Source organism: Stenotrophomonas maltophilia, from assembly GCF_006970445.1.
Classification (GTDB): Bacteria; Pseudomonadota; Gammaproteobacteria; order Xanthomonadales; family Xanthomonadaceae; genus Stenotrophomonas; species Stenotrophomonas maltophilia_AU.
Window position 1 is genome coordinate 604101 of record NZ_CP033877.1, and the last position, 225339, is coordinate 829439.

General features: G+C 67.6%; 201 protein-coding genes, 1 other RNA gene, 1 pseudogene and 2 riboswitches (2 of these 205 running past the window's edge). Of the genes and pseudogenes, 117 read left to right on the forward strand and 86 right to left on the reverse strand.

Annotation, left to right across the window (positions count from 1 at the left end; all coding sequences use genetic code 11):
• Positions 1-401, reverse strand: the 5' portion of a protein-coding gene (locus EGM71_RS02700; protein ID WP_188487654.1) for an electron transfer flavoprotein subunit beta/FixA family protein. It extends 346 nt beyond the left edge of the window; 401 of the gene's 747 nt are visible here — the first part of the coding sequence; it begins with the start codon at positions 399-401; the stop codon falls past the left edge of the window.
• A 264-nt stretch (positions 402-665) separates the two neighbouring features.
• Here EGM71_RS02700 and rfbB point away from each other — a divergent pair, with 264 nt between their 5' ends.
• The 5 genes from rfbB (at position 666) to EGM71_RS02725 (ending at position 5652) form a co-directional block, all read left to right on the forward strand.
• Positions 666-1721 (forward strand): dTDP-glucose 4,6-dehydratase, encoded by a 1056-nt coding sequence (gene rfbB / locus EGM71_RS02705; RefSeq protein WP_049443076.1) that lies wholly within the window; start codon positions 666-668, stop codon positions 1719-1721.
• 14 nt (positions 1722-1735) lie between these two features.
• The gene (rfbA, locus tag EGM71_RS02710) at positions 1736-2623 is read left to right on the forward strand and encodes a glucose-1-phosphate thymidylyltransferase RfbA (RefSeq protein ID WP_188487656.1); all 888 of its coding nucleotides are present in this window, start codon (positions 1736-1738) and stop codon (positions 2621-2623) included.
• Positions 2620-3177, forward strand: a complete 558-nt coding sequence (gene rfbC, locus EGM71_RS02715; RefSeq protein ID WP_049443078.1) for a dTDP-4-dehydrorhamnose 3,5-epimerase — start codon at positions 2620-2622, stop codon at positions 3175-3177. The genes rfbA and rfbC overlap by 4 nt, the downstream gene beginning before the upstream one ends.
• Entirely contained in the window at positions 3174-4064 is an 891-nt protein-coding gene (gene rfbD, locus EGM71_RS02720; RefSeq protein WP_188487658.1) for a dTDP-4-dehydrorhamnose reductase, read from the forward strand. Before rfbC ends, rfbD begins: the two co-directional genes overlap by 4 nt.
• Before the next feature lie 199 nt (positions 4065-4263).
• Entirely contained in the window at positions 4264-5652 is a 1389-nt protein-coding gene (locus EGM71_RS02725; protein ID WP_188487660.1) for a hypothetical protein, read from the forward strand.
• 12 nt (positions 5653-5664) lie between these two features.
• Here the strand turns inward: EGM71_RS02725 and EGM71_RS02730 are convergent, their stop codons facing one another.
• On the reverse strand, positions 5665-7068 hold the full coding sequence (locus tag EGM71_RS02730) for a mannose-1-phosphate guanylyltransferase/mannose-6-phosphate isomerase (RefSeq protein ID WP_135966961.1): 1404 nt from the start codon (positions 7066-7068) through the stop codon (positions 5665-5667).
• Positions 7069-7080: 12 nt separating this feature from the next.
• Positions 7081-8427 (reverse strand): phosphomannomutase, encoded by a 1347-nt coding sequence (locus EGM71_RS02735; RefSeq protein WP_188487662.1) that lies wholly within the window; start codon positions 8425-8427, stop codon positions 7081-7083.
• A gap of 139 nt (positions 8428-8566) precedes the next feature.
• On the opposite strand from EGM71_RS02735, the gene EGM71_RS02740 reads away from it, so the two are divergent.
• The 3 genes from EGM71_RS02740 to EGM71_RS02750 are packed head-to-tail and all read left to right on the forward strand — an operon-like array spanning position 8567 to position 10569.
• Positions 8567-9301, forward strand: a complete 735-nt coding sequence (locus EGM71_RS02740) for a CoA transferase subunit A (RefSeq protein ID WP_188487664.1) — start codon at positions 8567-8569, stop codon at positions 9299-9301.
• Position 9302: 1 nt separating this feature from the next.
• Positions 9303-9935, forward strand: a complete 633-nt coding sequence (locus EGM71_RS02745; RefSeq protein ID WP_049443084.1) for a CoA transferase subunit B — start codon at positions 9303-9305, stop codon at positions 9933-9935.
• 46 nt (positions 9936-9981) lie between these two features.
• A complete protein-coding gene (locus EGM71_RS02750; protein ID WP_188487666.1) occupies positions 9982-10569 on the forward strand; it encodes an alpha-ketoglutarate-dependent dioxygenase AlkB family protein in 588 nt (195 codons plus the stop codon).
• 15 nt (positions 10570-10584) lie between these two features.
• On the opposite strand, the gene EGM71_RS02755 is transcribed toward EGM71_RS02750, so the two are convergent.
• The 5 genes from EGM71_RS02755 to EGM71_RS02775 all read right to left on the reverse strand — a co-directional run bounded on the left by EGM71_RS02755 (position 10585) and on the right by EGM71_RS02775 (position 15190).
• Positions 10585-11547, reverse strand: a complete 963-nt coding sequence (locus EGM71_RS02755) for a glycosyltransferase family 2 protein (protein ID WP_188487668.1) — start codon at positions 11545-11547, stop codon at positions 10585-10587.
• Between the two features lie 124 nt (positions 11548-11671).
• The gene (locus EGM71_RS02760) at positions 11672-12313 is read right to left on the reverse strand and encodes an ABC-type transport auxiliary lipoprotein family protein (RefSeq protein WP_049443087.1); all 642 of its coding nucleotides are present in this window, start codon (positions 12311-12313) and stop codon (positions 11672-11674) included.
• Positions 12310-13236 carry an MlaD family protein gene (locus tag EGM71_RS02765; RefSeq protein WP_014035909.1) on the reverse strand — a complete coding sequence of 309 codons (927 nt, stop codon included), beginning with the start codon at positions 13234-13236 and terminating at the stop codon, positions 12310-12312. Before EGM71_RS02765 ends, EGM71_RS02760 begins: the two co-directional genes overlap by 4 nt.
• A 3-nt stretch (positions 13237-13239) precedes the next feature.
• Positions 13240-14067, reverse strand: a complete 828-nt coding sequence (locus EGM71_RS02770; RefSeq protein WP_188487670.1) for an ABC transporter ATP-binding protein — start codon at positions 14065-14067, stop codon at positions 13240-13242.
• Position 14068: 1 nt separating this feature from the next.
• Positions 14069-15190: an MlaE family ABC transporter permease gene (locus tag EGM71_RS02775; RefSeq protein WP_075675419.1), complete on the reverse strand. Its 1122-nt coding sequence runs from the start codon at positions 15188-15190 to the stop codon at positions 14069-14071.
• A gap of 92 nt (positions 15191-15282) precedes the next feature.
• Here EGM71_RS02775 and EGM71_RS02780 point away from each other — a divergent pair, with 92 nt between their 5' ends.
• Entirely contained in the window at positions 15283-16542 is a 1260-nt protein-coding gene (locus EGM71_RS02780; protein ID WP_014035912.1) for a threonine/serine ThrE exporter family protein, read from the forward strand.
• 116 nt (positions 16543-16658) lie between these two features.
• Here the strand turns inward: EGM71_RS02780 and EGM71_RS02785 are convergent, their stop codons facing one another.
• The 3 genes from EGM71_RS02785 to EGM71_RS02795 all read right to left on the reverse strand — a co-directional run bounded on the left by EGM71_RS02785 (position 16659) and on the right by EGM71_RS02795 (position 20002).
• On the reverse strand, positions 16659-17042 hold the full coding sequence (locus tag EGM71_RS02785; protein ID WP_005415203.1) for an H-NS family nucleoid-associated regulatory protein: 384 nt from the start codon (positions 17040-17042) through the stop codon (positions 16659-16661).
• Positions 17043-17263: 221 nt separating this feature from the next.
• Positions 17264-18967, reverse strand: a complete 1704-nt coding sequence (locus EGM71_RS02790) for a proline--tRNA ligase (RefSeq protein WP_188487672.1) — start codon at positions 18965-18967, stop codon at positions 17264-17266.
• Positions 18968-19627: 660 nt separating this feature from the next.
• Positions 19628-20002 (reverse strand): DUF4124 domain-containing protein, encoded by a 375-nt coding sequence (locus EGM71_RS02795; RefSeq protein WP_188487674.1) that lies wholly within the window; start codon positions 20000-20002, stop codon positions 19628-19630.
• Positions 20003-20082: 80 nt separating this feature from the next.
• Here EGM71_RS02795 and pssA point away from each other — a divergent pair, with 80 nt between their 5' ends.
• The 3 genes from pssA to rimI are packed head-to-tail and all read left to right on the forward strand — an operon-like array spanning position 20083 to position 21853.
• On the forward strand, positions 20083-20859 hold the full coding sequence (gene pssA / locus EGM71_RS02800; protein WP_005415206.1) for a CDP-diacylglycerol--serine O-phosphatidyltransferase: 777 nt from the start codon (positions 20083-20085) through the stop codon (positions 20857-20859).
• Positions 20856-21359 (forward strand): hypothetical protein, encoded by a 504-nt coding sequence (locus EGM71_RS02805; RefSeq protein ID WP_188487675.1) that lies wholly within the window; start codon positions 20856-20858, stop codon positions 21357-21359. The genes pssA and EGM71_RS02805 overlap by 4 nt, the downstream gene beginning before the upstream one ends.
• Entirely contained in the window at positions 21356-21853 is a 498-nt protein-coding gene (rimI, locus tag EGM71_RS02810; RefSeq protein ID WP_049414339.1) for a ribosomal protein S18-alanine N-acetyltransferase, read from the forward strand. The genes EGM71_RS02805 and rimI overlap by 4 nt, the downstream gene beginning before the upstream one ends.
• Before the next feature lie 45 nt (positions 21854-21898).
• On the opposite strand, the gene EGM71_RS02815 is transcribed toward rimI, so the two are convergent.
• The 5 genes from EGM71_RS02815 to EGM71_RS02835 all read right to left on the reverse strand — a co-directional run bounded on the left by EGM71_RS02815 (position 21899) and on the right by EGM71_RS02835 (position 27913).
• Positions 21899-22720 (reverse strand): EamA family transporter, encoded by an 822-nt coding sequence (locus EGM71_RS02815; RefSeq protein ID WP_188487677.1) that lies wholly within the window; start codon positions 22718-22720, stop codon positions 21899-21901.
• A 133-nt stretch (positions 22721-22853) separates the two neighbouring features.
• Positions 22854-25682, reverse strand: coding sequence for a valine--tRNA ligase (locus EGM71_RS02820; RefSeq protein ID WP_188487679.1), 2829 nt, complete (start codon positions 25680-25682; stop codon positions 22854-22856).
• A 33-nt stretch (positions 25683-25715) separates the two neighbouring features.
• Entirely contained in the window at positions 25716-25907 is a 192-nt protein-coding gene (locus EGM71_RS02825) for a YqaE/Pmp3 family membrane protein (protein WP_014035920.1), read from the reverse strand.
• Between the two features lie 19 nt (positions 25908-25926).
• Positions 25927-26352 carry a DNA polymerase III subunit chi gene (locus EGM71_RS02830; protein ID WP_005415211.1) on the reverse strand — a complete coding sequence of 142 codons (426 nt, stop codon included), beginning with the start codon at positions 26350-26352 and terminating at the stop codon, positions 25927-25929.
• A gap of 82 nt (positions 26353-26434) precedes the next feature.
• Positions 26435-27913, reverse strand: coding sequence for a leucyl aminopeptidase (locus tag EGM71_RS02835; RefSeq protein WP_188487681.1), 1479 nt, complete (start codon positions 27911-27913; stop codon positions 26435-26437).
• A 104-nt stretch (positions 27914-28017) separates the two neighbouring features.
• On the opposite strand from EGM71_RS02835, the gene lptF reads away from it, so the two are divergent.
• The 3 genes from lptF to EGM71_RS02850 are packed head-to-tail and all read left to right on the forward strand — an operon-like array spanning position 28018 to position 31130.
• On the forward strand, positions 28018-29100 hold the full coding sequence (lptF, locus tag EGM71_RS02840) for an LPS export ABC transporter permease LptF (RefSeq protein ID WP_188487683.1): 1083 nt from the start codon (positions 28018-28020) through the stop codon (positions 29098-29100).
• Complete coding sequence (gene lptG, locus EGM71_RS02845) at positions 29097-30203, forward strand: LPS export ABC transporter permease LptG (RefSeq protein ID WP_188487685.1); 1107 nt, start codon at positions 29097-29099, stop codon at positions 30201-30203. Before lptF ends, lptG begins: the two co-directional genes overlap by 4 nt.
• A gap of 54 nt (positions 30204-30257) precedes the next feature.
• Complete coding sequence (locus EGM71_RS02850; protein WP_188487687.1) at positions 30258-31130, forward strand: hypothetical protein; 873 nt, start codon at positions 30258-30260, stop codon at positions 31128-31130.
• 54 nt (positions 31131-31184) lie between these two features.
• Here EGM71_RS02850 and EGM71_RS02855 read toward each other — a convergent pair whose 3' ends face one another.
• The gene (locus tag EGM71_RS02855) at positions 31185-31676 is read right to left on the reverse strand and encodes an RDD family protein (protein ID WP_188487689.1); all 492 of its coding nucleotides are present in this window, start codon (positions 31674-31676) and stop codon (positions 31185-31187) included.
• A gap of 56 nt (positions 31677-31732) precedes the next feature.
• Between EGM71_RS02855 and xerD the strand changes: the two genes are divergently transcribed.
• Both xerD and EGM71_RS02865 read left to right on the forward strand, forming a co-directional pair.
• The gene (xerD, locus tag EGM71_RS02860; protein ID WP_188487691.1) at positions 31733-32710 is read left to right on the forward strand and encodes a site-specific tyrosine recombinase XerD; all 978 of its coding nucleotides are present in this window, start codon (positions 31733-31735) and stop codon (positions 32708-32710) included.
• A gap of 100 nt (positions 32711-32810) precedes the next feature.
• Positions 32811-33602, forward strand: coding sequence for a thioredoxin fold domain-containing protein (locus EGM71_RS02865; protein WP_188487693.1), 792 nt, complete (start codon positions 32811-32813; stop codon positions 33600-33602).
• A gap of 110 nt (positions 33603-33712) precedes the next feature.
• On the opposite strand, the gene EGM71_RS02870 is transcribed toward EGM71_RS02865, so the two are convergent.
• Positions 33713-35812 carry a glycosyl hydrolase family 18 protein gene (locus EGM71_RS02870; protein ID WP_188487695.1) on the reverse strand — a complete coding sequence of 700 codons (2100 nt, stop codon included), beginning with the start codon at positions 35810-35812 and terminating at the stop codon, positions 33713-33715.
• 834 nt (positions 35813-36646) lie between these two features.
• On the opposite strand from EGM71_RS02870, the gene purL reads away from it, so the two are divergent.
• From purL to pncB, 17 genes are all read left to right on the forward strand, one after another.
• Complete coding sequence (gene purL / locus EGM71_RS02875) at positions 36647-40531, forward strand: phosphoribosylformylglycinamidine synthase (protein ID WP_223224528.1); 3885 nt, start codon at positions 36647-36649, stop codon at positions 40529-40531.
• A 439-nt stretch (positions 40532-40970) separates the two neighbouring features.
• Positions 40971-48887: an ESPR-type extended signal peptide-containing protein gene (locus EGM71_RS02880; RefSeq protein ID WP_188487698.1), complete on the forward strand. Its 7917-nt coding sequence runs from the start codon at positions 40971-40973 to the stop codon at positions 48885-48887.
• A 157-nt stretch (positions 48888-49044) separates the two neighbouring features.
• Positions 49045-50898 (forward strand): S8 family peptidase, encoded by a 1854-nt coding sequence (locus tag EGM71_RS02885; protein WP_188487700.1) that lies wholly within the window; start codon positions 49045-49047, stop codon positions 50896-50898.
• A gap of 136 nt (positions 50899-51034) precedes the next feature.
• Complete coding sequence (gene gspE / locus EGM71_RS02890; protein WP_053499707.1) at positions 51035-52756, forward strand: type II secretion system ATPase GspE; 1722 nt, start codon at positions 51035-51037, stop codon at positions 52754-52756.
• A gap of 24 nt (positions 52757-52780) precedes the next feature.
• Positions 52781-54001 carry a type II secretion system protein XpsF gene (gene xpsF / locus EGM71_RS02895; RefSeq protein ID WP_164114728.1) on the forward strand — a complete coding sequence of 407 codons (1221 nt, stop codon included), beginning with the start codon at positions 52781-52783 and terminating at the stop codon, positions 53999-54001.
• 49 nt (positions 54002-54050) lie between these two features.
• Complete coding sequence (gspG, locus tag EGM71_RS02900) at positions 54051-54494, forward strand: type II secretion system major pseudopilin GspG (RefSeq protein ID WP_100439678.1); 444 nt, start codon at positions 54051-54053, stop codon at positions 54492-54494.
• Between the two features lie 6 nt (positions 54495-54500).
• The gene (xpsH, locus tag EGM71_RS02905) at positions 54501-54995 is read left to right on the forward strand and encodes a type II secretion system protein XpsH (protein WP_188487702.1); all 495 of its coding nucleotides are present in this window, start codon (positions 54501-54503) and stop codon (positions 54993-54995) included.
• On the forward strand, positions 54992-55411 hold the full coding sequence (xpsI, locus tag EGM71_RS02910; RefSeq protein WP_005415227.1) for a type II secretion system protein XpsI: 420 nt from the start codon (positions 54992-54994) through the stop codon (positions 55409-55411). Before xpsH ends, xpsI begins: the two co-directional genes overlap by 4 nt.
• Positions 55408-56040 carry a type II secretion system protein J gene (locus tag EGM71_RS02915; protein ID WP_188487704.1) on the forward strand — a complete coding sequence of 211 codons (633 nt, stop codon included), beginning with the start codon at positions 55408-55410 and terminating at the stop codon, positions 56038-56040. The genes xpsI and EGM71_RS02915 overlap by 4 nt, the downstream gene beginning before the upstream one ends.
• The gene (locus tag EGM71_RS02920) at positions 56037-56900 is read left to right on the forward strand and encodes a general secretion pathway protein GspK (RefSeq protein WP_188487706.1); all 864 of its coding nucleotides are present in this window, start codon (positions 56037-56039) and stop codon (positions 56898-56900) included. Before EGM71_RS02915 ends, EGM71_RS02920 begins: the two co-directional genes overlap by 4 nt.
• Positions 56897-58042, forward strand: a complete 1146-nt coding sequence (locus EGM71_RS02925) for a PilN domain-containing protein (RefSeq protein WP_188487708.1) — start codon at positions 56897-56899, stop codon at positions 58040-58042. Before EGM71_RS02920 ends, EGM71_RS02925 begins: the two co-directional genes overlap by 4 nt.
• Positions 58017-58730, forward strand: a complete 714-nt coding sequence (gene gspM, locus EGM71_RS02930) for a type II secretion system protein GspM (protein ID WP_188487710.1) — start codon at positions 58017-58019, stop codon at positions 58728-58730. The genes EGM71_RS02925 and gspM overlap by 26 nt, the downstream gene beginning before the upstream one ends.
• The gene (locus tag EGM71_RS02935; RefSeq protein ID WP_188487712.1) at positions 58720-59508 is read left to right on the forward strand and encodes a general secretion pathway protein GspN; all 789 of its coding nucleotides are present in this window, start codon (positions 58720-58722) and stop codon (positions 59506-59508) included. Before gspM ends, EGM71_RS02935 begins: the two co-directional genes overlap by 11 nt.
• 9 nt (positions 59509-59517) lie before the next feature.
• Entirely contained in the window at positions 59518-61719 is a 2202-nt protein-coding gene (gene gspD / locus EGM71_RS02940) for a type II secretion system secretin GspD (RefSeq protein WP_188487714.1), read from the forward strand.
• Positions 61720-62314: 595 nt separating this feature from the next.
• The gene (locus EGM71_RS02945; RefSeq protein ID WP_188487716.1) at positions 62315-63166 is read left to right on the forward strand and encodes a glycosyltransferase family 2 protein; all 852 of its coding nucleotides are present in this window, start codon (positions 62315-62317) and stop codon (positions 63164-63166) included.
• The gene (locus EGM71_RS02950) at positions 63163-64002 is read left to right on the forward strand and encodes a glycosyltransferase family 2 protein (RefSeq protein WP_188487718.1); all 840 of its coding nucleotides are present in this window, start codon (positions 63163-63165) and stop codon (positions 64000-64002) included. Before EGM71_RS02945 ends, EGM71_RS02950 begins: the two co-directional genes overlap by 4 nt.
• A gap of 109 nt (positions 64003-64111) precedes the next feature.
• A complete protein-coding gene (gene pncB, locus EGM71_RS02955; RefSeq protein ID WP_188487720.1) occupies positions 64112-65293 on the forward strand; it encodes a nicotinate phosphoribosyltransferase in 1182 nt (393 codons plus the stop codon).
• A gap of 16 nt (positions 65294-65309) precedes the next feature.
• On the opposite strand, the gene EGM71_RS02960 is transcribed toward pncB, so the two are convergent.
• Positions 65310-65675, reverse strand: coding sequence for a hypothetical protein (locus EGM71_RS02960; protein WP_014645902.1), 366 nt, complete (start codon positions 65673-65675; stop codon positions 65310-65312).
• A gap of 459 nt (positions 65676-66134) precedes the next feature.
• Here EGM71_RS02960 and EGM71_RS02965 point away from each other — a divergent pair, with 459 nt between their 5' ends.
• The 8 genes from EGM71_RS02965 to EGM71_RS03000 all read left to right on the forward strand — a co-directional run bounded on the left by EGM71_RS02965 (position 66135) and on the right by EGM71_RS03000 (position 79805).
• Entirely contained in the window at positions 66135-66674 is a 540-nt protein-coding gene (locus tag EGM71_RS02965; RefSeq protein WP_188487722.1) for a fimbrial protein, read from the forward strand.
• 85 nt (positions 66675-66759) lie between these two features.
• On the forward strand, positions 66760-67488 hold the full coding sequence (locus EGM71_RS02970) for a fimbrial biogenesis chaperone (RefSeq protein ID WP_188487724.1): 729 nt from the start codon (positions 66760-66762) through the stop codon (positions 67486-67488).
• A 92-nt stretch (positions 67489-67580) separates the two neighbouring features.
• Positions 67581-70145: a fimbria/pilus outer membrane usher protein gene (locus EGM71_RS02975; protein WP_188489729.1), complete on the forward strand. Its 2565-nt coding sequence runs from the start codon at positions 67581-67583 to the stop codon at positions 70143-70145.
• On the forward strand, positions 70136-71170 hold the full coding sequence (locus tag EGM71_RS02980; RefSeq protein ID WP_087921499.1) for a fimbrial protein: 1035 nt from the start codon (positions 70136-70138) through the stop codon (positions 71168-71170). The genes EGM71_RS02975 and EGM71_RS02980 overlap by 10 nt, the downstream gene beginning before the upstream one ends.
• 267 nt (positions 71171-71437) lie before the next feature.
• On the forward strand, positions 71438-72622 hold the full coding sequence (gene wecB, locus EGM71_RS02985; protein ID WP_188487726.1) for a non-hydrolyzing UDP-N-acetylglucosamine 2-epimerase: 1185 nt from the start codon (positions 71438-71440) through the stop codon (positions 72620-72622).
• Positions 72619-74820, forward strand: a complete 2202-nt coding sequence (locus EGM71_RS02990) for a hypothetical protein (protein ID WP_188487727.1) — start codon at positions 72619-72621, stop codon at positions 74818-74820. Before wecB ends, EGM71_RS02990 begins: the two co-directional genes overlap by 4 nt.
• Positions 74821-74826: 6 nt before the next feature.
• Positions 74827-76974 carry a glycosyl transferase family protein gene (locus EGM71_RS02995; RefSeq protein WP_188487730.1) on the forward strand — a complete coding sequence of 716 codons (2148 nt, stop codon included), beginning with the start codon at positions 74827-74829 and terminating at the stop codon, positions 76972-76974.
• Complete coding sequence (locus EGM71_RS03000; protein WP_188487732.1) at positions 76971-79805, forward strand: NfrA family protein; 2835 nt, start codon at positions 76971-76973, stop codon at positions 79803-79805. Before EGM71_RS02995 ends, EGM71_RS03000 begins: the two co-directional genes overlap by 4 nt.
• Here EGM71_RS03000 and EGM71_RS03005 read toward each other — a convergent pair.
• The 3 genes from EGM71_RS03005 to ettA all read right to left on the reverse strand — a co-directional run bounded on the left by EGM71_RS03005 (position 79799) and on the right by ettA (position 84000).
• Positions 79799-80803, reverse strand: coding sequence for a DUF4434 domain-containing protein (locus tag EGM71_RS03005; RefSeq protein WP_188487734.1), 1005 nt, complete (start codon positions 80801-80803; stop codon positions 79799-79801). The two genes, EGM71_RS03000 and EGM71_RS03005, sit on opposite strands and share 7 nt — an antisense overlap.
• A 115-nt stretch (positions 80804-80918) precedes the next feature.
• Positions 80919-82235, reverse strand: coding sequence for an NCS2 family permease (locus EGM71_RS03010; RefSeq protein ID WP_005408048.1), 1317 nt, complete (start codon positions 82233-82235; stop codon positions 80919-80921).
• Positions 82236-82335: 100 nt separating this feature from the next.
• Positions 82336-84000, reverse strand: a complete 1665-nt coding sequence (gene ettA, locus EGM71_RS03015) for an energy-dependent translational throttle protein EttA (protein WP_188487736.1) — start codon at positions 83998-84000, stop codon at positions 82336-82338.
• 253 nt (positions 84001-84253) lie between these two features.
• Between ettA and EGM71_RS03020 the strand changes: the two genes are divergently transcribed.
• The 6 genes from EGM71_RS03020 to ribD all read left to right on the forward strand — a co-directional run bounded on the left by EGM71_RS03020 (position 84254) and on the right by ribD (position 89004).
• Positions 84254-84715, forward strand: a complete 462-nt coding sequence (locus EGM71_RS03020) for an RcnB family protein (protein WP_188487738.1) — start codon at positions 84254-84256, stop codon at positions 84713-84715.
• A gap of 189 nt (positions 84716-84904) precedes the next feature.
• Entirely contained in the window at positions 84905-86158 is a 1254-nt protein-coding gene (glyA, locus tag EGM71_RS03025) for a serine hydroxymethyltransferase (RefSeq protein ID WP_099588522.1), read from the forward strand.
• A 66-nt stretch (positions 86159-86224) separates the two neighbouring features.
• Positions 86225-86644, forward strand: coding sequence for a hypothetical protein (locus EGM71_RS03030; protein ID WP_188487740.1), 420 nt, complete (start codon positions 86225-86227; stop codon positions 86642-86644).
• 27 nt (positions 86645-86671) lie between these two features.
• A complete protein-coding gene (locus tag EGM71_RS03035) occupies positions 86672-87121 on the forward strand; it encodes a hypothetical protein (protein ID WP_188487742.1) in 450 nt (149 codons plus the stop codon).
• 152 nt (positions 87122-87273) lie between these two features.
• Positions 87274-87795 (forward strand): transcriptional regulator NrdR, encoded by a 522-nt coding sequence (gene nrdR, locus EGM71_RS03040; RefSeq protein WP_004143350.1) that lies wholly within the window; start codon positions 87274-87276, stop codon positions 87793-87795.
• A 123-nt stretch (positions 87796-87918) separates the two neighbouring features.
• A complete protein-coding gene (gene ribD, locus EGM71_RS03045; RefSeq protein ID WP_188487744.1) occupies positions 87919-89004 on the forward strand; it encodes a bifunctional diaminohydroxyphosphoribosylaminopyrimidine deaminase/5-amino-6-(5-phosphoribosylamino)uracil reductase RibD in 1086 nt (361 codons plus the stop codon).
• A 35-nt stretch (positions 89005-89039) separates the two neighbouring features.
• On the opposite strand, the gene EGM71_RS03050 is transcribed toward ribD, so the two are convergent.
• The 4 genes from EGM71_RS03050 to EGM71_RS03065 form a co-directional block, all read right to left on the reverse strand.
• On the reverse strand, positions 89040-89483 hold the full coding sequence (locus EGM71_RS03050) for a hypothetical protein (RefSeq protein ID WP_223224530.1): 444 nt from the start codon (positions 89481-89483) through the stop codon (positions 89040-89042).
• An 84-nt stretch (positions 89484-89567) separates the two neighbouring features.
• Entirely contained in the window at positions 89568-90206 is a 639-nt protein-coding gene (locus EGM71_RS03055; protein ID WP_188487746.1) for a hypothetical protein, read from the reverse strand.
• Between the two features lies 1 nt (position 90207).
• Complete coding sequence (locus tag EGM71_RS03060) at positions 90208-91092, reverse strand: hypothetical protein (protein WP_188487747.1); 885 nt, start codon at positions 91090-91092, stop codon at positions 90208-90210.
• A gap of 151 nt (positions 91093-91243) precedes the next feature.
• A complete protein-coding gene (locus EGM71_RS03065) occupies positions 91244-91879 on the reverse strand; it encodes a hypothetical protein (RefSeq protein WP_049443130.1) in 636 nt (211 codons plus the stop codon).
• A 307-nt stretch (positions 91880-92186) separates the two neighbouring features.
• Positions 92187-92332, forward strand: a riboswitch (FMN riboswitch).
• A 74-nt stretch (positions 92333-92406) separates the two neighbouring features.
• Here EGM71_RS03065 and EGM71_RS03070 point away from each other — a divergent pair.
• The 5 genes from EGM71_RS03070 (at position 92407) to thiL (ending at position 96303) form a co-directional block, all read left to right on the forward strand.
• Entirely contained in the window at positions 92407-93009 is a 603-nt protein-coding gene (locus EGM71_RS03070) for a riboflavin synthase (RefSeq protein ID WP_119007437.1), read from the forward strand.
• Positions 93006-94106, forward strand: coding sequence for a 3,4-dihydroxy-2-butanone-4-phosphate synthase (gene ribB / locus EGM71_RS03075; protein ID WP_188487749.1), 1101 nt, complete (start codon positions 93006-93008; stop codon positions 94104-94106). Before EGM71_RS03070 ends, ribB begins: the two co-directional genes overlap by 4 nt.
• A gap of 170 nt (positions 94107-94276) precedes the next feature.
• The gene (gene ribH, locus EGM71_RS03080) at positions 94277-94744 is read left to right on the forward strand and encodes a 6,7-dimethyl-8-ribityllumazine synthase (RefSeq protein ID WP_049443133.1); all 468 of its coding nucleotides are present in this window, start codon (positions 94277-94279) and stop codon (positions 94742-94744) included.
• Entirely contained in the window at positions 94741-95220 is a 480-nt protein-coding gene (gene nusB / locus EGM71_RS03085; RefSeq protein ID WP_005408062.1) for a transcription antitermination factor NusB, read from the forward strand. The genes ribH and nusB overlap by 4 nt, the downstream gene beginning before the upstream one ends.
• A gap of 120 nt (positions 95221-95340) precedes the next feature.
• A complete protein-coding gene (thiL, locus tag EGM71_RS03090) occupies positions 95341-96303 on the forward strand; it encodes a thiamine-phosphate kinase (RefSeq protein ID WP_049443134.1) in 963 nt (320 codons plus the stop codon).
• 146 nt (positions 96304-96449) lie between these two features.
• Here the strand turns inward: thiL and EGM71_RS03095 are convergent, their stop codons facing one another.
• Positions 96450-96812, reverse strand: a complete 363-nt coding sequence (locus EGM71_RS03095) for a DUF805 domain-containing protein (RefSeq protein WP_317608632.1) — start codon at positions 96810-96812, stop codon at positions 96450-96452.
• Positions 96813-96936: 124 nt separating this feature from the next.
• Positions 96937-97347, reverse strand: a complete 411-nt coding sequence (locus tag EGM71_RS03100; RefSeq protein WP_049438571.1) for a hypothetical protein — start codon at positions 97345-97347, stop codon at positions 96937-96939.
• A gap of 424 nt (positions 97348-97771) precedes the next feature.
• Here EGM71_RS03100 and EGM71_RS03105 point away from each other — a divergent pair, with 424 nt between their 5' ends.
• Complete coding sequence (locus tag EGM71_RS03105) at positions 97772-99793, forward strand: acyltransferase family protein (RefSeq protein ID WP_188487753.1); 2022 nt, start codon at positions 97772-97774, stop codon at positions 99791-99793.
• A 22-nt stretch (positions 99794-99815) separates the two neighbouring features.
• Here EGM71_RS03105 and EGM71_RS03110 read toward each other — a convergent pair whose 3' ends face one another.
• The 4 genes from EGM71_RS03110 to EGM71_RS03125 form a co-directional block, all read right to left on the reverse strand.
• Positions 99816-101201, reverse strand: coding sequence for an FAD-binding oxidoreductase (locus EGM71_RS03110; protein WP_188487755.1), 1386 nt, complete (start codon positions 101199-101201; stop codon positions 99816-99818).
• Positions 101198-101917 carry a metal-dependent hydrolase gene (locus EGM71_RS03115; RefSeq protein ID WP_188487757.1) on the reverse strand — a complete coding sequence of 240 codons (720 nt, stop codon included), beginning with the start codon at positions 101915-101917 and terminating at the stop codon, positions 101198-101200. Before EGM71_RS03115 ends, EGM71_RS03110 begins: the two co-directional genes overlap by 4 nt.
• 110 nt (positions 101918-102027) lie before the next feature.
• Positions 102028-102396: a YraN family protein gene (locus EGM71_RS03120; protein WP_188487759.1), complete on the reverse strand. Its 369-nt coding sequence runs from the start codon at positions 102394-102396 to the stop codon at positions 102028-102030.
• Positions 102386-104107, reverse strand: coding sequence for a penicillin-binding protein activator (locus tag EGM71_RS03125; RefSeq protein ID WP_188487761.1), 1722 nt, complete (start codon positions 104105-104107; stop codon positions 102386-102388). The genes EGM71_RS03120 and EGM71_RS03125 overlap by 11 nt, the downstream gene beginning before the upstream one ends.
• 81 nt (positions 104108-104188) lie before the next feature.
• Here EGM71_RS03125 and rsmI point away from each other — a divergent pair, with 81 nt between their 5' ends.
• Both rsmI and rnpB read left to right on the forward strand, forming a co-directional pair.
• Positions 104189-105007: a 16S rRNA (cytidine(1402)-2'-O)-methyltransferase gene (rsmI, locus tag EGM71_RS03130; RefSeq protein ID WP_188487762.1), complete on the forward strand. Its 819-nt coding sequence runs from the start codon at positions 104189-104191 to the stop codon at positions 105005-105007.
• 154 nt (positions 105008-105161) lie between these two features.
• Positions 105162-105513: RNase P RNA component class A (gene rnpB, locus EGM71_RS03135), an RNA gene on the forward strand.
• Between the two features lie 88 nt (positions 105514-105601).
• On the opposite strand, the gene EGM71_RS03140 is transcribed toward rnpB, so the two are convergent.
• Positions 105602-106081, reverse strand: coding sequence for a DM13 domain-containing protein (locus EGM71_RS03140; protein WP_188487763.1), 480 nt, complete (start codon positions 106079-106081; stop codon positions 105602-105604).
• Between the two features lie 357 nt (positions 106082-106438).
• Entirely contained in the window at positions 106439-107215 is a 777-nt protein-coding gene (locus EGM71_RS03145) for an NRDE family protein (RefSeq protein WP_188487764.1), read from the reverse strand.
• A 369-nt stretch (positions 107216-107584) separates the two neighbouring features.
• Between EGM71_RS03145 and EGM71_RS03150 the strand changes: the two genes are divergently transcribed.
• The 15 genes and pseudogenes from EGM71_RS03150 (at position 107585) to lpxC (ending at position 124405) form a co-directional block, all read left to right on the forward strand.
• Positions 107585-107986 carry a division/cell wall cluster transcriptional repressor MraZ gene (locus EGM71_RS03150; protein WP_008266948.1) on the forward strand — a complete coding sequence of 134 codons (402 nt, stop codon included), beginning with the start codon at positions 107585-107587 and terminating at the stop codon, positions 107984-107986.
• A gap of 14 nt (positions 107987-108000) precedes the next feature.
• Entirely contained in the window at positions 108001-108984 is a 984-nt protein-coding gene (rsmH, locus tag EGM71_RS03155) for a 16S rRNA (cytosine(1402)-N(4))-methyltransferase RsmH (RefSeq protein ID WP_188487765.1), read from the forward strand.
• Positions 108981-109244 (forward strand): cell division protein FtsL, encoded by a 264-nt coding sequence (ftsL, locus tag EGM71_RS03160; protein WP_188487766.1) that lies wholly within the window; start codon positions 108981-108983, stop codon positions 109242-109244. Before rsmH ends, ftsL begins: the two co-directional genes overlap by 4 nt.
• Positions 109241-111085, forward strand: coding sequence for a peptidoglycan D,D-transpeptidase FtsI family protein (locus EGM71_RS03165; RefSeq protein ID WP_188487767.1), 1845 nt, complete (start codon positions 109241-109243; stop codon positions 111083-111085). The genes ftsL and EGM71_RS03165 overlap by 4 nt, the downstream gene beginning before the upstream one ends.
• Positions 111082-112590 carry a UDP-N-acetylmuramoyl-L-alanyl-D-glutamate--2,6-diaminopimelate ligase gene (locus EGM71_RS03170; RefSeq protein WP_188487768.1) on the forward strand — a complete coding sequence of 503 codons (1509 nt, stop codon included), beginning with the start codon at positions 111082-111084 and terminating at the stop codon, positions 112588-112590. The genes EGM71_RS03165 and EGM71_RS03170 overlap by 4 nt, the downstream gene beginning before the upstream one ends.
• On the forward strand, positions 112587-113981 hold the full coding sequence (locus tag EGM71_RS03175) for a UDP-N-acetylmuramoyl-tripeptide--D-alanyl-D-alanine ligase (protein WP_188487769.1): 1395 nt from the start codon (positions 112587-112589) through the stop codon (positions 113979-113981). Before EGM71_RS03170 ends, EGM71_RS03175 begins: the two co-directional genes overlap by 4 nt.
• Positions 113971-115056, forward strand: coding sequence for a phospho-N-acetylmuramoyl-pentapeptide-transferase (gene mraY, locus EGM71_RS03180; RefSeq protein ID WP_010481929.1), 1086 nt, complete (start codon positions 113971-113973; stop codon positions 115054-115056). Before EGM71_RS03175 ends, mraY begins: the two co-directional genes overlap by 11 nt.
• A 1-nt stretch (position 115057) precedes the next feature.
• Entirely contained in the window at positions 115058-116383 is a 1326-nt protein-coding gene (gene ftsW / locus EGM71_RS03185) for a putative lipid II flippase FtsW (protein WP_188487770.1), read from the forward strand.
• A complete protein-coding gene (gene murG, locus EGM71_RS03190; protein ID WP_188487771.1) occupies positions 116380-117468 on the forward strand; it encodes an undecaprenyldiphospho-muramoylpentapeptide beta-N-acetylglucosaminyltransferase in 1089 nt (362 codons plus the stop codon). Before ftsW ends, murG begins: the two co-directional genes overlap by 4 nt.
• Positions 117469-117508: 40 nt before the next feature.
• Positions 117509-118945: a UDP-N-acetylmuramate--L-alanine ligase gene (murC, locus tag EGM71_RS03195; RefSeq protein WP_188487772.1), complete on the forward strand. Its 1437-nt coding sequence runs from the start codon at positions 117509-117511 to the stop codon at positions 118943-118945.
• Positions 118942-119904, forward strand: a complete 963-nt coding sequence (locus tag EGM71_RS03200) for a D-alanine--D-alanine ligase (RefSeq protein WP_188487773.1) — start codon at positions 118942-118944, stop codon at positions 119902-119904. The genes murC and EGM71_RS03200 overlap by 4 nt, the downstream gene beginning before the upstream one ends.
• A pseudogene (locus EGM71_RS03205) lies at positions 119901-120578 on the forward strand (cell division protein FtsQ/DivIB); the annotation flags it as partial. The gene EGM71_RS03200 and the pseudogene EGM71_RS03205, both read left to right, overlap by 4 nt.
• Positions 120579-120646: 68 nt before the next feature.
• Positions 120647-121882 carry a cell division protein FtsA gene (gene ftsA / locus EGM71_RS03210; protein ID WP_005408083.1) on the forward strand — a complete coding sequence of 412 codons (1236 nt, stop codon included), beginning with the start codon at positions 120647-120649 and terminating at the stop codon, positions 121880-121882.
• A gap of 170 nt (positions 121883-122052) precedes the next feature.
• Entirely contained in the window at positions 122053-123288 is a 1236-nt protein-coding gene (gene ftsZ, locus EGM71_RS03215) for a cell division protein FtsZ (protein ID WP_005415297.1), read from the forward strand.
• Positions 123289-123493: 205 nt separating this feature from the next.
• The gene (gene lpxC, locus EGM71_RS03220; RefSeq protein ID WP_008267619.1) at positions 123494-124405 is read left to right on the forward strand and encodes a UDP-3-O-acyl-N-acetylglucosamine deacetylase; all 912 of its coding nucleotides are present in this window, start codon (positions 123494-123496) and stop codon (positions 124403-124405) included.
• 281 nt (positions 124406-124686) lie between these two features.
• On the opposite strand, the gene EGM71_RS03225 is transcribed toward lpxC, so the two are convergent.
• Positions 124687-125136 (reverse strand): DUF721 domain-containing protein, encoded by a 450-nt coding sequence (locus EGM71_RS03225; RefSeq protein WP_014035989.1) that lies wholly within the window; start codon positions 125134-125136, stop codon positions 124687-124689.
• Positions 125137-125148: 12 nt separating this feature from the next.
• Here EGM71_RS03225 and EGM71_RS03230 point away from each other — a divergent pair, with 12 nt between their 5' ends.
• From EGM71_RS03230 to EGM71_RS03240, 3 genes are all read left to right on the forward strand, one after another.
• On the forward strand, positions 125149-126105 hold the full coding sequence (locus EGM71_RS03230; RefSeq protein WP_100439633.1) for a M23 family metallopeptidase: 957 nt from the start codon (positions 125149-125151) through the stop codon (positions 126103-126105).
• 298 nt (positions 126106-126403) lie between these two features.
• On the forward strand, positions 126404-129136 hold the full coding sequence (gene secA / locus EGM71_RS03235; protein ID WP_188487775.1) for a preprotein translocase subunit SecA: 2733 nt from the start codon (positions 126404-126406) through the stop codon (positions 129134-129136).
• Between the two features lie 102 nt (positions 129137-129238).
• On the forward strand, positions 129239-130192 hold the full coding sequence (locus EGM71_RS03240) for a Nudix family hydrolase (protein WP_188487776.1): 954 nt from the start codon (positions 129239-129241) through the stop codon (positions 130190-130192).
• A gap of 84 nt (positions 130193-130276) precedes the next feature.
• Here EGM71_RS03240 and EGM71_RS03245 read toward each other — a convergent pair whose 3' ends face one another.
• Both EGM71_RS03245 and metF read right to left on the reverse strand, forming a co-directional pair.
• Positions 130277-130861 carry a DUF4124 domain-containing protein gene (locus EGM71_RS03245; RefSeq protein ID WP_188487777.1) on the reverse strand — a complete coding sequence of 195 codons (585 nt, stop codon included), beginning with the start codon at positions 130859-130861 and terminating at the stop codon, positions 130277-130279.
• A gap of 40 nt (positions 130862-130901) precedes the next feature.
• Positions 130902-131729, reverse strand: coding sequence for a methylenetetrahydrofolate reductase [NAD(P)H] (metF, locus tag EGM71_RS03250; protein WP_188487779.1), 828 nt, complete (start codon positions 131727-131729; stop codon positions 130902-130904).
• Between the two features lie 203 nt (positions 131730-131932).
• Here metF and EGM71_RS03255 point away from each other — a divergent pair, with 203 nt between their 5' ends.
• The 3 genes from EGM71_RS03255 to EGM71_RS03265 are packed head-to-tail and all read left to right on the forward strand — an operon-like array spanning position 131933 to position 134660.
• Positions 131933-132859: an alpha/beta fold hydrolase gene (locus EGM71_RS03255; protein WP_188487781.1), complete on the forward strand. Its 927-nt coding sequence runs from the start codon at positions 131933-131935 to the stop codon at positions 132857-132859.
• A 26-nt stretch (positions 132860-132885) separates the two neighbouring features.
• On the forward strand, positions 132886-133932 hold the full coding sequence (locus tag EGM71_RS03260) for a sensor histidine kinase (RefSeq protein ID WP_188487783.1): 1047 nt from the start codon (positions 132886-132888) through the stop codon (positions 133930-133932).
• A complete protein-coding gene (locus EGM71_RS03265; RefSeq protein ID WP_101764936.1) occupies positions 133929-134660 on the forward strand; it encodes a LytR/AlgR family response regulator transcription factor in 732 nt (243 codons plus the stop codon). The genes EGM71_RS03260 and EGM71_RS03265 overlap by 4 nt, the downstream gene beginning before the upstream one ends.
• A gap of 6 nt (positions 134661-134666) precedes the next feature.
• Here EGM71_RS03265 and EGM71_RS03270 read toward each other — a convergent pair whose 3' ends face one another.
• Positions 134667-136184, reverse strand: a complete 1518-nt coding sequence (locus EGM71_RS03270; protein ID WP_188487785.1) for an amidohydrolase family protein — start codon at positions 136182-136184, stop codon at positions 134667-134669.
• Between the two features lie 136 nt (positions 136185-136320).
• Here EGM71_RS03270 and EGM71_RS03275 point away from each other — a divergent pair, with 136 nt between their 5' ends.
• Both EGM71_RS03275 and EGM71_RS03280 read left to right on the forward strand, forming a co-directional pair.
• Positions 136321-136878 carry a DUF3228 family protein gene (locus tag EGM71_RS03275; protein WP_054171043.1) on the forward strand — a complete coding sequence of 186 codons (558 nt, stop codon included), beginning with the start codon at positions 136321-136323 and terminating at the stop codon, positions 136876-136878.
• Positions 136879-137016: 138 nt separating this feature from the next.
• Positions 137017-137652, forward strand: a complete 636-nt coding sequence (locus EGM71_RS03280) for an energy transducer TonB (RefSeq protein ID WP_188487787.1) — start codon at positions 137017-137019, stop codon at positions 137650-137652.
• Between the two features lie 138 nt (positions 137653-137790).
• Here the strand turns inward: EGM71_RS03280 and EGM71_RS03285 are convergent, their stop codons facing one another.
• The 3 genes from EGM71_RS03285 to ahcY form a co-directional block, all read right to left on the reverse strand.
• Positions 137791-138276, reverse strand: coding sequence for a hypothetical protein (locus tag EGM71_RS03285; RefSeq protein ID WP_188487788.1), 486 nt, complete (start codon positions 138274-138276; stop codon positions 137791-137793).
• Complete coding sequence (gene ybaK, locus EGM71_RS03290) at positions 138276-138749, reverse strand: Cys-tRNA(Pro) deacylase (protein WP_188487790.1); 474 nt, start codon at positions 138747-138749, stop codon at positions 138276-138278. The genes EGM71_RS03285 and ybaK overlap by 1 nt, the downstream gene beginning before the upstream one ends.
• A 272-nt stretch (positions 138750-139021) precedes the next feature.
• Positions 139022-140467 carry an adenosylhomocysteinase gene (ahcY, locus tag EGM71_RS03295; protein WP_014036003.1) on the reverse strand — a complete coding sequence of 482 codons (1446 nt, stop codon included), beginning with the start codon at positions 140465-140467 and terminating at the stop codon, positions 139022-139024.
• Between the two features lie 36 nt (positions 140468-140503).
• Positions 140504-140587: riboswitch (S-adenosyl-L-homocysteine riboswitch) on the reverse strand.
• 120 nt (positions 140588-140707) lie between these two features.
• On the opposite strand from ahcY, the gene EGM71_RS03300 reads away from it, so the two are divergent.
• On the forward strand, positions 140708-143224 hold the full coding sequence (locus EGM71_RS03300) for a S9 family peptidase (protein WP_188487792.1): 2517 nt from the start codon (positions 140708-140710) through the stop codon (positions 143222-143224).
• A gap of 126 nt (positions 143225-143350) precedes the next feature.
• Entirely contained in the window at positions 143351-146062 is a 2712-nt protein-coding gene (ppc, locus tag EGM71_RS03305; protein ID WP_188489733.1) for a phosphoenolpyruvate carboxylase, read from the forward strand.
• A gap of 126 nt (positions 146063-146188) precedes the next feature.
• Here ppc and EGM71_RS03310 read toward each other — a convergent pair whose 3' ends face one another.
• Positions 146189-146695 (reverse strand): acyl-CoA thioesterase, encoded by a 507-nt coding sequence (locus EGM71_RS03310; protein WP_099553699.1) that lies wholly within the window; start codon positions 146693-146695, stop codon positions 146189-146191.
• A 139-nt stretch (positions 146696-146834) separates the two neighbouring features.
• Complete coding sequence (metK, locus tag EGM71_RS03315; RefSeq protein WP_010481882.1) at positions 146835-148046, reverse strand: methionine adenosyltransferase; 1212 nt, start codon at positions 148044-148046, stop codon at positions 146835-146837.
• A 336-nt stretch (positions 148047-148382) separates the two neighbouring features.
• Between metK and EGM71_RS03320 the strand changes: the two genes are divergently transcribed.
• From EGM71_RS03320 to EGM71_RS03330, 3 genes are all read left to right on the forward strand, one after another.
• Positions 148383-150098 (forward strand): lysophospholipid acyltransferase family protein, encoded by a 1716-nt coding sequence (locus tag EGM71_RS03320; RefSeq protein ID WP_188487794.1) that lies wholly within the window; start codon positions 148383-148385, stop codon positions 150096-150098.
• A complete protein-coding gene (locus tag EGM71_RS03325; protein ID WP_188487796.1) occupies positions 150095-150895 on the forward strand; it encodes a UDP-2,3-diacylglucosamine diphosphatase in 801 nt (266 codons plus the stop codon). Before EGM71_RS03320 ends, EGM71_RS03325 begins: the two co-directional genes overlap by 4 nt.
• A gap of 139 nt (positions 150896-151034) precedes the next feature.
• A complete protein-coding gene (locus EGM71_RS03330) occupies positions 151035-152093 on the forward strand; it encodes a metal-dependent hydrolase (protein ID WP_188487799.1) in 1059 nt (352 codons plus the stop codon).
• 81 nt (positions 152094-152174) lie between these two features.
• On the opposite strand, the gene EGM71_RS03335 is transcribed toward EGM71_RS03330, so the two are convergent.
• From EGM71_RS03335 to EGM71_RS03355, 5 genes are all read right to left on the reverse strand, one after another.
• Positions 152175-153002 carry a class I SAM-dependent methyltransferase gene (locus EGM71_RS03335; RefSeq protein WP_005408109.1) on the reverse strand — a complete coding sequence of 276 codons (828 nt, stop codon included), beginning with the start codon at positions 153000-153002 and terminating at the stop codon, positions 152175-152177.
• A 90-nt stretch (positions 153003-153092) separates the two neighbouring features.
• Positions 153093-154088, reverse strand: a complete 996-nt coding sequence (gene dusB, locus EGM71_RS03340) for a tRNA dihydrouridine synthase DusB (RefSeq protein ID WP_188487801.1) — start codon at positions 154086-154088, stop codon at positions 153093-153095.
• 147 nt (positions 154089-154235) lie between these two features.
• Positions 154236-154667 (reverse strand): hypothetical protein, encoded by a 432-nt coding sequence (locus tag EGM71_RS03345; RefSeq protein WP_188487803.1) that lies wholly within the window; start codon positions 154665-154667, stop codon positions 154236-154238.
• 149 nt (positions 154668-154816) lie between these two features.
• The gene (locus EGM71_RS03350; RefSeq protein WP_188487805.1) at positions 154817-155782 is read right to left on the reverse strand and encodes a ribokinase; all 966 of its coding nucleotides are present in this window, start codon (positions 155780-155782) and stop codon (positions 154817-154819) included.
• A gap of 25 nt (positions 155783-155807) precedes the next feature.
• Entirely contained in the window at positions 155808-157106 is a 1299-nt protein-coding gene (locus tag EGM71_RS03355; protein WP_188487807.1) for a NupC/NupG family nucleoside CNT transporter, read from the reverse strand.
• 193 nt (positions 157107-157299) lie between these two features.
• Between EGM71_RS03355 and EGM71_RS03360 the strand changes: the two genes are divergently transcribed.
• The 5 genes from EGM71_RS03360 to EGM71_RS03380 all read left to right on the forward strand — a co-directional run bounded on the left by EGM71_RS03360 (position 157300) and on the right by EGM71_RS03380 (position 162609).
• Entirely contained in the window at positions 157300-158271 is a 972-nt protein-coding gene (locus EGM71_RS03360) for an aldo/keto reductase (protein ID WP_188487809.1), read from the forward strand.
• Positions 158272-158455: 184 nt separating this feature from the next.
• Positions 158456-158650, forward strand: coding sequence for a hemin uptake protein HemP (hemP, locus tag EGM71_RS03365; protein WP_005412278.1), 195 nt, complete (start codon positions 158456-158458; stop codon positions 158648-158650).
• Between the two features lie 153 nt (positions 158651-158803).
• Positions 158804-160996 (forward strand): TonB-dependent hemoglobin/transferrin/lactoferrin family receptor, encoded by a 2193-nt coding sequence (locus tag EGM71_RS03370; protein ID WP_317608633.1) that lies wholly within the window; start codon positions 158804-158806, stop codon positions 160994-160996.
• Between the two features lie 4 nt (positions 160997-161000).
• Positions 161001-161600, forward strand: a complete 600-nt coding sequence (locus EGM71_RS03375) for a Hemin transport protein (RefSeq protein ID WP_188487811.1) — start codon at positions 161001-161003, stop codon at positions 161598-161600.
• A gap of 73 nt (positions 161601-161673) precedes the next feature.
• A complete protein-coding gene (locus EGM71_RS03380) occupies positions 161674-162609 on the forward strand; it encodes a DUF6607 family protein (RefSeq protein ID WP_188487814.1) in 936 nt (311 codons plus the stop codon).
• 69 nt (positions 162610-162678) lie between these two features.
• Here EGM71_RS03380 and EGM71_RS03385 read toward each other — a convergent pair whose 3' ends face one another.
• The 4 genes from EGM71_RS03385 to EGM71_RS03400 form a co-directional block, all read right to left on the reverse strand.
• Entirely contained in the window at positions 162679-163164 is a 486-nt protein-coding gene (locus tag EGM71_RS03385; protein WP_188487816.1) for a hypothetical protein, read from the reverse strand.
• A 2-nt stretch (positions 163165-163166) separates the two neighbouring features.
• A complete protein-coding gene (locus EGM71_RS03390) occupies positions 163167-163520 on the reverse strand; it encodes a DMT family protein (RefSeq protein WP_138953239.1) in 354 nt (117 codons plus the stop codon).
• Positions 163521-163589: 69 nt separating this feature from the next.
• Positions 163590-166106 carry an ABC transporter permease gene (locus tag EGM71_RS03395; RefSeq protein ID WP_188487818.1) on the reverse strand — a complete coding sequence of 839 codons (2517 nt, stop codon included), beginning with the start codon at positions 166104-166106 and terminating at the stop codon, positions 163590-163592.
• Entirely contained in the window at positions 166103-166750 is a 648-nt protein-coding gene (locus tag EGM71_RS03400) for an ABC transporter ATP-binding protein (RefSeq protein WP_188487820.1), read from the reverse strand. Before EGM71_RS03400 ends, EGM71_RS03395 begins: the two co-directional genes overlap by 4 nt.
• Before the next feature lie 75 nt (positions 166751-166825).
• Here EGM71_RS03400 and EGM71_RS03405 point away from each other — a divergent pair, with 75 nt between their 5' ends.
• From EGM71_RS03405 to EGM71_RS03415, 3 genes are all read left to right on the forward strand, one after another.
• Positions 166826-167470 (forward strand): arylesterase, encoded by a 645-nt coding sequence (locus EGM71_RS03405; protein ID WP_188487822.1) that lies wholly within the window; start codon positions 166826-166828, stop codon positions 167468-167470.
• A gap of 87 nt (positions 167471-167557) precedes the next feature.
• Positions 167558-168271 carry a response regulator transcription factor gene (locus EGM71_RS03410; RefSeq protein WP_002811889.1) on the forward strand — a complete coding sequence of 238 codons (714 nt, stop codon included), beginning with the start codon at positions 167558-167560 and terminating at the stop codon, positions 168269-168271.
• A 155-nt stretch (positions 168272-168426) separates the two neighbouring features.
• Positions 168427-169698: a sensor histidine kinase gene (locus EGM71_RS03415; protein WP_188487824.1), complete on the forward strand. Its 1272-nt coding sequence runs from the start codon at positions 168427-168429 to the stop codon at positions 169696-169698.
• Positions 169699-169993: 295 nt separating this feature from the next.
• Here the strand turns inward: EGM71_RS03415 and EGM71_RS03420 are convergent, their stop codons facing one another.
• Positions 169994-170695 carry an SGNH/GDSL hydrolase family protein gene (locus EGM71_RS03420; RefSeq protein WP_188487826.1) on the reverse strand — a complete coding sequence of 234 codons (702 nt, stop codon included), beginning with the start codon at positions 170693-170695 and terminating at the stop codon, positions 169994-169996.
• A 213-nt stretch (positions 170696-170908) separates the two neighbouring features.
• Here EGM71_RS03420 and EGM71_RS03425 point away from each other — a divergent pair, with 213 nt between their 5' ends.
• From EGM71_RS03425 to EGM71_RS03470, 10 genes are all read left to right on the forward strand, one after another.
• Positions 170909-171304 (forward strand): diacylglycerol kinase, encoded by a 396-nt coding sequence (locus EGM71_RS03425; protein ID WP_049443619.1) that lies wholly within the window; start codon positions 170909-170911, stop codon positions 171302-171304.
• Between the two features lie 34 nt (positions 171305-171338).
• Complete coding sequence (locus EGM71_RS03430) at positions 171339-172088, forward strand: TerC family protein (RefSeq protein ID WP_004154280.1); 750 nt, start codon at positions 171339-171341, stop codon at positions 172086-172088.
• 227 nt (positions 172089-172315) lie between these two features.
• Entirely contained in the window at positions 172316-173476 is a 1161-nt protein-coding gene (locus tag EGM71_RS03435) for an MFS transporter (RefSeq protein WP_188487828.1), read from the forward strand.
• Positions 173477-174026: 550 nt separating this feature from the next.
• Positions 174027-174644, forward strand: coding sequence for a LemA family protein (locus tag EGM71_RS03440; protein WP_188487830.1), 618 nt, complete (start codon positions 174027-174029; stop codon positions 174642-174644).
• 3 nt (positions 174645-174647) lie between these two features.
• Positions 174648-175535: a TPM domain-containing protein gene (locus tag EGM71_RS03445; protein WP_188487832.1), complete on the forward strand. Its 888-nt coding sequence runs from the start codon at positions 174648-174650 to the stop codon at positions 175533-175535.
• Positions 175535-176029 carry a TPM domain-containing protein gene (locus EGM71_RS03450; RefSeq protein ID WP_110711081.1) on the forward strand — a complete coding sequence of 165 codons (495 nt, stop codon included), beginning with the start codon at positions 175535-175537 and terminating at the stop codon, positions 176027-176029. Before EGM71_RS03445 ends, EGM71_RS03450 begins: the two co-directional genes overlap by 1 nt.
• A gap of 51 nt (positions 176030-176080) precedes the next feature.
• Entirely contained in the window at positions 176081-176968 is an 888-nt protein-coding gene (lgt, locus tag EGM71_RS03455; protein WP_188487834.1) for a prolipoprotein diacylglyceryl transferase, read from the forward strand.
• A complete protein-coding gene (locus EGM71_RS03460; protein ID WP_188487835.1) occupies positions 176965-177759 on the forward strand; it encodes a thymidylate synthase in 795 nt (264 codons plus the stop codon). The genes lgt and EGM71_RS03460 overlap by 4 nt, the downstream gene beginning before the upstream one ends.
• Positions 177756-178319, forward strand: a complete 564-nt coding sequence (locus EGM71_RS03465) for a hypothetical protein (protein WP_223224532.1) — start codon at positions 177756-177758, stop codon at positions 178317-178319. The genes EGM71_RS03460 and EGM71_RS03465 overlap by 4 nt, the downstream gene beginning before the upstream one ends.
• A 13-nt stretch (positions 178320-178332) precedes the next feature.
• The gene (locus tag EGM71_RS03470) at positions 178333-178824 is read left to right on the forward strand and encodes a dihydrofolate reductase (protein ID WP_188487837.1); all 492 of its coding nucleotides are present in this window, start codon (positions 178333-178335) and stop codon (positions 178822-178824) included.
• A gap of 151 nt (positions 178825-178975) precedes the next feature.
• Here the strand turns inward: EGM71_RS03470 and EGM71_RS03475 are convergent, their stop codons facing one another.
• From EGM71_RS03475 to EGM71_RS03520, 10 genes are all read right to left on the reverse strand, one after another.
• Positions 178976-179620, reverse strand: a complete 645-nt coding sequence (locus tag EGM71_RS03475) for a DUF1287 domain-containing protein (RefSeq protein ID WP_188487839.1) — start codon at positions 179618-179620, stop codon at positions 178976-178978.
• Positions 179617-180633 (reverse strand): symmetrical bis(5'-nucleosyl)-tetraphosphatase, encoded by a 1017-nt coding sequence (locus EGM71_RS03480; protein ID WP_188487840.1) that lies wholly within the window; start codon positions 180631-180633, stop codon positions 179617-179619. Before EGM71_RS03480 ends, EGM71_RS03475 begins: the two co-directional genes overlap by 4 nt.
• 15 nt (positions 180634-180648) lie before the next feature.
• Positions 180649-181032 carry a Co2+/Mg2+ efflux protein ApaG gene (gene apaG / locus EGM71_RS03485; protein ID WP_008268668.1) on the reverse strand — a complete coding sequence of 128 codons (384 nt, stop codon included), beginning with the start codon at positions 181030-181032 and terminating at the stop codon, positions 180649-180651.
• A 13-nt stretch (positions 181033-181045) separates the two neighbouring features.
• On the reverse strand, positions 181046-181849 hold the full coding sequence (rsmA, locus tag EGM71_RS03490) for a 16S rRNA (adenine(1518)-N(6)/adenine(1519)-N(6))-dimethyltransferase RsmA (RefSeq protein WP_188487842.1): 804 nt from the start codon (positions 181847-181849) through the stop codon (positions 181046-181048).
• On the reverse strand, positions 181846-182826 hold the full coding sequence (gene pdxA / locus EGM71_RS03495; RefSeq protein WP_188487845.1) for a 4-hydroxythreonine-4-phosphate dehydrogenase PdxA: 981 nt from the start codon (positions 182824-182826) through the stop codon (positions 181846-181848). The genes rsmA and pdxA overlap by 4 nt, the downstream gene beginning before the upstream one ends.
• Positions 182827-182829: 3 nt before the next feature.
• Positions 182830-184176: a peptidylprolyl isomerase gene (locus tag EGM71_RS03500; RefSeq protein WP_188487848.1), complete on the reverse strand. Its 1347-nt coding sequence runs from the start codon at positions 184174-184176 to the stop codon at positions 182830-182832.
• Positions 184173-186671, reverse strand: a complete 2499-nt coding sequence (gene lptD, locus EGM71_RS03505; protein WP_188487850.1) for an LPS-assembly protein LptD — start codon at positions 186669-186671, stop codon at positions 184173-184175. Before lptD ends, EGM71_RS03500 begins: the two co-directional genes overlap by 4 nt.
• Positions 186672-186760: 89 nt before the next feature.
• Positions 186761-187699 (reverse strand): histone deacetylase family protein, encoded by a 939-nt coding sequence (locus tag EGM71_RS03510; protein WP_188487851.1) that lies wholly within the window; start codon positions 187697-187699, stop codon positions 186761-186763.
• A gap of 9 nt (positions 187700-187708) precedes the next feature.
• Positions 187709-188263 carry a cob(I)yrinic acid a,c-diamide adenosyltransferase gene (locus EGM71_RS03515; protein ID WP_188487853.1) on the reverse strand — a complete coding sequence of 185 codons (555 nt, stop codon included), beginning with the start codon at positions 188261-188263 and terminating at the stop codon, positions 187709-187711.
• An 8-nt stretch (positions 188264-188271) separates the two neighbouring features.
• On the reverse strand, positions 188272-188856 hold the full coding sequence (locus EGM71_RS03520) for a hypothetical protein (RefSeq protein ID WP_188487855.1): 585 nt from the start codon (positions 188854-188856) through the stop codon (positions 188272-188274).
• Between the two features lie 109 nt (positions 188857-188965).
• Here EGM71_RS03520 and ubiH point away from each other — a divergent pair, with 109 nt between their 5' ends.
• The gene (gene ubiH / locus EGM71_RS03525; RefSeq protein WP_188487857.1) at positions 188966-190174 is read left to right on the forward strand and encodes a 2-octaprenyl-6-methoxyphenyl hydroxylase; all 1209 of its coding nucleotides are present in this window, start codon (positions 188966-188968) and stop codon (positions 190172-190174) included.
• A complete protein-coding gene (locus tag EGM71_RS03530) occupies positions 190171-191352 on the forward strand; it encodes a UbiH/UbiF family hydroxylase (RefSeq protein ID WP_188487859.1) in 1182 nt (393 codons plus the stop codon). Before ubiH ends, EGM71_RS03530 begins: the two co-directional genes overlap by 4 nt.
• Before the next feature lie 68 nt (positions 191353-191420).
• Here EGM71_RS03530 and EGM71_RS03535 read toward each other — a convergent pair whose 3' ends face one another.
• The 6 genes from EGM71_RS03535 to EGM71_RS03560 form a co-directional block, all read right to left on the reverse strand.
• The gene (locus tag EGM71_RS03535) at positions 191421-191819 is read right to left on the reverse strand and encodes an EF-hand domain-containing protein (protein ID WP_188487861.1); all 399 of its coding nucleotides are present in this window, start codon (positions 191817-191819) and stop codon (positions 191421-191423) included.
• Positions 191820-191883: 64 nt separating this feature from the next.
• Positions 191884-192951, reverse strand: coding sequence for a 23S rRNA (cytidine(2498)-2'-O)-methyltransferase RlmM (rlmM, locus tag EGM71_RS03540; RefSeq protein WP_188487863.1), 1068 nt, complete (start codon positions 192949-192951; stop codon positions 191884-191886).
• Positions 192935-193495, reverse strand: coding sequence for a nucleoside deaminase (locus tag EGM71_RS03545; protein WP_188487865.1), 561 nt, complete (start codon positions 193493-193495; stop codon positions 192935-192937). Before EGM71_RS03545 ends, rlmM begins: the two co-directional genes overlap by 17 nt.
• Positions 193496-193593: 98 nt before the next feature.
• Positions 193594-194316, reverse strand: a complete 723-nt coding sequence (locus tag EGM71_RS03550; protein ID WP_188487867.1) for a DUF6348 family protein — start codon at positions 194314-194316, stop codon at positions 193594-193596.
• A gap of 48 nt (positions 194317-194364) precedes the next feature.
• Positions 194365-195018 carry a hypothetical protein gene (locus EGM71_RS03555; protein ID WP_188489739.1) on the reverse strand — a complete coding sequence of 218 codons (654 nt, stop codon included), beginning with the start codon at positions 195016-195018 and terminating at the stop codon, positions 194365-194367.
• Positions 195019-195061: 43 nt separating this feature from the next.
• Positions 195062-196810 (reverse strand): glutamine--tRNA ligase/YqeY domain fusion protein, encoded by a 1749-nt coding sequence (locus EGM71_RS03560; protein ID WP_014036049.1) that lies wholly within the window; start codon positions 196808-196810, stop codon positions 195062-195064.
• Positions 196811-197062: 252 nt separating this feature from the next.
• Here EGM71_RS03560 and EGM71_RS03565 point away from each other — a divergent pair, with 252 nt between their 5' ends.
• The gene (locus tag EGM71_RS03565; protein WP_010481810.1) at positions 197063-197326 is read left to right on the forward strand and encodes a DUF2007 domain-containing protein; all 264 of its coding nucleotides are present in this window, start codon (positions 197063-197065) and stop codon (positions 197324-197326) included.
• 30 nt (positions 197327-197356) lie between these two features.
• On the forward strand, positions 197357-198022 hold the full coding sequence (gene msrA, locus EGM71_RS03570; protein WP_165929946.1) for a peptide-methionine (S)-S-oxide reductase MsrA: 666 nt from the start codon (positions 197357-197359) through the stop codon (positions 198020-198022).
• Between the two features lie 565 nt (positions 198023-198587).
• On the opposite strand, the gene EGM71_RS03575 is transcribed toward msrA, so the two are convergent.
• The 5 genes from EGM71_RS03575 to ahpC all read right to left on the reverse strand — a co-directional run bounded on the left by EGM71_RS03575 (position 198588) and on the right by ahpC (position 203550).
• A complete protein-coding gene (locus EGM71_RS03575) occupies positions 198588-199544 on the reverse strand; it encodes a transaldolase (protein WP_188487869.1) in 957 nt (318 codons plus the stop codon).
• Positions 199545-199592: 48 nt separating this feature from the next.
• Positions 199593-199997: a nucleoside diphosphate kinase regulator gene (gene rnk / locus EGM71_RS03580; RefSeq protein ID WP_014036052.1), complete on the reverse strand. Its 405-nt coding sequence runs from the start codon at positions 199995-199997 to the stop codon at positions 199593-199595.
• A gap of 123 nt (positions 199998-200120) precedes the next feature.
• Positions 200121-201083 carry a LysR substrate-binding domain-containing protein gene (locus EGM71_RS03585; protein ID WP_188487871.1) on the reverse strand — a complete coding sequence of 321 codons (963 nt, stop codon included), beginning with the start codon at positions 201081-201083 and terminating at the stop codon, positions 200121-200123.
• 85 nt (positions 201084-201168) lie between these two features.
• On the reverse strand, positions 201169-202761 hold the full coding sequence (gene ahpF, locus EGM71_RS03590; RefSeq protein WP_188487874.1) for an alkyl hydroperoxide reductase subunit F: 1593 nt from the start codon (positions 202759-202761) through the stop codon (positions 201169-201171).
• 225 nt (positions 202762-202986) lie between these two features.
• Complete coding sequence (gene ahpC / locus EGM71_RS03595) at positions 202987-203550, reverse strand: alkyl hydroperoxide reductase subunit C (RefSeq protein ID WP_025877950.1); 564 nt, start codon at positions 203548-203550, stop codon at positions 202987-202989.
• Positions 203551-203873: 323 nt separating this feature from the next.
• Between ahpC and prmC the strand changes: the two genes are divergently transcribed.
• Both prmC and pip read left to right on the forward strand, forming a co-directional pair.
• On the forward strand, positions 203874-204731 hold the full coding sequence (gene prmC / locus EGM71_RS03600; protein ID WP_188487876.1) for a peptide chain release factor N(5)-glutamine methyltransferase: 858 nt from the start codon (positions 203874-203876) through the stop codon (positions 204729-204731).
• Positions 204732-204779: 48 nt separating this feature from the next.
• Entirely contained in the window at positions 204780-205721 is a 942-nt protein-coding gene (gene pip, locus EGM71_RS03605; protein ID WP_032130095.1) for a prolyl aminopeptidase, read from the forward strand.
• Between the two features lie 139 nt (positions 205722-205860).
• Here pip and EGM71_RS03610 read toward each other — a convergent pair whose 3' ends face one another.
• Positions 205861-206745: a LysR family transcriptional regulator gene (locus EGM71_RS03610; RefSeq protein WP_188489741.1), complete on the reverse strand. Its 885-nt coding sequence runs from the start codon at positions 206743-206745 to the stop codon at positions 205861-205863.
• Between the two features lie 106 nt (positions 206746-206851).
• Between EGM71_RS03610 and EGM71_RS03615 the strand changes: the two genes are divergently transcribed.
• Together EGM71_RS03615 and EGM71_RS03620 are read left to right on the forward strand one after the other, a co-directional pair.
• The gene (locus tag EGM71_RS03615; protein WP_188487878.1) at positions 206852-208258 is read left to right on the forward strand and encodes an MFS transporter; all 1407 of its coding nucleotides are present in this window, start codon (positions 206852-206854) and stop codon (positions 208256-208258) included.
• Entirely contained in the window at positions 208255-208926 is a 672-nt protein-coding gene (locus EGM71_RS03620; protein ID WP_188487880.1) for a DUF7716 domain-containing protein, read from the forward strand. Before EGM71_RS03615 ends, EGM71_RS03620 begins: the two co-directional genes overlap by 4 nt.
• Before the next feature lie 32 nt (positions 208927-208958).
• On the opposite strand, the gene EGM71_RS03625 is transcribed toward EGM71_RS03620, so the two are convergent.
• Genes EGM71_RS03625 through EGM71_RS03640 form a run of 4 tightly spaced genes read right to left on the reverse strand, consistent with a single transcriptional unit; the run spans position 208959 to position 211813 of the window.
• The gene (locus EGM71_RS03625) at positions 208959-209756 is read right to left on the reverse strand and encodes an N-formylglutamate amidohydrolase (RefSeq protein ID WP_188487882.1); all 798 of its coding nucleotides are present in this window, start codon (positions 209754-209756) and stop codon (positions 208959-208961) included.
• On the reverse strand, positions 209749-210303 hold the full coding sequence (locus EGM71_RS03630) for an NUDIX hydrolase (protein ID WP_126928727.1): 555 nt from the start codon (positions 210301-210303) through the stop codon (positions 209749-209751). Before EGM71_RS03630 ends, EGM71_RS03625 begins: the two co-directional genes overlap by 8 nt.
• Positions 210300-211235, reverse strand: coding sequence for a 5'-3' exonuclease (locus EGM71_RS03635; protein ID WP_188487884.1), 936 nt, complete (start codon positions 211233-211235; stop codon positions 210300-210302). The genes EGM71_RS03630 and EGM71_RS03635 overlap by 4 nt, the downstream gene beginning before the upstream one ends.
• Positions 211232-211813, reverse strand: a complete 582-nt coding sequence (locus EGM71_RS03640) for a nitroreductase family protein (RefSeq protein ID WP_188487886.1) — start codon at positions 211811-211813, stop codon at positions 211232-211234. Before EGM71_RS03640 ends, EGM71_RS03635 begins: the two co-directional genes overlap by 4 nt.
• 331 nt (positions 211814-212144) lie before the next feature.
• Between EGM71_RS03640 and EGM71_RS03645 the strand changes: the two genes are divergently transcribed.
• Together EGM71_RS03645 and EGM71_RS03650 are read left to right on the forward strand one after the other, a co-directional pair.
• Positions 212145-214466 carry a DUF1631 domain-containing protein gene (locus EGM71_RS03645; RefSeq protein WP_188487887.1) on the forward strand — a complete coding sequence of 774 codons (2322 nt, stop codon included), beginning with the start codon at positions 212145-212147 and terminating at the stop codon, positions 214464-214466.
• 52 nt (positions 214467-214518) lie between these two features.
• Entirely contained in the window at positions 214519-215598 is a 1080-nt protein-coding gene (locus tag EGM71_RS03650; protein ID WP_188487889.1) for an NAD(P) transhydrogenase subunit alpha, read from the forward strand.
• Between the two features lie 61 nt (positions 215599-215659).
• Here EGM71_RS03650 and EGM71_RS03655 read toward each other — a convergent pair whose 3' ends face one another.
• The 3 genes from EGM71_RS03655 to EGM71_RS03665 are packed head-to-tail and all read right to left on the reverse strand — an operon-like array spanning position 215660 to position 217032.
• The gene (locus EGM71_RS03655; RefSeq protein ID WP_188487891.1) at positions 215660-216121 is read right to left on the reverse strand and encodes a DUF3106 domain-containing protein; all 462 of its coding nucleotides are present in this window, start codon (positions 216119-216121) and stop codon (positions 215660-215662) included.
• 3 nt (positions 216122-216124) lie between these two features.
• Positions 216125-216451, reverse strand: coding sequence for a hypothetical protein (locus tag EGM71_RS03660; RefSeq protein ID WP_188487893.1), 327 nt, complete (start codon positions 216449-216451; stop codon positions 216125-216127).
• Entirely contained in the window at positions 216448-217032 is a 585-nt protein-coding gene (locus tag EGM71_RS03665; protein WP_188487895.1) for an RNA polymerase sigma factor, read from the reverse strand. Before EGM71_RS03665 ends, EGM71_RS03660 begins: the two co-directional genes overlap by 4 nt.
• A gap of 97 nt (positions 217033-217129) precedes the next feature.
• On the opposite strand from EGM71_RS03665, the gene EGM71_RS03670 reads away from it, so the two are divergent.
• Positions 217130-217450: an NAD(P) transhydrogenase subunit alpha gene (locus tag EGM71_RS03670; protein WP_005408173.1), complete on the forward strand. Its 321-nt coding sequence runs from the start codon at positions 217130-217132 to the stop codon at positions 217448-217450.
• Positions 217447-218907, forward strand: coding sequence for an NAD(P)(+) transhydrogenase (Re/Si-specific) subunit beta (locus tag EGM71_RS03675; RefSeq protein WP_188487897.1), 1461 nt, complete (start codon positions 217447-217449; stop codon positions 218905-218907). Before EGM71_RS03670 ends, EGM71_RS03675 begins: the two co-directional genes overlap by 4 nt.
• A gap of 415 nt (positions 218908-219322) precedes the next feature.
• Here EGM71_RS03675 and EGM71_RS03680 read toward each other — a convergent pair whose 3' ends face one another.
• Positions 219323-219742, reverse strand: a complete 420-nt coding sequence (locus EGM71_RS03680) for a hypothetical protein (protein WP_188487898.1) — start codon at positions 219740-219742, stop codon at positions 219323-219325.
• Positions 219743-219864: 122 nt separating this feature from the next.
• Here EGM71_RS03680 and sufT point away from each other — a divergent pair, with 122 nt between their 5' ends.
• From sufT to EGM71_RS03695, 3 genes are all read left to right on the forward strand, one after another.
• On the forward strand, positions 219865-220416 hold the full coding sequence (sufT, locus tag EGM71_RS03685) for a putative Fe-S cluster assembly protein SufT (protein WP_005415385.1): 552 nt from the start codon (positions 219865-219867) through the stop codon (positions 220414-220416).
• A gap of 59 nt (positions 220417-220475) precedes the next feature.
• Positions 220476-221570, forward strand: coding sequence for a branched-chain amino acid aminotransferase (locus tag EGM71_RS03690; RefSeq protein WP_058980362.1), 1095 nt, complete (start codon positions 220476-220478; stop codon positions 221568-221570).
• A gap of 457 nt (positions 221571-222027) precedes the next feature.
• Positions 222028-223767, forward strand: coding sequence for a S8 family peptidase (locus tag EGM71_RS03695; RefSeq protein ID WP_188487900.1), 1740 nt, complete (start codon positions 222028-222030; stop codon positions 223765-223767).
• 123 nt (positions 223768-223890) lie between these two features.
• Here the strand turns inward: EGM71_RS03695 and EGM71_RS03700 are convergent, their stop codons facing one another.
• The 3 genes from EGM71_RS03700 to wrbA form a co-directional block, all read right to left on the reverse strand.
• Positions 223891-224376 carry an asparaginase domain-containing protein gene (locus EGM71_RS03700; RefSeq protein ID WP_040009892.1) on the reverse strand — a complete coding sequence of 162 codons (486 nt, stop codon included), beginning with the start codon at positions 224374-224376 and terminating at the stop codon, positions 223891-223893.
• Between the two features lie 79 nt (positions 224377-224455).
• Complete coding sequence (locus EGM71_RS03705; protein WP_188487902.1) at positions 224456-224791, reverse strand: DUF2069 domain-containing protein; 336 nt, start codon at positions 224789-224791, stop codon at positions 224456-224458.
• Positions 224788-225339 carry the 3' portion of an NAD(P)H:quinone oxidoreductase gene (gene wrbA, locus EGM71_RS03710; protein ID WP_012510135.1) on the reverse strand. The gene runs 42 nt beyond the window's last position, so only the last 552 of its 594 coding nucleotides appear in the window; its start codon lies beyond the right edge, outside the window; its stop codon occupies positions 224788-224790. The genes EGM71_RS03705 and wrbA overlap by 4 nt, the downstream gene beginning before the upstream one ends.

Sequence of the window (225339 nt, forward strand, 5' to 3'; positions counted from 1 at the left end):
AGCGTGGCCAGCATCTGGCCGGTCTGGTTGGCGTCGTCGTCGATGGCCTGCTTGCCGAGGATCACCAGGTCCGGCTGTTCCTTCTCGATCAGCTTGAGCAGGGTACGTGCGGCGGTCAGCGGCTGGATGGCCTGGTCGGTGACCACATGGACGGCACGGTTGGCACCCATGGCCAGGCCGTTGCGCAGATGCGCCTGGGCATCGGCCGGAGCAATGGTGGCGACCACGACTTCGCTGGCGATGCCCTTGTCGCGCAGGCGCAGGGCTTCTTCCAGAGCGATTTCATCGAAGGGATTGGGGGACAGCTTGACGCCGTCGGTGACCACGCCGGAACCGTCCGGCTTGACCTGAATGCGGACGTTGTAGTCCACCACGCGCTTGTACGCGACGAGGATTTTCATCTGGTACGGGGTCCTTCAATAACGGGGAGAACGTCCGGTCCTCGCACAGCAACCGGTTCGGGGGTGGGATCCCGATTCTAGCTGGCTTGAGGGGACCATGCGAATGCGTATGGTTATGTTGCGGCGCGGCATGGGACGGACGGAGCAAGTGCGCCATTCACGACACGCTGGCAGTCGTGAAGACGGGGGACATGTATGCTGTGCCGCTGTGCGGGAGCGCCCAAGTGCGCCCCATGGATGACATTTCGATCAGGAGAACAGGTAGTGCCCACATGGCTTGTCACCGGCGGCGCCGGATTCATTGGCGGTAATTTCGTCCTCGAAGCCGTCGCCCGCGGCATCAAGGTCGTTAACCTTGATGTGCTGACGTACGCCGGCAACCTGAAGACTCTGTCCAGCCTGGAGGGCAACCCCGACCACGTGTTCGTGCAAGGCGACATCGGCGACCGTGATCTGGTCGCCCGCCTGCTGGCCGAGCACCAGCCGGACGCGGTGCTGAACTTCGCCGCCGAAAGCCATGTCGATCGTTCCATCGATGGCCCGGGTGCGTTCATCCAGACCAACGTGGTGGGCACCCTGGGCCTGCTGGAAGCGGTGCGCGACTACTGGAAGGCGCTGCCGGCCGGGCCGGGCGCCGCCTTCCGCTTCCTGCATGTGTCCACTGACGAGGTGTACGGCACCCTGGGTGAGACCGGCAAGTTCAGCGAAACCACGCCGTACGCTCCGAATTCCCCGTATTCGGCGTCGAAGGCCGCTTCGGACCACTTGGTCCGCGCCTTCCACCACACCTACGGGCTGCCGGTGCTGACCACCAACTGCTCGAACAACTACGGTCCGTACCACTTCCCGGAGAAGCTGATCCCGCTTGTGATCGCCAAGGCGCTGGCCGGCGAGCCGCTGCCGGTGTACGGCGATGGCAAGCAGGTGCGTGACTGGCTGTTCGTGTCCGACCATTGCGAAGCGATTCGCACCGTGCTGGCCAAGGGCCAGGTCGGCGAGACCTACAACGTCGGTGGCAACTCGGAAAAGCAGAACATTGAGGTGGTGCAGGCCATCTGCGCGCTGCTGGACCAGCGCCGCCCGCGTGCGGACGGCCAGCCGCGCAGCAGCCAGATCACCTACGTCACCGATCGTCCTGGTCATGACCGCCGCTATGCGATCGATGCGTCCAAGCTGAAGAACGACCTGGGCTGGGAACCGGCCTACACCTTCGAGCAGGGCATCACCTTCACCGTCGACTGGTACCTGGACAACCAGGAATGGGTCAACGGCGTGCTCGACGGCAGCTACCGCCTGCAGCGCATCGGCACCGCAGCCTGAATCCAGGAGATCTCATGACCCAGCGCAAGGGCATCATCCTAGCCGGGGGTTCCGGCACCCGGCTGTATCCGATCACCAAGGGCGTCAGCAAGCAGCTGTTGCCGGTGTACGACAAGCCGATGATCTACTACCCGCTCAGCGTGCTGATGCTGGCGGGCATTCGCGAAGTGCTGATCATCAATACCCCGCACGAGCAGGCGCTGTTCCAGCAGTTGCTGGGCGACGGTTCGCAGTGGGGCATGGACATCCAGTATGCAGTGCAGCCAAGTCCGGATGGCCTGGCCCAGGCCTACCTGATCGGCCGTGAGTTCGTCGCCGGCAAGCCGAGCTGCCTGGTGCTGGGCGACAACATCTTCCACGGCCACGGCCTGCGCGAGGTGCTGCGCAACGCCGACCAGCGTGACCAGGGCGCCACCGTGTTCGGCTACTGGGTGAATGATCCGGAACGCTACGGCGTGGCCGAGTTCGACAGCAACGGCAAGGTCATCAACCTGGTGGAAAAGCCCGAGAATCCGCGCTCCAACTACGCGGTGACCGGCCTGTACTTCTACGACGGCAATGCCAGCGACTATGCGGCCGAGCTGAAGCCTTCGCCGCGTGGCGAGCTGGAGATCACCGATCTGAACCAGCACTATCTGCGCGAAGGGCAGCTGCACTTGGAGGCGCTGGGTCGTGGTTATGCCTGGCTGGATACCGGCACGCACCAGTCGTTGCTGGAAGCATCCAACTTCATCGAAACCATCCAGACCCGCCAGGGCCTGCAGGTCTGCTGCCCGGAGGAAATTGCCTTCGGCAAGGGCTGGATCAACGCTGAACAGCTGGAAGCACTGGCGGCGCCGCTGATCAAGAATGGCTACGGCCAGTACCTGCATAAACTCGCTCTGCGTGGAGTCGTTCCGTGAAAGTGATTGAAACCAAGTTGCCCGGTTGCGTGGTGATCGAGCCGGCGGTGTTCGGCGATGCCCGCGGTTATTTCTTCGAAACCTGGAATGCCGAGCGCTTCGCTGCGCTGGGCCTGCCGGATCGTTTCGTGCAGAGCAACGTGTCGACGTCCGCGCAGGGCGTGCTGCGCGGCCTGCATTACCAGTGGCCGCGCCCGCAGGGCAAGCTGGTCAGCGTGCTCGAAGGCGAGGTCTACGATGTGGCCGTCGACATCCGTCGGGGCTCGCCGACCTTCGGCCAGTGGGAAGCGGTGGTGCTGAGCGCGGAGAACAAGAAGCAGTTCTGGATTCCGGAGGGCTTCGCCCACGGTTTCGCCGTGCTGTCCGAGCGTGCGGTCTTCAGCTACCTGTGCACCGAGGTCTACCTCAAGGACTTTGATGCCGGCGTGCGCTGGAACGATGCCGACATCGCAGTGGACTGGCCGGTCAGCGCACCGACCCTGTCGGCCAAGGACGAGAACGCGCCGTTCCTGAAAGACATCGCGGAAGACCGTCTGCCGGTCTACGTCGCATGACGGTGCTGGTGTTCGGCGGCAACGGCCAGGTCGGCCAGGAGCTGCTGCGCGCGCTGGCACCGCTGGGCAAGGTGGTTGCGACCACCCGCAGCGGAGTCCTGCCCGACGGAAGTGCCTGCGAAACGGCCGATTTCGGCCAGCCCGACTGCCTGCCGGCATTGCTGGACAGCGTGCAGCCGTCGCTGGTGGTCAATGCGGCCGCCTATACCGCAGTTGATCGTGCCGAGCAGGAGGTCGAAGCTGCCTTCGCTGCCAATGCGCAGGCGCCGGGCGTGATCGCGCGCTGGTGTGCGGCGCATGGCGTGCCGCTCGTGCATTACTCCACCGACTACGTGTTCGATGGCCAGGGCAGCGCGCCATACCGCGAGGACGAGCCGACCGCGCCGCTGGGCGTGTATGGCACCAGCAAGCGCGATGGCGAGGATGCGGTGCGCGCTGCCGGTGGCCGTCACCTGATCTTCCGCACAGCGTGGGTGTATGCATCGCACGGCGCCAACTTCCTGCGCACGATGTTGCGCGTGGGTGTCGAGCGTGACGTATTGCGTGTGGTGGCTGACCAGATCGGTACGCCGACGCCGGCGGCGCTGATCGCCGATGTCACCGCGCAGGCACTGCAGCATCCGGGCCAGCTTTCGGGGACCTGGCACCTGACCGCCAGTGGCCAGACCAGTTGGCACGGTTTTGCCGAAGCGATTTTTGCCGAGGCGCTGGCGACGGGAGTACTGGCCAAGGTGCCGTCGGTTGAAGCGATTGCCAGTTCCGAGTACCCGACACCGGCCAAGCGCCCGGCCTGGTCGGTGCTGGACAACCGTAAGCTGCAGCAGGATTTCGGCATCGTGCTGCCGGAATGGCAGGACGGTCTGAAGCGGGTGATCGCACAGTTCTGATCGCCGGCCGCGCGGTGCGGCGGATGACGGAAGCCCGGCCTTGGCCGGGTTTCTGCCTTTTCGCGCTGTGCAACGTTTCGAACCAGGCATTGCTGAGCGTGAGTACGCGCGAATCCGGTGCTGCTGAACTACCATGCGCAGCTGGATTCTCCCGCGCAGTGCGTCGAAGCTGCTGCGCTTGTACCTGAAAGGACGCTCCATGAATCTGCCTGCTTTGCACGCCCGCGCATCGCGAAAGTGGTCTCCACTCATGCTGGCACTGGGTGTCGGTGCGCTGGCGCTGCTGGCACGACTGCTGTACGTACAGTTCTTCGCTACGCCGATGCCCTACATGGATCAATGGGATGGGGAGTGGGCCTCTGCGCTCAAGCCATGGCTGGAAGGAACATTGCAGTGGCAGATGTTGTTCGCGCCGCACAATGAGCATCGCATCCTGCCCACGCGCCTGGTCACCCTGCTGTCGTATGCCGTCACCGGGCAGTGGAACAACGTCTACGAAGCACGGGTCGCAGCCGTCGTGTTCTGCTTCATCCCCGCATTGCTGGTCTGGCACACGCTTCGCGACGCGGGCGCTGCTGTGGGTCGCTGGATGCTGCTGCTGTTGGCGATTCTGCTGTCAGTCCTGCCGTTCGCGTGGGAGAACTTTCTCGTTGGCTTCCAGTCGCAGTTCTATTTCCTGATCCTGTCCAGCATCGTGGCCATCGCGCTGGTGGCCAGGCACCATCAGAGCATTGTGGCATTGCCTGCTGCGATCGCACTGAGCGTGTTTGCCAGTGCCACCATGGCGTCGGGGCTGCTGACCGCAGTGGCAACGGCTGCGACCTGTGTCCTGGCCTGCATCTGCCTTCCCGGCCGACGAGTGCCGGCGTTGTGCGCAACAGCAGTGCTGGCGGCCGTCGCGATGGTCGCCTACGCTCAGGTTCCCGTGATCGAGGTCAATACGGCCTTGCGTGCGCAGAGCGCAGGCGAGTTCATCTACGCCGCGTCTCGGGTTCTGGCGTGGCCCATGCGGTCAGGTGGGTTCGCGCTGATCATCTGGCTGCCTGCCACCGTGATGGTTGTGCGCATGGTGATCCGCCGGCAAGCATCGCCGACCGATCTGGTGATGGCAGGACTCTGCATCTGGTCTGCGCTTCAGGCATTGGCCATCGCCTATGGCCGCGGGCATGACATGAGGGCGCCGATGTCCCGCTATACGGAACTGTTTGTGCCTGGCTTGTTTGCCAACGCGTGGTTTGCCATCCAATTGTGGGGCCTGGCTTCGAAGGGCCCGCGACTGCGCACGGCAAGGCGTGCGGCGGTACTCCTGTTCGCGCTTGTCGTTGCATATCCACTGCTGGGCCGGATCGGAAAGGATGTTGCCAAGCTCCAGCATTTCAGCGCGGCAGCGCGGCTGCAACAGGACAATGTCCGGCGCTACCTTGCGGGCGCTGACCTCCGTGCGCCGCAGGCGGGCGAGTTCGAGCTGCCGTATCCCGACACGAACCGCCTCAAGTCCTATCTGGATGATCCGGTCCTGCGCCGGATCCTTCCTGTAGACCGTGCCGGATCGGCGCCCCTGGAGGGCGCCGGAGCTCAGCGGCGCTGAGAGCTGAACCCGTCAGCTACGCCCGTAGGTGTCCTCGAAGCGAACGATATCGTCTTCGCCCAGGTAACTGCCGGACTGCACTTCGATCAGTTCCAGCGGCAGTTTGCCCGGGTTGCGCAGGCGATGGGTCACGCCCAGCGGAATGTAGGTGCTCTGGTTCTCGCTCAGCAGGATGACCTCGTCACCCCGGGTCACCTCGGCGGTGCCGCTGACCACGATCCAGTGTTCGGCACGATGGTGGTGCATCTGCAGGCTCAGCGTGCCGCCGGGCTTGACCGTGATCCGCTTCACCTGGAAGCGGGCACCGTTGTCGATCGAATCGTAGGCGCCCCACGGACGATAGACCTTGCGGTGCCAGGTCGCTTCACTGCGGCCTTCGGTCTTCAACTGTGACACCACTGTCTTGACCTCCTGCATGCGGTCAGCCTTGCCGACCAGTACCGCATCGTCGGTCTCCACCACGATCACATCGTCCAGGCCGACCATCGCCACCAGGCGCTGGCCATAGGCGTAGGTGTTGCGGCAGTCGATGGCGATCACATCGCCCTGGTGGGCATTGCCGTCACCATCCTGCTGCGAGACGTCGCGCAGTGCGGTCCACGAACCGACATCATTCCAACCCGCGTCGAGCGGGATCACCACCGCATCGGCGGTCTTCTCCATCACCGCGTAGTCGATGGAATCAGAGGCGACGGCGGCGAAGGCGGCCTTGTCCAGGCGCGTGAAGTCGGTGTCGCGGCGGGCCAGCTGCCATGCGCTGCGGCTGCCGGCGAGCATCTCCGGCTGGAAGCGTTCCAGCTCCTGAAGGTAGCGCGATGCCTTGAACAGGAACATGCCGCTGTTCCAGTAGTACTGGCCGCTGGCCACGTACCCGGTAGCGGTATCCAGGTCGGGCTTCTCGACGAAGCGTTCGACGGCACGAAGGCCCTGGCCGTCGGCGGCCTTGATGTAGCCGTAGCCGGTTTCAGGGCCCGTGGGCACGATGCCGAAGGTCACCAGCTTGCCCGCTTCGGCAGCACTGGTGGCTGCCTGGACGACGCTGCGGAAGGTGGCTTCATCGCTGATCACGTGGTCCGAAGGCAGCACCAGCAGCAGCGCATCGGCGCCGTCGCGGGTCGCTTCCAATGCCGCTACCGCGATGGCCGGCGCCGTATTGCGCCCCATTGGCTCGAGGATGATCGCAGCCGGCTCGGCCCCGACCTGGTGCAGCTGCTCGGCGGCGACGAAGCGGTGTTCCTCGTTGGCGATCACCAGCGGACCACGGCTGGCAATGGGGGCCACCCGCTGCCAAGTGGCCTGCAGCATGGTCTGCTCGCCGGCCAGTGGCAGGAACTGCTTCGGGTAGGACTCACGTGACAGCGGCCACAAGCGGGTGCCGGAGCCACCAGAGAGAATGACGGGCTGGATGATGCTCATGGTCTTCCTTGGTTATTGCTGAAGGAGGTGGGAAATTTCGTCGGTGCGCGCCTGCATCAGCGCGGCATCACCGCGGGCTTCGACATTCAGGCGCAGCAGCGGCTCGGTGTTGGAACTGCGCAGGTTGAAGCGCCAGTCGCCGAAATCGGCGCTGATGCCATCGGTGTAGTCCAGCGCGGGCGCCTGCGCGGCGAAGTGCTCCATCACGCGTGCCACGGCGGCCTTGGCATCGGCCACCTTGAAGTTGATCTCTCCGCTGCACGGATAGGCCGCCATGCGATCTTCAACCCAGTCGGCCAGTGAACGTCCGCTTTCCGAAATCAGCTGGGCGATCAGCAGCCACGGGATCATCCCGGAGTCTGCATAGGCGAACTCGCGGAAGTAGTGGTGGGCGCTCATCTCGCCGCCATACACCGCATCTTCCGCGCGCATCTTCTCCTTGATGAAGGCGTGGCCGCTCTTGCACAGCACAGGCACGCCGCCGGCGGCTTCGACCATTTCCACTGTGTTCCAGACCAGGCGCGGATCGTGTACGACCTTGCCACCGGGCTGGCGGGCGAGAATGGCCTTTGCCAGCAGGCCGACCAGGTAATAGCCTTCGATGAAACGGCCGGTGTGATCGAAGAAGAAACAGCGGTCGAAGTCACCGTCCCAGGCGATGCCGAAGTCGGCGCCGTGTTCGCGCACGGCCTCGGCGGTGGTGGCGCGGTTCTCCGGCAGCAGCGGGTTGGGGATGCCGTTGGGGAAGTTGCCATCGGGTTCATGGCAGATGCGGATGAATTCCAGCGGCAGATGCGGCGCCAGCAGGTCGACGATGGCACCGGCGCCGCCGTTGCCGGCATTGACCACCAGCTTCAGCGGCTTGAGCTTGCTGGCGTCCACGTAGCCCAGCAGGTGATCGATGTAGGCGCTCTTGTCGTGGCGCGCGGTCTGCGCCGCAACCGGTGGCTGTGCGGCGCCGGTATCGGCGGCCACCGCGTCGGAGATCGCGAACAGGCCGGTATCGGAACTGATTGGCCGTGCGTTTTCCTTGACCAGCTTCATCCCGTTGTAGTCCATGGGGTTATGGCTGGCAGTCACCATCACGCCGCCCGCGGCGCCCAGGTGGTCGGTCTGGAAGTAGACCTCCTCGGTGCCGCACAGGCCGATGTCGATCACTTCGCGGCCCACGCCACGCAGGCCGGCGGCCAGCGCGTCCTGCAGTGCCGGGCTGGTCAACCGGACGTCATGACCCAGGACCACGGGGCCCGGGGCGAGCTGAGCGGCCAGGGCGACGCCGATGCGGCGGGCGAGGTCTTCGTTCAGTTCTTCCGGGACGCGGCCACGGATGTCATAGGCCTTGAAGGCGGGCAGGGGCATCGATCAGGTCCAATGTGGGCACAGCCCTTGATTGTACCGCCAGCTCGGTATGGGAATCGTTTCCATGCCGCAACGCCACGTGACCGGCCGGCGCGCTGGCCTAGAATGGTTGGATTACATCAACGAGGTGAGGGCGTAGATGAGCAACCCGGCAACGACCGGCGGCAAGCGCGGCAAGCGTTTCGCCAGTGCGGCGGAGGCCCTGCAGGGGGTGGTCGCCGATGGCCAGACCCTGGCCGTGGGCGGCTTTGGCCTGTGTGGCATTCCCGAGGCGCTGATCGCTGCCTTGCGCGACAGCGGCGCCAGGGGCCTGACCGTGATCTCCAACAATGCCGGCGTCGATGGCTTCGGCCTGGGCCAACTGCTGGAAACGCGGCAGATCAAGAAGATGATTTCGTCCTACGTGGGCGAGAACAAGGAATTCGAGCGGCAGTTCCTGGCCGGCGAACTGGAGCTGGAATTCAACCCGCAGGGCACCCTGGCCGAGCGCCTGCGTGCCGGTGGCGCGGGTATTCCGGCGTTCTTCACTGCCACCGGCTACGGCACGGTGGTGGCCGAGGGCAAGGAAACCCGCGAATTCGACGGCAAGCACTACGTGATGGAGACCGCGCTGCGCGCCGACGTGGCGCTGGTCAAGGCCTGGAAGGCCGACGAGGCCGGCAACCTGGTGTTCCGCAAGACCGCGCGCAACTTCAACCCGGCCTGTGCGATGGCTGGCAAGGTCTGCATCGTGGAAGTGGAAGAGGTGGTGCCGGTCGGCGCCATCGACCCGGACCAGGTGCACCTGCCGGGCATCTATGTGCACCGCATCGTGCACAACGCGCATCCCGAGAAGCGAATCGAACAGCGCACCATCCGCGCGGAGGGCAACTGACATGGCGTGGACCCGTGATGAGATGGCCGCACGCGCGGCGCGCGAGCTGACCGATGGCGCCTATGTGAACCTGGGCATCGGCCTGCCGACGCTGGTTGCCAACCACATTCCCGAAGGCGTGGACGTGTGGCTGCAGTCGGAAAACGGCCTGCTCGGTATCGGCCCGTTCCCGACCGACGCCGAAGTCGACGCCGACCTGATCAATGCCGGCAAGCAGACCGTCACTGCACGTGCGGGCGCCAGCTACTTCGGCAGCCACGACAGCTTCGCGATGATCCGTGGTGGACACGTCAACCTGGCCATCCTCGGTGCCATGCAGGTGACCGACAAGGGCGACCTGGCCAACTGGATGGTGCCCGGCAAGATGGTCAAGGGCATGGGCGGTGCGATGGACCTGGTCGCTGGCGTGCAGCGCGTGGTGGTGCTGATGGAGCACACCGCCAAGAACGGCGAGCACAAGATCCTGGCCGAATGCACGCTGCCGTTGACCGGCGTGGGCGTGGTCGACCGCATTATTACCGACCTGGCGGTGTTCGACGTGACTGACAAGGGCCTGCTGCTGGTGGAAGCCGCGCCGGGTGTCAGTGATGAGGAACTGCAGGAAAAGACCGGCGTCGCGTTTCTTCGCGGCTGAAGGTGCAAGGGCGGCCCAGGGCCGCCCTGTTTCTTGAGGGGGTGCCATGCTGTTTCCCCATGCGCTGCCCGATGCCGATGTGTTGCACCTGCCGGGCTGGCTGGCCGCGACCGATGCCGACCGGCTGATGGAGGCGCTGCAGGCCGGCGTGCCGTGGGAGGTCCACCGCATCCGCATGTTCGGCAACTGGGTGGACTCGCCACGGCTGAGCTGCTGGATCGGCGACCCGCATGCCCGCTACCGTTACTCTGGTGCCGAGTTCGTGCCGCACCCGTGGCCGCCTGTGTTGCTGGCCGTGCGCGAGCACCTGCAGGCCGAAGGACACGGCCACTTCAACAGCGTGCTGCTGAACCGCTATCGCAGTGGGGGTGACTACATGGGCTGGCATAGCGATGACGAGCCGGAGCTGGGGCCGGCCCCGGTGATCGCTTCGCTGAGCCTGGGGGCCGCGCGCCGTTTCCTGCTGCGCCGACGCGACGACCCGGCGCGCAAGGCTGAATTCGTGCTTGGCCACGGTGACCTGCTGCTGATGGCCGGGCAGACCCAGCGCTTCTACCAGCACGCGCTGCCGAAGATGGCGCGGGTGCAGGGAGAGCGGATCAACCTGACGTTCCGGTGGATCCAGCCCGGCTGATCCTGGGACGAAGTGTCAGGCGCGCAGCAGATCGATGCCGGCAGACAGCACGCCGCGACCGAAGTGGCCGTAGTTGCCGCGTAGCAGTTCACCCAGCACTGCCGGGATACGCCGCAGGCGCGAGCTCGGCAGGCTGGTGCGCACGGCGATATGACGTCGCTTGCGTTCGACCCAGGCCAGCTGGGTAGCAGGAAAGCCGAGCGAGCGCGCGCGCTCCAGCAGCTGGCCACATTCCACCCGCTCGCTTTCCAACTGGCGCTTGCGTCGTACCGCGCGTGGCGTGGCATCGTTGCCACCAAGGCCCAACTGATTGTTGCTGTGCAGGCGGTAATCAATGAGCGTCTCGGAAAGGCTGTCGATCTCCCCGCGCATGGCAGCCAGTGTGCCGATCCAGGCGTCGTGTACCCAGCCCGATGCCGGCAGCGGAAGTGCGTCGGTCAGGACCGACCGGTGCAATGCCATTGCAGCACCGGTCATCAGCTTGCGCTTGAGCATCAATCGGAACCCGTCGCCGGCATGCATCCGTGCCCGTTGCGCGGCGCCGTAGTGCAGCGCGGTGAACAGGGTCTGCGGCATGGGCTGACCTGCATCATCGATCAAGCGAGCGTCGCAGTGCAGGACGCGCAGGCCAGGGCGTGCATCGAACTCGGTGCAGAAACGTGCGACCTTGTCGGGATGCCAGACATCGTCCTGGTCACACAGGAAAATGAGCGTGCCGGTGCAGGCGTGCAGTGCGCCATCGAAATTGCGCCGATAACCCATGTTCTGTGGATTGACCTGCAGGTCAACCGAGATACCCGCAGCCTCGGCGCGTGGCACGAAGGCCCGCAGCAGCACCAACGTGCCATCGGAGGACACGTCGTCGCGGATCACGATCTGGTCTGGTCGGCGTGTCTGTGCCAGCAGGCTGTCGAGCTGCTCCTGCAGGAAGCGCTCACCGTTGTACGTACAGACGGCGATGGAGACGGATGCGGGCATCAGCGAGGGAATGGGCCGTGGCTTGTGATTATCGCACGCACCTGCTGCAACGCCGACGGGCATGGACCGGTGCTACCTGAATCTGGCGGCGGCAGCGCCGGGCCATGCCCGGCGAATGCGGCGATCAGCGCGCAACGGTCGGCTGGTCGGCCTGCCCGCTCTGCAACGTCCAGCCCACCATGTCCTGTGCCAGCTGCTGCAGGCCACGCTCGAAGGCCGCGGTCACCGCCGGTACGTCGGTGCTGCCGACCGGCTGCGCCTGGCGGAAGGTGCGGTCAGCCACCACGCGCTGGTCGGCGACGTGGATCAGCTTGGCGTTGACCTCGATCACCACGGTCGGCGTGGCCTGGCCCTGGTAATCCGATTCGAAGCGGCGCACGTCGGTGGACAGCTTGTAGTCGGCGCGGATGCCGGCGGTGCTGCGGGCCACGCCGCGGATGCGGCCTGAATCCTCGAAGCCGCGCAACAGGGTGTCCTCGATCATGTCGGTGGCCGGCTGCGCCCAGCTGGCGCCCTTGTAGATCTCCAGCTGCGACGGCGTCGGCCGCACGTTGATGCGCGGGCTGTCGACCATGCGCGCGGCGCTGGGCTTGGCCAGTACCAGCTGCCAGCTGGCCTGTGGCCACGCCGGGTCCGCCTTGACCTGCACGGATGGCGAGTACAGCGTCACCGCGGTTTTCTCGCTGCTGCCGAGGATGGAACAGCCGCCCAGCAGGGTGACCATCGAAGCAGCCAGCAGCAGGCGCGGAAGGGTGGTCGGGCTCATTTGGGTTCGAACTCCTTCGGTGCGTCGCGGCCCAGCAGGTAGCGCGCGGGGTTGTTCTCAAGGCGGTCGCTGACCCGGCGCAGGTCGCGGATCAGGCCGCGCAGTTCGGTCAGCGTCGGGCCCAGCTGGCCGAGGCCATCGTTGGCAAAGCTGTTGATCGCGGCACGGTTCTCGCCAAGGATCGAATCGGCGTTGCCGGCGGCCGAATCGAGCTTGGCCAGGGTGCCATCGAGCTTGTCGATGATGCCGGGCAGCTGCTGCACCAGGTTCTTGTCCAGGCGCTCGATGGTGCCGTTGGTGGTCTTCAGCGTGGTGTCCAGGCTGCGGGCGGCGTCGCGCGCGCTGAGCAGCAGCGCCTGCGTGCCCTGGTCACGGTCGGCCAGGCCACCGCTGATCGTCTCCAGGTTGGCCAGCGTCGCGTTGATCGAGGCCACGTTGCGGTCGCTGAGGATCTGGTCCATGCGCTCGACGATGCGGTTGGCAACGTCGGTGATGTTCTGCAGCGCCGAGGGCGTGGTCGGGATGATCGGTGCCGGATCCTTGTTGACGGTGGTCAGCGCCGGCGACTGCGGCGTGCCGCCGCTGAGCTGGATGATCGACGGGCCGGTCAGGCTGGTGATCGCCAGCTTGGCGCGGGTATCGGTCTTGACCGGCGTGTTGGAGTTCAGGCGGATGCGCGCGACCACCTGGCGCGGGTCGTCCGGCACCAGGTTCAGTTCGGTGATCGAGCCCACCGCGATGCCGTTGTACTGCACCGGGCTGCCCACCGACAGGCCGGTCACCGCTTCGCGGAACACCACGCGGTACTCCTGCCAGGTACGGTCGGAGGAGTACTTGGCGGCCCACAGGCCGAAGGCCAGCAGGGCCAGGCCGGTGATCAGGGTGAACGCGCCGATCAGCACGTAGTTGGCTTTGGTTTCCATGGCTCAGGCACTCTCGATCTGTTCGCCACGCGCGGCGCGCGCGCGGGGTCCGTGGAAGTATTCCTGGATCCACGGATGATCCAGTTTCTCGATGTCAGGCAAGGGTGCGTTGGCCACCACCTTGCGGTCGGCGATCACCGCTACCCGGTCGCAGATCGCGTACAGCGTGTCCAGGTCGTGGGTGATCAGGAACACGGTCAGCCCCAGTGCTTCCTGCAGGGTCTTGATCAGGCGGTCGAAAGCAGCCGCGCCGATCGGGTCGAGCCCGGCGGTCGGTTCATCCAGGAACAGCAACGGCGGATCCAGCGCCAGCGCACGGGCCAGGCCGGCGCGCTTGCGCATGCCGCCGGACAGCTGCGAGGGCAGCTTGTTGATCGCATCGGCGGGCAGTCCGGCCAGTTTCACTTTCAGCAGCGCCAGTTCGTAGTGCCAGCGCTCGGGCAGTTCGCGGTGGTGTTCCTTCAGCGGCACCTGCACGTTCTCGCCCACGGTCAGCGAGGAGAACAGGGCGCCGTCCTGGAACAGCACGCCGGTATTGCGTTCGATGTGCAGGCGGCTCTCGGCGTCGCCGGCACGCGCGTCGCGGCCCAGCACTTCGATCTGGCCCGCGTCGGGCGTGCGCAGGCCGAGGATCGAGCGCATCAGCACCGACTTGCCGGTGCCGGAGCCGCCGACCACACCCAGGATCTCGCCGCGGCGCACGTCCAGGTCCAGGTCTTCGTGCACGGTCTGGCTGCCGAAGCGGTTGACCAACCCGCGCACGCGGATGGCCAGCTCGTGGCCGTCGTCGTCGCGCATGTCGAGGGTTTCGGGGAGGGCGGATGTGCTCATGTCACCAGTCCATGTGCATGAACCACAACGCCGCGAAGGCGTCGATGATGATCACCAGCGAGATCGTCTGCACCACGCTGGAGGTGGTGCGCTCGCCGACCGACTGCGCGGTGCCTTCGACCTTCAGTCCTTCCAGGCAGCCGATCAGGCCGATCACCAGCGCGAACACGGGTGCCTTCGACAGGCCGACCAGCATGTGCCGCACTTCCATCGTCTCGTGCATGCGCGCGATGTACATCTGTGGCGGGATGTCGAGGTCGAACGCGCCGACGGTGATGCCGCCGGCCAGGCCGGCGACCATCGCGATGAAGGTCAACAGGGGCAGGGTGACCAGCAACGCCAGCAAGCGTGGCAACACCAGCAGGTCGACCGGGTCCAGGCCCAGGGTGCGCATCGCATCGATTTCCTCGCGTGCCTTCATCGCACCGATCTGCGCGGTGAACGCACTGGCGGTGCGGCCGGCCAGCACGATGGCGGTCAGCAGCACGGCGAATTCGCGCAGGAAGGCGATGTTGACCAGTTCGACCACGTAGATCTCGGCGCCGAAGTCGCGCAGGATGGTCGAGCCGAGGAACGCGATCACCGCGCCGACCAGGTAGGACAGCAGCGCCACCAGCGGTACCGCGTCCAGCCCGACCTGCTCCATCTGGTGCACGGTGGCGGTCAGGCGGAAGCGGCGGGGTTCCTTGACCAGCCGCGCCGCCTTGACCAGGTTCTCGCCGAGGAAGCTGCACAGCGCCTTGATGTTGTGGCCGGTGGTGTGGACGCTGACGCCCAGCCGTTCCAGCGCGGCCAGCACGCCGAAATCGCGCTTGGGCTTGGGCCGGTCGTCGGCCACTTCCTCGATGGTGCAGACCAGCGCCTGGTGGTCCGCGCGGAACTGCAGTGCGTCTTCGTGCAGATCGGCACGATGGGCCACGCGCAGCACCTGCAGCACGCCGGCCGAATCCAGCTGTTCGATGCCGGTGGCATCGATGCCGGTCAGTTTGTCGGGAACGCCGTGCAGGACTTCGGCCGCGGCCAGCGCGGTCTTCAAGGTCCAGGTGCCGGACAGGCGGATCAGGCCCGGGTCGTGGGCATCCTGTTCGAGCTGGGGGGCGTGGTTCGGGGTCACTTGGGCCATTCGGATCGCAGCATAACCGTTCTGTATCGGGCTTCGCGTCGAACTCGGATGAATTTCTCCGGTGGGGCCCAGCGTAGGTAATACTACGGCGCATGTCCGCAGACGCTCACACGATCCCCACGCCCCAGGCCACCTACGCACAGCGCGTGGCCTTTGTTTCCGAGATCGCCGGACGCCTGCACAGCTATGGCACCACGGCCCAGCGCCTGGAAACGGCGGTGGTGGCACTGGCCCGCCAGCTCGATCTGGATTGTGAACCGTGGTCGAATCCCACCGGTATCATCCTCAGCTTCAGCGATCCGGCGCAGGCGATCGGCTCCAGCGACATCACCCGCGTGATCCGCCTGGCGCCCGGTGAGAACGACCTGCACAAGCTCAGCGTCGCCGACCATATCGCCGAGGAAGTGTCCAACGGGCGGATGAGCATCGCCCAGGGCCACACTGCACTGCGCCAGCTGGACAAGGATCCGGGCCGGCGCGGCAAGCTGCGCACCATCCTGTCGTTCAGCCTCGGCGCAGCCGGCGTGGCCGGGATGTGGAAGCTGCCGTGGCTGGACATTGCCACCGCCGGTGTCATCGGCCTGATGATCGGCCTGCTCGGCATGGTCACCGATCGTCGCCCGGCCACCCGCGAAGCGGCCGAGGCGCTGGCGGCGCTGCTGGCCGGCATGGTCGCCACCCTGGTGGCGTCGTTCATCGGCGCGCTCAACCTCAACACGGTGATCATCGCCTCGCTGGTGGTGCTGCTGCCCGGCATGTCGCTGACCAATGCGGTCAACGAGCTGGCCAGCCAGCACTGGGTATCGGGTACCGCACGCTTTGCCGGCGCACTGACCACCATCATGAAGCTCAGCGTCGGCGCGATGATCGCGGTGACCCTGGCCGACGTGCTCGGCCTGGATCCGGTGATCCGGGCCACGCGGCCGCAGGGGCCGTGGGTGGAGTGGGGCTCGCTGCTGACCGCAGCGTTCGCCTTCGCGATGCTGTTCAAGGCCAACCGCCGCGATTACCCGTGGGTGATCGCCGCCTCGGTGGCCGGTTATGCGATCTCCAAGTTCGGCGGCCATGCCTGGGGTGCGCCGGCCGGCATCTTCCTGTCGGCAATGCTGTTGACCGCCGGTGGCAATCTGTTCGGTCGCCTGGTCGGGCGTCCGGGCGCGATCATCCGCCTGCCCGGCATCATCATGATGGTGCCCGGCAGCACCAGCCTGCGCGGCGTGCTGACCCTGGTCCAGCAGCAGGACGTGGGCGCCGGCCAGAGCGTGTTCCTGACCGTGCTCAACGTGGTGATGGCGCTGGTGGCGGGCCTGCTGTTCGGCAACCTGCTGATGCCGGCCCGCAAAACCCTGTAATCGCCCTCTGGGCTGCTTCCTGTGGGTGTGGACCGTTGGTCCACACCCCTTTCCTTTCCAGGGAATGAAAAAACGCCGGCTTTCGCCGGCGTTCTTCATTGCATCCCGATCCGGCCTCAGGCCTTCTTGATCAGGAAGTCTTCCGGCTTCTTGTTGCCCTTGGCAGTCAGCTCAGCCATCCAGCGCGGCTGCTTGCCACGGCCGGTCCAGGTTTCCTTGGGGTTGGCCGGGTTGCGGTACTTCGGGGCAACCTTGCCCAGCTTGCGGCCAGCGGTCTTCGACGGTGCCTTGGCGACCTTGGCCACCTTGCGCGCGCGCGGGGCCGGGGCGTCGCCGAACAGTTCCTCGATGGTGTAACCCTCGGTCTTGGCCAGCTTGGTCAGCTGGGCGCGAACCTTGGTGATCGGCCGGCGCTTGGCGACGATGGTCTGCTGCTTCTTCGCGGTGCGGATCAGTGCGCCCAGCTCGCGCGCCGACAGGCCGGTCAGGTCAATGCTCATTTACTGTTACTCCGGAAACTAATGTGTGGACGGGACAAGCCAGTCCATGGCGTCGGCGGACAGAATAGAGATGAATTAATCCAAGCACAAATGCAGGCAGGACATGCCGTGGCGGCATGCCGACGCCGTTGCGGTGATTTTGACCGGATTATGTCCGCTGCAATATCCGCCCGCGCTGGCGCAGGCAAAAAAAGACCGGGGCAGGCCCCGGTCTTTTCATGTCAGCCCTGCAGTCGCTGCAGCAGGGTCGCCTTGTCCAGGCTCTCTGCGTCGGTGGCGCGGCGCGAGCGGTACTCGTAGGTGCCGGCGGCCAGGCCGCGTTCGCTGACCACCACGCGGTGCGGGATACCGATCAGTTCCATGTCGGCGAACATCGCGCCCGGGCGCAGGCCGCGGTCGTCGAGTGCGGCGTCCAGGCCCGCCCCGCGCAGCTCCTGCAGCAGATTGGCAGCAGCATCGGCCACGGCAGCATCGCCCTTCGGGTTGATCACGCACACCACCACCTGCCACGGCGCCATCGCGTCCGGCCAGATGATGCCGGCATCGTCATGGTTCTGTTCGATCGCGGCAGCCACCACGCGCGAGATACCGATGCCGTAGCAGCCCATCGCCATTACCGCCGCCTTGCCGTTTTCATCCAGCACGGTGGCATCCAGCGCTTCGGCGTACTTGCGGCCGAGCTGGAATACATGGCCGACTTCGATGCCACGGGCGATCTTCAGTTCACCGCCGTCCAGGGCACGGTCGCCAGCACGCACGTTGCGGATGTCGGCCACTTCCGGTTCCGGCAGGTCGCGGCCCCAGTTGACGCCGGCCAGGTGGAAACCGGCTTCGTTGGCGCCGACGACGAAGTCGGCCATCGCCGCCACTTCGCGATCGGCGACCACGCGGATGGCCTTGGCCGGGGCGACCGGGCCGAGGAAGCCCGGCACGCTGCCAAGGTGCTCGGCGATTTCCGCCTCGCTGGCGAAGCGCTGCTCGTCCAGGCCGGCGACCTTGGCCAGCTTGATCTCGTTGACCTCATGGTCGCCACGCACCAGCGCCAGCACGAACTGCTGTGCCTTGCCTTCGCCGGCGATCAGCGCCACCGACTTCACCGTGCGCTGCAGGTCGATGCCGAGCAGCGCCGCGACGTCCTCGCAGGTCTTCTGGGTGGGGGTATCCACCTTGCGCATCGTTTCGGTGGCGGCCGCACGCGGTGCCGGATCGGCAGCGATCGCCGCTTCCATGTTGGCCGCGTAGTCCGAACCGGTGGAGAACACCAGTGCGTCTTCGCCGGAATCGGCGATCACGTGGAATTCCTGCGAGGCATCGCCGCCGATCGCGCCGGAGTCCGCCTGCACCATCCGGAAGTCCAGGCCGAGGCGGGTGAAGATGCGGCTGTAGGCCGACTTCATGTTCTCGTACTCGCGCACCAGGCAGTCATCGTGCAGGTGGAACGAATAGGCGTCCTTCATCAGGAACTCGCGCGAGCGCATCACGCCGAAGCGCGGGCGGATCTCGTCGCGGAACTTGGTCTGCACCTGATAGAAGTTCACCGGCAGCTGCTTGTAGCTGGACAGCTCGCTGCGCGCGAAGTCGCAGGCGGCTTCTTCGGCGGTCGGGCTGTAGCAGAACACCTGGTCCTTGCGGTCCTTGATCTTCAGCAGCTGCGGGCCGAACTTCTGCCAGCGGCCGGTCTGCTCCCACAGTTCCTTCGGCTGGATGGTCGGGATCTGGAATTCCACGGCACCGGCCCGGTCCATTTCCTCGCGCACGATGCGTTCGACCTTGCGCAGCACGCGCAGGCCCAGCGGCGACCAGGTGTACAGGCCCGATGCCAGCTTGCGGATCATGCCCGCGCGCAGCATCAGCCGATGGCTGGTCAGCTCGGCGTCGCTGGGGGTTTCCTTGGTGGTGTGCAGGTGGAACTGGGAGAGGCGCATCGTCGGCTTCGGATAACGGCAGAGACGTCTATTCTGCCAGCCCGGCCGGGGGGAGGGGTATCGGCAGGGCTGCGCCCTGCACCCGCCTGAAGCAACGTCAACTGCAACGGCAACAGCAAGAACGGGTTTCCTGGGAGATGGCGGGGTGGGTCCGGTTGCGGGGGGCGCCGTGAATACGTCCATGTAGGCTCGGTCGCCGCATCCATGCGGCTCACGCCCCCGCAACCGGACCCACCCCGCCTTCGACAGTTTCCTGCGAGCTGTCGGAATGGCCCCTGGGGTCAGATCCGTTTTCCGCAGGAAAACGGATCTGACCCCGGATTCAATTCGAGATCTGACAGATTTCATCCACGCATGGCGTGGATCTACTGACCGTCACTAGCGGTCTGTCAGGGGCGGGGCGGTGTGGGGTGGCAGGACCGTTGGCGCCATGGATGGCGCCATCGAGCCCCCATGGGTGAGGGCGCTTTGCTTGCGAAGCACTGCTTCGCAAGCGCCCGAACGCACAGCCGCCAGCGGCTGGGCCGCGCCGCGGAGCGGGGTTTACGGCGTGTCCTGCCAGCCCACACCGCCCCGCCAAACGCACGGAAAGCCCAGAGCCGGCTGTTGCCCTTGCTGTTGCCTCTGTGGGTGCAGGGCTGCAAGCCCTGCCGATAACCCTCACTGTGCTGGGCAGTAGGCCTTGATGGCGGCTTCGGCCAATCCCCTCTGCGCGGTGTGCTGCTCCGGGGTCAACGGGGTATCGGCCTTGCCATCACCATCGGTGTCCTGCATCACCTGGCCACCGCCGTCCAGCAGGGCCAGGTTGGCCCGGGCCGTGCTGCACTGCTCGGGAACCGGGGCGGCCGGGGTCTCGGTGCTGGCCGCGGCCTGCGGGGTGCGGGCCTGCTCGCGGGTCTCGTACTTCTTGCCCGCCGGTGGGGTCTCCGAGTATTGGGTCACGCCCTGGGCGTCCTTCCATTTGTAGACGGGACCGGCCACGGCGTTGGCACTGGCCAACAGCAGCAGGCATCCAAGGCAGGACAGGGCACGCATGGCAAACTCCATGGAATGGGCGTAGAACGCCGATTGCAGCATTGGCGCCGAGCACTGGCAAGTCGATTAAACTGGATTCCATGGACCCGATCACACCGCCGCCGCGCTCGCGCACGATTTACCTGCTGCCCAACCTGTTCACCACCGCCGGCCTGTTCGCCGGTTTCTACGCGATCATCGCCGCGGCCAACGGGGATTTCGTCAACGCCAGCATCGCCGTGTTCGTGGCGGCGGTGATGGATGGCCTGGACGGGCGCGTGGCGCGCCTGACCGGCACCAGCAGTGAATTCGGCGTGCAGTACGACTCGCTGGCCGACCTGGTCAGCTTCGGCATGGCCCCGGCGCTGGTGATGTACCACTGGTCGCTGTCGTGGCTGAAGTTCGATGATCCGTTGCTCGGCCGCGTCGGCTGGGCCGTGGCCTTCCTGTATGCGGCCTGCGCGGCACTGCGCCTGGCCCGCTTCAACACGCAGGTGGCGGTGGTCGACAAGCGCTGGTTCGTCGGCCTGGCCAGCCCGGCCGCAGCGGGCCTGATGATGTCCTTCGTCTGGGCGTTTGCCGATGGCAACCTGGGCTGGGATGGCAACCAGCTGCGCTATGTGGCGCTGGCGGTGACGATCATCGCTGCGCTGCTGATGGTCAGCCGTATCCGCTTCTGGAGCTTCAAGGGCGGTGCTGCCAAGGGCACCCGTTCGGACCGCGTGCCATTCCTGGTGCTGGCACTGGTGCCGGTGGCCATCGCCATCGCGGTGATCGACCTGCCGCGCGTGCTGTTCGCGGTCGGCATCCTGTACGCCTTGTCCGGCCCGGTGATGTGGGCCGTGCAGCGCCTGCGCAAGAAGCCCGAGGCCGCGTGAGCCAGGACCTGCCCGTGCTGTGGTCACCGGCCCAGCAGGCCTGGCTGCAGGCCATGGGCTATACCGTCTATCACGACTGCCAGCTGGCCGCCGAGCTGGATGCCGCGCTGCAGTTGAGCGTGGCCGAAGCCGAGGCCAGCGTCGCTCCGCCGGAACCGGTACGGGCCGCCGTGCGCTCGCGCGACGACCACGCCGGGCCCGCGCCCGCAGTCCGCGCGGAACGCCCGGCACCGCCGCGCCGCGAAACGCCGGTCAGCGCCCCGGATACCGTGCCGGCGGCTGAGCGCCCGCTGCCCAGCGGCAATGCACGCCAGCCGGTGGTACGCCTGCCGGATCGCCTGCAGATCGCACTGCTGCGCGCCTCCGGCTGCAACCCGAACGACCCGGCCACCCAGGTGCTGATGGACAGCTGGCCGCTGGACCAGCTGCGCCACGACCCGGCCGCCAAGCGTGCGCTGTGGCCGCAGCTGCGTGCCCTGCGCAAGCGGGGTGCGCCGTGAGCGCGGTGACCCGGCCCGGCCCGGTCAGCCTGCGTGCGCTGCGCGAGAGCGACCTCAATGCGGTGATGGCGATCGAGCTGCGGGGCTACCCTTTCCCCTGGACCCGCGGCATCTTCATCGACTGCCTGCGCGCCGGCTATCCCGGCCTGGCGATGGAGCGCGATGGCCTGCTGATCGGCTACGGCGTGCTCAGCATCGCCGCCGATGAAGCGCACGTGTTGAACATCTGCATCGATCCACTCGCACAGTCGCGCGGGCTGGGTCGCCAGCTGCTGCGCGCGCTGGTGCAGCTGGCCGCCGACCGCGGCGCACAGCGCGTCTTCCTGGAAGTGCGTCCGTCCAATACGCCGGCGCTGGCGCTGTACCACAGCGAAGGATTCAACGAGATCGGCCGCCGCCCGCGTTACTACCCGGCCGCACAGGGGCGCGAGGATGCGGTGGTGATGGCGATCGAACTGGTCGACGGCGACCTGCAGGTGATGCCGCCGCTGTAACGGGGAAGGGGTGCCGGCCAGCGGCCGGCACTACCGATGCGCCGCTCACGCCAGGCGCAACGCCAGCACGCCACCGACGATGAGCGACGCCGCCAGCCAGCGCGCGCGTGGTATCCGTTCGCGCAGCAGGAACACCGAGATCAGCAGCGCGAACAGGATCGAGGATTCGCGCAGCGCCGAGATCATCGCCACCGGCGCCTGGGTCATGGCCCACAACGCCATCGCATAGGAGGCGGTGGTGCCGACGCCACCGGCCAGTCCCAGCGGCCAATGCTGCCGCGCATAGTCCAGTACCGCGCCGCCGCGCGTGTACAACGCCCACAGCGGCAGCGGAATGCCCGACAGCAGGAACAACCACAGCGTGTAGCTGAGCGCGCTGCCGGACTGCCGCGCACCCTGCGCATCGACTAGGGTGTAGGTGGCGATCATCGCTGCGGTCAACAGCGGCAGGCGCAGTTGGCCGCCACGCGCACCCAGTGCCATGCACAGGATGCCGGTGCTCACCAGCACCACACCCAGCCACGCTGCAGCGGGCAATGGCTCACCGAGCAGGGTGCCCGCCAGTGCGACCAGGATCGGCGCGCTGCCACGCATCAGCGGATAGGCCAGGCTCATGTCGACCTGCTGGTAACAGCGTGCGACCAGCCCGTAATAGGTCACCTGCAACAGCACCGATGCGCCCAGCCACGGCCAGCTGTGCGCGGCTGGGAAGGGCAGCAAGGGCAGAGCGACAGCAGACAGCAGCGCGGCGCTGCCGGTCACCAGGACGGTGCCGAGGAATTTGTCGGGCCCGCGTTTGACGATCGCGTTCCAGCTGGCATGCAGCGCCGCGGCGGCGAGAACCAGCAGGAAGATGGACAGAGGCATCCGGCGATGATGCCATGCGGGGGAAATGGAAACGCCGGGCATCGCCCGGCGTTTCCGATTCCGCAGTGGTAGGTGCCAACCTTTCCTGCCGTGGTAGGTGCCAACCTTGGTTGGCACGTACCAGAGCGTGGCGTTACAGCTTCGCGCGCTGTTCGCGCAGGCCGGCCAGCTGGGTGTTCCAGTCGGCCAGGCGCACGCGTTCCTGCTCGACTACCGCCGGCGGTACCTTGTCGGTGAACTTGGCCAGCTTGGTCTCGCTCTTTTCCTTTTCGGCTTCGACGCGGGCGATTTCCTTGTCCAGGCGCACGCGCTCGGCATCGAGATCGACCAGGCCTTCCAGCGGCACCAGCAGCTTCAGCTCGCCCACGATCGCGGCGGCAGCCGGCGGTGCGCTTTCGCCTTCGGCCAGCCACTGGATGCTGTCCAGCTTCAGCAGGAACGACAGCGAGGCACTGAAACGTTCGATGCGCACGCGGTCCTGCTCCAGGCCGGCCTGCAGGCGCAGCGGCACCTGCCTGGACGGCGCGACGTTCAGTTCGCTGCGCACGCGACGCACCGCACTGATCACCGCCTTCAGCCATTCCACGTCGGCCTCGGCCTGGGCGAAATCACCGGCGAATTCGGCGGCGGTCGGGTAGGGGCGCAGCGACAGCGTGGTTTCGGCCAGGCCCAGGCGCGGGGCCAGCTGCTGCCACAGCTGTTCGGTGATGAACGGCGTGAGCGGGTGCAACAGGCGCAGCAGTGCTTCCAGCACGTACAGCAGGGTGTGACGGGTGCTCTCGGCATCCGCTGCGTCGGCACCGTTCAGTGCCGGCTTGCTCAGTTCCAGGAACCAGTCGCAGAATTCGTTCCAGGCGAACTCGTACAGGCACTGCGAGAGCAGGTCGAAGCGGTAGTTGGCGTAGTGGCCCTGCGCCTCGGCGGACACCGCAGCCAGGCGCGCCAGGATCCAGCGCTCGGCATCGGTGCGCGGGGTCGGCACGCCGGTGAACGCAGCACCCTCGGTGTTCATCAGGGCGAAGCGGCTGGCGTTCCACAACTTGTTGCAGAAGTTCTTGTAGCCCTCGGCGCGGTTCATGTCGAACTTGATGTCGCGGCCGTGGGTGGCCAGCGCGGCGATGGTGAAGCGCAGCGCATCGGCACCGTGGGCAGCAATGCCGTCCGGGAATTCCTTGCGGGTGGCCTTCTCGATCTTCTCCACCATCTTCGGCTGCATCAGGCCGCCGGTGCGCTTGGCGACCAGGTCGTCGATGGTGATGCCGTCGATGATGTCCAGCGGGTCGAGCACGTTGCCCTTGCTCTTGGACATCTTCTGGCCCTGGCCGTCGCGGATCAGGCCGGTGAAGTAGACGTCCTTGAACGGGATCTTCCCGACCAGGTTGTCGGTGGCCATGATCATGCGCGCCACCCAGAAGAAGATGATGTCGAAGCCGGTGATCAGCACCGACGACGGCAGGTAGCGGTCGAAGCCGCGCTCGGCCATGGCCTGCTCGTTCGGCCAGCCCAGGGTGGAGAACGGCCACAGCTGCGAGGAGAACCAGGTCTCCAGCACGTCGCTTTCCTGGTTCAGCACCACGTCGCTGTCCAGGTTGTGCTTTGCCCGCACTTCCTCTTCGCTGCGGCCGACGTAGCAGCTGCCGGTTGCGGCATCGAACCACGCCGGGATGCGGTGGCCCCACCACAGCTGGCGGCTGATGCACCAGTCCTGGATGTTGTTCATCCAGTGGCGGTAGGTGTTGATCCAGTTCGGCGGCACGAAGGCGATGGTTCCGTCTTCGACCAGTTCCAGGCCACGCTTGGCCAGGTCGTCCATCTTCACGAACCACTGGTCGGTCAGGTACGGCTCGATCACCTGGCCGGTACGGTCACCGCGCGGCACCTGCAGCTTGTGCGCCTTGGTCTCGACCAGGATGCCCAGGTCTTCCAGTTCGGCCAGCACGGCCTTGCGCGCGGCGTAGCGGTCCAGGCCCTGGAAGCGCTCCGGCGCGTTTTCGTTCAGCGCTGCCACCGGGGTGAACAGGTTGATCATCGGCAGGTTGTGGCGCACGCCGACTTCATAGTCGTTGAAATCATGCGCCGGGGTGACCTTGACCACGCCGGTGCCGAACGCGCGGTCCACGTAGTCGTCGGCGATCACCGGCACGCGACGGCCGGTCAGCGGCAGCACCACGCTCTTGCCGATCAGGTGCGCGTAGCGCTCGTCTTCCGGGTGCACCATCACCGCGGTATCGCCCAGCAGGGTTTCCGGGCGGGTGGTGGCAACGACCAGGTAGTCGCGGGTTTCGCGCAGGGTTTCCACGCCGTCGGCATCGCGCTCGACGTGCTCGTAGCTCAGACCGTCATCCAGCGTGTAGGCGATCGACCACAGGAAGCCGTCTTCCTCGGCGCTCTCCACTTCCAGGTCGGAAATGGCGGTCTTCAGCACCGGATCCCAGTTGACCAGGCGCTGGCCGCGGTAGATCAGGCCCTGTTCGTACCAGCGCACGAAGGCTTCGTTGACCGCTGCCGACGGCTGCGGGTCCATGGTGAAGGTGCTGCGCGACCAGTCGGCGGAAGTGCCAAGGCGGCGCATCTGGCGTTCGATGGTGTCGCCGGACTGCTGCTTCCACTCCCAGACCTTGCCGATGAAGCCTTCGCGGCCCAGCGAATCGCGGGTCTCGCCCTTGCCTTCCAGCGCCAGGTTGCGGCTGACCACCATTTCGGTGGCGATGCCGGCGTGGTCGGTACCGACCTGCCACAGCGTGTCGTAGCCGCGCATGCGGTGGTAACGCACCAGTGCGTCCATCAGGGTCTGCTGGAAGGCGTGGCCCATGTGCAGGGTGCCGGTCACGTTCGGCGGCGGCAGCAGGATGGTGTACGGCTCGCCCGTGCCGGACGGCTTGAAGTGGCCGGCCTTCTCCCAGGCCTCGTAGAGGTCGGTCTCGAAGGACTTCGGGTCGTAGCTGGAGGCGAGTTGGGTCATGCGGGGGAACCGGTAATCAAGGCGGAAGGGAGATCAGCGCGACCCGAGGGCGCGCCGGATCTTCTGGTCGGTGTGGTACTGGCTGACCGCGTAGGCGGCCCAGATGGCGGCGGGCAACCAGCCGATCAGGGTGATCTGCAGGATCAGGCAGACGATCCCGGCCAGTGGACGGCCGATGGTGAAGAAGGACAGCCAGGGAAGAATCAGGGCGATCAGCAGGCGCATCAAGGGGTCCTCGCGGGACTTACATGTCGTGCTTGTTCAGGTCGTAACCGGCGGCCTTGTACTGGCGCCAGCGCTCGCGCAGCGGTTCGCGCGCTTCCGGATCGGCCGGAACCACTTCCAGCACGCGCTCGCACTGGCCCAGCCAGGGCTCGTCGCGCAGGTTGATCACCAGTGGACGCGCCGGTGCCTCGGTGCCGGGCACGGCGATCAGCACCAGAGCCTCTTCCTCGTCCATGTCTTCCCCGGCGATCTGGTGCGGGATGTAGGCATCGTTGTCGAATGCCCACAGCAGCTCGTCCAGCTCTTCGGCCTGGGCCTGGTCGCGGGCCAGCACCAGGGTGAACAGCCCGGCGTCGTTGGCCTTGCGCGCCAGCTCGCAGACCAGGCGCAGTGGCTCGGTCAGGAAGCGGGGCTTGGCGATCAGGTAGAAGTCGGCGCGGGGCATGGCAGGGTCCGGGTCAGGCAGGGGCCCGGCATTGCCGGGCGAGGCCCCGGCCGGCGTCTGCCGGCCAGGGTCGGGTACGGCATCAGGCGCGGGCGACCTGGTCCAGCAACCACTGGCTCAGCAGGCCGACCGGGCGGCCGGTGGCCATGCCACGCTTGCCTTCGTCGCTGGCGACGCCGGCGATGTCCAGATGGGCCCAGCGCTGGCCTTCGGTGAAGCGCGACAGGAAGCAGCCCGCGGTGATCGCGCCGGCCCAGCGGCCGCCGATGTTGTAGACGTCGGCGAAGGTCGAATCCAGCATCGGCTGGTACTCGTCCCACAACGGCAGGCGCCAGGCGCGGTCGAACACATGCTCGCCAGCGGCCAGCAGCTCGTTGGCCAGGTCGTCGTGCTTGGTCATCAGGCCGGCGGTCTGGTGGCCGAGGGCGACCATGCAGGCACCGGTCAGGGTGGCGACGTCGACCAGCGCGGCCGGCTCGAAGCGCTGCGCGTAGGTCAGCGCGTCACACAGGATCAGGCGGCCCTCGGCGTCGGTGTTGCCGACTTCGATGGTCTTGCCCGACATCGAGGTGATCACGTCGGACGGACGGTAGGCATTGCCATCGATGGCGTTCTCCACCGCCGGCACCACCACCACCAGGTTCAGCGGCAGCTTGGCCTTGACCGCGGCGACGAAGGTGCCGATGACGTTGGCGCCACCGCACATGTCGTACTTCATCTCTTCGATGCCGCCCTGGGTCTTCAGGTTGACGCCACCGGTATCGAAGGTGATGCCCTTGCCGACCAGCACGTACGGCTTGGCGTCGCCAGCACCGGTCCACTTCAGCACGACCAGGCGTGGGCGGTTGGCCGAACCGCGGGCCACGGCCAGCAGCGAGCCCATGCCCAGCGCTTCCATCTGGGTCTCGTCGAGGATCTCGGCCTCGGCGCCGTCGTGTTCGCCGGCGAACTTCACGCCCACTTCGGCCAGGTAGGCCGGGGTGCAGTAGTTCGGCGGCAGGTTGCCCAGCTCGCGGGCGAACTCGACGCCGGCGGCGATGGCCTGGCCCTGGGCCAGGGCCTGGGCGTCGTCACCGGCAACGGCCAGCTGGGTCAGGCCGGCATCGTCGGCCTTCTTCTTGCCCAGGGTGGCGGTATAGCGGTAGGCGGCGTGATCGGCGGCGATCACCGCCTGGCGGATCGCCCAGGCCGCGTCGCGGTCCTTCACCGCCACTTCGGACAGGGTGAACAGCGCGCTGCGGGCGGCGCCGGCCTTCAGCGCGCGCACGGCGTCGCCAACGGCCTTCAGGTACTGCGGCACGCCGAAGCGGGCGGCTTCGCCGAGGCCAACCACCAGCACGCGCGGGGCGGTCACGCCCGGCAGGTCGTGCAGCAGGGTGGTGGCGCCGGTCTTGCCGGACAGGTCGCCACGCTGGGCCAAAGCGGCCAGACGGCCACCACTGGCGGTATCCAGGGCCTGCGCGGCCGGGGTCAGGGTATGGTCGGCATACGCGCCTACCACCAGGCAATCAACGGTGGCGGCGGCCGGAGCAACGTGGTTCAGGGTGAATTCGAGGGCCATTGAGCAGATTCCATTGGCGAGTCCGTACAATCGCAGGCCGTTTACGCCCAGACAGTAGACTGGGCGGCACCGCGAACGAACCCCAGAGTTTAAACCACCGCCCCATGCTGAAGCTCGACCGATACCTGCTGGGCGATTTCGTCCAGAGTTTCCTGGCTACCCTGATCGTCCTGCTGGTGGTCAGCGTGGGCGGCGTTCTGGTGGACATCCTCGGCAACATCGCCGACGGGCGCCTGCCAGCCAAGCTGCTGTTCTCCCAGCTGGGCCTGCAGTTCATCGCCTACCTGCCACTGATCCTGCCACTGGCGCTGATGCTGGGCCTGCTGCTGGCCATCGCCCGCCTGTACCGCGATTCGGAGATGGCGGTGATCACCGCCATCGGTGTGGGCCCCAAGCGCCTGCTGCGGCCGCTGCTGATGCTGGTGGTGCCGGTGGTGCTGCTGGTCGGCACCTGCTCGCTGTGGCTGGGCCCGTGGGCCGGCCGGGTGGCCGAGCAGATGATCATCGAGGCCAACCGCAGCGTGCTGATGGCCGGCCTGGAGCCGGGCCGATTCACGCCGCTGCCCAATGGCGGCGTGGTGTACCTGTCCACGATCTCGCCCGACGGCACCCAGCTGGGCAAGGTGTTCATGCAGCGGCAGAAGGACGACCGCCTGGAAGTGGTGTCGGCCAACAGCGGCCGCATGTTCTTCGAGGGCACCCGCCAGCGCTTCCTGGAGCTGGATGACGGCCACCAGGTGGAAGGCCCGGTGGCCGGCGCGCTGGATTACCGTCTGGCCACCTTTGCCCGCAACGACGTGGCGCTGCCTGACGGCGCACAGACCCGCACCGAGGACGACCCGGAACTGATGCCGACCCTGAAGCTGATCGGCGATGAGCGCCCGCAGGCGCAGGCGCAGCTGCACCGCCGGCTGGCACCGCCGCTGATCGCGCTGGCGTTCGCCCTGCTGACCGTGCCGCTGGGCCGCAGCTCGCCGCGCCAGCAGCGCTACGGCCGCATGATGCTGGCCCTGATGGCCTACATGGTGGGTACCAACCTGATGTTCATCGGCAGCGGCTGGATTGCCACGGGCAAGATCCCCGCCGCTCTCGGCCTGTGGTGGCTGACCGTGCCGCTGCTGGCGCTGGCGATCTGGATGTATGCACGTGATGGCCGCCTGGGCCGCCAGAAGGGAGCCCGCGCATGAGGCTGCGCCCGATGCGTTTCGACCTGTACCTGGGCCAGTCGGTGTTCACCACGGTGCTGCTGACCTGGGCGGTGCTGGTCGGCCTGGACGTGGTGATGGCCTTCTCCGGCGAGTTCAAGGACATCGGCAAGAACGGCTACACCCTGGGCCATGCCGCGGCGTGGGTGCTGTACACGGTGCCGCGCCGCGCCTACACGATGTTCCCGACAGCCGCGGTGATCGGCGCACTGATGGGCCTGGGCCAGCTGGCCGCGACCTCGGAGCTGACCGCACTGCGTGCGCTGGGCCTGTCGCGCAAGCGCCTGAGCGTGTCGGTGGCGATCGCGCTGTCGCTGCTGACCGCGGTGATGGTGCTCAGCGCCGAGACACTGGGCCCGTGGGGCCAGGACCGCGCCGATGCGCTGAAGTCCAGTGCCAAGTGGGGGCGGGATATCGCGACCACCCGTTACTCGGGGCTGTGGGCGCGCGAAGGCGACACCTTCCTCAACGCCCAGAGCGGCGAGGAGCAGCTGGTGGGCGACAAGGGCACGCGGCTGATCCTGCGTGATGTGCGCCTGTACCGGGTCGCCGAAGACGGCAAGATCGCCTCGTTGACCCATGCCGCCACCGCCGAGCACGACAAGGACGGCTGGGTGTTGACCGGCGTGCGTCGCGACACCTTCGGCGAGCGCTCGGCGGCCCGCCAGGAAGTGGCGCGCGAGCCGTGGAACTCGAAGCTGGATGCGGCGGCACTGGCCACCGGCATCGCCAAGCCACGCAACCTCAGCGTGTCCGAGCTCAGCAACAGCATTGCCTACCGCCAGCGTAACGGGCTGGATGCGCGCGACTTCGAGGATGTGTACTGGAGCCGCTGGTTCTACCCGGTGAATGTGCTGGCACTGTGCCTGGCGGCGGTGCCGTTCGCGTTCGGGTCGCTGCGCAGCGGCGGCATGGGCAAGCGCCTGTTCCTGGGCATCCTGTTCGCACTGGGCTTCTGGCTGCTGCAGCTGTTCTTCGGCCGCATGGCCGGTGCGCTGAAGTTCGATTACCGCATTGCCTATGCGTTGCCCCCGATCGTGATGCTGGCGGTGTCCGGACTGCTGTTCCGGCGCAAGTCGGGCTGACCCCCATGGAGCCGGGCATGGCCCGGCTGTTTCCGTTTCATTTCAAGGACGAACATGAGCTTTCAACGCCTTCTGCCGTGTATTGCGGCCGTGCTGCTCTCTGCCGGCTGCAGCCGGTCCACGGTCGACTTCGAGATCGACAACCCGACCGATGCGCCGCTGACCCTGTCGATCGATCAGCAGGTGCACACCCTGCCGCCGCACACCTCCATGCCTCTGGCCCTGGAGCCGGGCCAGTACCGGCTGCAGAGCGAGAAGATTGGCAGCGTACGCATGGTCGTCTACGCCGACGGGATCGGTGGCCTGATCAACCCGGCCATGGCCGAGTACGTGATCGTCACCGAGCAGTACGTCACCAGCAAGACCAACTCCGGTGGCCTGGCGTCGAAGGTCGAACTGAACGACGTGGAGATCGAGGGCCCCTACGTGAAGGCAACCGGTATGTTCATTCCGCGCCGTTGGGACGTTGGGCTGATGGGGGAGCTGCCCGATACGGTGGTGTCCAACAGCCCGGATACCTCATCCGATTACCGGACCAAGCTCTACAACGTGCCCGGCTTCTTCGAGTACCTGGACGCCGGGGAAGACCTGAAGGAGGCCTTCGGGCCGGGCGGCTACCAGGTGCCGGCGGCAACGGTGGCATTCACCCCGGCCCAACTGCCGGCGCTCCCGGCGGCCTATGAGGCCCAGGGCAAACCGATGCGCGACCTCTACGCGCACTATCTGGCGGCCACCGACGCGGGGGAGCAGAGGCGCCTGAAGAAGGCCAGCCTGAAGCTGTGGCAGGACTTCGTGAAGACCCGGGCGCAGTTGAGCGGACAGGTTCCGGTGGCCGATGACGTGCAGGCCAATGCGTTCGCGTCCGCCTACTTCGACCTCTGGGCCCAGCCGGCGGTGATCCTGCCCGACCCGGCGCCTGCAGGCTGATCGCTGCGCTGTTCGTGTAGCGCCGAGCGCGTGCTCGGCCCTGCAGACAGCGCTTTACCGCTTCGGCATGCGCACCACGCGGGTGCCGCTGGCGCGGTCGTGCCAGGTCAGGCGTTGGCGGTCGACCCACGCCCACCAGAATCCCAGCCCGCCCAGCAGTAGTGACAGCGTGCCCACTGCGAAGCGCAGCCACAGCTGGCCGCGCCGCAGCGGCGTGCCATCGCGCGATTGCAGTTTCAGCCGCCACGGACGCATGCCCAGCGTCTGTCCGCCACGGCGCCAGCTGGCCGTGGCGTACCACCCCGTGATTCCCCAGCACACCGCCCACAGCAGCCACTGCCAGGCACTGAACGGTGCGATGTTCTCGCGCTGCGCGTGGCCGCTGAAGGTGTAGGCGAGGGTGAACAGCGTGCCGGCCAGCATCCACAGCGCCAGCACCGGCAGTGCGTCGTAGACCATCGCCAGCACGCGCCAGGGCAGCAGCGCGCGTGGGCGAGGTGTTTCGGTAGCGGCCGCAGGGGCCGTGTCGGTGGCAGGGCGGGACATGCGCCGAGCATACGCAAAGCTGGCCGTGCCCGCAGTGGCCCTCGTATCCTGCACGCATGGCCCTTGTTTCCACCCCCGCCGAACGCCGCCAGCTGGTCCAGCAACTGCCCGAGCTGCGCGCCGACGACAGCATGCGCATCCAGCGCTTCCTCGATGCGATCTGGGCCGAGAACGGCCTGGCCCGCGCCACCCTCGACAGCTACCGGCGCGACCTGGAAGGGCTGGCGCGCTGGATGGATGGACGCGACGGTGGCCTGGCCGGCATCGAACGTCCCGGGCTGTTCGACTACCTGGCCTGGCGCACCCGGCATGGCTGGTCGCCGCGCAGCAATGCGCGCCTGCTGTCGGCGCTGCGGGCGTTCTTCGCCGATGGCGTGCGCCGTGGCGAGCGTAGCGAAGACCCGAGTGCGCTGCTCGACCCGCCGAAGCTGCCGCGGCTGTTGCCCAAGGCGCTGGCCGAAAGCCAGATCGACGCGCTGCTGGCGGCCCCGGACATCGACAGCCCGCTGGGCCTGCGCGATCGCGCCATGCTGGAACTGATGTATGCCGCCGGCCTGCGCGTGAGCGAGCTGGTGCTGCTGCCGGCCACGGCGGTCAACCTGCGCCAGGGCGTGCTGCGGGTTACCGGCAAGGGCAGCAAGGAACGGCTGGTGCCGCTGGGCGAGGAATCGCAGCATTGGCTGGAGCGTTACCTGCAGCAGTCGCGCCCGCAGCTGGTCGGCAAGGGCAAGGTGCATGCCCTGGCGGATGGGCAGACCCCGTTGTTCATCGAGCCGACGTTGCATGCACTGACCCGGCAGGCGTTCTGGCACCTGGTCAAGCGCCACGCGCAGGTGGCCGGCATCGACCCGGCGCGGATCAGCCCGCATGGCCTGCGCCACAGTTTCGCCACCCATCTGCTCAACCGCGGTGCCGACCTGCGCGCGCTGCAGATGCTGCTCGGCCACAGTTCCTTGTCGACCACCCAGATCTACACCCTGGTGGCGCGCGAGCATCTGCAGAAGCTGCACGCCCGCCACCATCCGCGCGGCTGAGCGCCGGGCTGAATCGCGGCCCGGGGCCGTGCCGGGCGTCGCGGCCCGGTTCTGGTGGCTGTGTCAGAATCCGGGATCTTCTTCTGTTGCGGATCGCTCCATGCTCCGATTTGCCATCGCCGCCGTGTTCGGTGCGCTCAGCCTGACCGCCTGCGCCCAGCCGGCCCCGCCGGCCCCGCCGGCCGCCAAGGCGCCTGCCGCTGCGGCCAAGGCCGGCCCGGCTGCCAACGCGTCGGCCGACCAGGCGGTACGTGCCGCTCTGACCGCGCTGAATCCCGGCTTCCAGGTGGACTACATCGGTGCCGCGCCGTTCCCCGGCTTCCGCGAAGTGGTGGTCTCCGGCCAGCTGCTGTACGTGTCCGATGACGGTCGCTACCTGTTCCAGTCGCAGCCCTACGACACCCGCGCCAAGGGCCCGGCCAACAGTGAAGGCCTGCTCGGTTACCGTCGCGGCCTGCTGGCCAAGGCCAACCACGGTGATCGCATCGTGTTCGCCGCGCCGAACGCCAAGTACACCATCAGCGTGTTCACCGACATCGAGTGCGGTTACTGCCGCAAGCTGCACCAGGACATCGCCGAGCTCAACCGCAACGGCATCACCGTCGAGTACCTGGCGTTCCCGCGCATGGGCCTGGGCAGCAAGGACTACACCGACATGATTTCGGTCTGGTGTGCAGCGGATCGTCGCCAGGCCCTGACCAACGCCAAGCGCGGTGGCAGCGTGCCGGCCAAGAACTGCACCAACCCGGTGGCGATGCAGTACGCGCTGGGCCAGCAGCTGGGCGTGAATGGCACGCCGGCGATCTTCGCGCCGGATGGAACCCAGCTGGGCGGTTACCTGCCGCCGGCGCAGCTGCGTGCGGCGCTGGACAAGTTGTCCGAGAAGCGCTGACGCGAAATCGTAGCGTCGAGCCATGCTCGACTGCGGAACCATCAGCCGAGCATGGGCTCGGCGCTACAGATCAGAGGCCGGGGGCGCACAATGCGCCCCCGGCTTTTTGCTTATTTCAGGCCATCACTGACCGCCTTGGTCAGCGTGCCCTGCGCATCGTCACCGCTGAACTCCCAGACGAACGCGCCGCCCAGGCCCTGGGTCTTCACGTAACCCATCTTGCGGGTGATGTTGGCCGGGGTATCGAAGCTCCACAGCGTGCTGCCGTTGTAGATCCAGGTGGCACCGGCCGTGTTGTCGGTGTAGCCCGGCCACGCCAGGTTCTTCAGCACCTTCCAGTCTTCGATGCCGGCCTCGTAGGTACCCGGGGCGGCGCCGGTCGCGGTCTGGTACAGGCCGTTGTTGGCATTGGCCACGCCGGTCCAGCCACGCCCGTAGTAGCCGATGCCCAGGTTGAGCTTGGCGGCGGGCACGCCACGGCTGATGAAGGCCTCGATGGCGTCGTTGCTGTTGTACAGCTTCTGGTCGCCGGTGGACGGGTCATTCGGCGAATCGAACAGCGCCGACTGGTGATTGGTCTTCGCATCCCACGCGCCGTGGAAGTCGTAGGTCATCACGTTGATGTAGTCCAGGTACGGGTGGTACGCGGCCGGATCGGTGACGCGGATCTTGTCGATGCCGGCACCCACCGCCACCGTCAGCAACAGGCCCGGACGCACCGCATCGAGCTGGCGGCGGAACTCGGCCATCAGCGCGGTGAAGTTGGCGTTGTCTTCCGGCTTGCCGCATTCGATGCCGCAGGCCACCGGGTATTCCCAGTCGATGTCGATGCCGTCGAACACGCCCAGCGCGGCACCGGCGCCACCGGCACCGTCGGTCACCGGCAGGTTGCCCTTGATGTAGGCGTCGATGCACGAGGCGACGAAGGCCTGGCGGTTTTCCGGGCGCGCCGCGCTGGAGAAACCACGCGACCAGGTCCAGCCACCCAGCGAGATCAGCACCTTCATGCCCGGGTACTTGGCCTTGAGCTGCTTGAGCTGGTTCCAGTTGCCACGCAGCGGCTGGTCCCAGGTATCGGCGCTGCCACTGACACTCTCGGCGGCGCTGAAGGCCTTGGTGTAGTCGGCGAAAGCATCGCCACCGGCACCGCTGTTCGGATCCGACGGCTGGGTGATGCCCACTTCGCAGCGGTTGTTGCGCACGTTGCCGAACGCGTAGTTGATGTGGGTCAGGCGTGCGGCCGAGCCGCTGCTGTCGATGTTCTTGACCCGGTAGTTGCGGCCGTAGATGCCCCACTGGGTGAAGTAGCCGATGACCCGCTTGCCGGTGGTGCCGCCGTCACCGGCCAGCGTGGTGGCGCTGATCTCGGTGCCCTGTGCGGACGCATTGCCGGCGTTGTCGCGGGCACGTACGCGGTAGCGGTAGGTGGTCGACGCGGTCAGGCCGCCATCGACGTAGCTGGCACTGGACGGCGAACCGACCAGGCTGCCGTTGCGGTACACGTCGTAGCCAGCCATGCCGCTGCCACCGGTGTTGTCGGTGGAGGGGCTCCAGCTGAGCGCGATGCTGTTGGCGGTGCGCGTACCGGCCGCCAGTCCGCCGGGTACGCTCGGTGCGGTGGTATCGCCACCGGCGGCGTTGACGGTGATGGTGATGGTCGGGGTGCTGGTGGTGGCGTTGTTGTTGTCGGTGGCCACCGCGCGCAGAGTGTGGCTGCCGGCGCTGGCATTGGCCCAGCTGGCCGCATACGGCGCACTGGTGGCCACGCCGAGCGTGCTGCCGTCGCGGAAGAATTCGACCTTGGCGACGCTGCCGTCCGGATCACTGGCGGTGGCGGTCACGTTGACCGTGCTGCCGGCACTGAAGGTGGCGCCGTTGGCCGGCGAGGTCAGGCTGACCACCGGCGGCTGGTTGCTGCCGCTGCCATCACAGGCGCCGAGGTTGGTGTAGTAGGGCGCACCGGCCGGATGGTCCGGCGGCGCGTTCCAGATGTCCTGGTTCGCCCGATAGAGGACGCCTCCTTTCTGCAGGGTATCGCCGGCCCGGTAGATCTTGGCCTGGTCCCACTGGGCCACCCCGGCACAGCTGGCGGCCTGGGCCAGGCCGGGCAGGGCGGCGGTACCGGCGGCCAGGGCAAGCAGCCAGGCCAGGCGGCGGGGACGACAGCTTCGGGTCGAACGTTCGGCACTGCGCACAATCGGGTCGTACATGGGTAAGTCTCCGATCAAAGGGCGCGCGGGCCCCGATGGCGCCGCGCGTGACGCAGGTCCGGGCGTCGCCCGGGAAGGCGACGGAGGGGGCGGACGGAGGTACCTGGGAGGCCGGGGAGAGAGTCCGGCACCAGGTGGGGACAACGTTGTCATCAATCGTGTGCTCAATCCGTGAGCAAGCGCATGGTTCCGGGATTCGGGCGGAGAGCGGCGCTGCGCGCGGTCGGCGGCCATCGGCGGAACCCCCTCGTGGCTGGGGTGGGTCGCTGAAAGCGGGTTTCTGAGGGTTGGCCGGGTGGGTGGGCTGCGCAGGGGACGCTGCAAGTACGTCCATGTAAGCTCGATCGCCGCATCCATGCGGCTCACGCCCCTGCGCAGCCCACCCACCTGGCCCCTGACAGGTTCCTGCGCGGCCAGCCACGGAAGACAGAACAAGAAATCAAAAGCAAAAGCCGGTCGCTTCGCTCTTCAATGCCTGATTTCTGAAATTTCCTGGTTGCCGGCCAGCGGCCGGCACTACCGGGGAGCGTCCACGCATGGCGTGGATCTACTGCAGATCGCGGAAATCTGTCGAAGGCGGGGTGGGTCCGGTGGCGGGGGTGTCCGCGGCATGGATGCCGCGGCCAAGCCCCCAGGGATGGGTTTACGGCGTCCCCCGCCACCGGACCCACCCCGCCATCCCACGGGAACCCAGCTTTTGCTTTGGCAGTTGCTGTTGCCGTTGCCTTTGCCTTTGCCTTGGCTTCGGCGGGTGCCGGGCGCCGCCCGGCCAAAGCCCTTCCCCCCGCTTCCGGTACAATGTCGGGCCCGTTTCCCAACTACGGTTCCCCGGACATGATGGTCCTCGAGGGCGCGCCCGCCCTGTCGCCGTTCCGCCGCGAACGTCTTGAATCCCGCCTGCAGTCCATCGCTCCCTCCCTGCGCATCAGTGGTGCCTGGCACGTCTACTTCGTGCAGCCCGAAGGCAGCGCCGCCCCCGACCTGACCACGCTGTGCCGCATCCTCGAAGCTGCGCCGCAGGCCGAAGCCGTGGCCGAGGGTGCGGTCAGCCGCATCGTGGTGCCGCGCCTGGGCACGCTGTCGCCGTGGTCGAGCAAGGCCACCGAGCTGGTGCGCGGTGCCGGGCAGCCGGTGAGCCGGGTCGAGCGTGGCCTGCGCATCGACGTGCAGGGCTGGCCGGCCGATGCCGCCGCCCAGCAGGCGCTGGTCAAGGCGCTGCACGACCCGATGACGCAGTCGGTGCTGGAAACCGTGGAACAGGGCCAGGCGCTGTTCTCGGCGCCGGCCCGTGGCGAACTGGAACGCGTGCCGGTGGACCAGCTGGAGGCCGCCAACCAGCGCCTCGGCCTGGCCATGGCCCAAGACGAGATCGACTACCTGCGCGAGCGTTTCACTGCGCTGGGCCGGTCGCCGTCGGACGTGGAACTGATGATGTTCGCGCAGGCCAATTCCGAGCACTGCCGCCACAAGATCTTCAACGCCAGCTGGACCATCGACGGCCAGGAGCAGGACCGCTCGCTGTTCCGGATGATCAAGAACACCCACCAGCAGACCCCGCAGCACACGCTCAGCGCGTACAGCGACAATGCCGCGGTGATCGAAGGTCATCCGGCGTCGCGCTACCGCCCCGATCCGGCCAGCGGCGAATACCGCCGCGAAGCACAGGTGCCCAGCGCCTTCCAGATCAAGGTGGAAACGCACAACCACCCGACCGCGATCGCGCCGTTCCCGGGCGCATCGACCGGCAACGGCGGCGAGATCCGCGACGAGGGCGCGACCGGCCGTGGTGGCAAGCCGAAGGCCGGCCTGTCCGGTTTCTCGGTCTCGCACCTGCGCATTCCGGAACTGCCGCAGCCGTGGGAAGCGCCGCGCGCGCTGAACCCGCGGATGGCACCGGCACTGGAAATCATGACCGACGGCCCGCTTGGTGGCGCTGCGTTCAACAACGAGTTCGGCCGCCCGAACCTGCTCGGCTACTTCCGCAGCTTCGAGCTGCCGGAAGGCGCTGATCTGGTGCGTGCCTACGACAAGCCGATCATGCTGGCCGGTGGCCTCGGCGCGATCGACCGCGTGCAGGTCGACAAGATCCAGCTGCAGGCCGGTGATGCGGTCATTGTGCTCGGCGGTCCGGCGATGCTGATCGGCCTGGGCGGCGGTGCCGCCAGTTCGGTGGCCTCCGGTGAGAGCGCCGAGGACCTGGACTTCGCCAGCGTGCAGCGCGACAACCCGGAAATGGAACGCCGCTGCCAGGAGGTCATCGACCGCTGCGTGGCGATGGGCGCCAACAACCCGATCAAGTTCTTCCACGACGTCGGTGCCGGTGGCCTGTCCAATGCCATCCCCGAACTGCTGCACGACTCCAAGGTCGGCGGTGTCATCGACCTGGGCAAGGTGCCTACCGATGATCCGTCGCTGTCGCCGATGCAGCTGTGGTGCAACGAGTCGCAGGAACGCTACGTACTGGGCGTGGCCCAGGAACGCCTGGCCGAGTTCGCCGCGCTGTGCGCCCGCGAGCGCTGCCCGTTCGCCGCCGTTGGCGTGGCTACCGCAGAAGAGCACCTGGTGGTGGCCTACGGTGCCGTGCCGGGCCACACCCCGGCCGATGCGCCGATCGACCTGCCGATGGACGTGCTGTTCGGCAAGCCGCCGAAGATGCACCGCGACACCGCACACCCGCCGGCACCGCGCTGGCCGGCGCTGAAGACCGGTGGCCTGGACCTGCAGGAAGCCGGCCTGCGCGTGCTCGCGCACCCGACCGTCGCTTCGAAGAACTTCCTGGTCACCATCGGTGACCGCAGCGTCGGTGGCCTGACCGCACGCGAACAGATGGTCGGCCCGTGGCAGCTGCCGGTGGCCGACGTGGCGATCACCCTGGCCGATTTCGATGGCGTGGCTGGCGAAGCGATGTCGATCGGCGAGCGTACTCCGCTGGCCCTGCTCGATGCGGCGGCTTCGGCACGCATGGCGGTGGGCGAAGCGCTGACCAACCTGTGCGCGGCCCCGGTCGATGCGCTGGATGAAATCAAGCTGTCGGCGAACTGGATGGCCGCGGCCGGCCACCCGGGCGAAGACGCGCTGCTGTACGACGCGGTGAAGGCGGTGGGCATGGAACTGTGCCCGCAGCTGGACATCAGCATCCCGGTGGGCAAGGACTCGCTGTCGATGCAGGCGCAGTGGCACGACCAGGGCGAAGCACACAAGAGCGTGTCGCCGGTGTCGCTGGTGATCTCGGCGTTCGCGCCGGTCGCCGACGTGCGCCAGCAGCTGACCCCGCTGCTCGACCGCGATGTGGACAGCGAGCTGTGGCTGATCGGCCTGGGTGCCGGCAAGCAGCGCCTGGGCGGTTCGATCCTGGCCCAGGTGCATGCCGATCACGGCGACCTGCCGGCCTTCGCCGGCGCCGCCCCGGACCTGGACGACCCGCAGCGCCTGCGGGGTTTCTTCGAACTGATCCGCGATGCTCGCCAGTCTGGCCTGCTGCTGGCCTATCACGACCGCAGCGACGGCGGTGCCTTCGCCGCACTGTGCGAAATGGCCTTCACCTCGCGCCTGGGCCTGGACATCACCCTCGATGCCTGGGGCGATGATCCGTTCCGCAGCCTGTTCAATGAAGAACTGGGTGCGGTGGTGCAGATTGCACGCGAAGACCGCGCCGCGTTTGCCGATCTGGTCGAACGCCATGCACTCACCGAATGCGCGCAGCGCATCGCCAAGCCGACCACGGCACCGGTTGTGCGTGTGTCGCTGGGCGGCGAGAACCTGGCCGAATGGCGCTGGGAAGCGCTGTTCGACGCCTGGTGGTCGGTCACCCACGCGATGCAGAAGCGCCGCGACAACCCGGCCAATGCCGATGCCGAGCGTGACATCGCCCGTGCCTTCAACGCACCGGGCCTGAAGCCGAAGCTCAGCTTCGACCTCAACGAGGATGTGGCGGCACCGTTCATCAGCACCGGCGCGCGTCCGCGCGTGGCGGTGCTGCGCGAGCAGGGCGTCAACGGCCAGATCGAAATGGCCAACGCCTTCGAACGTGCCGGCTTCCGTGCCTTCGACGTGCACATGAGCGACCTGATCGAAGGCCGCGTGGCCCTGCAGGATTTCACCGGCCTGGTGGCCTGTGGTGGCTTCAGCTATGGCGACGTGCTCGGTGCCGGCCGTGGCTGGGCAACCTCGATCCTGGAGCGCAGCGCACTGCGTGATGCCTTCGCCGCGTTCTTCGCGCGCGAAGTCAGCTTCGCGCTGGGCGTGTGCAACGGCTGCCAGATGATGAGCCAGCTGAAGAACATCATTCCGGGTGCCGAGCACTGGCCGCAGTTCCGCCGCAACGCCAGCGAGCAGTTCGAAGCCCGCACCGCGCTGCTGGAAGTGGTGGAGTCGCCGTCGATCCTGCTGCGTGGCATGGCCGGCTCGCGCCTGCAGGTGGCGGTCGCGCATGGTGAAGGCCAGGCCGTGTTCGACAATGCCGTCGACCAGGCCGCCGCCCGCGTCTCGCTGCGCTACATCGATGGCAATGGCAACGTGGCCAGCCAGTACCCGCTGAATCCGAACGGTTCGCCGGACGGCATCACCGGCCTGACCAGCAGCGACGGCCGCGTCACCATCATGATGCCGCACCCGGAACGTACCCCGCGCGCGCTCAACCTGAGCTGGGCACCGGCGGAATGGCAGGGTGATTCGCCGTGGATGCGCATGTTCCGCAACGCGCGGGTATGGTGCGGCTGATCGCATCGTTCCGCGCAGGCCGCAATGCCACCGCGTATGGAGAAACCCGCCGCGTTGTCGGCGGGTTTTTCTTTGCGCGCGTGAAACCCCTGTCGCGCCCGCTAGTTACATCGGTTTTCATGTGCCAGCAGTTCGTCACGCATACCTAACAAAATACTTTTATAAACACGTGAAATGGTGAACTGCTTCACGGCAATAGCATTTGTCGTGTCAAAGTCTTGACGATCTGCAAAGTTGCCGTTAACACTTGAACCCCGTTTCAGAACCATTCATTCCGCAGTAACCGCTCGGCGCACGCGCTCGGTTTTCTGTCGCTGCGCGCCGTTCGGCAATACCCCGCAGTAAATCACGCGAATAAACGCCCCCAGGGGACGTTGGGCCAGAAGGCCCAGCGGTGGCGTTGCTTTGCCCAAAACCAGTCCAATCAGGAGCCGTACCGATGAATCGGATTTATCGCAAGGTCTGGAACAAAGCATTGGGTCAGTTGGTGGTGGCCTCGGAACTGGCCTCCTCCGACAGCAGCGGTGGTGTTGTCGACCAGCGCCGCGATACGACACTGGCCACGCCCGCGCTGTTGGCGGTGGCACTGGGCCTGGTATTGGGATTGGGTATGAGCGGTTCCGCCATCGCACAGTCGGTGCAGATCGGCGGCAGCGCCACCTGCGTCGCATTCAGCGGCAAGCTGCTGGAAAAGTGCCTGATCGAAGGCTCGGCCAGTGCCAAGGGCAGCAACGCGGTGGCGATCGGCAGCAACAGCAGCGCCACTGCCGCCAACAGCGTGGCACTGGGTGCCGGCTCCAAGGCCACCCGCGCCAGCACAGTGTCCGTCGGCGATGCCGGCAAGGAACGGCAGATCACCAACGTAGCTGCAGGCACCCAGGCCACCGATGCCGTGAACAAGTCACAGCTGGATGCGCAGGCGCGCGCCACGCAGGCCGCACTGGCGGATGTCGCTGCAGATGGAAACCGCTATTTCAAGGCCGACGGCGCAGGTGATGACAGCGACGCGGCGAAGATCGACGGGCAGGGCGCGCTCGCAGCCGGCGCCGGTGCGCAGTCGTTGGCCAATGCCACCACCGCCATCGGTACCCAGGCGATTGCCGCCGGCATCGGCGCCAGCGCGTTCGGCCAGGGTGCTTTGGCGATCGGTGATGCCAGCGTGGTGGTTGGCCAGAGTGCGGCCGCGTTCGGGCTTGGTGATACGGCCGTCGGCGCCAGTGCTTACGCCGCCAGCGAGAACGGCGCGGCCACCGCACTCGGCGCGTTGTCCGAAGCCAGCGCCGATGGCGCCACTGCCGTGGGTGGCGGTGCCGTGGCGATGGGCCCGGGCAGTACCGCATTGGGTCGCGGTGCGACTGCCGCCAACGAGGCCTCGATCGCGGTGGGTGCGTTCAGCACCGCTGTGGGCGAATACAGCACTGCGCTGGGTTCCAATTCGGCGGCAGTCGCCACCGGCAGCGTGGCGCTGGGCGCCGGCTCGCTGGCCGACCGTGTCGATACCGTGTCGGTCGGCGCGGCCGAGTACGGCCTGACCCGGCAGATCACCAGCGTCGCTGCGGGCACCGAAGATACCGACGCGGTCAATGTCGGCCAGCTGAAGGGCGTTGCCGCCGCGGCAGACGCCACTGCCAAGCATTTCCAGGCCAATGGCAGCAGCAACAGTGATGCCGGCGCGCTGGCCGAAGGTGACGAGGCGCTGGCAGCGGGCGAGGCGGCCAATGCCATCGGCAACGGCGCGACCGCCGTGGGCGCCGGCGCCAACGCCGTTGCGCAGAACGCTACCGCCGTTGGCAACAACGCGCTGGCGTCGGGCCAGAACAGCGCAGCATTCGGCAACAACGCACAGGCCAATGGCCCGGGCAGTGTCGCCGTGGGTGGTGCCGCTGTCGATGCCGATGGCAATCCGCTGATCACCAGTGGCGGCGTGCCGGTGGAAACCGGCGCCACCAGTGCCGGTGTCGGCGGGACTGCCGTGGGCGCGAGTGCCGAGGCCGGTGGTTTCGCCGCGTCGGCCTACGGCGTTGGTGCGTATGCCGCCGGTGCGCAGTCGTCCGCGTTCGGTGCAGTCGCCAATGCCATCGGTGATTACTCCACCGCACTGGGTACGCAGAGCAACGCTACCGGCACCAGCAGCGTGGCCATCGGTGGCCCGGCCGATCTGATTCCGGGCCTGGGCTTCTTCGTGCAGACCCAGGCCAGCGGCGAAGCATCCACCGCGGTCGGCGCCGGCGCGATCGCCAGCGGTGATCGCGCGGTGGCCAACGGCAGCCTGACCGAAGCCTCCGGTGCGGAATCCACCGCCGTCGGCTACTTCGCTTACGCCCCGGGTGAGAACGCAAGCGCGCTCGGCGCGCAGACCTGGGCCAGCGGCGCGCAGAGCACCGCCGTCGGGTACTACGCCACTGCACGCGGTGCCAACAGCGTTGCACTGGGTGCGAATTCCGAAGCCGTCCGTGCCAACAGTGTGGCGGTCGGCAGTGTCGGCAACGAACGGCAGGTCACCAGTGTTGCCGCTGGCAGCGAAGCCACCGATGCGGTCAATCTGGCCCAGTTGAAGGGCGTCTCTGCCGTGGCCGATGCCACCGCCAAGCACTTCCAGGCCACCGGCAGCAGCAACAGCGATGCCGGTGCGCTGGCTGAAGGCGAAGATGCGCTGGCCGCCGGCGAGGCGGCCAACGCGATCGGCAATGGCAGCAGTGCACTGGGAGCGGGCGCCGTTGCCATCGCGCAGAGCGCCACTGCCGTCGGCAGCAATGCGCTGGCTTCGGGGCAGGGCAGCGCGGCCTTCGGCGCGGCGGCCACCGCCAGTGGCAGCAACGCCACCGCCCTGGGAACGCAGAGCAGCGCCACCGGCGCCGGCAGCGTCGCCATCGGTGGCCCGGCCGACATCGTGCCGGGCATGGGCCTGTATGTGCAGACTCGGGCCAGCGGTGTGTCCTCCACCGCGGTAGGCGGCGGTGCGGTCGCCAGTGGTGACCGCTCGTTGGCCAACGGCAGCTTCACCGAAGCGGTGGGCGCGGAGTCCACCGCGCTGGGTTACTTCGCTTATGCCGCCGGCGACAACGCCAGTGCACTGGGCGCGCAGACCTGGGCCATCGGCAAGGACAGCACGGCCATCGGTTACTACGCCACCGCTGGCGCCGAAAACAGCGTCGCGCTGGGCGCCTATTCGGGCTCCAACCGGGCCAATACGGTGGCCGTGGGCACCAATGGCAATGAACGCCAGATCGTCAGCGTGGCCGCGGGTACGCAGGCGACGGATGCAGTGAACAAGGCGCAGCTGGACGCCGTGGCCAGCACCGCCGACAGCACCGCGCGTTTCTTCCAGGCGCAGCCGGAAGCGGGCAGTGATGCCGGTGCGTTCGCCGAGGGTGAAGGTGCGGTGGCGGCCGGTTCGTCAAGCAATGCGATCGGCGCCGGCGCGGTTGCACATGGTGCAGCGGCTTCGGCCGTCGGTGACGACGCCGTGGCGGTGGGGCGCAACAGCAGCGCCACCGGCAATGGCGGTGTTGCCATTGGTGGCCTCGGCCAGGCCTACGACGAGTTCAACCAGCCGATCATCGGTGCAGACGGCACGGCGCAGCAGGTGGGCACCACCGCCGTCGCCGACGCTACCGCGGTCGGCAGCGGTGCACAGGCCACCGGTGCTGCGAGCAGCGCGTTCGGCAATGCCGCCAAGGCCAGCGGGGACAACAGCTTCGCGGCCGGCGGAAAGTCGCGTGCGACCGGTGGCTACGCGGTCGCGGTCGGTGACAGCGCCTTCGCCAGCAGTGACGACAGTACCGCTGTCGGTGGCTACAGCTGGGCCACGGCCAGTGGTGCCAGCGCCTTCGGTTCCGGTGCGTGGGCGACGGCCACCAATGCCTCAGCGTTCGGCAATGCTGCGTGGGCCAGCGGCAGTGGCGCAACCTCCATCGGTTACAACAGCTGGGCCAATGGTGCCAGCTCCACCGCGGTCGGCCGTGGTGCCTTCGGCTATGGCGACAACAGCGTGGCGCTGGGGTTCCAGGCGCTGGGCAACAGCCTCAACAGCATCGCCATCGGCACCAACACGGTGGCCGGTGGTGAGAGCGCGATCGCACTCGGCGCCGGCAGCAATGCCAGCGCCAGCAACGCCGTTGCACTGGGCGCCGGCTCGGTTGCCAACCGCGCCCGCAGCGTTTCGGTCGGCAGTGCCGGCAACGAGCGCCAGGTGACCAACGTGGCGGCCGGTACCCAGGCCACTGATGCGGTGAACAAGGCGCAGCTGGATGCCGTGGCAGGCGCAGCAGCCACCACCAGCCGCTTCTTCCAGGCCAGCGGCAATGGTGGTGACGTGGCCGGTGCACTGGTGGACGGTGACAACGCGCTGGCCGCCGGTGATGCGGCCAACGCCATCGGCAACGGTGCCACCGCACTCGGCAGCGGCGCCAACGCCTTGGCCAACAATGCGCAGGCGCTGGGCTTCAACGCCTTGGCGACCGCGGCCAACGCCAGCGCCATTGGTGCCAACGCACAGGCCACTGGCGAGTACGCCACCGCGCAAGGTGCGGAAAGCGAGGCCAGCGGCGAGCAGAGTGCGGCGTTCGGTGCGGCCAGCATCGCCAGCGGCGCCGGTAGCACTGCCAATGGCGTGCTGTCCGAAGCCTCCGGCGAGGAGGCCGTGGCGGTGGGCTACTTCAGCAACGCCAGCGGCAGCGGCTCCACCGCAGTCGGCAGCGAAAGCGTCGCCAGCGGCACCGCGTCGGCAGCGTTCGGCATCGGCGCCGAAGCGTCCGGCGGCTACAGCACCGCCATCGGTGGCTATGCACAGGCGTCGGCCTTCAACGCCACCGCCTTCGGCAACTTCGCCAATGCCTCCGGCTCCAACAGCGTGGCGCTGGGCGGCGACTCGGAAGCGTCGGGCGCCTACAGCACGGCCACCGGCCAGGGCAGCCTGGCCACCGGCACCAACAGCGTCGCCGTCGGTGGTTCGTTGTTCGGCGTGCTGGCCACCGAGGCATCGGGCAACTACTCCACCGCGGTCGGAGGTGGCGCCTGGTCCGGTGGCATCAACAGCACCGCGCTGGGCAACGCCGCCGAATCGCGCGGCGCCAACAGTGTGGCGCTGGGTGCCGATTCGATCGCGGACCGCGACAACACCGTGTCAGTGGGTGGCGGTGGCAACACCCGCCAGATCACCAATGTGGCCGATGGCACGCAGGGCAATGATGCGGTCAACAAGAACCAGCTCGACGCCGTAGCCGCAGCAGCGGCGAAGACCAGCAGGCAGTTCCAGGCCAGTGGCAACGCCGATGGTGAAACCGGTGCACTGGTCGAGGGCGACAACGCGCTGGCGGCCGGTGATGCGGCCAACGCCATCGGCAACGGTGCCACCGCACTCGGCAGCGGCGCCAATGCACTGGCGGGCAACGCCACGGCGGTCGGCATCGATGCGCTGGCCACCGGCAACAACGCCGCAGCACTGGGCAGTACCGCACAGGCCACTGGTGAAGACAGCCTTGCGCTCGGCACCGGCGCCAGCGCCAGCGAGCTTGGCGCCAGCGCGGTGGGTGCGCGTGCGCAGGCCAGCGGTGCGTACAGCACCGCAACCGGCACCGAATCCAACGCCAGTGGCACGCAGGCGCTGGCCAGCGGCTTCCGCAGTGCCGCCTCTGCCGATGGCACCACGGCCGTCGGTGGCTACGCCGAAGCCAGCGGTCGCCTCGGTACCGCCCTGGGCTACGGCTCGGCGGCCAGCGGTGCCAACACCACTGCAGTCGGCTTCGGTGCCGCTGCAGCCGGTACCGGTGCCGTAGCGGTGGGCCAGTCCAGCGAGGCCAGTGGCGAGGAGAGCGTGGCCATCGGTGGCAGCACCTTCTTCGGCTTGATCCCGTCGCGTGCCAGCGGCACCGGTGCCGCGGCATTCGGTGCGGGCGCGTGGGCGACCGAAGACTACGCGACCGCGATCGGCTGGAACTCGTGGGCGGCCGGCAGCAGCGCTACCGCACTGGGTGCCAATGCCACCGCCAATGGCAGCAACAGTGTCGCCCTCGGTGCCGGCTCCAAGGCCGACCGTGACAACACCGTGGCCGTTGGCAAGGCGGGTGGCGAACGCCAGGTAACCCATGTCGCCGCCGGCAGCGAAGCCACCGATGCGGTGAACAAGGGCCAGCTGGATGCGGTTGCCAGCGTCGCCGACAAGACCAGCCGGCAGTTCCAGGCCAGCGGCAACGCCGATGGCGAGGCCGGTGCCCTGGTTGATGGTGACAACGCACTGGCCGCCGGCAACGCGGCCAACGCCATCGGCAACGGCGCCACCGCGCTGGGCAGCGGGGCCAACGCCATGGCCACCAACGCCACCGCCGTCGGCGTCGATGCCCTGGCCACCGGCAACAACGCGGCGGCACTGGGCAATAACGCACAGGCCGGTGGTGTCGACAGTGTGGCGGTGGGCAGTGGTGCCAGCGCCAGCGAACTCGGTGCCAGCGCCAGTGGCGCCGGTGCCCAGGCCAAGGGCGCCTACAGCACCGCCAGCGGTGCGCAGGCCACGGCCAGCGGCACGCAGTCGCAGGCCAGTGGTTTCCGCGCCAATGCCTCGGCCGATGGCGCCTCGGCGCTGGGCAGCTACGCCGAAGCCAGTGGTCGCCTCGGTACTGCGGTGGGCTACGGCAGCAAGGCCACCGGCGCCAATGCCACCGCGGTGGGTGTCAGTGCCAACGCTTCGGCGGCCGGCAGCATCGCACTGGGCGCAGGCTCGGTGGCTGATCGTGCCAACACCGTGTCGGTCGGCAGTGCCAGCAGTGATCGTCAGATCACCCGTGTCGCTGCCGGTACCGAGCGCACCGATGCAGTCAATCGTGGCCAGCTCGATGCGGTGGCGGCGACCGCCGATGGCACCGCACGCTACGTCAAGGCCACCGGTGCGGGTACGGCCAGTGCCAGCGGAAGCGATGCCGCCGCGATCGGTTCGGCAGCCACTGCAAGCGGCGCACGCAGCAATGCGCTGGGTGCCAACGCGATGGCCATTGGCAATGGTGCGCTTGCACTGGGCACCAGTGCCGGTGCATCCGGTGCGAACTCGGTAGCGCTCGGTGCGGGCTCGCGCGCGCTGGATGCCAATGTGGTGTCGGTGGGCGGTGGCAATGGCATCGATGGCCCAGCCACGCGTCGCATCGTCAATGTGGCCGACGGTCGCATCGCCGCCGGCAGCACCGATGCGATTACCGGCTCCCAGCTCAACGTCACCAACCAGCGGGTGGGGGCGGTGGAAACCCGCGTTGGTGATTTCGACTCGCGCATCGCCACGGTCGAGACCACCGCGGCCAGCGCAGTCGGCTATGACGACGCCAGCCGTGATCGCCTGACCCTGTCCGGCTTCCAGGGCACCACCATCGACAACGTCGGTGCGGGCAGCATCGCCGCCGGCAGCCGCCAGGCGATCAATGGCGGGCAGCTGTTCCAGTCGCTCAGTGATGCCGCCAGCTTCCTCGGCGGTGGCGCCAGCGTCGGCATGCAGGGCGTGTTCGTGGCGCCGAACTACGTGATCCAGGGCGCGACGTACAGCAACGTCGGCGATGCGCTCGGTGCGCTGGACCGCAAGGTCAGCGAGATCGACCGCCGCAGTGCCGGTGGAACGCGTGCCGGCACCTCCAGCCTGCGGGCAATGAGTGCATCGCTGGATGACACCTCGGCCAGCCTTGCCGACGCAACCGCGGCGGCCGATGCCGCACCCGCCGCGGCACCTGCGGGCACCGCACGCGTGCAGGGCACGCCGACGGTCGCTGCGGCGGGCGCAGGCATTCCGGTCGGCACCCCGGCGGCGGGTATCAATGCCGTTGCCATGGGCGATGGCGCCGTCGCCAGCGGCGCCTCGTCCACGGCCATTGGCCAGGGCGCGAATGCCTCGGCAGCGAATGCCGTGGCGCTGGGCCAGGGTTCGGTTGCCGATCGTGCCAACACGGTGTCGGTGGGCAGCGAAGGCAACGAACGCCAGGTCACCAACGTCGCCGCCGGTACCACCGCCACCGACGCCGTCAACAAGGGCCAGCTGGACCGTGGCATGGCGACGGCGAACAGCTATACCGACAGCCGCGTCAAGGCCGTCGCCGACAGCTTCGATGTGTTCAAGGGCGAGATCGATGGACGCCTGCGCCACATGGATCGCCGCATCGATCGCCAGGGCGCGATGAGCGCGGCGATGCTCAACATGGCCACCAGTGCCGCCGGCATCCGCACCCAGAACCGGGTCGGCGTCGGCATCGGTTTCCAGGGCGGCGAATCGGCGCTGTCGCTGGGTTACCAGCGTGCGATCAGCGATCGCGCCACGGTCACCTTCGGCGGCGCCTTCAGCAGCGACGACAGTTCGGTCGGCGTCGGTGCCGGCTTCGGCTGGTAAGCCACTCCATTGCGCCGGCGGCCACCCACGCCGGCGCCACACCTGCAGTGAGGGCCTGGGGGGAGGTCACGGCAATCCCGGCTGGGCCGGCCGGGAGTCGTCAAGGAATGATGGCCGCAGTGTTGGTTCGATCCATGACCCAGAAGAGGAATTCGACGTGATCAAGAAGCAGAACCTTCGCATCAATGTGCTTGCCGCCGCCGTGCTGTCGATGACGGCTGTCGGTGCCGTCCACGCCGCTGGACTGCCGACCCGTGAACCGGTGCGCCAGGCCAGCACCGCCCAGCCGGGCACCGAGCGCATCATCATCAAGTACCGGGCCGGTGCTGCTGCCGCCACCGACCGCTCGGCGAAGCTGTCCACCGTGCAGTCCGCACTGACCCGTGCCAGCCTCTCCGGTGGCACGTCCCGCGCCAGTACGCTCGGCCCGCAGGTGGTCCGCAAGCTGTCTACCGGTGCGGACCTCATCCGTGTGCAGGGCCGCCTGGCCCCGGCCGAACTGCAGCGCGTACTGAAGGAGCTGCAGGCCGATCCGTCGGTGCAGTACGCCGAAGCCGACGTGAAGCTGCGCCGCACCGAACTGCGTGCCGGCAACGTGCAGCCGACGCTGGTGCCGAACGATCCCTTCTACCAGCAGAACCAGTGGCATCTGCACAATGCGGTCGGCGGCATCAACGCACCGGCGGCGTGGGATGTCTCGCAGGGCGAGGGCATCGTGGTGGCGGTGATCGATACCGGCATCCTGCCGCAGCACCCGGACCTGGTCGGCAACCTGCTGGAGGGTTACGACTTCATCAGCGATGCGGAGACCTCGCGGCGCCCGACCAACGATCGCGTGCCGGGTGCGCAGGACTACGGTGATTGGGTCGAGAACGACAACGAGTGCTATGACGGCTCGCTGGCCGACGACAGTTCCTGGCACGGCACCCACGTCGCTGGCACCGTGGCCGAGCAGACCAACAACGGCGTCGGCATGGCCGGTGTCGCCTACAAGGCCAAGGTGCTGCCGGTCCGCGTGCTGGGCAAGTGCGGTGGCTACCTGTCCGACATCGCTGATGCGGTGACCTGGGCCTCCGGCGGTACCGTGACCGGCATCCCGGCCAACACCAATCCGGCCGAGATCATCAACATGAGCCTGGGTGGCGGTGGCAGCTGCGCCAGCACCTACCAGGACGCGATCAACGGCGCGATCTCGCGCGGTACCACGGTGGTCGTGGCTGCCGGCAATGAAACCGACAACGCGTCCAAGTACCAGCCGGCCAGCTGCGAAGGCGTGGTGACCGTGGGTGCCACCCGCATCACCGGTGGCATCACCTACTACTCCAACTACGGCACCCGCGTGGACCTGTCCGGTCCGGGTGGCGGCGGAAGCGTCGACGGCAACCCGGGTGGCTACATCTGGCAGACCGGCTCCAATGCGGCGACCACGCCGGAATCGGGCACGCCGGGCTACATGGGGATGGGCGGTACCTCGATGGCTTCGCCGCACGTGGCCGCCGTCGCTGCACTGGTGCAGAGCGCGCTGATCGCCAAGGGCAAGGATCCGTTGACCCCGGCGGCGATGCGTACCCTGCTGAAGGAAACCGCACGTCCGTTCCCGGTCGCCATTCCGGCGGCTACCCCGATCGGTACCGGTATTCTCGATGCCAAGGCCGCGCTGGCCAAGGCACTGGAAGAACCGTGCACCGAGAACTGCGGGCCGGTGGCCACGCCGCTGACCAACAAGGCCGCAGTCGGTGGCCTGAACGGTGCTGCCGCCAGCAGCCGCCTGTACAGCTTCGAAGCCGTTGCTGGCAAGCAGCTCAGCGTGATCACCTACGGTGGCACCGGCAACGTGTCGGTCTATCTGGCCAAGGGCCGCGAGCCGAGCGCCACCGACAACGACGCCCGCTCGACGCGTCCGGGTACCTCGGAAACGGTGCGGGTGACGGCACCGACCGCCGGCACCTACTACATCAAGGTGGTGGGCGAAGCGGCTTACAACGGCGTGAGCATTCTCGCCACGCAGTAAGCACCTCGTGTCGTAGTTGAATTGCCGAAGCCCGTCATCCTGTGTGACGGGCTTCGTCTTTTTACGAAAGGTGGCCGCAGGGCGGCGGAAATCACGGCTTAACTGCTAAAGTCGAGCCGATTGACAGGAGAGTCACGTGAACGCGCTCGCTGCAACCGTTACCGACGACGCCGAAGGCCGCATCCTGGATGCGCTGCTGGCGCGCGGCCGGCTCAAGGAAGGCGACCTGGCACGCGCACGGCCGTTGCATGCCGAGGCCGGCGGCAGCCTGCTGGGCCTGCTGGTGCGCTTGGGCCTGGTGTCTGAACGCGACCAGGCACAGGCCAGCGCCGAGGTGCTGGGCCTGCCGCTGCTGGAGGGCAAGCAGGTGCCGGAGGCGCCGCCGCAGGCGCTGGCCGAGGGACTGCCGCTGTCGCTGCGCTTCCTGAAGCAGTTCCACGTGTGCCCGCTCGAGTTGAATGAACACGGGGTACGGCTGTGGCTGGCCGATGCCCATGACGCCTATCCACAGCAGGCCGTGCAGTTGGCGCTGGGGGTTCCGGTGACACCGGTGCTGGGCATGCGTGCGGAGATCGATGACCTGGTCGAGCGCTGGTTCGGCCAGGGCCGCAGCGCGATGGGCGCGATCGTGGAAACCGCGGATGGCGAGGGCGGTGCGGTCGACGATATCGAGCACCTGCGCGACCTCGCTTCGGAAGCGCCGGTGATCCGCCTGGTCAACCTGGTGATCCAGCGTGCGGTGGAACTGCGCGCTTCGGATATCCATGTCGAACCGTTCGAGAGCCGGTTGAAGGTCCGCTACCGCGTCGATGGCGTGCTGGTGGAAGGCGAAAGCCCGCCGGCCAACCTCACCGCAGCGGTGATCAGCCGCATCAAGATCATGGCCCGGCTCAACATCGCCGAGCGCCGCCTGCCGCAGGACGGTCGCATCATGCTGCGCGTGCAGGGCAAGGAGCTGGACCTGCGCGTGAGCACCGTGCCGACAGCGCACGGCGAAAGCGTGGTGATGCGCCTGCTCGACCGCGAAACGGTGGTGTTCGATTTCCACCGGCTCGGCTTCACCGACGCCTTCCTGCCGCAGTTCCGCAAAGTGCTGGAGCAGCCGCACGGCATCCTGCTGGTGACCGGCCCGACCGGCTCGGGCAAGACCACCACGCTGTACACCGCGCTGAGCCAGCTCAACACCGCCGACGTCAAGATCATCACGGTCGAGGACCCGGTCGAATACCAGATCGAGGGCATCAACCAGATCCAGGCCAAGCCGCAGATCGGCCTGGACTTCGCCAACGCGCTGCGCAGCATCGTCCGCCAGGACCCGGACATCATCATGATCGGCGAAATGCGCGACCTGGAAACCGCGCGCATCGCCATCCAGTCGGCGCTGACCGGCCATCTGGTGCTGTCCACCCTGCATACCAACAATGCGGCCGGCGGCATCACCCGCCTGCTCGACATGGGCGTGGAAGACTACCTGCTCACCTCCACCATCAACGGCATCCTCGCCCAGCGCCTGGTACGCCGGCTGGAGCCGACCCATGCCGAGCGCTATGCCGCTTCGCCGGAGGAGATCGAGCGGTTCGAGTTGCGCCGCCTGCAGCCGGAAGGGCCGATCCACCTGTACCGCCCGAAGCCCTCGGCGCTGGCGCCGACCGGCTACCTGGGGCGTACCACCATCATGGAATTCCTGGTGATGAACGATGCGCTGCGGCGTGCGGTGATGCGTCGCGATGGCATGGGCGAGATCGAGCGCATCGCCCGCGAAGCCGGCATGCGCACCATGTACGAGGATGGCCTGTCCAAGGCGTTGAGCGGACAGACCACCATCGAGGAAGTGCTGCGCGTGACCGAGGAAAGCTGATGCGCGCAGGACGCCGGGGCTGACATGCCGAACTATCGCTACAAGGCGCTCAACCCGCATGGCGAGGTCTTCGACGGGCAGATGGAGGCGGCCAGCGAGGCCGAGCTGATCGCGCGCCTGCAGGACCAGGGCCATCTGCCGATGGAGACGCAGCTGGCCGATGCCGGCGCGATCGGCGGCAGCAGCTGGCGCAACCTGCTGCAGCAGCGCCCGTTGCAGGGCGCCGCATTGCTGCAGTTCACCCAGCAGCTGGCGACCCTGCTCGGTGCCGGCCAGCCGCTGGACCGCGCGCTGTCGATCCTGCTGGGGTTGCCCGAGGACGAACGATCGCGCCGCGCGATCACCGACATCCGCGACGTGGTGCGCGGTGGTGCACCGCTGTCCACCGCGCTGGAACGCCAGCATGGGCTGTTCTCGCGGCTGTACGTGAACATGGTGCGCGCCGGCGAAGCCGGTGGCAGCCTGCATGAAACCCTGCAACGCCTGGCCGACTACCTCGAGCGCAGCCGCGCGTTGCAGGGCAAGGTCATCAACGCGCTGGTCTACCCGGCGATCCTGCTGGTGGTGGTAGGCGGTGCGCTGTTGTTCCTGCTTGGCTACGTGGTGCCGCAGTTCGCGCAGATGTACGAGAGCCTGGATGTGGCGCTGCCGTGGTTCACCAACGCGGTGCTGCAGCTGGGCCTGTTCGTGCGCGACTGGTGGGTGCTGCTGCTGGTGGTGCCGGCGCTGGTAGCACTGTTCTTCGAGCGCAAGGCGCGGCAACCGGCGTTCCGGCTGGCGCTGGATGGCTGGCTGCTGCAGCGGCGTGGCATCGGTCGCCTCGTCGGCGAGCTGGAAACCGCACGGCTGGCGCGTACGCTGGGGACGCTGCTGCGCAATGGCGTACCGCTGCTGGGCGCGCTGGGCATTGCCCGCAACGTGCTGGGCAACCGCGCACTCGCCGCCGACGTGGAAACGGCCGCCGATGAAGTGAAGAACGGTGCCGGCCTGTCGCTGGCACTGTCGCGCGGCAAGCGGTTCCCGCGCCTGGCCTTGCAGATGATCCAGGTTGGTGAAGAATCCGGCGCGCTCGATACCATGTTGCTGAAGGCCGCCGATACCTTCGAACAGGACAGTGCCCGGCGCATCGACCGCATGCTGGCGGCGATGGTGCCGGCGATCACCCTGGTGCTGGCCTCGGTGGTGGGCGCGGTGATCGTCGCCGTGCTGGTACCGCTGTACGACCTGACCAATGCCATCGGTTGACGATGGCGCTCCCCGCAACCCTGACACTCCGCAACTGAAAGGACCGTCCATGATTGCCAGTCGCCGACCGATCCGCCTTTCCTTCACCGCCGCACGCAACCAGTCGGGCATGAGCCTGCTGGAGATCATCATCGTCATCGTGCTGATCGGCGCGGTGCTGACCCTGGTCGCCAGCCGCGTGCTGGGTGGTGCCGATCGTGGCAAGGCCAACATCGCCAAGGCGCAGGTGCAGACCGTCGCGTCCAAGATCGACAACTACCAGATCGACACCGGCAAGCTGCCGGGCACGCTCAACGACCTGGTGACGGCTCCGGCCGGTGTCGGCGGCTGGCTCGGCCCGTACGCCAAGCCGGCCGACCTGAATGACCCGTGGGGCCACGCGCTGGAGTACCGCGCGCCGGGCGAAGGCCAGCCGTATGAGCTGGTCAGCCTGGGCAAGGATGGCAAGGCCGGCGGCAGCAGCGTCGACGCAGACATCCGCTACCAGCCGTAACCGCGCATGACGTATTTCCTGCCGCGCCGGGTGCCACGCCCGCGCCTGCACGGCAGGCGCGCGACGGGCCTGTCGCTGCTGGAAATGCTGCTGGTGATCGCACTGATCGCGGCGATCGGCCTGATCACGGCCGCCGGCCTGTCGCGCGGTTTCGCCGGCATGCAGCTGCGCAGCGCGGGCAAGGACATCGCCAACCAGCTGCGCATGGTGCGTGCACAGGCGATTGCCCGCGGTGAACCGCAGCGCTTCGTGATCGAACCGGCACGGCGGCGCTGGGAGGGTGCCAACCAGCGCCACGGCGAGGTGCCGGCACAGCTGCAGGTGCAGTTCGAAGGTGCCGCCCAGCTGGCCACCGCGCCGGGGCAGGGGGTGATCGAATTCCATCCCGATGGCGGCTCCAGCGGTGGCCGCATCCGGTTGCAGCGCGACGGTGCCGAATGGCGCGTCGACGTTGGCTGGCTCACCGGCGAGGTCCGCTCCGGCCCCTGGCGGGCGCAATGAAGCGGCGCGCGCGTGGCTTCACCCTGCTGGAAGTGATCATCGCCTTCGCCCTGCTGGGCCTGGCGCTGACCCTGCTGCTGGGCAGCCTGTCCGGCGGCGCAAAACAGGTACGTGATGCCGAGCTGCGCACGCGCGCGGTGCTGCATGCACAGTCGTTGCTGGCCGAGGCCGGCGTCGACGCACCGCTGCAGGTGGGCAGCCAGCAGGGTGACTGGGAACAGGGGCGCTATCACTGGGAACTGCAGGTTCAGCCGTGGGTGGAACCACGCGCCGGCAATGTCGTGCAGGCCACGTCACCGGGTACCCCATGGCTGGCAGAGCTGCAATTGCAGGTGCGCTGGGGTGACAGCGAGCGTGAGCAGCTGCGCTGGCGCAGCCTGCGCCTGTTACCGCCCGACCTGGAGAATGCGCGGTGAGGCGCCGCACCGCAGGTTTCACCCTGGTCGAAGTGATGCTGGCCACCGTGCTGCTGGCCGGCGGCCTGGCATTGGCCTTTGCCAGCGTGCGCTCGGCGATGGCGGTCAGCCAGCGCGGTGAGCAGATCGCTGCCGAGAGCGAACGCATGCGCGCGGTCGAGTCCTTGCTGCGCAGGCAGCTGGCGGGCGCGTTGCGCACCCCGCTGGAGGTTCCGGACCCCACCCGCGAACCGATCTTCTTCCAGGGGGAGGAGCAACGCATGTTGTTCGCCGCCGACCTGCCCGGCTACCTCGGCCGTGGCGGCCCCTACCTGCACGCGCTGCAGGTCGACGGACGCGATGGCCAACAGCGCCTGCTGCTGGACCTGGTGCTGCTGCAGGAAGGCGAGCGCATCGCCGAGAATCCGCCGCGCCCGCCCGAGGTGCTGGTGGAGAACCTGAAGTCGGTGCAGCTGCGCTATCGGGGTATCGATGCCAGCACTGGGCAGGTGACCGACTGGATGCCGCGCTGGGACGACACCCGCCGACTGCCGATGCTGGTGGAGATCCAGATCGTACCGGCCCGTGGAGCGCCGTGGCCACCGCTGGTGGTGGCGCTGCGCGCCGGTGGCAGTGGAGGCGCGCGATGAGCCGGCAGGGTGGGGCGGCATTGGTGCTGGTGCTGTGGCTGATCGCGTTGATGACGGCGTTGGTCGGCGCGTTCGCGCTGACCGCACGGGTCGAACACCTGCAGCAGCGCGTGCTGGATGATGACGCTCGCGGGCAGGAGCGTGCGCGCGCCGGCCTCGAATATGCCCTGCTGCGTCTGTCGGCCGATCCGCAACGCGCGCCCTGGCGTGCCGATGGCCGCAGCTACCGCTGGCAGTTCGACGACGCCAGCATCGAGATCAAGGTGCTGGACGAGAACGGCAAGATCAACCTGAACCTGGCCGACGCCGCGCTGCTGACCGCCTTCCTCAAGGCGCTGGGTGAAGACGATGCGCAGGCCCGGCAATTGGCCGGGGCCATCATCGACTGGCGTGACGAGGACAGCCTGCTGCAGCCGGGCGGTGGCGCCGAAGCGCAGGACTACGCCGCAGCCGGATTGCCCTACGGCCCGCGCAACAAGCGGTTCGAGACCCTGGGCGAACTGCAGCGGGTACTGGGCATGCGCGGCCCGCTGTACCGGGCGATGCTGCCGCACCTGACCCTGTACAGCCGCCAGGCACGGCCGGATCCGCAGTTCGCCAGCGCGCCGGTGCTGACCGCGCTGGGGCTGGATGCGGACATGGTGATGGCGCAGCGCGCACAGCAGGAGCGTGATGCAGATTCCGCTGGTGGTACGACAACGCTTGCCAGCAGCAGCGGCACCTATAGTATCGAGTCCGGTGCCACCGACAGCAGTGGACGCAGGTCGGTGTTGCAGGCAGTGGTACGCAGTGGCTCGGGCGGGGTTCCCGGGCGGACCTACACAGTGCTTCGCTGGGAGCAGGGAATGACAGCAAGATGACGGCGTGGCAGGACAGTCTGCGGCAGGTGCAGGGCCGGATCGGCCCGGGCGCTGGCCGTTTCCTGCGCTGGTGGCGCCAGTCGCTGCTGGCCTGGGTGCCGGTGCGCTGGCAATGGGCACTAGGCTGGGGCCAGGCACGCCTGTTGCTGCAGCATGAGGGTGACCAGCTGCAGGTCTGGCGTGAAGCCGGTGACCGCCGTGAAGCGGTGGCGCGGCTGCCGTGGCCGCTGTCGCCCGTGGAACTGGACCGCGTGCTGGAGCCCCGCCTGCGCAGCCTGCCCCGGGTGTGGCTGCTGCCCGCGGCGGACGTGCTGCGGCGCAGCCTGCGCCTGCCCGCTGCAGCGGCCGACCGCCTGCGTGCGGTGGTCGGTTTCGAAATCGACCGGCAGACCCCATTCGAATCGTCCCAGGTCAGTTATGACGTGCGTGAACTCGGCGCGGGCGGCGAAGGGCAGCTGCAGGTCGAACTGGTGGCGTGGCCACTGCGGCAACTGGAAGCATGGCGCACCCGCGTGGGCCCATGGGCCGATGCGCTGGCCGGTGTCGATGCCATCGATGCGCAGGGCAACGTGCTGCAGGTGAACCTGCTGCCGCCCGCGCAGCGCCAACTGCGGCCAGACCCGATGCGGCGCTGGAACCTGCTGCTGGCAGTGGCTGCCGTCGTGATGCTGGTATTGGCCGCGGTACAGCTGTTGGACAATCGCCAGGCCGCTGCCGACGAACTGCGTGCGCAGGTCGAGCGCAGCGCGCGCAGTGCACGTGGCGTGGCCAGCGAACGCGCGCAGCTGCAGGCGCTGATCGATGGCGCCGCATTCCTGGAGAAGCAGCGCAGCCAGCGCGCCGGTACGGTAGAGATCTGGAACGAACTGACCCGGCGCCTGCCGGAAGGCACCTACCTGGAAAAGCTGGCGATCGAGAACAACAACCTGCAGCTGATCGGCCTGAGCCGCGAGGCATCGCAGCTGGTGCAGCTGCTGCAGGACGCACCTCAGTGGCGCAAGGTCAACCTGACCGGAGTGCTGCAGGCTGATGGCGCGGCCAGTGGCCGCGACCGCTTCACCATGACCGCCGAACTGCAGCCGTTGCCCGCCGCAGCACCGACCCCGGAGGCGGCCAATGCCGATGCCAAGCGCACGCCGTGACCGCTGGCTGGCGCTGGCACTGCTGCTGGCAGTGCTGGGCCTGGCCTATCTGTTGCTGGTGCACCCCTGGTTCACCCAGCCACTGCGTGCGATCGATGCCGATGTCGCCGCCCTGCGCGAACGCGAGTCGCGCGTGCAGGCGCAGCTGCAGCAGCAGCCGCAGATCGAACAGCGCCTTCGCGCTACCCGCGAGGCACTGCAGCAGCGGCCGGGCTTCCTGCGCGAAGCCACTGCCGAAGCTGCCGCCGCTGCATTGGGCGCCCGGCTGCAGGATGCGGTGGCGATGGCCAGCCCGGGCAACCGCAGCTGCACCATCAGCAACCGCACGCCGCTGACCGACAACCGCCGTGACGCCGAGTTCGTGCGTGTCGCCATGCAGGTGCGCCTGCGCTGTGGCGTGGCCGAACTGGCCACCGTGCTGCACAGCCTGGAAACCGGCAGCCCCCGCCTGTTCGTCGACAACCTCAACCTGATCGCGCAGCGCTTCCAGCAATCGCCGAACGAATCGGGGCTGGGCCTGGACGTGTCCTTCGAGCTGGCCGGCTACCTGCTGCCTGGCGCCGCCGCCGATGGCACGGTACCGGCACCCGCTGCGGCACCGGCACCGCCTGCGTCGCCGGCCGAGGCCGCACCTGCGCCGCATCCGGTGCCCCCGTCCGAAGGACAGGAGGTGGCCGATGAAGCTTGAGCAGATCAGCCTGCGTACCGGCTTCCTGCTGGCGCTGGCCGGTTGGGCCGCCGCCGTCTGGCTGGCGACCGGCTTCGGGCTGGGCAGCCATCTGCCGGGTGCCGGCGGTGATGCCGATGCCGCGCCATCGCTGCCATCGCTGCCGCCGCTGGCGGCCGAGCGCATGGCCAGCGCCGACAGCTACAGCGCCATCGGTGAGCGCCCGCTGTTCGCCGAAGACCGTCGGCCGAGGCCCTATCTGCTGGGTGGCAGCGAACCGGCGGCCAGCGCCGCGTTGCGCCTGACCGGTGTGCTGCTGACCGGCGATTTCGGCATGGCCACGTTCACCACCGAACAGAACCGCTCGCTGCGCCTGCGCCTCAACGGCGAAGCCGTGGATGGCTGGCAGCTGGTGGCGCTGCAGCCGCGCCAGGCGACGGTGATCGGCCCCGGTGGCAACCAGGTCCTCGAACTGGTGGTGTTCAACGGCCAGGGCGGTGAGCCGCCGACGGTACTGCGCGGTGCCAACGGTGCGCCGCCTGCAGGTGCGATCGTGGTGCCGCCTCCAGCGGGAGCTCCGCCGGCGCCGCCACCGGCCGCGACAACCCCAGCGCCGTCGCCCGCGGGCAATACGTCAGCACCTGCGGCCGCAGCTGCAAAAACACCACCGGCCAACAACAACGGTCCCAGCGAAGCGCAGATGCAGGCCATCCGCGAACGTATCCAGGCCCGTCGCCGCCAGCTGCAACAACAGCAGCAACAACCGTCGCCGCCCCCGGGCGATGGCACCAACCGATAGAGTGAATGCATGAACCTGCGTTTTCTTCCCTGGTCCTTTGCCCTCGCGCTGCTGGTCGGCTGCAGTACGGTGTCCGCGCCGCACGTGCAGCGCAACGGCAACCTGTCGCCCAGCGCCGATGCCGGCCAGGCAGCCGACGTCGCCGCCGATGCCGCCCGCGAAAGCCAGGGTGCACCGCAGGCGGTGATCCGCCGCGGCACCGGCACCATGATCAACCGCGAGGCCGCACGCGCGCCGGCGCCGGCACTGCACGGCGCCAGCACCGGCGAGGCGACCTTCAACTTCGAAGGCGAATCGCTGCACGCGGTGGTCAAGGCCATCCTCGGCGACATGCTTGGCCAGAACTACGTGATTGCACCGGGCGTGCAGGGCACGGTCACCCTGGCCACGCCCAAGCCGGTCTCGCCGGCGCAGGCGCTGAACCTGCTGGAGATGGTGCTGGGCTGGAACAACGCGCGCATGGTCTACAGCGGTGGGCGCTACAACATCGTCGCCGCCGACCAGGCGCTGGCCGGCACCGTCGCGCCGAGCACCGCGCCAGCGGCCAGCGCACGCGGCTTTGAAGTCCGCGTGGTCCCGCTGCAGTTCATCTCCGCCACCGAGATGAAGAAGGTGCTGGAGCCGTACGCGCGTCCCAACGCCATCGTCAACGTGGACAGCGGCCGCAACGTGATCACCCTCGGTGGTACCCGCGCCGAACTGGAAAACTACCTGCGCACCGTCGAGATCTTCGACGTCGACTGGTTGTCGGGCATGTCGGTGGGTGTGTTCCCGATCCAGTCGGGCAAGGCCGAGCAGGTCGCGGCCGACCTGGAAAAGGTGTTCGGCGAAGAAAGCAAGACGCCCAGCGCCGGCATGTTCCGTTTCCTGCCGCTGGAGAATGCCAACGCCGTGTTGGTGATCACGCCGCAGGTGCGCTACCTGGACCAGATCCAGCAGTGGCTGGATCGCATCGACACCGCAGGCGGCAGCGCCCGCCTGTTCTCCTACGAGCTGCGCTACATCAAGGCACGCGACCTGGCCGAACGCCTCAGCGAAGCCTTCGCCAGCAGTGGCAACCGCGGCGGCTCCGGCCCGGCCTCGCTGGCGCCGGGCGCCATCCCGTCGCAGCTGGGCAGTGACGGCGATCGTGGCATGGACAACAGCAGCAGCAACCTGGGCTCGACGCTGGGCGGGAGCAGTGGCAGTGGCAGCAGCAATGGCAGCCTGAACCTGCCGCAGCGCCAGCCCGGCAACGTCAGTGTCAGCCTGGAAGTGGAAGGCGACCGCGTCGGCGTGTCTGCAGTTGAGGAAACCAACACCCTGCTGGTGCGCTCGACCCCGCAGGCCTGGCGCTCGATCCGCGAGGTGATCGAGAAGCTGGACGTGATGCCGCTGCAGGTGCATATCGAGGCACAGGTGGCCGAAGTCGCGCTGACCGGTGACCTGAAGTACGGCGTGAACTGGTTCTTCGACAATGCCGTGGCCGGTCGCACACTGACCGGTGCGCTCAGCGGCCTGACCCTGCCGCCGGCCGCTGCGGGTGCCTGGAGTACCTTCGCGGGCGGCGTGACCGGCAATGATGGTGTGGGCTGGGCATTCACCGGCCACAACGCCGCCGCCGTGGTCAGCGCACTGGACAAGGTGACCGATCTGCGCCTGCTGCAGACGCCATCGGTGTTCGTGCGCAACAACGCCGAAGCCACGCTCAACGTCGGCGACAAGGTGCCGATCAACACCACCACGGTGAACACCGGCGTGGGCACCAGCACCTACAGCTCGGTGCAGTACATCGACACCGGCGTGATCCTCAAGGTGCGCCCGCGGGTGACCCGCGATGGAACCGTGTTCCTGGACATCGTGCAGGAAGTCAGCAGTGCTTCGGACGTGCCGGAGGCCTGCAACCCGACCGAGCGCAACTGCAACCCGCGCATCTCGACCAAGAAGCTGTCCACCGAAGCGGCGGTGCAGAGCGGCGACACCATCATGCTGGCAGGCCTGATCACCGATTCGGCCACCGACGGCAGCAGCGGCATCCCGGGGCTGAGCAGGATCCCGGTGGTCGGTGCGTTGTTCGGGCAGAAGACCCGCACCAGTCGTCGTTCGGAAGTGATCGTGCTGCTGACCCCGACCATCGTCCGCAACAGCCAGGAATCGCGCAACCTGACCGACGAGTACAGCAAGCGTTTCCGTGCAATGGAGCCGCTGAACCAGCCGCGCGCGAAGAAGTAAGGGGTTTACGGCCGGGCGGCGCCCGGTACCCGCCGAGGCCGGAGCTGGAGCGACAGCAACAGCAACAGCAACAGCAACAGCAACAGCGGGTACTGAGGGAGGGCGGGGCGGTGTGGATTGTCAGGACACGCCGTAAACCCCTCCATGGGGGCTCGATGGCGCCATCCATGGCGCCAACGGTCCTGCCAACCCACACCGCCCCGCCTCTGACAGATTCCCGCGGCTGTTGGTAGGTGTCGACCTTGGTCGACACGGTAGATCCACGTCATGCGTGGATGCTTTTCGATTCCAGTTCGAAATATTCGATTCCGATGGAGATTCATCCACGCATGGCGTGGATCTACTGCAGATCGCGGAGATCTGTCGCAGGCGGGGTGGGTCCGGTTGCGGGGGCGTGAGCGCCATGGATGGCGCGACCGAGCCTACAGGGACGTATTTACGGCGTCCCCCGCAACCGGACCCACTCCGCCAACTCCAAGAAGCCCGCCTTTGCTTCGGCTGTTGCTGTTGCCTTGGCCTGAAGCAGGTGCCGGGTGCAACCCGGCCGATACCCTCCCGGTGCTACGCTGTGGCCACCGACAACCACGGAGGCGGGATGGGGGCGATCGTGTTGTTGCCGCTGTGCGTGGACGATGCCGCGCTCGACCGCTGCCTGGCCGCACTCGATGCCGGCACGGCACCGGGTACCTCGGTCTGGTTGGCCGACGATGCGCAGACCGGGCCGCGTGCGCAGGCCGTGGTCGAGCACTGGTTGGCGCATACACCGCTGCAGGCCGAGTACACCCGGCGTGCGCGGCCACTGGGCGAAGTTGCCCATCTGGACGAGATGCTGCGCGCCTGCGATGGCCTGGACGTGGCCGTGCTGGCGCCGGACAGCGTGCCGTCGCCTGGCTGGTTGCAGCAGTTGCAGGATGCCTTCGCCCGCGATGCCGCCATTGCCACCGCAACCCCCTGGTGCAATGCCGGCGAGACCGCCGCGTGGCCACGGCTGGGCGAGATCAATCCCGAACCCCATGATCCGGCCCTGCTGGCGCATACCTGCGCCACGTTGCCGACGCTGCACCCGGAGCTGCCATCGGCGGTCACCCACGCGGTGCTGGTGCGTGGCAACGCGCGCCGTCGTGCCGGTGGCCTGGACGTGGACAGCTACGCGGGCTGGAACGCCGCGCTGGTCGACCTCAGCCTGCGCATGGCCGGCCTGGGGTGGCGCAACGTGTTGTGCGAGACCGCCTTCGTCGGCCGGGCAGGGGAGGCGGTCAGCCGCGATGGTGATCTGGAGGCCCTCGCGGCCCGCTGGCCTGCCTGGGTGCCGCGGCTGGCCGACTTCCTGATGCACGATCCACTGCACGGGCTGCGCGCTGACCTGCAGCAGCGCATGCGGCAGGCGATAATGCCGCGGGAACAGGGCGACCTGTTCGTCCCACCCGCGCCGGAGCCACCCGTTTGAATGTTGCCATTGCCGCCATCGTCGTCACCTACCAGAGTGGCAGCACCATCGACGCCTGCCTCTCGCGCCTGCGCCAGGCGCAGGACGTGGCCGAGATCCGGGTGATCGACAATGGTTCGCTGGATGGCACCCTGGACATCGTGCAGCGCCACGCCAGCCACGATCCACGCGTGCGCTTCGTCGGCAACCCGGACAATCCCGGTTTCGCCGCCGCCAACAACCAGGGCGTGGCCGACTCGCACAGCCCGTGGCTGGCCTTCATCAACCCGGACCTGATGGTCGAGCCGGACACCCTGGCCGAACTGCGCTCCCGCGCCGAAGCGCTGGGCGACTGCCTGCTGGGCGTCGAGCAGGTGGACGAGCATGGCCATGCCGACGAGGCGGTTCGCCGCCGCGATCCGGATTTCCTGATGATGCTGCGTTCGCCCGGGAAGGGCTCGAAGCTGGCGGTTCCGCGCGAGCCGCACCAGGCGCTGCAGCGCGTTCCTGCGCTGTCCGGCGCACTGCTGATGATGCCGCGCGCGCTGTTCGACCGCATGGGTGGCTGGGACGCGGGCTATCGCCTGCATGCCGAGGACCTTGACCTGTGCCGGCGTGCACGCGAGGCCGGTGCGGTGGTGGCGATCGCCAACGACCTGCAGGTCACCCACGTGCGCGGTGTCTCCAGTCGCTCGCGGCCGTTCTTCGTGGAATGGCACAAGCACCGGGGCCTGTGGCGCTACTTCCAGAAATTCGAGGCCGGGCAGCGTTCGCTGCCGGTGCGGGCTGCGGTGTGGGCCGCGATCTGGGCCCATGCGCTGATGCTGGTGCCGCGCCTGCTGCGCAGGTCGCTGTAGCGCCGAAAGCGCATCCACGCATGGCGTGGATCTACCCATGCTGTTCCGCGGAGAGCCGAGCGTGGCCGCAGCCACCCCGGTTCACCCTGCCGGGCGCATAATCCGCCCCATGCCTATCATCCAGTCCCTGCTCGACACCGACCTGTACAAGTTCACCATGATGCAGGCGGTGCTCCACCAGCACCCCGGCGCCCAGGTGCAGTACCGGTTCAAGTGCCGTACGCCCGGTATCGACCTGGCAAGCTACATCGACCAGATCGACGAAGAAATCGACCACCTGTGCACCCTGCGTTTCAGCGACGCGGAGCTGGACTACATGCGTGGCCTGCGCTTCGTGAAGCCGGACTTCGCCGATTTCCTCGGCCTGTTCCATCTCGACCGCAAGTACATCCAGCTGCGCGCGTCGAAGACCGTGCCCGGCGAGATCGAGCTGGACATCACCGGCCCGTGGCTGCACACCATCCTGTTCGAAGTGCCGCTGCTGGCGATCATCAACGAAGTCTGGTTCCGCAACACCACCACGGCCGACTTCGCCGAAGGCGAGCGCCGGCTGCAGGCCAAGGCCGCGCTGCTGCGCGATACCCCCGGCTTCGAGCAATGCCGCATCGCCGACTATGGCAGCCGTCGCCGCTACTCGCGTGACTGGCATGCGCGGCTGCTGCCGCTGCTGCGCGATGCGCTCGGCCCGCAGCTGGTCGGCACCAGCAACGTGCACTTCGCGCGCCTGTACGGCATGACCCCGCACGGCACCATGGCCCACGAGTACCTGCAGGCGTTCCAGGCGCTCGGCCCGCGCCTGCGCGATTCGCAGGTGGCGGCACTGGAGTCGTGGGCGCGCGAGTACCGCGGCGACCTCGGCATCGCGCTGTCCGATGTGGTCGGTCTGGACGCGTTCCTGCGCGACTTCGATATGTATTTCTGCAAGCTGTTCGACGGCGTGCGCCACGACTCCGGCGATCCGTTCGACTGGGGAGACCGCATGCTGGCGCATTTCCAGCAGCGCCGGGTCGATCCGCGCAGCAAGGTGCTGGTGTTCAGCGATGGGCTCGACATCGCCAAGGTGATGCGCCTGTACGACTACTTCCGTGGCCGCTGCCAGGTCGCATTCGGCGTCGGCACCCACCTGACCAATGATCTGGGCCCGACGCCGCTCAACATCGTCATCAAGATGGTCCGCTGCAACGGCCAGCCGGTGGCCAAGCTCAGCGATTCGCCGGGCAAGAGCATGTGCGACGACCCGGGTTACCTGGCCTACCTGCGCCAGGTCTTCGAGTTGCCGCAGCCGGAGTAAGACCGGCCTGCAGGGCTTACAGGTAGTCGACCACCACCAGGTAGGCACCCTGCAGCGGCTGCTGCTTCGAAGCCTGCACGCTGTAACGCTCGGAGAAGGCGATATCGCCGGCGCGCATCGCGCTGGCCGACACCGACAGCTTCTGGCCCTGGCGCTTGCCATCGCGCAGCGTCGCGGCCTGGCCATCGGCCAGTGCCGTCACGGCCACCGTCGAGCCCTTGGCCGACGGCGGGCAGGCCGCCAGGCTCAGCTCACCCTGGGACAGGTTCGTCGTGCAGCCCGGCTCGGCGATGCGGCCGCTGAAACGGATGCTGCCGCTGCTGGCCTGGGCCAGCGCACTGACGGACATCAGGGCCACGCACAGCAGAATGGAGTTCCTCATGACACGTTCTCTGGTTCGGTGTGTCCTAGTTAGCGACAGGATTGATCAACCTTTAATAGGACGATTCCGAATCTGCTAGGGCCATCACCAAGAAAGAGTGATGCGCATCAAAGAAGCCGATTTTCCCCTGAAAAAGGCCTGTTTCCGCGCGTGCCTAACGCGTCGCGCAATGCGACATCTGCAGTCGTTTGTGGCCCGCCCCGATCCCCGTCAAATCCCCCGAGCCCCCGAGGCTGCGATTTCGCCTAACACGTCACATTTTGGCCGTCAATAAATTGTCGTTCAGAAAAATAATGAGACTTTCATCACAGTTGTGCCTATACTTGCGTCACGGATTCAGGGGAAGGTATGTCCGAGTCCGGCCACAGGTGAGACGCAAGGATGGGTCTTGTTAGCCCGGCAGTGCTCCTTGCTTCCTCCTCTACTTCTCATCTCTTCAGTAGGGTTAGGTAAAAGCGAATGCACAAGATCAATCTCATCGCCGCTGTGATGCTGGCCGCCGCTCCGCTGGCCGCCAACGCCGCCGACGGCACCATCACCTTCAATGGCAAGGTGACCGACAAGACCTGCACCATCTCGACCCCGGGCGGCAAGGACTTCGCCGTCAACCTGCCGACCGTGTCCAAGAACACCCTGGCCACCGCCGGTGCCGTTGCGGGCCGTACCCCGTTCGCCATCAACCTGACCAAGTGCAGCGCCGGCAACGTCGCCACCTACTTCGAGCCGGGTTCGACCGTCGACTTCAACAGCGGCCGTCTGGTCAACCAGGCTTCGGCCAACGCTGCCAACAACGTGCAGCTGCAGCTGCTGGGCTCGAACAACCAGTTCCTGCCGATCAAGGCTGCTGGCGCTGGTCTGGCCCAGACCAACTCGCAGTGGGTCACCGTCGGCACCGACGGCTCGGCCGACCTGAACTACTACGCTGAGTACTACGCCACTGCCGCCGCCACCCCGGGCGACGTCACCAGCAGCGTCAAGTACACGATCATCTACAACTGATCGTAGTCGTACCCGCATTGGCCGGCGTACGCGCCGGCCAGTGCTCCGCGGCCCCTGGCCACACCCCTCGAGCGTAGTACTTCCGATGAAAGCACTCTTTCCCCGGGCGCTGCTGCTGGCAGCGTTCACGCTGCCCTTCTGCCAGAACGCACTGGCCGGCGTGGTGGTCAATGGCACGCGGGTGATCTACCCGGCACAGGCGCGCGAAGTCACCGTGCAGGTCGACAACGTGGGCGATTCGCCCGCACTGGTCCAGGCCTGGATCGACAGTGGCGACGCCAACCAGACCGCCGATACCAGCGATGCTCCGTTCGTGCTGACGCCGCCCATCGCGCGCGTCGAGCCGGGCCGCAGCCAGGCGCTGCGCCTGATCTTCTCCGGCGCACAGCTGCCGACCGATCGCGAGACGGTGTTCTGGCTCAACGTGCTGGACGTGCCGCCGTCGCCGGACAACGCCGACAACGGTGAACAGAATTACCTGCAGGTTGCGTTCCGCTCGCGCCTGAAGCTTTTCTACCGGCCGCAGGGTCTGAAGGGCGTCGCCAACGATGCACCGGCAGCGCTGCGCTGGACCCGCACTGGCGACCGCCTGCGGGTGGAAAACCCGAGCCCCTTCCACGTCACTCTGGCCGAAGTGCATGCCGTGACCGGCAGCAGTGAAAAGGCCGTCGAGGACAAGGGCGCGATGGTCGCGCCGAAGCAGAGCCTGGAGTTCGCCGCACCGGCGGGCACCAACCAGGTGCGCTTCATCACCATCAACGACTACGGCGGCCGGGTCGAGCACACCGTCCGCCTCGGCAGCACCGGGGGCTGAACGCGCCGCGCGGGCCATGGGCCTGCGCATCCCGCCACCGCCGCCGTGCGGCGAATTGAAGGAATGTCAGTGTGATCGGAAACAGATTGACATTGTCGATCCATCAGGCGCTTTGCCTGCTGGTTGTTGGTGCAGCCTGCCCAGGATGGGCGCTGGCTGCTCCGGCCAATCTCGGCGAACAGGCGCTGATGGCGCAGAGTGGTGCGGCCAATGCGCGTGCACCGGAATCGGCCCAGTTCAATTCCAGCTTCCTGTCGGGCCAGGCCAAGCAGGTCGACCTGGCGGCCTTCAGCAACGGCAACCCGATGGTGGCCGGCAACTACCGCGTCGATGTCTACGTCAACGGTGCCTGGCAGGGCCGTCGTGACCTGCAGTTCAAGGCCGATGCACAGGGCCGTGTCGACGCCTGCCTGCCGCTGCCGATGCTGGAAGAAATGGGCGTGGACAGCGAGGCCGTGCTGCTGCAGCAGGACCCGACGCTGCCGACCGACAAGACCAGCTGCGTGCCGGTGCAGCAGCGCATGGCCAATGCCTATGGTGTCTACGACAGTGGCAACCTGCGCTACGACCTCAGCATCCCGCAGGTGTTCCTGCGCCGTGAGGCACGCGGCTACGTCAACCCGGCGCTGTGGGACCGTGGCATCAATGCCGGCTTCGTTGGTTACAGCTTCAATGCCATCGACAGCAACAGCCGTGTCGAAGGTGGCCAGCGCAACCGTAGCGCCTATCTCGGCCTCAATGCCGGCCTGAACCTGGGCGGCTGGCAGTTCCGCCACGATTCCAACCTGACCTGGTCCGAGGGCGACGGCCGCCATTGGCAGAGCATCGCCACCTACGCGCAGCGCGGCATCCCGCAGGTGCGCGGCATGCTCACCATCGGTGAGGCCTACACCACGGGCGAACTGTTCGACTCGATCGGTTACCGCGGTGCCAGCCTGGCCAGCGACGACCGCATGCTGCCCGATTCGCTGCGCGGTTACGCGCCGGTCGTGCGCGGCATCGCCGAAACCAACGCGCGCATCGAAGTGCGCCAGAACCAGCAGCTGATCTACTCCTCCACCGTCTCGCCGGGCAGCTTCGTCATCGACGATCTGTACCCGACCGGCTACGGCGGCGACCTGGAAGTGAGCGTGATCGAGGCCGATGGCCGCCGTCGTGAGTTCAAGGTGCCGTTCGGTTCGGTGCCGCAGATGCTGCGCGAAGGCGTGTCGCGTTACTCGCTGACCGCCGGCCAGGTGCGCAACAAGCTGCTGGCCGACGAACCCTGGCTGGTGCAGGGCACCTACCAGCGTGGCATCGGCAACCAGCTGACCCTGTACGGCGGCAGCGCGCTGAGCGATGGCTACCTGTCGCTGCTGTACGGCGTCGGCCTGTCCACGCGCGTCGGTGCCTTCGCTGCCGACGTCACCCATGCACGTACCTCGTTCGACCACTACGGCAGCCACACCGGCGCCAGTGTGCGGCTGAGCTACAGCAACATGATCGGCGAGACCGGCACCAACCTGACCCTGGCCGCCTACCGCTACTCGACTGAAGGCTTCTACAGCCTGCAGGACGCGCTGTATGGCCGTGACTCGGACAAGCGCGGCATCGACCCGACCACCCGTGGTCGCCAGCGCAGCCAGTTCCAGGTGACCCTGAACCAGCCGCTGGGCCGTCGTGGCGGTGCGCTGTACGTGACCGGTTCGGTGCGTGACTTCTACGACCGTTCCGGCACCTCCAAGCAGTACCAGGTGGGCTACAACAACGCCTGGCGTTCGGTGAACTACGGCTTCTCGGCACTGCGTACCGAAGAAGGCGTGCTCGGTCGTTCCGATACCCAGTACCTGCTGTCGATGAGCGTGCCGCTGGGCCGTGGCACCCACCCGGTGTCGTTCAGTGCCGATCTCGGCGTGCGCGACCGCGGTGGCTACGACAATAGCCGCGTCGGCATCACCGGTTCGGCCGGCGTCGACAACAACTTCAGCTACGGCGCAGCCCTGTCCGATTCCCGCGAGGGTGGCACCACCGCGATCGGCAATGCCGAATACCGTAGCCGCTACACAGCGTTGAACGCCACCTACAGCCACTCGCGTGATTTCCGCCAGGCCTCGGTCGGCGCCAACGGCAGCGTGGTCGTGCATCCGGGCGGCTTCACCTTCACCCCGCAGCGTGGCGACACCATGGTGCTGGTCGAAGCACCGGGCGCGCGCGATGCGATCGTCAGCAACGCCCCGGGCCTGCGTGTCGATGGCCGCGGCTACGCGGTGGTCCCGTATGTGTCGCCGTACCGGCTCAACACCGTCACCCTCGACCCGCAGGGCATGGCCCACGACGTCGAGCTGGAAAGCACCAGCCAGTCGATCGCGCCCTTCGCCGGTGCCATCAGCTACCTGCGCTTCGACACCCGCAAGGGCAACGCGCTGCTGATCCAGGTGCGCAACCCCGATGGCCGTAGCATGCCGTTCGGTGCGCAGGTCAAGGATGAGCAGGGCCAGCCGGTCGGCATGGTCAGCCAGGGTGGCCGCCTGTACGTGCGCAGTGAAAAGAACCAGGGTCGCCTGCTGGTGGAGTGGGGCGCCGGTGCCGACCAGCGCTGCACCATCGATTACCAGGTTCCGGCGGGCGCCGATGCGTCCAAGACCGGCTTCATCCCGCTGGAGGCAGCATGCCGATGATTTCTTCCCGTGGCCGCAAGGCATTGACGGCCCTTGCACTGCTGGGCGGCGTGCTGCTGGCGCAGCAGGCCAGCGCATCGTGCCGCATCCAGTCCAGCTGGTTCACCGCGCAGGACGTGACCATGGACATGGGCCAGATCGTGATCCTGCCCAGCACGCCGGTCGGTGGCGTGATCAAGGAGATCAGCGAATCGATCACCCAGCAGAACAGCGTTGCGCGCTGCGACTGGTCCGGTGGCCGTTCCATCGGTGAGTACGTCAACGCAGCGCAGCGGCGGCCGGTCGCCGGTTTCTCCAATGTGTATGAAACCGACGTCCCGGGCGTGGGCATCCGCCTGTTCCGCGATTCCGGCGCCATCCAGACCTACTATCCGCACTCCATCAACTTTGCCGGCAATGCCACCATCTCGCTGATCGGCGGCACCTTCCGCATCCAGCTGATCAAGACCGCTGCGCAGACCGGCTCGGGCGTGATCGCGCCGAACGGCCGCTTCACCACCTACTACTTCGACGGTGATGGTGCCAGTCGTCCGGTGCTGACCTCGACCTTCAAGGGCTCGGGTACCACCGTGGTCAGCCCGACCTGCGAAGTGCAGGCCGGCAGCCGCAACATCGCCGTCGACTTCGGCAGCGTGCCGAACACCACCTTCACCGGTGTCGGTTCGCGCGCGGTCAATCGCGATTTCGAGATCCGGCTGAACTGCCAGGGCAGCAACGTCGCCGCCTACCAGAGCAAGATCGGCATCCGCCTCGATGCCGACCAGGACAGCTCGAACATGCCGGGCGTGCTGAAGCTCAGCGCAGCCAGCAACAGTGCCACCCGCATCGGCATCCAGATGGTCCAGCGCGATGGCACCACCGAGCGTGAAGTGCGCTTCGGCCAGACCATCAACGTCGGCACCACCGCGCCGGGGACCAGCGTCATGGCGCTGCCGCTGCGCGCGCGCTATGTGCAGACCCAGGCCGGCACGGTCGGCGCGGGTGTCGCGAACGGCCAGGCCACGTTCACCATCCAGTACGAGTAAGGCCGCCCCAGGCGGCTGCCCCTGCTGCGTTCCACCGCAACGTCGCCCGTTCCACGGGCGGCGTTGACTGCGTCTTGATCTTCCAACGATGAAGATCAATGCCACGACGCACGTACCGTCAACTGAGTGTGATGTACGTCGCGATTTTGGAGTTTCCTCATGAGGTGACCGTCTCCTGCCTGCGGGTATTGGACGGCAACGCCGAAAGGATCCAGACGTGGCCACTGCTGTCTGTCTCCCCCCGCGCCGGCCTTCGGGAGCGTCCCGGTGAAGGTCCTGTCGGTGTTTGGCACCCGACCGGAAGCGATCAAGATGGGGCCGTTGGTACGGGCCCTGGCACAGGCCGCGGACATCGAATCGGTGGTCTGCATCACCGGCCAGCACCGGGCGATGCTCGACCAGGTGATGTCGCTGTTCGAGATCACGGCCGACCATGACCTCGATGTCATGGTGCCCAACCAGACCCTCAATGGCCTGTGTTCCAGGCTGTTCGAGCGGCTTGACGCACTCTACACGCAGGTCCGCCCCGACCGTGTGCTGGTGCACGGAGATACCACCACGGCGATGACCGCCGCGCTGGCCGCGTTCCACCACCGCATCCCGATCGGCCATGTCGAGGCCGGCCTGCGCACCGGCGACATCAACCGGCCGTGGCCGGAGGAGATGAACCGGCGGGTGATCGATGTGGTTGGCCATCAGCTGTATGCGCCCACCGCCAGCTCGCGTGCCAACCTGGCCCGCGAGCACCTGGGTGGACAGATCCTGGTCACCGGCAACACGGTCATCGATGCCCTGCAGCAGACCGTGCAGCGCCTGGATGCTGATCCGGCACTGCGTGCCCAGGCTGACGAACCCTTCCACATGCTCGACCCCGGGCGCCGCCTGTTGCTGGTCACCGGCCATCGCCGTGAGAGCTTCGGCCAGGGCTTCGAGGACATCTGCCGTGCGCTGGCCGAACTGGCCCGGCGGCCGGACCTGCAGGTGCTGTACCCGGTGCACCTCAACCCGAACGTGCAGGGCCCGGTCAACGCCCACCTCGGCAACCTGGACAACGTGCACCTGGTGCCGCCGCAGGATTACCTGCGCTTCGTGCGCCTGATGCAGCGCGCCGACGTCATCCTCACCGACTCCGGTGGCGTGCAGGAAGAAGCGCCGGCGCTGGCCAAACCGGTGCTGGTGATGCGCGACGTCACCGAACGCCCGGAGGCGGTCGAGGCCGGCGTGGTGACGCTGGTCGGCACCACGCCCTCACGCATCGTCGAGGGGGTCAACGCGGCACTGGCCCAGCCGCCGCGGCCGACCCGCTTCGACCCTGATGCCAGCCCCTATGGGGATGGCCGCGCCAGCGCCCGCATCGTCGCCGCCCTGCGCGGCACGCCCCTTCCCGAATTCTCGCCCGGTCTCCGCAGTGGCGGTGCCGCCCACCCCCATCCGCATGAAGTGACGCCATGACCCAGATCGGCCGCTCTCCCCTGTTTGTTTCCGCCGCCGCGTTCGTCCTGTCGGGCGTGGTCGGCAGTGCCCATGCCGCCGACAGCGTCGCCGGCCAGTTCGCCGAATGGAGCGGCGACAGCACGGTGAACCGGCAGATGACCCTGCGCGAACTCGGCTTCCGCCAGCCGCTGGTGTTGAGCGGGCAGGAGAGCCAGCGCGAGGTCTACCTGCCGGTGCCGGCCGGCGTTGCCACCCGCGATGCGCAGCTACAGCTCGATGGGCGTTACGTGCGCGGCCACGCCGGACGCACCTCGGGGTTGTGGTCGGTCGATGGCGATCCGATCGCCGCGCGTTCGATCACCGATGCCCAGGGCGATGCCAGCCAGCTGCTGGCCATCGATGGCGAACCCCGCCAGAACGGCTTCGTGCGGGTCGGTGTCGGCTGGTGGTCGATCGTGTCCGACTACCAGTGTGCCGACCAGAGTGCACCGGCCAACGTGCTGCGGCTGTCGCCGGACTCGCGCTTCAGCTACCGCTTCGACGGCCGCTCCGTGGACACCGTGGCCAAGGCCTGGGGCGCCTTGCCACCGCAGGTGCGCCTGCTGGTGGATGGCAAGGCGCTGCAGGCGCCCGCCTACGACGCGGCCTGGCGCATCGGTACCGCGTTGCAGGCCGGCGGCAAGCAGGTGCAGGTGGTGGCGCTGCCCAAGGTCGGTGACAGCGTCGACCTGGCCGGCATCAGCATCCCGGCCAGCCTGCAGGGCGTGCCGGCCTATGCCGCGCTGGCTACGGGCGAGCGTGCGCACGCGATCAAGGACCTGGCCGAAGTGGGGGCGCTGCTGTCGTTGCGCGACAGCGGGCCGCTGGCCGCCGATGTGATGATCGGCAGCGATGCATTGCGCGCCGGCGTGCGTGCGGCGCTGGATGCGCTGGCCGTACAGGTTGGCGCGGTGGGCGCTGATGCGGGCACGGCATTCGCCGCGTGGCGCGGTACCGACATGGGCGGCCTGGAAAAGCCCGCTGCCAACGCATCGGTCAGCGTGGTGGCCGTGGCCGGGCGTCCGACGCTGGTGGTCGACCCGGCAGCGGCGGGCAAGGTCGCCGGGCTGTTCGCCGAACAGTGGCGCAGCTATGCGCTGGGCCGCAGCCTGCAGGTCAGCGCAGCAGGCACGCCCAGACTGGACGGTGACCAGGTACTGCTGAGCCGGCTCGGCAACATCGCCGGTACCATGGATGTGGTGACCCGCGCCGACCGCAGCGCCAGCTTCGATCTCGGTGCGCTGTCGGCCGACGGGCGCCTGCCCGAGGAAGTGGTGATCGACGTCTCGGCGGCCCCCAACGCGGCCGGGCAGGGCGCGGTGGCGACGATCTACTTCAACGACTATCTGCTGGGCGGCAAGGTGCTGTCGGCCAACGGCCAGCCGCAACGGCTGGTGGCCAAGGTGCCGGCCTACGCGCTGTCGGCGCGCAACGAGATCCGCGTCAGCTTCCTGCGCCAGCCGGCACGCCCCTACTGCCACGATCCGGCGACCGGCTATCCGGTATCGATCCTGCCCAGCAGCCACCTGACCCTGGCCAAGCGTTCGCTGGGCAGTGATTTCGTCGGTGCCAGCAGCCAGCTGTCACGCGGCAACCAGGTATTCGTGCCCGGCGCCTGGTTGCAGGATGCGCCGGCCTCGCTGGGCAAGGTCATCGCGGTGGCCAGTGCAGTGGGCGCCTCGCCGGAAGCGTCGGAACTGAAGGTGGTCGACGCCGGTGCCGCGGTCAGCCCGGGCGCACCGTGGCTGGCCTTCGGCGTGGCACCGGCCGGTGTCGATGTGGCCGGCCTGAAGGACGGCCACCTGCTGATCGGTGGCACGTCGCAGCCGCTGCTGGATGTCAGCGGGCTGGATCGCGCCGCGGTGGTGCAGGTGGGGTCGTCCGGCGGCCAGCTGGGTGTTCTCTACAGCGACCTCGGTGCGCAGACACCGTCGTTCGGCGCGCCGTTCCGGCTGCTGCGCGGCGATCTTGCCGTGCTTGACGGCAGTGATGCCGTGCGCGAATTCGACCGCCAGGATCCCTATGGCACGCGGATCGCGCAGGACGGCAACCCGCAATCGAAGTGGGAACGGCACATGGTCTGGTTGCTGCTGCTGGTCGGTGTGATCGTGTTCGCACTGCTCGCCGCCCGCGTCACCCAGGTGCGCCGCCGCAAGTCCGCCAACGCAGGGCATTGATCCGCCGTGGACGGTCTGTTCTGGAACATCCAGCTGGCCAACTACTACGCCGCCCTGGAAACCACGGCGGCGGCGGTGGCCGTGCTGATCCTGATCTCCAGCCTCGATGACCTGTTCATCGATGTCTGGTACTGGGTGCGCGAGAGCTGGCGCGCGCTCACCATCAAGCGCCGCGATGCGTACCGGCCGCTGACCCAGGAAGACCTGCTGCAGCGGCCGGAACAGCCGCTGGCGATCATGGTGCCGGCATGGATGGAGTACGACGTCATCGCGCAGATGGTGGAGAACATGATCAACGTGCTCGACTACCGCGAGTACGTCGTGTTCGTCGGCACCTATCCCAACGACCAGCAGACCATCGACGAAGTCGAACGCATGCGTCGCCGCTACAAACGCCTGCGCCGCGTGGAGGTGCCGCACGACGGGCCGACCAGCAAGGCCGACTGCCTGAACTGGCTGATCCTGGCGATCTTCGATTATGAGAAGCGCCACGACATTGAGTTCGCTGGCGTGATCCTGCACGACAGCGAGGACGTGCTGCACCCGATGGAACTGCGTTTCTATAACTACCTGCTGCCGCGCAAGGACATGATCCAGTTGCCGGTCACCTCGCTGGACCGCGAGTGGTACGAGCTGGTGGCCGGTGTCTACATGGACGAGTTCGCCGAATGGCACGCCAAGGATCTGGTGGTGCGCGAGAGCGTATCCGGCATGGTGCCGTCGGCTGGCGTCGGTACCTGCTTCTCGCGGCGGGCGTTGTTGGCGTTGAGTGCGCAGACCGACAACCAGCCCTTCAACACCGACAGCCTCACCGAGGATTACGACGTCGGTGCGCGGCTGGCAGCGATGGGCATGCAGTCGATCTTCGCCCGCTTCCCGGTGCAGTTCCGCGTGCGTCGACCGTCGTGGTTCGGCTGGGGGCCGGTGCGCGAGCGCACCCAGCGGATGGCGCTGTGCGTGCGCGAGTACTTCCCCGACAACTTCCGCGCCTCGTACCGGCAGAAGGCGCGCTGGGTGCTCGGCATCGGCCTGCAGAGCTGGGAGTCGCTGGGCTGGCGCGGCTCGCTGGCCACCAAGTACCTGCTGGCGCGCGACCGCAAGGGCATCATCACCTCGTTCGTCAGCATCATCGCCTACATCATCTTCCTGCAGCTGCTGCTGTTCTGGCTGCTGAAGATGACCGGGGTGTGGACGATGCAGTTCCCCAGCGTGTTCCAGGCCGGTACCTGGCAGATGAATGTCGCGCTGCTGACCACCGCGGCGCTGGCGACCCGCGTCGTGCAGCGCTTCTACTTCGTCAACCGGCTGTACGGCTGGGAACATGCACTGATGTCGATCCCGCGCATGGTGGTCGGCAACATGATCAATTTCATGGCCACCGCCCGGGCGTGGAAGGTGTTCCTTGCCTACCTGCTGTTCGGCAAGCGCATGGTCTGGGACAAGACCATGCACGACTTCCCGGATGCGGGACAGCTGGTGCAGACCCGCAAGCAGCTGGGCGAACTGTTGACCACCTGGCAGGCAGTGGAGCCCGAGCGGCTGCAGCAGGCGCTGGACCAGCAGCATGCCGGTCGGCAGCAGCCGCTGGGCCGCATCTTGCTCACCCAGGGCTGGCTGGATGATGAAACGCTGGCCGAGGCGATCGCCTTCCAGGGTGACCTGCAGCGCGCAGTGATCGATGTGGACTACCTGCGCGCCTGCCAGTTCCCGGTCAGTGCCGATGCCTGCGTGCAGTGGCGCATGCTGCCGTTGCCGCCGCGCCAGCAGGGAACACTGCGGCTGGCCGTGGCCAGTCCATTGCCCGAAGACGCGCTGGCGCTGCTGAAGCAGGAAACCCGCAGCGAGCACATCGAACAGAGCATCGCCCGCGAAAGCGAAATCAACGCCGGTCTGCGCCTGATCGGCGGCGACCGGCACTGGCAGCTGGATAACGTCCCCTTGCTGGGCGACCTGCTGGTGGAGATGCGCCTGATCGACCACGCGCGCTTCGAGATCGCACTGGACGCGTACAAGCCGCAGCGCGATGGCCGCATCGGCGATTACCTGGTCAAGCAGGGGATCACCACCGAAGACGCCGTGGCCCAGGCCATGCAGGAGCAGCGCCGGCGTGCGGCCGCGCTGCAGTCGCCGCCTCCCGGAGCCTTGCCGGCATGAAGACCACGCTGCTGTCCACTGTCATTGCCGTGGCACTGGCCACGGCCGCCGCGCCGGTGCTGGCACAGGCTGACGCGGCACTGCCGCTGTCCGGTGCGGCCTACCGCATCGCCGAGCAGGCGTTTGCCGCCTATGAGCGCGGCGACTACCGGGCGGCCTACCAGCAGTCCACCGAGGCCATCCGGCTGCGCCCGGACGTGGTGCGGCTGCGCCTGCTGCAGATCTATGCGTTGCAGAAACTGGGGCGGGGTGCAGAGGCACAGCAGCAGGCGCGTCGCGCACTGGATGCGGGGTTGAACGACCCGGCCTTGCCGGCGCTGGCGGCGGCCGCCGCTGCACGCAGCACCTCCACGGACCGTACCGGTGCGCGCGCTGCATCGCCATCGCGTCCGGTCAGCAGTGCCGTAGACCGCAGCAGGCAGCAGGCCTACGCGTTGGCCACCGAGGCGTATGCCGCCTATGACGCCGGGCGCATGGCAGAGGCGGCCAGCAAGGCCGAGCAGGCCTTCCGGCAGCAGCCGACGCAAGGTGCCTGGGCGTTGCTGTGGGTGGCTGCGCTGGAGGCACAGCAGCAGCCCGAACAGGCCGACGCCGCCATTGCCACCGCACTGCAGCTCGGCGCGCCGAACGCCGAGGCGCTGCAGGCCCGGCGCGTGGCGCTGGATCGCCAGCGCGCGCTGCTGCAGGCCCAACAGGCGTATCGGTCGCTGTCCACGCAGGACGATGCCGCGGCCGTTGCGCAGGCACGTGCCGCTGTCGAGCTGGCACCGGAGGTGGCCTCGTACCGGTTGCTGCTGATTACCGCGCAGCTGCAGCAGGGGCAGCTGGCCGACGCCGAGCGCAGTGCCGACCAGGCGTTGCAGGCTGACGGCCAGGATCTCAATGCCCGGGTGATGCGCGGCTATCTGCGCCAGCGGCAGGGCAATAGCGTGCTCGCCAATGAGGACTTCGACGCCGCGCTCGCCATGCCGGGGTCAACTACGCAACAGCGCTATGTGCGCCTGCTGGCGGTGGATGGGGCCCTGGCCGCCGGGGATCGTGCACGCGCCGCTGTACTGATGGCGCCGCTGCAGGCAGCAGCGCCGGCTGGAGAGATCGACGCACGGTCACAGCAGCTGCTGCGGCAGGGTATCGAGCAGCGCGCCAAGGCAATCGGTTCCAGTCGCGAGCGTCCGCACATGAGTGCACAGGCCTATCCAGCACCGTTCCAGCACTGCCAGTCGGGTGACACCGGCAACGTCTGCGAGCTGATGCCGGCCGACCTGCAGGGCGACGGTGGCGCCGCACAGCGCGCCTATGCGGCCTATGCGCGGCAGGACTACGCCGAGGCCATCGGTGAGGCGCGGCAGGCCGTGCAACTCGCACCGGACGACGCGAACCTGCAAGGCCTGCTGACTACGACGCTGGCGGCAGGCAACCGCAGCCAGCAGGACCAAGCGCGGCAGCGCCTGGATGCGGCACTGGCACTGCGTCCTGATGACGCGGGGGCGCTGATGCAACGCGGCTATCTCAACCAGAAAGCCCACGAACCGGCGCGCGCACTGTCCGACTTCCGTGCCGCCGAGGCCACCGGCAAGGCACCGAAGAGCGTGGTGCTCGACCAGGCTTACGCGAGTGCGGCCAACGGCGATCATCCGCAGGCGGTGTCACTGCTGCGCAGTGCCATTGATCGCGCCGACGCCGGTGAGCTGCCGCTGGATGCGCATCAGCGCTACAACGTGCGCAATGCCATCGCCAACTATTCGCGCGAGTGGGGCGTGATCGCCTCGGCCGGCTTCCGTGGCGCGCGCCAGGCGGCGACCAATGTCGGCGGTGCGGCGATCAGTACGCCGGGCGATTCGGTGTTCAGCACGTTGGAGGCGTTCTGGCGTCCCCCGGCTTTCAACGACCAGCACGGCACGCTGGAGCTCTACGCGCGCCTGCTCAACACCCTGTACGACCAGGGCGGCACCTACGAATCGATCCGCGCGGTGGATCCGTGCACCGGCGAATCGACTCCGGATGCACGCGCACGCGCCGAACGTCTCAGCCATTCGCGTTCCACGACCGGCTGGCCGTCGACCATCGCCTCGTTCGGCATGCGCTATGCCTTTGGCCAGACCGGCCTGAGCGCCGGCATCGAGCGTCGCCAGTTCCTCGGCAGCGCCACCCGCACGGGTGATGTCTATCCCGCCTCGGCGGCCGTGCAGTGCAGCCTGCAGTTGGCCCTGAACCCGCCACTGGAAGCCAGCACGCTGGCCCGCTACCGCCTGGCCAGCGGTTCCGGTGGCTGGATGTCCTACCTGACCTACGGCTATTACCACGGTACCGACCTGCGCACCGACGTCAACCAGTGGTGGATGGTCAGCGGCTACGCGCAGGGCGGCTATACCTGGGATGACAACAGCGCGCACTTCACCCTCGATGCACTCGATGCCAATGGCACGCCGGTGCGGCGGATCGGCGATGCCAACGGGCGCCTGCATCGCGAACAGTGGTTCGCTGCCGGTGAACTGCGCGCCGGCCGCAGCTTCCGCTTTGGTGCCGGGCAGACCCACTGGGTGGTCACGCCGTACGTGGTGGTGGGGGCGGACTGGCTCGACCAGCGCTCGCGGGTGCGCGACATCCGTTACCCGCTGTTCCCGGCGCAGTCGTTCGCGCTCAACGATACGCAGCGCAGCTGGTCACTGGGCGCAGGGCCGGGCGTGGGCGTGCGCTACTGGTTCCGCGAGGACCACTACAACACCCCGCGTTCCTACCTGGACCTGACAGTGCAGTACCGCTTCGCCATCGGCGGCGGTGATACGCAGCGCGCCAAGGGCCTGTTCGCCACCGCCATCCTCTACTACTGAGGCAGGCCCCAGCGTCGTCGCAGTGCCGCGGCCTGCGGCGTGTCCTGGGTCAGCCACGGCTCCAGTGCATAGACCAGCACGTGCTGCGCACCACTGTCGTGTGCCCACCCCAGCTGCCGCTGGATGCGCGCGGCATCGGCGGTTTCGCCCTTGAACGCGCTGCCATCAGCGGCGCCGCCGGGCAGTTCGCGGAACAGTTCAACGATCGCATCGAAACCGATGCCGTGTGCATGGAAATGATCGAGCAGCGGTTGCAGCTGCTGCACGTTGCCGGCACCGGCCACCCCCACGCCATCCTGCACCATCGGCCGCAGCGTGGCCTGTGCCAGCACCGCCTGCCACAGCGTGACCAGGTTGCCATCGGTGTGCAGGCGGCTGAAGTAACAGGAGATCGCACAGTCACCGCCGCGCGCGCGGGCGGCGTCTGCCAGCCCGTGCAGCCACTGCGCCAGCCATTGCTGGCGGGCCGGATCGGCCCAGTGGTACTGCTCCAGTTCGTAGGGCAGGTACCAGCCCCCGAAGGCCGGCTGCTGCGCCCAGGGAGCCTGTGCCAACCAGCTGCGTGCATGCGCGAGGCTGTCGGCCAGGAACGCCTGCAGCGTGGCATCGTCGGCCCCGATCGCCTGCCACCAGCGTTGCTGGAGGGGCAGTCCGACGCGGATGCGAAGGTTGTTCTCGCTGGCGGCGGTGAACAGCTGTTGCAGGCTGCCGTCGGGCAGTGACCAGTCGCCATCGCTGCCGCCGACGATGCCGGTCCATTGCAGCACCAGCTGTCGGCAGCCCAGCGCATGTGCAAGCTTCAACGAACGTTGCCAGTCGGCCAGGCCCCACTGCAGGTGGCTGCGCCACGGCTGCAGGAAGGTGCCATCAACCTGCACCGGCATGGAGCAGCCGGGCAGGGTGGCGAGCGTAGCGGCCAACGGCGCCAGCACCGCCGCGCGCAGCAGCCGGCGGCGCAACGGCGAAGACGGATCCGTGGGAAGGTCGGGCCGAACCATGCCCACATCATCCCAGAGCACCGTGCGTGACAGGTGAACCCCGCACCCGGTAGTGCCGGCCGCTGGCCGGAGCGTGCTCTGGTAGTACCGGCCGCTGGCCGGCATCGTCTACCGCTTATTCCAACGCGTAGCGCAGGGTGAACAGCACCGCCACCAGCCACACCGCCGGATGCACTTCGCGCCAGCGGCCGGTGCCCGCCTTCAGCGCGGCATAGGCGATGAAGCCGAACGCCAGGCCGTTGGCAATGGAGTAGGTGAACGGCATCGCCAGCGCACACAGTGCGGCCGGCACCGATTCGGTCAGGTCGCTCCAGTCCACTTCCACCAGTTCGCGCAGCATCAGGCCGGCCACGAACAGCAGCGCGGGTGCGGTGGCATAGCTGGGCACCATCGCCGCCAGCGGCGAGAACAGCAGCGCGGCCAGGAACAGCGCCGATACGACCAGCGCGGTCAGGCCGGTGCGGCCACCCACCTGCACGCCCGAGGCGCTTTCAGCGAAAGCGGTGGTGCTGCTGGTGCCGAGCATCGAGCCCGCCACGATCGCGGTGCTGTCGGCCAGCAGCGCGCGGCCGAAACGCTTCTGTGCCCCCGGCAGTTTCAGCAGGCCGGCACGACCGACCACGCCGTACAGGGTGCCGGTGGCATCGAACACTTCCACCAACACAAACACCAGCACCACCTGCAGCAGCACCGCGATCGGCGCGCCGCCGTCATGGTGCAGCAGGCCCGGCAGGTCCAGTTGCAGGAAGGTCGGCGCCAGGCTTGGCGGCAGCGAGACCAGGCCCTGGTACTGCACGTCGCCCAATGCCCAGCCAGCGCCGGTTACGGCCAGGATGCCGATCAGGATCGCACCGCGGATGCGGCGCGCTTCCAGTACCGCGATCAGCAGGAAGCCGGCCAGTGCCAGCAGCGGCGGCGCCGTGTTCAACGGGCCAAGCGCCACCAGCGTGTCTTCATTGCCGACGATCACACCCGACTTCTGCAGTGCGATGATCGCCAGGAACAGGCCGATACCGGCCACGATCGCCGAGCGCAGCGACGAAGGAATGCCCGACACCAGCCATGCGCGCACACCGGTCAGCGACAGCACCAGGAACACCAGGCCGGAGATGAACACCGCGCCCAGTGCCTGCTGCCACGGCAGGCCGGCAGCGCCGACCACGGTGAAGGCGAAGAACGCGTTCAGGCCCATGCCCGGTGCCATGCCGACCGGGAAGTTGGCGGCCAGCGCCATCACCGCCGAACCCAGCGCAGCGGCCAGGCAGGTGGCCACGAACACCGCACCCGCATCCATGCCGGTCGTGCCGAGGATCTCGGGGTTGACGAAGACGATGTAGGACATCGTCAGGAAGGTGGTGACACCGGCCAGCAGCTCGGTACGCACGGTGGTGCCGTGCTGCTGCAGCTGGAACAGGCGCTCGAACAGGGACATGGGGTCGCTCATGGGTAGATGCCGGCCGCTGGCCGGCATGCATGGTCGGTACACACTGCAAAAGGAGAAAGGCCGCGCGAGCGCGGCCTTTCCTGTTGCCTTACTTCAGCGCCTTGAAGCGCAGGCGCTTCGGCGCAGCGTCGTCGCCCATGCGGCGGCGCTTGTCTTCTTCGTACTCGCGGTAGTTGCCCTGGAAGAACTCCACGTGCGAGTCGCCTTCGAACGCCAGGATGTGGGTCGCGATGCGATCCAGGAACCAGCGGTCATGCGAAATGACGAAGGTGTTGCCCGGGAACTCCAGCAGCGCATCTTCCAGCGCACGCAGGGTTTCGATGTCCAGGTCGTTGGACGGTTCGTCGAGCAGCAGCACGTTGCCACCCTGCAGCAGGGTCTTGGCCATGTGCAGGCGGCCACGCTCACCACCGGACAGCGAACCGACCATCTTCTGCTGGTCCTGGCCCTTGAAGTTGAAGCGGCCGATGTAGGCGCGCGACTGGATCTCGATGCCGTTGATGTTGAGGATGTCCAGGCCGCCAGCGATTTCCTGGAAGACGTTGTGGTTGCCTTCCAGCGCGTCGCGGCTCTGGTCCACGTAGGACAGCTTCACGGTCGGGCCGACCACGATCTCGCCGGTATCCGGCTTTTCCTGGCCGGTGATCATCTTGAACAGGGTCGACTTACCGGCACCGTTCGGGCCGATGATGCCGACGATGGCGCCGGCCGGCACCAGGAAGTTCAGGTTGTCGAACAGCAGGCGGTCGCCGAACTTCTTGGAGACGTTCTTGAACTCCATCACCGCGTTGCCCAGGCGCTCGCCCGGCGGGATGAAGATTTCGTTGGTCTCGTTGCGCTTCTGGTAATCGACCGACTGCAGCTCTTCCAGGCGGGCCAGACGGGCCTTGCCCTTGGTGCGGCCGCCCTTGGCATTCTGGCGCGACCACTCCAGTTCCTTCTGGATCGCCTTCTGGCGAGCCTTTTCCTGGTTGTCTTCCTGCTTCAGGCGCTCATCCTTCTGGGTCAGCCAGTCGGTGTAGTTGCCCTTCCACGGAATGCCGCGGCCGCGGTCCAGTTCCAGGATCCACTCGGCGGCGTTGTCCAGGAAGTAACGATCGTGGGTGACCGCCACCACGGTGCCGGTGTAGCGCGCCAGGAACTGTTCCAGCCATTCCACCGACTCGGCGTCGAGGTGGTTGGTCGGTTCGTCGAGCAGCAGCATGTCCGGCTTCTGCAGCAGCAGGCGGCACAGCGCCACGCGGCGCTTCTCACCACCGGACAGCTTGCCGACGATGGCATCCCACGGCGGCAGGCGCAGCGCATCGGCGGCCACGTCCAGCTGGTTTTCCAGGGTGTGTGCGTCGCCAGCGGCCAGGATCGCCTCCAGGCGCTCCTGTTCCTTGGCCAGCGCGTCGAAGTCGGCGCCTTCCTCGGCGTAGGCCAGGTACACCGCATCCAGCGCGGCCTGTGCCTGCAGCACATCGCCCACGCCTTCCTCGACCGCTTCACGCACGGTCTTGGTCGGGTCCAGTTCCGGTTCCTGCGCCAGGTAGCCGACCTTGATGCCGGCCTGCGGGCGGGCTTCGCCCTCGAAATCGGTGTCCACGCCGGCCATGATCTTCAGCACGGTGGACTTGCCGGCGCCGTTCAGGCCCAGCAGGCCGATCTTCGCGCCCGGGAAGAAGGACAGCGAGATGTCCTTGATGATCTGCCGCTTGGGCGGGACCACCTTGGACACGCGGTTCATGGTGTAGATGTATTGCGAGGACATGAGGTCTCCGTAGGCGCGGCCCTGCGCCCGACCCGTCACGGGAACATCCCGTTGCGGCAGCGGGCACAGACTGAAAAGGAATACCGCCAATTATAGCCGGAACCGGTTCCCGGCCGCGCCGGACAGGCGCCGCCGGGCTGGCCGTGGGCTGAATACTTCGTCACAGTCCTGCAGCGGGAAGCGTTTCCAGCCGGAAACGGTTCAGATCGGGTGCGCAATATGGGCTCACCACCCACCCGAGCAGAGGTCTGACATGCGCATCAATCGAGTAATGGCCGGCGCCGTGGCCTCTGTGCTGGCACTCGGCGCCGTGGCCCCGGCCTTCGCCGACAACGACCACCGTGACCGCCGCGAATGGCGGGAGGATCGCCGCGAATGGCGCCAGGATCGCCGTGACTGGGAGCGCGACCGCCGCGAGGCCCGGCGCGACTACCGCCACGACCGCCGTGAATGGCACCGCGACCATGACCGCTACTACCGCCCGGCGCCGCCGCGGGTGGTCTATCGCCCGGCCTACGGCCCCGGCTACGGCTGGCAGGTCGGCCACCGCTATCGCGACTACTACCGCGGCCCGGTCTACGTGGTGAACGACTACCCGCGCTATCACCTGCGCCGCCCGCCGTACGGGCACCAGTGGATCCGCGATGACCGCGGCAACATGCTGCTGGTGGCCATCGCCACCGGTGTGATCGCCCAGTACGTGCTCAGTCGCTGAGCACGTTGCTGACGGGGGCGGATCCCTTTCCAACGGAAAGGGCTCTGACCCCACACCATCAATCGAAACCATACGGGGCCGGATTCCTTCGGGAATGCCGGCCCCGTCTGTTTCGGCCCCAGCAGGCCGGTGCGGGGCTACAATCGAGGGCTGAGTCGTACCCCTTTTCCCTGCCTGCTGGAGTACCCGATGTTCCCGCGTGACGTCCGCATCGAATCCTACGATCCCGAACTGGCCAAGGCCATCGCCGCTGAAACCCAGCGCCAGGAAGACCACGTCGAGCTGATCGCCAGCGAGAACTACACCAGCCCGGCGGTGATGGAAGCGCAGGGCAGCCAGCTGACCAACAAGTACGCCGAAGGCTACCCGGGCAAGCGCTACTACGGTGGCTGCGAGTACGTGGACATCGCCGAGCAGCTGGCGATCGACCGCCTGAAGCAGCTGTTCGGCGCCGACTACGCCAACGTGCAGCCGCACAGCGGTTCGCAGGCCAACCAGGCCGTGTACTTCGCCCTGCTGCAGCCGGGTGACACCATCCTCGGCATGAGCCTGGCCCACGGCGGCCACCTCACCCACGGTGCCAAGGTGAATGCTTCCGGCAAGCTGTTCAACGCCGTGCAGTACGGCGTCAACGACCAGGGCCTGATCGATTACGACGAAGTCGAGCGCCTGGCCCTGGAGCACAAGCCGAAGATGGTCGTGGCCGGCTTCTCGGCCTACTCGCAGGTGATCGACTGGGCGCGCTTCCGCGCCATCGCCGACAAGGTCGGTGCCTACCTGTTCGTCGACATGGCCCATGTCGCCGGCCTGGTCGCCGCTGGCGTCTACCCGAGCCCGCTGGAACACGCCCACGTGGTCACCTCGACCACCCACAAGACCCTGCGCGGCCCGCGCGGCGGCATCATCGTCGCCAAGGGCGCCGACGAAGACCTGGTCAAGAAGCTGCAGTCGATCGTGTTCCCGGGCATCCAGGGCGGTCCGCTGATGCACGTCATCGCCGGCAAGGCCGTGGCCTTCAAGGAAGCGCTGGAACCGGGCTTCAAGGCCTACCAGCAGCAGGTGGTGAAGAACGCCCAGGCGATGGCCAACACGCTGATCGCGCGCGGCTACAAGATCGTCTCCGGCGGCACCCAGAACCACCTGATGCTGGTGGACATGATCGGCAAGGACGTGTCCGGCAAGGACGCGGAAGCCGCGCTGGGCAAGGCCCACATCACCGTCAACAAGAACTCGGTGCCGAACGACCCGCGTTCGCCGTTCGTGACCTCGGGCCTGCGCCTGGGTACCCCGGCCGTGACCACCCGTGGCTACGTCGAACAGGACTGCGTGGACCTGGCCAACTGGATCGCCGACGTGCTCGACGCGCCGAGCGATGACGCCGTCATTGCCCGCGTGCGCGACGCCGTCAGCGCGCAGTGCCGCAAGTACCCGGTCTACGGCTGATCGAAGCAGGGGTCAGAGCCCTTTCCGCAGGGAAGGGCTCTGACCTCGCCATCAGGAATCCCGCGCATGGATGAGCGCCGCCTCAAGTACCTGTACACCGCGCTGGCGGTGCTGTTTGGCCTGCCAAGCCTGGCGATGGGCGGCGCGGCGGCGACGATGCTGCTGCTGATGGGGCTGGGCCAGTTCGGCCATGGCACGCTGGCCTCGGTGACGGTGATGCCGCTGTGGGGCCTGGCCGGCATTGCCGGCTGCCTCGCCTGGTTGTGGCTCAGCGCGGGTTTTCTGTTGCAGGGGCGTGCCGGGCTGCACGTGCACCGCCTCTGGTGGTGGATGCTGCTGGCGGGCGGTCTCGCCGCCTTGCCGCCGCTGGGCCTGGCGCTGTGGTGGGGCGTCATCGTGCACACCGAAGGCTTCAGCCTGTTGCTGCTGGGCCCATCGATGCTGGTGCCGGCCGCGATGCTGGTGTGGATCAAACGCCGCGCATGACGTGGCCCATGGAAGGAAATCGAACGCATGGATGAGCGTCACCACAAACGCTGGATGGCCATTGCCAGCCTGCTGGTGGGCCTGCCCACCGTGGCAGCAGGCGGCACCGGTGCCGTGCTGGGGCTGATGGTCGTATGGGACGGCAAGTACCTGATGGGCGATGAGCACACGCTGTTGCTGCTGTGGTCGTCGGCCGGAATCATCGGCCTGCTGTCGTGGTTGTGGCTGACTGGCCTGTTCCTGTGGCGCGGTGTTGCCGGCCTGCGCCAATCGCCGGTTGTCGCCTGGGTCGGCCTGGCGCTGGGGGCGCTGGCCGCGTTGGCCGTGGTCGCCGCCACGCTGTACTTCACCTTCAAGCGCGGGGAGATCTCGACATTGGGCTTCCTCGGGTTTGGTCCGCCCCTGCTGGTGATGGCCGGGCACCTGGCGTGGCTGCGTTGGGCACGCGCGGCCTCGGCGGCGCCGGCACCCGGTTGAACGCCAGGTCCTGCTGACCTCACTGGACGCTCTGGTTGGCCGAAATGCAGGTACTTCCGCGCAGACAGCATTTGCTGCTGCGCCCTTTCTCAGGTACCTTTGCGACGCTGCCATGACCGTGGCAATAGGTACTTCCCTGAGCCAGGCGTTCCATGCATTGCCCCTTCTGCCAACATGCCGATACCCGGGTCATCGACTCGCGCGTCTCTGAAGACGGCGCGACGATTCGCCGTCGGCGTGAGTGCGAAGCCTGCGGCGAGCGCTTCAGCACCATGGAAACGGTCGAGCTGAAGCTGCCGGCCATCGTCAAGAGCGATGGCACCCGCGAGGCGTTCGACCAGCGCAAGGTGCGTGCCGGCTTCGACCGCGCGCTGCAGAAGCGTGCGGTGGCCGAAGACAAGATCGAAGCGGCGGTGCGCGCGGTGGTTCACCAGCTGCGCATCAGCGGCGAGCGCGAAGTGCCCTCGATCAAGGTTGGCGAGTTCGTGATGAACGAACTGCGCAAGCTCGACCATGTCGGCTATGTGCGCTTCGCTTCGGTCTACCGCAGCTTCGAGGACGTGGCCGATTTCCGCGAGGAGATCGAGAAGCTCGAGCGCGACCTGCCGTCCAGTACCGAACAGCTGCAGCTGCTGGGCGATGTGATCGCCCTGACCAAGAAGAAGAAGGGCTGACCGCCTCAGCCTTGGTGGCTGCCAACCTTGGTTGGCACAGATATCTGCTTCGGTGGGTGCCAACCTTGGTTGGCATAGAGACCGCATGGGGTGCATCCACACCAACGGCGCTACCATGGCCGCATGACCACCCCGTTCTCCGTCCTCGACCACCTGCACATGGCCAACGCACTGCGCCTGGCCGAGCGTGCTGCCTACACCACCCGTCCCAATCCGATGGTCGGCTGCGTCATCGCCCACGGCGAACGCGTGGTCGGGCAGGGCTGGCACCAGCGCGCTGGCGGTCCGCACGCTGAAGTGTTCGCGCTGCGCGAGGCCGGCATCGAGGCCCGCGGTGCCACCGCTTACGTCACCCTGGAGCCCTGCGCCCACTACGGGCGCACGCCGCCATGTGCACTGGCACTGATCGACGCGGGCGTGTCGCGCGTGGTCGCAGCGATGCGCGATCCGTTCCCGAAGGTTGATGGCGGTGGCTTCGATCTGCTGCGCAATGCCGGCATCGAGGTCGCCGAAGGGCTGATGGCGGCGCAGGCACGCGAGCTCAACAAGGGCTTCCTGTCGCGTGTGGAGCGCAATCGCCCGTGGCTGCGGGTGAAGCTGGCGGCCAGCCTTGATGGCCGTACCGCGATGGCCGATGGCAGTTCCAAGTGGATCACCGGGCCAGCCGCGCGCGAAGACGTGCAGCATTGGCGCGCGCGTGCAGGTGTGATCCTGACCGGCGCCGACACGGTGCTGGCCGACGACCCGATGCTGACCGTGCGCCTGGCCGATACCGAGGTGATGCCGCCACTGCGTGTGGTGCTGGATTCGCGCCTGCGCTCGCTCGAATGCAGTCGCGTGCGCGAGGGTGGGGCACCTACGTTGTACCTGCATGATGCGGCAGTGAGTGCACCGGATGCGGCCGACGCCGAATTTGCCAGCGTACCCTGCGTTGATGGGCGGTTGGATCTTGGCGCGGTGCTGGCACTGCTGGCCGAACGCGGCATCAACGAGGTGCATACCGAAGCCGGTGCGACGCTGGCTGGCGCGCTACTGCGCGGCGGCTGGGTGGACGAACTGCTGCTGTATCAGGCGCCTACGCTGCTGGGCGACAACGGTCGCCCGTTGCTGGCTGGTCTTGGCATCGATGCCATGGACCAGCAGCGCCGTCTGCGCGTGGTCGATCAGCGCCAGGTAGGCGATGACATCAGGCTGCTGCTGCGCCCGTGATGGAATGACGCGGAACAGGGGCGACGCCCTTGTCGTCAGGCATCTTCGTCGTCTTCTTCGCCGACGGGGCACTGGCCCTTCCACTGCTGCTTCCACAGCGCATGCAGGTTGCGGCAGTACGCACCCAGTGCCTCGCCCGGCAGTTTCTTCGCCTTCAATCGCAGCTGGTGACGGGTAAAACCGTCGTCGTACTCATGGGGCAATACCAACACGGCGCACTGATCGTGGTACATCAGGAACGCGTGGCAGTCGTCGTCTTCGCTCATCCACGCATCCAGTTGCCTGTCGCTCAGCAGGGTTGACTCGAAGGCAATCGCTGGGCGGACCGAGAAGGTCGTAATTCTGGACTTGGGTACTTTGGCTTCCCCGCACGCCGTCAGCGCCAGCAGCGCCATCAGCGCCATCAGCTTGACCGTGGTCGACGTCGTAAGATGTTTCATGCGGCTGCCCCGGTGGAAGAGGGCAACAGCATTGATCATGCAGGCCGCATAGGGCCATGCAACGGTTCTGAAAGTGCGGATGCAGTCGTCATCCACGACCGCGAGCCGAAATGCGGCCCAGTGCTACCCGGAATCGTCCGGCAGGTGCTCGTTCCATTCGAAGAACGGCAGGAAGGCGTCGGCCACCAGCGCCATCAGCGGGCCCGGGTCGCGCATGCGCCATGCGCGCCGGTCGCCGCTGCGCTGGAAGGTCAGCGTGCCGCTGTGCACGCGGTCTGGCGCGTTGTGCATCGCTGTCGTGTAAGCGGCCGCCAGGGGCGCGGACATCTGCGGCGGATGCGGCCCGTTGAAGGGCACACGGTGCTGGCGATACAGCGGGAGCAGGCCCGACAGATCCGGCAGGTGGCAGCGGTAAGCCACTTCGGCAACGTCGCCGTCGTGGCCCTGTGGCCAACGCACCGCCTCGGCCTTGCACTGCGCCGAGGCCTGCCGCTTGCGCAGAGCCTGCGCAGCAGCCGGCCATCCCGCGAGCTCGGGGGCTTCGTCCAGATGGCTTGCAGCGGCCAACGCGGCAACGAAGGCCATTGCGTCATCCGTCTCCAGCTGCGCGGCCAGCGCCCTCTGCGCAGCGGCATCGCCATGCACGATCACCTGTGCATGCAGATCGAACAATCGCGCCGGCGATGCCGCTTCGGCACCGGCCAGCGCACTGCAAGGGGCCAGCAGCAGTGCGGCCAGCCCCAGGTGTTTCAGCGGAACCATCTCAGGCGCACGCGTCGGTCCACATCATCTCGGCGATCGGGCGCAGCGCCTTGCACTCCTGGGTCATCTCGTCGGCCGACTTCACCTGGGCCTTGGCCTTCAGTTCCTCGGCCATCGCATCCACGCCGCTGATCTGGTCCGGTGCGATCTTCGCCACGCAGCTGCGGTGCTGCTGCAGCAACAGGTCGCAGCCGGGTACGCCGGTTACCTTCGGTGCGTTGGCCGCCTGCGCGTCCTGCATCCAGTCCTCGAACGGTGCCAGCGCGCCGGCCACGGTGCCCACCAGATCATCGAAATTGCCGCTGTACCAGTAGCCGTTGTCCTTGGCCGGGTACAGGGTGAAGGTGCTGCTGACCGGCACGCGCGCGCCACTCTGCAGCGCCTGGGTGTAGGCGTCGGTGAACTGCTTGCGCGAGGCCGGGCTGGCGTTGGATGCAAGGCTGGCGGCGAACAGCGGGCGCACCTTGCCCAGGTCGGGCACCTGGCAGCTGAAGGTGATGCGCGCCAGCTTCTGGTCTTCGACGTACTCGTTGTCTTCGATCACGCTCTTGGTCGCGCGGCACTTCGAATCACGCAGGGCCTTGGCATACAGCGCTTCGGTGGCGACCGCATCGGCCTTTGCGCCGCTGCTGGCAAGCACGACCTGCCACGGTTCGGCCAGCGCCTTGGCCAATGCGCCCGGGTTCGGGGTTACCGCGTCCTGGCCATCGAAGGCGGGCTTCAGCGCATCGTTGAGGGTGCGGGTCGCAGCGGCGTCGTCTTCCAGCAGGACGCGCGCATACAGGTCGAAGGCCTGTTCGGGCGTCAGCGTGGCCGGGGCGGCGCTGGCCAGCAGCGGGGCAGACAGCAGGGCGCTGGCCAGCAGGGTACGCAAGGGGGTCTTCATGACGGAGCTTTCCTGTTCCAGAGGCGCGCAAGCCTAGCGCATCCAGCGCTACTTTCGATGGCGACCAGAGGTCACATAGCGATGTACCCCGGCCAAAAAACGGGCCCCTTGCGGGGCCCGTTCGATCGCACGACGAGGAACGATCGTTGGATCAGAAGCTGGCGCGCACGCCGGCCGAGTACTGGGTGACGTCGCGGTAGCCCGAGATCTCGCCCACCAGACCCCAGGTCTTGGTGAAGTTGATCTGGCCGCCGACGGTGCCCACCCAGGTGCCCTTGAAGTTGTTGCCGCCATCCATGTAGCCGGCCTTGGCCCAGGCTTCGGTCATGCGCGACGGCTTGCCGCGGATACCCATGGTGACGCGGCCCACGTTGGTGTGATCCTTCAGGCGATCCACCTGGCGGCCGTCGAACGACATCTTGAACTCTTCGTCCAGACGCACCCAGGCAGCATCAGCGGTGAAATCCACGCGATCGGTCCAGGGCATGTGATAGCCGATGCCCAGTTCCGGCGACTGCACCTTCTGCTTGATGCGCACCGCAATGTCGTAATAGTTGTGGTTGTAGGTCTTGGTGACAGCGGTGTAGCCGCCAAACACGTGCACCTGCTCGGCAATGGCTACCGAACCACGAATGTAGCCGCCGTCCAGCCTGGGCTTCGAGCCACCACCATTGTCCAGCTGCAGCTGCGTCCAGCCGCCTTCAACGTAGGTGTAGCTCAGGGCGTCGGCCGAAGCCGCGAACGGGGCGGCGGCCAGCAGGGCGGCCACAATCAGGATCTTGCGCATGGGAATTCCTGTGAGTTTCAGTCCATTGGCGGGCTGCCCTCCGGGCGACCCGTGACGACCTCATGTCGTCCGATGGTCGAGTTTAATGAAAATTTCACGAAATGCGAGAGACGACCATCACAGGCCGGGGCAGGCCGGGGTTGGGGGTCGGAGCCGTTTCCCATCGGGAAACGGCTCCGACCCCAGTGCTGCTGCGCCACCCGTCCCTGGGGTCAGAGTCCTTTCCTGCGGAAAGGGATCCGACCCCGGTCATCCCACCCCGTTCAGCCCAGGCTGGTACACTGGCCACGCCGGTTCGCCGGTACACAAACGTCTTCAGGGCGGGGTGCAATTCCCCACCGGCGGTAGGTGCGCAAGCACGAGCCCGCGAGCGCCCCGGCCCACGGCCGGGGGTCAGCAGATCCGGTCCAATGCCGGAGCCGACGGTCATAGTCCGGATGAAAGAAGACGGTGCCACAGGGCTCATGCCCTGCGTGCGCCTGTTTGCCTTGCGGCGTTTTTCGCTCACTTTTCGCGGAGAACGTTTCTTGTTTACTGGAATCATCGAAGGCGTCGGCCGTCTGGCCGCACGCGAATCCATCGGCGGCGATGTCCGCTTCACCTTCAATGTCGGGAATCTGCCGTTCGACAACGTGCAGATGGGCGAGAGCATTGCCATCAATGGCGTCTGCCTCACCGTCATCGCGTTCGACGCCAGCAGCTTCCAGGCCGATGCCTCTACCGAGACCCTGGGACTGACCACGCTGGGCCAGCTGGGCGAGGGTGCGGTCATCAACCTGGAGCGCGCCATGCGCCCGACCGACCGCCTCGGGGGCCATCTGGTCAGCGGCCACGTCGACGGCCTCGGCCAGGTGCTGTCCATCCACGAAGACGCACGTGCCCAGCGCTGGCGTTTCGCCGCGCCGGCCTCGCTGCGCCGCTACATTGCCAAGAAGGGCTCGATCTGCGTGGACGGCGTCAGTCTCACCGTCAACGAAGTGGACGGCGAAGGCTTTGAAGTCGCCCTGATCCCGCACACCGTGGCCAACACCGCCTTCTCCGCCGCAGGCGTGGGCAGCGCGGTCAATCTTGAAATCGATCTGGTCGCCCGCTACGTCGAACGCCTGCTGGGCGAAGGAGCACGCGCATGAATTTCGCCCCGATTCCGGAGATCCTGGAAGACATCCGCCTGGGCCGCATGGTGGTCATCGTCGATGACGAAGACCGCGAGAACGAAGGCGACCTGATCATGGCCGCCGAACTGGTCAAGCCGTCGGACATCAACTTCATGGTCACCCACGGCCGTGGCCTGGTGTGCCTGCCGCTGACCCGCACCCGCGCCGCCGACCTCGGCCTGGCGCCGATGGTGCAGGCCAATACCGCGCAGTTCCAGACCAACTTCACGGTCAGCATCGAGGCCGCCGAGGGCGTCACCACGGGCATCTCGGCGCACGACCGCGCGCACACCATCCGCACTGCGGTGAAGCCCAACGCCAAGCCGTCGGACTTGCACCAGCCGGGCCACATCTTCCCGCTGATCGCCCAGCCGGGCGGCGTGCTGACCCGCGCCGGCCACACCGAAGCCGGCGTGGACCTGGCCATGCTGGCCGGGCTGGAGCCGGCCGGCGTGCTGGTGGAGATCCTGAACCCGGATGGCAGCATGGCGCGCCGCCCGGAACTGGAAGTGTTCGCCCGCGAGCACGGCCTGAAGATGGGCTCCATCGCCGACCTGATCGCCTACCGCCTGGCCACCGAGAAGACCGTTGAACGCGTCGACGAGCGCGAGATCGACACCGAATTCGGCCCGTTCAAGCTGGTGACCTACCGCGACCGCATCGCCCACGACCTGCATTTCGCCCTGGTCCGCGGCACCCCGGGTGCGGACACCCCGACCCTGGTACGTGTGCAGGTGGAAAACCCGCTGGCCGACCTGCTGCACTGGCGCCGTGACGACTTCGGCGTGGCGGCCACCGATGCCCTGCGTGCGATCGATGCCGAGGGCGCGGGCGTGATGGTGGTGCTGTCGGCCCCACGCGACGGCGAAGCCCTGCTGGCCCGCCTGCGCCAGCAGCCGGCGCCGGTAGTGCCGGGCAAGGATAAGGATGTGGGCCAGTGGCGCCGCAATGGTGCCGGCGCACAGATCCTGTCCGACCTGGGCCTGGGCAAGCTGCGGGTGCTGGGCACCCCGCGCCGCCAGATCGGCCTGGCCGGGTACGGCCTGGAAGTGGTGGAGACGGTCACCCTGTAATGGGTAGTGCCGGCCGCTGGCCGGCAACCGCATCCCCGGGATTGCCGGCCAGCGGCCGGCACTACCGGTGGGTGCCGACCGTTGGTCGGCACACCCTGCGGGGCCCGCCAGCCACGGCCGGGGCCCATCCACGCTAGAATTACCCCCTTATCGAGTCCCCCAAGCCGCATATGAGCCACTACGAAGGCGATCTTCGCACTCCCGAATCGGCGCGCTTCGCCATCCTGGCCAGCCGCTGGAACGCCCGCATCACCGACGCGCTGGTCGCAGGCGCCCGCCTGAGCCTGGCCGGCAACGGCATCACCGAAGCCAACATCGACGTGATCCGCGTGCCGGGTGCCTGGGAACTGCCGCTGGTGGCCGCACGCCTGGCCGCCGCCCATGAACACGCCGCGATCCTCACCCTGGGCTGCGTGATCCGTGGCGACACCCGCCACTACGAACACGTGGCCGACCGCTGCGCCGAAGGCCTGATGCGCGTGCAGCTGGATTTCGGCGTGCCGGTGCTGAACGGCGTGCTGGCGGTGGAACGTGCTGAAGATGCCGAGGCCCGCGCAGGCGGCAGCCACGGCAACAAGGGCGAGGAAGTCGCACTCGCCGCATTGGAAATGGTCAACCTTCTGGAGCAGCTGCCATGAACAAGAACACCCAGGGCAAGCCCTCCGGTAAACCCGTCCGCCGCGATGGCGTCGATCCGGTGCTGCGCTCGCGCGCCCGCCGTCGTGCCGTGCAGGCCATCTACGCCTGGCAGATCTCCGGCGGCAACGCACAGTCGCTGATCGCCCAGTTCGCCCATGAGCAGGCCCGCGAGATCGCCGACCTGGCGTACTTCGAGGCGCTGCTGCACGGCGTGCTCGACAACCGTCGCGACATCGACGAAGCGCTCGGCCCGTACCTGGACCGTGGCATCGAAGAAGTGGACGCGATCGAACGCGCGGTGCTGCGCCTGGCCGCCTACGAGCTGCGCTACCGCCTGGACGTGCCGTACCGCGTGGTGATCAACGAAGCCATCGAATCGGCCAAGCGCTTCGGTTCCGAACACGGCCACACCTATGTCAACGGCGTGCTGGATCGTGCCGCCGTGGAATGGCGCAAGGTCGAATCGGGTCACTGACCCACCTGTGGTAGTGCCGGCCGTTGGCCGGCAGCTGCAGGGATCCTGAGGTTGCCGGCCAGCGGCCGGCACTACCGCCCACCGCGCCCTGCGCGGCACGTACAACAGCGGGAACGCCCCATGTCCCTGGCCGAATTCGCCCTCATCGACCGCATCCGTGCCCGCACCCTCGAGCGCGACGACATCCTGCTCGGCATCGGTGACGACGCCGCGCTGCTGCAGCCGCGCGCGAACGAACAACTGGTGGTCACCGCCGATACGCTCAACAGCGGCGTGCACTTCCCGGTGGAAACCCCGGCCTTCGACATCGGCTGGAAGACCCTGGCGGTCAACCTGTCGGACCTCGCCGCGATGGGCGCGCGCCCGGCGTGGTGCACGCTGGCGTTGTCGCTGCCGGAAGCCTCTGAAGACTGGATCGAGGCCTTTGCCGATGGCTTCTTCGCCCTGGCCGACCAACACGACATCGCGCTGATCGGCGGCGACACCACGCGCGGTCCGCTGTCGCTGTCGGTGACCGCGATGGGCCAGGTCGGGCGTGGCCAGGCGCTGCGCCGCGATCGCGCGCAGGTGGGGGACGACCTCTGGGTCAGCGGCACGCTGGGTGACGCCGCCGGTGCGCTGCGCCTGTGGCAGCAGGGCGCGCTGAGCGTAACCACCGCCACGCTGCTGGCCGACTACGAAAGCCTGCGCCTGCGCCTGCTGCGGCCGACGCCGCGTGTAACGCTCGGCCTGCGCCTGCGTGCCTTCGCGCATGCGGCGGTGGACGTGTCCGATGGCCTGCTGGCCGACCTCGGTCATATCGCCACGCGCAGCAACGTGGCCGCACATGTCGATGCCGATTCGCTGCCGATCTCGCACGCGCTGCGTGAGCTGCTCGGCCGCGACGGTGCACGCGACTGCGCACTGCGCGGTGGCGACGATTACGAGCTGTGCTTCACCGCCGCCGCCGACCAGCGCGACGCGCTGCACTATCTGGCCGAATCGCTGGACGTGCCGCTCACCCGCATCGGTCGTATTGCCGAAGGGCAGGGCGTGCACGTGGATGGCGAAGCCGCCGTCGGCGGTTACCAGCACTTCGCGTAGCCGCAGCGGTACTGCCCTGGTGGGTGCCGACCTTCGGGGTGGGGTCAGATCGATGTTGCTCTGGTAGGTGCCAACCTTGGTTGGCGCGAATGTGTCGACCAAGGTCGACACCTACCGAAGCGGGCCGTTCAATGTTCGGGGTGGGGTCACACGTGCGGAACAGGCGCGCCAAAGCGATTGCCGCCCGGCATGCCCGGCATCAGCAGGAACGCGATCACCACCAGGCCGCCGAAGGGCACCAGGGAAAGTAGACACCACCAGCCAGAGCGGCCGGTGTCATGCAGCCGGCGCACCGTCAGCGCAGTAAGCGGCAGCAGCAATGTCAGCCATGCGAGCAGGCCGAGTGCACGGGATACCAGCCCGAACATTCGCGATCCGGTGTAGCCGGCGACGAGCGCCAGCCCAGTCAGGGCAGCCGCCACGAACAGGAGGAACAGCTGGAACCACCAGTACTCGCTGCGACCCGAACGCCTGTTGAACTGTGCGTAGCGCTTCAGTGGCATCAGCATTCTGCGCATCCCAGTACTCCCTTTGATGAGAGGGGTACTCTCGGTGTCGCTGAGAATCCGAACCATTGAAATTGTTGCATTCGGTCTCGCTCGAGCACATTCCATGGCCGGCGAAACCCAGGGCTCACGCCGCCCGCAACTGCACATCCACATACTCGGCCAGCCCTCGGCAGGCCAGCAGCAGGCCCTCGCGCGCGCCATCGCCCATCTGCTGGTCGATATCACCGTCCACCCGTACGCGCTCGGTGGCGTGCAGCAGTTCCAGCAGGAAACTCAGCCCCGCATTGGCGCGGTCGATGCGCGCCAGGGCCAGGCGTTGCCCGGGCGTGCGGTTGTTGCCGGGCCACGGCTGGCCATCGGCGGCATCGCCTTGGCGGATGTACTGCAGGCAGGCCTGCAGGGTGATGGCGCCGGCGCTGTTGCCGCTCTGCAGCGCAACGAAGGTGTCTTCCAGTGTGCGGGCCAGGTCATCCGGCAGGCGCGTGGCAGCGTCGCCCAGCGTGGCGAACAGGTGCGGGTAAGGGGAAGCGGTCATGGCGGCGTCCTTGTGCAAGCGGCAAGGGGCCACCCTGCTTAACAGCGAGGGTGGCGGACGGTGCGTGGTTCCAATACCGGTGGCTAACGTCGTCAAACGCCGGCGGGCACGAGGCCCCCACGCACCGCCCGCCATAGGTGCGCGGACAGAATGCCTGCCGACGCCACCCAACAAGGAAAGGGCGACGCCGGCAGGCAAGCGTAAACGACATTAACCAAACGGGATTGGAAGCCCGTGCCACCCGTTGTCGGTGGCGCTACATGATTTGCATGCAGTGCCACGTATGCCAATGAGAAAGATTTGAAAATTCGAGAACGTTGCAGATGTGCGGCGCGCGCTTCAGTGTGGCAATTGCGACATTCCTTTAGAGCCGAGCTGGCACCGGAGCTGAACAATGTCCACGTCTGTCGCGATCATCCATTGAATGACTGCGGCAGCGGTGGTGATGCTGTCGGATCGTTTTCCTCCCGTTGCCTGCATGTCCCCTCCCGAACGTTCCCACAACGCCGCCATCGATGGCCTGCGCGCACTGGCGGTGCTGGCCGTCGTCGTCTTCCACACCAACGCGACATGGCTGCCCGGCGGCTTCACCGGTGTGGACCTGTTCTTCGTGGTGTCCGGCTTCGTGATCAGCCAGTCGCTGGCCTCGCGCACCCATGCATCGCTGGGTGCCATGCTGCTCGACTTCTACCGTCGCCGCGTGTTGCGCCTGTTGCCGGCGTTGCTGGTGATGCTGATGGCGACCTTCGTGCTGTCGGCACTGTTCATCCCCCGCGCGTGGCGCAATGAGCAGTTCGACCAGACCGGTTGGGCCGCGCTGGTCGGCTTCAGCAACATCGTGCTGGCCGGCCAGCAGGACGACTATTTCTCACCCGGTGCTGAACTCAATCCGTTCCTGCATACGTGGACGCTGGGCGTAGAGGAACAGTTCTATCTGATTTTCCCGCTGTTGTTCTTCGTGTGGCTGCGCGGGCGTGAGCGTTGGCCGTGGTCGCGTTGGCTGTTGCCGGTGCTCACCGTGTTGTCGCTGGCGTGGGCGGGCTGGCAGGCGCAAGCGGCACCGGCGGCAGCGTTCTATCTGCTGCCGGCGCGATTCTGGGAGCTGGCCGCGGGCGCGCTGCTGTACCAGTGGATGCGTACGCGTACGCCGGGCCAGAACGGTGACATGGTTGCGGCGGCCGGCCTGGCGCTGCTGGCCGCAGGTGTGGTGATCGCACCGCAGATGGCGATGCCGGTGCCGGGCGTGCTGGCGACCGTGGCCGGTACCCTGCTGCTGTTGACCAGCGTGACCGCACGCGGCACGTCCCGCATCGGCCGCGCGCTGGGGTGGGCGCCACTGGCCTATCTGGGGCGCCTTTCGTATTCGCTGTACCTGTGGCATTGGCCGTTGCTGGTGCTGCTGCGCTGGACGTACGGGCTGCAGGGCCCGGCGCTGTGGCTGTATCCGGTGCTGCTGCTGGCGGTATCCGCTGCGTCGTATCACTTCATCGAGCGCCCGCTGCGCAGTGCGGCGCCGCTGCTGCGCCTGGCACCGGGCAAGGTGCTGGCGATGGCGCTGCCGGTGGTGGCGCTGTGCGGTGTGGGGGCTTGGGCCACGGTGGAGTACCACGAGCAGGTCTCGCTGAGCGTTACCCGCGACGGTTATGCATGGCAGGCGCGCCGCTACCCGGCCTGGCGACCGCTGGAGCCGGTGAGTGCGCCAGCGCTCGACGGGCGGCGCCTGTTCGTGGTGGGCGACTCGCATGCAGCGGCGTATCGCACCATGACCAGCATGGTCGCGCGGCAGACCGGCATGGAGGTGCGCCAGCAGGATCGCGGTGGCTGCAGCTTCGTCAACCTGCTGCGGGCCAGCCCGGCCGACTGCCAGGACTTCATCGAAGACGCGCTGTCGACCATCGGGCGCGAGGCACGTCCCGGTGACATCGTGCTGCTGGCGGCATTGCGCATGCCGGAGCTGCGCGGATTCGACTGGCAACAGCAGGATGCGCAGCAGATCTATCGTCAATTGCTTGCCGAGCGTACCCCGACCAACGCGCAGGCCGCGCGCGATGAGGCTGAACGCGTGCTCGGGCGTTTGCAGACGCTGGGCGTACACGTGGTGATCGACGCACCGCTGCCGCTGTTCAAGGCGGGTGCGTACCGCTGTTCGGACTGGTTCAATCGTCGCAATCCGGCTTGTGCCGGCGGTCTGAGCATGCCGCGTGCGGATCTGGAAATGCTGCGCGTGCCGCAGATGGCACTGCTGGCGGACCTGGCGGCGCGTTACCCGTCACTGACCGTGTGGGATCCGCTGCCGTTGCTGTGCGGGCCAGACACCTGTTCGGCGGTGGAAGATGGTGAACCCCTGTACTTCGACAATGACCATCTGAGCGGACACGGTAATCGCGTGCTGTTGCCCAGCTTCCGCCAGACCCTCATCGACAGCGTAGGCAGCGCGCCCCGGTAGCGCCGGGCATGCCCGGCGGCGTTCACACCGGCGGCAGCACCTTGCCCGGGTTGAGGATGCCGTCCGGGTCCAGCGCGGCCTTGATCGCGCGCATCGCCGCCAGCGTTTCCGCGCTGAAGGCCTGGGCCATGAAATCGCGCTTGGCCAGGCCGATGCCGTGTTCGCCCGACAACGTGCCGCCCAGCGCCAGCGTCAGTTCGAAGATCTTCGGCAGCGCGGCATGCGCGCGTGCGTTCTCGTCGGCATCGTCCGGGTGATAGAGGATGTTGACGTGCAGGTTGCCGTTGCCGGCATGGCCGAAGGTGACGATGGTCAGCGTATAGTCGCGCGCCAGTGCCTGCACGCCGGCCACCAGTTCCGGAATGCGCGACACCGGTACCACCACATCCTCATTGATCTTGCCCGGGGCAACGCTGCGCAGTGCCGGCGACAGCGCCTTGCGTGCGGCCCATAGCTGGTCACGCGCGCGGCCTTCCATCGCTACGTCCAGCTCGATCATGCCGTCGCCTTCGGCGGCGCTGGCCAGTGCCTGCAGCAGGTAGGGGAGGGTGTCGTGGTCACCATCGGCTTCGACCAGCAGCATCGCACCGGCCTCCGGCACGTCGGCACCATTCAGCCGCAGCAGCTCCAGGCTGCGGGCGTCCATGAATTCCAGGCGGGTCGGCACTACTGGCTGCGACATCAACCGCGATACGGCGGCCGCAGCGGCATCGGCATCGCGGTACAGCACACGCAGGCCGGCCTGGCTGACCGGCAGCGGGGTCAGTTTCAGCGTGGCTTCCACGATCAATGCCAGCGTGCCTTCGCTGCCTACCAGCAGATGGGTGAGGTCGTAGCCGGTGGCGTCCTTGGTGTAGGCGCCGCCGCAGCGGATGACGTCGCCGGTGCCGGTCACCGCCACCAGACCCAGTACGTTGTCGCGGCTGGTGCCGTACTTCACCGCGCGCGGGCCGCCGGCGTTGCAGGCGAGGTTGCCACCGATGCTGCAGATCTCGGCGCTGGAAGGGTCCGGTGCCCAGAACAGGCCATGCGGCGCCAGTGCCTGCTGCAGGGTACCGTTGAGCACGCCCGGCTGCACCACCGCGCAACGATCACCGGCGCGGATCTCGACGATGCGGTCCATGCGGGTGAACGACAGTACGATGCTGCCCGGCAGCGGCACCGCCGCGCCGGTGGTGCCTGTGCCGGCACCGCGCGCGACCAGCGCCACGCGATGCGCGCGACAGGCCCGCACCAGCGCCTGCACCTGTTCGATGTCGGCTGGCAGCGCCACAGCCGCGGGACGCTGGTGACGCCATGAGTTGTCCTGCGCGTTGGCCTCCAGCGCGCTGTCATCCATGCGCCAGCCCTCCGCGCCCAGCAGAGCGGACAGTTCGGCAACCAGGGGGGCGGGCAGGGCAGGACTCATGACGGATCTCGTGGGGCAGCAGGAGCGGGTTGGATCAGTTTCCAGGCGACGACGGCGGTAGCCAGCGGCAGCCACACCCAGCGCAGTTCAGAGAGCAGGGTGGCCAGGCCGCGCGCGCTGAAGAACTGCGGCGCGAACGGTGAAACGCGGATGGGTCGCCACGGTGCGAAGAAGCGGTGTTCGCTCCACGGCCAGGCCAGCGCAACGCCGAGGCCACCGGAGGTCATCGCATCCAGCAGCGGATGGCTGGCGGCGCAGACGAAGACGAACACTGCGGCTTGTAGGGTCGATGCCATCGTTGGCCGCGCCTTGGTAGGTGCCAACCTTGGTTGGCACAGAACCGCCGACCAAGGTCGGCGACTACCGGAGCGTGCCATTGCCTCTCCGGTAGGTGCCAACCTTGGTTGGCACGAAACCGCCGACCAAGGTCGGCGACTACCGGAACTGCGGCGTGCCGACCACGGTCGGCCGCTACCAAAGAACGCCAACACCGCGGCCAATGCCGCCAGCACGCCGGCAAACAGCAGTGAATGACTGGCACCGCGATGGCCGAACGCATCGGCGTAGGGAATGTGCAGCGCGAAGGCCAGCACATCGGCATCCGGCAGCATCGCTGCAATCACGCCGGCAACCAGCAGGCGCGGCGGGATGCGGCCGCGATCAGCGGCGCACCACAGCGCCAGCGGCACAGCGGCATGGGTGATGATCGAAGGCATCAGTCATGGACCATGGTAGTGCCGGCCAGGCTGCGCTCTGGTAGGTGCCAACCTTGGTTGGCACAGAAGCGCCGACCAAGGTCGGCCTCTACCAGAGCGGACGGAAACCATCAGCAGTCATCCAGCCGGAATGCATCCCGCAGCCAGTGCAGCTGCGGTGGTTCGCCACTGGCTTCGACCACGTCGAAGCGGCAGGGCGCATTGGCCAGCGCCGGGTGGTCCTGCAGGTACAGCTGCGCGGCATGGGCCAGGCGCCGGCATTTGCGCGCATCGACCGAAGCGGCGCCGCCACCGAAATCGGATCGCGCGCGATAGCGCACCTCCACGAACACCACGGTGCCGGCATCGTCCATCACCAGGTCCAGTTCACCGCCGCGATAACGCACGTTGCGCGCACGCGGCCGCAGTCCGGCCTGTTGCAGATGCTGCTCGGCGGCGGCTTCCACCGCCGAGCCACGTTGGCTCCGCTCAGCGACCACCGACGATCGGCATCGGCCGGCCGCCATTGAAGGTCGACCATGCCGGCTGGCGCAGGATGTTGCCGTTGCTGTCCAGGAACAGGGTGCCGGTCGCACCATCCAGGCCGCCTTCGTTGGACAGCTTGTCCAGATAGGCGGTGATCTTCCAGGCGTCGGCACCGAAGGCGAACAAGCGGCCGGCCGCACCGCGTGCGCTCGGCAGGGTGCTGGCCACCTGGCTGGCCGACGGCAGGCCGGACACGCTGCGTACGTTCCAGGCTTCATTCGGGTAGACGATGCCGTCCAGCGCCACGTCTTCTTCCACCTTGCCGCTGCCGACAGTCAGCTGCGAGGTGCCGACGCGGGTCGCGCCACCGGCACCGGCCAGCGCCAGCTGCGGCGCCAGAAGGCGGGCCTGCGGCGCACGCACGGCGAGGAACACGGCATCGACCTGGCCGGCATTGCGCACCTGGGCGCCGATGTCGCCCACCGCATCGCTGACGCCGACGGTCGCCACCACCTGGCCACCGCGCTGCGCGAAGCGCTGGGCGAAGGCGGCGGCGGAACGGCGGCCGGTGTCGTCATTGCTGTTGATAACCAGCGCGCGGTTGCGCTCGCGGCCACGCAGGTACTCGGCGGCGACGATGCCGTCATCTTCTGGTGCCAGCGAGAAGCCAGCGCTGCCGGCCGGCGGTGCGTCCTTGCCGCGGTTCAGGGCCAGCACCGGCACCTGCAGCTGCTGGCGGCCGTACACCGCGTCCACTTCGTCGCGGCCCAGCGGGCCGACCACGAAGTCGGCACCGGAGGCGACGGCCTTGTCATAGGCAGCGAGGGCACCGGCCGGAGTGCCGGCGGTGTCGAAGAAGTTGATGTCCGGGCGGCGGCGGCTTTCACCGTAGTAGGCGCTCAACAGACCATCGCGCACCGGCTGCGCGGCGGTGGCCAGGCGGCCACTGAGCGGCAGCAGCACGGCCAGCTTGGCCGGCGGGCGGTAACCGTCGCTCATCGCCGGCGGGCGCTTGCTGGTGTCGAACTGGGCGGCACCATCGCGGTCGAACGGGCGCGGCAGCGGCAGGCCGCGTGCGATCAGTGCACGGCCGGCGAAGTTGTACAGCGGGTCGTTGGCCGGCAGGGCGGCGGCACGGCTGCGCAGGGTGGCGTCGTCGAGGGTGCCGAGCAGGCCGGCAATGGCGGCCTGGTTCTCGCTGCGGGCACTGCCGGTCAGGCTGGCATGGGCGCGGGCGCGCTCGGTGGCGGCGCCGAAGGCATCGCCGGTGCCCTGCAGGGCACTGGCGCGGGCCAGGTACCAGCGCGTACGCAACGCCGGCAGCACGTTGTCGCCGTGGTCCTTCAGCAGGGCCAGTGCCTGCGCCGGCTGCTTGTCGGCCAGGGCCAGCTCGGCATTGGTCAACTGGTAGCGCTGCAGGCTGGCGCCAGACAGCTGGCGTGCGGTGAGCTGGCCGAGCAGGCTGCGCGCGCGGGCGCTGTCACCGGCCAGGTGCCAGGCCCAGGCCGCATCGGCCAGCGCGTTGCTGCGGGCGCCGCCGCGCAGGGTGGCGGCCAGGCCTTCCAGCTGCAGCGCGGCGTCGCGCGGCTTGCCCTGTTCGATCAGCGCCAGCGCCTGGCTCTGGGCCGGCGAATCGGGCGTGCTGGTCAGGCTGGTGGTGGCACAACCGGCCAGCAGCATCAGCGACAACGACAGGGCGGAGATCCGTGCGGCGGGCTTGTTCATGATCGGGTCCATGCGATGAGGGCAGCGGCCTTGGCCGGGTACACGCTACGATTCTACCCTTGCCCCGTGAGTACCGCTGAAATGAGTGTCCCAACCCTGTACGTCGTCGCCACCCCGATCGGCAACCTGGCCGATCTGAGCCCGCGCGCGCAGGAGGTGCTGCGTTCGGTGGCGGCCATCTGTGCCGAGGACACCCGCCGCAGCGGCCAGCTGCTGTCCCATTTCGGCATCCAGCAACCGCTGGTGGCCCTGCACGAACACAATGAAGACGCCCTCGCGCAGCGCCTGGTTTCGCGCCTGCAGGCCGGCGAGTCGCTGGCACTGGTCAGTGATGCCGGCACCCCGCTGGTCAGTGATCCCGGTTTCCGGCTGGTGCGTGCCGCGCGCGCGGCGGGTATCAAGGTCAGCCCGATTCCCGGTGCCTGTGCCGCCATCGCCGCGCTGAGCGTGGCCGGCCTGCCCAGCGACCGTTTCAGTTTCGAGGGTTTCCTGCCGGCCAAGGCCAGCGGCCGCCGCGACCGGCTGCAGACGCTGGCCGGCGAAGTGCGCACGATGGTGTTCTACGAATCCTCGCACCGCATTGCCGAATCGCTGGCCGACATGGCGGCGATCTTCGGTGGCGAACGCCCGGCGGTGCTCGCCCGCGAGCTGACCAAGCTGTTCGAGACCGTGCTCGATGGCGACCTGGCCGGCTTGTTGGCCAAGGTGGAAGCCGACGACAACCAGCGCAAGGGCGAGTTCGTGGTGATGGTGCAGGGCGCGGGTGATGATGAAGAAGCGCAGCTGGCCCATGGCCGCCGCGTGTACGCCAAACTGAGTGAGCACCTGCCGCCGTCGACCGCCGCCAAGCTGGCCGCCGAGTTGACCGGCGCACCGCGCAAGGCGTTGTACGGCAGTTGATCGATCGTGCGGACCAAGGTTCGCACCCACCAAAGCGGAATCCGCACCCACCGGAGTAGCGGAACCGGTAGATCCACGTCTGCATGGACGGATGAACCGGATGCCGCGATCAGCACGGCAGGAAGGGCGTGCGTACGCTAGAATATGCGCTGGCGGAGCCGGCCAGACAGTCGCGTCATCCCTTCGGGGGTGCCGAGGAAAGTCCGGGCTCCATAGGGCAAGGTGCCAGGTAACGCCTGGGCGGCGCAAGCCGACGGAAAGTGCAACAGAAAGATACCGCCTACGTCTTCTTCGGAAGGCCGGTAAGGGTGAAATGGTGCGGTAAGAGCGCACCGCGAGTCTGGCAACAGACCGGCACGGCAAACCCCACCTGGAGCAAGACCAAATAGGGATCCTTTGGCGCGGCCCGCGTTGGATCCGGGTAGGTTGCTTGAGCGTTGCGGTGACGTAACGCCTAGAGGAATGACTGTCCACGACAGAACCCGGCTTATCGGCCGGCTCCGCCTCTTTCTTCTTCCACGCATGGCGTGGATCTACCGTGATTGCGGGGTCGGATCCCTTTCCGGAGGAAAGGGATCCGACCCCATGCCCTGATCAACCCGGCGTGCGGTACTGCCCAGCGGAAATGAACTGCGAGAAGCGCTCGCACCACACCACCACCGTGGTGTAGTCGTCCACGTCCACGTTCGCCGGCACGTCCACCAGGAAGCGGTTGAAGCTCTTCACCTCGCCGATGCGCTGGGCCTGCGCCTTGACCTTCAGGAAGTCGGCCTTGTTGTCGACGAAGTCGCGGACCAGGTAGACCTTGTAATCCGGGCCCGGTCCCATCTTGCCGTCGAAGGCAACCTGGGTGGCGCTGACGCTGACCTTGCCTTCGGCCCAGTGCACCGCGTCGCTGCCTTTGAGGTCGCGGCGGAAGGTGGTGCGGTAGGTGGCGTCGTTCATTGCGGCCTGCACCTGCGCGACCGGCGGGTCATCGGGGGCGATCAGAATGGGTAGGAGGTAGACGCCCAGGCCGAAGCCAAGGCCGAGGGTGAGCAGGTGGGTGGCGAGCAGGATGAGGATGCGGCGCATGGGGCCTCCTTGGGGTTGCGGTCGATCGCGCGGCGGGGTGCCGGGCGCCACCACCCTGGGAGGTCAGGGGCGACATTTATAGACACAGTGCCGATTGCGAAAAGGACACAGTCGGGTGGCTGCGATGCCGAAACCCCTGTGGCGCGGACGGATCGTGGTCGCAGTTGGAAGCTGAATGACGTTTCAGGCCCGCTGCGATGACGACTGCCGTCGCGTGGATCGCGACAACGCGATGCCCGGTAGTGCCGGCCGCTGGCCGGCAACTTCATGGCACATCCGAAGATCCAGAGGTTGCCGGCCAGCGGCCGGCACTACCCCGCTGGCAAGAAAATCCGCCCAGCGGCCGGCACGACCCGGTCAGAAAATGACGCGGCTCTGTCCGCTGGGGGCACCCTGTGGGCCGAAGCGACGTTCGTGGATCTCGCCGTGGCCGTCGGCGTCGATCAGCAGCACGGTGCTGGCGCGGGTGCCGTAGTCGTCGCCGCGGATGAAGGCCGGGCTCAGCCAGCGCTCGCGTTCCAGGCCGATGCCGGTGTCGGGCAGGTCGCTGTCGGCAGGGCGGTGTTCGTCGGCGAGGGCGTTCCAGAGTGGGGTCAGATCCCTTTCCCCTTGCGAAAGGGATCTGACCCCGTCTTCCTGCAGCCAGGCTTCAAGGGCAGCCATCAGCCGCCGGGTCTTCGGCCAGGGCGCGTCCAGCGCGCCGTTGGACATGCCGTGCACGCCCGGGCCGAGGGTCTGCCGTTCGGCGGGATGGTTGCCCAGGTACTCCAGGCTGTCGCTATCGGCCAGCAACAGGTTGAACGGGGCGTAGGCGCCAGCCACGGTCGCCAACCGGTCGATATGCACAGCGGCCGGGTCGCGGCCGCGCAGGAAGTCGGCCACCAGCGCGCCGCGTGACGGGCCGGTCTGGGCCGCCAGCGGATCGCGGACGTTGGTGACCACTGCCATCCGGCCCGAGGCGCCAACGCCGGCCCAGCCGCCGCCGGAGCGCAGGTCGCGCCCCCCGATGACGGACGTCTCATCCTGCCAGGGGGCTAGCGCCGCCGTCGGGCGGGCGTGGAACTCATCACGGTTGCCGGTCATCACCAGTCGCCAACGCGGGTGGTGCATCCAGCCAAGAGCGAGCAGGCACATGGCCTCATTGTGCACGGTTTGCGCAGTCCGGCGCCGTTTCCGGCCCGTTCTGGATGAATGCGCAGCCGATGTTTCACGCCCCGTCCACGCCCCTGAACTTCCGTTCAATCTCAAAAAATGAGACGGATCAGCAACTTGTGGATAAGCCTTGAACAATTCTCTAAAGGTTGTTGCAAGCCATTGATGCGGCTGGCGATTTCCCTGCTGAAAAGTTGTTGACAACCCTCGGCCCGCTGCTAAGGTGGGCATCAGAGGGAAATCCGGGTGTTTTGTGGGTTTTCGTGGTTCAATGTTTCACCGGGCGAAGGACAAGGTGCAGGCGTCGTGTTCCAGGGCGAGACGGCCATCACAGTTGACGACAAAGGGCGCATGGCGGTTCCCACCGCTTACCGCGACCTCGTCGCGCGCGCCAGCAACAACCGTCTCGTGCTGACCTACAACCCGTTCGAAGCCGGCTGCCTGTGGCTGTACGCAGAGTCGGAATGGGAGCGGGTCCGCGACGATGTGATGTCCAAGCCCAACACCCAGCGCGTCGTGCGCCTGTTGCAGCAGAAGCTGGTCGGCTCGGCCGCCCATCTGGAGCTGGACGGCAACGGTCGCATCAGCATCCCCGCCAGCCACCGCGGTGCGGTGGGCATTGAGAAGAAGGCGGTATTGCTCGGTATGGGCGACAAGTTCGAATTGTGGAGCGAGCAGGCGCATCGGGCCCTGATCCAGCAGACGTTGTCTGACGAGGATCTGGGTGATGGGTTGCTCGACCTGAAGTTGTGAGCCGGGGTGCCCGGATGCGCCCAGAAGCGCAGGCCGGTCACCTTCCGGTGTCGCAGTCGCCGGCGGTGCACCTGCCGGTCCTGTACACCCAGGTCCTTGAAGGCCTGAGGGTGATCGAAAACGGACGTTATCTGGATGGCACGTTCGGTCGTGGCGGTCATGCACGTGGCGTGCTTACCCAGCTCGGTCCCGAGGGGCGCCTGCTGGTCATGGACAAGGATCCGGAAGCCATTGCCGTTGCCGAGCGCGATTTCGCGCCGGACCCGCGCGTGTCCATCTTCCGTGGCAGCTTTGCCCAGCTGCTGCAGTGGGATGCGACGGCCGAAGGCCTGGACGGCGTACTGTTCGACCTCGGTGTGTCGTCGCCGCAGCTGGATGTGGCCGAACGTGGCTTCAGCTTCGGCAAGGACGGCCCGCTGGACATGCGCATGGATCCGGATAGCGGTGAAAGCGCCGCGCAGTGGATCAACCGCGTCGAAGACCGCGAGATCGCCGACGTGCTGTGGACCTACGGCGAAGAGCGCCAGAGCCGGCGCATCGCGCGCGCCATCGTGGCCCGCCGCGAGAAGCAGCCGTTCACCCGTACCGCCGAACTGGCCGAGCTGATTAGCTCGGTGATGCCGCGCAGCAAGTCGGGATCCGATAAGAGCCGGATCCACCCGGCCACGCGCAGCTTCCAGGCCATCCGCATCCACATCAACCGTGAGCTGGCGGATCTGGAAGCCGGTCTCGATGCGGCGGTCGAACGACTCAAGCCCGGTGGCCGCCTGGCGGTGATCAGCTTCCATTCGCTGGAAGACCGCATCGTCAAGCAGTACATGAACCGCCTGGCCAAGGCGCCGCCGGCCAACCGCCGCCTGCCCGAGGCCGTTGCGTTCGTGCCGACGCTGGACCTGATCGGTGGGGCCATCAAGGCCACCGACGAAGAGCTGGCCGCCAACCCGCGTGCCCGCAGCGCCGTGCTGCGCGTGGCACAGAAGCGGGAGGCCGACGCATGAGCCGGCTGCTGCTGATCATCCTGCTGGCCTGCACCGTGGCCTCGGCGATCGGCGTCGTGTTCGTGCGTCACCGTCATCGGCAGACGTTCATCGAGCTGTCGCGCGCCGAGCGCATGCGCGATGACATCAACCTTGAATTCGGCCGCCTGCAGCTGGAGCAGGCGACGCTGGCCGAGGCCAACCGCGTGGACCGTATTGCCCGCGAGAAGCTGGGCATGAAGTTCCCCGAGGCCGGTGACATCGTCGTGGTGCGCCCATGAGCAAGACCGGCCGCAACCGCCCGCGCAACGCCTTCAACCTGCGCCAGCGCCTGCGCTGGGTCGCGCTGGCGCTTGGCCTGTGCTCGGTGTCGCTGGTGGGGCGTGCGGCCTACGTGCAGATCATCAACAGCGACTTCTACCAGCGCCAGGGCGAGGCCCGTTACCTGCGCGAGCTGCCGATCAAGACCTCGCGCGGCATGATCACCGACCGCAACGGCGAGCCGCTGGCGGTGTCCACGCCGGTTGCCTCGATCTGGGTCAACCCGCAGGACCTGCTGCGTTCGCCCGAGCGCATCCCGGAGCTGGCCCAGTCGGTCGGCATGTCGGTGGATGAGCTGAGCAGCCGCCTGTCGCAGAAGTCGGACAAGGAATTCATGTACCTGCGCCGCCGGATCAATCCGGACGAGGCAGAGAAGGTGGTCGCGCTGAAGATCCCGGGCGTGGCCGCGCAGCGCGAGTTCCGCCGCTTCTACCCGCAGGGCGAAGCGATGGCGCACGTGCTGGGCTTCACCAACATCGACGACCGCGGCCAGGAAGGCCTGGAACTGGCGTTCGACGAATGGCTGCGCGGCAAGGCCGGCGCCAAGCGGGTGATCCGCAACCGCAAGGGCGAGACGGTCGAGAGCGATCTGCTGCGCGCCGCCGAGCCGGGCAAGGACCTGACCCTCAGCATCGACCGCCGTATCCAGTACCTGGCCTTCAAGGAACTGCGCAACGCGCTGGTGGCCAACAAGGCGGCTGGCGGTTCGATGGTGATCATGGACGTGACCACCGGCGAGATCCTGGCCATGGTCAACCTGCCGACCTATAACCCGAATTCGTTGACCGGCGCGATCCCCGATACGCGCCGCAACCGCGCGGTGACCGACCTGGTCGAGCCGGGTTCGACGATGAAGCCGCTGACCATCGCCACCGCGCTGCAGGCCGGTGCGGTGACCAAGGACACCGTCATCGACACCAACCCGGGCTACATGACCCTGGGCCGCTTCACTATCCGCGACGTGCCGCGCAACAACGGTGTGCTGAACGTGACCGGCGTGATCACCCGCAGTTCGAACGTGGGTGCAGCCAAGGTTGCGGCGAAGATGCCGGACCAGACCTTCTATGACGGCGTGCGCCGCTTCGGCTATGGCTCGGCGCCGCACAGCGGTTTTCCGGGTGAATCGGCCGGCGTGGTAATGCGCCCGGCGCGCTGGTCGGGCACCACCAAGACCACGATGTCCTATGGCTACGGCCTGTCGGTCACGCCGCTGCAGATCGCCACTGCGTACTCGGCGCTGGCCAACGGCGGCCGCCTGATCGCGCCGACCTTCGTCAAGGGCCAGCGCAACGAAGGCCAGCAGATCATCGACGAGAACGTCGCCCGGCAGGTGGTGGCGATGATGGAAACGGTGGTCACCCAGGGCGGCGCCAAGCAGGCGGCGGTGCTGGGTTACCGCGTGGCCGGCAAGACCGGCACCGCGCGCAAGGCCGGCCCGGGCGGTTATGAGCGCGGCCATTACAACGCGCTGTTTGCTGGCGTGGTGCCGGCCACCAACCCGCGTTTCGCCACCGTCATCGTCATCAACGACCCGCAGGCCGGCAAGTTCTACGGCGGCCTGGTGTCGGCGCCGGTCTACCACAACGTGATGGAAGGCACCCTGCGCCTGATGGACGTGCCGCTGGACGACCTGCAGTCGTGGCTGGCCGCACAGCAGTCGGGCAAGGTCGGCCATTCGGCGTCGATCCTGCCGGCGCCGCCGGCCGAGGCCGCGCTGCCGGTCGATGCCGCTGCCGAATTCGATGCTGCGCTGCCGAGCGCGCAAGCCCAGACGCCGCCCGCTACGGGAGGCACGCAATGAGTCCTTCGATGTTGCTTTCGCAGTTGCTTCCGGACGTTGCCCTTGCAGGGCACGATCCCGTTCTGACCGGCCTGGTGCTGGACAGCCGTGCCGTGCGCCCCGGCAATGCCTTCGTTGCCATCGCCGGTTTCGGCGCGCACGGCCTGGGCTTTGTCGAGCAGGCACGCGCCGCCGGTGCCAGCGCCATCCTGTTCGAACCGCCGGCGCCTGCCGAACTGCCGGCACCGGGCGATGCGATCGCCGTGCCGGGCCTGCGCGCACGCATGGGTGCGATGGCCGACCAGTTCCATGGCGCACCGTCGCGGGCGATGGCGATGGTGGGCGTGACCGGCACCAACGGCAAGACCTCCACCGTGCAGCTGCTGGCCCAGGCCTGGCACCTGCTCGGAACGCCCAGTGGCAGTATCGGCACGTTGGGCGCCGGACTTTATGGTTCGGTTGAACCGACCGGCTTCACCACGCCGCTGGTGTTGCAGATGCATGCGCTGCTGGCGCAGCTGCGCGACGCCGGTGCGCGCGCGGTGGCGATGGAAGTCAGCTCGCATGCGCTGGACCAGGGCCGCGTGGACGCCGTGCACTACGACGTGGCGGTGTTCACCAACCTCACCCGCGACCATCTTGATTACCACGGCGACATGGCCAGCTACGGCGCGGCCAAGGCGCGGCTGTTCCATCGCCCGGGCCTGAAAGCGGCGGTGATCAATCTTGACGATGCCTTCGGTCGCCAGCTGTTCGCTGGCCTGCCGGCCGGCGTGCAGGCGATCGGCCTCAGTTCGCGTGGTGCCACCGACGCCAGCGTGCGCGCCGAGGCGCTGCAGCTGGATGGACGCGGCATTGCCTTCGAGCTGGTCATCGACGGCCAGCATGCTGCGGTGCAGTCGCCGCTGCTGGGCCGCTTCAATGTGGACAACCTGCTGGCCGTGGCCGGTACCCTGCACGCGCAGGGCCAGCCGCTGCCGCGCATCGCCGAAGTGCTGTCGGCACTGCAGCCGATCCGTGGCCGCATGAACCGCCTGGGTGGCGAAGACGGCCTGCCGACTGTGGTGGTTGATTACGCACACACTCCGGATGCCCTAGAACAGGCGCTGGACAGCCTGCATGGCCATCTGCACGGCGCGCTGTTCTGCGTGTTCGGCTGTGGTGGCGAGCGCGATACCGGCAAGCGCCCACAGATGGCGGCGATTGCCGAGCGCCTGGCCAATCAGGTCATCGTCACCGACGACAACCCGCGTGGCGAAGATGGCGACGTGATCGTGGCCGACATCCTGGCCGGCTTCCAGAACGCCGATGCCGTGACCGTGCAGCGCAGCCGCGCGCGTGCGATCGGCCTGGCGGTGAAGCGTGCCGGTGCCGGCGACATCATCCTGATCGCCGGCAAGGGCCACGAGCCGTACCAGGAAGTGAATGGCGTGCGCCATGACTTCGACGACACCGAAGTGGCCGCGGCTGCACTGGCGGCCAAGGCCGGTGTGCTCAGCGCGCAGGCCGGGGAGGGCGCCGCATGAAGCGCACCCTGCTTTCGCTGATCGCACACTGGGCCGGCGGCGAGATCCACGGCGACGACGTGGCCATCGATGCGGTCAGCAATGACACCCGCAACCTCGGCCCGGGCAGCCTGTATGTGGCGCTGCGCGGCGAGCGTTTCGACGGCCATGACTTTGCCGCCGACGCGCAGGCGCGCGGTGCCAGTGCGCTGCTGGTCGAGCGCCTGCTGCCGATCGAACTGCCGCAGGTACTGGTGGCCGACAGTGAACTGGCGCTGGCGAAGATCGCCACCGGCATGCAGCGTGACCGTGGCACCGAGGTGTTCGCGATCACCGGCAGCAATGGCAAGACCAGCGTGAAGAGCCTGCTGCTGTCGATCCTGCAGCAGGTGGCCCAGCACGCGCACAAGGTGGTCTACGCCAACCCGGGCAATCGCAACAACGAGATCGGCCTGCCGCTGGCGGTGATCGATGCGCCGGAAGATGCCGACTACGCCGTCTACGAGATGGGCGCCGGCAAGCCGGGCGATATCGCCTACCTGACCGACATCGCCCGCCCGCGCTATGCGCTGGTCAACAACATTGCCCCGGCACACCTGGAGCGCATGGGCAGCCTGCTCGGCGTGGCAGTGACCAAGGGCGCGATCTACGCCGCGCTGCCGGCCGATGGCGTGGCGGTGATCAACGCCGACGATGCCTATGGCCGCTGGTTCGAACAGCATTTCATCAGTACCCCGGCGCGTTGCCGCGTGCTGCGCTATGGCCTGGAACACTCGGCGGACGTGACCGCGCGCGATATCCGCGCCGGTGCGCAGGGCAGCCAGTTCACCCTGGTCGCACCGGCCGGCGAAGCCCGCGTGGTGCTGGGCCTGCCGGGTCGCCACAACGTCAGCAATGCGCTGGCCGCCGCCAGCCTGGCGCTGGCCGCTGGCGTCGATCTGGCCCTGATTGCAGCCGGCCTGGCCGAAGCGCAGCCGGTACCGGGTCGCCAGATCGCCCATCAGCTGCGCAATGGCGCGGTGCTGGTGGACGACAGCTACAACGCCAACCCCGGGTCGCTGGCGGCAGCCATCGATGCCCTGGCCGCCGCGCCGGAAGAGGGCTGGCTGGTGCTGGGCGACATGCGCGAGCTGGGCCCGGACGCAGAAGCGCTGCATGCGCAGGCCGGCATCCGCGCACGTGCCGCCGGCCTGAAGCGCCTGTATGCACTGGGCCCGCTCAGCGCCGCTGCCGCCGCCGCCTTCGGCGAAGGCGGCCGCCATTTCGCCACCCACGACGCGCTGTCGCAGGCGCTGAAGGACGAGCTGCACGCCGGCGTGCGCTGCCTGGTCAAGGGTTCCCGTGGCAGCGCCATGGACACGATTGTCAAAGCGCTGCTGGCGCAAGGAGAGGAATCCCCGCATGTTGTATGAACTGGCTCGATGGTTGCAGCAGTTGGAGAGCCTGTTCGGGCTGTTCAACTACCAGACGTTCCGCGCCATCCTTGCCGCGCTGACGGCCCTGTTCCTGTCGCTGTGGCTTGGCCCGGCGATGATCCGCAAGCTTGCCCAGTTCAAGGGCGGCCAGCCGATCCGCAAGGACGGTCCGCAGACTCATTTCTCCAAGGCCGGCACGCCGACCATGGGCGGTTCGCTGATCCTGCTCACCATCACCCTGTCGGTGCTGATGTGGGCCGACCTGCGCAATCGCTACGTGTGGCTGGTGCTGGCAGTGATGCTGTGCTTCGGCGCCATCGGCTGGTATGACGACTGGATCAAGATCGTCCGCCGTGACCCGAACGGCCTGAAGTCGCGTTGGAAGTACCTGCTTCAGTCGATCTTCGGCCTGGCCGCGGGCCTGTTCCTGTTCTACACGGCCGACGTGCCGGCGGCGCTGACCTTCTACATTCCGATGTTCAAGTCGATCGCGCTGCCGCTGGCCGGCATCGGCTTCGTGGCCATCGCCTACTTCTGGATCGTCGGCTTCTCCAACGCGGTGAACCTGACCGACGGCCTGGACGGCCTGGCGATCATGCCGACCGTGCTGGTTGCCTGCGCGCTGGGCGTGTTCGCCTATGCCTCGGGCAACGTGGTGTTCGCCAACTACCTGCAGATCCCGCAGATCCCGGGCGCTGGCGAGCTGGTCATCATCTGTGCGGCCATCGCCGGTGCCGGCCTCGGCTTCCTCTGGTTCAACACCTATCCGGCCATGGTCTTCATGGGCGACATCGGCGCACTGGCGCTGGGCGCGGTGCTGGGCACGATCGCAGTGATCACCCGCCAGGAACTGGTGCTGGTGATCATGGGTGGCGTGTTCGTCATCGAAACGCTGTCGGTGATGATCCAGGTCGCCTCGTTCAAGCTGACCGGCAAGCGCGTGTTCCGCATGGCGCCGATCCACCACCATTTCGAACTGAAGGGCTGGCCGGAGCCGCGCGTGATCGTGCGCTTCTGGATCATCTCCGTCGTGCTCGTGCTGATCGGCCTGGCCACGTTGAAGGTGCGCTGAGATGAACGACCTGTCCCGCCAGGCAACACGCCTTGAAGCCATCGAAGGCAGCTACGACAAGTGGCTGCTGGGCGCGATCATCGCGCTTACCGGTGTCGGCGTGGTGATGGTGGCGTCCAGCTCGATCGCGCTGATGAGCAGCCCGTTCTACTACCTCAACCGCCACCTGATCTTCCTGGCGGTGGGTATCGTGCTGGCGGTCATCGCCGCCCGCACCGAGTTGAAGTCCATCGAGCAGTACAACCAGATGCTGTTGCTGGGCTGCTTCGTGCTGCTGCTGGCGGTGTTCACGCCGGGCCTGGGCAGCACGGTCAACGGTGCTCGCCGCTGGATCAACCTGGGCGTCTCCAAGTTCCAGACGGTCGAGGCGGTGAAGGTGTTGTACATCGTCTGGCTGTCCAGCTATCTGGTGCGCTTCCGCGACGAGGTCAATGCGACCTGGCCGGCGATGCTCAAGCCGCTGGGCGTGGCTGGCGCGCTGGTGGTTCTGCTGCTGCTGCAGCCGGACTTCGGTTCCTCGACCCTGCTGCTGGCGATCACCGCCGGCATGCTGGTGCTGGGCGGGGTGAACATGCCGCGCATGTCGATGCCGGTGATCATCGGCCTGGTCGGCATGAGCGCACTGGCGATCATCGAGCCGTACCGCATGCGCCGCATCACCTCCTTCCTGGACCCGTGGGCCGACCAGCAGGGCGACGGCTACCAGCTGTCCAACGCGCTGATGGCCGTGGGCCGTGGCGAATGGACCGGCGTCGGCCTGGGCAACTCGGTGCAGAAGCTGTACTACCTGCCCGAAGCGCATACCGACTTCATCTTCTCGGTCACCGCCGAGGAATTCGGCTTCCTGGGTACCTGCGTGATCGTGGCGCTGTACGCGCTGCTGGTTGGCCGCACGTTCTGGCTGGGCATGCGCTGCGTGGAAATGAAGCGCCACTTCTCCGGCTACATCGCCTTCGGCATCGGCCTGTGGATCAGCATGCAGACCTTCGTCTCGATCGGCGTGAACCTGGGCATCCTGCCGACCAAGGGCCTGACCCTGCCGCTGATCTCCTCCGGCGGTTCGTCGGTGCTGATGACCTGCGTGGCGATGGGCCTGCTGCTGCGCGTGTCCTATGAACTCAAGCGCGCCGAGCGCCGCCAGGCCGTGCGCATCGGTGGCGCCGAAGATGCCGCTGCCGAGCCGATGGACGAGCCCGCCACACCGGTGGCCGCCAGCGTGCCGATGAGCGCCGAGCCGGTCGCCTCCGCGCCCGCTGCAGCGAACGCCGCACGCGGCACCAGCCGCCTGCAGTCGCGCATCGAACCGACCTTCGGGAGGCTGTCATGAGTGCAGCCACCGAGAGTGGGCGCCCGGTGATGATCTTGGCAGGTGGCACCGGCGGCCACATCTTCCCCGGCCTGGCCGTGGCCCGCGTGTTGCGCGAGCGCGGCGTGCCGGTGACCTGGATGGGCGCCGATGGCGCGATGGAAACCCGCCTGGTGCCGCAGCACGACATCGCCATCGACACGCTGGCCATCACCGGCCTGCGCGGCAAGGGCAAGCTGGCCCTGCTGGCCGCACCGTGGCGGCTGATGCGTGCGCTGCGCGCGGCCGGGCTGATCATCCGCAAGCGCCAGCCGCGCGCGGTGGTCGCCTTCGGCGGCTTCGCCTCCGGCCCCGGCGGCATGGCCACGCGCCTGCATGGCCTGCCGTTGATCGTGCATGAGCAGAACCGTGCGCCGGGCCTGACCAACCGCATCCTGTCGCGCTATGCGCGCCGCCTGCTGACCGGTTTCCCGGGCACCTTCGCCAAGCGCGAGGAGTTCGTCGGCAACCCGGTGCGTGCGGAAATTGCTGCCATTGACCCGCCGGAACAGCGCTTCGCCAACCGCCAAGGCCCGCTGCGCGTGCTGGTGGTCGGTGGCAGCCAGGGGGCGCGTGCACTCAATACCGGCGTACCGCAGGCGATTGCTGCGCTGGGCTCGGGGGTGACGGTGCAGGTTCGCCACCAGAGCGGCGAGAAGATGCATGCCGAAGCGGTCGAGGCCTATGCCAAGGCCAGCGTGCAGGCGGAAATCACGCCGTTCATCGCCGACATGGCCGAGGCCTTCGCCTGGGCCGATCTGGTCGTATGCCGCTCTGGCGCGTCCACGCTGGCCGAGCTGTGCGCGGTCGGTGTCGGCAGCGTGCTGGTGCCATTCCCTGCTGCCGTCGACGATCACCAGACCCGCAATGCGGAATACCTGGTCGAGCGCGGCGCAGCGATTTTGCTGAAGCAGGACGGAACGCTGGCCGACGGCATTGCCGCACTGCTGCGCGATCTGTCCGAAAATCCCGCCCGCCGCATGCAGATGGCGCAAGCCGCGCGTGCCCTGGCCAAGGTCGATGCCGCCGAGCGCATCGCCGATATCATTCTCGAGGAAGCTGTATGAAGAAGGCATGCCACCGCGCCTGCCCTGCGCGAGGCCGCGCATGATCCGTCGCCTGCACGACACCAACGACCTGGTGCGCGCGTTCCCGCGCGTGCATTTCGTCGGCATCGGTGGCACCGGCATGAGCGGTATCGCCGAAGTGATGCTGACGCTGGGCTATGAAGTGTCCGGTTCGGACAACGCCGACAACGTGGCGACCCGTCGCCTGGCCAGCCTGGGTGCGCGCATCATGCGCGGCCACTCCGCGGCCAACGTGCTGGGCACCGACTGCGTGGTGGTCTCCAGTGCCATCCGCGAAGACAACCCGGAACTGATGGAAGCGCGCAGCCAGCGCATTCCGATCATGCCGCGTGCGGCGATGCTGGCCGAGCTGATGCGCTTCCGCCGCGGCATCGCGGTGGCCGGTACCCATGGCAAGACCACCACCACCAGCCTGACCGCTGCGGTGCTGAGCGAAGGTGGCCTGGACCCGACGTTCGTGATCGGTGGCCAGCTGCTGGCCGCCGGTGCCAACGCCAAGCTGGGTGGTGGGCAGTGGCTGGTGGCCGAGGCCGACGAAAGCGATGGCAGCTTCCTGCGCCTGAACCCGCTGATGTCGATCATCACGAACATTGATGCCGACCACCTGGAAAACTACGGCAACGACTTTGCCCGCGTGCAGGCGGCGTTCGCCGAGTTCCTGCAGCGCCTGCCGTTCTACGGCCTGGCGGTGCTGTGCATCGATGATCCGGAAGTGGCCGCGCTGGCCGCCAAGACCCCGCGTCACGTGATGAGCTACGGCATGAGCCCGCAGGCCGACGTGCGCGCCGAGAACGTGGTGCAGGAAGGTTCGCGTATGCGTTTCACCCTGCGCCTGCCGCAGGGCACCAGCCAGGAAGTGGTACTGGCGCTGCCGGGCAGGCACAACGTGCTGAACGCGCTGGCCGCCGCTGCGGTGGGCTGGCAGCTGGGCGTGGCACCGGACGCGATCGCGCGCGCGCTGGAAGGCTTCGCCGGGGTCGGTCGTCGCTTCAACGACCTGGGCGAAGTGACCACCGCCAGCGGTGCCAAGGTCCGCATCATCGACGACTACGGCCATCACCCGAGCGAGCTGGAGGCGGTGTTCGCCGCCGCCCGCGGTGGCTGGGCCGACAAGCGCCTGGTGGTGGCCTTCCAGCCGCATCGCTACAGCCGTACCCGCGACCAGTTCGACAAGTTCGCCGCGGTGCTGTCCAGCGTCGACGCGCTGGTGCTGAGCGAGGTCTACCCGGCCGGTGAGGAACCGATCGCTGGTGCCGATTCGCACGCGCTGGCCCGTGCCATCCGCGCGCGCGGCCGCAGCGAGCCGGTGGTGGTGGGCAAGGCCGCCGAGCTGGCCAGCGTGCTGCCGGATGTGCTGCAGGACGGTGACCTGCTGCTGATGATGGGCGCCGGCGACATCGGCGCCGTGGCCACCCATATCGCGGTGGAAGGCTTCAAGGGGGAGGGCCAGGCGTGAGCGCGCTGACCTTCCCACCGCTGCGCGTGACCGACCCGGCCGAGTTCGGCCGCGTCGCCGTGCTGCTCGGCGGTAGTTCCAGTGAACGCGAGGTATCGCTGGATTCGGGCCGCAACGTGCTCGAAGCCCTGCAGTCGCGTGGCATCGATGCGTTCGCCGTCGATGGCATTCCGGCACTGGCAAAGGCACTCGCCGCTGGTGGCATCGACCGCGTGTTCAACATCCTGCACGGCCACAACGGTGGCGGCGAGGATGGCATCGTGCAGGGCCTGATGGACGCCTTCGGCGTGCCGTACACCGGCTCTGACGTGCTGGGTTCTGCGCTGAGCATGGACAAGATCCGCACCAAGCAGGTGTGGCTGTCGCTGGGCCTGCCGACCCCGCAGTACCGGAAGGTCGACGCGTCCACGGTGCATGCGCTGGCGTCCGAGCTGGGCCTGCCGGTAGTAGTGAAGCCGGCCAACGAAGGCTCCAGCGTGGGCATCAGCCGGGTCACCGACGAGGCGGGCCTGGACGAGGCCGTCGCGCTGGCCGCGCGCTACGACGGTCAGCTGCTGATGGAGCAGATGGTGGTCGGCGACGAGCTGACCGTGGCGATCCTCGGCGATGTCGCACTGCCGTCGATCCGCATCGTGCCCAAGGGCCAGTGGTACGACTACAACGCCAAGTACATCGCCGAGGACACCCAGTACCTGTGCCCGGGCCTGGACGGTGATGACGAAGAGGACATCCGGCGCATCGCGCTGGCCGCGTTCCGCGCCGCCGGCTGCCGTGGCTGGGGCCGCGTGGACGTGATGCGCGATCGTGCCAGCGGCCGTTTCTTCCTGCTGGAAGTGAACACCGCGCCGGGCATGACCAGCCATTCGCTGGTACCCAAGGCGGCCCGCCAGGCCGGCATCGGTTTCGAGGAACTGGTGTGGCGCGTGCTGGAACAGACCCTGGAGGCCCCGCAGGCATGAACGCGGTGCTGCGCATCTTCGTCTGGCTGTTGGCGCTGTCGGTGGTTGCACTGCCGGTGGTGGCCGTGGTCAATGGCTGGGTCGGCGCCGAGCGCTGGCCGCTGGCGAAGCTGCGCGTGCATGGCGAGTTCAAGCGGGTGCCGGCCGAACAGCTGCAGCAGGTGCTGCTGCCGTACGCGCACGCCGGCTTCTTCGCGGTCAAGCTGCAGGATGCGCAGGACGCCCTGGAAAAGCTGCCGTGGGTGGAGAGCGCGCAGGTACGCAAGCAGTGGCCGGATGTGCTGGAAGTGACCCTGGTCGAGCACAAGCCGTTCGCACGCTGGGGCAACGACCGCCTGGTGTCCGAGCAGGGCAAGCTGTTCCCCACGCCGAAGAAGCTGTCCGACCTGGCACTGCCGGAGCTGGATGGCCCGGACAGCCAGACCGAAGAAGTGATGAAGCTGTACAGCGACTCGCGTGCATTGTTCGCACCGGCCGGCGTCGATGTGCGCCGGGTGACGATGGATGCGCGCGGCAGCTGGTCGCTGGTGCTGAGCAACGGCACTGAAGTGGTGGTCGGCCGTGACGACGCGCGCTCGCGCATGCAGCGCTTCGTCAAGGTGCTGCCGCAGCTCAACCGTCAGGACGCGCCGATCGAGCGCGCCGACCTCCGTTACACCAATGGTTTCACGCTGAGCTGGGGTACCCCGGCCACGCCGGCGAAAACGCCGGCGACCCCGGCCAGAAGCACGCAGGAAAGGACATGAATCGCAAGGGTGACAAATCGCTGATCGTTGGCCTGGACATCGGCACCTCCAAGGTGGTGGCGCTGGTGGGCGAGTATTCGCCGGGCAACCCGATCGAAGTGATCGGCATCGGCTCGCACGAATCGCGCGGGCTGAAGCGTGGCGTGGTGGTGGACATCGAATCGACCGTGCAGTCGATCCAGCGCGCGGTGGAAGAAGCCGAGCTGATGGCCGGCTGCGAGATCCGATCGGTATACGCCTCGATCTCCGGCAACCACGTGCAGTGCAAGAACTCGCCGGGCATCGTGCCGATCCGCGACGGTGAAGTGACCTGGGGGGACCTGGATCGCGTGCTCGACGCGGCCAAGGCGGTGGCGATCCCGGCCGACCAGAAGATCCTGCACGCGATCCCGCGTGAGTATGTGCTGGACGATTCGCAGGAAGGCATCCGCAACCCGGTCGGCATGACCGGCGTGCGCCTGGAAGTGCATGCCCACCTGGTGGTGTGCGCGCAGTCGGCCGCGGCCAACATCAGCAAGTGCGTGCAGCGCTGCGGCCTGCAGGTGGACGACCTGGTGCTGTCCTCGCTGGCCTCCAGCGTGGCGGTGCTGACCGCCGACGAGCGTGAGCTGGGCGTGGTGCTGGTCGACATGGGTGCCGGTACAACCGACATCGCCGTGTTCGTGCAGGGCGCGATCTGCCACACCGCCTCGCTGCCGATCGCCGGCGACCACGTGACCAACGACATCGCGCACATGCTGCGCACGCCGACCCCGGAAGCCGAGCAGATCAAGGTGCGCTATGCCTGCGCCCTGGCCCAGCTGGCCACGGCCGAGGAGAGCATCCAGGTGCCGTCGGTGGGCGACCGCCCGCCGCGCCGCATGCCGCGTCACTCGCTGGCGCAGGCCGTGCAGGGCCGCTACGAGGAAATCTTCGAGATGGTGCAGGCCGAACTGCGCCGCTCCGGCTTCGAGGAACTGGTGCGCGCCGGCATGGTGTTGACCGGCGGCGCTTCGAAGATGGAAGGCGTGGTCGAACTGGCCGAGGAAATGCTGCAGATGCCGGTGCGCGTGGGTATCCCGCAGCACGTCACCGGCCTGGGCGAAGTGGTCGGCAATCCGGTGCACGCCACTGGCGTGGGCCTGCTGCTGATGGGCAGCCAGATCGAGCATCCGCGGCGTCCGTCGCTGCCGACCGGGCGCGCCGGAAGCATGTTCAAGAAGCTCAAGACCTGGTTCCGCGGCGAGTTCTGACGCGGAATCCGCAAACCCGGGCATCGCCCGGGCGCAACACCCGCAGTACCCGCATCACAACGCAACACCGGCAATACACAACCCACACAGCCGCAACGTCGGCATGCAGCAGGACGGCAGGACGCCCGAATGCCCATGCCAGCCAAAGCGGATACAACGAGGACACGGACATGGCGCATTTTGAACTGATCGAAAAGATGGCACCCAATGCGGTGATCAAGGTGGTTGGCGTGGGCGGCGGCGGCGGCAATGCCGTGGCGCACATGGTCAACTCGGCGGTGGACGGCGTGGAATTCATCACCGCCAACACCGACTCGCAGGCCATCAAGAATTGTGGTGCCAAGCTGCAGCTGCAGCTGGGTACCAACGTGACCAAGGGCCTGGGCGCAGGCGCGAACCCGGAAGTCGGCCGCCAGGCCGCGCTGGAAGACCGTGAGCGCATCATGGACGCGCTGCAGGGCGCGGACATGGTGTTCATCACCGCCGGCATGGGCGGTGGCACCGGCACCGGCGCTGCGCCGGTGGTGGCACAGCTGGCCAAGGAAATGGGCATCCTGACCGTGGCCGTGGTCACCAAGCCGTTCCCGTTCGAAGGCCGTCGCCGCATGCAGGTGGCGCTGAAGGGCATCGAGGAACTGAGCCAGCACTGCGACTCGCTGATCACCATCCCGAACGAGAAGCTGATCACCGTGCTGGGTCGCAACGCGACCATGATCCAGGCCTTCCGCGCTGCCAACGACGTGCTGCAGGGCGCCGTGCAGGGCATCGCTGACCTGATCGTGCGTCCGGGCCTGATCAACGTCGACTTCGCCGACGTGCGCACCGTCATGTCCGAAATGGGCCTGGCGATGATGGGTACCGGCACCGCCCGTGGCGATGACCGCGCCCAGGCCGCTGCCGAATCGGCGATCCAGAACCCGCTGCTGGACGATGTGAATCTGGCCGGCGCCAACGGCATCCTGGTCAACATCACCGCCGGCGCCGACTTCACCATGGCCGAGTTCGACGAGATCGGCCGCACCATCGATGGCTTCGCTTCCGAAGACGCCACCGTGGTGGTCGGCACCGTGCTGGACCCGGACATGCAGGACGAAGTGCGCGTGACCGTGGTGGCCACCGGCCTGAACCGTGTCTCGGCCAGCAAGACCCAGCGTCCGGGCGAGCGTGCGCCGATCAAGCTGGTCCGCAACGCCACCACCGGCCAGCCGGAGTTCGGCGAGTTCGACAACGGCGGCGATGCCGTGTCCAAGGCCGTGGGTGGCATGGGCCTGGGCCTGCGTCGTGCCAGCAGCGATACCGCGGCGGCCTCCGCACCGTCGGCCCCGGCCGCTTCGGCCCCGGCGGCGGCGGAACTGCCGAACGATTACCTGGACATCCCGGCCTTCCTGCGCCGCCAGGCGGACTAAGCGGGGCGGCCCGGGGTTGTCCTCCCCGGGTTGCGCCACCATGTCCTGAAAACGCGGGCGCCGGGCCAGGATGGGCCCGGCCGCCCTGCTTCACGCGCTTCCCAGCGGCGTGCCGGTGCGTCCTGCCGGTGGCTGTAACTGGCGTTTCAGCCAGGGTAGGGGAGTGCGCGTGTTAATCTAATATGTCACTTCCGGTCCATCCCCCATGATCCAGCAACGCACCCTCAAGAACACGATCCGCGCCACCGGCGTTGGCCTGCACAGCGGTGACAAGGTCTACATGACCCTGCGCCCGGCACCGGTCAACCATGGCATCGTGTTCCGCCGCGTGGACCTGGACCCGGTCGTGGAAGTGCCGGCCAAGGCCGAACTGGTCACCGAAGTGACCCTGTGCACCGGCCTGACCTGCAACGACGCCAAGATCCAGACCGTCGAACACCTGATGTCGGCGCTGGCCGGCCTGGGTGTGGACAACATCATTGTCGAACTGTCCTCGGCCGAGCTGCCGATCATGGACGGTTCGGCCGGCCCGTTCGTGTTCCTGCTGCAGTCGGCGGGCATCGTGGAACAGGATGCGCCCAAGCGCTTCATCCGCGTGCTGAAGACCGTGGAAGTGACCGAGGGCGACAAGGTGGCCCGCTTCACCCCGTACGAGGGCTACAAGCTCGGCTTCACCATCCAGTTTGACCACCCGATGATCCCGGCCAAGCAGTCGCGCCAGGAAATCGAGTTCTCGACGCTGGCCTACACCAAGGAAATTTCCCGCGCGCGCACCTTCGGTTTCATGCGCGACCTGGAATACATGCGCGAGCGCAACCTGGGCCTGGGCGGTTCGATGGACAACGCCATCGTGCTGGACGAGTTCCGCGTGCTCAACGAAGACGGCCTGCGCTACGCCGACGAATTCGTGCGCCACAAGATCCTTGACGCCATCGGCGACCTCTACCTGGCCGGTGGCCAGGTGCTGGGCGCCTATGAGGGCTTCAAGTCTGGCCATGCGCTCAACAACAAGCTGGTGCGGGCCCTGATGGCCGACGCCAGCGCCTGGGAATGGGTCAGTTTCGACTCGCCGGCTACCCCGGATCCGGTGGAATATGCCACCCCGGCCTACGCCTGATTCCGTAGATCGTTGAATTTCAAGATAAAAACGCCGCCTTCCAGGGCGGCGTCGTTGTTTCCGGCGCCGGCGACGCATTCAGCGTGCTTGAAAGGCGTCAAGGCCGGTTCAAGGTCACGGTTTTGTGAACCTGTTGGATCGGAAGCCTGAATTTAACGAAGCTTTAACTACAATCTAACGACAGGCCCCCGGATGGCAGCTAGGATGCGACCCGGCCCCCGAAATGTTTCACGCCGTGGTGACACGCGCGACGGGGAGCGGAGCCGGATGCTCCGTTGCCATCAGGACCGTTTCTTCGGCTTCGAGGGAATGTCCTGCAGGCAAGCCAAGGCGTCGCGTAGCCCTTTGTGCGTGGCGGCTGAAACTGCGTGGGGGCCATTCCGGTTGTCGATCGCTGGGGAGCGTGAGGGAGTGGTGGACGCAGTCTTGATGGTCACCCTGGTGGCCTTCAGCCCGATGGAACGGGCCGCGTCGAGCAACTGGGCTTCGGCAAGCCGCAACTTGGCATGCCAGACCGGGGACTCGACGAGAAAAACGAGGTGTTCCCCGTCCACATTGGCCAGCCGGCAACGGCTGCGCAGAGGTGGCGGCAACTGGGGGCGCAACTGACGGTCCAGCGCGTCGAGCCACAAGGCACGCCGCAGCGGGTTCCCGCTTTTGTCCGCCATCACCGCATCCAGCGCCGGTTTCGGCACTGACGCGGGGCGAACGCTGGATTTCGGCTCAGACATGAAAACTCACTGATGGCATTCAAAAAGATCGTAATCAAAACGCGTGAAGGACAGGCCAAGGCGTCGCCGATCGCGCGTTTGCGGTTCTATTTCGAGGACCGCCCCCGTGCCCTGCTGGGCAGCGTGCTCGGGGTAGGCTGCATTATCGGCCTTGCCGGCGGCATTGGCGCCAGTGCGCTGAATGATTCGCGCCTGCAGGCCAAGGTCGACCGCCAGGATGCGGAGCTGGCCAAGGTCAAGCGCGATGCGCAGACCCAGGTCAACGCGCTGGCCGCGCGCCTCGGCGAGCTGCAGGCCCAGGCCACCCGCCTCAACGCCCTCGGCGAACGGCTGACCCAGATGGGCAAGCTGGAAGATGGCGAGTTCGACTTCAACGAGACCCCCGGCCTCGGTGACGGCGACGCAGGCGGCCCGACCAGTGACATCCCGGTCAAGGACGTCAACGCCGACTTACAGGTGCTGGAGCAGCGCTTTGCTGCTTCAGGCCGCCAGTTGTCGGTGATGGAATCGCTGATGTTCGACCACCAGCTGCAGCAGAACGCCGTGCCCTCGCGCATGCCGATCCGCAACAGCTACGTGACGTCCGGCTTCGGCACCCGTGCCGACCCGTTCGGCCGCGGTGCCGCCACCCACAAGGGCATGGACTTCCACGCCAAGGTCGGTGACCCGGTGATGGCCGTGGCTGAAGGCGTGGTCAGCTTCTCCGGCGTGAAGGGCGGCTACGGCAACGTGGTGGACGTCGACCACGGCAATGGCTATGTCACCCGCTACGCGCACAATTCGCGCCTGGTGGTGAAGGTCGGTGACCTGGTCCGTGCTGGCCAGGAAGTGGCCAAGGCCGGTTCCACCGGCCGTTCGACCGGTGCCCACGTGCACTTTGAGGTGTGGGAGAACGGCAACGTGGTCAACCCGCGCAAGTTCCTCGGCGACGGCGGCAACACGCCGGTCGGCCGGGTCAGCCGCGGCTGATGCCCGGGTCGGATCCCTTCCGCGCCGCGGCAGGGCTCTGACCCGATTCGGTTGATCTGGTAGTGCCGGCCGCTGGCCGGCAATTCCTTGAGGGGCCCGAACGAGGTTGCCGGTCAGCGGCCGGCACTACCGGGAATGTTCGGATGCCATTGCCGCCAAAGGGTTGAAACCCCTCGCGCCCGTCCCAAGCTACAATGGGTGTTGCCATCGACAGGGCGCCAGGCGCCCTGTTTCGTTTGCGGCGGACGGATCCCAAGGGGGAGGCCGGGCGTCGTGTCCATCCAACCCGGTTCCTTCAATGATCAACAGCCTGCTTACCCGCGTATTTGGCAGTCGTAACGAACGACAGCTGCGCCAGCTCAACCGCATCGTCGCCAAGATCAATGCGCTGGAGCCGGAGATCGAGAAGCTTTCCGACGAGCAGCTTCAGGCCAAGACGCCGGAGTTCAAGCAGCGCATCGCCGGCGGTGAAGCCCTGGACAAGGTGCTGCCGGAAGCGTTCGCGGTCTGCCGCGAAGCCGGTCGCCGCGTGCTGGGCATGCGCCACTACGACGTGCAGCTGATCGGCGGCATGGTGCTTCACCTGGGCAAGATCGCAGAAATGCGCACCGGTGAAGGCAAGACCCTGGTGGCGACCCTGCCGGTGTACCTCAACGCGCTGGAAGGCAAGGGCGTGCACGTGGTCACCGTGAACGACTACCTGGCCCGCCGCGACGCCGCGCAGATGGGCAAGCTGTACAACTGGCTGGGCCTGAGCGTGGGCGTGGTGTACCCGGGCATGCCGCACAGCGACAAGCGCGAAGCCTACGCCTCGGACATCACCTACGGCACCAACAACGAATTCGGCTTCGACTACCTGCGCGACAACATGGCGCTGTCCAAGGCCGACCGGTACCAGCGCGGCCTGCACTACGCCATCGTCGACGAAGTCGACTCCATCCTGATCGACGAAGCGCGCACCCCGCTGATCATCTCCGGTCCGGCCGATGATTCCCCGGAGCTGTACATCCGCGTCAACCGTGTCGTGCCGCACCTGGTCAAGCAGGAAGTGGAAGACGGCGAGGGTGACTTCTGGGTCGACGAGAAGGGCAAGCAGGTGCATCTGTCCGAAGCGGGCATGGAGCACGCCGAGCAGCTGCTGGTGGAAGCCGGCATCCTCGACGGCGAAACCGAAGGCCTGTACGCGGCGCAGAACCTGACCGTGGTCCACCACCTCAACGCCGCCCTGCGCGCGCACGCGATCTACCAGCGTGACGTGGACTACATCGTGCGCGACGGCGAAGTGGTCATCGTCGACGAATTCACCGGCCGCACCCTGGCCGGCCGCCGCTGGTCCGACGGCCTGCACCAGGCGGTGGAAGCGAAGGAAGGCGTGCCGGTGCAGCGCGAGAACCAGACACTGGCGAGCATCACCTTCCAGAACCTGTTCCGCATGTACAAGAAGCTGTCCGGCATGACCGGTACGGCCGATACCGAAGCATTCGAGTTCCAGAGCATCTACGGCCTGGAAGTGGTGGTGATCCCGACCAACCGCCCGACCATCCGCAAGGACAGCCCGGACCAGGTGTTCCTCAACCGCAAGGGCAAGTTCAATGCGGTGCTGGCCGACATCGAAGAGTGCGCCAAGCGCGGCCAGCCGGTGCTGGTGGGTACCACTTCGATCGAAACCTCGGAAATGCTGTCCGAGCACCTGAGCAAGGCCGGCGTGAAGCACGAAGTGCTCAACGCCAAGCAGCATGACCGCGAAGCGACCATCGTCGCCAACGCTGGCCGCCCGGCGGCGGTGACCATCGCCACCAACATGGCCGGCCGTGGTACCGACATCGTGCTGGGTGGTTCGCTGGAAGCCGAGATCCACGCCCTGGGCGAGGACGCGACCGACGAGCAGAAGGCAGCGGTCAAGGCCGAATGGCAGAAGCGCCACGATGCAGTGAAGGCCGCCGGCGGCCTGCACATCGTCGGTACCGAGCGCCACGAATCGCGTCGTATCGACAACCAGCTGCGCGGCCGTTCGGGCCGTCAGGGTGACCCGGGTTCGTCCCGCTTCTACCTGTCGCTGGAAGACAACCTGATGCGCATCTTCGCCTCCGACTGGGTGCAGAAGGCCATGCGCATGATGGGCATGAAGGAAGACGACGTCATCGAGGACCGCCTGGTCAGCCGCCAGATCGAAAAGGCGCAGCGCAAGGTCGAGGCGCACAACTTCGATATCCGCAAGAACCTGCTGGACTTCGACGACGTCAACAACGACCAGCGCAAGGTGATCTACGCCCAGCGCGATGAGCTGCTGGACGCCGAGTCGGTGAAGGCGAACGTCGACGGCATCCGCGACGACGTGATCTTCGACATCGTTGCGCGCTTCGTGCCGCCGAACTCGATCGACGAGCAGTGGGACCTGCGTGGCCTGGAAGCGACCCTGGAGTCGGACTTCGGCCTGCAGATGTCGCTGACCGACCTGGTCAAGGAGCACGAGGAACTGGACGCCGAGGCGATCGCCGCCAAGGTGCAGGAACGCGTCAACCAGCACTTCGCCGAGAAGGAAGCCGGCCTGGGCGAAGAGACCATGCGCGCGCTGGAGAAGCACGTGATGCTGACCGTGCTGGACCAGAGCTGGAAGGAGCACCTGGCGCGCATGGATTACCTGCGCCAGGGCATCTACCTGCGTGGTTACGCGCAGAAGCAGCCGAAGCAGGAATACAAGAAGGAAGCCTTCGAGCTGTTCTCGGACATGCTGGAGAACGTCAAGCGCGAAGTGGTAACCCTGCTGGCCCGCGTGCGTATCCGCAGCGACGAGGAAGTGCAGGCCCTGGAAGCCGCCGAGCGCCAGCAGGTGCAGGCCCGCCTGAGCCAGTCGCAGTTCCAGCACCAGGATGCGGGCGGCTACAGCGCCGACGAGGAAGCCGCGCAGGTGGAAGCCGCCCAGCAGGGTGTGGCCACGCTGCAGCGCGACGAGCCGAAGATCGGGCGCAATGATCCGTGCCCGTGCGGCAGTGGCAAGAAGTACAAGCACTGCCACGGCCAGCTGAGCTGACCCCGGAAGGCCCCGCGCAAGCGGGGCCTTCTGCTTTACAGCGGGCGATCCGGCCCGGATTCGTGATTGCGCTGGTCGCCCTGTTCTGGGCATGCTGCCCCCATGGTTTCCCCCACCCGATCGATCCACGTCGTGGCCGCCGTCATCACCGACGCCCGTGGCCGCGTGCTGCTCAACCGCCGTACCGAGAACCGCGACATGGCCGGCCTGTGGGAATTCCCCGGCGGCAAGCGTGAGCCCGGCGAGACCTCCGAACAGGCGCTGGTGCGTGAACTGCGCGAAGAGCTGGGCATCGAGGCCGATGTCGGGCCGTGGTTGATGGACGTGCCGCAGCGCTACCCGGACAAGCACCTGACCCTGGAAGTGCGCCATGTGCGCAGCTGGAAGGGCACACCGCGCGGGCGCGAAGGCCAGGCGATCACCTGGGTGGCGCAGGACAAGCTGGGGCGCTATTCGATGCCGCCGGCCGACCTGCCGGTGGTGGCCGCACTGCGCCAACCGGACCGTTACCTGATCACGCCGGCACCGGCTGACGACACCGGTGGCGTGCAGCAGTGGCATGAGCAGCTGCAGCAGGCAGTGGCGGCGGGCCAGCAGCGCATCCAGCTGCGCCTGCCGCCGGAACATCCGCAGCGGCAGGCCATGATCGAACAGGCCGTGCGCGCGCATCGCCGCGGCGTGCAGTGGCTGCTCAGCCGCGATATCGCGTTGGCACGCGCACTGGGCGTGGGCGTGCACCTGGGCAGCGAGCAATTGCTGGCCCTGCAGGAACGGCCACTGCCGGAAGGGCAGCTGGTCGCCGCGTCCTGCCACGATCTGGAGCAGCTGCAGGCAGCGCAGCGGCTGGGCTGCGACTTCGCGGTGCTCGGCCCGGTGCAGGCCACGGCCAGCCATCCCGAAGCGGCGCCGCTGGGCTGGGAGGCCTTCGCCGCACTGCGCGCGCAGGTGTCGCTGCCGATCTATGCGTTGGGCGGCATGGCCGCCGGCCACATCGCCGAAGCACGCCGGCATGGCGGGCAGGGCATCGCTGCGATTCGCGGGTTGTGGCCAGCGTAACGCCGCGCACGCAGGGTCGCGCGCGGGGTCAGATCCCTGCGCAGCAGGGCTCTGACCCCATGGCCGAGATCCGACCCCTCCCGATCACAACGTGATCCAGAAGCACCCGTATTGCCGCCGCAATCCCAGCACTGTCGAAGCGCGGGACACGCTGCCGGGCAAGGTCTGCTCCAGGCGCAGGCCGACAGGATGGCGCACGGCCGGCGGCTGAGGATCGGATCCCTGCGCCGCAGGGCTCTGACTCTCGTCCTGCGGGGACGCCTGCTCCTGTGACGGATACACCGGGACCACGTCCACCAGTGGCCGCCGCGCCAGCGATTCGAGTTGACCGAGGATGCGCTGCGCGCCCGCATCGGAGACCGCGCCCCACAGGTACAGCGAGGACAGCCGGTTCACATCATTGCTGAGAATGCCGGTGCGCAGTGCGTCCACCAGCTCGCTCAGGCGCCGCGGGCAGCGCGCACCCAGGGTATCGCGCGGCAGGGTGCTGCCGGTGGGCGCGGGTGGTGGCAATCGTGATTGGGCGCCGACACTGTCGCAGGGACGGTCGGTGTACACGCTCTGTCCCTGCGCATCGGTGCAGCGGTTCAAGCGTGGGGACTGCGCATGGACAGCGCTCGATGCCAAGCACAACGACAGCAGCAACAGCAGGAGGGAAAGCCGGTTCATCGACGCAGGGTAGCGCCGATTTCGGTGGCATGGCGTGCTTTCAGCCGTGCAGCAGCTTCAACACCGACGTGGTCGGCTTGGCCAGGTTCAATGTGTAGAAGTGCAGGCCCGGCGCGCCGCCCTCAATCAGGCGCTGACACAGCTTGGCCACCACTTCGGTACCGAACGCCCGCACCGACTCGGCGTCATCGCCATAGGCCTGCATCTTGCGGCTGATCCAGCGCGGGATTTCCGCGCCGCACTGCTCGGAGAAACGGCGCAGCTGGCTGAAGTTGGCGATGGGCATGATGCCCGGCGTGATCGGTACCTGCACGCCAAGCCGGCGCACGGCATCGACGAAGTGGAAGTACGCATCCGGGTTGTAGAAATACTGGGTGATCGCCGCGTCGGCACCGGCATCGATCTTGGCCTTGAAGTGCTTGAGGTCGGCCAGTGCATCGGAGGCCTGTGGATGGGTCTCCGGGTAGGCACCGACCTCGATGCGGAAGGCATCGCCATGTTCGGCGCGGATGAAGTCGATCAGCTCGGCGGCGTACCGCATGTCGCCCGGAAACCCCATGCCGGAGGGCAGGTCGCCGCGCAGCGCAACCAGGCGATGGCAGCCGATGGCGCGGTACAGCTTGAGCAGTTCGCGGATTTCCTGGCGGGTGCCGCCGACACAGGACAGATGAGGTGCAGCCTCGAAGCCATGGTGCTGGTTGAGGTGGCGCACGGTCTCGGAGGTATAGCTCAGCGTCGAGCCACCGGCACCGAAGGTACAGGAAACGTATTCGGGGCCATAGTCCTTCAGCTTGGCCGCGGCGCGGTCCAGTTGGCTGCGCTGTTCGTCGGTCTTGGGCGGATAGAACTCGAAGCTGATGGCAGTCATGGCACGGGCGGCGGCGGCGGGTGCGGATTAGTATATCGCTTCATCAAGATGGATGTGCGATTGCGGCGTGAGGGCAGGTCATCCGTGGTGCGCGACCGTTCGCCCTGCTGACCGGCCGTTGCTCCGGAATCGCAACCGGGGGCGCTGGACCGGCGGCACGCTGATCCCATCCCGGCACCACCCACCTGATGAAGGAGCAGACGATGAAGATCTTCCTGGCACTCTGGTACGCAATGAAGGCCCTGGCCCGACTGGCGATGATCGGCATGGCGATGGCCGTGCTCGGCTCCGGTTCCGCGCATGCCGCCACTGACTCGACCGCCGGCAAGGTGCAGGTCGAGGTGGTCGGCAAGGGCCGACCGCTGTTGATGATTCCCGGCCTCAACAGCAGCGCCGAGGTCTGGCGCGAGACCTGCCGCGCGTTGAAGGACGTGCAGTGCCACCTGGTGCAGTTGCCGGGGTTTGCCGGCGCCGCACCGGCAGAGCCACGGCCGGCGGATTTCCTTTCGGCCATGCGCGACCAGCTGCTGGCCTATGTGCATGACCAGAAGCTGGACCATCCGGCGGTGATCGGCCACAGCCTGGGCGGCGTGCTGACGCTGCAGATGGCGGCGAAGGAACCGGACGCATTGGGGCCGCTGGTCATCGTCGATTCGCTGCCGTTCTACGCAGGCATGCAGAACCCGCAGGCGACCGCACGGAGCGTGCAGCCGATGGCCGAACAGATGCGCACTGCGATGCTGGCTGCAGACCCGGCCAGCTACCAGGCACAGGCCGAAGCGGCCCTGGCTCCGCTGACCAACAGCTCCGCGCGCCTGCCCGAACTGAAGCGCTGGGGCCATGACAGCGACCGCGCCACCACCGCCGATGCGATGTACTCGCTGCTGGTGACCGACCTGCGCAGCGAGGTGGCCGGCATCCACTCGCCTACGCTGGTCCTGGGCGCCTGGGCGTCCTACCAGGCACTCGGTGCGACCGAATCATCGGCGCGTGCGATCTTCCAGTCGCAGTACGCCGCGCTGCCCGGCGTGCGCATCGAGCTGAGCGCGACCGGCCACCACTTCCTGATGTGGGATGATCCGCAGTGGCTGCGTGGGCAGGTACAGGCATTCCTGGACAGCCACCGCTGATCCTTCCGACCGCTCCGGCCATGGCCATGCCCGATTCGACTTCCACATTGCGCTTCTGGTTGATCAACACCGTCGGTTGGGCGCTGTTCTCTGCGCTCAGCCTGGCGATGACCAGCACCTTCGGCGGCGGCGCCAGCAGTGGTGGCACGCTCATCAGCGTCGGCCTGGGCGTGCTGCTGTGGGGCATCAGTGCGGGTGTGCGTGCACTGGCCCTGCGGCGCCGCTGGTGGCAGCGGGAGTTCGGCGCGCTGGTACTGCGGCTTGCGCTGGCGGTGCTGCTGGGCGCGCTGCTGGCACAGCTGCTGCTGATGGCCGTGCTGCAGCCGGCGCTGGCACTGGGTTGGGTGGATTTCGGTGAGCAGCCGGGTGACTTCCGCCCGGTGGCACGGCTGGCCTATCTGCTCAACACCGTGCTGCTGCTGGGCCTGTGGACCGCACTGTGGGCCGGCCTGCACAGCCTGCGCCAGGCGCGCCGCGCGGAACTCGAACGCCTGCGCGCCGAGGCCGAACGCAGCGCCCTGGAGCGCGATGCGCTGCGTGCGCGGCTCAACCCGCACTTCATGTTCAATGCACTGAACAACCTGCGCGCGCTGATCCTGGAAGATCCTGAGCGTGCGCGCGACATGGTCACCCGCCTATCGCGCACGCTGCGCCAGGCGCTTGCGCATAATCGCAGCGAACAGGTGACGCTGGCCGAGGAGCTGGCGGTGGTGGACGACTACCTGGCCATCGAGGCGATCCACTTCGAACAGCGCCTGCAGGTGCGGCAGCAGATCGATGCCGATGCCACGCAGGGACAGCTGCCGGCGATGGCGTTGCAGTTGCTGGTGGAGAACGCGATCAAGCACGGCATTGCCAGTCGCCCTGGCGGTGGCGAGCTGCGGATCCATGCCACGCTGGCCAATGATGTGCTGCGGTTGCAGGTGGACAATCCACTTTCAACCGGCAGCGAACCCACCCATGGCCATGGCGTCGGCCTGGCCTACCTGCGTGCACAGCTGGGCACGCGTGGCCGATTCGTGCTGCAGCCGGTCGGTGACCGCATGCAGGCCCTGCTGGAGATTCCGCAATGAGTGGCATGCTGCGCGTGTTGATCGTTGATGACGCACGGCTGGCGCGGCAGGAGCTGCGTACGCTGTTGTCAGCGCTGCCCTGGGTGCAGTGCGTGGGCGAGGCCGACGATGTGCCCGCCGCACGCGAGGCGATCGCCACACTGGCGCCGGACCTGGTGCTGCTGGATGTGCAGATGCCCTCCGGCAGCGGCTTCGATGTGCTGGATGGACTGGAGACGGTGCCGGCGGTGGTGTTCGTTACCGCTTATGACACCTATGCGGTACGCGCATTCCAGGCCAACGCGCTGGACTATCTGGTCAAGCCGGTGGAGGCACCGCGCCTGCTGGAAGCACTGGAGCGGGCGCGCGAGCGCGACGTGGTGGCGAGCGGCGCGCCGGAACTGCGAAGCACGCTGGGTGCGCAGGACCAGGTGTTCGTGCGCGAGGGTGAGCGCTGCTGGTTCGTGGCGGTCTCCGAGATCCGCAGGCTGGTGGTGGATGGCAACTACACGCGGCTGTGGTTCCGCGACCAGAACGCCTTGTTGACCCGCAGCCTGAGCGCGCTGGAAGCACGCCTGCCGCAGGATCTTTTCTTCCGCGCCAACCGCAACACGCTGGTCAACCTGCGCCGTATCCGTGGGGTGTCGCCCAGCATCGGCGACGGCTATGACCTGGCGCTGGATGATGGCAGCGAGGTGGAAGTGTCGCGGCGGCAGGCGCGGGAGCTGCGCGAGCGGATGGCGTTGTAGGTGCTGCTACAGCTCGGCACTGACCGGGCTGGTGATGAAGCCCCACAGCAGGCGTGCCATCACGGCGGGCGAGCGTGCCTGCCTGCGCGCATAGGCCAGCAGCGCATCCAACCGCGGGCGGTCATAGAGGTGGCCGGCCAGCAGCACCGCATGCACGCGGCGGGTATTGGCGATGTCGTGCAGCGGGTTGCCATCGAGCAACACCAGGTCTGCGGCTTTGCCGATCTCGACGCTGCCATGTGACGCCTGCAGCTGCAGATGGCGCGCGGCCTGCTGCGTGGCTGCACGCAGTACGTCGGCCTGACTCAGGCCCGCTTGCCGCAGCCACTGCATTTCATCGTGGTAGCGGAAGCCGCCCAGCCCGGTATCGGTGCCGACCAGCACGGTGACGCCTGCGCGATGCGCGGCACCAGTCAGCACCAACCCGTGCTCAAAGTAGGCCTTCAGCGCAGTTTCACCGCGCGGGCCGGGGTAGCGCGCCACGGTGGCCTGCAGGTCATCACGCCACGCCCAGCGTGAGAGCGGATCCAGATAGGCCAGGCGCGGATCGTCGACGAAGGTGGGGTCGCGTGCACGTGCATCTTCTTCGCGGGTGACATGGGTCGGCACGAACGCGGCACCGCTGGCCTGCATCAAACCGAATGCCTTGTTGCAGCGGGCGGGCTGATAGCTGGCAACCATGCGTTCGGCCAGCATGGTCGGGTCTTCGCCGTCGAACGTGCCACCGCGCCATGCCGCCGCGTTGTCGAAGCAGTGGCGCACGAACAGATGGGCGTGTTCGAAGCTGCGCTGGCCTGCCTGTACCGCGTCTTCCAGAGGCACCGCCCTGGGCAGGTGGCCGACCAGCGGATGGCGCAGCTGCTGTGCCTCGGTGGCCAGCCGCTGGTAGGTGTCCGCACGCAGCCGGTTGTAGACCTTCAACGCGTCGACACCTCGCGCGCTGTACGTACGCGCACGCGCAGCGGCAGCCTCCGGCGCGAGTGATGGATCCTCGAAGTAGAAACTGGCGATCTGCACGAAGCGCGGTGCGACCTGTTGCCCGGCAATGGCCTGCTCGGACCAGCGGCGCTTGTCGGCCACGCAGGCGATCAGTGGATCGGTGGCCTGCGGGCAGTCCATCATGTCGCGGGTACCGGTGATGCCGTTGGCCAGCATCAGCGGGAACTGCAGCTGCGGCGACAACTGCAATGCATGGGTGTGCATGTCCCAGAAGCCGGGCAGCAGCCAGCGGCCACCGGCATCAAGCACCGGCAACGTGGTCTCCCGTGGAGCTTCGCCAATGGCGGTGATGGTGCCGTTGCGTATCGTCACCGTGGTCGATTCGCTGACCCGCCCGTGCACGACGTCCACCACCCGCGCGTTGACGATCACGCGGCTGTTACCCGGATCGGGCAACGGCGGTGCCGGCAGCGGCCAGAGCAGGGCGGCGGTGAACAGCAATGGCGGCGCCAGCAGCAGGATGGCCAGGACGATCGGCCATCGCCGACGGCGGGCGGAACGGGGCGACGCGCGTGCTGCATCCATGAGCCGGCGATCCTTGCATTGGGTCGTCCGCAGGGTGCTGCAAGCTGGACGCGGGCGCCAGTGACCATCGGCATCCGGCCCGGCCTGCCTCCGGGGCGGTTACCCTGTGCGGTGGAACCCCTGATCACGCCCTGCCATGTCCATCGTCCTCACCGATTTCGCCCGTCCTCGCCTGTTCCCGCGCGTGCCGCGCGGCAACACCATCCAGGACTGCACTGCCGAGCAGTTCGAGGCACACCTCAATGCGCACGCGCCGCTGAAGGTGCTCGACGGCTACGCCCCGTTCTGCAAGTTGTTCGTCTATGAGAACTGGACCAGCACGCGCTGCCTGACGGTGCCGGTCACCGAGGCCAACCGCCATCTGCTGCGCAGCGGCTACGAAGCGCGCAATCGCGAGGAACTGCCGGTACTGGTGCGCTGGTTCGAGGGCGTGGAATCGCCGCGTGCGAATTACCTGGTGGTGATCCTGTACAGCGCCGGGCAGTTGGCGAAGGAAGGTTCACCGATCGAGGCCGACTGGGGCATCGTCGGCTGCATCTACACCGCCGAACCGGAAGAGGTACCGATGGCGCCGATCACCATGATGCGCAATGCGCTGGGCGTGGAGGAGGGCGGCTCCGGCGTGCCGCTGGACCGCGAGGCCTACCGGCGTTCCGTCGAGTTCTGGGAGAACAACGCCAACTGGCGGCCGTAAGCGGCCCGGGTCAGATCCCCGCACCGAGGGGCTCTGACCCGATCATTCGGGCCCTCGGTAGGAGCCTTTCCCTGAGGAAGGGATCCGACCCCAGGCGCGCGCTATGATCGGGCCAGGAAAACCCAAGGAGGGCGAGGCATGGCGGTCTGGGCAAGGATGATTCTGGTGTTGCTGGCGGGCACGTTGCCCGCCACCCCTGCACTGGCAGCGAAGCCATCTGTCGGCACTGCATGCTCGCCGTTGGCGGCCGTTCCCGCGCTGCGCGATGCGGAGGTGACCGCATTGTCGATGCAGCCCGAGGACGGTCGTTGCGTGGTGGAGGTGAAGGCGGCCAACGGCAAGGCGTTGCTTCGGCAGCAGCAGATGCTGGAGGTGCTTACGCAACACGCCTGCGCGGCGCCGGCGGAGGTGAGCGTGGAGGACACGCGGCTATCCCTGCAGCTGCGCCTACCGAAACACTGCGCGGCGCGCGGCAGCCGCGATCTGTTCGCGGGCGAGGGTGTTGCGTGGAAGCCGGCACGCGGCGTGTCGCCGCACTATCCGCCGGCGGCCATGCAGCAGGGACTTTCCGGGCGCAGCCTGCTGAAGGCATTGATTGATGCGCAGGGGACGGTTGCCGCCGTGATCGTGGAGACATCCAGCGGGCATGCGCTGCTGGATGACGCGGCGGTGGACGAGCTGCGTGGCTGGCCTTTCGTCCGTGCCGAAGCAGAGAGCACAGTGCCGGAGTTGACCATCGTGCGGGTACCGATGCGGTACGCGCTGGTGGAGTGACCGCCATCCACGCGTGGCGTGGATCTACGTCTGGCAATACGGTTGATGAAGGTGCGGTTCCGCGTGGTCATGCCATCCACGCACGGCGTGGGTCTAGCGGACCGCAGTAGAGCCACGCCATGCGTGGCTGCAGTCCCGTCAGACGGCTATCCATTCCCACCACGGGTAGTGGTACTCGCGGTCGATGGCCCGCCAATGCTGGCCGCACTGTTCGCACGTAACGATGTGGCAATCCCCCCAGCCGCCTTCGGCTTCTTCCACCGAGCGCAGCTGCATCTGGCCCTGTTCAACCAGACGACGCGGATCGAAGAACGGGTAGCCGGGATTGAGCGCGCACAGGCACCCCTCGCGCGCGTGCCAGTAATGCAGCCGACGCAGGGCCGCCTTCAGGTGCGCCTGGTTGCTGATCAGCATGCCGCCGAGCGCGATGCCCTGGCAGCGCTGTTCGATCAGGTCCGCATGCGCAGCCAGTGCATCCAGCGAGGACGCGGTGAACAGCCGTGCGACCGTACGTGCGGCGTCGGTGATGCGCGTGCCGTCGCGCGACAGCAGGTCCTGCAGCAGGACGTCGGCCTGAGCATCCTCAAGCCGGGGCGACGGCGCTGCGGACCACGGCCAGCGCATCAGCGTGCCTTGCCGATTGCCGCGTAGTGGCCGGCGGTCAGCCGCAGCAGATCGGCCGGTGCCAGTTCCACTTCCAGGCCGCGGCGACCGGCGCTGACATGCAGCGCGGGCAATGCCTGCGCGCTGGCGTCCAGGAACGTGCGCAGGCGCTTCTTCTGCCCCAGCGGGCTGATGCCCCCGACCAGGTAGCCGGTCGCGCGCTGTGCGGCATCGGCAGCGGCCATCTCGCATTTCTTGCAGCCGGCGGCTTCGGCCAGCGCCTTCAGGTCGAGCTGGCCGGCGACCGGCACGATTGCCACCAGCAGTTCGTGCGCTTCAGTGCTGGCCAGCAGGGTCTTGAACACCTTGGCAGGGTCGAGGCCGAGCTTGTCGACGGCTTCGCCGCCATAGGATTCGGCATGGGCGTCGTGCACGTAGCTGCGCACGGTGTGGGCGATCTTCTCGCGCTTCAGCAGGTTGATGGCCGGGGTCATGGGTGGATCGTAGCGCGGGGCAGGAGCGTTGCCTTGACCGAGGCTATTGTCCCCCGCTCCGGTGGGGAACATCCACGCATGGCGTGGATCTACTGCATCTTCGCGTGGCGGGAATTTTCCTGGGCCGGGCGTCAAGTAGATCCACGCCATGCGTGGATGCGTGGATGCGCGGTGTACGGCTGCGCGCAAACGCAGAACGGGCGCCCGAAGGCGCCCGTTCCGTGTGTCGCATGCACCGGTAGTGCCGGCCGCTGGCCGGCACCCCGCAGGCATCAGTAGCGGTAGTGGTCCGGCTTGAACGGGCCTTCCACCGGCACGCCGATGTAGTCGGCCTGTTCCTGGCTCAGGGTGGTCAGCTTCACGCCGATCTTTTCCAGGTGCAGGCGAGCCACTTCTTCGTCCAGCTTCTTCGGCAGCAGGTAGACCTTCTTCTCGTAGCTGTCCTTGTTCGCCCACAGGTCGATCTGTGCCAGGGTCTGGTTGGCGAAGCTGTTGGACATCACGAAGCTCGGGTGGCCGGTGGCGCAGCCCAGGTTCACCAGGCGGCCTTCGGCCAGCAGGAAGATCGCATTACCGTTCGGGAAGATGTACTTGTCCACCTGCGGCTTGATGTTGACGTGCTTGATGCCGGCGAAGGACACCAGTGCATCGACCTGGATCTCGTTGTCGAAGTGGCCGATGTTGCAGACGATGGCCTGGTCCTTCATCGCGCTCAGGTGCTCGATGCGGATGATGTCCTTGTTGCCGGTGGTGGTGACGTACAGGTCGGCACGGCCCAGGGTCGATTCGATGGTGTTGACTTCATAGCCTTCCATCGCTGCCTGCAGGGCGCAGATCGGGTCGATCTCGGTGACGATCACGCGCGCGCCGTAGGCACGCAGCGAGGCGGCGCAGCCCTTGCCGACGTCGCCGTAGCCGCAGACCACGGCGACCTTGCCGGCCAGCATCACGTCCATCGCGCGCTTCAGGCCGTCGGCCAGCGACTCGCGGCAGCCGTACAGGTTGTCGAACTTGCTCTTGGTGACCGAGTCGTTGACGTTGATCGCCGGGATCAGCAGGGTGCCGGCCTGGGCCAGCTGGTACAGGCGGTGCACGCCGGTGGTGGTCTCTTCGGAGACGCCCTTCCAGTCCTTGACCACGCGGCCCCAGTAACCCGGGCGCTCCTTGGCGACGCGCTTGAGCAGGTTCTTGATGACCTGTTCTTCGTGCGAGGCGGACGCGGTGTTGACCCAGTCGCTGCCGTTTTCCAGCTCGTAGCCCTTGTGGATCAGCAGGGTCACGTCACCACCATCGTCGACCACCAGTTCCGGGCCGGTCAGGGTGCCGTCGGCCAGGGTGAAGGTCAGCGCGTCCAGGGTGCAGTCCCAGTACTCTTCCAGGGTCTCGCCCTTCCAGGCGAACACCGGGGTGCCGGTGGCGGCGATGGCGGCAGCCGCGTGGTCCTGGGTCGAGAAGATGTTGCACGAGGCCCAGCGCACGTCGGCGCCGATGTCCTTCAGGGTCTCGATCAGCACGGCGGTCTGGATGGTCATGTGCAGCGAGCCGGTCACGCGCACGCCCTTCAGCGGCAGCTCGGCCTGGTACTTGCGGCGGATCGACATCAGGCCCGGCATTTCGTGCTCGGCGATGTCCAGTTCCTTGCGGCCCCAGTCGGCCAGCGTGATATCGCGGATCTTGTAATCACCTTCGGTGGAGAAGGTCTTGGCAACAGCATTCATTCGTGTGCTCCGGTTGTGGGCGAGCGGGTGCTCGCATCTAGCCGGGCGCCGTTGTTACAAAGCCACCTCACCGAGCCTGGCCGGGCCTCATGGGATCCGGTCGCAGCGCCCCTCGGCAGGGGAGAACCCCCATTATATCGCGGCCCCGGCATGACATCCGGATGACCCAACCATCGGCAGATGGGCGGGCGTGCACGGCCTGTTAAGGTCGGTGTTTTCACGCATCACACAGGTGGAACGATGAGCATGCACGCGCGCCGTACGCGGCGCTGGACCGGCCTGGTCCTGTCGATGGGACTGCTGGCGGTGGCCCCGCTGGCCTGGGCAGCAGCGCCGCAGCCCACGGCCGCACAGGCCCAGGGCGTCAACGGCTACGAACTGCCCTCGGCGGCGTTGCAGGCGGTGGTCGATGCGCCGCGTGCGCCGTCGTTGTACCTGTCGCCACGCCGCGACGTGGCCGCGTTGATGCAGATGCCGTCGCTGCCGTCGATCCAGGTGGTGGCGCAGCCGGAACTGAAGCTGGCCGGCCTGCGCATCAACCCGCGCACGTTCTCCGACAGCCGCTTCAGCTTCGGCGAGAAGCTGTGGCTGATGAACGTGGCTGATGGCAAGGAACGGCCGATCAGCGGCCTGCCGGCCAAGCTGTCGATCGCCAGTGTGATGTGGTCGCCGGACCAGAAGTGGCTGGCCTTCAACCAGGTCGACGCCGCCAGCGGCGCCAACGAACTGTGGCTGGTGGACGTGGCCGGTGGCAGTGCCCGCCGCCTGGTTGCCGGCCTGAACACGGTGATCGGCAGCGGTTACCAGTGGCTGCCGGACAGCCGCGGGCTGGTGGTGTTCACCCGCCCGGCCAACCTCGGCGCCGCCCCGGCCGCCGACGGCATCCCGACTGGACCTGCGGTGCAGCAGACCAGCCAGGGTGGCGGCGTCGTGTCGATCCGCACCTACCAGGACCTGCTGAAGAACGAGGCCGACGCGCGCCAGTTCGATTACTACGCCACCACCCAGCCGCTGGAAGTCAGCCTGAATGGCACCACCCGCGCGATCGGCGCGGCCGGCATCTTCATGGGCTTCTCGGTGTCGCCGGATGGCCGCTTCGTGCTGCGCCAACCGGTGCAGCGTCCGTATTCCTACGTGGTGCCGGTGAGCAGCTTCCCGCGCCGCATCGAAGTGATCGACCGTGCCAGCGGCAAGCTGGTGCACACCGTGGCGGTGCGACCGCTGGTGGAAGGCCTGCCGACCGGCAACGATGCCGAAGTGACCGGCGTGCGTGACATCGGCTGGCGTGGTGATGCCGAAGCGACCCTGGTCTGGGCCGAAGCGCAGGATGGTGGCGACCCGAACAAGGACGCCAAGGTGCGCGATGCGGTGCTGATGCAGGCCGCGCCCTTCGACAAGCCGCCGGTGACGCTGGCCCAGCTTGGCAGCCGCCTGGCCGGCATCAGCTGGGGTCGCGGCGACCTGGCCCTGCTGACCGAATCCTGGTGGAAGACCCGCAGGACCAAGACCTGGCTGATCGCCCCGGACAACGCCAGCGCCGAACCGCGCCTGCTGTGGGACCGCGATGCGCAGGACCGCTATGCCGATCCGGGCCGGCCGCTGCTGGCCAGTGATGAGCGGGGCCGTTCGCTGCTGCAGACCAGCCCCGATGGCAGCAGCCTGTACCTGGCCGGTGCCGGCGCTTCGCCGGAAGGCGACCGTCCGTTCGTGGATCGCTTGGACATCGCCACGGGCAAGGCAACGCGCCTGTTCCACTCGCAGGCGCCGAGCTATTCGCTGCCGGTGGCATTGCTGGACAACCAGGGCAGTTCGCTGCTGCTGAGCCGCGAGAGCCCGGACGAGCCGGCCAACTTCTACGTGCAGTCGCTGGCCGATGCGGCCACCCAGCCGCGCGCATTGACCCACTTCGCCCATCCATTGCCGCAGCTGAAGGGCGTGCAGAAGGAGCAGATCCGCTACAAGCGCAAGGACGGCGTCGACCTGACCGCGACCCTGCTGCTGCCGCCGGGGTACGACCCGAAGCGCGATGGTCCGCGTCCGCTGCTGATGTGGGCCTACCCGGGTGAGTTCAAGAGTGCGGCTGCAGCCAGCCAGGTGACTGATTCGCCGTACCGCTTCAACGCGGTCAGCTACTGGGGCCCGCAGGCGTTCCTGGCCAAGGGCTACGTGGTGCTGGCCAGCCCGTCGATGCCGATCATCGGTGAGGGCGACAAGGAGCCGAACGACACCTATATCGAACAGCTGGTGGCCAACGCGCAGGCGGCCGTGGATGAAGTGGTGCGCCGTGGCGTGACCGATCGCGATCACATCGCCATTGGCGGCCACTCCTACGGTGCATTCATGACGGCCAACCTGCTGGCACACACCCGCCTGTTCAAGGCCGGCATCGCACGCAGCGGCGCCTACAACCGCACGCTCACCCCGTTTGGTTTCCAGGCCGAGGAACGCAATTACTGGCAGGCGCAGGACGTCTACCAGAAGATGGCGCCGTTCAACTACGCCGACAGGATCAAGGATCCGATCCTGTTCATCCACGGCGTGGACGACAACAACTCCGGCACCTTCCCGATCCAGAGCGAGCGCATGTTCGCCGCAGTGAAGGGCCTGGGCGGCACCGCGCGGCTGGTGATGCTGCCGAACGAATCGCACGCCTACCGCGCACGCGAATCGATCATGACCATGCTGGCCGAGAGCGAGCGCTGGCTGGAGCAGACCATCGGTCCGGCCGAGCAGAGCAAGGCGAAGAAGAAGCGCTGACCGGACCCGGTAGTGCCGGCCGCTGGCCGGCACTACCAGATGAAACCATTTTTGCATCGCAGCACGACGCCCGATCTGGGATAGGCTTGGGGCCTGGATCCGTTGACCGAGGCCTGTGCGTCGCCGATGAACGAGTACCGCAGCAGCATCGAGTTTGCTTCTCCCGATCTTCCGCTTCGCGATGACGTGCGCCGGCTCGGCGCACTGGTCGGTGACCTGCTGGTCGAACAGGTTTCGGCCGCCTTTCTCGACGATGTCGAGGATGTGCGCACCCGCGCCATTGCCCGCCGCGAGAACCAGGCGCCGCTGTCGGAGCTGGCCGAAGGGCTGGCCGGGCGCACGCCGCAGCAGGCCGAGACCATGGTGCGGGCCTTCAGCACCTACTTCCAGGTGGTCAACATCGCCGAGCGCGTGCATCGCATACGACGCCGCCGTGACTACCAGCGTGCCGGCACCGCGGGGGCGCAGCCCGACGGCCTGCAGGATGCGCTGCAGCACCTGAAGACGCAGGGCGTGGGCCTGGACGAGCTGGCGCAGTGGCTGCCCCGCATCGATATCGAACCGGTATTCACCGCGCATCCGACCGAAGCCGTGCGCCGCGCGCTGCTGGAGAAAGAGCAGCTGATGGTGGCCAGCCTGGTCGACAACCTCGACGGCCAGCGCACGCCGGGGGAAGCGGCCGCCGATGCCGCGCGCTTCCGCATGGCGCTGACCGCGTCGTGGCAGACCACCGATTCCTCGCCGGTGCGGCCTACCGTCGATGACGAGCGCGAGCACGTCGGCTTCTATCTGGTGCAGGTGCTGTACCGGGTGATCCCGGTGCTGTACGAATCGCTGCAGCAGGCGCTGCGCGATACCTACGGCGAAGAACTGCCGCTGCCGCGCCTGCTGCGTTTTGGCACCTGGGTGGGCGGTGACATGGACGGCAACCCGAACGTGGATGCCCACACCATCCGCAATACGCTGGATGCGCAGCGGCAGGCGGTGCTGGGGCGTTACCAGAAGGAACTGCTTCAGCTGGCCAGCCTGCTCAGCCAGTCCACCGAGCGGGTGGGCGTGAGCGAGGCGCTGCAGGCGCGCGTGGCGCACTACCAGCAGCTGCTGCCGCAGGTGCAGTCGCGTCCGCGCCACGCCGACATGCCCTACCGCCTGCTCAACGACCGCATGCGCGCACGCCTGCAGGCCACGTTGGATGACGGCGAAGGCGCCTACGCCGGTCCGGACGAACTGATCGACGACCTGCAGTTGATCCTCGACAGCCTGCGCGCCAATCGCGGCGAACATGCCGGTGGCTTTGCCGTGCAACGCCTGCTGTGGCGGGTGAAGACGTTTGGCTTCCACCTGGCGCGGTTGGACGTGCGCCAGGAATCGAGCGTGCATGCGCGCGCGCTGGCCACGGTGCTGGGCGGCGACGCGGCGTGGGACGGACTGGATGCCTTGGATCGCGCGCGCCTGCTGGCACCGCATGCCAGTGGCGAGGCGCTGTTGCCGAAGGGCGACGACGAAGGCAACCGGCGACTGGATGCCGTGTTCGCCGCACTGGCCGATGCCCGTGCGCGGCATGGCGGGGATGCACTGGGCAGCTACATCATCTCGATGGCACACGATCGCAGCGACGTGCTGGCGGTGCTGGCGCTGGCACGCCGTGGCGGCCTGGTGGAGGAGGGCGGTGCGGTGCCGCTGGACATCGCGCCGCTGTTCGAGACGGTGGATGATCTCAAGCGCGGCACCGCGACCCTGCGTGACCTGCTGGCCGACCCGATCTATCGCGCGCACCTGCAAGCACGCGACGACGTGCAGATGGTGATGCTGGGCTATTCGGACAGCAGCAAGGACGGTGGCATCGCCGCCTCGCGCTGGGGCCTGCAGCGTGCGCAGGTGGAACTGCTTGAGGTGGCGGCCGAGGCCGGCATCCGCCTGACCTTCTTCCATGGCCGTGGTGGTTCGATCAGCCGCGGTGGCGGCAAGACCACGCACGCGGTGGATGCGTCGCCGCGCGGCAGCATCGATGGCCGCCTGCGGGTGACCGAGCAGGGCGAGGTGATCCACCGCAAGTACGGCATCCGTGCGCTGGCCCTGCGGTCGCTGGAACAGGCCACCGGTGCGGTGCTGCGCGCCAGCCTGCGCCCGCGCGCCGCCGAGCCCCGCGAGGACGACTGGCGGCCGGTGATGGACGCGGTGGCGTCTGCGAGCAGCGAGTTGTATCGCGCCTTCGTCGGCCAGGCAGGCTTCATGGACTACTTCCGCACTGCCACGCCGATCGACGTGATCGAGCGGATGACGCTGGGCTCGCGGCCGTCACGCCGGCTCGGCCAGGACGCGGCACTGGGCAACCTGCGTGCGATTCCGTGGGTATTTGCCTGGAGCCAGGCACGCGCGGTGATTCCCGGCTGGTATGGCGTAGGCAGTGGCCTGCAGGCGGCGGTTGATGCCGGCCACGAACAGACCCTGCGCGATATGGCGCGAGACTGGCCGTTCTTCCGTACGTTCCTGGACGACATCGCGATGGTGCTGTCCAAGGGCGATATCACCATCGCCGAGCAGTTCTCGTTGTTGTCGGGTGAACTGCACGGGCGCTTCTTCCCGCAGGTGCAGCGCGAACTGGAACTCACCCGGCACTGGCTGCTGGCATTGATGGACCAGAAGACGCTGCTGGACCACGATGCGCGATTGGCGCTGTCGATCCGCCTGCGCAATCCCTACGTCGATCCGATCAGCGTGCTGCAGGTGGACCTGCTGCAGCGCTGGCGGGCCAGCGGGCGCGAGGATGAGGACCTGCTGCGCGCGTTGGTGGCCTGCGTGAACGGTGTTTCGCAGGGCGTGCAGAACACCGGTTGATCCGCATCCGCCGGGCATGGCCCAGCGAATTCGAAATGGTAGTGCCGGCCGCTGGCCGGCAACCTCATGATGTTCGGCAGCACGCGCGAGGTTGCCGGCCAGCGGCCGGCACTACCGGGTTCACGCTCATTCCTCCGGCGACGGCGGGTTCGACGCCAGCAGTTCCAGATGGCGCTGTTCCATTTCCTGGCGCAGCTGGCGGCGGATCTGCGCCGCGGCCTGGCGGCGCTTCTCGTCGGACGTCGCCGGCTGCAATGGCGGGACCGGCGTCGGACGGCCTTCCTCATCCACTGCCACCATGGTGAAGAAGCAGCTGTTGGCGTGGCGCACGCTGCGCTTGAGGATGTCCTCGGCCACCACCTTGATACCGATCTCCATCGACGAGGTGCCGGTGTAGTTCACCGAGGCCAGGAAGGTGACCAGCTCGCCCACCGCGATGGGCTGGCGGAACATCACCTGGTCCACCGACAGGGTGACCACGTAGCTGCCGGCGTAACGGCTGGCGCAGGCGTAGGCGACCTGGTCGAGCAGGCGCAGGACCGCGCCACCGTGGACCTTGCCGGAGAAATTGGCCATCTCCGGCGACATCAGCACGGTCATGGACAGCTGGTGGGTTTTCAGTTCGGTCGACATGCGGCGATTGTATCGGCAACCGGGTAGTGCCGGCCGCTGGCCGGCAGCCACGCGACTGTTTCCGGAGGCCATGAAAAAGCCGGCCAGCGGCCGGCTCTACCAGAAGCAGAAGGGCCGCTTGCGCGGCCCTTCGTGTTTCTTACTTCAGCTTCGCATCGGCGCGCAGGGCGGCGGCGCGGTCGGTCTTCTCCCAGGAGAAGGCCGTGGCGTTGACGGTCTCGCCTTCGCCGTTGAGGTAGCTGAACTCCTTCGGCTTGCGGCCGAAGTGGCCATAGGCCGCGGTCTGCTGGTACATCGGGTGCACCAGGTCGAGCATCTTGATGATGCCGTACGGGCGCAGGTCGAAGTGCTTGCGGATCAGCTTCTCGATCTTGTCGTCGCTGATCTTGCCGGTGCCGAAGGTGGTGACCGAGATCGAGGTCGGCTCAGCCACGCCGATGGCGTAGGAGACCTGCACTTCGCAACGGTCGGCCAGGCCGGCGGCAACCACGTTCTTGGCGACGTAGCGGGCCGCGTAGGCTGCCGAACGGTCGACCTTGGACGGGTCCTTGCCGGAGAAGGCACCACCACCGTGACGGGCCCAGCCGCCGTAGGTGTCGACGATGATCTTGCGGCCGGTCAGGCCGCAGTCGCCCACCGGGCCGCCGATCTCGAACTTGCCGGTCGGGTTGATGTGGAACTTGGTGCCCTTGTGCAGCCACTTGGCCGGCAGCACCGGCTTGATGATCTCTTCGCGGACGGCCTCGATGAGGTCCTTCTGCTTGATGCCCGGGGCGTGCTGGGTCGACAGGACCACGGCGTCGATGGCCGAAACCACGCCGTTTTCATAGCGCAGGGTGACCTGGCTCTTGGCGTCCGGGCGCAGCCACGACAGCGGCGAATTCTTCTTCTTGCGGATCTTGGCCTGCTGCTCGACCAGGCGGTGCGACAGGTGGATCGCGGCCGGCATGTAGCTGTCGGTTTCGTTGGTGGCATAGCCGAACATCAGGCCCTGGTCGCCAGCGCCCATTTCTTCCGGCTTCTTGCGATCCACGCCCTGGGCGATGTGCGGCGACTGCTTGCCGATCAGGTTCAGCACGCCACAGGTGGCGCCGTCGAAGCCGACGTCGGAGCTGTCGTAGCCGATGTCCGTGATGACCTTGCGGGTCAGCGCTTCCAGGTCGATCCAGGCGCTGGTGGTGATTTCACCGGCCACGATGGCAACGCCGGTCTTGACCATGGTCTCGCAGGCCACGCGGGCGCGCTGGTCCTGGGTCAGGATCGCGTCCAGCACCGCATCGGAGATCTGGTCGGCAACCTTGTCCGGATGGCCTTCGGAGACCGACTCGGAGGTGAAGAGATAGCTGGACATCAGGCGTAATATCCCTTGATTCGGATGGAAAGATGGGCGCGAATGATACACGGGGTGCGCCGCCTGTGCATTGTGAACCTGTACCGGTTGCCGGTGGTTAAGCCCGTGTAGGCCCGGCAGGGGCCGTCCGGCCGGGATTGGGGGCCAGCCTCGAGGCCCAGTGTTCTACCAGCGTGACAACAGACGGGACGGCTGCCGGCCCCGACCGCGCAGGCCACGACGCCGTCCGCCAGAGCGGCCAGCCGTCATCGTTCTGCCCCGAAACCGCCATCTGGCTGCCGCCTGCCGGGCGCAGGCTGTCGGCCAATCCGGCCGCCGGGTATGAGTGGATCCGCCATGCAGGAACTCGAACAGCGTCTCCAGCAACGTTTCCCCGATTGGTTCCATGGCCGTCGTGGCCAACTGGCGCGGCCGTTGCTGCGCAGCGTCGGCCGCTGGTCGCGCCTGGACCAGATCGAGGCCTTCCTGCAGCGCAGTTCAGGCCTGCGCGGCTTCGGTTTCGTCGCCGCCGGCCTGGAATTCATCGACGGCCAGTACCAGGTGGATCCGGCCGCGCTGGCGAAGATCCCGGCCACCGGCCGCCTGCTGATCGTCGCCAATCACCCGTCCGGGGCGCTGGACGCTCTCGCACTGCTGGACGCGGTCGGCCGCATCCGTCGTGATGTGCGGATCGTGGCCAACGACCTGCTGGGGGCGATCGCGCCGCTGCAGGACCTGCTGCTGCCGGTGCGCATCCTCGGCGGCAAGGCGCAGCGCGGCAGCCTGCATGCCGTGGAGGAAGCATTGGCCGCCGAGCAGTGCGTGATCGTGTTCCCGGCCGGCGAGGTCTCGCGGCTGTCGCTGCGCGGCATCCGCGACGGCCGTTGGCAGCGGGGATTCGTCCGCTTTGCCCGCGCGGCCGGTGCGCCGGTGCTGCCGGTGCGGGTGGAAGCGCGCAATTCGGCGCTGTTCTATGGTGCCTCGACCCTGTTCAAGCCGGCCGGAACCGCGCTGCTGGCGCGCGAGATGTTCACCCGTCGTGGCCGCCCGCTGCGGCTGAGCATCGGTGAGCCGATGCAGCTGGGCAAGGGCGGCGACCCGGGCGCACAGCTGCTGGCCGTGCGCCGCGCGCTCTACGCGCTGGGCCGCAATGGCGCGGCCGGCAATGCCGCTGCCTTCGCAGGCCCCGAGCCACTGGCGTCCCCCGTGCCGCCTTCGCAGGTCGCTGCCGGCATTGCCGCGGCCACCCAGCTGGGCCAGACCGCCGATGGCAAGCAGATCCTGCTGGCGACCTGTACCGCCGATTCACCGCTGCTGCTGGAACTGGGCCGCCTGCGCGAACTGACCTTCCGCCAGGTGGGCGAGGGCACAGGGCGCAGCCGCGACCTGGACGACTACGACCCGCAGTACGAACACATCGTGATCTGGGATGCGGCGGCGCAGCGCATCGCCGGTGCCTACCGCATCATGCGCGGCGCCCAGGCCCTGGCCCGGCACGGCCTGTCCGGACTCTACAGCGCGTCGCTGTTCCGCTATTCCGATGATGCGATCACCCACATCGCCGAGGGCCTGGAGCTGGGCCGCAGCTTCGTGGTGCCCGACTACTGGGGCAGCCGCAGCCTGGACTACCTGTGGCAGGGCATTGGTGCCTACCTGCAGTGCCGACCGGGCATCCGCTACCTGTTCGGCGCGGTGTCGATCAGCGCGGCCCTGCCACGCGATGCACGCGAGCAGCTGGTGGCGTACTACCAGCGCTACTACAGCGGTAGCGCCGGCCTGGCCGAATCGAACCGCCCCTTCCAGTACTTCGCTGCGCCGCCGAGTTTCGGTGAGCTGGATGCAGGCGCAGCCTTCGATGTGCTCAAGGCCAACCTGGCCGCACTCGGCACCGGGGTGCCGACGCTGTACCGCCAGTACACCGATCTGTGCGAACCCGGCGGTGCGCGTTTCCTGGCTTTCGGTGTCGATCCGGATTTCAGTGATTCGATCGACGGCCTGATCGAAGTCGACCTGTGCGCGATCCGGCCGAACAAGCGCAAACGCTACCTGCGCGACGCGGGGACGCCGGCATGAGCACGCTGGCGAACCTGTCGCCACACCGGCGCGCAGTGTTCGTCTCCGACGTGCACCTGGGCTCACGTCATTGCCATGCCACCGAGCTGGCGCGGTTCCTCTCACAGCTGCGCTGCGAACGGCTGTACCTGGTTGGCGACATCATCGACCTGTGGTGGATGGCGCATCGCCGCGCCAACTGGCGGCAGTCGCACAGTGAAGTCATCCAGGCTCTGCACGCCCTGCGCCGTGCAGGCACCGAGATCATCTACATTCCCGGCAACCACGACGCATCGCTGCGCCACATATGCGGGGTGATGCTGCCGGCCATGCAGGTGCGCCGCCGTGCCATCCACGTGACCGCCGATGGCCGCAGGTTGCTGGTCGCACACGGGGACGAGTACGACGGCGTGACCCACTTCGGCGGCCTGCAGGAAAAATTCGGCGACTGGCTGTACTACCGCATCCTCACCGGCAACCAGGCGCTGAACGCGGTGCGGCGCCGGCTGGGCATGCGCTACTGGTCGCTGTCGGAGTTCCTGAAGAAGCGCAGCGGCGCCGCCGAACGCTACATCGAGCGTTTCGTGCAGGCCGGGCTGGATGACGTGCGTCGGCGCGGCCTGGACGGCATCGTCTGCGGCCATATCCACCGCGCGGCGCTGGTCGAACGCGATGGCCTGGTCTACGCCAACGACGGCGACTGGGTGGAGAGCCTGACCGCACTGGCCGAAGACCATGATGGCGCGCTGCGCCTGCTCGACCACAACGGCCAGACCCTTGTGGAACTGCCGGGTGCGCGCTTGTCGCAGGCAGCATGACCCGTTTCCGTAGAGTCGCCTGTCGCACGTAGCGCGCGGTTTCCGCAACCTGATGGAAGAGCAGTCGACTGGCAGTCGACTCTACAGAAGCGGTGTCCGGGAGTGAGACGGCGCGCCCGCAAGCCGCTAGCATCGACCAATGGATTCCCTGACCCAGATCGTGCTCGGCGGCGCCGTCGCTGCTGCCATCGCTCCGCCCGGCCATCGCCGCGCGGCCCTGCTGGCCGGTGCAGCGCTTGGCACCCTGCCGGACCTCGATGCCCTGTGGCTCGGCTTCACCGCTGCCGACCCGGTGGCGAACATGATCGAGCACCGCAGCTTCAGCCATTCGCTGCTGGTGCTGCCCTGGGTAGCGGCGCTGATCTGGTGGCTGTTCAAGCGCTTCGGCAACGGTCGGGTCGCACAGTCACCGGTGCGCTGGTTCTGGGCGATCCAGCTGGCGCTGGTCACCCATCCCGTGCTGGATGCATTCACCGTCTATGGCACGCAGCTGTGGTGGCCGCTGCGCCCACATCCGACCATGGGTTCCAGTGTCTTCATCATCGATCTCGGCTACACGGTGTGGCTGCTGCTGGGCTGCGTGCTGGCCTGGTTTGGCCGCGCCCGGCCCTGGGCGGGCAAGGTGCTGGGCATGGCCCTGCTGCTCAGCAGTGGCTATCTGGGCTGGGGCCTGATCGCCAAGGCACAGGTCGACCATGCCGCGCAGCAGGGCCTGGCCGCGATGGGCCTGGGCGATGCGCCGCGCTTCTCGGTGCCGATGCCGTTCAATACCCTGCTGTGGCGGGTGGTGGCGATGACGCCCAGCGGCTACGTGGTGGGCGACCGCTCGCTGGTGGCCGACCACGGGCCGATGCGGTTCGAGGGCCACGCGTCCAACGTGCAGGCCTTGCGCGAAGCGGCGGCCATCCCGGCGGTGCAGCAGCTGCAGTGGTTCAACCGCGGCTTCATGCGTGCGCAGGTCGTGGACGGCCGGCTGGTGCTGAGCGACCTGCGCATGGGGCTGGAGCCGGACTACACCTTCAACTTCGTCGTGGCCGAACAGGCTGATGGGCAGTGGCGGGCGATCACGCCCGAGCAGGTGCGCGTGGATTACAGCAGTCCTGCCGCGCGCGCTGACGCCGGTCGACGGTTGGCCGCGATGTGGCAGCGGATCTGGCAGGAGCCGGCAGCCTCCGCGACTGGTGCCGCGCACCCGTAGATCCACGCCATGCGTGGATGAAGGGACATCGGCGGTGACAGCCACGCGTGGCGTGGCTCTACCGAATCAACACCGTACGGATCAATACACCGTGGCGCGGCCCTGCACGAACGAATAGAAGAACACCGCGTTCGGGTCGTTCTGCACCAGGCGGAACTCGCGGCGCATGCCTTCCACGGTTTCCTCGTCCACCGAGCCGGCCTGCAGCAGCTGGTCGGCTGCCGACAGCAGCAGCTGCTCCCAGAACGCGATCATCGTCTTGCGACGCGCTGGTTCGCGGTTGTCCAGGTGGATGGTCTTGATCTCGGTATGCACGTCGCGGAAGCCGCCGGCCAGCAGCAGGTTGCCCAGCTTGGCGCCGACGAACGGGTCGCCCCCGTGGTCGTACTGGAAATCGTTGAAGGCCATCCAGTAGCGCCAGATATGCGGCGAATACGGGTCGAGCAGGAACGAGGCATTCATCACCTCGGTGATGTACACCGGCGAACCCGGTGCCAGCACCCGGCGCACTTCGCTCAGCACGCGCGCCGGTGACGGCACGTGCTCCAGCACCCAGCACAGGAACGCCGCGTCGAAGCTGCGTGCTTCGAACGGCAGCTCACCGGCGTCGGCCTGCTGCAGGGTGTAGCGGTCGCTGCACCACGGCGTGCGCGCCAGGTTCTCACGCGCGGTGGCCAGCTGCGTTTCGCTCAGGTCCACGCCGGTCACGTGCAGCTCGGGGAAGCGGCGCAGCAGGATCTCGGTCTGTGCGCCGACGCCGCTGCCGACTTCCAGCAGGCGCCGCGCGCCGCTGTAGTCGATCTGGCCGAAGATGCTCGATTCCAGCAGCCGGGCCTGGGTCATCAGGCGCTGCTGCTCGGTGCCGGAAAAGCCGTGCAGATAGGTCGGGGAAGAGATCGGCGGCGTCATGGTGGGCTCTTGTAGCGTCGAGCGTGCTCGACGGCTCTGGAAATCCGGGTGTGAGGCAGTCGAGCAGGCTCGACCACGGACTGGGGGCGATCAGGCGGCCGACGGCAGCGCCGGGTCCCCGGCGATCAGGCGGTCGAAGTATTCGGTGGTCAATGCGATCTGGCTGGCCGGATCCTCGGCACGGTTGACCACTGCGCGGAAGGCCGCATTCTCCGGCCGGTCCTTGGCATACCAGCCCAGGTGCTTGCGCGCGATGCGCACGCCCTGTGGCTCGCCGTAGAACGCATGCAGCGCATGCAGGTGGCCGAGCAGGATGTCGCGCACTTCCTCCAGCGACGGCGGCGGAAGCTCCTCGCCGGTGGCCAGGTAGTGCGCCACCTCGCGGAAGATCCATGGCCGGCCCTGTGCCGAGCGGCCGATCATCACTGCGTCCACGCCGGTCTGCTGCAGCACGTAGGCGGCCTTCTGCGGCGAATCGATATCGCCGTTGGCGATCACCGGAATGCGCAGCGCGGCCTTGATCTCACCGATCGTGGCGTACTCCGCCTGGCCGGTGTAATGCTGGTCGCGGGTGCGGCCGTGCACGGCCAGTGCAGCGATACCGCTGTCCTCGGCGATGCGCGCGATCACCGGGCCATTGCGGTGGTCGCAGTCCCAACCGGTGCGGATCTTCAGCGTGACCGGCACGTCCACCGCGTTGACCACGGCTTCGAGGATGCGCGCCACCAGCTGTTCGTCGCGCATCAGTGCCGAGCCGGCCCAGGCGTTGCACACCTTCTTGGCCGGGCAGCCCATGTTGATGTCGATGATCTGCGCGCCGTGGTCGACGTTGTAGCGTGCGGCCTCGGCCAGCTGCTGCGGCTCGGTGCCGGCGATCTGCACGCTGATCGGTGCCGGTTCGCCGTCATGGTCCATGCGGTGGATCGACTTGCGCGTGTTCCAGAAGCGCGGGTCGCTGATGGTCATTTCCGAGGCGGCCAGTCCCGCACCCAGCCGTTTGCACAGCAGGCGGAAGGGCTTGTCGGTGACGCCGGCCATGGGCGCCAGCACGACGTTGGGGGCAATGGTGTACGGGCCGATCTGCATGCGCCCATTGTAGGGCGAGGGCGGCGGTACGGCCGTGTCGGGCGCGTCCCGGTTCAGGCCGATCGGCACCGACCTCATGCTGTACCGGCATCAGCAGATGCTTGACGGTTGCTTCCGCCGCCCCCAAGGGCGGGCGATGGTAGGCGGCTAGCCCAGGCTCTGCCAGGCCTGGCGGGTACCCACGGCGAAGGCCAGCCCCAGGCCCAGGCAGACCAGCGAACTGGCCGCCCAGAAGCGTACGCCGTTGTAGCCGGGGCGGAACAGCGCCAGGCCGAAGCCCATTGCCGCGCGCAGCAGCAGCAAGGCAGCGATGGCGGGCAGGACCAGGCGGCTGGCCGGCAGCGGTGAATGCCAACCCGCGGCGGCCAGTGCATACAGGGTCCAGGCCACCAGCACGGCCGTGATGCCGGCGGTCATCAGCGGTGGCCACCAATGCCCGGCCTGTGCCAGCTGGACCATGCGCGGGCCGGCACCGAAGTACCTGTACCAAGGGGCACCAAAAGCGATGCAGCCGATATGCAGCAGGGCCGCGATGGCACTGCCGGCGGCCGCGACCAGCAACCAGGGGAATCCGTCCATGTCCTGCCCGTGCAAGGAAGCTGCGCGGATGGTGGGCGAGGGGCAGGGTGTGGGCAATGCGACCGGCAGTCGCAGCCGCTGGGAACTGGCCAAAAGAAAGGCCCGGGTGCCTGCACATCCGGGCCCTCTCATCCACGCATGGCGTGGATCTATTTTGCTTCGGCGTCTGCCGGGGTGAAGCGCGGCATCGCCGCAGCGGCGCCTTCCTTCTCGGTCGAACGACCGGCGAACTGGTTGGCGAAGCGCACGTGGCGGGCGAACGGGGCGTCGACGACCTGCGCCAGCGACGCGGCCAGCGCGCCGTTGAAGGCGTCACCGGCACCCGTGGTGTCGATGGCCTGCACCTGTTCGGCACCGACACGGTAGTACGGCTGGGTATCGCCGCGCAGGTTCTCGTCGGCGTGCGACACGAACACGCCCACCGAACCCAGGGTCACCACCACGGTGCCATTGCCGACCAGCTTGCGGCACAGCGCATGCAGGCTGGCGCCATCCAGCGCGGCGACGTCGTTGGCATCCACGCGCTCACCCACATGGCGGCCGAGCAGGGCAGCGAACTCGGTCTCGTTCGGGGTGATCACATCGGCCAGCTTGAGCAGGCCGATGGTCGAGGGCGCGTCGGCCGGTGCAGTGTTGAGCACGGTGGTGACACCGGCCTCGCGGGCCGTGGCCAGCGCCGCCTCGATGGTCTGCACCGGCGATTCCAGTTGCACCAGCACCACCTTGGCGCGGGTCAGCAGGGCCTGCTGCTGTTGCAGGAAGTCGGTGCTCAGCGCGGCGTTGGCACCCGGGCCGATCACGATGGTGTTGCGGCCACGCGCGTCCACATAGATGCCCGCGGTGCCGGTCGGCTCGCTGCTGGCTTCGGCGATCAGCCCGAAGCCATCCTGTGCGGCCAGTTCGCGCGCGGTGGCGCCACCGGCGTCATCGCCCAGCGCGCACACGAAGTGGGTGTCGGCGCCGGCGCGGCAGGCCGCCACGGCCTGGTTGAAGCCCTTGCCACCGGGGCCGGTGCTGTAGCGGCCGGCAATGGTCGCACCCGGTGCCGGCAGCGACTCGCACCGCCACACGTGATCGACATTGAAGGAACCGACGACAACGACACTGCTGCTCATAGGGAATCTTTTCTCAACCAAGGGTTCAACTGAAGTGCGTCAGCACGCCGGCGATGGTCGCCGTCATGAAGGTGGCAATGGTACCGCCCAACACCGCGCGCAGGCCGAACTTGGCCAGATCGTGGCGACGTTCCGGAGCCAGGCCGCCGATACCGCCGATCTGGATCGCGATCGAGCTGAAGTTGGCAAAGCCGCACAGCGCGTAGGTGGCGATCAGGCGACCTTCTTCGGACAGGCTCACGCCGGCCACCTGGCCGTTCACGATCTGCGACAGCTCGGTGTAGGCCACGAACTCGTTGATCACGACCTTCTGGCCGATCAGCGAACCGACGGTGGTGGCATCGGCCCACGGGGTACCGATCACCCAGGCGATCGGGGCCAGCACGTAACCGAAAATGGTCGACAGGTTGGTCGGCTTGCCGATGGCAGCGGCCAGGCCGGTCACATCGCCGATCCAGGTCAGCGGGGCGTTCAGCAGCGCGATCAGGGCGATGAAGGCCAGCAGCATCGCGCCGATGTTCAGCGCCAGCTTCAGGCCGTCACCGGCACCGGCAGCGGCCGCGTCGATGATGTTGCTGGAGGTCTTTTCGACTTCCATCTTCACCGTGCCGCGGGTCAGCGGGGTGCCGGTTTCCGGGATCAGCAGCTTGGCCACGACCAGGGTGGCCGGAGCCGCCATGATGCTCGCCGCCAGCAGGTGCTTGGCGTAGAAGGCCTGTTGCGCCGGGTCGCCACCGCCGAGCATGCCCACGTAGGCCGCCAGCACGCCGCCGGCGATGTGGGCCATGCCGCCGATCATCATGGTCAGCAGCTCGGACTGGGTCATCTTGGCAATGTACGGGCGCACGGTCAGCGGCGCCTCGGTCTGGCCGATGAAGACGCTGGCGCAGACGCTGGTGGTTTCCGCGCCGGACACGCGCATCACCTTGGTGATGGACCAGGCCATCACGCGCACGATGCCCTGCATGACGTTGAGGTGGTACATCACCCCCATCAGCGCCGAGAAGAAGATGATGGTCGGCAGCACCTGGAAGGCGAAGATGAAGCCGTAGTTCTTGGTGTCCATCAACGAGCCGAAGATGAAGCCCGAGCCCTCGTTGACGAAGCTGAGAATCTTGACGAAGCCCTTGCCCAGCGCGTCGAACACGTCGCGCCCGCCCGGCACCAGGATCACCAGCGCCGCGAATGCGATCTGCAGGGTGATACCGGTGGCAACCAGCTTCCAGTCAACCGCACGCTTGTTGTTGGAAAACAACCAGGTGATGCCGATCAGCACCGCCAACCCGAACAGGCCGAAGCCGATCCTGCCCAAACCTTCGACCATGTGAGTGACTCCCCTGGGGCGTCGCGAAAAACGGGAAGCCTAGTGCAGGGCAGGGGCCGGGGCAAGAAAAAGCAGCGTGTGCGCACCCATCGGTACCGATCAGGCCAGCAACGGCAAGGGCTTGCGGCCAGCGGCGGCAGGTAGAATGGGGCTCGATCCCGGCCCGGATGCGGGCCCGCAGCAGGAGATTCGCATGCAATACCGTCGCCTGGGCTCTACCGGCCTGCCGATTTCCGCCCTGTCCTTCGGCGCCTGGGTGACCTTCGGTGACCAGATCCCGCGCGACGAGGCCCGCAACCTGGTGGCTGCCGCCTGGGACCACGGCGTCAACTTCTTCGACAACGCCGAGGGCTATGCCAACGGCCGCGCCGAACAGGTGATGGGCGATGTGATCGCCGACCTGCGCCTGCCGCGCGACGGCATCTGCGTCTCCAGCAAGGTGTTCTTCGGCAGCGCCAAGGATCCGCGGCCGACCCAGCGCGGCTTGTCGCGCAAGCATGTGACCGACGCCTGCCATGCTGCGCTCAAGCGCCTGCGGGTGGACTACCTGGACCTTTATTACTGCCATCGCCCGGATCCGGACGCGCCGATCGCCGAGACCGTGCATGCCATGGATACCCTGGTGCGGCAGGGCAAGATCCTCTACTGGGGTACCTCGGAGTGGTCGGCGCTGCAGATCCAGCAGGCGCTGGACATCGCCGAGGCGCGCAACCTGCAGGGCCCGTCGATGGAGCAGCCGCAGTACAACCTGCTGCACCGCGAGCGCGTCGAGGTCGAGTATGCGCCGCTGTATGCCGGTGCCGGCCTGGGCACGACCATCTTCTCACCGCTGGCCTCGGGCCTGCTCAGCGGCAAGTACGACCAGGGCATTCCGGTCGATGCGCGGCTGGGCCGCGAGGGCATGGAATGGCTGCAGGCGCTGGTGCTGGGGGACGACACCGAAGCCCGCCTGGCCCAGGTGCGCCGCTTCAGCGAGGTGGCGCGCGCGCTGGGGCACGCCCCGGCCACGCTGGCCATCGCCTGGTGCCTGCGCAACCCGAACGTCTCCAGCGTGATCCTCGGTGCCAGCCGGGTCAGCCAGCTGCTGCAGAACCTGCAGGCCCTGGACGTGCTGGAGCAGGTCGACGCGGCTGGCTGGGCGCAGGTCGAGGCCGTCTTCGCCTGACAGCCCTTTGTAGAGTCGGGCCACGCTCGACTCTACAAAGGCACGGTGTCGTTCTTTGATTGATGATATCTATCGAATTTTCGAATTCGATCATTAATCTCATCAATGAAATTGAGAATGGTTGTTGATTGTCAACTGAGAATCATTATCATTTAACTCGTCCCTCGCACGAGTCCAGATGCTCATGAATGCTCAACCTGTACTGCTGCGCCCCGAAACGCTGACCCTCCGCGATCGTCCGGTCCGTGTCGTTCCGCCGGAAGAGGTCATCGACAGCGAAGCCCTGCTCAAGGGCCGTCGTGAAATCCTGATCCAGCACGGCGACCGCTTCTATCGCCTGCGGCACACCAGCAACGACAAGCTGATCCTGACCAAGTAATCGCGGCCTGGTCGCCCGCCCCCCTCCCTCCTGCCGGCTGCGCCGACAGGGTGGGCGACCCGTCCGCTCCCGCTCTCTCCCCCTCGGTCTACCGCGTGCACCCTCCGGGTGTGCCGGTAACCGGGGGTTCCCCTGCCTGACCGAACGAACCCGATGACCCGCCAAACCGCCCTTTGCCTTGCCGTCTGGATGGCCCTGCCGCTGTCCGCCCACGCTGCTGCCGCGGCCACCGCCGCACCCGCCGCGCGCGAATTCGACCGTGTGCAGGTCACCGCCACCCGTACCGAGCGGGCGGTGAGCGATGTGGCGGCCACCGTGGACGTCATCGACCGCGAGCAGATGGACCGGCACCTGGTGCAGGACATCAAGGATCTGCTGCGCTACGAGCCGGGCCTGTCGGTCAGCCGCAGCGCCGCGCGCTTCGGCCTCGGCAGCATCCGCATCCGTGGCCTGGACGGCAACCGCGTGCGCGTGCAGACCGATGGCATCGCCATGCCCACCAGCTTCAACATCGGTTCGTTTTCCAACGCCAACCGCAACTTCACCGATCTGGATACGCTCAAGCGCGTGGAGATCGTGCGTGGCCCGGCCAGCTCGCTGTACGGGTCCGATGCGCTCGGTGGTGTGGTTGCCTTCGTCACCAAGGATCCGGCCGACTACCTGAAGGATGGCAAGGACAGCTACGTCGGCCTGAAGTTCGGCTACGACGGTGAGTGGAAGGGCCTGCTCGGTGGCGTCACCAGCGCGTTCGGCGGCGAGCACTGGAGCGGCATGGTCAACATCAACCATCGCCAGGGCCAGGAAACCGACAACAAGGGCGACGTGCGCAGCCTCGACAACACCCGTACCGCGCCCAACCCGCAGGACCGCGACGGTCGCAGTGGCCTGGCCAAGCTGGTCTACGCACCGAGCGAGGACCAGCGCTTCCGCCTGACCGTGGAAGGCAACGAAGACAACACCGATACCAACGTGCTTTCCTCGATCGACCGCACCACCACCACTGGCATGAAGGCGCGCGACACGCAGAACCGTACCCGCGTGTCGTTCGCCCATGAAATGGATGCGCTGGACAAGGGCTTCGCCGACAGCCTGCATTGGCAGCTGTATACCCAGCACAGCGAAACCAACCAGATCACCGACGAGGACCGTGCCAACCGCAGCCGTCGCCACCGCGAGTTCAATTTCGACCAGCGCGTGTACGGCCTGCAGGCACAGTTCAACAAGGCATTCAGCACCGGCAGCGTCGAGCACGCGTTGACCTATGGCTTCGAGGGTGCGCGCACCGAAATCCGCCAGAAGCGCGATGGCTACCAGGTGCTGGCCAACGGCCAGACCAGCACCACCATCCTGCCCGACGCCTTCCCGGTACGCGATTTCCCGATCAGCAAGACCACCGAGCTGGGCCTGTATGCGCAGGATGAAATGCGCATGGCCGGCGGCAAGCTGTCGCTGGTGCCGGGCGTGCGCGTGGACCGCTACGAACTGAAGCCGGAGGTGGACAGCATCTTCGCCGAAGACAATCCCGGCGTTGCGGTGGCCAAGCTGACCAAGACCAGCGTGTCGCCGAAGCTGGGCATGGTCTATCGCTTCACCGACGAATGGTCGCTGTTTGCCGGCTATTCGCATGGCTTCCGCTCGCCGCCGTACAACGACGTCAACCTGGGCTTCACCAACTTCGCCTTCGGTTACACCGCCATTCCCAATCCGGACCTGAAGCCGGAAACAAGTGACGGCATGGAACTGGGCCTGCGCTTCCTGTCGCCGGCGGCCTACGTCAGCCTCAGCGGCTACTACAACGAGTACAAGGACTTCATCGAGTCGCAGTCGCTGGTCGGTACCAACGCACAGGGCCTGATGGTGTTCCAGTCGCGCAACATCGCCGATGCGCGCATCTACGGTGCCGAGATGAAGGCCGGCGTCGACTTCGGCCAGATCAGCCCGGCGCTGCAGGGTTGGGCGCTGCGCAGTTCGGTGGCGTGGTCGCGCGGCGACAACAAGACCGAAGATACGCCGCTGGATTCGGTCGACCCGCTGCGCGGCACCGTCGGCCTGATGTACGACACCGACACCTGGGGCGTCGAACTGGCCGGTACCTTCGTCAAGCGCAAGGACCGCGTCACCGCGGCCACGGTGTACCGCCCGGCCGGCTACGGCGTGGCCGACCTGATGGCGCACTGGAAATTCGCCCCGGGCGCGACCTTCAACGTCGGCGTGTTCAACCTGGGCGACAAGCGCTACATCGATTGGTCCAACGTGGGTTCGACGCTGTCGCCGACCAGCCGCGTGCTGGATCGCTACACCAGCCCGGGCCGCACCCTCTCCGCCAGCCTTGCCGTTTCCTGGTGACCTCATGAGCCGAGCCTTGTCCGCACGCAGGAATGACGCCATCGCCGCGCAGGGCAGCGCGGCCTGGCCGACGCCGGCACAGCTGGCCACGCTCGGCACCGTGTTGTGCCTGTACCGCGCCGACGGCAACGAACTCGGTGGCTGGCGCCAGGCGGTACGCGTGCACGCCTGCCAGGGCGTGGACAGCGAGGGCGTGCGCGAAAGCCTGTGTTTCCTCGATGCCCGCGGACGCTGCGTGTGGCGCCTGTACCTGCTGCCCGACAGCGATTTCTTGGCCTGGGACCGGCTGATCGCGGCGCTGCCGCCGGGCCCGGAGCACGACAGCGACGGCAGTGTTGGCGAACGCCTGTGGCGGCGCCTGGCCGGCCACCTCGGTGGCCAGCGCTGGCGGCTGTGTGCATTGCGCCTGCACGCCGCCGACGATGGCCGCACCCTCGCTGCAAGCCTCTCGACGTTGTCCTCGCTGGGCGCAGCCACCGCGCGTCGCATCGCGCGCTTGGAAGGTGCCGAAGGCGAGCTGGCGATCGACGATTGCTGCTGCGCCGACGCTGCACGCCGGCCGACACCGCGGGTTCCCGGCGACCTGCCGCTGATCCGCCTGTGATCCTTTCCTGATGGAACGCCCGACGGCCACGGATGGCCTCTCAACGAACCTGCAACCCCGAAGGAAGACCCCGATGAAGCTCCAGACAGCCAGCGCAATGCTGCTGCTCGCCGCCAGCGGCGCGGCCAGCGCGCAGCCCTCCGATATCGCCCGTGACCACGACAGCATCCTTGCCATGCAGGGTGAGTACACCGTGGACTTCGCCTTCGACGAAACCGTGCTGCTCAAGCCCGGTTATGAGCGCGCGCCGGCGATGCGCAGCGGCGGCAACGAAGTGGTCATCGTGGTGGAAGACACGCCGAAGCGCATCGTGCTGCAGCATCTGCTGCTGGACGAGAAGAGCGGTCACATCACCAAGCACTGGCGCCAGGACTGGGTCTACGAAGCGCCGAACCGCTTCGAGTTCAGTGCCGACCAGACCTGGCAGGTACGCAGCATTCCGGCGGCCGTGAACACGGGCGCCTGGACCCAGTGCGTGTACGAAGTGAGCGATGCACCGCGCTACTGCGGCACCGGCACCTGGACCTACACCAACAACGTGCCGACCTGGACCAGCGACCTCAGCTGGCGCCCGTTGCCACGCCGTGAGTACACCAAGCGCAGCGATTACAACGCGCTGGCCGTGGTCAACCGCCACACGCTCACGCCCAATGGCTGGACCCACGAGCAGTTCAACACCAAGGTGCAGCGCAACGCCGACGGCAGCCAGGTGGAGATCGCCCGCGAGTTCGGCTTCAACGACTACGTGAAGACCACCGAGATCGACTTCACTCCGGCGCGCAATTACTGGAAGGCCACTGCTGGCTACTGGGCCAAGGTGCGTCAGCGCTGGGACGGTTTCCTGACCCAGGCCCCGGGCGTGCACCTGAAGACCAAGATCGATGGCATGGCGATGATCATTCCGCTGTTCACCCAGGCCGAAGAGATCCAGTCCGGCAAGAAGGTGAAGGACAAGCAGATCGACGAGGTGTTCGCCAAGTACGTTGAGAAGGCGCCGAAGGAAGGCTGATCGCCACGGCGCCGGTGGGTGCCGAGCTTGCTCGGCACCGCATCCACGCCATGCGTGGATGCCCTGCACTCAGGACGCCGGCCCGCTCAAGGTGGTCAGGTCCACCCCGGCGTCCTTGAACGCACGCAGGGTGGCCTGCAGGCTCGCCTCGTCATCGCGCGTGCGGACGCCCATGATGGCTTCGTTGCAGCGCACGCGATCGGTGCTGCACGCCTGCGGGTCGGGCAGCAGCAGCGCGGTCTGCGCGACCAGGATCGCCATGTGCGCCACTTCCTTTCTCGGCGTTGGTTGCCCCCGGTAGAACCGGTCGAACTCCGCGCGCAGGTCGGCCAGCACCTCGGCATCGCCACGCGCGTGCGCTGCATCGGCCGGAACCAGATAGGTCTGGCGGCCCTCATGGAAGGCGCGCACCTCATCGGCCAGTACCGTTTCCAGCACGAAGGCCTGCACCGGGTCCGGGACATGGCCCACCGCAGTGCGGGCACATGCGGGCAGCATCGCCAACAGCAGCGGCACGCCGACGAGAAGCGCGCGCAGGCAGAAGCCGTGTCTCATTGCTATTCCTTGAACATCAGAAACGCCGCCGCCACGATCAACCCGAACGCGGCGTAGTGGTTCCACTTCAGCGGCTGGCCCAGGTAGAACGCGGAGAACACCGCGAACACCAGCAGCGTGATCACTTCCTGCATGCCCTTCAGCTGCGGCGCCGAATACACCGCACTGCCCAGCCGGTTGCCGGGCACCTGCAGGCAGTATTCGAAGAAGGCGATGCCCCAGCTGACCATGATCACCATCATCAACGGCGCGCTCTTGTACTTCAGGTGGCCGTACCAGGCGAAGGTCATGAAGATGTTGCTGCCGAGCAGCAGCAACACCGGGTACAGGTAAGCAGCGAACGACGTGCCGGGCATCCGGGCGATCTCATCGGGGTGGGGCGCGCAGCATAGCGCCAGCCCCACCCCGTGCGTGTCATGGCCGCGTCAGGCCTCGCGCAGCGCCAATGCCGGCGGCGTATGCAGGATCGCCCGCGTACCCCACCAGCCCGCCAGCAGGCTCAACCCGATGCCGACCACGCCGCCGATCAGCAGGCCCGGCCACGGCGGCAGCAACGGCAGCTCGAACACCTTCTGCGAGACCGCCACGCCGATGGCCGCGGCGGCGCCCACCGCCAGCAACGCCGCCAGCGTGCCCAGCGCGCCGAACTCGACCAGCACCGCGCCACGCAGCTGGCGCCGGGTCGCGCCCAGCGTGCGCAGCACCGCGCTGTCGTAGCGACGCTCGCCGGCGGTGGCCTGCAGCGCGGCCAGCAGCACCAGCACGCCGGCCAGCAGGCTGAACACCATCACCAGCTGCACCGCCTGCGCCACCCGTTCCATCACATCGCGCACCTGCGAGATCACCGCGTCCACGTCCAGCAGCGACAGGTTCGGCTGCGCGCGTACCAGCTCGCCCAGTCCCGCTGCCTTGCCGGCCGGCAGATGGAACGCCGACAGCAGGTTGTGCGGGGTGTCACCCACCGCATTCGGGTTCAGTAGCACGAAGAAGTTCGGCCGGAAGGTGTTCCAGTCGGCCTTGCGCACGCTGGTCACGGTGAATTCGCGTTCCTGCTCGCCCACTGCAATGCTGATGCGGTCGCCCGGGTACACGCCGTAGCGCTTGGCCCAGCCGATTTCCACCGAAGCCTCTGCCGCGACGCTGTCGGCCTTCCAGAAGGTGCCGTTGACCAGCGTGTTGGCCGGCGGGAAGGTGCTGCGCCAGCTGAAGTTCAACGGCCGGTTCTCGTCATCGTCGTCGCGCTGGGCCTCGCTGGACGCCGGCTGCCCGTTCTGTTCAGGCGAGCGGTCCACGCGCAGCGGCGGCTTGCCGTTGATCGCGATCAGGCGGCCGGTGGCCATCGGTTCGATGCTGGCGTCACTGGCGCCCAGTCCACGCAGCGTGGCCAGCACGCTGTCGCGCTGCTCGGGCTGGATGTTGATCAGGAAGTAGTTGGGGGTATCCGCAGGCAGGCGCTCGCGCCACTGCTGCAGCAGGCCGGGGCCGGTGACTGCCAGCAGCAACAGCGCGCACAGCGACAGCGACAGTCCGACCAGCTGCATCACCGCCAGCAGCCGGCGCCGGGTCAGCGCGGCCAGGCCCAGCCGCCAGTTGCCATGCAGGCGGTGCTGCAGGCCGCGCAGCAGCTGCAGCAGCACGAAGCCGGCCCCACCGGCTGCCACCGCCAGTGCGGCCAGGCCGCCCAGCACCCACAGTGCCAGTTTCAGGTCGCCGGTGACCTGCATCGCCAGCAGCAGGCTGGCGGCCAACGCCGCCACATAGGCCAGCAACGAGGCCGGCGGCAGCGCGGCGAAGGAACGGTTGAGCACGCGCATCGGCGGCACCCCGCGTAGGCGCAGCAGCGGCGGCAGGCCGAAGCCGAACAGCAGCAACAGGCCGATGCCGGCGCCGGTCAGCGCCGGCATCGCTTCCGGCAGCGGCAGCCGCTGCGGCACCAGGCTGCCCAGCACCTGCACCAGACCTTCCTGCGCGGCCATGCCCAGGCCGATGCCGAGCGCACAGGCCGGTACCGCCAGCATCAGCAGCTGCAGCGCCAGGCCCAGCAGGATGTCGCGCTGGCGCGCGCCCAGGCAGCGCAGGATCGCTACCTGGTCGATGCGGCGCAGCGCGAAGCGGTTGGCTGCCAGCGCCGTGGCCACACCGGCCAGCAGTACCGCCAGCAGCGCGCTGAGGCCGAGGAAGCGCCCGGCCAGATCGAATGCCTGGCGCACGCCGCGCTGGGTGTCGTCCACGCTCAGCAGGCGCAGCCCCTTCACCTGCGGCAGCAGCCATTGCCGAAGCGCAGTGATCTGGTCTGCCGCTCCGGCGAACATCAGCCGGTAGTTGATGCGGCTGCCGGGGCCGAGCAGTCCGGTGCCTTCCACGTCGGCGCGGTTGACCAGCAGGGTGGGGGAGAGCGTCAACAGGTCGCCACCGGTGTCCGGCTCGGCCTCGATGATGCCGGCGATGCGCAGCGTGCCGGCGCCGAATTCGAGGTCATCGCCGGCCTTCAGCCCCAGCCCCTGCAGCAGGCGTGGGTCGGCATAGGCATGGCCCTTGGGTGGCGTGCCGGCATCGGTGATCAACGCACCGCCGGGCGTGGCCCGTACCCGCAGCGTGCCGCGCAGCGGATAGCCCGCCTGCACGGCCTTGATGCTGGCCATCTGGCTGGCATCGCCGTTGAACAGCACGCTGCCGAAACTGGCGATGCGGGTGTAGGCCAGTCCTCGCCGCCGCGCCTCGTCGGCGAACGCCTGTGGCGGGTCATCGCGGCCGGCGATGCCGAGGTCGCCGCCGAGCATTTCCGCCGCGCTGCCGGTCAGCGCCAGGTTGACCCGGTTCACCAGCGTGCCCACCGCGGTCATCACCGCTACGCCCAGCACCAGCGCGGCGAACACGGTCAGCAGGTCGCCGGCCAGCGCCTCGCGGCGCAGCGCGCGCCACGCATGCCGCAGCAGGTTCATGCCTGCGCCCCGTGCTCGACCGGCAGCAGGCGGCCGTCGTCGATGCGGTGGATGTACTGGCAACGCTGGGCCAGGCGCAGGTCGTGGGTGACCAGCACCAGGGTGGTGCCGCTGCCGGCATTGAGCTCGAACAGCAGGTCGCTGATGTGCTGGCCGGTGGCATGGTCCAGCGAGCCGGTCGGTTCGTCGGCGAACAGGATGCGCGGGCGGGTGACGAAGGCGCGTGCCAGCGCCACGCGCTGCTGCTCGCCGCCGGACAGCTGGCGCGGGTAGTGGCGGGCGCGATGGGCCAGGCCGACCTGCGCCAGCACCTCGTCCACCCGCACGCGGTCCTCGCGCCCGGCCAGTTCCAGCGGCAGTGCGACGTTCTCGGCGGCGGTCAGTGCCGGCAGCAGGTGGAAGCTCTGGAACACGAAGCCGACTTCGCGCGCGCGCAGCTGCGCACGCGCCTCTTCATCGAGATCGCCCAGATCCTGGCCGGACAGCGCGATGCGGCCGCGGCTGGGCAGGTCCAGCCCGGCCAGCAGGCCGAGCAGGGTGGTCTTGCCGGAGCCGGAGGCGCCGACGATGGCCGCGCTGGTGCCTTCATGGACGGTCAGGGTGATGTTGTCCAGTATGTGGACTTCACCCTCCGGGCCCTGCACGGACTTGCCGACCTGGTCGACGACGATGGCGACGGACGCGCTGCGGGGGGACAGGCTGTCGATGAGGAGACTCCAATGCGCAAGACGGGATGGAGCCGGCGAGCCGGCGCGATGATGGTGCTGCTGCTAGGGTTCCTGCTGCTGCCCGGGCTGGCCTGTGCCAAAGGTCCGGCCGGCACCGTGCTGGTACTCGGCGACAGCCTCAGTGCTGCCCACAATATCCCTGCCGACGCCGGCTGGGTCAGCCTGCTGCAGCAGCGGGTCAGGCAGCAGTCGAAAACCCCGGCGCGCATCGTCAACGCCAGCATGAGCGGGGAAACCACCGCCGGCGCGCTGACCCGCCTGCCGGGCCTGCTGGCGAAGGAAAAACCGACCGTGGTGGTGATTGCGCTGGGCGGCAATGACGCGCTGCGCGGGCTGACCCCGGCGCAGGTGCAGGGCAACCTGGAGAAGATGGTGCAGGCCAGCCAGAAGGCCGGTGCCAAGGTGCTGCTGCTGGGCATCGACGTACCGCCCAACTATGGGCCGGCCTATCGCCAGCGCCTGGCGGCGGCCTACAAGGCGCTGGCCACGCAGTACAAGGTGCCGCTGCTGCCGTTCCTGCTGGAGGGCGTGGCCCTGGAGCCGGGCATGATGCAGGCCGATGGCCTGCACCCCACGGCGCAGGCACAGCCGAAGGTGCTGGACAATGTCTGGCCACTGCTCAGGCCGCTGCTCTGAACCATTTGATTTCCTCTTGACGGAACTTCACATCACGTCCACCGTCGATCCGGCATGTTTCACAAAGCTGAAGTTAGAGGGAATCACATGCGTCAGACGAAGGAGACTTCCGGCTTGGTGCTGGTGGTCGAAGACAACCGCAACATCTCCGAGATGATCGGGGAATACCTGGAAGGTCGCGGCTTCGAAGTCGACTATGCACAGGACGGCCTGGATGGCTACCGCCTCGCGGCGGAAAACAGCTATGACGTCGTGGTGCTCGATCTCATGTTGCCGCGCCTGGATGGCATCGAAGTATGCCGTCGCCTGCGCAACGATGCGCGCAAGTCCACACCGGTGCTGATGCTCACGGCACGCGACACCCTGGACGACAAGCTCACCGGCCTGGGTTTCGGCGCCGATGACTACCTGACCAAGCCGTTCGCGATCCAGGAGCTGGAAGCCCGCCTGCGCGCGCTGATCCGTCGCGAACGTCGCCAGGTCGGTTCGGAGGTGCTGAAGGTCGCCGACCTGGTGCTCGATCCGGTCAGCATGCGTGCTACCCGTGCCGGCACCGAGCTGCAGCTGTCGCCGATCGGCCTGCGCCTGCTGACCATCCTGATGCGCGAATCGCCGCGCGTGGTCACCCGCCAGGAGATCGAACGCGAGATCTGGGGCAACGGCCTGCCGGATTCGGACACCCTGCGCAGCCATCTGTACAACCTGCGCAAGATCATCGACAAGCCGTTCGACCGTCCGCTGCTGCACACGGTGCAGAGCGCCGGCTATCGCATTGCCGATATCGCCCAGCCGATGGCCTGATCGGGGCCCGCGCCGGTGCAGCAGCAGGCCCGGCCGGGCAACGGCCTCGCACGTGGCAGGGGATGACCGGCCGGCGTTGCCGCCGGTCATCGTCCGTGCACGACTACGGCGCGGTGCGCTGCCTATAATCGCAGCGCTCTGACCGGGACCCCGCAATGCCGCACGGCCTGCCGCGCAAGATCCGTATCGCCTTCATCCTGCAGGCAGTTCTGGCCAGCCTGGGCATCCTGCTCGGTGCCTGGCTGGTCTCGCTGGTGATCAAGCACAGCCTGGTCGGCGCGGCCCTGCGCGAGGAAGCGGCGTACTACTGGACGCTGCACGAGGCCTCGCCGGTGCAGCCGCCACCCAATACCCAGAACATCCGCGGCTACCTGCTGGAAAGCGGGCAGTCGGCGCTGTCATTGCCGGCCAACCTGCGCACCCTGGAGCCCGGCTTCCACGAGCTGCCCAAGGACGACCAGCTGGTGCTGGTCGACGTGCGCCCGGCTGGTCGCCTGTACCTGGTATTCCTGCGTTCGCGAGCGGAGATGCTGGCGTTCTGGTTCGGTATCGTGCCCGTGCTGCTGACCTTGCTGGCGGTGTATGGCGCCAGCTGGGTCACCTACCGTGCCTCCAAGCGCCTGGTGTCGCCGGTGAACTGGCTGGCACGGCGTGTGTCGCGCTGGGACCCGGGCCATCCCGAAGCGGCCGACCTGGAGCCGAACAAGCTGCCCGCGGACATGCAGGGCGAGACCCGGCAGCTGGCCGCCGCGCTGCATTCGCTGGCCAACCGGGTCAGCGCGCATGTGGCCCGCGAGCGCAACTTCACCCGTGATGCCAGCCACGAGCTGCGCACGCCGTTGACCGTCATCCGCGTGGCCAGCGACATGGCCCTGGGCGATGAAACCCTGCAGCCGCGCCTGCGCCGCAGCCTGCAGCGCATCCAGCGCGCCGGCCGTGACATGGAAGCGGTGATCGATGCGTTCCTGATCCTGGCCCGCGAGGCCGACGTCGAACCGCAGATCGAGCTGTTCGACGTCAACGACATCGTCCGCTACGAGGTGGACAACGCCAACGAGCTGCTGGGCAACCGGCCGGTGTCGGTGCACCTGCACAGCGAAGGCCCGGTGCAGCTGCACGCGCCGCCGCGGGTGCTGCAGGTCGTGGTCAGCAACCTGGTACGCAACGCCTGCAGTTACACCGACGAAGGGCGTATCGACGTGCACGTGCTCAATGACCGCGTGGTGGTGCGCGATACCGGCATCGGCATGTCCGCCGAGGCGCTGTCGCGCGCGTTCGAGCCGTTCTACCGCGCTGAGCCAAGCCGCCCGCAGGGCACCGGCCTGGGCCTGTCGATCGTGCGCCGGTTGTGCGACCGCTTCGGCTGGAAGGTCAGCCTGGCCAGCGAGCCGGGCAAGGGCACCGAAGCCACGGTGATCTTCCGGTAGTGGGCTTTGGCCGGGCTGCGCCCGGCACCCGCCGAGGCAACATCAACATCAAAAGCGGGCATTCCGAGGAGTGGCGGGGCGGCGTGGGTGTGCAGGACACGCCGTAAACCCATCCATGGGGGCTCGATGGCGCCATCCATGGCGCCAACGGTCCTGCACACCCACACCGCCCCGCCTTCGACAGTTCCCCGCGATCCGCAGTGGATCCACGCCATGCGTGGATGAATTCAGTAGATCCACGCCATGCGTGGATAGTGTTGCGGCAGCGCCGGGCCATGCCCGGCGCACGTCCGCCTCAGTTGCAGTTGACCTTCGGCGCCAGCGCCTTGGTCCAGATCGCGTAGCCGGCCGGGGTCATGTGCAGCATGTCCTCGCGGAACAGCGTCGCATCCGGCTGGCCATCGGCACCGAGCATCGGCGTGTAGACGTCGGTGAAGCCGGTGTTGGGCAGCTTGGCCAGCGCGGCCTTGATCAGCGTGTTGGCTTCGTTGATCGCCGGCAGCAGATGCGCACGGGACGGGCTCGGCTTGATCGACAGGTACTCCACCCTGGTCTTCGGCAGGTCGCGGTGCACGCGCTGCACGAAGGCAACCACATCGTCGCGCACCTGCACGGCGCTGCGGCCACTGTTGAGGTCGTTGTCGCCCGCGTAGAAGAACACCTTGCAGGGCGCATACGGCACCACGATGCGGTCGGCGTACCAGGTGCTGTCTCGCACTTCCGAACCACCAAAGCCGCGGTTGAACACCGGCTGGCCCGGGAAGTCCGCCGCCAGGCTCGCCCACATGCGGATCGAGGAACTGCCGATGAATTCAATGCCACCGCGCGGCGGCGGGTTGGACTGGTCGGCGCTGGCGAAGCGGGCCATGTCGCCGGCCCAGGCCACGTTGGAGACCTGTTCGGGCACCTGCGGCGGCTTGGCCGGGCCCAGGGCCTGGGCAAGCGGTGCGGCGGTCAGCAGGCCCAGCATCAGCAGGCAGGTACGGCGACGGGACATCAGGCGCTCCAGCAGGCAAGGGGGCATCCATCATAGGAGCACGGCCCGGCCCGGTGCTTGCCCCTGGCAGGCCGTTCAGCGGGCCGGCGCGGGGTGCGGTTGGCGGCCTTGTGGCAAAATGGCGGCCATCTGCCTATTCCTGTGCACCCATGATTCCCTGCCGTGCGTCTGAGCGGTCGCTGCGCCGCGTCCCTGTTGCTGGATGTTCCACCCGTGGCTGATCAGTTCGGCCACATGCCCCGCGGTCCGCGCCGCATCTTCCAGGCTGCCCGCTGGTCCTGGCAGGGCCTACGCGCCGCCTGGCTGCACGAGTCCTCGTTCCGGCTGGAGGTGTACCTGCTGGTGATGCTGACTCCGGTCGCGATCTGGCTGGGCCAGACCCCGGTCGAACGCGCGCTGCTGATCGGCTCGATGCTACTGGTGCTGGCGATGGAACTGGCCAACTCGGCCATCGAAGCGGTGATCGAACGCTACGGCAGCGAGATCCATGAGCTGGCCGGCCGCGCCAAGGACATGGGCTCGGCCGCGGTGTTCGTGCTGATGATGAACGTGCTGCTGTGCTGGGCGCTGGTCGTGGTTCCGCACGCGCTGGCCGGCAATTACGGCTGAAACCCCCATTCCCCCACTGCCTTGAAGAGTTTCCATGTCCTTTGAGTTCCTCGCCGACCCCAATGCCTGGGTGACCCTGTTCACCCTCAGTGCGCTGGAAATCGTGCTCGGCATCGACAACCTGGTGTTCATTTCCATCGCCGTCAGCAAGCTGCCGGAAGAGCGTCGCCCGTTCGCGCGCAAGCTCGGCATCGCCGTGGCGTGCATCACGCGTATCGCGCTGCTGGTGTCGCTGGCCTACCTGGCGCACATGGCGGCCAACCTGTTCACCGTGGCCGGCATGGGCATCTCCATCCGCGACCTGGTGCTGATCGTCGGTGGCCTGTTCCTGATCATCAAGGGCTTCATGGAGATCAAGGAACTGATCAGCGGCGGCGAGGATGAAGATCCCAGCACGACCAAGGCGTCGGCCGTGTTCGGCTACGTGATCGCCCAGATCGCGGTGATCGACATCGTGTTCTCGCTGGACTCGGTGATCACCGCCGTCGGCATCGCCGACCACATCCCGGTGATGGTGGCCGCCATCCTGCTGTCGGTCCTGGTGATGCTGCTGGCCGCCAACCCGCTGGGCCGCTTCATCGATGCCAACCCGACCGTGAAGATGCTGGCCCTGGCCTTCATCCTGCTGATCGGCGCGGTGCTGATCCTGGACGGCCTGGACGTGCACGTGCCGAAGCCCTACATCTATGCCGCGATGGGCTTCTCGGTGCTGGTGGAGTGGCTGAACCTGCTGATGCGCCGCCGCGCCCGCGAACACAACGTGCCGGGCGCCGGCAACTGGTAATCGCGCCACTGGCGTGTGCGTCCCTCGGAACCCCCGGCATGCCGGGGGTTCTGCGTTGTGGGGGCGAGGCCGGCCCTGCAGCGGCGCTGCGGCTTTTGCACCTGCAGCGGGATTCTAGCCCCCACTTGTGAACCAGGATCAACAGTGTTTTCCCGGGGCGAGGCTTAATCCGGTACAGCAAAGCGCGCAGGCTACGCACTCCCGATTCCGCCCCCCAGGAAACCCCCATGAATTCCAGAGCCGCCTTGCTGGCGCTTGCCGTCGGCGCCTTCGCCATCGGAACCACCGAGTTTGCCCCGATGGGCCTGCTGCCGGTCATCGCCGACGGCGTGGGTGTCGGCATTCCCACCGCCGGCATGCTGATCACCGCCTACGCCGTGGGCGTGATGCTGGGCGCACCGGTGATGACCCTGCTGATGGGCCGTTTCGGCAAGCGCACCGCGCTGATGCTGCTGATGTCGATCTTCGTGGTCGGCAACCTGTTGTCGGCGCTGGCCCCGAACTACGGGCTGCTGTTGTTGTCGCGCCTGGTCACCAGCCTCAACCACGGTGCCTTCTTCGGCATCGGTGCGGTGGTCGCCGCCAGCCTGGTACCGAAGGAAAAGCAGGCCGCAGCCGTGGCCACCATGTTCATGGGCCTGACCATCGCCAACATCGGCGGCGTGCCGCTGGCGACCTGGGTCGGCCAGCAGCTGGGCTGGCGCCTGTCCTTCGCCGGTACTGCGGTGCTGGGCCTGGTCGCGATCACCGCGCTGGGCTTCGCGCTGCCGGCGTCCGCGCCGGGACCGCGCCCGGACGTGCGCCGTGAACTGAAGGCGATCCTGCAACCGCAGGTGCTGCTGGCGATGGCCACCACCGTGCTCGGCGCCGGTGCCATGTTCACCCTCTACACCTACGTAGCGCCGGTGCTGACCGAACTGACCGGTGCCTCCAACGGCTTCATCGCGATGTCGCTGGCGCTGATCGGTATCGGCTTCACCCTCGGCAACGGCATCGGCGGGCGCATGGCCGACTGGTCGCTGGATGGCGCCACACGGATCCTGCTGGCCGTCCTGGCGGTGCTGATGTTCGTGCTGCCGCTGGCCTTCATGAGCCACGCCACCGCTGCCCTCGGTGTGCTGCTGTTCGGTGCGGCGACCTTCGCGCTCGTGCCGCCGCTGCAGATCCGGGTGATGCAGGCGGCCAGCGAGGCGCCGGGCCTGGCATCGTCGATCAACGTCGGTGCGTTCAACCTGGGCAATGCCGTGGGTGCGGCGCTGGGCGGTGCGGTGATCAGCTCGGGCCTGGGCTATGCCGCGATTCCGGTGGCCGGTGGCCTGCTGGCGGCATCGGGCCTGCTGCTGGCATGGCTGGGGCGGACGCGCACTGCGGTGGCCGAGGCCTGCTGAGGAGTGTTGGATTCCGGCAGGGCTTGCAGCCCTGCACCCGCCGAGGCCACTGCAACATCAACAGCAACAGCAACAGCGTGCATTCCGTGGGATGGCGGGGTGGGTCCGGTGGCGGGGGACGCCGTAAACCCGTCCATGGGGGCTTGGCCGCGGCATCCATGCCGCGGACACCCCCGCCACCGGACCCACCCCGCCTTCGACAGTTTTCCGCGATCGGTCGCAACGGCGTTCCGCTCTGGTAGGTGTCGACCTTGGTCGACACGAATGTCTGAAGAACCGGCTTTTGCTTTTGATTTTTTCTTTTGATCTTCCCGCGGTGCGCAGGAAATTGTCCGTGGCCGGGAGGGTGGGTTGGCTGGGGGCGTGAGCGCCATGGATGGCGCGACCGAGCCTACAAGGACGTATTCACGGCGTCCCCCAGCCAACCCACCCTCCCGGCCAACCCCAGAGAACCAGCAAACAACCCACCGCGGAGGGGGCGGCGCCCGATGGCCGGTCTTTCACCCGAACCATGGCATGCTCGGCGCCAAGCCCACCCGGAACCTCCGCCATGCGCCTGTTCACCCGCGTCCTGCCCCTGATGCTGTTGGCCTCCCTGCTGTCCGGCTGCGGCTACAACGCCATCCAGCAGAAGGATGAAGCGGTCAAGGCCAGCTGGTCGGAGGTCATCAACCAGTACAAGCGCCGCGCCGACCTGGTGCCCAACCTGGTGCAGACCGTGAAGGGCTTCGCCAGCCAGGAAGAGCGCGTGCTGACCGAAGTGACCAACGCCCGTTCGCGTGTCGGCCAGATCAACGTCAACGCCGATGACGAAGCCTCGCTCAAGCAGTTCCAACAGGCCCAGGGCGAACTCGGCAGTGCGCTGTCGCGGCTGCTGGTGGTCACCGAGAACTATCCGCAGCTGAAGTCCGACCAGAACTTCCGCGACCTGCAGGCGCAGCTGGAAGGCACCGAGAACCGGGTCACCGTCGCGCGCGGCCGCTACATCCAGCAGGTGCAGGACTACAACACCTACATCCGCTCGTTCCCGCAGGTGATCACCGCCAAGATCTTCGGCTACAAGACCAAGCCGAACTTCACCGTGGACAACGAAGCGCAGATCTCCAACGCGCCGGCGGTCGATTTCGGCAACGCGCCGCAGCAGCCGGCACCGCAGCCGGGCCACTGACCGATGCGCCTGGCCACTGCGCTGCTGGCACTGCTGCTGTGGCTGCCGCTGGCAGCGCAGGCGCAGCAGCTGGCGTCGATTCCTGCGCTGGATTCACCGGTGGTCGATACCACCGGCACGCTGGACGCCATGCAGAAGCAGGCGCTGGTGCAGCAGGCGCTTGAACTGCAGCAGCGCAAGGGCAGCCAGCTGCAGGTGCTGGTGGTGCCCACCACCCAGCCGGAGGACATCGCGCAGTACACCACGCGGGTCTTCGACCAATGGCAGATCGGCCGCAAGGGCGTGGATGACGGCGTGCTGCTGGTGGTGGCCAAGGACGACCGGCGCGTGCGCATCGAGCCGGGCTACGGTCTTGAAGGCGCCATCCCCGATGCCATCGCCAACCGGGTCATCCAGGAATACCTGGTCCCACGCTTCCGCAGCGGCGACTACGCCGGTGGCATCACCGATGCCACGGCGGTACTGGTCAAGCTGATCGACGGCGAAACGCTGCCTGCACCGGTCAGTGGCCATCGCGGGCGGGAGCCTGGCGGTGGCGGCGACAGCTGGTTCCTGGCGTTGTTCATCGGTGTGTTCGCCGGCAGCATCCTGCGCGGTGTGTTCTCGCGCGTGCCGCGTCCGCTGCGTGGCCTGCTCGGCGGCGCGGGTGCAGCGCTGCTGGCCTTCGTGTTCACCTCCACCGTGCTGGCCAGCGGTGTGGCCGGCATCGTGGGCCTGATCGTGGCGATGCTCTCCGGCCACCCGGGCCGCTTTGCCGGCGGCGGTGGCTGGGGCGGCGGCAGCTGGGGAGGCGGAGGTGGCTTCGGAGGAGGCGGTGGATTCGGTGGTGGCGGCGGCTGGGGCGGTGGCGGCGGCCGTTCCGGCGGCGGCGGCGCTTCGGGAGGCTGGTGATGATCCAACGTCTATGTCGCCATGTGTTTTCGCCGTCGGTACGGCGCGCGTTCCCACCCGCCACATTGCAGGCGATCACCGAGGCCATTGCGGCCGGTGAGCAGCGCCACGGCGGGCAGGTGATGTTCGCGGTGGAAGCGGACCTGCCGCTGGCCGCGCTGTGGCACAAGGTCACCCCGCGCCAGGCCGCCGAGCATGCCTTCGCCCGCCTGCGCACCTGGGATACCACCCATAACAACGGCGTACTGATCTATCTGCTGCTGGCCGACCACGCCATCGAGATCGTCGCCGACCGTGGCCTGCATGGCCGGGTCAGCCCGGCGCAGTGGCAGCGGGTCTGCACGCACCTGCGCGAGGGGTTGCGGGGCCCGAACCCGGTCGAGGCGCTGCGCGGCGCCATCGAAGAGGTCTCGACCCTGGTGGAGGGGCACTTTCCGGCCTCGATGCGGTCAGACGATGACGGCCTGCCCAACACACCCCAGCTCCTTGGTTGAGCCGGGGCGGCACTGGCCCGAGAATAGGCGTTCAACCGCAAGGCACCTTCCATGATCTATTTCCACGACATCGACCCCATCGCCCTCTCGCTGGGGCCGATCAAGGTGCATTGGTACGGCATCATGTACCTGCTCGGCTTCACTGCGGCCTGGCTGCTGGGCCGCAAGCGCATCGCCGACGGGCGCCTGCCGGGGGTCGATGCCAACGGCTTCTCCGACCTGCTGTTCTACGCCATGCTCGGCGTGGTGCTGGGCGGACGCATCGGCTACATGCTGTTCTACGCGCTGGGCGATTTCCTGCACAACCCGCTGCTGCTGTTCAAGGTGTGGGACGGTGGCATGAGCTTCCACGGTGGCCTGCTGGGCGTGATCGCCGCCTGCTGGTGGTGGTCGCGCAAGCACAGGCTGCATTTCTTCGACACCATGGATTTCATGGCGCCGCTGGTGCCGCTGGGCCTGGGCTTCGGCCGCATCGGCAACTTCATCGGTGCCGAGCTGTGGGGCAAGTACACCGACGGTACCTGGGGCGTGGTGTTCCCGTCCGGCCTGCCGGCTCCGCTGAACCAGCTCGACCACGCGACGCTGCAGGCGCAGTTCGCGACCGGCGCGCTGAACCAGTTCGCCCGCCATCCCTCGCAACTGTATGAAGCGTTGCTGGAGGGCCTGGTGATGTTCGTGGTGCTGTGGACGGTGTCGGCCAAGCCGCGTCATCGCTATCTGGTCGGTGGCCTGTTCGCGCTGCTGTACGGCCTGTTCCGCTTCGCCGTCGAGTTCGTGCGCATGCCCGACAACGGCGTCTACGTGGCCTTCGACTGGCTGACCCGCGGCCAGATCCTCAGCCTGCCGCTGATCGCCTTCGGCCTGGTGCTGCTGGTGATGTCGCGCCGCGCACCGGTACTGCAGCCGCAGCTGCCGGTGGCCACCGAGGGCAAGGCATGAAGGCCTATCTGGACCTGCTGTCGCACGTGCTCGAACACGGCGCCGAGAAGAGTGATCGCACCGGTACCGGCACCCGCAGCGTGTTCGGCTGGCAGATGCGCTTCGACCTCAACGAAGGCTTCCCGCTGGTCACCACCAAGAAACTGCACCTGCGCTCGATCATCCACGAGCTGCTGTGGTTCCTGAAGGGCGACACCAACATCGGCTACCTGAAGGACAACCAGGTGCGGATCTGGGACGAGTGGGCCGACGAGAACGGTGACCTCGGCCCGGTCTACGGCAAGCAGTGGCGTAGCTGGGCCACCGCCGATGGCGGCGAGATCGACCAGATGCAGTGGCTGGTGGACGAGATCAAGCGCAACCCTGATTCGCGCCGGCTGGTGGTCAGCGCCTGGAACGTGGGCGAGCTTTCGCAGATGGCGCTGATGCCGTGCCACAACCTGTTCCAGTTCTACGTGGTGGACGGCAAGCTCAGCTGCCAGCTGTACCAGCGCAGCGGCGACATCTTCCTCGGCGTGCCGTTCAACATCGCCAGCTATGCGCTGCTGACCCACATGGTGGCGCAGGCCACCGGCCTGGGCGTGGGTGACTTCGTACATACGCTGGGCGATGCGCACCTGTATTCGAACCACTTCGAGCAGGCGCGCGAGCAGCTGTCGCGTGAACCGCGCTCGCTGCCGAAGCTGTGGTTGAACCCGGAGGTGACCGACCTGTTCGGCTTCCAGTTCGACGACATCCGCATCGATGGTTATGACCCGCATCCGGCGATCAAGGCGCCGGTGGCGGTATGAGTACCCGCCTGCGTTCCAGGGGCCTGCTGGCGCTGTGCGGCATGCTGCCGTTGGCCATGGTGCAGGCCGGACCCGCCGATGCGTTGTCGTTGGCCCGGCAGGTCAATGAGCAGATCGTGCACAAGCACATGCGCGAGGAAGTGCAGGCGTTCGCCGGGGCATTCAACGGCAGCACGATGTTGCCCCAGGATGTGCCGGAAGGGTGCCGGGCGCAGATGCATGAGGCGGTAACCGGGATGTACACGGCGATGACCGAGCATCTGAAGGCCGGTATCGAGGATCCGGTCTACCAGCGCACGCTCGAGCAGCAGCTGGCCAACGTCTATTCCAGCGACCAGTTGAAGGCATTTCTGGCACGTCGTGCCAGCACCGACACCGCTGCGTTGTCGGCAGACATCCTGTCAGGACCGGGCCTGAAGGATATCGAAGAGGCGCAGAAGCAGAAGATCCTCGGTGGCCTGGATGAGCGGTCCACGTCCAACCCTGCGCTGGCTGCGGCGTTGCAGGCTGCCAGTGCCGCGAACGCTGCCTGCGAACGCCTGCAGATCGACGCCAGCTGAGGAGGTGGCAGCAATGAAGCTCTCGATGATCGTGGCACTGGACCGCAACCGTGGCATCGGTCAGGGCAATGCCATGCCCTGGCACCTGCCGGATGATTTCAAGCACTTCAAGGCGCTCACCCTGGGCAAGCCGATCCTGATGGGGCGCAAGACCGCCGAGTCGATCGGCCGCGTGCTGCCGGGGCGGACCAATCTGGTGCTGACCCGCAGCGGCCAGGTGCCGTTCGAGGGCATGCGTGCGGTGGCGTCGCTGGACGAGGCGAAGGCGATTGCCGAAGGCGAGGGGGCCAGCGAGCTGTGCATCATCGGCGGCGGCGAGATCTTCCACCAGATGCTGGACCAGGCCAGTGACCTGTACCTGACCTGGGTCGATGCCGAAGTCCCCGCCGATACCCATTTCCCCGAAGTGGACGTGCAGGACTGGCGGGAAGTGAGCAGCGAGCCGCACCCGGCCGACGAACGACACGCCTACGCGTTCCGCTTCGTGCACTACGTGCGCCGCTGATCGCGGAAATACCAACGAAAACACCGACGAAAACACTGACGAAAACACCGACGGGCTAGAGTCGACTGTTAGTTGATTATCGCGCGCAGCGCGGGGTTTTCAGGGGGCGTCAGGAGCAGTCGACTAACAGTCGACTCTACCGGGACTGTCGCTACGGCGCCCGGTAATGCCCGATGATCGCGTGCTGGAACAGCAGGTTTTCTTCGCGCGTGCCGCGCGCGATGTTGTGCAGCACCAGCGGTGTGCCATTGGCCAGGCGCCGGTCAGAGACGATGCCCACGTGCAGCAGGCCGTTGCCATTGAGCTTCCAGGCAACGATGTCGCCGGCCGCGTAGTCGGCGGCGACGGCCGTGATCGGTTGCTGCCAACCCTGCCGTTCGAACCAGCGCATCAGGTTCGGTACGCGACGATGATCGATGTTGCGATCCGGCCGTGACAGGCCCCAGATCGCGGGATAGGCACTGAAGCTGCCGCGCATGTCTTCATGCACGCGCGCCTGCAGGTCCAGGCCCTGGCTGCGCAGCGCGCGCACCACCACATCGGTGCACACGCCGCGATCGAGCGGGACGTCTCCACCGGGATAGGCCAGCACCTGATAGGCAGGGTCGTAGCGGGTGGTGACGCCGATCTGCGCGCGCGCCGCGGCCACCAGTGGCGGCGAAGGCGCCTGCGGTTGCGATGGCGCGTGGCCGGCGTTTCCGGCGCCGGTGGGGGCCGGGGCCGAAGTGGGCTGGCAGCCGCTGGCCAGGGCCAGCGTCAGCAGCACCGTCCATGGTGCCCGGCCGCGCCGCGTCATGCCTGCGGCGGGGGACTGTTGCTGCCGGGGCCCGCAGAGCCACCACCACCACGGCGACGACGGCGGCGGGGACCACGGTTGCCCGGGTTGGCAGCGGCGGCGTTGCCGCCGCCCTGTTCCTTGCCCTGCGCCGCAGTGGCGGGGCGCTCGTGCGCCGGTCGCGCCGGCGGGCGGGCGTTGGGCACCGGTGCCGGTACATCGCGGCCCGGCACCTGCACCACGCGCAGTTCGTCGGTATCGAGCTGGATCGCGGTCAGCTTGCCGCCCCACACCGCGCCGGTGTCGATGGCATGCACGCCCTGGGTGATGGTCAGGCCCAGCGCCGACCAATGGCCGCAGACGACCTTGAGGTCGCGCTCGACCCGGCCCGGCACTTCGAACCAGGGATACAGCCCCTGCTCCTGCGTGCCCGGCGTGCCCTTGTCCTCGATGCCGATGCGCCCACGCGGGGTGCAGTAGCGCATGCGGGTGAGCACGTTGATGATCGCGCGCGAACGGTCGTAGCCGGACAGGTTCGGGGCCCAGCTCGGCTTGTCTCCGTACATGTTGCGGAACAGCTTGCGGTAGCCGGCGCCATGCAGCTGCACCTCGACCTCGGCGGCATGCTTCTCGGCCATCTGCGTGGTCCACTTCGGCGCCAGGCCGGCATGCACCATCATCCAGCCCAGTTCACGGTCCACATGCACCAGCTTCTGCAGGCGCAGCCAGTCCAGCAGTTCGTCGCGGTCCTCGGCCTGCACGATGCGCAGCAGGTCCGGGTTGACCTTGCGCTGTTCCTCTTCGGTGCGTGCACCGACGGCCAACAGCGAAAGATCATGGTTGCCCAGCACCACCACGCTGTGCTCGCGCAGCGAATGCACCAGCCGCAGCGTTTCCAGCGACTGGCCGCCACGGTTGACCAGGTCGCCGCAGAACCACAGGGTGTCCTGCGCCGGGTCGAAGCGGATTTTCTCCAGCAATCGCTGGGTGACGTCATAGCAGCCCTGCAGGTCGCCGATCGCCCACACACTCATCGTTCGGCCTCCGTGTCAGTGCAGGGTACGCGGGACGGCCAGCACGAACGGTGCGACCGGCGCGGCAAATTCGGTGCCATCGTCGGCGACCATGTCGTAGTGCCCCTGCATGGTCCCGTGATCGGTCCCCAGCATGACACCGGACGTGTAACGGAAGTCTTCACCGGGGCGCAGCCGCGGCTGCTCGCCGATCACTCCGTCGCCATCGACATGCTCGACACGGCCATTGGCATCGGTGATGCGCCAGTGGCGTGCGACCAGGCGTGCAGCGACCCGCCCCTGGTTGTGGATGCGGATCGTGTAGGCGAACGCAAAGCGACCGTCTTCCGGCGCGGATTGATCGTCGAGGAAGCGCGGCGCGACTTCGACGGAGATGGCATAAACGTCAGCGTCTTCCATACCGGCAGTGTAATCAGGAGGCATTGGCCAAAGCGATGAATTCGGCCACGTCCAGCTGTTCGGCGCGGGCATCGGGACGCACGCCGGCGGCGATGAACTGCTCGGCGGACACCACGTTGTTCAGGGCATTGCGCAGGGTCTTGCGGCGCTGCCCGAAGGCGGCCTTGACCACGTCGGCGAAGCGCTTGTGGTCGTTGATGTTGATCGTGGCCGGGTCACGCGGCACCAGCCGCACCACGGCCGAATCGACCTTCGGCGGCGGCCGGAACGCGCCCGGCGGCACCACGAACAGCGACGTCACCTGGCAGTAGGCCTGCAGCATCACGCTGAGGCGGCCATAGACCTTGCTGCCGGGGCCGGCTGCCATGCGGTCGACCACTTCCTTCTGCAGCATGAAGTGCATGTCGCGGATGACCGCGGCGTGCTCCAGCGCGTGGAACAGGATCGGCGAGGAGATGTTGTAGGGCAGGTTGCCGACCAGGCGGATCGGCTGGCCGTCGGCCAGTTCGGTGAAGTCCACGCGCAGCACGTCGCGATGGACGATGGTCAGCTCGCCCAGCGGCTCGGCGGCGGCGGTCAGTGGCGCGATCAGGTCGCGGTCGAACTCGATCACCGTCAGCGTGGGGTGCACGCGCAGCAGCGGCAGGGTGATCGCGCCCTGGCCGGGACCGATCTCGACCAGGCGGTCACCGTCTTTCGGGTTGACCGCCATCACGATCTTGTCGATGTAGTGGCGGTCGGCCAGGAAATGCTGGCCAAGCTGCTTCTTGGCTGGTGCGGTGAACACCGGGCCGGAGGGGGAATGCGGGGAATTCATGCGCCCAGTGTACGTTGCCGCGCAAGCTGCGCACACAGCGTCGTTGCCGCCTGCAGGCTGGAGGGATCGGCGATGCCGCGGCCGGCCAGGTCCAGTGCGGTGCCATGGTCCACCGCCACGCGCGGGTAGGGCAGGCCCAGGGTCAGATTCACCGCCTGCTCGAAGCCGGAATACTTCAGTACCGGCAGGCCCTGGTCGTGGTACATCGCCAATACGGTGTCGAAGCCGGCCAGCTTGGCCGGCAGGAAGGCGGTGTCGGCCGGCAGCGGCCCGACCAGGTCCATGCCCTCCGCGCGCAGGCGCTGCAGCAGGGGGATGACCAGGTCCAGTTCCTCGCGGCCCAGGTGGCCGTCTTCGCCGGCGTGCGGGTTCAGGCCGAGCACGGCGATGCGCGGTGCGGGCAGGCCGAATTCGCGGCGCAATGCCGCATGCACGGTGCGCAGCGTGTGCTCCAGGCCCGGGGCGGTGATCGCATCGGCCACCTCGCGCAGCGGCAGGTGGGTGGTGGCCAGGGCCACGCGCACGATGTGGTTGGCCAGCATCATCACCACCTTCACCCCGGCCTGGTCGGCCAGCAGTTCAGTGGTGCCGCTGTAGGCAATGCCGCCTTCGTTGATGACCGCCTTGTGCACCGGGCCGGTCACCACGCCGTGCAGTTCGCCGGACAGGCAGGCCTGGCCGGCGCCGAGCAGGGCGCCAATGACCGCGCCGGCATTGGCTGGATCGGCCTGGCCGAAGTGGCTGGGTGCAGTGTTACGTACGGCGCGCAGGCGCAGATCGCCGGGGACGCGTGCTTCGGCGTCCTCGGGCAGCAGTTGCAGGGGCAGATTCAGCGCGGCTGCGGCCGCGCACAGGGTGTCCGGGTCGGCAAAGGCCAGCAGCCGGCAATCTTCACGCGGCTGCTGGACGAGTCGGACACACAGCTCCGGGCCGATCCCGGCGGGCTCGCCCGGTACCAGAGCGAGCTCGGGGCGCATCGGTCAGGACTGCGGCGGGGTGGCGGTGTTTTCCGCGCGGTCGCCGCTGCGGAAGCTGACGTAGGCTTCGCCACGCAGTTCCTGCAGGAAGCGGTTGTACTCGTCTTCCAGCTTGCGACGGCCGATGGTCTCGCGGACCTGGGCACGCTGGTTGTCGGTGGTCACGTCGGTCTGGCGGGTCGCCACGCGCTGCACGATGTGCCAACCGGCGTCGGTGCGGAACGGCTGGCTGACGCCACCGTCCTGGAGGCCACTCACCTGCTGGCCGAAGGCCGGACCGAACGCGTCGGCCGGGAACCAGCCCAGATCACCGCCCTGGCCCTTGCTGTTGTTGTCCTCGGAGGACTCCTTGGCAACGGTCTGGAACTCGGCACCACCGGCAATGCGGGCGCGCAGGGTGTCGATCTTGGCCTTGGCCGCGGCGTCGGTCTGGTGGTCGTCCACGCGCACCAGGATATGGCGGCCGTGGAACTCGGTGACCGTGTGCTCACCGGCGGCGGCGGAGCTGGAATCACGTACTTCCACCAGCTTCAGCAGCTGGAAGCCGCTCGGGCCACGGATCGGGCCGACCACTTCGCCCGGCTTCATCTTTTCCATCATCTGGGCAAAGGCCTGCGGGATTTCATCCAGGCTGCGCCAGCCCAGGTCGCCGCCTTCCAGTGCGTTCGGGCTGTCCGAATAGCGCACGGCTGCAGCGTTGAAGTCCAGCTCGCCCTTGTCGAGCAGGGTCTTCACGCCATCGGCCTTCTTCTGGCCGGTGGCGATCTGGTCGGCGCTGGCACCGTCGGGCAGGGCGATCAGGATGTGCGCCAGGTGATACTGGTTACCCACCGTGGCCTGCTGCTTCAGCGCGGCGTCGACTTCACCCTCGCTGACGCTGATGCGGCTCTGCGCGAAGCTCTGGCGCAGGCGCTGCACGGTGATCTCGTCACGCACCGAGGCACGGAAATCGTTGAAGTCGATGCCGTCATGGGCCAGGCGCTGGCGCAGGGCATCCAGGTTCGAACCATTCTGCTGGGCGATGGAATTCATCGCCTGGTTCAGCTCCTGGTCGCTGACACGGATGCCGCTGCCCTGGGCGCGGGCCACCTGCAGCTTGACCAGCACGAGGCGCTCGAGCACCTGGCGGCTGAGCACATCTTCCGGCGGCAGCTGGTTTTCACGGCCGGCGTACTGCGCCTTGATGTTGGCGATCGCACGCTGGAGCTCGCTCTGCAGGATCACGTCCTCATCGACGACGGCGGCGATGCGGTCAAGCGGCTGCGCCTCCTGGGCAAGCACCTGCAGGGGGGCGGACACGCTGGACACCGCCAGCAGCGAGGCGAGAAGAACGGGGAAGCGCTTGGTCATGGGATCAGGTTCGGATCGTAGTCATCCCGGGTCGCCCCGGTGTTGCTCGGCGGCACGAGATAGAGGTCGTCGCGGTTGTAGCCGAGGATAGCACGGCGCAGGGTGCGGTCCGTGTCCTGCCCCAGGGAGCTCAGGCCCTTGAGCACGAACTCCAGCTGGATGGCATTGTTCATCTCGCCTTCGCGGTTGCGGACGTAGCGGCGGCCGACCACACGCACGGCCAGGCAGCAGCTGTCCCACTGGACGCCGGCGATGATTTCCAGCGGTTCCTTGTCCTGCAGCGAGTAGTAGTAGCGGCCAACCAGGCTCCAGCGCGCATTCAGCGGATACAGGAACGACAGGTCGGCCTGTTCCAGCAGCGTCCGGTCATGCTTGTTGGCGGTGGCCGGAGCGCCGGAGTTGATGCGGTAGCGGTAGCTGAGGTTGATCACGCCATCGTTGGGCATCAGGTAGCGGGCACGGACGCTGGCCAGATCCTCGCGCTTGTACTTCGGGTCCCACTGGTAGGTGGCGCCCAGGGTCCAGCGGTCGTTGATCATGTAGTTGCCGTCGGCGATCCAGGCCGACTTGCCCTTCTCCACCGGCGCGCCGCCCGGGAGTGTCACCCGCGACTCGTCGAAGTACTGGATCTGGCCGATGGAGGCCGAGAACCGTTCCTTGCCGGTGGTCTGGTCGATGAAGCGGGTACCCAGTGCCAGGGTCAGCTGGTTGGCATCGTTCTGGCGATCGGCGCCGGTATAGCGCGAATCGCGGAACAGCTGGCCCCAGCTGAAGGTGAAGTCGCGGGTGTCGAAGATCGGCAGCTCGTCCTGGTCGCGGTACGGCGTGCGCAGGTAGAACAGGCGCGGTTCCAGGGTCTGCAGGAAGGACTTGCCACCGATGCGGGTCTCGCGATCGAAGAACAGGCCGGCATCGATGCTGCCGATCGGCAGGCTGCGGCTGGGCGAGGTGTTGCCGCGCAGCTGTTCCGGTGTGGCGGTGGTCGGGTCGATACCCTGCGAACGCAGGATCTGGCCGCGGATGCCGTTGACGCCGTCAGCCAGGCCGCGATCCAGCTGGTAGGCCGTGTATCGGTAGGCCAGGGTCGGCGTGATGTACCAGGCCGCGCCGCTGATCGGGAACGACACGTAGGGCTTCACGTCAAGGCGTGAGCCACCGCTCACGCCAATGCCGGATCGCTGTTGGACACCATTGCGCGTGTACTGCAGGTCCGTTCCAGCGCTGGCGTCGTACTTGTAGTTGATGTCGTCGTGGGTGAAGCGCACGGCTTCGGCGTAGATGCCGGTTTCCAGCCACGGCAGGACCGGCTTGTCCCAGTTGAAGTACAGGCGCGGCTGGCGGTTGTAGGGCAGCGCGCTTTCATTGAGCGTGTAGTCGGTCAGCTGCCAGCGGTCGGCCATGATGCCAGCCGTCCAGTTCTTGCCGGTGCCGTACAGACCGATGGTGCTCTGCAGGTTCGACGCGGTGACCCCCACCAGGCGGTTGGCGAAGTCTTCCACATAGCGCTCGTCGCTGACCCAGGCCAGATTGGCACGGGCCTGCCAGTGGTCGTCGAGGTTGTGGTAGCCGCCGAACATCACCCGGCCGCGGTCGCGGTCGCGCAGCTTGTCGTTGGGCATGAACGCGGTCAGCAGTTCGCCGCGGCCGCCGTTGTAGAGGTAGCGGAACTCGTTGTCGAGCATCAGGCCGCGCCGGCTCATGTAGCGCGGGGTCAACGTGTCGTCGTAGTTCGGCGCCAGGTTGAAGTAGATCGGCTGTGCGTAATCGAAACCGTTGCGCCCGGACATGCCCAGCTGCGGGAACAGCAGGCCGGTCTTGCGCCGGTCATCGATCGGGAACTTGAAGTACGGCGCCCACAGTACCGGCACCTTGCCGATGCGCAGCACGGCGTTGCGGGCCGTGCCGAAGCCTTCGTCGTTGTCCACTTCGATCTGCGGCGCCGACAGCTTCCACACCGGCTGCGACGGGTCGCAGGTGGTGTAGGTGGAGCGGTGCATCTGGCCGACCGCACCCTGCAGGTCGACCGACTCGGCATCGCCGTTGCCGCGGCGCGACACCAGCTGGTACTGGATGTCGGTGATCTTGTGGGTGTCGCTTTCCTGGTTGCCCTCGGCGCGCTTGGCGACCATGCGGATCGAGGAGTCCTGGTAGCGGACATTGCCGTCGGCAATGTAGTTGCCGCTCTCGGTATCGAAGCTGAGCTTGTCGGTGCCGACGAACTGGTCGCCCCGGCGCAGGGCCACGTTGCCCTCGTACTGCGGCACGGTGGTGGTGCCCAGCAGCTGGTCACCCTCGATGTCGGTCGGCTGCTGCTCGCGCGCGGCGCTGGCGGCGGCCTTGTCCTGGCCCGGGACCGGGACCGGGGCATCGGTAAACGCGGGAATCACGTCGGTAGCCGGGCACAGGCCCCAGTTGAGCGGCTTTTCATCGGCCATTGCCGGCAGGCAGATGGCGATGCTCAGAGGCAGGGGAAGCAGGCGGAGGGCTCGGCGCACGCGGTTCGGATTCGGGCGAAAACGGACGGTAGCTTGCCCCATCCCTTGCATAGGGGCAATGAAGGGCGTCGGATCCTGCCGGTTCGGGTTCATCCGGACACAGTATCCCGAGGGGGCGGCATCAGGGCCCGGACATGGGCCACACTGCACTCAGCAAGGGCCTGCAGGTCATAGCCGCCTTCCAGCATCGAGACCACCCGGCCGGCCGCATGGCGGCGCGCCAGCGCATGCAGTTCGCGGGTGATCCAGGCGAAATCGTCGGTTTCCAGCATCAGGTCGGCCTGCGGGTCGCGCAGGTGGGCATCGAAGCCGGCCGAGATCAGCAGCAGCTGCGGCCGGAAGTCGTCGATGGCCGGCAGCATCTCGTCGGCCCACACATTGCGGAAGCGGAAACCGCCACTGCCGGGTGGCAGCAGGATGTTCATCAGGTTGCCCGCACCGCGGTCGCGGCGCAGGCCCGAATTGGGGAACAGGCCGGCCTGGTGGGTGCTGTAGTAGGAGACCCGGGCGTCGTGCTGGAAGATGTCCTGGGTGCCGTTGCCATGGTGGACATCGAAATCGACCACCGCGATCCGCTCCAGCCCATGGCGGTCGCGGGCATAGGCTGCCGCAATGGCGATGTTGTTGAGCAGGCAGAAGCCCATCGCGGTGCTGCTGGTGGCGTGGTGGCCCGGTGGCCGCACCGCGCAGAACGCCAGCGGGTCCTCGCCCAGCATCACCGCGTCTACAGCGGCCACGCCGGCACCGGCGGCATGCACGGCGGCGCTGGCCGAGCCCGGCGAGGTCCAGGTGTCCATGTCCAGCTGGCGCAGCGGCGCGGTCTGCGGCTGCAGCACGAAGTCGAGCAGGGCGCTGTCGTGGACCCGGGTCAGTTCGCCGAACTTGGCCGGCGGCGCCTCGCGCCAGTCCAGCTGGCCGGGGAAGGCGGCGTGCAGGGCGTCGAGCACATGCTGCAGGCGTTGCGGGCACTCCGGATGGCCAGGGCCGGGGTCATGCAGCAGGCAGGACGGATGGGTGAAGACCAGCATCGTGCCGACTCAGCGCTGGCGCTGCTGTGGCTGCCACAGCGCTTCGCCATGGCCATCGGCGCGGGCCAGTACCCGGGCCAACACGAACAACAGGTCCGACAGCCGGTTGAGGTACTGCAGCGCCTCGCTGCGCACGGCGTCGTGTCGGGCCAGGGTGACCGTCTCGCGCTCGGCGCGGCGGACGATGGTGCGGGCCAGATGGCAGCGTGCGGCGGCCTCGCCACCGGCCGGCAGGATGAACTCCTTCAACATCGGCAGGCTGGCGTTGTAGTGGTCCAGCTGCTGTTCCAGTGCCGAGATATCGGCGGCGTGGATCGCGGCGTGGCCGGGGATGCACAGTTCGGCGCCCAAGTCGAACAGCTGGTGCTGCAGATGCACCACCAGCGCGCGGACATCCTCCGGCAGCGCCGTGGCCAGCAGCAGGCCGAGCGCGGCATTGGCTTCATCGACGGTGCCGTAGGACGCCACGCGGGCGTCGTCCTTGGCGACGCGCTGGCCGTCGCCAAGGCCGGTAGTGCCGTCGTCGCCGGTGCGGGTATAGATGCGCGAGAGGCGATGACCCATGGCGCGGCTCAGTGGCGGATGTCGCGGCGGGCCTGCTGGAGCTTCAGCACCTGCTCCACCGCCAGCTGCAGCGCCGCTGCCAGCGCCACGTAGATCGCGGTGGTGCGCAGGTACGGCCCGAACCACTGGGTGTAGTTCTGTGCCCAGCCGGCCAGCGTTGGTTCGGCTACGTTGCGGCTGGTCCAGTAGAAGCCGCCCTGCGCCAGCAGGTGGCAGACCGCCACCGAGGCCACCAGCAGCAGCGCACCCTTGGCCAGCACCGGCCAACGCGCAGTCTGGTAGTTGCGGCCCAGCAGCATGCCGCCGGCCCACAGCGAGAAATACGCCGGCAGCAGCAGCCAGTACCCCGGTGACACGCAGTAGTGCTGCCAGAAATCCAGGCCGCTGCTGCGGATCACGATCCAGTCCACCAGCACCGCGAACACCATCAGTAGCGGAAACGCCCAGCGTGTCCAGGCGGCCAGGTAGAAGCCGCCGATGAAGAACACCGCCCAGGAGGCATCGGGGATCGCCGCGAAGTGGTTGACCCGGGTCGCCGCCAGCAACAGCACGAGTACGGACAGGACGAAGGCACGGTTGGCGGTGGCGGACATGGCAGCGGGCCCGGAGCGGATTCAGGTTTCATTCTAGCCCGGCGCGCCGGTTGGCGCAGGTGGGGCGCTGTTGGGTCTGCGGGTGGGGCGAGCGCGTATCATGAACACCATGAGTGAACGACATGACGTGCTGATCGTCGGTGGTGGCCTGGTCGGTGCCAGTCTGGCCATCGCCCTGGACCGGTTGGGCCGCGATGTGGGCCTGCTCGAGGCCAGCCCGGCCGGCGAGCTGCCGGCGGTGTTCGACCAGCGCAACCTCAGTTTCGCCGCTGCCACCGTCAACGCGCTGACCGCGCTGGGGGTCATGCAGAAGCTGTCGATGGCGCCGGGCCCGATCCGCCGCATCCACGTCAGCCGTGCCGGCGATTTCGGCCGCGTGCAGCTGGAGGCTTCCGACTACGACCGGCCGTGGTTCGGCCAGGTGGTGGTGGCGCGGGACTTCGGCCAGGCGCTGGAAGCGCGGCTGCAGGAGCTGCCGCGGCTGCGGCGCTACCGGCCGATGCGGTTCCTGGGCCTGGGCGAGGTGGTCGGCGGCTACCGCCAGGTGCGCGTGGCCGACGAGACCGGCGAGCGCGTGCTGCTGGCACGGCTGGTGGTGGGTGCCGATGGCACAACCAGCGGCGTGCGCGGCGCGTTGGGCATCGAGGTCGACCGCCATGATTTCCAGCAGACCCTGTTCGTAGCCCGCGTGCGCAGCCAGCGTGCGCCGGATGGCACCGCCTGGGAGCGTTTCACCGATACCGGCCCGACCGCCCTGCTACCGCGTGGCGATCGCCACTTCGGAACCGTGCATGGCGTGGCGCGGGACCAGGCTGATGCGGTGATGGCGCTGGACGATGTGGCCTGGTTGCAGCGCCTGCAGGATGCGATCGGCTGGCGTGCCGGTCGCCTGCTCGAATCCGGTCCGCGCAGCGCGTACCCGCTCATCCAGGTGCTGGCGCGCGCGTTGGCCGGTGAACGCACGGTGCTGCTTGGCAATGCCGCGCAGACCATCCATCCGCTGGGCGCACAGGGCTTCAACCTGGGCCTGCGCGATGCGCTGACCCTGGCCGAACTGTTGGAGGATGCGCATGAGGATGCCGGCAGCGATGCGCTGCTGCAGGCCTATGTCGCGCGCCGCGAAGAGGACCGCCGGCAGACGGTGGCGTTCTCCGGTGGGCTGGCGCGCCTGACCAGCAACCCGGCGCCGCTGATGCGGCCGCTGCGCAGTCTCGGCCTGGTGGCCGCGCAGCGCGCGTCGGTGCAATCGATGCTGGTCGGTGGCGCAATGGGCTTCCGTGGCGAAGTGCCGCGGCTGTGCCGTGGAGAAGCCGCATGAGCCGGCGTGCGCGCCTGGACGTGGCCATCGTCGGGGGCGGCGTGGTCGGTGCCGCCTGTGCGCTGGCGCTGGCCGATGCCGGTCTGTCGGTTGCGCTGGTGGAGGGCCGCGAGCCGGCGCCGTGGCAGGCCGCACAGCCCGACCTGCGCGTATTCGCCTTCGCCGCTGACAACGTGCAGCTGTTGAACCGCCTCGGCGTGTGGCCGGCGATCGCGCAGGCCCGCGCCTGGCCCTACCGGCGCATGCAGGTGTGGGATGCGGCGGGTGGTGAGGATCTGCTGTTCGACGCCGATCGCTTCGGTCGGCGCGAGCTGGGCTACATCGTCGAGAACGGCCTGCTGCAGGACCGCCTGTGGTCGGCACTGCCGGCGGCGGGTGTGCAGCTGCACTGCCCGGCACGGGTGGACGCGCTGGAGCAGGACGAGGAAGGCGTGCGCCTGCGCCTGGATGACGGGCGCCGCCTGGAAGCGGCGTTGGCGGTGGCCGCCGACGGCGCCGAATCGACCCTGCGCCAGCTGGCCGGGATCGAGGTCGAGCGCCACGACTACCACCAGCGTGGCGTGGTGGCCTACGTGGACAGCGATCTTCCCAACCAGGCCACGGCCTGGCAGCGCTTCCTGCCGAGCGGGCCACTGGCGCTGCTGCCGGTGGCCGAGCGCCGCAGTTCGATCGTCTGGACCCTGCCCGAGGACGAGGCGGCACGTGTGCTCGCGCTGGACGAGGACAGCTTCAACCGTGAACTGACCCGCGCCTTCGCTGCACGCCTGGGTGAACTGCGGCTGGCATCACCGCGTGCGGCATTCCCACTGCGCCGCCAGCTGGCCCGCCACTACGTGGCCGGACGCGTGCTGGCGTTGGGCGATGCCGCGCACGTGGTGCATCCGCTGGCCGGGCAGGGCGTGAACCTGGGGCTACGTGATGTCGCCGCCCTGCAGCAGTGGCTGGCGCCATCGGCGGAGCGCCGTGGCCAGCCGCGGCTGTCGCCGCAGCGCCTGCAGCGCTGGGCACGCGAACGGCGCAGCGACAACCACATCGCCGCTTACAGCTTCGATGCGATCAACCGCCTGTTCTCCAACGACGAAATGCACCTGACCCTGGCCCGTGGACGCGCGCTGGGCTGTGTCGGCAAATGGCCGCCGCTGGTGCAGGCGTTCTGGAAGCGCGCCGCCGGCGTCTAACTCAAAAAGGGGACGGAGGGGATTAAGTCGTATGTGCACATACGACTTAATCCCCTCCGTCCCCTTTTTCAATCAACCAGCCATCCAACCAGGTCGGCGCGGTCCAGCTTGCCGCGATGCCTGCGGTCCAGCGAATTGAATTCATCGGCCAGCGCCGGGTTGGCCTGTGCTTCCTCGCGGCTGATGAAGCCATCGTTGTTCACGTCGAGGTCGCTGAAGTGGATGCGGTACTGACCGACCACGCTGCTGGGTTCCAGCGAACGCACGGTCACCTGTGCCTCGCCGGCCGGCTGCGGAATCTCGACGCTGCCGCTGACCCGTCCGGCATCCAGTGGTTGCTGGCGGATCGCGCCGCCGGTCGGGCCCAGTGGCTGGCTCTGCGCCGGCATGGACGGGCCGTGCTGGGCCATGGCCGGTACCGAAGCCAGCAGGATGGCCAACAGCACGGCGGAGCGTGGAATGTTCATGACAGGCTCCTTGCCAGAGGGTACCGGGAGCGTACTCCCGGCAACCTGTGCCGCCGATGACGGATCAGCGCAGCGGCGAGGCCAGCACAGTGATCTCTTCACGGTCGTGATAGAGCTGTTTGGCGCGCACCACCAGCGGCTTGCCGGCCTGGTCCTGGAACAGGTCCAGGCACAGCCGGGTCTCGTCCCAGCGCTTCTTCATCGGCAGCTTCAGATTGAAGATCGCGTGCCTGCACCAGCCTTCGCGGAACCAGGTGGCCATGCGTTCGGCCACGCGGCGCGGCTGCTCGACCATGTCGCAGACCATCCAGTCCAGCGGCTGTTCCGGGTGCCAGTGGAAGCCATCGGCGCGCAGGTGCTCGACCAGCCCGGTGTCCAGCACGTGCTGGCGCAGCGGACCATTGTCGATGCTCAGCACGTGCATGTGCTGGCGGGTCAGTACCCAGGTCCAGCCACCGGGTGCGGCGCCGAGGTCAGCCGCGCGCATGCCGGGCTTGGCCAGCGCCTCGCGTTCTTCCGGCGTCAGCAGGGTCAACAGCGCCTCGTCCAGCTTCAGTGCCGAACGCGAGGGGGCCTCGGGCAGCAGCTTCAGGCGCGGGATGCCCAGTGCCCACGGTGCGCTGTCGGCCGGATCGGCCACGCAGACGAAGGCGTGGGTGCCGTCGACGAACACGACGTGCAGGCGCGGCAGGCGGTTGTTTGGCTTGTCGCTGAGCTTGCCGGCCTTGCGCAGCGCCGGGCGCAGCGCATTGCCGAAGGCGCGGGCCAGCCCGGACAGCGGCTTGCCGGCGTCCGAATCGGGATGTTCCACCCACAGGTCGCCGAAGCGCGGCGCATCGGCCAACACCTCCAGCATCGGGGTGATGCGGTCGCTCGGATCCAGCTGCGGCAGCTCGGCCAGCACCACCAGCTTCTGCCGCGCGAAGATCAGCTCGCGCCAGCGCAGGCGCGGCGCCAGCGCAGCGGCCTCGTCGCACATGAAAAGCACGTAGCCATCATTGCGCTGGGTGCGCGCATAACCGGCGAAACCGGCTTCGCCGGCGCGGAACTGCAGCTCGCCGGCCAGCTCGGGCTCGAAGCCCTGCCGGCACAGGCACAGCAGGCCGATGCCGGTTTCAGTAACGTGCGCCATCGCTTTCCCCATAGGCACGCAGCACGCTGCGCGCGGCGTCGCGGTTCAGGCCCTGCACCACCTCGATGCCACGCTTGCTGAGCTCGCCCACCCAGTCGGCCGGCAGCGGGCCTTCATCGAACGGGGTCAGCTCTTCTACGTCGGCCGAGTTGGCACCGATCAGCAGGCGGTCGATGCCGGCCCACACGGTGGCGCCGTAGCACTGGCAGCACGGTTGCGAGCTGGTGGCCAGGGTGACCGGCGACAGCACCGCGTTCAGGCGCGGGGTCTGCAGGCGCTGCTGGGCCAGCATGTAGGCCATGTTCTCGGCGTGCGCCAGCGAGGTCGCGTGCGGCATCACCCGGTTCACGCCGGCGGCGATGACCTTGTCGTCCGGGCCGAACACCACGGCGCCGAACGGGCCGCCACTGGCGTGTTCGACGTTCAGCCGCGACAGCTCGATCGCCAGCGCGACCTTGGCCTCGTCGCCCGGATATCGACGATCCAGGTCGATCTGGTCGTGGATCCAGGCGGGAAGGGTCAGGTGGACTTGCGCGTACAGCATCGCGGGGGTGCCTCGTAGTGGAATGGAAGAAGGTGCGGTTGCTTGGGAAACCGGCGCGCAGTGTAGCCGCACCGGCCTGTATCGGGTGTGGCGGCGGATCAGCCCGGCGCGCCGGTACGGATCACCACGTACTGCTTGCGGAATTCCAGCCCGGCCTGCGGCCAGCTGGCGGCATAGGCGCGCAGCAGGGGCAGGGCGGCAGCGAAGTCGTGGCCATTGACCCGGCAATCGGCCTCGCACAGTCCATCGGCATCGCGCGAGGCGAACAGGCGGATGGCGAGGAAGTGGCGGGCTTTAAGCAGCTCATCGAAGGCCTCCATGCTGCGGGTGAACAGGCAGCAGGGGCAGGAACCATGGTCGTCCTCGCTGCAGGTGGACGCATCCACTTCCTGCGCGCGGTAGTGTGCCAACGGCCCCAGCACCACGGTGCGCTGGTGTTCCTCGCCATCGTCGCCGGCCGGATAGGTCAGGCCCATCATCGGCAGGCCCTGAGCGCCTTCGGCGCCGATCGCAGTCTGCAGGGTCACCAGGTCCACCCGGGCCCAGGCCTGGAAGCCGGACAGCAGCGATGCCTGCTCATCGGCACCGTTGGCGTGCTGGTACTCGAACAGGCCGTCGGCGAACAACACCGGATGCTGGGCCTCGATGACTGTGGAGGTCTGCCAGCCGCCGTTGTCGCGCGCGTGCGCGGCCATCGCATGCGGAGTCAGGCGCAGGCCGCTGTCCAGCAACAGCGCGCTGCCGTCGATGCGGCTGGCGGTGCCGGCATCCTGCAGGGCCTGGTGCAGCAGTGGGAGGAGGGCGGTGGCGCTCGTGGTCATGTCAGGCCTGTGGATGGATGGGGCGGAGCATCCAGGCAGGGCCTGGGGCTAGCGGTCGAGTGCGTCGAGTTCGGCGCGATATCGCAGCGCGTCGGGCTGCTGCTGCGGATCGTTGCCGTGGTCGCGCAGCCAGGTTTCCAGCTCGCGGCGATAGTCCGCGCGGAAATCGGCATTGCCCGGGCTGAAGTGCAGCTTGCGTGCCGCCACCTCCACGCGCTCGCGTGCGCTGGCCCGGGCCTGGGCGATGCCATGCGGTGATTCGTTGGTGAGGATGACGAAGTTGCGCGGGAAGCCCGGCGTGTACTTCACCACGAATGGCTGGTCCTGCGCCGGGATGCGGATGGCGTTTTCCAGTGGCCACAGCGAAGCGGTATTGGTGTGGAACACCACCTCCACATCGCGCCCTTCGGCAGTGCGCAGCACCGCTTCGTAGCGCCAGATGTACTGCTCGTTGAGCGTGGAGTTGGTTTCCTCGGCCTTGACGATCACCGCTTCGCCACGCTCGCCCACCACGTTGAGGAAGGCGGCGTTGAGGAAGTGGCCGAGGAAGATATTGAGCATCGCCAGCGGGAACACCACGATGGCGTAGCCCGGAAAGCGCCGCCACCACGAGACCAGCCCGGCCAGCACCATCGCCGCAAAGAACGTCAGCAGCGGATGCTGCGAGATGAACCAGAGCAGGGCGGAGAGGGCGGTGATCATCGTCGTGGTCATGCGGGCGCCGTCCCGGCGCCCGCGCAGGTCCTCAGGCCGACCAGGTGTCGCGCAGGGTCACGCTGCGGTTGAACACCGGCTTGGCTTCGGTGTGGTCGCGGCGGTCGGCGACGAAGTAGCCGGTACGCTCGAACTGGAACGACTGCTCCGGCGCCGCGCTGGCCGCGGCCGGCTCGACATAGCCGGTGACGGTGCGGCGCGATTCCGGGTTGAGGTAATCGCGGTAGGTCTTGCCTTCCGACTCGTCGTCCGGGTTCGGTACCGAGAACAGGCGGTCGTACAGGCGGATCTCGGCCGGCACGCCGTGCACGGCGCTGACCCAGTGGATGGTGCCCTTGACCTTGCGGTTGGCGCCTTCCATGCCCGGACGCGATTCCGGATCCAGCCAGCCGCGCAGCTCGGTGATGGTGCCGTCGGCATCCTTGATCACTTCGTCGCAGCGGATGATGCCGGCGCCGCGCAGGCGCACTTCGCCACCCGGGACCAGGCGCTTCCAGCCCTTCGGCGGCACTTCGGCGAAGTCCTCGCGGTCGATCCACACTTCACGTGCGAACGGCACTTCGCGGCTGCCGAAGCTCTCGTCCTTCGGGTGGTTGCTGAAGGTCAGCTGTTCTTCGTGGCCTTCCGGCAGGTTGGTCAGTACCAGCTTGACCGGATCGACCACCGCCATGCGGCGCGGTGCGGCGCTGTCCAGGTCTTCGCGCAGCGCGCCTTCCAGCACGCTGAAGTCGATCAGCGAATTCTGCTTGCTGATGCCCACGCGCTCGGCGAACAGGCGCATCGCGGCCGGGGTGTAGCCACGGCGGCGCAGGCCCTGCAGGGTCGGCATGCGCGGGTCTTCCCAGCCGTCCACCAGCTGTTCGGTGACCAGCGCCATCAGCTTGCGCTTGCTCATCACCGTGTAGTTGATGTTCAGGCGCGAGAACTCGATCTGGCGCGGCTTGGCCGCTTCGCGCGGCAGGCCGGCATCGACCAGCGGCTGGGTCAGCGCGTCGTCATGGGCGAAATCGACGTTGTCCACGCACCAGTCGTACAGCGGGCGGTGGTCTTCGAATTCCAGCGTGCACAGCGAGTGGGTGATGCCCTCGATCGAATCACCCAGTGCATGGGCGAAGTCGTACATCGGGTAGATCGGCCACGCGTTGCCGGTGTTCTGGTGTTCGACGTGCTTGATGCGGTACAGGGCCGGATCGCGCAGGTTGATGTTGCCGCTGGCCATGTCGATCTTCGCACGCAGGGTGCGCGCGCCATCCGGGAATTCACCGGCGCGCATGCGGCGGAACAGGTCGAGGTTCTCCTCGACGCTGCGGTCGCGCCACGGCGACGGACGGCCCGGTTCGGTCAGGGTGCCGCGGTAGGCGCGCACTTCCTCGGCCGACAGGTCGCAGACGTAGGCCTTGCCCTGTTCGATCAGCTTCTCGGCGGCCAGGTAATAGGTCTGGAAGTAGTCCGAGGCGTGGCGCAGCTCGTTCCAGCTGAAGCCCAGCCAGCGCACGTCGTCCTGGATCGCGGCCACGTACTCCGGATCTTCCTTGGCCGGGTTGGTGTCGTCGAAGCGCAGGTTGCAGACACCGCTGAACTCACCGGCGATGCCGAAGTTCAGGCAGATCGACTTGGCATGACCGATGTGCAGATAGCCGTTCGGCTCCGGCGGGAAGCGGGTCTTGATCGCCTGGTGCTTTCCGCTGGCCAGGTCCTCGCGCACGATCTGGCGGATGAAATCGCGCTTTTCGTGGCTGTCGGCGGGGGTCTCGGGGCTGGCGGGGGTGTGCTCGGACATGAGTCGGCGAAAAGAAAGGCAGAAAGACCAACAGTCTAGCGCGTACGGGGCAGGGCTGCCCGGTGGGGGTGTGGGCATGCCGGCCAGCGGCCGGCACTACCAGCCCACTTTCCGGTAGCGCCGGCCGGCGGAACGTGGATCGACGTGCAGATGGGTAGTGCCGGCCGCTGGCCGGCAGAACGGTCATGCGCCGTCACCACCACCATTCAGCCCTCGGGCGTATGCTGGACCCCTGCCCCGAGGAGCCGCCGCATGCACATCGTGTACAAGGCCGACAACCTGTTCGACGCCCATCTGGTCAAGCACGCGCTGGAAGATGCCGGCATTCCCGCCTTCGTGTTCGGCGAGTCGTTGCTGGGTGGCATGGGGGAATTGCCGCTGTTTGGAGTGCTGCGTGTGGGCATCCCCGATGCGGCGCGGCCACAGGCGGAGGACATCGTGGCAGCACTGGACTTGGGCCACGCGCCGGACGCCCCCATTTCCGATGCAGACGACATAGCCGGACTTCCGGCGTAGGAGCGCATCATGTTGGGAATTGGCCAGGGGATCCTCGGCATCGGCGCCTTCAAGCAGCGCCTGCCGCGCCCGGAAGAAGCACTGCCGGGGCGCGAGCAACCGCTGCCGCTGCACAGCAACCAGCACTTCGTGAACAGCCATCCGCTGAAGGACCGTTTCGCCGGCCTGCAGCAGATCCGCTTCGCGCTGGGCTGCTTCTGGGGCGCCGAGCGCAAGTTCTGGACCGAACCGGGCGTGTACAGCACCTCGGTCGGCTATGCCGGCGGCATCACCCCGAACCCGACCTATGAAGAGGTCTGCTCGGGGCTGACCGGCCACACCGAAGTGGTGCAGGTGGTGTTCGACCCGGCGGTGGTAAGCCTGGAGCGGCTGCTGCAGCTGTTCTGGGAAAGCCACGACCCGACCCAGGGCATGCGCCAGGGCAACGACACCGGCACCCAGTACCGCTCGGCGATCCACGCCACCGACGAGGCGCAGTACGCCGCCGCGCTGGCCAGCCGCGAGGCTTACCAGGCGCAGCTGGATGCAGCCGGCTACGGCCCGATCACCACCGAGATCGTGTACCCGGCGCCGGAGTACTACTACGCCGAGGACTATCACCAGCAGTACCTGGCGAAGAATCCGAACGGTTACTGCGGCATCGGCGGCACCGGGGTGAGCTGCCCAATCGGGTTGGATGTGGAGGCGCCGCGCTGACGCGCGGTGGTCCGCCTGCGGCGGGCAGAAGCTGAAAGCAACTGCCAAAGCCAAAGCCAAAGCGGCTCTGGGTTGCTGATGGTTTGGCGGGACGGGTACAGATGACGGGACACGCCGTGAACCCGTCCCTGGGGGCTCGGCCACGGCATCCATGCCGTGGACGGTCCCGCCATCTGCACCCGTCCCGCCTCCGATCATTTCCCGGTGACGGTGGGCAAGAGCATGGGTTACTGACGAACTGAAAGAAAACAAAAAGGACGCGGCTTTCGCCGCGTCCTTTTTGTTTGTATGCAGTGCTTTCTGTAGAGCGGAGCCATGCTCCGCTCCAAGCAAGCGAAGCGCGCGACCCGCTGTTGCTCTTCTTTCTTTCTTCCGTGGCGGGCGGCCACCGGAAACTGTCAGAGGGCGGGCGGGTTGGGTTCGCGGGAGTGTCCGCCGCATGGATGCGGCGGCCAAGCCTCCAGGGGTGGGTTCACGGCGTCTCCCGCGAACCCAACCCGCCCGACCCGGCGCGGCTTTTGCTCTGAGCCCCCGCCACGAGGGGCTCAGCCGTTGGCCGGAATCCTCACAGTTCCGAACGAATGCGCTCGCGCAGCGCCTGCAGATCCTTGGCAAACGCATCGATACCGGTCGCCAGTTTCTCGGTGGCCATCGGATCGGCCGCCAGATCCGCTGCAAACTTCGCCGCATCGATCGGGGTCACCGCCACGCCGTCGGCGGCACCGGCCACCAGCTTGCGCGGCAGCTCGCCGTGGTCGGCGTCCAGCTTCTCCAGCAGGTCCGGCGAAATCGTCAGGCGGTCGCAGCCGGCCAGCGCTTCGATCTGCGCGGTCGAACGGAACGAGGCGCCCATCACCACCGTCGGCGAACCGCGGCGCTTGAATTCGGCGTACACGCCGCGCACGAACTTCACGCCCGGGTCTTCGTCGATGTTGGCCGGGGCCTGGCCGTTGGCCACGTACCAATCGAGGATACGGCCGACGAACGGCGAGATCAGGAACGCGCCGGCTTCGCTGCAGGCCAGCGCCTGGGTCGGGTTGAAGATCAGGGTCAGGTTGCAGTCGATGCCTTCGGCCTGCAGGATGCGCGCGGCTTCCACGCCTTCCCAGGTGGCGGCGATCTTGATCAGGATCTTCTCGCGCGGCACGCCGGCGTCGGCGTACATCTGGATGAACTGGCGGGCCTTGGCCACGGTGGCAGCGGTGTCGTGGGCCTGGTCGGCATCCACTTCGGTGGACACGCGGCCCGGCACCAGCGTGCTCAGCAGTGCGCCGACGCCGATGGTCAGGCGGTCTGCCACGGCGTGCACCACGGTCTCGCGGTCGCCACCCTGCTGGCGGCCCCAGGCCAGTTCGCGTTCGATCAGCTCGGCGTAGACCGGCAGGTCCAGCGCCTTTTTCACCAGGGTCGGGTTGGTGGTGCAGTCCACCGGCTGCAGGCGCTTGATCGCCTCGTAGTCACCGGTATCGGCAACGACCACGGACAGTTCGCGCAGCTGGGACAGTTTGGACGGGGTACTCATTACGGCTCCTGGTGCAGGGGGATCGAATCGCGCGGTGCGCAGCGGTAATCAGGGGCGGTCGTTGTGGACCGCGGTCACGCGCAGGCGCAGCTTGCGGCCGCCGGGCGCGTTCCAGTCGATGCTCTGGCCGATGGCCAGGCCGAGCAGGGCACTGCCGACCGGGGCCAGCACGGAAACCTTGCCTTCATCGACGTTGGCTTCGCGGGGGAAGACCAGGGTCAGGACGTGCTTTTCGCCCGACACCTCATCTTCGCACTCCACGCGCGAATGCATCATGACGATGCCTTCGGGAATCTGGTCCGGTGCCAGCACGGTGGCCCGGTTGAGTTCTTCAGCAAGCGCGAGCGCGGCAGGCGTCTGGCTCAGCGCAGGGGATTCGAGCATGGCGTCCAGGCGGTCCATGTCGAAGGTGGAAACGGTGATCGACGGCGGCAGGCCGCTGGCGGTGTTCATGGTGAAGCTCCTTGGTTGAAAGCCATGCAAAAGGCGGCACCTGCTGGCGCCGCCTGTCTGTATTGTGGGGACAAATGCGGCCGGAATCGACTCCTGCCGATTCCAGGCCGGTACTGCGGGGGCTCAGCCGTTCAGCGCGGGGCCGGGCAGGGCCGGTGCATCGCTGGCGGCATTCAGCGCTTCCAGGGAGAACAGCGCCTGCGGCAGACGCTTGAACTGGTCAGCCAGCTCCATCAGGAAGTCGTTCATGGCCGAGCTGCGGCGCCAGATCATGGCGATGCGGCGGCTGGGACGGCCTTCGCCGGTGAAGTCGAGCAGGCGGATGTTGTTCGAGCGCGGCACCGGCGGCTGCACCGACAGGCTCGGCAGCAGGGTGATGCCGACGTCGGCGGCGACCATCTGCCGCAGCGTTTCCAGGCTGGTGGCGCGGAACTCGGACTTCTCGTTCGCGCCGAACAGGCGGCAGACTTCCAGCGCCTGATCACGCAGGCAATGGCCGTCTTCCAGCAGCAGCAGCTTCTGCGTGGCCAGTTCCTGCACGTCCAGGTGTTCGCGGCGGGCCAGCGGATGGCGCCCGGAGACGGCCAGCAGGAACGGTTCCTCGAACAGGAACTCGGCATGCAGCTGGTCGTCGATCACCGGCAGGGCCAGCAGTGCAGCGTCGAGCTTGCCTTCGCGCAGGCGGTCCAGCAGTACATCGCTCTTTTCCTCGACCAGCAGCAGTTCCAGCTCCGGGAAGCGATCGCGGATGCGCGGGATCACATGCGGCAGCAGGTACGGGCCGAGGGTCGGGAAGATCCCCAGGCGCACCGTGCCGGCTTCCGGATCGCGGCTGCGTCGCGCCGCTTCCTTCAGCTGCTCCACTTCGGACACGATCACCCGTGCCCGTGCCGCCGCTTCCTGGCCGGCCGGGGTCAGCATCACCTTGCGCGGTGCGCGTTCCACCAGCGGCAGGCCCAGCTCTTCTTCCAGCTTGCGGATCTGCGTGGACAGCGTGGGCTGGCTGACAAAGCAGGAAGCGGCGGCCCGGCCGAAATGCTTGTGGTCGGCCAGGGCTACCAGGTACTTCAGATCACGTAGGTTCATCCTTACACCCCAGGGGTAACGGACCGGCTGACGGCGTGGTTACCCGACAGGCAGACAATGTTCCCGGTGATCTGGGAACGGTGGATCAGGCAGCTTCAGCAACGGCACCGCTGCTGTTGCTTACCGACGAGCGGATCAGGTGGTCGAACGCGCTCAGTGCGGCGGTCGAGCCGGCGCCCATGGCGATGATGATCTGCTTGTAGGGCACCGTCGTGCAATCGCCAGCGGCGAACACACCCGGCAGGTTGGTCTGGCCGCGGTCGTCGATGACGACCTCGCCACGCGGCGACAGCGCCACCACGTCCTTCAGCCACTCGGTGTTGGGCAGCAGGCCGATCTGCACGAAGATGCCTTCCAGCTCGACGCGGTGGGCATCGCCGCCGACGCGGTCCTTGTAGACCAGGCCGGTGACGCGGCTGCCGTCGCCCAGCACTTCGGTGGTCTGCGCACTGGTCAGCACGGTGACGTTGGCCAGGCTGCGCAGCTTCTTCTGCAGCACTTCATCGGCGCGCAGGCTGGAATCGAACTCCAGCAGGGTTACATGCGACACGATGCCGGCCAGGTCGATGGCCGCTTCCACGCCGGAGTTGCCGCCGCCGATCACCGCCACGCGCTTGCCCTTGAACAGCGGGCCATCGCAGTGCGGGCAGTAGGCCACGCCCTTGTTGCGGTACTGGTCTTCGCCCGGCACGTTCATCTGCCGCCAGCGCGCGCCGGTGGACAGGATCACCGAACGCGACTTCAGCACCGCGCCGTTCTCCAGCTGCACCTGCACCAGGCCGTCTTCGCCGGCCGGCACCAGCGCACTGGCGCGCTGCAGGTTCATGATGTCCACCTCGTACTCGCGCACGTGCTGTTCCAGCGCCGCAGCCAGCTTCGGGCCCTCGGTCTCTTTCACCGAAATGAAGTTCTCGATCGCCATGGTATCCAGCACCTGGCCACCGAAACGCTCGGCGGCGATGCCGGTGCGGATGCCCTTGCGTGCGGCATAGATCGCCGCTGCAGCACCGGCCGGGCCACCGCCGACCACCAGCACGTCGAAGGCGTCCTTGGCGGCGATCTTCTCGGCATCGCGCTTGCTGGCGTTGGTATCCAGCTTGGCCACGATCTGTTCGAGGGTCATGCGGCCCTGGTCGAACACTTCACCGTTGAGGTACACGGTCGGCACCGACATGATCTCGCGCTTCTCGACTTCATCCTGGAACAGGGCGCCGTCGATGGACACATGCTGGATGCGCGGGTTGAGCACCGCGGCCAGGTTCAGCGCCTGCACCACGTCCGGGCAGTTCTGGCAGGACAGCGAGAAGTAGGTTTCGAACTTGTATTCACCTTCCAGGTTCTGCACCTGCTCGATCAGCTCGGCGGTGGCCTTGGACGGATGACCGCCAACCTGCAGCAGCGCCAGCACCAGCGAGGTGAACTCGTGGCCCATCGGCAGGCCGGCGAAGGTCAGGTGGATGTCCTGGCCCGGGGTGCCCAGGTCGAAGGACGGCACGCGGCCCTGACCATCGCGCAGCACCTGCAGCGAGATCTTGTCCGACAGGGTTTCCAGGGTCTGCAGCAGCTCCAGCATTTCCTGCGACTTGGCGCCGTCGTCGGCGTGCGCGGTGATCTGGATCGGGCGGGTCACGCGCTCCAGATAGGTCTTCAGCTGCGACTGCAGGTTGGCGTCCAACATCGGGTCATCTCCTGGCTTCAGGCAAACAGGGGGCGTGGCACCGCTGTAGAAGGTAGCGGACCAGCAGGGGGTAGGGGTGAACCCAAGACAGCGACCGTGGAAGGGGCTGGCTGGCCAAGGCTGGCGTGCGTTGGCTGTCTTGGGTTCACCCCCACGCCGGCGGGGGGACCGGCACGGGGATGAAGGGCGCGCCGTGGCGTGGGGCCACGGCAGGCCGGTACTGCCTTAGATCTTGCCGACCAGGTCCAGCGACGGGGTCAGGGTCTTCTCGCCTTCCTTCCACTTGGCCGGGCAGACCTGGTTCGGGTTGGCGGCGGTGAACTGGGCAGCCTTCAGCTTGCGCAGGGTCTCGGACACGTCACGGGCGATCTCGTTGGAGTGGATCTCCAGGGTCTTGATCACGCCTTCCGGGTTGATGATGAAGGTGCCGCGCAGGGCCAGGCCTTCTTCTTCAATGTGCACGCCGAAGGCGCGGGTCAGCTGGTGGGTCGGATCGCCGACCAGCGGGAACTGGGCCTTGCCGACGGCCGGCGAGGTTTCGTGCCACACCTTGTGCGAGAAGTGGGTATCGGTGGTGACGATGTAGACCTCGGCGCCAGCCTTCTTGAACTCGGCGTAATGGTCAGCCGCGTCCTCGATCTCGGTCGGGCAGTTGAAGGTGAAGGCGGCCGGCATGAAGATCAGGACCGACCACTGGCCCTTCAGGGTGCTGTCGGAAACCTTGATGAACTCGCCATTCAGGTAAGCATTGGCTTCGAACGGCTGGATCTGGGTGTTGATCAGGGACATCGTTTTTCCTCTGGGTGAAGGGGAGTGGGTGAATCGACAGGAGCTAGGTTACCGACTCGCTAGCGATAAGAACAATCCATTGATTGCATCTATTTGATAGATGGAGTCTATCAGAAGGTCATGAGCAGGCACTGAACCCTGCTGCTTCCATCCTGCAACTGCCTGTGTGACAAGGAAAATCTCCCGGAGGCACGGAATGGGGCCGATAGCCCCTCCTTATTCCCTCCCGTAGGACCTGAACGAATTCCAGCTTTTGTAGAGCCGTGCCCATGCTCGGCTGCGGGTGGAGCGGCCGAGCATGGGCTCGGCCCTACAATTGCGGAATGTCTTTCCAAACCGAACCCACCCTGCGCCAGATCGTGGCCGACGCCAGTGCCCGCCTGGGCGGCGTCGAAGCCCGCCACGAGGCGGAGCTGCTGCTGCTGCACGTGCTGGACCGCCCGCGCAGCTGGCTGTTCGCACATGCCACCGATCCGCTGGCCGCTGCCGACCAGGCCGCCTTCGAAGCGTTGCTGGCCCGTCGCGTGGCCGGTGAGCCGGTCGCCTATCTGACCGGTCGACGCGGATTCTGGACACTGGATCTGGAGGTCGACCCGGCCACGCTGATCCCGCGTCCGGAAACCGAGCTGCTGGTCGAGCTGGCGCTGGAGCGGCTGCCGTCAGACCAGGCGTTGCAGCTGGCCGACCTGGGCACCGGTAGCGGCGCGATCGCCTTGGCACTGGCCAGCGAACGGCCGCAGGCACGGGTGCTGGCCACCGATGCCAGCGCGGGCGCGCTGGCCGTGGCTGCGCGCAATGCCGCCCGCCATGAACTGGGCAACGTCCGCTTCGCCGAGGGCGGGCACGACTGGTATGCGCCGCTGCAGGGCCTGCGCTTCGACCTGATTGCCAGCAACCCGCCCTATATCGCCAGCGACGACCCGCACCTGGAACAGGGCGACCTGCGCTTCGAACCGACTACCGCGCTGGCCTCCGGCGTCGATGGCCTGGATGACATCCGCCGTATCGTCGACGGTGGCCAGGCCCACCTGCTGCCCGGCGGCTGGCTGCTGATCGAACACGGATGGGACCAGGGCGCGGCGATCCGCGCGCTGTTCGAGTCGGCGGGGTTTGCCGAGGTGCAGACCGTGCAGGACCTGGAGCAGCGTGACCGCATCACCCTGGGTCGGCGTCCGGCCTAGAATGGAGGTTCTCCTGCCCCGGCAGGGCATCACCCTGGAGCTGCAAGCATGCGTACGCTGTACCCCGCCATCACCCCCTACGACGTCGGTACCCTGAAGGTCGACGACCGCCACACGCTGTACTTCGAACAGTGCGGCAATCCGGACGGCAAGCCGGTGGTGATGCTGCACGGTGGCCCGGGCGGTGGCTGCAGCGACAAGATGCGCCAGTTCCACGACCCGTCCAAGTACCGCATCATCCTGTTCGACCAGCGCGGTGCCGGCCGTTCCACTCCGCACGCCGACCTGGTGGACAACACCACCTGGGACCTCGTTGCCGACATCGAGAAGCTGCGCGAGCACCTGAAGGTCGATCGCTGGCAGGTGTTCGGCGGCAGCTGGGGCTCGACCCTGGCCCTGGCCTACGCCGAAACCCACCCGCAGCGCGTGACCGAGCTGGTCCTGCGCGGCATCTTCATGCTGCGCCGCTGGGAGCTGGAATGGTTCTACCAGGAAGGCGCCAACCGCCTGTTCCCGGATGCGTGGGAGCATTACCTCAAGCCGATTCCGTCGGTGGAACGCCATGACCTGATCTCGGCCTTCCACCGCCGCCTGACCAGCGAAGACGAAACCACTCGCCTGGAAGCGGCCAAGGCGTGGGCGGTATGGGAAGGCGCGACCAGCTTCCTGCACGTCGATGATGACTTCATCAACAGCCACGAAGACCCGCACTTCGCACTGGCCTTCGCCCGCATCGAGAACCACTACTTCGTCAACGGCGGCTTCTTCGAAGTGGAAGACCAGCTGCTGCGCGACGCCCACCGCATCGCCGACATTCCTGGCGTGATCGTGCATGGCCGCTACGACGTGGTCTGCCCGCTGGCCAACGCCTGGGACCTGACCAAGGTGTGGCCGAAGGCGAAGCTGGAGATCACCCCGGCCTCGGGCCATTCGGCGTTCGAGGCCGAGAACGTGGACGCGCTGGTGCGCGCCACCGATAGCTTTGCCTGATCGGTAACGCCGGGCCATGCCCGGCGCTACCAACCCTCATCCACGCATGGCGTGGATCTACCACAGCCCGGTAGTGCCGGCCGCTGGCCAGCAAACCTGAGACGTTTGGATTCCTGCAGGCGCCGGCCAGCGGCCGGCGCTACCAATCCCCGGCCAGCAACGCGTCGGCCAGCACCTGCAGCTTCGGCGAATGCTGGCGCGACGGTGGGTAGATCAGCGACAGCGCGCGGCTGCGCCCTTCAAACGGCTGCAGCACGCGCTGCAGGCGGCCGTCGGCCAGCGCATCGGCCACCGCGAAATCCATCACCTGCACGATGCCGATACCGGCGATGGCCGCTTCCACCAGCGGATCACCGCTGTCGAACACCATCCGCGTTGGCGGGGTGAACTCGCGCAGTTGCCCGTCCTGCAGGAACTGCCAGTCCACCAGCCGGCCACTGCGCAGGTTGCGCACCGCCAGGCATGCGTGGCCCTGCAACGCCGCCACATCGTCCGGTGCACCACAGCGGGCCAGGTAGTCCGGGCTGGCCACCGTCACCCAGCGCAGAGGGCGCAACGGACGCGCGACGATGCGCTGGTCGGCGATGACGCCGGTGCGCAGCGCGGCGTCGAAACCTTCCTCGACCAGATCGACCAGGCGGTCGCTGAGCACGGCTTCCACCTGCAGCTGCGGGTGCTGTTGCAGCAACGGCACCAGCAGCGGCACCAGCACCTTGCGCCCGAACATCGATGGCGCGCTGATCTTCAGGGTGCCCGCGGGCGTGCACGGACGGTCGGCCAACAGGCGTTCGGCATCCTCGAAACCACACAGCAGGGGCGCGACCTGATCGACGAACTGGCGGCCATCCGGGGTCAGCGCCACGTTGCGGGTGTTCCGCTGCAGCAGCTTCACCCCCAGCGTGGCCTCCAGCCGACCGATCGCGCGCGACAGGCCTGACTGGCTCAGGCCCAGCTGCCCGGCGGCGACGGTGAAACTGCGGGCTTCGGCCACCTGCACCAGCATGCGCACCGCATTGAGGTCCATCGACAGTCCATTCATGCTGAAAATCATGACAGATATGGCTGGAAAGGGGTTTATTGATCGCTCTGCATCAATGAGACTGCGCTCCCCCCAACGCACCCGACCGCCGATGCCTCCCCTCAAGTACCCGCGCTGGGCGCTGACCCTGCTGGCCACCGCCCAGCTGATCATCGCCCTGGACGCCACCATCATCTTCGTCGCCTTGCATGACATGGGGCGCGCGCTGCAGATCAACGCGCAGCAGCTGCAGTGGGTGGTCAGTGCCTACACCGTCGCCTTCGGCGGCAGCCTGCTGCTTGGGGGGCGTGCCGCCGACCTGATCGGCCGCCGCCGCTTCTATCGGCTGGGTATGCTGCTGTTCGCACTGGCGTCGCTGCTCGGTGCGCTGGCGCCGAATGCCACTCTGCTGATCATCGCGCGCGCGGCACAGGGTATCGGCGCGGCACTACTGTTCCCGGCCACGCTGGCACTGATCAACACGCTGTACGCGGAAGGTCCGGTGCGCAACCGCGCGCTGGCGATCTGGAGCATGGCCAGCGCGGTGGGCCTGGCGCTGGGCACGCTGCTGGGTGGCGTGCTGACCCAGGCATTCGGCTGGCCGGCGGTGCTGGCGGTGATCGTGCCGCTGGCCACCGCCTGTGCGGTCGCCGCAGGCGCGTGGTTGCCGGCCGATGGCCCGCGTGCGCAGGGCCGCTCGTTCGATCTGGCCGGCTGCATCACCGTCACCCTCGGCGGCAGCCTGCTGGTGACCACCCTGGTGCAGGGCCCGGAATGGGGCTGGACCGCACCGGCCACGCTGGGCTGCCTGCTGCTGTCGGTGCTGCTGCTGGTGGTGTTCGTGCAGATCGAGCAGCGCAGCCGCGATCCGCTGATGCAGTTCGCATTGCTGCGCCTGCCCGGACTGCGCGCCGCGCTGGGCCTGACCTTCGCCTTCATGAGCAGCTACGGGGTGCAGTACTACTTCATGGCGCTGTACTTCCAGGACGGCTACGGCTGGAGCCCGCTGCAGGCCGGCCTGGCGTTCCTGCCGGCCACCGCGGTGTGCACGGTCGGCATCCAGCTGGCCGAGTGGACGCTGCAGCGCTGGAGCGCGCGCAAGGTGCTGGTGGTCGGGCAGCTGGCCGGTGCCATCGGTATCGCCTGGGTGGCCGCGACACTGCCGCACGGCGCGAGCTTCTGGCCGCTGCTGCCCGGCGTGGTGGTGCTGAGCATCGGCCAGGGCATGACCTGGACCTCCATGTGGATCGTGGCCGGGCAGGGCGTGCCGTCTGCACAGCAGGGCGTGGCGTCGGGCATGGCGGCCACCGCGCAGCAGATCGGCGGTGCGCTGGGCCTGGCGGTGCTGGTGATGGTGGCCAATGCCGATGCGGGTGCCGCCGGTTCGCCGAATGCACTGGCCGGTCTGGTGCGCGCCGAATACGGCGCCGCGTTGTTTGCCCTGTTCGGCGTGGTCATCGCGCTGGGCCTGCGCCCGGTAGACTCGGCGGCGAGCGCCTGCCTGGCCAACGACGCATGAACGAACTGCTGGACCTGCAACAGACCCTGCAAGCCTTCGCGGCCTGCAACGATGACGATGAGGTGTGGGACACCTTCGGCTGGGTAATGGCCAGCGACGAGAACCTGCTGGAGGCACGGCTGTGGCTGCCTTCGTCCAGCGATGAAGCACTGGATGACGACGGCGAGCGATCGGCCGCTTCGGCAGCGATGGGGCTGTTCCCGTACCTGGAACCGGCCACGTTCGCCGACGTGCTCGACGTGCAGAAGCGGCAGCGCCCGCTGTCATCCGTGCAGGACTACGCGCAGGCGTTGGCGTACTACGCTGAATTCGATGCGTTCCAGCAGGTCGATGGCATCGACGTAGCCCTGGGTGAGGCGACGGTCGAAGACCAGGCGGCTGCGCGGGAGGTGGGTGTGGGCGCAGGTATCTTCGCGTCCTTCGATCTGGTGCTGGGCGCCTGTCCGGAGCTGCAGGTCAAGGCAGCAGCCCAGCGCGTAGCACGCCTGCTGGAGATTCCGGTGGGCGAGGCGTTGGCACGCTGCCGTGCGTTGCCATTAGTGCTGGGTGAAGCGCTGGATCGTCGCCGCGCGCAGGTGATCAAGGATGACTTCACCGCCATCGGCGCAACGCTGCAGGTGCGCGGCTACAAGCCGTTCCCGTGGATGGCGGCTCCCGTATTGCGTTGAACAACACCATCCACGCCATGCGTGGATGACCCTCACCCGGCCGCCAGCAACTGTGGCTGCAACACGCTGAAGATCCGCGCCAGCCGCTCCGCCCACGCCTGCTGTCCGGCGGCATTGGCGATCAGGTCCTGGCGGATCTCCAGTTCCACGTGCACCAGCCCACGGCCTTCGCCATGCACCGGCACCGCGTAGTCGCTGGTACTGCTGACCGAATACGGTTCGTTGTCACCCACCACCAGGTCGCCTTCATCGCGCAGTGCCTGCAGCAGCGCATGCGCAAAGCGCGTGTCCTGGTGGTAAAGCACGCCGGCATGCCACGGCCGCTGCGTGCCGTTCATCACTGGGGTGAAGCTGTGCATCATCACCAGCAGGGTGGGGCGGCCGGCATCGCGGCGTGCATCCAGTTCCGCGTCGATGCGCGCGTGGTAGGGCGCGTGGATCGCATCGATGCGCTGCTGCCGCTGTGCCACCGATAGCCCGGCATTGCCCGGGACCACGGTGTGGTCGCTCACTTCCGGAATCAGCGTCGGCGAGGCCAGTGGGCGGTTGCAGTCGATCAGCAGCCGCGAATAGGTCTGTTCGATCGCCCAGGCGTCCAGCCGTTCGGCCAGTGCACGGGTGGTGCCGGCAATGCCGATGTCCCAGCCGATGTGGCGGTCCAGCTCGGCCTGGGCCAGGCCGAGCCCGGTCAGCGCGCGCGGCACCTGCTGGCCGGCGTGATCGGCCAGCAGCAGGTACGGCGAAGCGCCCTGCGGCCGGTGGAGGGTGTAGATCGCCGGGTCGTCGGCGCCGAGCAGTGCTGGCAGCGCATGCAGGTCGGCGTCAGCCACGCGGGCGTCCATCCAGATGGTGCTCGATCATCCACAGCCCGGCCCACAGCTTGGCGTCCAGCTCGTAGCCTTCGCCCATCTTCTGCACCAGCCAGGCCGCAGCCTCGCTGCGTGGAATCTCGTGCACGGTGATGTCCTCGCTGTCATCACCGCCACCTTCGCCGATCCGGCGCAGGCCGGTGGCGCGTACGAAGGCGATCTTTTCGCTGCTGGCACCGGAGGAGGTCGGGCCGATCATCAACACTTCGGCGTGATCGGCGGTCCAGCCGGTTTCTTCTTCCAGCTCGCGAACGGCCGAAACTTCAATCGATTCGCCGGCGTCGATGTCGCCGACCAGGCCGGCCGGCATCTCGATGGTGGGTGCCTGCAGCGGTACGCGGAACTGTTCGACGAACAGCACCTTGTCCTCCGGGGTGACGGCGATGATGATCGCGGCAAGGCCACCAGCATGGGTGCGTTCGCTGTATTCCCAGGTACCGCGCACCAGCATGCGCTGGTACTTGCCTTCGTAGACGACGCGCGGGGCTTCGGTATTGCGCTGGCTCATGCGGGCTCGCTGTGGGTGGGAAGAGGGTCGGCCACTCCGGCGGCATCGAACAGCCGGCGGCGGGTCATCGGGCCGAAGCGCAGGGTCTGGCACAGGCCGCCGAGCAGCTCCGGATCGGCGGATTGGCGCAGCAGCCCGGGTTGGCTGCCTTCCAGTGGCGCGTCCAGCGCGATGGTGGTCAGCTGGCGCCACAGCTGGGCGTGCTCGCGCTGCTCGCGCAGGCGCACGGCCATCTGTGCAGCGCCACGCAGGCGCAGGAACGGCACTTCGTCCAGCCGCTCGTACAGCGCATCCATGCTGCCGAAGTGGGCCAGCAGCACGGCGGCGGACTTGCTGCCGACGCCACTGACACCTGGAATGTTGTCCACCGCATCGCCGCACAGCGCCAGGTAGTCGGCGATCTGGTGGGCGTGCACGCCGTGCCGCGCCTTCACTCCGGCCACGTCCCAGCGCTGGTTGCGGGCGTAGTCCCACTGCTCGTCGTGGTCGACCAGCAGCTGCGACAGGTCCTTGTCGGCGGAGATGATCACCCCGCGATGGCTGCCACGGTGCACGTGCAGGGCGCTGCCGATCAGGTCGTCGGCCTCGTATTCGTGGTGGGCCAGGACGGCAAGGCCCAACGCCGCGCACAGCGCCTTGCAGTGCACGAACTGGCGCTTGAGCGCCTCCGGTGCCGGATCACGGTTGGCCTTGTAGGCCGGATACAGCCGGTGGCGGAAGCCGCTGTCTAGCGCTTCGTCGAAGGCGATGGCGATGTGCCGCGGGCGCTCGCGCTCAAGCAGGTCCAGCAGGAAGCGGGCGAAGCCGTGCACCGCATTGGTGGGCCAGCCCTGCGCGTCCTGGAACTGATCCGGCAGCGAGTGCCAGGCACGGAACACGTAGATGCTGGCGTCGACCAGGTACAGCGACGGCGGTGGCGCCGGCAGGGTCATGCCGGCGGCGTCCAGTCGCGCAGCAGGGCCGCCGGGTCGGGGCGCTCGCGCTCGGGCACATCGGCCCTGGCTGTGCCGATGTGGATGAAGCCGGCGATGCGTTCGCCTTCGACCAGGCCCAGCTCGGCCTGCACGACCGGATCGAAGGCCATCCAGGCGGTCAGCCACTGCGCGCCGAAGCCCAGCGCCTGCGCGGCCTGCAGCAGGGCGAAGCAGACGCAGCCGGCGGTCATCAGCTGTTCCTGTTCGGGCACCTTCGGGTCCGGGCGCGGGCTGGCCACCACCACGATCACCAGCGGTGCATGGCTGAAACGCTGGCGGTCCTTCTCGAACACGGCCTCGCCCGCATGCGGGTCGCGCTGGCGGCTGCGTTCGGCCAGGAAGTCACCCAGAGTGTGACGTGCATCGCCGGCGATTTTCAGGAAGCGGAACGGCACGCGCTTGCCGTGGTCGGGCACGCGCACCGCCGAGGCCAGCATCCGCTGCAGGGTGGCCGGGTCCGGTCCGGGCTCGCCCAGTTGCCGCGAGGGCACCGAGCGGCGGGCATCCAGGGCGAGCAGGGCAGCGGGGTCGGGCATGGAGTCTGAACCGGTCATCACGGGTGTTTGATTATAGTCGGGGTGGTCAATGACGCCGTCTGTGTCGCGTCCGGCCCCTGAATACCAAACTGTGATGAACATCATGCCACTGGCGGGAAACGGACAGCCGCTTCCCCTCGCCTCGTGGGCCTTGCACGGCTTACGATATCTGTCTTGCCGGGCCGCCGGTCATGAGGTTTGAAGTGAGGACTGTTTCACTGTCCGTGACGGGCTGGCCGGCCTACCATCGACGTTCCGGTACATGGGGTGTGCCGGTCGTCGCGAAGTCCGTGCTGTCTGTCGTACCAGAGAAGGTGGGGAGCCTTCCCGAATGATGAGCGTGCCCACACCGATGGGATCGCCGGGCCGTGACCCGGCCCAGCTCCAGCTTGCCCGGGACATGGTCCTGCCCGCGCTGTGCCAGGCCTTCGGGGCGGCACTGGCGCGTTTCGACGATGCCCTGTTCGACCGCGCCGGCAATGCCGGCTCGTCGCAGTTGCTGTTCCTGGACGCGATGCGCGAACTGCGCCGCCGCCGTGAGGACATCGCTGCCGCCTTCGCCGGCCACCTGCAGCAGGCCTGGGCCGCATTGGCGGCCGGTGAGCCGCTGTCAGCCGAGGCGACCCTGTCCGGGCCGGCCGAGGATGGCCTGAGCCTGCTGGCCGAACACGTACTGGAATCGCGGTTGGCGGTGCGCAACTTTGCCACCGTGCTGCTGCGCGACTTCAAGCCGGTGCTGGCGCGGCTGGATCGCCGCCTGGGCCGGTTGATCGGCGGCGCGGAACTGGACGCCGACCACAATCCGATCAGCCCCGAACATCTGGGCGTGGCCATCCACGAGGCCTTTGCTGGCTGCGAACTGGCCCCGGAAGTACATCTGGTGCTGATCAAGCTGTGCGAGCGCGACCTGCGCGCACCGGTCGGCCGCATCTACGAGAAGCTGGACGAACAGCTGGCCGCGGCCGGCGTGATGTCGCAGATGGGTGCGCCGCAGCGTCCGCTGTCGGCGGCGCCGGATCCGCGCATGGCCGGGATGCTGGATGATCTGGTCGAGCAGCGCCAGAGTGCGGGCTTCGACCCTGGATTCAGCGATGACGAGCAGGCCGCACCGGCCTGGGCGCAGCGCTTTGCCGCGCGCTGGTCCGAGCGCCGCGGCCACATGCAGCAGCATCTGGGCGGCGAAGACGGCGGCACCGGCGAGGCCTACGCAGGCCAGCAGGGCATGCTGCTGGAAGCGCTGCACGAACTGCTGCAGCAGACCCGCCACGTGCGTGAGGACGCGACGTCGGCCGCGCAGGTGGCGATCGGCCAGCAGCGTCCGCTCAGCCAGCGCGAAATGATGTCGGTGCTGTCGCTGCTGCAGGCCACGCCCAGCGCGACGCTGCGTGCAGCCATCGGCGAGGACGGCGAATCGCTGGCGCAGCGGCTGAAGAGCGAAGTGCTGTCCAGCGCCACCCAGCTTGGCGTGGACCCTGGCCAGACCCGCCTGGACCCGCAGGACGAGGATGCGATCGACCTGGTCGGCATGCTGTTCGACGTGATGCTGGATGAGCGTGAGCTGGAAGGCCGCTCGCGCGAACTCATCGGCCGCCTGGTGGTGCCTTTCGTCAAGGTCGCCATGCTCGACCGCCGCATGTTCGTGCAGAAGACCCATCCGGCGCGCAAGCTGCTCAACTCGCTGGCCGAGGCCTGCGAGGGCAACACCGGCGAGAGCCAGGCCGAGCGCATGCTGATGGCCAAGGTCGAGGAGATCATCGAGCGCCTGGTGGCCGAGTTCAACGAGAACCTCGCGATCTTCCTGACCCTGGAAGAAGAATTCCGCGAGTTCCTGGTGCAGCATCGCCGCCGCGTGGAAATCGCCGAGCGCCGTGCCGCGGAAACGCAGCGCGGGCAGGAAAAGCTGGAAATGGCCCGCAGCCGGGCCAGTACGGAACTGGACCGCCGCATCGGCGATGCCACCCTGCCGCCGGCCATTGCCGAGTTCCTGCGCCAGCCATGGCAGCACCATCTGACCCTGGCACTGCTGCGCGAGGGCGAAGAAGGCGCGTCGGTGGCCGAGGCATTGAGCCTTGGCGATGGCCTGCTGGAGGAAGTGGCCGAGGCCCGCCGCCAGATCGTCGGCAAACCGTGGCTGCAGGCCTGGCAGCCGGTGCTGGCCAAGGTGTTTGCCAGCGTCGGCGTGCACGGCGATGCGGCCACCGGGGCGATCGACGCCTTGCATGACACGCTGCAGGGCATCGCCGAGTCGCGGCCCGAACTGCAGCGCGCGCTGCCCGAGCTGCCGCAGGTCGCGCTGCCGGCGCCGCCAGTGGCTGAATCGCCAGCGGTGGAGCTCGGCGGGCAGATCGACGCCGATGATTTCGACAATGCCGATGCCGACCGCTTCCGCCGCATGGAAATCGGCAACTGGCTGGACTTCGTCGACAAGGACGGCAAGGTGCAGGCCGGCAAGCTGTCCTGGGTCAGCCCGATTTCCTCGCGCCTGCTGTTCGTCAACCGTCGCGGCGTGCGCTTCTGCGTGGCCTCGCCGGAGGAGCTGGCGGTGATGGTGCGGCTGGGCCGCCTGCGTGCCCACGTTGACGATGGCGCCTTCGACAGCGCCATGCAGGGCGTGATCGACCGCCTCGACCCGGGCAGCGCCACCCTGCACTGAGCGCTGGCTGCCTGCTAGGATCGGGGAAACTCACCGATCAGCGGGGACCTGCATGGCCGTGGCGTTGCTGGGGATCAAGGAGACCGCGCCGGGTGAACGGCGCGTGGCGTTGACGCCGGAAACCGCGCGCAAGCTCGGTGCCTTGGGTATTACCGTCTGGTACGAGGCCGGCGCTGGCCTGGCCGCCGGCTTCACCGATGCCGCCTATGACGATGCCGGCGCACGCGTCTTCGACGCGGGCCGCTGGGCCGAGATCGATATCCTGCTGTGCGTGCAGGCGCCCGCTGCGACGGTGCTGGAGCAGCTCAAGCCCGGTGCCAGCGTGGTTGGCCTGCTGGCCCCGGCCACCGATCCGGCGCTGGCCGCATTGGCGGCCGATGATCGCCTGCAGCTGTTCCCGCTGCAGCAGCTACCGCGCACCACCCGTGCGCAGGCGATGGATGTACTCAGTTCGCAGGCTGGCATGGCCGGTTACAAGGCGGCGCTGATCGCCGCCGAACGCGCGCCGCGCTTCTTCCCGATGCTGACCACCGCCGCCGGCACCGTGCGGCCAGCCAAGGTGCTGGTGATCGGCGCCGGCGTGGCGGGCCTGCAGGCCATCGCCACCGCGCGGCGTCTCGGTGCGCAGGTGGAAGGTTTCGACGTGCGCCCGGAAACCCGTGAGCAGATCCAGTCACTGGGCGCGCGCTTCCTCGACCTCGGGGTCAGCGCGGCGGGCGAGGGTGGCTATGCGCGGGCGCTGACCGACGAGGAGCGCGCCGAGCAGCAGCGTCGGCTGGCCGACCACCTGCGTGGCGTGGACGTGGTGATCTGCACGGCCGCGGTGCCCGGGCGCCCGGCGCCGACCATCGTGACCGCCGCGATGGTGGAGGGCATGGCCACCGGCAGCGTCATTGTCGATCTGGCGGCCGAGAGCGGCGGCAACTGTGCATTGACCCAGCCGGGGCAGTGCATCGAGCACCAGGGCGTGACCATCGATGGCCCGCTGGGCCTGGCCAGTCGCGGCGCGACCCAGGCCAGCGAGATGTATGCGCGCAATCTGCTCAACTTCGTTGCGCTGTTCGTGCGCGAAGGGCAGCTCGATTTCGACTGGGACGACGAGCTGCTGGCGAAGACGCGCTGGCAGGCGTGAATGACATGGGGTCAGATCCCTTTGCCAGAGGCAAAGGGATCTGACCCCGTTCCCCGTGGCGTTACCTCGGCTTTGCCGGCGGTGGATTGTCGCGCACCCAGTCCCGTCGCTGTTCCGGCGTCATCTGCGACCAGCGCTCGCGCAGTGCGTCACGCTGTGCCGGCGGCATGTTGCGCATCTGCCCGAACAGGGCCCGTGCCTGCTCGCGCTGTTCCGGGCTCATGTGCTCGAAGCGGCGCAGGCCGCGGCGGGCCTTGTCGCGCTCCTCTGGGCTCATCAATTGCCAGCGCTGGCCATGCGAGAGCATGCGCTGGCGCTGGCCGGCATCGGCACTGTTCCAGCGGTCGCGCAGCGGCGCCAGCAGGGACTCGCGCTGGGATTCGCTCAGCTGCTCCCACGCCGGCAAGGGTGCGGTCGGTGCGGGGCGTGTGGCAGGGGCGGGCGCGGTGCTTTGCGCCAGCGCCGGGACGGCCGGCAGCAGCGACAGGGTCAACAGCAGCGGCAGGGTAGGCAGTCGGAACATGGTTCACTCCATCGCCAGGTCGGTATCGCCCAGCCACAGGTACAGATCGGGATTCTCGTCGTACAGCGCGCTGTTGTCTTCCACCGAGGCCAGCACGGGGGCCGGCGCCGGGCCGGCAAGCGTGCCGTGGCCGATGAACTGCAGGCCGATGCCCAGGGCCACCACCAGCGAACAGGTGCTGGCCAGCCACCAGCGCCAGCGCCCGCGATGAGCGGCCGTGGCGCCGTGGCGAGCCTGGCGCAGCCGTGCCAGCGTGGCCGGCGACAGCGCCTGCAGCGACTGCGCATGCAGGCTGCGCAGGGTGTCATCGGAAGGCAGGGAGCGGTTCACGGGTGGGTCTCCAGGTAGTCCTGCAGCGCCTGCCGGGCGCGTGCCAGATGGGTTTTTACCGCGCCTTCGCTGCAGCCCATGGCACGGGCGGTGGTGGCCCCGTCCAGGTCCTGCAGCACGCGCAGGGTGAAGGCCTCGCGCTGGCGGGCGGGCAGGCGGCGCAACGCGTCCACCAGCTGCTGGTACTGCTGGCGCTGTTCATGCGCCTGCGCTGGGTCCGGGCCGGGGTCGGCCCAGTCGATCCCGCTGCCTTCCGCGTCCTGGTTGTCGCGCCAGAACGGCAGGCGGAAGCGGCGCCGGCGCTGCATGTCGATCACCCGCCGGCGCAGGATGCTCCAGAACAGCGGCGCCCATTCGGCCGCCGGCTTGTCGGCGTAGTCCAGCATGCGCAGCAGCGCATCCTGCACGGCGTCCATGGCATCTTCGCGCTGGCGCAGGCCGGCCTCGGCGAAGCGGAACGCACGCGGGCCAACGCTGGCCAGGAACGCCTCCAGCGATGCCGGCAGGGCATCGGTCTCGGCGCTCGGGGGGACGGGGCTGCTCACCAGCACAGGGTACGGTTCCTCGCTCGGGGTCACCATCGACAACGCGTGAGCGCCGCCGCGGTTGACACCGGGTGCGCGCGGGTTCAGCCCGTGGTTATGATGGGGCGACGAAGACAGAGCGGGAGCGTTGCCAGTGAGTGACGGGTTCGTGGCGCTGTACATCTTCATGCTGGCGGCCATCGCCGGCCACGTGATCATTTCGCGGGTGCCGGTGATCCTGCACACCCCGCTGATGTCGGGCTCCAACTTCATCCACGGCATCGTGCTGATCGGTGCGATGGTGGTGCTGGGGCATGCGCAGACGCCGCTGGAGAAGGCGCTGGGCTTCCTTGCCGTGGTGCTCGGTGCCGGCAACGCCGCCGGTGGCTACGTGGTCACTGCGCGCATGCTGGAAATGTTCAAGCCGAGCGCGCCCAAGGGCGGCAAGGACGAGCCGAAGGAGCCGCAGGCTTGAACATCAGCACCGTCGAACTGCTCGATTGGCTGGTCAAGGCCAGCTACCTCGTCGCCGCCACGCTGTTCCTGCTGGGCCTGCAGCGCATGGCCTCGCCGCTGACTGCGCGCAGCGGCATCCGCTGGGCCGGGCTGGGCATGCTGCTGGCCACGGTGGCGACTTTCTTCCTGCCTGAACTGCATAACGTGCCGCTGATCCTGGTGGCGCTGCTGCTGGGCGCCGGCCTGGCCTGGTGGTCGGCCGGCAAGGTTGCCATCACCGACATGCCGCAGATGGTGGCGCTGTACAACGGCATGGGCGGTGGCTCGGCGGCGGCGATCGGTGCAGTGGAGCTGCTGCGCTACGCCTTCCTTGCCAACCGCGATACCAGCCACTGGAGTGCACAGGCGCTGGCCGACCTGGCCGCGCGCCAGCCGTCGGGCATGGTGCTGCTGCTGGCGGTGGTCGGCGCGGCGATCGGTGCGGTGTCGCTGTCCGGTTCGGTGATCGCCTGGGCCAAGCTGGATGGGCGCCTGGACAAGCGCGTGACCTGGCCCGGCCAGCAGGTGATGAACCTGCTGGTGGCGCTGGTAGTGGTGGTGCTGGCGATCATCGCGGCCAGCACGCTCAATACCTGGGCGATCGTCGCCTTCTTCGTGCTTGCACTGGCACTGGGCGTGCTGATGACGTTGCCGATCGGCGGCGCCGACATGCCGGTGGTGATCTCGCTGTACAACGCGTTCACCGGCCTGGCGGTGTCGTTCGAGGGCTACGTGCTGGGCAACGAGGCGTTGATCATCGCCGGCATGATGGTCGGCGCGGCGGGCATCCTGCTGACCCGGCTGATGGCCAAGGCGATGAACCGGCCGATCCGCAATGTGCTGTTCTCCAACTTCGGCGCCGGCGCCGGGGGCGAAGCGCAGGCGATCACCGGCGCGCAGAAGCCGATCGAAGCGTCGGATGTCGCGGCGATGATGGCCTATGCCGAACGCGTGGTGATCGTGCCGGGTTACGGCATGGCCGTGGCACAGGCGCAGCACAAGATCTGGGAGCTGGCGCAGCGGTTGGGCCAGCGCGGGGTGAAGGTGAAGTTCGCGATCCACCCGGTCGCCGGGCGCATGCCAGGGCACATGAACGTGCTGCTGGCCGAAGCCGGCGTGCCCTACGACCTGATCGCCGACATGGACGACATCAATCCGGAATTTGCCAACACCGACGTGGTGCTGGTGATCGGTGCCAACGACGTGGTCAATCCGGTGGCACGCACGGACCCGGCCAGCCCGATTTACGGCATGCCGGTGCTGGATGTGGTCAATGCGCGCAACGTGGTGGTGATCAAGCGCGGCAAGGGCACTGGCTTTGCCGGCATCGAGAATGCGCTGTTCTACGCTGACAACACCCGCATGCTGTACGGCGACGGCGCTGAAGCGGCCGCATCGCTGGTGAGCGAGCTGAAGGCGCTCGACGGCGGGCATTGAGGGCCGGGGTCGGATCCCTTTCCGCAGGAATGGGCTCTGACCCCTTTGCCGGCCAGCGGCCGGCACTATCGAATCCACGTGTGGCGGCTGCATTGGGTAGGTGCGGACCCTGGTCCGCACGCGTTTGCCGGCCAGCGGGCGGCACTACCGAATCCACGTGTGGCGGCTGCATCGGGTAGGTGCGAACCTTGGTCCGCACGCGTTTGCCGGCCAGCGGCCGGCACTACCGAATCCACGTGTGGCGGCTGCATCGGGTAGGTGCGGACCTTGGTCCGCACGCGTTTGCCGGCCAGCGGCCGGCACTACCGAATCCACGTGTGGCGGCTGCATCGGGTAGGTGCGGACCCTGGTCCGCACGCGTTTGCCGGCCAGCGGCCGGCACTACCGAATCCACGCATGGCGTGGATCCACGTGCTCAGCGCGCCAGCCAGGCGCCTACGGCCACGGCCACGGCCAGCCACAGCCATTCCACCGCGCCGTTGGCCAGGGTAATCAGCGTCCAGGCCAGGTGCGGACCCATCCGCATCGTGGCGTCCCACAGATCCAGCCCGATCGAACCGCCCATCCAGGCGCTGGCGATAGCCCAGTTGGCCACGGCGGCCACCAGCAACGTGCCGAGCACGACCAGGGCGACGCGCAGCCGGCCCGGGCCCAGCGTGCCCAGGCGCAGCATGAACACCAGTTCCAGGGCGGCCAGTACCGCCATCCAGCCGACCTGCCGGCCGGTCATCAGCGCCAGCACCATCCAGGCGAGGGGAGCAACAAGCAGACCCAGCAACAGCATGAGGGGCCAGAGCCAGGTCACGGTCCTGGCACGCGCGGCATTGGAGGACATCGAAGCTCCCTGAAGATCGCCCACAGGATACTGTGGTTTGCCGCAGTGCACCGGCGGTGCCGGGGCGGCTGGGCTAGAATGCCGTCTTGCGTGGCCGCGGCCACGGCCCCATATCGGTCCCCATGTATTCCCGTAGCAGCGAACCTGTCCACTTCGAACGCGATTGCGAGGCCGTGATGGTCCCGCAGGGCGACACCGTGACCCTGCCTGCCGGCAGCTATGGGTACATCACCCAGGCGCTGGGTGGCAGTTATTCGGTGTTCGTCGAGGGCAACCTGTTCCGCATCGCCGGCAAGGACGGCGATGCCATCGGCAAGGAGGCGCCGGCACCGCTCGAGCTGCCGGCCGACGCCACCGATGAGCAGGTGGAACAGCTGGTGTGGCAGCAGCTGCGTACCTGCTTCGACCCGGAAATTCCGGTCAACATCGTCGAACTGGGCCTGGTCTATGAAGTCGAGATCAAGCACCTGGACGAAGGCAAGCGCGAGATCGACGTGAAGATGACCCTGACTGCACCGGGCTGCGGCATGGGCGAGATCCTGGTCGACGACGTGCGCAGCAAGCTTGAAATGATCCCGACGGTGGCCGAGGCCGACGTCGACCTGGTGTTCGACCCGCCGTGGAACCAGCACATGATGTCCGAGGCGGCGCGGCTCGAGACCGGCATGCTTTGACCCAGGGCCCGCAGTGACGCGGGCCCGGCACTACCCGCAACCAGAACAGGAATCCTCCGGTGTCCCAGTCCATCCCCAGCTTCGCCGTCACCCGTTCGGACCACCCGCGCAGCGCTGAAGAGCGCGCCAAGATCCTGGAGAAGCCGGGCTTCGGCCTGCACTTCACCGATCACATGGTGGAAGTGCGCTGGGACAAGGACACCGGCTGGCACAACGCCAACGTACGTGCCTACGGCCCGCTGCAGCTGGACCCGGCCGCGGCCGTGCTGCACTACGGCCAGGAAATCTTCGAAGGCATCAAGGCCTACCGCCATGCCGACGGCTCGATCTGGACCTTCCGCCCGGATGCCAACGGCCGTCGCCTGCAGCGTTCGGCGCAGCGCCTGGCGCTGCCGGAACTGCCGGTGGAGATCTTCGTCGAATCGCTGAAGCAGCTGATCGCGGTTGACAGTGACTGGGTGCCGTCGGCCGATGAGTCGAGCCTGTACTTCCGTCCGTTCATGATCGGCGACGAAGCCTTCCTCGGCGTGCGCGGCGCGCACAAGGCCGGCTACTACGTCATTGCCAGCCCGGCTGGCCCGTACTTCGCCAAGGGCGTCGCTCCGGTGTCGATCTGGCTGTCGACCGAGTACGCACGTGCGGCCAAGGGTGGCACCGGTGCCGCCAAGTGCGGCGGCAACTACGCCGCCTCGCTGCTGCCGCAGCAGAAGGCGCAGGCGCAGGGCTGCTCGCAGGTGCTGTTCCTCGACCCGGTCGAAGGCAAGTACCTGGAAGAACTCGGTGGCATGAACGTGTTCCTGGTCTACAAGGACGGCACGCTGGTCACCCCGGAACTGTCCGGCAGCATCCTCGAGGGCATCACCCGCGAGAGCATCCTGCAGCTGGCCCGCGACCGTGGCATGAAGGTCGAAGAGCGCAAGGTCAGCATTGACGAATGGAAGGACGGCGTTGCCTCCGGTGCGATCAGCGAAGTGTTTGCCTGTGGCACCGCCGCGGTGGTCACCCCGATCGGCCAGCTGAAGGGCGAGGGCTTCTCGGTGGGTGACATCAACGCGCCGGCCGGCGAAGTGACCATGTCGCTGCGCAAGGAACTGACCGACATCCAGTACGGCCGCCTGCCGGACCGCCACAACTGGCTGGTCAAGCTGGGCTGATCGCCCACGCTGAACTGTAGAGCCGAGCCCACGCTCGGCTGCGCTTCTGGAAAGCCCGTCCCTGTGACGGGCTTTCTGCGTTTTGGACAGGTGGGTGGGGTCAGATCCCTTTCCGTGGAAAAAGGGATCTGACCCCGCCGACAGTGGACGCCGATGTCGGCAAAGTCATCGCAGGACACGTGATGACCCAGTCAGGTGCGTGCAGGGCACGAGAAAGTTCCTTCACCTTCACAAACCTTCGACCCGAGAAGTCTCAGAACGAACATTTCATCTTGCTGAAAAGACGCTGAAAATCTTGTGGTGTCCGGTTTTGGTCTTTAGCGTCATCTGCACGGCGGATCGTTAGGGGGATCCGCTGACTCACCGGTCTTCGAACCTCGCCAACGCAAGCCAGCCCAGGGTTCGGGCCGGTGCTTCTGCCGATTCCGGCATTCACACCACTAGAAAGGGAAATACGATGTCCCAGGTAACGCAACCGCGTGTGCGTCGAGTGTGGGTGGTTCTTGGTGCGTCCGTTCTGTCATCGCTGCTGCTGGCCACGCCTGCGCTGGCCGGTGACGTCCAGCTCAGCGGCCTGCAGTCCGCGCCGACGCACCAGCGCTTCATCGTGAAGTACCGCGACGGCAGTGCGCCGGTGGCCAACACCACCGCACTGGCTTCTTCGCTGAAGAGTGCCGCTGCCGGCCTGGCCAGCAGCCAGGGCCGCGCGCTGGGCCTGCAGGAGGTCCGCAAGCTGGCCGTCGGCCCGACCCTGGTCAGGACCGATCGCCCGCTCGACCAGGCCGAATCCGAGCTGCTGATGCGCAAGCTCGCCGCCGACCCGAACGTGGAATACGTCGAAGTCGACCAGATCATGCGTGCGACGCTGACCCCGAACGACACCCGCTTCAGCGAACAGTGGGGCTTCGGTACCTCCAACGCGTCGATCAACGTGCGGCCGGCCTGGGACAAGGCCACCGGCACCGGCGTGGTGGTGGCCGTGATCGATACCGGCATCACCAACCATCCCGATCTCAACGCCAACATCCTGCCGGGCTATGACTTCATCAGCGACGCCGCGATGGCACGCGATGGCGGTGGCCGCGACAACAATCCGAACGACGAAGGCGACTGGTACGGCGCCAACGAGTGCGGCTCGGGCATCCCGGCCTCCAACTCCAGCTGGCACGGTACCCACGTCGCCGGCACCGTGGCGGCGGTGACCAACAACAGCACCGGCGTGGCTGGTACTGCGTTCAATGCCAAGGTCGTGCCGGTGCGCGTGCTCGGCAAGTGCGGCGGTTACACCTCCGACATCGCCGACGCGATCGTGTGGGCTTCTGGCGGCACCGTCAGTGGCGTGCCGGCCAATGCCAACCCGGCCGAAGTCATCAACATGTCGCTGGGTGGCGGCGGTACCTGCTCGGCCACCTACCAGAATGCGATCAACGGCGCGGTCAGCCGTGGTACCACCGTGGTGGTCGCCGCTGGCAACAGCAACACCAACGTGTCCTCGTCGGTGCCGGCCAACTGCGCGAACGTGATCGCGGTGGCGGCCACGACCTCGGCCGGTGCGCGTGCCAGCTTCTCCAACTACGGTGCCGGCATCGACATTTCCGGCCCGGGCCAGAGCATCCTGTCCACCCTCAACACCGGCACCACCACGCCGGGCAGCGCTACCTATGCGTCCTACAACGGCACCTCGATGGCGGCGCCGCATGTGGCCGGCGTGGTTGCACTGATGCAGTCGGTGGCGCCGACCGCGCTGAGTCCGGCACAGGTCGAGAGCATCATCAAGAGCACCGCACGCCCGCTGCCGGGCGCCTGCTCGGGTGGCTGCGGCGCCGGCATCGTCGACGCCAATGCGGCCGTGGATGCGGCGATCAATGGCGGTGGCCCGAACCCGGGCGGCAATGTGCTGCAGAACAACGTGCCGGTGACCGGCCTGGGTGCTGCAACCGGTGCCGAGCTGAACTACACCGTCGCCGTTCCGGCCGGCAGCACCCAGCTGCGCGTGGCGATCAGTGGCGGCAGCGGTGATGCCGACCTGTACGTGCGCCAGGGCAGTGCCCCGACCGATACCACCTATACCTGCCGTCCGTACCTGAGCGGCAACAGCGAGACCTGCACCATCAACAGCCCTGCCGCCGGCACCTGGTATGTGCGGGTGAAGGCCTACAGCACCTTCTCGGGCCTGACCCTCAACGCCCAGTACTGAGCCCAAGTCCCTCTCCAAGGGCACGCCCCGGTTCCGGCCGGGGCGTTTTTCTTTGGGTAGGTGCCGACCTTCCGGGGCGTCTTCTCTTTGGGTAGGTGCCGACCTTGGTCGGCACGCTGTTCCTCAGACCGACTCGAAGCGGTTCGCAGCGACGTTCTTGCGCACGTGCTGCGGGTCGAAAATGCGCCCGTTCATCGCGATGTACACGCCGGTCGGCAGCGACTGCACCGCACCGATCGCACAGCCGATGTTGAACTCGGCATCCGAGCCGCGGAAGCGTGCCGGGCTCAGCGCGCCGGTCATCACGATGGTCTTGTCCGGGATCGTCGCCAGCACCTTGCCGGTCTGCACCATCGAATCGGTGCCGTGGGTCACCAGCACGTGCCGGGTCGGCTGCGCGGCGATGGTGGCGCGGATCAGCTCGCGGTCCTCATCGTTGATGTGCAGAGAATCCTTGCGCAGGATCGGAATCACGTTGAAGCGGAACGTCACGCCCAGCTCGCGCAGGATCATGCCGATCTGCGGATCGCCGATCTGGTAGTCCGACTTGTCGTCGAAGTAGATCTTGTCGATCGTGCCACCGGTGGTGACGACCAGGAGCTCTTCCATCATGTGCATGCGCGAAACCAGGACAGGTACTGCGGCGCGGGGCCAGGAATGCAGATGATACGGCCCTGCGGGCGCAGCGTCAGCGTCGCTTGCCGAAGCGGGCGCGCAGGCCGGGCAGGCTGGCGCTGAAGATCACCAGCAGCGCCAGCGCGATCTCGATCAGCGCCAGCCAGCGCGTTTCCGGGTGGCTCCAGGCACTCATCACGCCGTGGCTGAACCAGCCCAGCGCCAGCACCGAGGCCCAGAATCCGGCCTTGCGCCAGCCCAGGCGCACGGCGATGGCCAGCGCCAGCGGTGGTGCGGTGAACACCAGCTGGGTTGCCAGCCAGTGCTTGTCATTGATGAACCAACCCGCGAACAGGGCGGCCAGCCCCATCAGGGCCAGCAGCAGGACCGTGCGCGGGGCGCGGTTCATCGGGCCAACCGCTGCGCGATGTCGGCCACCCGGCGCCCCAGCGCTCGCGCCAGCACTGCTTCGTCGTCGGTCGGCTGCGGGTCGTCGGCGGCACCGGCCACGTGGCTGGCGCCGTAGGGTGTACCGCCACTGGTGGTATGGCTCAGCGCCGGCTCGGTGAATGGTATGCCGACGATCACGCAGCCATGGTGCAGCAGCGGCACCTGCATCGACAGCAGGGTCGATTCCTGCCCGCCATGCATGGATGCGGTGGACGTGAACACGCCGGCCGGCTTGCCGGACAGGGTGCCGTTGACCCATTCGGCGCCCAGCCCATCCAGGAAGTGCTTCACCGGCGCGGCCATGTTGCCGAAGCGGGTCGGGCTGCCGAGCAGCAGGCCCTGGCATTCGACCAGGTCCTGCACGCTTACGTAGGGGGCGCCATCGTCGGGGACTGGCGGCTGCGCGGTCTGGGTCACTGCGGCCACCGGCGGCACCGTGCGCAGGCGCGCGGTCATGCCCGGCACCTCGCCGATGCCCCGCGCGATCTGGCGCGCCAGCCGTGCCAC

Excerpts from the sequence above, each read along its gene's own strand:
- rfbA (WP_188487656.1), top strand. The coding sequence starts at position 1,736 with ATGACCCAGCGCAAGGGCATCATCCTAGCCGGGGGTTCCGGCACCCGG.
- rfbD (WP_188487658.1), top strand. The coding sequence starts at position 3,174 with ATGACGGTGCTGGTGTTCGGCGGCAACGGCCAGGTCGGCCAGGAGCTG.
- EGM71_RS02725 (WP_188487660.1), top strand. The coding sequence starts at position 4,264 with ATGAATCTGCCTGCTTTGCACGCCCGCGCATCGCGAAAGTGGTCTCCA.
- EGM71_RS02730 (WP_135966961.1), bottom strand. The coding sequence starts at position 7,068 with ATGAGCATCATCCAGCCCGTCATTCTCTCTGGTGGCTCCGGCACCCGC.
- EGM71_RS02735 (WP_188487662.1), bottom strand. The coding sequence starts at position 8,427 with ATGCCCCTGCCCGCCTTCAAGGCCTATGACATCCGTGGCCGCGTCCCG.
- EGM71_RS02740 (WP_188487664.1), top strand. The coding sequence starts at position 8,567 with ATGAGCAACCCGGCAACGACCGGCGGCAAGCGCGGCAAGCGTTTCGCC.
- EGM71_RS02745 (WP_049443084.1), top strand. The coding sequence starts at position 9,303 with ATGGCGTGGACCCGTGATGAGATGGCCGCACGCGCGGCGCGCGAGCTG.
- EGM71_RS02750 (WP_188487666.1), top strand. The coding sequence starts at position 9,982 with ATGCTGTTTCCCCATGCGCTGCCCGATGCCGATGTGTTGCACCTGCCG.
- EGM71_RS02755 (WP_188487668.1), bottom strand. The coding sequence starts at position 11,547 with ATGCCCGCATCCGTCTCCATCGCCGTCTGTACGTACAACGGTGAGCGC.
- EGM71_RS02760 (WP_049443087.1), bottom strand. The coding sequence starts at position 12,313 with ATGAGCCCGACCACCCTTCCGCGCCTGCTGCTGGCTGCTTCGATGGTC.
- EGM71_RS02765 (WP_014035909.1), bottom strand. The coding sequence starts at position 13,236 with ATGGAAACCAAAGCCAACTACGTGCTGATCGGCGCGTTCACCCTGATC.
- EGM71_RS02770 (WP_188487670.1), bottom strand. The coding sequence starts at position 14,067 with ATGAGCACATCCGCCCTCCCCGAAACCCTCGACATGCGCGACGACGAC.
- EGM71_RS02775 (WP_075675419.1), bottom strand. The coding sequence starts at position 15,190 with ATGGCCCAAGTGACCCCGAACCACGCCCCCCAGCTCGAACAGGATGCC.
- EGM71_RS02780 (WP_014035912.1), top strand. The coding sequence starts at position 15,283 with ATGTCCGCAGACGCTCACACGATCCCCACGCCCCAGGCCACCTACGCA.
- EGM71_RS02785 (WP_005415203.1), bottom strand. The coding sequence starts at position 17,042 with ATGAGCATTGACCTGACCGGCCTGTCGGCGCGCGAGCTGGGCGCACTG.
- EGM71_RS02790 (WP_188487672.1), bottom strand. The coding sequence starts at position 18,967 with ATGCGCCTCTCCCAGTTCCACCTGCACACCACCAAGGAAACCCCCAGC.
- EGM71_RS02795 (WP_188487674.1), bottom strand. The coding sequence starts at position 20,002 with ATGCGTGCCCTGTCCTGCCTTGGATGCCTGCTGCTGTTGGCCAGTGCC.
- pssA (WP_005415206.1), top strand. The coding sequence starts at position 20,083 with ATGGACCCGATCACACCGCCGCCGCGCTCGCGCACGATTTACCTGCTG.
- EGM71_RS02815 (WP_188487677.1), bottom strand. The coding sequence starts at position 22,720 with ATGCCTCTGTCCATCTTCCTGCTGGTTCTCGCCGCCGCGGCGCTGCAT.
- EGM71_RS02820 (WP_188487679.1), bottom strand. The coding sequence starts at position 25,682 with ATGACCCAACTCGCCTCCAGCTACGACCCGAAGTCCTTCGAGACCGAC.
- EGM71_RS02825 (WP_014035920.1), bottom strand. The coding sequence starts at position 25,907 with ATGCGCCTGCTGATCGCCCTGATTCTTCCCTGGCTGTCCTTCTTCACC.
- EGM71_RS02830 (WP_005415211.1), bottom strand. The coding sequence starts at position 26,352 with ATGCCCCGCGCCGACTTCTACCTGATCGCCAAGCCCCGCTTCCTGACC.
- EGM71_RS02835 (WP_188487681.1), bottom strand. The coding sequence starts at position 27,913 with ATGGCCCTCGAATTCACCCTGAACCACGTTGCTCCGGCCGCCGCCACC.
- lptF (WP_188487683.1), top strand. The coding sequence starts at position 28,018 with ATGCTGAAGCTCGACCGATACCTGCTGGGCGATTTCGTCCAGAGTTTC.
- lptG (WP_188487685.1), top strand. The coding sequence starts at position 29,097 with ATGAGGCTGCGCCCGATGCGTTTCGACCTGTACCTGGGCCAGTCGGTG.
- EGM71_RS02850 (WP_188487687.1), top strand. The coding sequence starts at position 30,258 with ATGAGCTTTCAACGCCTTCTGCCGTGTATTGCGGCCGTGCTGCTCTCT.
- EGM71_RS02855 (WP_188487689.1), bottom strand. The coding sequence starts at position 31,676 with ATGTCCCGCCCTGCCACCGACACGGCCCCTGCGGCCGCTACCGAAACA.
- xerD (WP_188487691.1), top strand. The coding sequence starts at position 31,733 with ATGGCCCTTGTTTCCACCCCCGCCGAACGCCGCCAGCTGGTCCAGCAA.
- EGM71_RS02865 (WP_188487693.1), top strand. The coding sequence starts at position 32,811 with ATGCTCCGATTTGCCATCGCCGCCGTGTTCGGTGCGCTCAGCCTGACC.
- EGM71_RS02870 (WP_188487695.1), bottom strand. The coding sequence starts at position 35,812 with ATGTACGACCCGATTGTGCGCAGTGCCGAACGTTCGACCCGAAGCTGT.
- purL (WP_223224528.1), top strand. The coding sequence starts at position 36,647 with ATGATGGTCCTCGAGGGCGCGCCCGCCCTGTCGCCGTTCCGCCGCGAA.
- EGM71_RS02880 (WP_188487698.1), top strand. The coding sequence starts at position 40,971 with ATGAATCGGATTTATCGCAAGGTCTGGAACAAAGCATTGGGTCAGTTG.
- xpsF (WP_164114728.1), top strand. The coding sequence starts at position 52,781 with ATGCCGAACTATCGCTACAAGGCGCTCAACCCGCATGGCGAGGTCTTC.
- gspG (WP_100439678.1), top strand. The coding sequence starts at position 54,051 with ATGATTGCCAGTCGCCGACCGATCCGCCTTTCCTTCACCGCCGCACGC.
- xpsH (WP_188487702.1), top strand. The coding sequence starts at position 54,501 with ATGACGTATTTCCTGCCGCGCCGGGTGCCACGCCCGCGCCTGCACGGC.
- xpsI (WP_005415227.1), top strand. The coding sequence starts at position 54,992 with ATGAAGCGGCGCGCGCGTGGCTTCACCCTGCTGGAAGTGATCATCGCC.
- EGM71_RS02920 (WP_188487706.1), top strand. The coding sequence starts at position 56,037 with ATGAGCCGGCAGGGTGGGGCGGCATTGGTGCTGGTGCTGTGGCTGATC.
- EGM71_RS02925 (WP_188487708.1), top strand. The coding sequence starts at position 56,897 with ATGACGGCGTGGCAGGACAGTCTGCGGCAGGTGCAGGGCCGGATCGGC.
- gspM (WP_188487710.1), top strand. The coding sequence starts at position 58,017 with ATGCCGATGCCAAGCGCACGCCGTGACCGCTGGCTGGCGCTGGCACTG.
- EGM71_RS02935 (WP_188487712.1), top strand. The coding sequence starts at position 58,720 with ATGAAGCTTGAGCAGATCAGCCTGCGTACCGGCTTCCTGCTGGCGCTG.
- gspD (WP_188487714.1), top strand. The coding sequence starts at position 59,518 with ATGAACCTGCGTTTTCTTCCCTGGTCCTTTGCCCTCGCGCTGCTGGTC.
- EGM71_RS02945 (WP_188487716.1), top strand. The coding sequence starts at position 62,315 with ATGGGGGCGATCGTGTTGTTGCCGCTGTGCGTGGACGATGCCGCGCTC.
- pncB (WP_188487720.1), top strand. The coding sequence starts at position 64,112 with ATGCCTATCATCCAGTCCCTGCTCGACACCGACCTGTACAAGTTCACC.
- EGM71_RS02960 (WP_014645902.1), bottom strand. The coding sequence starts at position 65,675 with ATGAGGAACTCCATTCTGCTGTGCGTGGCCCTGATGTCCGTCAGTGCG.
- EGM71_RS02965 (WP_188487722.1), top strand. The coding sequence starts at position 66,135 with ATGCACAAGATCAATCTCATCGCCGCTGTGATGCTGGCCGCCGCTCCG.
- EGM71_RS02970 (WP_188487724.1), top strand. The coding sequence starts at position 66,760 with ATGAAAGCACTCTTTCCCCGGGCGCTGCTGCTGGCAGCGTTCACGCTG.
- EGM71_RS02980 (WP_087921499.1), top strand. The coding sequence starts at position 70,136 with ATGCCGATGATTTCTTCCCGTGGCCGCAAGGCATTGACGGCCCTTGCA.
- EGM71_RS02990 (WP_188487727.1), top strand. The coding sequence starts at position 72,619 with ATGACCCAGATCGGCCGCTCTCCCCTGTTTGTTTCCGCCGCCGCGTTC.
- EGM71_RS03000 (WP_188487732.1), top strand. The coding sequence starts at position 76,971 with ATGAAGACCACGCTGCTGTCCACTGTCATTGCCGTGGCACTGGCCACG.
- EGM71_RS03005 (WP_188487734.1), bottom strand. The coding sequence starts at position 80,803 with ATGGTTCGGCCCGACCTTCCCACGGATCCGTCTTCGCCGTTGCGCCGC.
- EGM71_RS03010 (WP_005408048.1), bottom strand. The coding sequence starts at position 82,235 with ATGTCCCTGTTCGAGCGCCTGTTCCAGCTGCAGCAGCACGGCACCACC.
- ettA (WP_188487736.1), bottom strand. The coding sequence starts at position 84,000 with ATGTCCTCGCAATACATCTACACCATGAACCGCGTGTCCAAGGTGGTC.
- EGM71_RS03020 (WP_188487738.1), top strand. The coding sequence starts at position 84,254 with ATGCGCATCAATCGAGTAATGGCCGGCGCCGTGGCCTCTGTGCTGGCA.
- glyA (WP_099588522.1), top strand. The coding sequence starts at position 84,905 with ATGTTCCCGCGTGACGTCCGCATCGAATCCTACGATCCCGAACTGGCC.
- EGM71_RS03030 (WP_188487740.1), top strand. The coding sequence starts at position 86,225 with ATGGATGAGCGCCGCCTCAAGTACCTGTACACCGCGCTGGCGGTGCTG.
- EGM71_RS03035 (WP_188487742.1), top strand. The coding sequence starts at position 86,672 with ATGGATGAGCGTCACCACAAACGCTGGATGGCCATTGCCAGCCTGCTG.
- nrdR (WP_004143350.1), top strand. The coding sequence starts at position 87,274 with ATGCATTGCCCCTTCTGCCAACATGCCGATACCCGGGTCATCGACTCG.
- ribD (WP_188487744.1), top strand. The coding sequence starts at position 87,919 with ATGACCACCCCGTTCTCCGTCCTCGACCACCTGCACATGGCCAACGCA.
- EGM71_RS03050 (WP_223224530.1), bottom strand. The coding sequence starts at position 89,483 with ATGATCAATGCTGTTGCCCTCTTCCACCGGGGCAGCCGCATGAAACAT.
- EGM71_RS03055 (WP_188487746.1), bottom strand. The coding sequence starts at position 90,206 with ATGGTTCCGCTGAAACACCTGGGGCTGGCCGCACTGCTGCTGGCCCCT.
- EGM71_RS03060 (WP_188487747.1), bottom strand. The coding sequence starts at position 91,092 with ATGAAGACCCCCTTGCGTACCCTGCTGGCCAGCGCCCTGCTGTCTGCC.
- EGM71_RS03065 (WP_049443130.1), bottom strand. The coding sequence starts at position 91,879 with ATGCGCAAGATCCTGATTGTGGCCGCCCTGCTGGCCGCCGCCCCGTTC.
- ribB (WP_188487749.1), top strand. The coding sequence starts at position 93,006 with ATGAATTTCGCCCCGATTCCGGAGATCCTGGAAGACATCCGCCTGGGC.
- ribH (WP_049443133.1), top strand. The coding sequence starts at position 94,277 with ATGAGCCACTACGAAGGCGATCTTCGCACTCCCGAATCGGCGCGCTTC.
- nusB (WP_005408062.1), top strand. The coding sequence starts at position 94,741 with ATGAACAAGAACACCCAGGGCAAGCCCTCCGGTAAACCCGTCCGCCGC.
- thiL (WP_049443134.1), top strand. The coding sequence starts at position 95,341 with ATGTCCCTGGCCGAATTCGCCCTCATCGACCGCATCCGTGCCCGCACC.
- EGM71_RS03095 (WP_317608632.1), bottom strand. The coding sequence starts at position 96,812 with ATGCTGATGCCACTGAAGCGCTACGCACAGTTCAACAGGCGTTCGGGT.
- EGM71_RS03100 (WP_049438571.1), bottom strand. The coding sequence starts at position 97,347 with ATGACCGCTTCCCCTTACCCGCACCTGTTCGCCACGCTGGGCGACGCT.
- EGM71_RS03105 (WP_188487753.1), top strand. The coding sequence starts at position 97,772 with ATGACTGCGGCAGCGGTGGTGATGCTGTCGGATCGTTTTCCTCCCGTT.
- EGM71_RS03110 (WP_188487755.1), bottom strand. The coding sequence starts at position 101,201 with ATGAGTCCTGCCCTGCCCGCCCCCCTGGTTGCCGAACTGTCCGCTCTG.
- EGM71_RS03115 (WP_188487757.1), bottom strand. The coding sequence starts at position 101,917 with ATGCCTTCGATCATCACCCATGCCGCTGTGCCGCTGGCGCTGTGGTGC.
- EGM71_RS03125 (WP_188487761.1), bottom strand. The coding sequence starts at position 104,107 with ATGAACAAGCCCGCCGCACGGATCTCCGCCCTGTCGTTGTCGCTGATG.
- rsmI (WP_188487762.1), top strand. The coding sequence starts at position 104,189 with ATGAGTGTCCCAACCCTGTACGTCGTCGCCACCCCGATCGGCAACCTG.
- EGM71_RS03140 (WP_188487763.1), bottom strand. The coding sequence starts at position 106,081 with ATGCGCCGCATCCTCATCCTGCTCGCCACCCACCTGCTCACCCTCGGC.
- EGM71_RS03145 (WP_188487764.1), bottom strand. The coding sequence starts at position 107,215 with ATGTGCCTGCTCGCTCTTGGCTGGATGCACCACCCGCGTTGGCGACTG.
- EGM71_RS03150 (WP_008266948.1), top strand. The coding sequence starts at position 107,585 with ATGGCGGTTCCCACCGCTTACCGCGACCTCGTCGCGCGCGCCAGCAAC.
- rsmH (WP_188487765.1), top strand. The coding sequence starts at position 108,001 with ATGCGCCCAGAAGCGCAGGCCGGTCACCTTCCGGTGTCGCAGTCGCCG.
- ftsL (WP_188487766.1), top strand. The coding sequence starts at position 108,981 with ATGAGCCGGCTGCTGCTGATCATCCTGCTGGCCTGCACCGTGGCCTCG.
- EGM71_RS03165 (WP_188487767.1), top strand. The coding sequence starts at position 109,241 with ATGAGCAAGACCGGCCGCAACCGCCCGCGCAACGCCTTCAACCTGCGC.
- EGM71_RS03170 (WP_188487768.1), top strand. The coding sequence starts at position 111,082 with ATGAGTCCTTCGATGTTGCTTTCGCAGTTGCTTCCGGACGTTGCCCTT.
- EGM71_RS03175 (WP_188487769.1), top strand. The coding sequence starts at position 112,587 with ATGAAGCGCACCCTGCTTTCGCTGATCGCACACTGGGCCGGCGGCGAG.
- mraY (WP_010481929.1), top strand. The coding sequence starts at position 113,971 with ATGTTGTATGAACTGGCTCGATGGTTGCAGCAGTTGGAGAGCCTGTTC.
- ftsW (WP_188487770.1), top strand. The coding sequence starts at position 115,058 with ATGAACGACCTGTCCCGCCAGGCAACACGCCTTGAAGCCATCGAAGGC.
- murG (WP_188487771.1), top strand. The coding sequence starts at position 116,380 with ATGAGTGCAGCCACCGAGAGTGGGCGCCCGGTGATGATCTTGGCAGGT.
- murC (WP_188487772.1), top strand. The coding sequence starts at position 117,509 with ATGATCCGTCGCCTGCACGACACCAACGACCTGGTGCGCGCGTTCCCG.
- ftsA (WP_005408083.1), top strand. The coding sequence starts at position 120,647 with ATGAATCGCAAGGGTGACAAATCGCTGATCGTTGGCCTGGACATCGGC.
- ftsZ (WP_005415297.1), top strand. The coding sequence starts at position 122,053 with ATGGCGCATTTTGAACTGATCGAAAAGATGGCACCCAATGCGGTGATC.
- lpxC (WP_008267619.1), top strand. The coding sequence starts at position 123,494 with ATGATCCAGCAACGCACCCTCAAGAACACGATCCGCGCCACCGGCGTT.
- EGM71_RS03225 (WP_014035989.1), bottom strand. The coding sequence starts at position 125,136 with ATGTCTGAGCCGAAATCCAGCGTTCGCCCCGCGTCAGTGCCGAAACCG.
- EGM71_RS03230 (WP_100439633.1), top strand. The coding sequence starts at position 125,149 with ATGGCATTCAAAAAGATCGTAATCAAAACGCGTGAAGGACAGGCCAAG.
- secA (WP_188487775.1), top strand. The coding sequence starts at position 126,404 with ATGATCAACAGCCTGCTTACCCGCGTATTTGGCAGTCGTAACGAACGA.
- EGM71_RS03240 (WP_188487776.1), top strand. The coding sequence starts at position 129,239 with ATGGTTTCCCCCACCCGATCGATCCACGTCGTGGCCGCCGTCATCACC.
- EGM71_RS03245 (WP_188487777.1), bottom strand. The coding sequence starts at position 130,861 with ATGAACCGGCTTTCCCTCCTGCTGTTGCTGCTGTCGTTGTGCTTGGCA.
- metF (WP_188487779.1), bottom strand. The coding sequence starts at position 131,729 with ATGACTGCCATCAGCTTCGAGTTCTATCCGCCCAAGACCGACGAACAG.
- EGM71_RS03255 (WP_188487781.1), top strand. The coding sequence starts at position 131,933 with ATGAAGATCTTCCTGGCACTCTGGTACGCAATGAAGGCCCTGGCCCGA.
- EGM71_RS03260 (WP_188487783.1), top strand. The coding sequence starts at position 132,886 with ATGCCCGATTCGACTTCCACATTGCGCTTCTGGTTGATCAACACCGTC.
- EGM71_RS03265 (WP_101764936.1), top strand. The coding sequence starts at position 133,929 with ATGAGTGGCATGCTGCGCGTGTTGATCGTTGATGACGCACGGCTGGCG.
- EGM71_RS03270 (WP_188487785.1), bottom strand. The coding sequence starts at position 136,184 with ATGGATGCAGCACGCGCGTCGCCCCGTTCCGCCCGCCGTCGGCGATGG.
- EGM71_RS03275 (WP_054171043.1), top strand. The coding sequence starts at position 136,321 with ATGTCCATCGTCCTCACCGATTTCGCCCGTCCTCGCCTGTTCCCGCGC.
- EGM71_RS03280 (WP_188487787.1), top strand. The coding sequence starts at position 137,017 with ATGGCGGTCTGGGCAAGGATGATTCTGGTGTTGCTGGCGGGCACGTTG.
- EGM71_RS03285 (WP_188487788.1), bottom strand. The coding sequence starts at position 138,276 with ATGCGCTGGCCGTGGTCCGCAGCGCCGTCGCCCCGGCTTGAGGATGCT.
- ybaK (WP_188487790.1), bottom strand. The coding sequence starts at position 138,749 with ATGACCCCGGCCATCAACCTGCTGAAGCGCGAGAAGATCGCCCACACC.
- ahcY (WP_014036003.1), bottom strand. The coding sequence starts at position 140,467 with ATGAATGCTGTTGCCAAGACCTTCTCCACCGAAGGTGATTACAAGATC.
- EGM71_RS03300 (WP_188487792.1), top strand. The coding sequence starts at position 140,708 with ATGAGCATGCACGCGCGCCGTACGCGGCGCTGGACCGGCCTGGTCCTG.
- ppc (WP_188489733.1), top strand. The coding sequence starts at position 143,351 with ATGAACGAGTACCGCAGCAGCATCGAGTTTGCTTCTCCCGATCTTCCG.
- EGM71_RS03310 (WP_099553699.1), bottom strand. The coding sequence starts at position 146,695 with ATGTCGACCGAACTGAAAACCCACCAGCTGTCCATGACCGTGCTGATG.
- metK (WP_010481882.1), bottom strand. The coding sequence starts at position 148,046 with ATGTCCAGCTATCTCTTCACCTCCGAGTCGGTCTCCGAAGGCCATCCG.
- EGM71_RS03320 (WP_188487794.1), top strand. The coding sequence starts at position 148,383 with ATGCAGGAACTCGAACAGCGTCTCCAGCAACGTTTCCCCGATTGGTTC.
- EGM71_RS03325 (WP_188487796.1), top strand. The coding sequence starts at position 150,095 with ATGAGCACGCTGGCGAACCTGTCGCCACACCGGCGCGCAGTGTTCGTC.
- EGM71_RS03330 (WP_188487799.1), top strand. The coding sequence starts at position 151,035 with ATGGATTCCCTGACCCAGATCGTGCTCGGCGGCGCCGTCGCTGCTGCC.
- EGM71_RS03335 (WP_005408109.1), bottom strand. The coding sequence starts at position 153,002 with ATGACGCCGCCGATCTCTTCCCCGACCTATCTGCACGGCTTTTCCGGC.
- dusB (WP_188487801.1), bottom strand. The coding sequence starts at position 154,088 with ATGCAGATCGGCCCGTACACCATTGCCCCCAACGTCGTGCTGGCGCCC.
- EGM71_RS03345 (WP_188487803.1), bottom strand. The coding sequence starts at position 154,667 with ATGGACGGATTCCCCTGGTTGCTGGTCGCGGCCGCCGGCAGTGCCATC.
- EGM71_RS03350 (WP_188487805.1), bottom strand. The coding sequence starts at position 155,782 with ATGAGCAGCAGTGTCGTTGTCGTCGGTTCCTTCAATGTCGATCACGTG.
- EGM71_RS03355 (WP_188487807.1), bottom strand. The coding sequence starts at position 157,106 with ATGGTCGAAGGTTTGGGCAGGATCGGCTTCGGCCTGTTCGGGTTGGCG.
- EGM71_RS03360 (WP_188487809.1), top strand. The coding sequence starts at position 157,300 with ATGCAATACCGTCGCCTGGGCTCTACCGGCCTGCCGATTTCCGCCCTG.
- hemP (WP_005412278.1), top strand. The coding sequence starts at position 158,456 with ATGAATGCTCAACCTGTACTGCTGCGCCCCGAAACGCTGACCCTCCGC.
- EGM71_RS03370 (WP_317608633.1), top strand. The coding sequence starts at position 158,804 with ATGACCCGCCAAACCGCCCTTTGCCTTGCCGTCTGGATGGCCCTGCCG.
- EGM71_RS03375 (WP_188487811.1), top strand. The coding sequence starts at position 161,001 with ATGAGCCGAGCCTTGTCCGCACGCAGGAATGACGCCATCGCCGCGCAG.
- EGM71_RS03380 (WP_188487814.1), top strand. The coding sequence starts at position 161,674 with ATGAAGCTCCAGACAGCCAGCGCAATGCTGCTGCTCGCCGCCAGCGGC.
- EGM71_RS03385 (WP_188487816.1), bottom strand. The coding sequence starts at position 163,164 with ATGAGACACGGCTTCTGCCTGCGCGCGCTTCTCGTCGGCGTGCCGCTG.
- EGM71_RS03390 (WP_138953239.1), bottom strand. The coding sequence starts at position 163,520 with ATGCCCGGCACGTCGTTCGCTGCTTACCTGTACCCGGTGTTGCTGCTG.
- EGM71_RS03395 (WP_188487818.1), bottom strand. The coding sequence starts at position 166,106 with ATGAACCTGCTGCGGCATGCGTGGCGCGCGCTGCGCCGCGAGGCGCTG.
- EGM71_RS03405 (WP_188487822.1), top strand. The coding sequence starts at position 166,826 with ATGCGCAAGACGGGATGGAGCCGGCGAGCCGGCGCGATGATGGTGCTG.
- EGM71_RS03410 (WP_002811889.1), top strand. The coding sequence starts at position 167,558 with ATGCGTCAGACGAAGGAGACTTCCGGCTTGGTGCTGGTGGTCGAAGAC.
- EGM71_RS03415 (WP_188487824.1), top strand. The coding sequence starts at position 168,427 with ATGCCGCACGGCCTGCCGCGCAAGATCCGTATCGCCTTCATCCTGCAG.
- EGM71_RS03420 (WP_188487826.1), bottom strand. The coding sequence starts at position 170,695 with ATGTCCCGTCGCCGTACCTGCCTGCTGATGCTGGGCCTGCTGACCGCC.
- EGM71_RS03430 (WP_004154280.1), top strand. The coding sequence starts at position 171,339 with ATGTCCTTTGAGTTCCTCGCCGACCCCAATGCCTGGGTGACCCTGTTC.
- EGM71_RS03435 (WP_188487828.1), top strand. The coding sequence starts at position 172,316 with ATGAATTCCAGAGCCGCCTTGCTGGCGCTTGCCGTCGGCGCCTTCGCC.
- EGM71_RS03440 (WP_188487830.1), top strand. The coding sequence starts at position 174,027 with ATGCGCCTGTTCACCCGCGTCCTGCCCCTGATGCTGTTGGCCTCCCTG.
- EGM71_RS03445 (WP_188487832.1), top strand. The coding sequence starts at position 174,648 with ATGCGCCTGGCCACTGCGCTGCTGGCACTGCTGCTGTGGCTGCCGCTG.
- EGM71_RS03450 (WP_110711081.1), top strand. The coding sequence starts at position 175,535 with ATGATCCAACGTCTATGTCGCCATGTGTTTTCGCCGTCGGTACGGCGC.
- lgt (WP_188487834.1), top strand. The coding sequence starts at position 176,081 with ATGATCTATTTCCACGACATCGACCCCATCGCCCTCTCGCTGGGGCCG.
- EGM71_RS03460 (WP_188487835.1), top strand. The coding sequence starts at position 176,965 with ATGAAGGCCTATCTGGACCTGCTGTCGCACGTGCTCGAACACGGCGCC.
- EGM71_RS03465 (WP_223224532.1), top strand. The coding sequence starts at position 177,756 with ATGAGTACCCGCCTGCGTTCCAGGGGCCTGCTGGCGCTGTGCGGCATG.
- EGM71_RS03470 (WP_188487837.1), top strand. The coding sequence starts at position 178,333 with ATGAAGCTCTCGATGATCGTGGCACTGGACCGCAACCGTGGCATCGGT.
- EGM71_RS03475 (WP_188487839.1), bottom strand. The coding sequence starts at position 179,620 with ATGACGCGGCGCGGCCGGGCACCATGGACGGTGCTGCTGACGCTGGCC.
- EGM71_RS03480 (WP_188487840.1), bottom strand. The coding sequence starts at position 180,633 with ATGAGTGTGTGGGCGATCGGCGACCTGCAGGGCTGCTATGACGTCACC.
- apaG (WP_008268668.1), bottom strand. The coding sequence starts at position 181,032 with ATGGAAGACGCTGACGTTTATGCCATCTCCGTCGAAGTCGCGCCGCGC.
- rsmA (WP_188487842.1), bottom strand. The coding sequence starts at position 181,849 with ATGAATTCCCCGCATTCCCCCTCCGGCCCGGTGTTCACCGCACCAGCC.
- pdxA (WP_188487845.1), bottom strand. The coding sequence starts at position 182,826 with ATGCGCCCCGAGCTCGCTCTGGTACCGGGCGAGCCCGCCGGGATCGGC.
- EGM71_RS03500 (WP_188487848.1), bottom strand. The coding sequence starts at position 184,176 with ATGACCAAGCGCTTCCCCGTTCTTCTCGCCTCGCTGCTGGCGGTGTCC.
- EGM71_RS03510 (WP_188487851.1), bottom strand. The coding sequence starts at position 187,699 with ATGCTGGTCTTCACCCATCCGTCCTGCCTGCTGCATGACCCCGGCCCT.
- EGM71_RS03515 (WP_188487853.1), bottom strand. The coding sequence starts at position 188,263 with ATGGGTCATCGCCTCTCGCGCATCTATACCCGCACCGGCGACGACGGC.
- EGM71_RS03520 (WP_188487855.1), bottom strand. The coding sequence starts at position 188,856 with ATGTCCGCCACCGCCAACCGTGCCTTCGTCCTGTCCGTACTCGTGCTG.
- ubiH (WP_188487857.1), top strand. The coding sequence starts at position 188,966 with ATGAGTGAACGACATGACGTGCTGATCGTCGGTGGTGGCCTGGTCGGT.
- EGM71_RS03530 (WP_188487859.1), top strand. The coding sequence starts at position 190,171 with ATGAGCCGGCGTGCGCGCCTGGACGTGGCCATCGTCGGGGGCGGCGTG.
- EGM71_RS03535 (WP_188487861.1), bottom strand. The coding sequence starts at position 191,819 with ATGAACATTCCACGCTCCGCCGTGCTGTTGGCCATCCTGCTGGCTTCG.
- rlmM (WP_188487863.1), bottom strand. The coding sequence starts at position 192,951 with ATGGCGCACGTTACTGAAACCGGCATCGGCCTGCTGTGCCTGTGCCGG.
- EGM71_RS03545 (WP_188487865.1), bottom strand. The coding sequence starts at position 193,495 with ATGCTGTACGCGCAAGTCCACCTGACCCTTCCCGCCTGGATCCACGAC.
- EGM71_RS03550 (WP_188487867.1), bottom strand. The coding sequence starts at position 194,316 with ATGACCACGAGCGCCACCGCCCTCCTCCCACTGCTGCACCAGGCCCTG.
- EGM71_RS03555 (WP_188489739.1), bottom strand. The coding sequence starts at position 195,018 with ATGATCACCGCCCTCTCCGCCCTGCTCTGGTTCATCTCGCAGCATCCG.
- EGM71_RS03560 (WP_014036049.1), bottom strand. The coding sequence starts at position 196,810 with ATGTCCGAGCACACCCCCGCCAGCCCCGAGACCCCCGCCGACAGCCAC.
- EGM71_RS03565 (WP_010481810.1), top strand. The coding sequence starts at position 197,063 with ATGCACATCGTGTACAAGGCCGACAACCTGTTCGACGCCCATCTGGTC.
- EGM71_RS03575 (WP_188487869.1), bottom strand. The coding sequence starts at position 199,544 with ATGAGTACCCCGTCCAAACTGTCCCAGCTGCGCGAACTGTCCGTGGTC.
- rnk (WP_014036052.1), bottom strand. The coding sequence starts at position 199,997 with ATGAACACCGCCAGCGGCCTGCCGCCGTCGATCACCGTTTCCACCTTC.
- EGM71_RS03585 (WP_188487871.1), bottom strand. The coding sequence starts at position 201,083 with ATGAACCTACGTGATCTGAAGTACCTGGTAGCCCTGGCCGACCACAAG.
- ahpF (WP_188487874.1), bottom strand. The coding sequence starts at position 202,761 with ATGTTGGACGCCAACCTGCAGTCGCAGCTGAAGACCTATCTGGAGCGC.
- ahpC (WP_025877950.1), bottom strand. The coding sequence starts at position 203,550 with ATGTCCCTGATCAACACCCAGATCCAGCCGTTCGAAGCCAATGCTTAC.
- prmC (WP_188487876.1), top strand. The coding sequence starts at position 203,874 with ATGTCTTTCCAAACCGAACCCACCCTGCGCCAGATCGTGGCCGACGCC.
- pip (WP_032130095.1), top strand. The coding sequence starts at position 204,780 with ATGCGTACGCTGTACCCCGCCATCACCCCCTACGACGTCGGTACCCTG.
- EGM71_RS03610 (WP_188489741.1), bottom strand. The coding sequence starts at position 206,745 with ATGGACCTCAATGCGGTGCGCATGCTGGTGCAGGTGGCCGAAGCCCGC.
- EGM71_RS03615 (WP_188487878.1), top strand. The coding sequence starts at position 206,852 with ATGCCTCCCCTCAAGTACCCGCGCTGGGCGCTGACCCTGCTGGCCACC.
- EGM71_RS03620 (WP_188487880.1), top strand. The coding sequence starts at position 208,255 with ATGAACGAACTGCTGGACCTGCAACAGACCCTGCAAGCCTTCGCGGCC.
- EGM71_RS03630 (WP_126928727.1), bottom strand. The coding sequence starts at position 210,303 with ATGAGCCAGCGCAATACCGAAGCCCCGCGCGTCGTCTACGAAGGCAAG.
- EGM71_RS03635 (WP_188487884.1), bottom strand. The coding sequence starts at position 211,235 with ATGACCCTGCCGGCGCCACCGCCGTCGCTGTACCTGGTCGACGCCAGC.
- EGM71_RS03640 (WP_188487886.1), bottom strand. The coding sequence starts at position 211,813 with ATGCCCGACCCCGCTGCCCTGCTCGCCCTGGATGCCCGCCGCTCGGTG.
- EGM71_RS03645 (WP_188487887.1), top strand. The coding sequence starts at position 212,145 with ATGATGAGCGTGCCCACACCGATGGGATCGCCGGGCCGTGACCCGGCC.
- EGM71_RS03650 (WP_188487889.1), top strand. The coding sequence starts at position 214,519 with ATGGCCGTGGCGTTGCTGGGGATCAAGGAGACCGCGCCGGGTGAACGG.
- EGM71_RS03655 (WP_188487891.1), bottom strand. The coding sequence starts at position 216,121 with ATGTTCCGACTGCCTACCCTGCCGCTGCTGTTGACCCTGTCGCTGCTG.
- EGM71_RS03665 (WP_188487895.1), bottom strand. The coding sequence starts at position 217,032 with ATGGTGACCCCGAGCGAGGAACCGTACCCTGTGCTGGTGAGCAGCCCC.
- EGM71_RS03680 (WP_188487898.1), bottom strand. The coding sequence starts at position 219,742 with ATGTCCTCCAATGCCGCGCGTGCCAGGACCGTGACCTGGCTCTGGCCC.
- sufT (WP_005415385.1), top strand. The coding sequence starts at position 219,865 with ATGTATTCCCGTAGCAGCGAACCTGTCCACTTCGAACGCGATTGCGAG.
- EGM71_RS03695 (WP_188487900.1), top strand. The coding sequence starts at position 222,028 with ATGTCCCAGGTAACGCAACCGCGTGTGCGTCGAGTGTGGGTGGTTCTT.
- EGM71_RS03700 (WP_040009892.1), bottom strand. The coding sequence starts at position 224,376 with ATGGAAGAGCTCCTGGTCGTCACCACCGGTGGCACGATCGACAAGATC.
- EGM71_RS03705 (WP_188487902.1), bottom strand. The coding sequence starts at position 224,791 with ATGAACCGCGCCCCGCGCACGGTCCTGCTGCTGGCCCTGATGGGGCTG.